Here is a 230,686-nt window from a genome sequence, read left to right on the forward strand (position 1 = left end):
TCTGCAACGATCCATTTTCTCCGTAGAAGATTACGCCTACGGTGGATCCTTCGATTGGAGTCCCGTTACAGCTTCTGCCCTCCCAGGTAATCATACTTTTATCGGCAAACTCCAGGTTAATGATTTGGGTATCGGGTGTTTGCCAATCGTCCTGATACCGATAGCGACCACCGGCCGAAGTAACCTTGGTTGGGTAATCTACTTGCAGCCCCCAACGGGCCAGGTCGACCATATGCGTACCATTGTTTAGCGCCTCGCCTGTTCCCCAATGCCAGAACCAGTGCCAATTATAGTGGATCAAATTGTCTTTGTATTCCCGGCGCGGAGCTGGTCCCTGCCACAGTTCGTAGTTCAACCAACTGGGGACGGCCGTTGCCTTGCCAACACCGATAGAAGGTCTATTGTTGGTATACCACGTCTTAGCAAGGTAAGCTTTGCCAATAACGCCGTTATGAACCTCTTGAATCGCCTTTGCAACGTTCGGCCATGACCGTCGCTGATTACCCATCTGGATTACATTGCCATATTTTTTTTGGGTAGCAAGTAGCAGTTCTCCTTCCCGGGGATTATGGCTGGCTGGCTTTTCAAGGTATACGTGTTTTCCTGCCTGAGATGCCATGATGGCTGCCGGTGCATGCCAATGATCGGGTGTTGCCACCACCAGTGCATCGAAATCTTTTTTCTCCAGCAACTTTCTGATGTCTCCCTCAAGGCCGGGTCGTTTTCCCTGGTTACCTTCTACCTGTCCCGCACATTTGTCCGCGGCCCGTGTATCCACATCGCAGATATAGACAATTTCGCAATTGGACTGAGACGAAAAATTATTCGCAAGCGCAAGACCACGCGCATTGACGCCCATCATAGCGACCCGGATCCGGTCGTTAGCACCGAGAATGTTTGCATAACTTCGAGCACCGAAGCCCGGGAGAACCCCACCAAATGATAACGCTGTCGCACCTATCGTGGTCTTTTTGATAAAATCTCTTCTTGAATTCATCTTGCTTTTCATAATTTTAGTTAACTGAACAATAACGCTTCACTTAAGATATACATCCAACGCATGTCGTGTACGTACACGAAGATATACAAAAGTATCTTTAACCACAAATTTTTTTTGCCATTTACGGCACAACACGCTCCGCTTGTATAGCAGTTGTGGAAATCGGGCTAGACTGGGGTCCGAATCGTTTGCGGATATACGTTAGAATTACCGCCAAGTCCCGGTCTTCGATAAAGGAGAACTGAGGCATCTCGTTTTTACCGGTTAAAACCAGTCGAATCAATGAATCCGGATCGCCGGTTACAACGGGCGACTTAACCAACGCGGGAAAGGTACCGGCTATCCCCTGTCCGTTTGCCTTGTGACAAGAAGCACAATAATTAACGTATAACGCCTCGCCCTTACTGACCACGTCCGTTCCCGTTTGTTTCACAATAGCGCTTTTTGCCTGCTCATCCACATACTTTCGATCCAGCGCATAGATTCTCAGAATTCGGTCATCTTCCTCGTCTGCAAAACCATTGGGATTCCAGTCGCGGTTACTGGTAGACAGATACACATCGCCATCGGGCGACACGCAAACGGATCGCAAACGCCCAAATACCTGTTGAAAATAATTTACATCGGCAACGATGCTGTCACCCGAAGCATTCAACTCAAGCGCACGCAGGCTGTTGCCCTTCAGCGTTGTCAATAACAAACGTCCTTTCAACTCGGGTAATTTATCGGATGAATAATATGCCATCCCCGCCGGTGCGATCGTCGGAGTCCATGAGCGCAGCGGGGGAACGACCGTTGAATCCAGTACAAACTGTGCTTCCTTTTCGGTATTAACAAAACCTTCCACATGCGGCCAACCGTAATTATCGCCCTTACGGATGAGATTGACCTCATCCTCTACTGCGTCCCCATGGTCCGAGTTATACAGTTTTCCATCCGCATATACCAAACCTTGGGGATTACGCAACCCCCAGGCCCACACGGCGCTCCCTGGAAAGGGATTATCGTCGGGGATGCTGCCGTCGATGTTGTATCGGAGTATCTTCCCATTGGGGGAAGCTATATTTGGTGCATTTTCAAACTGTGCACCATCGCCTGTTGCGATCATCAACTTGCCATCGGGGGCGATTTCCACGCGGGCTCCAAAATGCCCGTTCCAACCGGGATATTCCAAAATAACAAGCGAATCAACCAACGTATCCGTCTGATACGTATACCGTACGACTCTGGAAAAGCGCGACTTGTCTTCCTTGACACCGCTATAATTCAGAAAAACATAAGGCTGCTTTTTTAGGTCGGAATGTACCGCCATGCCAAGCAGGCCCGACGTCCGGTCGCGTAATACGCCATCAATCGTTAGCAGACGAGTAATTTCTCCGGTCTCCGGATTCAGCCGGCTCACCTTCCCCCCTTGCTCAGTAAACCATACATGGTTATCCGGACCCCAGACCAATTGCCAGGGAACATCCAGATGATTTGCCATGACCTGTATGCCGACGTGGGTATTGCCCAATAGAAACTGATCATCAGGAATGTCCCGATCATCGGTCTTACATGCCAAAACAAACAACAGCGACGCTACAAACAGAAAACGTAGTCTTGTCATCTTCTATCGGTTCTTTAACTCATTCACGGTATAGCATACCAATCGGCTGCGTATCGACTGTCCCCATTTGCTTTGCAAATCTCCCAAGTTCAGTTCATAAATGAACCCGGACTTCAGGGAAGCCAAGTGAAGGGTCACGGTTTTCCGATCGTCCGAAAGCTCAACGCGGGTAACCGGAACCCTCTCCAGCTCCTGTTGAGGAGAACCATATTTCGAATGATAAAGATAATAATACCGGGAAAATTGATAGTTTTCCGGGTTTAAGGCTGCGGTATCCTGCATGGGTTGTGTGAATTTCAGCTCGAACCCATCGGTTGTCAGCCGCATGGTATGCACATCCACCGGCTGCTTGCCCGTGAATACAATCCGTTGAATTCCTACATCTCCGAGCCAGCCATGTGCATTCTGCCCCACCCACAAGCTGCCATCCGGAGCAAACGCCAATCGGTTATTTCCTTTTCGCAGTCCCAAGCTATCCAAGAACGGGATACACGCGCCCTGGAATTTACCGTTCACCTTTTCCAGCATCACCCGGACAATCCGCTCGCGATTCATTTCTCCAATAAAGAGCTGTCCCTCAAAAGGTCCGAATTTTCCTCCTGTACGATCCAGCACCGGTTGAGACGGAGAGTTAGCCATGATACCATGTGGAAAATAAACCACGGGGCGTGTGCGCATGCTATCCAGCGTATCCAGCGGAAGTTTGAAAGGATTGCCTCGATTCCATCCCGGTGTCCAGACCAGTCCGCCGGGATGCCCGTAGAATTTCCCCGGCTCAACATGGAACAACGGGCTGGTTCCTACCCAGTCGCCCTGATTATCGGTCACGAATACATTGTCAGCATCATCCACCACCAATCCATTCGGCGAGCGGAATCCTGACGCCACCGGATGCAAGGTACCGTCTTTGGTCAGTTTCATGACCCATCCCCGGTACGGCACCGTCGAGAACATCTGCCGGTTTCCGGTTTCCCCATCGCGCCCTTCGAAGTTGACGGTTCCCCGTACCTCGTCTCGCATTTTCCCCCCAGACGACGACGAATTCAGTGCAATATATAAATTGCCCTCACTATCCATCTCCGGCCCATAATTAAATTCATGGTAATTGCCCGTAATACCAAACGCATCCGTGACGTTCTCGTAAAGATCGGCAACCCCATCTCCATCGGTGTCTTTTAGCCGCGTTAGTTCCGGGAGCTGCATGACCAATATTTCATCGTTACTCACCACGTGAATACCCAGTGGGTCGTGAAGCCCTTCAGCAAACAGGTGCCACATCTTCGTTGCCGTATCGTACGTCATGATTTCGCCGCGGGTAAACGCGGCAATCAATTTTCCGTTAGGCAAAAACTCCAACGCTCCTACCTGACTGGCGAGTCCTTCGGGTGTTTTGATATCCTCTACGACGTAAGCCTCACCCGGCTCAGGAGCGGAAGAACAGGCGATCAGTAAACCCAATGCAATAGCAAAAAAAACAGCCCTCATCCCTATTTTTCTATTTTGGTTAGGATTATGGTAAACGAACGTGCTTCTTCAGCAGTCAACCGCAGCGCATTGCGCTCCCACACACCCGTGGAAGCCGAGTACGTTACTCCCTCGTTGGCAGCGGTACGGAAGGTCACTGGAGCAGCTGCATTTGGAATGCGGAACATTCTTTGCAGCCCTTTGCCGTCTGGCTTTTGATGGATTAATTCGTACACATCCGTTCCGTCAACCTGGTAGTGGAACTCCGGGTAGCGATCCTTCATCCGATAGCCTTTGTAAGTAACCCGGTCGGGCTCCCGGTTTCCGATCAAGATCGGGAACCCGACCAAGCTCCGGAAAAAAACCTCACCAACCACTTTAGACTCTGCGTCTCCTTTTCCTTTCCAAAGATCCGAGTTATCCAGAAATCCACCGGTCCACGCAAACCGTAACGTCGACGTCCCTGCATCCCAGCAATAGGAGACCTGGTTCGGCAATGCAACGGCAATTGCCGCGGGGCTAGCCCCATCAATAAACACCCGGTAATGATAAGGTGGTACCGGGGTATATGGATGCAGCGGAACCGGCTTTCCGTGCGCGTGGTCCTGATGCTCGGCGGGACCATCCACGTTGTCTTTACGACGGCTTTCGGGGATATTTACATCCTGCTTAAGCTCGGGCATCTCACCGGATTTGCTCACGTACATCGCCCCGTACATAATTGTACCATGACCCGGGTAGGTACACACGTAGGGGTATGTGCCTTCTGTTGTGGGCGCCGTAAAAACCAAGGTTTTCGTTTCCTCCGGGGCAGTGACCGGTATCGCCCAAAGTACCTCTGAGCTCTCGGGAATGTAGCCGGCAGCCGGTCCAGCCTCACCCAGTTTATTGGTTAACTCAACTACTTTTTCCCTCGCGCCGGGCTTGGTAATTAACAGGTTGTGACTCATATCGTCCGTATTATTCAGAATCAGTTTAACCCGTTCACCCGGTTTAACCGTAAAGCGGGCGACACTAAACTGCAATCCCGGCAATACCTCGATGCTAATCGTTTTTACGGGTGTTGTCTGATTGTACACCGAAATGCCTAAGCTCAGGATAAGCAAGGCGGTAACCCATAGCCGCTTTATGGATGTTCGCATGAATACGTATCGAATCGTTTATAGTTTCTGTTCAAACAGCGCCGCGTATTGCGACGGTGGCACGAAAATCCCGCCACTTTTTTCATAAAAGTCGTCGCCCAGTTCAAACGCACCCCGTATGCGTCGCGTCCAGTGCGCGTTTGCATACGGATGATTGGCCGACATTTGTGCCCAATTCACATAGTTACTGTCGCCGTTCGTTTCCATTAACGCCATGTCGATACCCGGGAAAGGGATCAATCGGGCGGCTATATTCTTGTGCCAATCCACCAAAATCGGGTTTACGGTCAGATCCGCACATAAACAAGGAACGTTACGATCGTGCGCAGATTTTGCAATGCGCAAAGTGAGGCTGAGTGTTTTCGCAATCCCTTTCAGCACGATTGCACCATAACCCTGTTCAATACGGCGCACCGCTGCCCCCTCGTCATGCGCGCTTTCATCGGCAGCAATCCGGATTCCCACATCGTGTACTTCTTCATCATTTGTTTCCACGAGCGGTTCTTCATAGAACAGGATCTGATCAAATGCGCCGATACGACGGGCGTGATCCAGGTAACGCATAAGTGTCTCTTTTTTCTCATATCGCGCATTGGCATCCAGGGTATACCAAACTTTCCCGTGCGACGTTCGATCGGTCCGAACATCTTTCAACGCCCTATGGATTTGTGTAAGCCTCTCCATATCTTTCTGAAGCATCTCCTCCTGACTTCCGGGAGCTCCTGTTTTGATCTTAAACAGAAAATACCCGTTCTCCGCCGCCTGCTTCAGCTGCTGGATCGGCATGTTATAGGACACCTGATACAAAATCCCTACTTGCCTATTCCGTGACGCCAATGCCGGTCGATATGTTGCCGGTATCATCTGTTCAAAATCCTGAAATCCGTTTTCCGCTGCATAAAGAAGCCAAGCCGCGTTATCAACGCTAACCAACGCATTGTACACGAAATTGATATTTACGTCTTTGCGCCCCGTCACCAGCCGGGCATCGACACATACCTGCGGAAGGATGGCCTCAAGCAGATCAATAGGGGTCGAAAATCGAGTTTCCCTGACGCGTTGCAAAGCTTTATTCATCAGCACAAACATCAAGGCGTTACCGGTCGCTTCTGACGACTGGGCAAAAAGGTCAGCATCACCGTACAATACACTTTGTGTTGCCAGTCCGATGGCCGTATGCCCGGATTCCGACATCATCTTAGCGGCCACCTGCCAGAGTTCGGTTAAGTATCCGCCCTTAAATCCAAACGGATGCAAAAGTTTTTCCCGCTCGAAATTAGCTGCCGTTTGAACCACCTGTACCTGTTTCATCGGCGGTTAGGGCTTATTGCTCAAAAACTCGCTTACAAAGCCATCATCTATGAGCTCCGGGTAGGCCGCACAAACCCGTGTAATTTCTTCAGATTGTCCCGGAGAAAGCTTTTCGTCGGGGTCCAGGCACCAAATGCCTTTCATGAGCCCTTGTCTACGTAACACTTCATGTATACCGGGGATACAACCGTGAAAACTATGCGCAGGATCAAAGATCGCCGCATTCATGTCGGTAACCCCGACCCCCTTGTTTAACAAATCAGCTACCCCTTCATATCCATTTTCCCGACATTGCTTCACTTCGTTAAACAACTTAACAGCCGCATGTGTCCACACGGCCCAATGCCCCAATAGTCCGCCCTCGAAACGTTTACTTACCAATTTGCCGTTTACTTCAAACTTATACGTTGTTAACAGGTCGGCCACAATATTGTCGTCATTGCCCGTATACAGGGTAATCTCCTCATTCCGGCTGGAATGGCACACCGCGCGGACAAGATCCAAGGTTTGATATCGGTTGAACGGTGCCGCTTTGATGGCGTGGACGTTCGGGATTTCTGCAAATTCCTTCCAAAAATCATAGGAAAAAATACGCCCACCGACGCTGGGCTGCAGATAGAATCCGAAAACGGGAATCACTTCAGCAACTGCGCGCGTGCGATCCAATATCTCTGTCTCGGTTTTTCCTTGAAGCCCGCCCATGCTGAGCAGTCCGAGATCATAGTCATATTTCAGGGCAATTTCAGCCTCCCTCAGTGCCTGATCGGTATCTCCGCAGATACCGGCGACCGCAATGAAGGTATCTTGCTTAGTGGAATTGGCCATTTCTTCCGCAGCAAGCGCTAATACTTTTTCGTAAAGATTTACTTGCGGATCGCGGATTGCGAATTGTGTACTGTGTACGCCGACGGCCACACCACCGGCTCCGGAGGCAAGGTAGTAGCGGGTCAATAATCGCTGATGTTCTTCATCCAATTTCCGATCCGCATGAAGCGCCAAAGGATGCGCAGGGATCACCGTTCCCTGCTTTAATAACGTGGCTTTGGCCGAAGATAACTGTTGTGTTGCCATGATTAAAATTTACCTGCTCGTTCCTGAAAATGCGTGGGTTTATCCAATTGTTCGCCGCCTTCGCGCAGCCATCGGGCCGTTAGCTCGATGATTTCCCGTATCGTGACCCGCGGATAGCCAAATAGGCGATGGCACTCTGACGCGTTGTTCAGCAAAGCCGTGCCCTGCGGTTCGTAAGCAAACTGGGGTTCTTTGCCGAAGATCAAGCCGAATTGATTTGCCAGCCAACGAGTGGACAATGTTTCCGGTCCGGTAACGTTCAACATTTTTGCGGGCGACTCGCAATGCAGAAGCGAGCGGATGGCAATCTCATTGGCATCGCCCTGCCAAATTACATTGACATTTTCCGTACGCAAATCAATGGGCTTGCCATTAAGTACCGACTTCGCAATTTCCAATACCACACCATAACGAAAATCGACGGCATAATTCAGCCGATAGATTAACATAGGCGTTCCATTCTTTTGCGAAAAATACTCAAAAATACGTTCCCGGCCTAAGCACGACTGTGCATATTCGCCAATCGGTTCGGGAGCTACGTCCTCAGAAGCGCCCCCTGAGGTGACCGGTACGAAAGGCAGGACATTGCCCGAAGAAAACGCAACGATATTCGAATCCCGATACTTCTCAGCGACCCGGCCTGGCAAGTAGGTATTCATCGCCCACGTGTAAGATTCATTGCCGGTAGTGCCAAACTTATGACCTGCTAGGTAAATCACATTCGGCGCGTCCGGCAGGTTTGCCAAATCTTGGTCATCCAGTAGATTGGCGGCTATCGTTTCCACGCCAACGTTTTCCAATTCGGCTCGTGAAGCCGGGTTGGAGAATCTGGAGACGCCAATAACCCGCTGCCCCGTCCCGGCAGCATCTACCGCCTTACGGGCTACGCGTGCCATCGCAGGGCCCATTTTCCCTGCCACACCCAGTAGCAAAATATCTCCTTTAATACGGCTTACATCTGCTATTAATGCCGGCGAGGGTTCGAGCATACGTTGCTCCAGACTGATTAATTCATCCATATCTATTCTATGTTTATCTGTCATTTCAAAAATAATTCTTTAAAATTATAGACGGCCAGCACGATCAGCACAATGAGGCCTACCAAACCGGCTACACGTACAAAAAGCGAATTGGCGTATTGTCCCATTAGTTTTCGATCATTGGATATGAGGTACATGGCAACCGCGATAAAAGGCACCAAAAAAATGGTGACGCTTTGCGCGAGCACAATCATCTCCAGGGGTGGCTTTTCGTACCCGATCGCAATTACACTGCCCACGATCATGACAGCGGCGATCAGGCTTTTTACAACTTTTGAATCTAACGAACTGCCATGCCCCAGTCCATCCGACAATAGCGTACCACCGATAGAGGCGTTACCGATGACCGATGAAAATGAGGCCCCAAACAATCCGACCAAGAATAAATAAGAAGCCGCACTGCCAAATAAAGGCTCCAGGGCCTTCGCCATATCCGAAGCTTTGTTAACCGCAATGTTATTTTCGTGCAGCACCGCTGCAGCACAGGTGATAACCACGACGCACATCAAGCCTAAAATAATCATTCCGCCCGTGCCTCTACTGGCGCTGATATCCAAGGTGGGACTCGCCTTTTTTCTCGCTTGAATCAAATAGGCTTGATAGAAGGCTCCGACTATCGAAAAACAAGAAGCGAAAAAGGCAATGAGCAGCCCTAATGATCCTTCGGGTACTTCCGGCACCAACCCGGACACCATTCCAGAAACGGAAGGTTTTGCCAAAAACGTTGTTGTGATAAAGGCGAATAGCATCAAGATGACGATCGCGATCATGAGCCGCTCCAGCACCTTATAAAAGTTACGAAAAAACAAGAGCGCAATCCCAATCGCGTTGAACAAGATGATCCAAGGTGCCATGGGTGTACCGCTTGCTTCCGCAATGGAGAGCCCAACTCCGATCGAATTGCCTGCTTGGAAAGATGTGGCCACCAGAAAAATGCCGAACCCAATTAATCCAGACGCCCATTTTCCATACCGTTTCTGTATGGTCACAAGCAACGAATCATCGGTGGCCAGCCCAATTCGAGAAGCCATGTTTGCATAAATAATCATGAAAAAGATAGCGACTACGACCAGCCATAGCAAACTATAGCTGTACATGGCCCCCATTTTTGAGGTGATGGTAATCTTACTGGGGCCAAATACAATGGCGGCTGTAACGATGCCTGGCGCTAGTGCTAGGAAAAAATTTCTGATTTTGGGCATAATGTTATCATAGTTTTATATTGTCCGTTGTTGTCATCCGAAAAGAGTTATTCGATCAATTCGCCGATCTCGATATGATACCAAGCTGCAAGCGTATTCAAGTCCTAATCCCTCATTTACCTCCCTCGACCCCGTACCGGTTGTCGAGACCTCTGGCGCGTCGCCTAATAAGTTAAAGCCGGGATTTCGTATCAAACGCATCCATTTATACACAAATGTGGTCAAATAATTGGGAAATACATGATATGATTTATACACACCATTCCTTTCATTTCCATCGCTAATTACCCCTTTGTCATCCATCGCTATTGAAATTGGTACATTCTTATATTGCCTATTAGGCAAAGCCAATCATTCCCAGCCCGGGTTTTGGGTCAGGTTATCGTTGAGCACGATTTCGCTTATCGGAATCGAATTGAGGTAGTCCCTTCCCACTTTGAAACCATAACCTTCTGGCATAGCATTTTTTAGTGGATCAAGGAATCCATCTTCGTCTACCGGAAAAGGATTCTTAGCAATCTGCGACGCTTTGAATCCTTTGGGTCGCGTGCCAACAATCAATTCGTCAGCCGCTGCCCAGCGAGCAATATCGTCCCATCGGTATCCCTCGGCGGCTAGCTCCACCCTCCGCTCCCGGCGAACCTCGTTGATTAACGGCGACAGCGTCGGAAAATCCCAATTTGGATCTGTTGCGATATCATCCACTAGTAAGTTGGGCATACCGACACGGTCACGCAAAGGTTTAATAGACTTGTCAATATCAGCCTGGGTAAGTATACCCAGCTCGGCTTTAGCTTCCGCAAAGTTGAGCAGCGCCTCGGCGTACCGATAAATCATGCCCGGCGATTCTTCGTACTGTTGCACGTGGTACACCAAATTCGGATTATATCCTTTTTGGATGATGTAACCGCTGGGTGCATTCATGTCTGCCTTCGAGTTCAACTGGGCATACGCGTCGCTCCAATACGTAGTGTCACTATTTGCATCGATTTTCCAAATCTGGTCTGGGGTAGCGATGGTTTGATAAAACCGAGGATCCCGGTTCTCGGCTTCCGAAGCAAGTGTATTATACCCACTAAACAATTCATTTCCACTAATGGGGCGACCATCGGTACACAGGTACGCATCGGCTAGCTGTTTCGTTATGGATTTGTTGGATGGCGTTTCCATCCGGAAAAAACGGTCATTAGTGAAGTCTCCGTCACCTTGGGTCAGGTTGTTGTCATACTTACGCCAAAACATCACTTCGCTATTGGCCGAAAAATCCAACTGGGCAAATAGCTCCCTGTAGTCTGACGTCGGATTACCGGTACTATATATACTGTAGATTCCGGCATCGATTAGCTCTTCGGCCGCTTCGACCGCTTTGGTGAAATACTTATCAGGATTAGCGTCCGCCACGCCGAAGGGTGTGCCGTTATGATACTTTTCCCACGTGCCTTCATACAATGCTACCCGGCTTTGAATCAATAGTGCGATCCAGCGGTTAATCCTTCCGGCACCCGAAGTCTTATCAGCGGTAAGATACATCGCTGCCGAATCCAATTGATCAATGATAAAGTCGGCCACTTCGTTGCGAGGATCGCGCGGATTATACAGCTCAGGCGATTCGGTTGTCAGTGTCTTTGTCAGGATCTGAATATCTCCATAGCTTTGCATCAAATTAAAATAAATCAACCCCCGAAAGAAATACGCTTCTCCCAAGTATTGCTTGTATTCATCCAATGTATAGTTTTTCTCCACCCGACGGTAATTATCGAAGAAGAAATTGATTTTGCGTACGTTGCCAAACCCGATGGTGCCAGTCGTAGCGATCGTTCGCGTGCCCTGCAAACGTTGGTTGGGAGAACCACTAACTTGGTTATCACTTTCGAAGTCGCTCCCATGGTTCGCATATTTAGGAAACATGGCGCTATTGTAAAACGTGTTTATATATGTGCGTAATTGGTCAGGCGTTTCAAAGATCACGTCCGACGTAGTCGCATCCAATGGTCGACGATTAAGGAAATCCTTATCGCAAGCGCTATTCAACAGCGCAAAAAATAGGGTTATGATGACGAAGTACCTTTTCATGATATTCATAATAAAAAATTAGAAGGTAAGATTCAATCCAAACGAAAACGACCGGGTCTGCGGGTAGATCATACCAGCGGTCTGATAACCTCCAAAGTCTTTATCAGAGGCGAGCATCGTTTCCGGATCAAAGACTTTCGGCACACCGGTAATGAGCAACAAATTTTCGCCCGAGAAATACACCCGAACATTCGCGATCTTGAACCGGTTAAGGAAATCGGCTGGCAAGTTGTAACCAATCTGCACATTCCGAAGTCTCAGGTAAGCCGCATTTAGTAAATACCGAGTTTGTACCTGCCGATTCTTATTCGTTTCTGCCGTAAAATAAGGTTTAGCAAAATAAGCATCGGTATTTGGGCCGAGGATGTTAGTTTCATCTGCCGAGCGCCAATAGTCCAAGTTATACGAGTCTTTGAAAATTGCGGAGCCTCCCCAACCACTAGTTAGTCCCCAGAACACCGGTGAGTCGGTATCCGCATAAAAATCCTGCTTGCCGACACCTTGCCAGAACATTGAAAAATCAAATTGCTTCCAAGTTATGCCTCCGGTTATACCGATGTTGTATCTGGGTTGGTCGTTACCAATTACCACCAGATCACCATGGTTATCCAATGTCCGTTCGCCATCGTTAACGAAGCCGTCGCCATTCACATCCCGGTATTTCATGTCGCCTAGGCCCCAAGATTTCCAGTATCTTCTTTGGGATTCATTGGCGGCGTTCGCTTCATCTTCGGTCTGAATGAGTCCGTCGCTCACCAAACCCCAGATTTCACCAACTTGCTTACCCGCATACCAATTATCAACGCCTCCTTTATCGTTGTCATATTTGAGAATTTTCGAACGGTTGTCGCCCAAGCTCACACTAGCGTTATACCCAAAATCAGCTGTTGGCCGATCTTCCCAGGATAGCACCACTTCAAAACCCTTGGTAACTAGTTCGGCATTGTTCGTCCGTGGAGCCGAGGTTCCAAGCTGAAACGGTAACGTAACGGCTGGTCCGACCATGTCGGAGGTAGTCCGGTTGTACCAGTCGACTGTCAGGTTCAATCGATTATTCAAAAATGCCGCATCGACACCTGCGTTGAAAGACGTAATGGTTTCCCACGTCAAGTCGTTACTGACCAACAAAGGCGCGTCTGCATACGCTGGCCGCTCACCGTCGATAATCCAGTTAAGCTGGCTACCCGTGGGTATTGTGGCCAGGTACCGGTAATTCCGGGAGTTTTGAGATCCCGTCCGGAAAATATTCTGATTTCCCAACGCGCCATAAGAAGCCCTGAATTTCAGGTTATTCACATAATTGCTGATGGGTTCCCAGAAGTTTTCCTTGGAAATGGTATACCCGACGGAGCCCGATGGAAAAAAGCCCCACCGTTTTCCTTCAGGGAACCGCGAGGAACCGTTGTACCTTGCACTGAATTCCACCAGATATTTTTCATCAAAGTTATAATTGAGGCGACCGAATACACCTTGCGTTGCCCAGTGGTAAATTGCGTCGGTCAGCACACGTTCCCCCAGTGAGGTACTGATAGCGGGTACATTTACGTCAATCAGGTTGGCTCCCGATCCGTTCAGCCCTGTGTAAAGCCGGTACTCCTGTTCGTAGCCCACCATCGCTTTGAAATAGTGTCGGTTGAATGTATTTTCGTACGATGACGTTCCATTAATCAGTGTATAGATATTTTGTGAAAACGCCGACGCGTACCCAGAAACCGGCTTGCCAACATTGCCAAATTCGCCGGTACCTAACTCAACCGGTACGGGACCAGGATTAGAAGTGCTACGAAGCCCCTGATTATTGTAATTGTAAGAGAACGTGGTTTTCCATCCCTTGATAGGTTCCAATTCACCGCCCAATGTCAGGAAAAAATCATTCGAGTAACCCTTATCCCGGCCCGTTCCTTCCAAGTACCTTACCAACGGACTTTGTACCGTACCGTTGATGTTATAAAATGGCATCATCGGAGCAAACGTCAGCACACCATTAAAGAAGTGCTCCCGCCCCACCGTCGTATAACCAATGGGATAGTCTGTTTCTCCAGCCGTGTATTTTACGCTGGAATTGAATTTCAACCATGAAGTAATGGTCGTATTATAGTTACCTATAAAATTGTAACGCTTATAACTATCATTTCCCCATTCGTATAGGCCGTTTTCCTCCACATATCCTCCGGCCAGATAATATTGATTACGCTCGTTACCTCCGGATACATTAATATTGTGCTTTTGACTGAACGAATTATCGCGCATCAAAAGCTGTGGCCAATCGTTGTTTGCATTACCATCCCGACGACCGCCCCACAGATTATCGATTGGTTTCTCTGGATCATATTCATACGGAAACGAACCGTTTAAATAGCCTTGGATCCGCTCCAATTGCTCATCGCTATATACCACGGTAGCCCCCCCGTTCAAAGCTGCTTGGTTGTATGCAGTAGCCCAAGTGTAAGAGTCCACGAAGCTAGGTAACCGAACTGGACTGCTGAACGATAGGTTGTCCGTATACTGGATATTCACCCCTCCTGTTTTGCCTCCCTTCTTAGTGGTAATTAAAATCACCCCGAAAGGAGCCCGTGATCCATAAACTGCCGAAGCCGAAGCGTCCTTTAATACCGACACACTTTCTATCGATTCAGGGTCGACATTGTTGATATTCATCTCCACACCATCAACCAATATTAGCGGCGATGCATCTCCTTCGATAGACCCCATTCCCCGGATATTCCAATTACTGGACGAACCGGGCTCACCGCCTCGCATGTTCATCGAAATGTTGAGGTTGGGTGAAGCCCCCTTAATCAAATCAGCGACATTATTTGCTGCCCGATCTTTTAACCGCTCACCCGAAATGACGTCAATAGAACCGGTGAGATTACTTTTTTTCTGGGTACCGTATCCCACTACCACCACCTCTTCCAAATCGGAAGCTTGTGTCTCAAGCGAGACGTCCATCATGCCTGTTTCTGCCGGAATCTCCAGCGTCTTATATCCCAGAAACGAGAAATTCATAGTCGTGCCGACATTTCCCATGATCTCAAAGCGGCCTTGATTGTCTGTTTGGACTGCCGCATCACCGATGGTAACTGTCACTCCCGAGAGGAGTTCTTTTGTTGCCGCATCCCTTACCACACCTCGAATCGATGATTGGGCATAAAGCGCTATCCCGTAGCAACTGAAAGCCAAGAGAAAGCCTAGTGTTCCGATAAGTTTACTCATAATTTAAGTTTGTAAAAGTTTAATTCCATCCTAATTAAGTTTAACACGGTAACGTTACCGAAACCTCCCGAAAAACGGTTACGTACACGTTCCCAAATGATAAGTTTATAATGTTGACTAAAGTAATAACATAATTTTAATATTCATATATTTTTGAAGCGCTTTTGGTCGAAATCCCGGGCCGTCTGAAAAGCAGTTAAAACAATCGTATCTCTATTTGTGCTTCGGAGAAATCAAGAATCTTTTTTCTACTTATCTGAATGGTTGCAGAAAATATTCAAAAAAATCACCCAGAATCCTATTTGACTCCTCATTCGGATCATGCTTCTCTCTATTGGTCATCGCGACCCGGTTTTCAAAACCCAAAAATCGATTAACCTGTATAGCGTGATTGAGGGATACCCATCGCTCAACTCCGTCAGAAGAGCCTCCCGAAACTAACAAGGGCCTCGGCGCCATCAACGCATGCAGCTCATGCAGATCATAACCCCCACGAACAAGTTCAGGATACGCTCCTTTGGCGTTTTCCAAATCACCTGTTTTTCGCCATACGTTATCCCAAGGTGGCGGATAATAGCCTAAATACCAAGGTTCCCAGTAGTTTACCCCACTTCCTTTGGTATCGTCGAAGACAACACCGGGATCTGACCAAGCTGCACAGGCGAATTTTTCAAAAAGGCAGGAAGCGAACATCGCCCATTTACCGCCAAACGAATGCCCTGTAATGCCAATACGTGTCGAGTCGACCTCGGGTACCTCTGCCAGCACATGCCAGGCATTTGCGGCAGCATAAGCCAACATCGATAAAGGTTGGACTTCTGCATGTTCAATGGAAGGATAATAAAGTGAATACTCACGCCGCTTTGATGCCTCACGAGTGCCTAAGGATAAGGCAACGAATCCGCGTTTGACTAACTGTCGCGCAAAGTCGCGGTGAGGCTTTCCGCCAATACCCACGGCAGTCTCTGGCTCATAAAATACGGTAATCACTGCGGGATGCTTACGATTGCCTCCGGCATCCGGTATTAACAAATAACCATCAGTCCATTCGTTCGGTAGCCATTTAAACCGAACATGATGCTGCACATATCCTTCCTTCTGGACGGTCGAGTCGATGATAAGTTTCTGCTGTTCCAATAACACGGGCCATTTGCCCATCACCCCATGCCATCGCTCCAGAATTTCCTCCCGTCGACGTTGCCAATCGTCTTTTGTTTTCACCCGTGTACCGTCGTAGAATCGCAAAGGTGAGCGAAAGTCTCCCAGTCGCCCTTTCAGCGAATCAGGAGGTGCAAAAAACGGAGCGATCTCCTTCCAAAGGGAATCTCCGGACAACGGAAAATCGTTTGCGCCTGTAGCTTTTACGCTTAACATGCTACCGACGACTAACGCCAGAAGGAAATTATAGCCGTTAAGATGTTTCATTATGTATCCCCCCAGTGGAGCAACGTCCCACTTTCAGCAGCTCGATTTGCCAATAACACAGATTTGGCGGCCATCCTTCCCGTTTCAACATTTGAAAACGGTCTTTTTCCTAACTTCACGCACGCAACAAAATCCATTAGTGCGTAAGCCGTCGGATCCCGGTTTTGATCATCCTGATTTTGAAACTCCAATTCCATGGGTTTGCCCTGCCCCCAAGACTCTGCAGTTGCTCCGGTGACCCCGTCAACTGTCATTGGTTTACTATTAAGCACCTCGGGAAATGCGAATGCTTTGGTCCGCTGGATTTCGATGGTACCTTTCGTACCCAAAACACGAATGGAATAACCATTGAATGAATTGCTTAAAATCGAAGTCACACTTGCTTTCACACCATTCGGATATGCATAAACCGCACGAATGTTATCAAAGGTCTCCCGGCCATCCTTCCAATAATCAATACCCCCCATTGCAACCACGGAAATCGGATGATTGTCGTTGAACCAATTGAGGATATCAACCTGATGGGAACATAATTCAGTCATAAGGCCGCCCGAATATTCTTTATACATCCGCCAGTTGATCTGTCTTTCCAACGACGGATCGGGCACGGGTCTCCTCCAATCCGAATTCCGATGATACTGGCATTCATACTGTTTAACTTCGCCGATGAACCCGCCATTAATCGCCTCAAGAACCTTGTGATAGAGTTGATAATACCGATATTGGTGACCGATTTGCAGGACAGATTTGGGATGACTCGTGGCTAAGTCAACTAACTGATCGGCCTGTCCAGGCGTGTGTGTCATCGTTTTCTCCAAATACACGTGTTTTCCTGCCTGCAAGGCCTCGGATGCGGCGGAAAAATGCAAATGTTCAGGAAGTGCAATATAAACTGCTTCAATAGATGCCGAATCCAACAACTTTCGGTAATCCCGGTAGCCTGTTGCGGTTGGAAACAGCCTGCCTGCAGCTTGAAATTGTGGGTCCAAGATATCACTATAGGCCAGCACACTCACGTCCGGAATTTTCTTCATAAGGCCGGCAACTCCGCTACCGCGACTACCAAATCCGATCACTCCAATCGTCACCGGCGCTTCTCTTTGCGCATAGATACGTTGGTAAGGAAATCCACCGAATGCAACCCCCGCAGCGCCATACATCCCATTTCGTAAAAATCCTCTTCTGTTCATTGCGAGGAAATTTAAGCGTTCAATAATTCCGCAATGCTCACCGGTGCACCGCCACGCCTCTTACTTTCATCTGCAGCTTCCATAAATGCCACCAGTTCCGTCGTTTCTTCTTCGCTCACAGGCACTACACCGGTATCGAAAAAGTCGACAATCCGATAAAGAAGTGGCAGATATCCATCGTATTTACCAATGGCCTGCTGCCCATTAGCCCCATAGGCGACCCCGCCAAATCCACCTTTCCCTTGACGTATTCCCCTGAAAATGCCGACACGTCCATCAGACCATGTACCCACTACTATATCTGTACCTTCGCCGTAAATCCGCCGGACTTCCTTGCATCCTGTTCCCAGTAATGCGTACAGCATCTCGACACCGTGTATGCCGTACCAGAACAAATCGGGGTGTGAGGGTTCCAGCGTTGCAGGGGCAAATGCATCCGCTCCGGTAAGGGCACCGATAAGCTTACCGGAGGCTAGATCGGGAATATTCTCGACATACCTTAATGAGGAAGAAGAAAATGTCGGCACGTTGTATTGTCTGGACGCTGCGAAAATCGCTTTCGTATCAGCCAGGGAGGCGGCAATCGGCTTATCTATAAACATACGTTTACCCGCCTTGAATACCGCCAATGCCTGCTCTAAATGAAGCCTACCATCGTTCGTTTCCAGGAATACGACATCCACCTGGTCAAGCAAGGACGTGATCGATTCGGTGATTTTCACCCCAAGACGCTTGACTTCTTCAATGTATCCCGGAATGCGCTTTGCACTGCTTTCGATGGTTTTACTCCCATACGGATATGCTGCAACGACTTTATAACCGTTCAATTTAGGATCCGCTTCGGCAGCATTCAACGCTTTGGTAAAAGCGATACTATGCGAAGTATCCAAGCCAATAATTCCCACGCGTTTTCCCTGATTTCTTGCACGGGAAAAGCCTTCCCCTGCGATAGACATCGTGGATAGGCCAATTCCAACAGCCGTTAAGTCTTTTAAAAACACCCTGCGATTTATTTCCATGCTATTCTATTTTTGTTAAATCCCAATGACCCTGTTCCGTATATCCATGATATGCAGTACCGCTTCTCTATCCGATGCGCTTATGCATATATCGCGACTGAATAGTTAATAGGAAGCCCCTATTCCCTCTACCTTTGATTATCTATTTGCTTATAATTGTAACGGTAACGTACCCGCTAAGTACGTCATTAAATCTTTTATTTCCAAAAAATATTTTGCTTTTTGAGATCAGGAACGGGTCCGTGGCTCAATTTTTATAGAATTCGACGTTTTCTTTTGTGATGATGTCTATAGGCATGTATTGTTCTTTCTCGATCTTTTTTCCCAGCACAATTGCCTGAAACAATGCCATCAACCCCAGGTATCCCTGTTCTTCCGGTTTCTGTCCTATCAGGAAATCTATGGTGTTATCGATCAGATATCCAATATTCTCTTTCACCAAATCATAACCGATGAGAACAAAGTGGTTTGAATTGCGCTTACGGAGATAGTTTGCCACACTCCGAACACGTGAGTTGGTAACAAATATTGCCCCAATGTCGGGATGTGCGGCCAGTGTTTCTTCTAATGCGGCGGCAACGGCTTTATCGGTCGTGTTTGTAATGTCAATCTTTTCGATATGCAAGGTTCTAACCGGTTTGTTTACCTCGCCAATATAGGCCCTGAAGCCTTCTTCTTTACGCAAGAGGTGGTGATATGCATCGATCTCCTTCGAAATATTCACCAGCAGGATCTTTCCACTTTTAACGCCGAACTGCACTAACCGGCCTGCCAAATACCCACTTTTGAACAAATGAGGACCAACGTAAGCCAAGCTGGCCGCGTTCGGCACGTCCGAATTGATAAACACATAGGGGATCTTCTTTTCTTCGCACTTCTGGGTAAACGCTCGTGCTTCATCAACGAAGGATGGTGCCAGTACCACGCCGTCAAAGCCACCCTCGATCACCGCCGCGGCTTGCTTGGTAAACGTGGTTTTATCATTCAGATCAAAGAGGAATATTTCTTGCTGAATTCCGTATTGCTTAATTTCCTGATGAGCTCTTTCTACCCCTCTTCGCGGTCCATCCCAATAGTCGGTTTCATTCGCATTCGGGATAAGTACCGCAAACCGATTCGTCTTTTTCGATGCAAGCCGACTGGCCATAATATTCGGCTGGAAACCCATTTCCTTGATGATCCCATTAATCTTTTGCCGCGTGGCTTCGGACACCCCTTTGCGATTGTGAATCACACGGTCCACCGTCGCAATGGACACATTGGCACGTCTCGCGATTTCCTTCACGCCGGAAAGCGGGCGTGGACTATGTTCTTTTTTCATTCGAAAATAATTTGTTTGTTTATGGCCTCATGGAACCTGCTTTTTCATCGCCTTTTGCGCCAGGCGCTGACATGGCGGGTTTCATCCTATACTGTTGAATGGGTGATCAATACCGTTCGTACAATTGTCCAAAAATACACGTTTTGCTGTATTTCTAAAATCAACGTGGCGGGTATCATGAAATTTTGGGCAAAAGGTGAATGCTAACTACTAATCGCTATCGTTAACACGCGCCGATACCCAACGAACCATTTCCTTCTGCTGCTCGCCCGTAAACCGATTAAAACCCGGAGGCGTTTCCAGACTGAGTGCATCCTCTGCACGATAAATCTGATACACACCGCGCGCGTCGTCCACGCACTTGCGTAGCGCTTCCGGATTGACATGCCGATCTAATGCCGGTGAATTGATCCATACCGGCCTGGGTGCGATTGCCGCTACGATTTCATTGAAATCTACTGGAATACGGTCTTCCCTACCTACGAAAAAACCAAGCCTGGGAAGCAATCCATGCAGATGAGAAAATGCCAAAATACCCTCATGCCGCCCAATCAACTGTGTGTCACGGAAGGGTGTAAAGGCACTGACCGCGGCAATCCCCGTTACCCGCTCATCCAACGCTGCGGTAAACAAGCCAACTGTTCCGCCCAGGGCGTACCCTGCGATATAGATATGATGGGAATCAATAAAGTCCAGGCTTTCCGCCGCATCGATAGCGGCCCGCGTATCGGCAACCATTTTGCCGAGCTTAGACCACCTTGGGTATCGCTCATAAAATAACGTTCCCTCGTCGATCCGTTCGCCATATCCTAGCAGGTCAAGTGCCAATACGGCGACTCCCTGCGAAAGAAAACCTTCAAAAAGATCCCGGTATCGCATTCCGAATCCGGTATTTCCATAATCGTGTAAAAAAATAACAACCGGCAACTTCACCCGGTTTCCAAGATTCATATTACCGGATTCATCGATGGGATAGTATAGCGAGGCAAAAAGGTTATCGCCTACTGCGTTCGAGTAAGGTCCTAAACTTTGCTTTTTTCCATTGCGAACCACGGGCCGATCAATTAACTTACTTACGTAATCTTCCGCGGGCACCAATTCACGTAACGGGTCTCCCTTCAGTCCTGGTGCTTCCTCCCCCAGTAGCCATTGAATTTGTTTCTGGATTTCGCTTTTCTCTCGGCTCCAATCTGCCGTGTCAACTAACGTCTTCTTCCCACCTAAAAAGGGCTGTGCCGTGGGAAAGTCATCGGGATTTATTCGTTCTCCACTCAGTTTTTTCCATTTATCGAATGAATAGTCATATACCAGTCTATTTTCCCAAGGAAGTTGCCTTCGGTCGAATTGAATATCAAGCCAATCTACGTAGGCTTCGATATCCCGCGCAGAAACGCTGTGTCCGCCATCACGAAAGCGGACCCCTAAATGATCCTGAACACCTAAAAACTCGTATACGCGCTTTACTGATTTATAATTTTGCTCGATTGCCCATGGATCGCCTCCTCCTCCCTCCCTTACAGAGGAGCTCAACAATAAGGCATTGGGGGCGATTAAGGCCATCAAGGAATTTTGGTCAATGGGGAGTTGATGCTCACGCCCCGCATAAAACCGCAACCGGGGATGCAGCCATTGCGGCCGTATGGAGCATAAAAAATCTATCGATTCGTTATCATACCGCTCGTCGGTGTATCGATAGGGAATTTCTCCTCCTGTACCACCACTGCTGCTGATAACAGCCGTAATTCTCGGATCAAATGCCGCTGCAAATAAAGACTGTTTCGCGTTTCGTGAATGTCCGGCCAAAGCGATTTGTTGCTTGTTTACCTCCGCCCGCGTATACAGGTAATCGACTGCTCGTTGGGCTCCCCATGCACGGGTCATCAATATCGTCCAATCGTATTCGGGGTATAACTTCTGATAGGGTTCGGTATCGTCTTTGATGTCTGCACCCGCGTATAAACATCCGATGTATCCCCTCCGTACCGCAATTTTTGCCCAAACCCGATGATTCCATTGAGACATAAAAACGGGGAAAGGCCCTTCGCCGGGAGGTATCAATAGTTCAAGAGTAAGCCTCGCGGCTTCTTGTTCACCAAAACGCAGTTCCAACAACTGTATTTTTATACCGTTTTCCTCTCGCTCCGTTAAAATTTTTACTTGCAAACTATCGGGAGGAGGCGGAAACGTACCCGATAAGAGATGTTTTACCTGTTCACCTATCCACGTTCTCCTCTTTTCCCAATCAGCCAGATTTACAATACGCTTTTCCCGGCCTTGTTCTTCACCCATCAACGGATCAGGTAAAAAAGCATTTACAGGTAATTTTTCGAAGTCGGGTGGTAATTCCCCTGTGCGTTGCTGCCAATCATCCCACGTGCTATCTCGATAGCTAAGCCTCACAAAAGAAGAAAATACGTCTCGCGGTCTGTTTGTTGGATGCGGATACCGGATCAACCGGAGTTGCTCCAAATACGCTCTCCGTTTGGTTATCTCGGTCTGCGCATGCACTTCCCATGCGGTGGGCGCAAACACAACGAGCAGTGCCAGCTTACGTATTACCGCCTTTAATCGAGACGTGCATAGCTGATTGGCCATCGCTTTGGCATTATCTCATTAGTCAAGCTCCGACAACGCAACCTTAGCACCCCCACGAGCCTTGCTGAGATCCGCCGCCGTCATAAACCGATAAATTTCCAACGTCTCATTTGCATCTACAGGAGATTGCCCGGAGTCAAAAAACTCAATAATCTTACTCAACAAGGTATCGTATCCGTTGTAAGGACCCAACGTCAGATCCCCTTTCTCTCCATAAGCCGTCCCCCCGTACGTATGCTTGCCGGTGCGCGTACCCCGAAACGTACCAATACGGCCATCTGCCCAAGTACCCACCACAATATCGGTCCCTTCGGTATGGATGCGGCTCACCTCCTTACAACCGACTCCCATCAACGCAACCAGCGATTCGACGCCATGAATTCCGTACCAAAACAGATCAGGGTGATGCGGTTCCAGCGTCGCGGGGCTGTACGTATCGGCACCCAGGATTTTGCCGACTTTGCCGTTGATGGCATCTTGGATGGTGCTCATGTACCGCAATGATGATGTTGAAAAAACGGGGACGTTTCGCTTTTCTGCTAACTGGTAGATTTTCTCTACATCTTCCAGCGAAGCGGCCACAGGCTTATCAATAAATACAGGCTTACCGGCGTCGATGACTTCCTTAGCCTGCGCGAACCTGGGATTGCCATCATTGGTTTCCAACAATACGTAGTCCACTTCGGCTAACAGGGCGCGAATCGAGTCGACAATTTTGACCCCATAGGGTTGAATCTGCTTGATGTAGCCGGGGATACGACTGGTGCTGATTTCGATCGTGCTCCCATAGGGGTACGCAGCGGTGATCCGATATCCGGAATTGCTCAATTCACTGGCAGCGTCGTTCAATCCTTTGGTAAACGCCATGCTATGTGACGTATCCAAGCCAATGATTCCGACACGCTTTCCCGGTGCCGCCTCCTGCCTGACGGCGGCATTTCCTGTATGAATCCCCAATCCCATCCCCGCAGTGGCCAAAGATGCGTTCAATATAAATTCTCTTCTATCCATGTTCTAAATATTTAATTCCGCTTGAGGCGATTGTAACTCCCTAAAAAGCGTTTAAACTTACCTATTCTTTTTCTTGGTTATCCAAATAAATGCGCAGCATCGTGTCAAATTTTGTATAGTGGTTGTAATGGCCCGTCATCCATAAGACAACCGGTGGCTTGCCTTTCGGCATTTTTACGGCATAAGGTCGCACGTTATGGGTAGACGAATGCGCAGTAAGTGGCGTGGTTTGCCATCCAGTCCGTTCTTTCTGCCAGTGCTCCAATTCAAAGCGACCATCTACTTCACGCGATAGATATACATTGTCCACATCGCCGTGATCCATAACCATGCCCCCTGAGTAATGGGGTTCCCTAACCGCTTCACCTGGGGCCACCTGGGGCATCCACCTCCCTGCTTTGCAGATTTCCTCATCCACCCATCTGCTACCGTCCCACACCGCATAGTGATATCGGTGATCAGTATCTTCGGGAAATCTTGTATAACAGACAACCGGTTTGCCATCGTCACTTAAAGCCACATCAGCGATCCAACTTCTCACACCATTTTCCATCCCATCGTAAACTTTGTCAACCGACTCCCTTGAAATGGGCAGCTGACTCACGTTTGCTATCAAACGGCCGTCGGTCTGAAAAAACGCACCTTTTTTATAATACATATGATAAACCGAATTGGTCGGTTCCACGCCGGGATGGCCATCTGTAAAAATCAGGTCGATCCGGCTCCGTCCATCCGAACTGACTTTGAGGTAGGGGCGGTTTTTGGTTCCCTCGCTCGCAATGAGCACTTGCGGATTGCTCCATGTATCACCTTGGTCGTCACTATATGCGAATGTTTGCTGCCAATCGCTTCCCCGCCAAAAGACGTAAATGCGATTCTGTTCGTCCGCCAGCATGACCGGATGAGAATAGGTGATGCGATCGCCCCCGAATGGAATTACCCGTTCGTCGTTCCACGAACGAATATCTGCCGGCCTTTTGCTTTTACGCATAAAGAAACGCCCATTGTGTTCGGTATAAAAAACAACGATATAGCCATCTGGAAGGACAAGGATCGAAGGCACGTTGTGGTCATCCACCTGTAATTTCTCGTGAAGTACGAACGTATCTACTACTTGCGTCACTAAATTAGTGGCACCAATAACCACGTCTCCCCGACTGCTGATGAATCCAAAATAGACCTGTTCGTGCGCACCTGCATGGTAAACGGCTCTTGGATCAGAAAACCAACACCATGCCGCATCGTGAGAAACGATCGGGTAGCCTTCCCCCGCATGCTGCGCGTACCCCTTGATAGCCGCAAAAAGCGAGCATGTGATCAGCAACGAAAAAAAATTTCGAATGATCATCGACTTCAACGACTAAACAACGGGTCGGGAATCTTTATCAAATCCGATATTTCGTTTCCCCCATGAATACACCGGGCCAATGTGTACACAAACCCGTCATTTCCCACAGCAATCGCATTGACATAAGAAGGCCTTGTGCCATCCGGATAAAAAATCGGGCCGTGGTCCGTATACTTTCGGCCGGAGATGTTATAGGTAATGAGATGCAGGTTTTCAACTCCCTTGGAGGCGCCTTTTGCGATGCGGTCCTGACCTTTAATTCGCTTACCATCTTCATAAACAGGTCCTCCTGTCAGATAGTAAATCGTTTCTCCATCAGGTCCGAGCTGGAAGCCCAAATATCCGTAGCTGAATTGATCAAACATGCCACTGCGTTGGGAAGGTTCCGAAGTCAGCCGTTGAACAAGTTCGACCGTCTGCAAATTGGGATCGAAGCGGAATAAATACCCCGAATTGCCATGTATCCCATACGCGACTTTTTCAGGTGCATACCAAAAAATTTTGCGCCAGTTATAGGCCATACTTCCGGGCTGTGTCGGATCGTAACTACCAAAATAATCAAGCTTTAAATTTATATCAAGCTTCTCAAGCGATTGATCCGCCGGGTTATAACAAAAGATCTCACCTTCCGCTACCGTAAAATATACCCGTCCGTCGTCCGGATTGACGAGTAACGAACGGCAAAGGGTCCTGAAATCAACTCCCGGCTTACCAGCCTCTCCGCGTTCTGCCGTAGACGCCTTTGTGTAGAGCTTCCTACGCTTCACGTCGTAGTGAACAAATTGTCCGGTTGGCCAGGTGATCCCAAAGAGTTGACCGCGTACAACGTCCATATTCATTGTCACCAGTCCCTCCCCGCCGGGCACGGTAATCAAATCCTCAAACACTTCGGTATCGGGATCATAGGCTAAAAAATGCCCCCCCGGGTATGGGTCTATTCCTTCGGGTAGATTCTCGGGCAACCTGTCCATCCCATCGATTAGCTGATAGTAGCCAACATGCGTGCTGAAATACAGTTTCCCTTCGTATTCGTAAAAACGGGCATGCGATTTCCCCTGTACCACCGCATCTTGTCCGGCTTCTCCGCATATATCCGTAAGATCTGCTAAAAAGGTAATTTCATCCGATCTGGGATCGTAAGCATACATCTTCCCTCCTTCATCTATCCGTTCGGACGAGAGGATGTAGTAAATTTTGCCATTGCTCGCTCTTGAGATTGCGTTGTAGGTATCGTGTGCGTGCGGGAATCCGGAATTATATTTTTGGGCAATTAGTTCTCCCTGCTTCTCGGCACGGTCCATAGTTATCATCATTCTGTACAGTTATTCGTTCCTACTTATTTCCTCCGGTTGCCAGTTGTCCGGTATGTTCATGTATCCGTTTTATGGCAGTTGCTATCATTTCCATGTCTGATTTCGGACCCAGTAACAGGTTTTGGGTAAACCAAACGGCTTGTTCATTGCAGAGCGTTTCGTTATTCGGGCAACGGTTCGCAGCGATATACGCATCAAAATCCACCTGTTCCTTCGGATACACCTGTTGGTAAAGCGGCGAATCCAATGCATCTTTTAAGTAAGGTTTATCGGTCAGTACCGCGTAGCCACTGCTGCAAGGAACACCTTCCGCACGCAATGCTTTCAGGAAGCGATCCCGGGACAATCCGCCAAACTCAGCTGCAACGTAGCGGAACGGATACAGATGGTACGCTCCTTTGTTCGCCTTCTCGTATAATTTCATCGGATAAATACCCGGTACTTCGCTCAATAGACTACTTAGATACCGGGCATTTTCGTCACGTCTTACGGTCTCTTCCTCCAAGCGTTCCATCAACGCCAAGCCGATAGCCGCCTGGTACTCCGTAAGCCTGATTTTGGTGCCGGCCAAGACACTGCTCGCGGATACGACACCCACCATCGACCCATATGGCAACCCTAAATTATGATAGGAATAACAACGATCCATAAATTCGCCATTGTTGCTGACAACCGCACCCCCTTCGCCAATGGGTAAATTTTTCGAATTCTGGAAACTGAAGCATCCTGCATGACCAATAGAACCTAATCGCTTACCGTCGTACTCTGCCAAATGTGCCTGGCATGCATCCTCAATAACAATCAGGTTGTGTTGCTTAGCCAGCGCCATGATCCGGTCCATATCAACCGCGACCCCTGCAATGTGCACCGGAAGGATTGCCTTGGTCCGGGGCGTGATTTTTTTAGCTACCTGGGCAGGATCGATTTGAAAGGTTTCTAGCTCCACATCGGCAAATACGGGCATCGCCCCAACGGCTAGAACAGCCAGGGGCACCGCAATAAATGTATACGGCGTGAGAATAACCTCGTCTCCCGGTCCTACACCAAAATTGGTCATCGCTGTAATCAAAGCGTTTGTGCCATTGACTACGGTTAAACACCGTTCTGTGCCAATCGTTTTTGCCCACGCTTCCTCAAAACGCTGGGTCACCTGAGCGCGCGACCAGACGCCACTTCGCAGCACCTCTAAGACATGCTTTTCGTCGGTGGCTGGATTCCACATCGGCCACCTCGGCCATTCCTTTTGAGCAAACATTGGCTGTCCCCCTAGAACGGCCGGCTTACCAGTCATCGAACGCTGCCTACCGAAAACCATCGGAGAGGCGACCATTCCGGCTCCCAATACGGAACTACTGGCAATAAATTTTCTTCTAGACATATCCATAATACACGATCCTCCTGCTTCTCATATAGTTAATGACTCTTTAGTTATATCCTTCGTTTTGCTGCAGCACATCCGGTCCCACCAGATCAATCTGGCTCCGTGGAATCGGCATGTACCGATGATGTTCCTGCGGATTTAACTGCACGGTCTGGACAGAACCGTCAGACGGATTATAATACCGTTCAACCGACTTCAATTCGGTCATGTATCGTCCGGTCCGAACCAAATCAAACCACCGCTCATTCTCAAAGGCAAATTCCAATCGCCGTTCCAGCAACAGCTTATCCAAAAAAGCGTCTTCGGTCGCAATATCAGCCAAGGTGTAATGATGATCCTCATTTCCGAAGGCGCGTTCTCTGATCCGATTAAGTTCGATCAGTGCCAAATCAGGTTGGTTAAGGCGATACAATACTTCCGCCTTCAGCAACACTATATCTGCATACCTCAACACCGGCAAATCCAGTCCGCTGCTGTTGGGGGTGTGTTGGACGGCAAACTTGCTTACATACGGATACCATACGGCAGGTTCGGCGGGTGGACTGTTCGGTGATTTCCAATAGGGCGTAATGGTCTCCGCTTTTCGGCTGTCTTCATCCTCATACAATTTATAAAGACTCCACGTAGGGAAAATATTTTCATTTCCACGCGATGAGATGCCCGTTACCCCAAAATAGGGCAAGAAATCTGTCGAAAGCGGTTGTCCGTTTTCACCATCCAGGTATTTCATTGCAAAAATTACCTCGCTGTTATTTTCCGAACTGACCGACCAAAGCGATTTAAACTCAGGTTCCAATCGAAAATCAAATCCCTCGACCCTATCCAAGTACGTTTTCGCCTCATCCCATTGCTTTAGGTAGACATATACTTTTGCCAATAATGAAACCGCGGCTTCCTTACTCGTCCGACCTGTGGGCATTTCCGCTTTTACCGGCAACAGGTCGATCGCCTGCTTCAGGTCCGCGGTAATCTGCTGGTACACATCCGCTTCGGACGACCGCGGCACAGTATAGGTCTCCTCCACCGTAAGTTTGGACGTGACCAATGGAACACCCCCAAACACCTTCACCAAATCGAAATAGAGAAGCCCTCGCATAAAAAGCGCTTCGCCGGTGAGCTGCGCTTGCTGGTTTTCTGCATAATCCGTGGGATTATTAATATAAAAAATTACGGAATTCGCTCGAAAGATACCTTGATAAGCACTTTGCCAAAAGCTAGCGAAAAGTGGATTCTCCGAGGTAATCGATAAATTATTCAATTCATCGATACCGCCGATATTAAAATACCCCGTACGATAGGTATTGTCCGACAACATTTCGGAAATGGTCCAATCACGGGGAAACCGGGCTTGGTAATTACTGTAAATACCCAATACAGCGCCATCCATGTCGGCCGCGGTCTTGAAAAAGTTAGCCTCCGTCAATTCCGATTCAGGGGTCAACTCCAAAATACTGTTACAGGCCCCGAAGGCCAGAAAGACCGCCAACAATACGCCTTTGGTCAATTGCTTCACTATTGTTCGTGTCATGATGCGTTTGTTATGGGTTTAAAAAATTACATTCACGCCAAACGTGTATACCCGATTGATCGGCTCCGAGCCGTTATTAAATCCGGGCATACTTCTTATCCCGTTGCTTTCGTCTCCCGTAAACCCCTCCGGATTATACCCATGGAAGCCTTTTTTGGTGATCATCAGCAGGTTGCTGATGGAAGCAAAAAGCCGGAAATTGCTAATTTTATACCGCTCTGAGAACGATTGCGGCACCATATAGCCGAAATTCAAATTGCGGATGGCCAGAAAAGAAGCATCCTCCAGGTAGTAATCGCTGTTTGATACCCAGGCCAACTGGCTAAGCGCAGTAGCCGGCTCTTTGCCGTTACCAGGTTCTGATGGCGACCACCATTGGTTCTCCACCAACGAACGCCTGATGGCGCTTACGGTAGCACCCTGATAGTATAAGTTTTCGAGGTTATACATCTTTGCGCCAATAGCCGACTGCATCGCGATGCTTAAATCGAAATTCTTCCAGGAAAAGTCGTTCACCATACCAAACGTCATTTTCGGCAGGTAACTGCCTAGGATCACCCGGTCATCCGGCGTGATTTTCCCATCGGGCACACCGTCAGGCCCACTCACATCGGCATATTTCGTATTCCCTGGTTTCGACCCATCCATGATAGGCGAGTTGGCCACGTCGTTTTCGTCGACCAACACACCGGCTAATTTGTATCCATAGAAAGAAAACATCGGTTCTCCCTTCCGAAGAATCCAGGACATTCCCCTGGTGTGTGTGTTGATAACCTCGTCTACGCCACCCAGGTCGACCACTTCATTTTTGTTCCTCGAAAGGTTAAACGCCGTCGACCACTTGAAAGCGCCCGTTAAGTTTTGGGAATTCAATTCAACTTCAAAACCGGTATTGCGGACATCCCCAACGTTGACCAATGCGGTCGGAAAACCCGAAATGGACGGCACCGAAACATCATACAATAGGTTGGTCGTCTTCTTTTGGTAGTAATCTGCTGCCACCGTCAATCGGTTGTTAAACAGTCCCAGATCCAATCCGACGTTGTAGCTTTCCGTCCGCTCCCATTGCAACCCACCATTCCCAATGGCGTTTTGCGCCCAGCCTTTAGTCAGCACGTCGTCGGGCGAATAATAGACATCATTGATCGTGCCGAGGTAACGGAAGTCGCCGATGTTGAAATTACCGACCACACCATAACTAATCCGGGGTTTGAGTTCGCTGATCACCGTGTTCCCCTGCATAAAGTCCTCCTGTGAAATCCGCCAGGCGATGGATGCCGAAGGGAAATTTCCCCAGCGGTTATCCGGTCCGAACCGAGAGCTGCCATCCGTACGGAAAGAGGCTGACAACAGGTATTTTCCTTTGTACGCGTAATTTACGCGTCCGAAATACGAAATAAGCCCCCACCGTGACTTCGAAGTGTACGACCGGGATGGATCAATGATCGCATTGTTTAATGTGCGGATGGCTTCGTTATTAAAGCTTCCCGCCACCGCAGTCTGTTGTGCATCGCGGGAAGTCTCTTTTTGGAAAGAGGCTCCCAGAATGGCGTTGAAGTCGTCGTCTCCTCCAAAATCGTTGGTATATCGCAGTACGTTTTCGTTAAGCAGGTTAAGAAATCTACGTTCGCGAGCCGACCCGGAGTTCAGTCCATTGGATGTGGCAGAAGCCGACTGGAATCTTTCATCAATACTATAGGTGATATTGGCCCCGAAAGACGACCGGACGGATAACCCTTTTGCTAACTGCGCTTCTGCATACATTTCTCCTACATTATTCATAGAAGACAACGTATTGAATGTACCGTACAACGTTGCCAATGGGCTGGTTTGTCCAGACACTGAATTACCCCAATAATCCAATGGTCGCGGATAGGAACCATCAGGATAGGGTTCAGGCGAAACAAACGGTGAGGTTTTCACAATCGCTTCCATGGTTACAGGTGAAGTCCGCCGATCCGCCCAATTGGGACTCACCATGATACCTACCTTGACTCCAGGCGCAAGCTTCGCATCCACATTGGCCCGAAAAGCGTAGGTTTTATAGCCTGTGGTCAATAAGGTACCTTGTTCATCGCGATAGGTCCCGGAAATATAATAGGTTACGTCGTCCGTGCCCCCCCGGACGGACAAACTATAATTTTGCGTGGGGGCGGTACGCAATAAAATATCTTCCCACACGTAATTTCCTTCACGAATTACGGGATTGACGCGGAAATTCGGCGGACGGCGCTCATCTCCCCAGAGGGGTATCGATACATCGCCACCCTGCCAAGCATATTCCCGGTTCATGTAACGGGCTACATAATCGTGAAATTCATCGCCTGTGATCCAATCGTCGTGCCCCAAAGCCTCAGCCACCCCCGCATAAGCATTTAATTGAAGCTGTGGTTTTCCGGTTCTTCCCTTTTTGGTCGTGATGATGATGACACCACCAGAACCGCGAGAGCCGTAAATGGCCGCAGAAGATGCGTCTTTCAAGACTTCAATAGACTCCACGTCGTTCATGTTTACACTACCCATGCTTCCTCCCGGAAACCCGTCGATCACAATCAACGGATCATTGCTGGCTGAAATGGATCCCGAGCCACGCACGCGGATAATCGGTGCCGAACCGGGATTACTTCGTGTATTGGAAATGTTAACACCGGCCAATCGGCCAACCAACGCGAGCTCCGGGCGTCCTACCGGAATCTGATCCAGATTTTTGTTTTCCACCTTGGAAATCGCGGCCGTCACGGAACTCTTTCGCTGGGTTCCATAACCCACCACCACCACTTCGTCCAAGCCCGCCACATCGGCTTCCATGACCACATCGATGGTGGTCCTTCCTCCAATCTCAATTTCCAGATCCTGATATCCAACACTTCGAAATACCAAAACATCCGTAGCCCCAACACCTTCTAGATTAAACCGTCCTTCTTCATTGGTAGCCACTCCTGAACCGGTTCGTTTAACCGTAACACTCACCCCTTCCAAAACAGCCCCCGTAGCGTCCCGGACAACGCCCGACACGGTCTGCTGCGACCCGTTTTCGACCTTGACTGTCCGATTACCGGTACTGCCTGTCGGAATCGGATCATCCAAAGCGAAGGCGCTGAATGTGGTTAGATTCGCCAGTAAAAGGAAATAATGCACTTTTCTCATAACTATTGAATTTGTTCTTTAATACCCGGGATTTTGGGGAAAGTCAGCGTCGATGTTCAAATCGATCTGGCTTTGGGGAATAGGCCATAATACGTTATGTTCTTCAATGTGTGCTCCGGGACACATCGGATTGTCGTTATACTTCCGTACACGTTCGATCAGTTTCCCCGTTCGGCGCAATGCAATAAGCCGCCACTCTTCGCCATACAATTCCCGCGCCCGTTCGTCCAAGATGTAATCGATGTCCACGTCTGCCGCCGAAACCGGCGTGGCATGTGCGCGGTTCCGTATCTTATTGATATCTTCTGCCGCTAAGTCGGGCCTGCCGATACCCAGATAGGCCTCAGCCCGGAGCAGCAACGTCTCTGCGAAGCGAAGCGCATACCAATCTTTATGGGTAACCCCACCGCCGGAACGCCCGGGATCAACGAAATAATTACCCGGATCATGGAATTTCATGAAGGTAGGAAACAGAATCTTACAGGTATCCAGCATCGGGTTTGACCTTTTCGGATTCGTATACAAGCTAAAATCTATTTTATGGCCATCGTAAGCGGATTCCGGGTTATCAAAATAGAAATCCCGTTTTATGTTATGTTTCGCATTCCGGATGTCGGTGTTCCATTCCCCTTCCCACATGTAATAGTGGACGAAATTCGTACCCCTTGCATTACCTGTCGGTCTACTCAGCGTATCGTTATAACCGGTATAGTTTCCATTGTATAATTTTCCGAGAATGGCTTTCTTTCCATCGGGAGTAAGTCCGATGTCAAAATAACGGGGCCCGTAAATATAAGCCGACGAGATTTGCTTTCCCCCGGTTACATTGGGTTCGATCTGGATTACCCACATCGCTTCCGTATTGTTAGCGAGGTTGTGGTTGGAATACCCAAAGAGGTCGTAGTAAACATCGCCAGACCCCAGATAATCGTTACCTAACCGGTTTCCAAAGCGCTCGGTCATTAATTTGTAATGGTATCCATCTACCACCTGCGAAGCCGCCTCAACTGCCGCTTCCGGATTTTTTTGTTCCAAATACGTTTCAGCTAGGTAATGCCAAGCCACTCCCTGCGTAATTCTCCCCGGTGCCGCTTCTTGTCCCTGTTTGGGTAAATAGGTAGCCGCAAACTTGAAGTCTTCTTCCATAAGTTTGTGAATGGACGACACGGGATCCCGCACGAAGTCGGCTTTGGCCGATTGCACCGGGCGATCTAGCAAGGGAATATCACCAAAGGTTGAAACTAGGTTCCGGTACGCAAACGCACGGAAAAAACGCGCTTCCCCAATATAGCTATTTTTCCCTTCTTCGCCCGCAGCAAACACCGAAGGATCCAGCTTTTCCAACTGATCGATCAACACGTTGGCCCATTGGACGATTTTAAAGCCAGTGGTCCAATGGTCGACGACCGGCTTCCAAATGGGTGTCATGTCGCGATACGAATTCAGGTATGGGCTCCCTCTTTCCGGTATTTCGCCATTAAACCCCAGATCTGACCCATGCGTTGCCCAGTTCATCGTTCCAAATTCCGTATAGCTGTAATAGGCCGTACGCACCCGATCGTGAAGCGCTGTAATACCTTGCAGTGCCCCGGCTTCCGTAGTAAATGAATTGTCCGGCGAAAAGAAATCCAACGGGACCTCCTCCAATACGCTGTCGTTGCACGAAGACAATATCAGTGACAGAGCCAGCGCAGGGCACAAAAATTTCGATAAAAAGTCAGTTAAATACGTTTTCATGATTACCAATCGTAATGTATAAATAGCTATAAACTCAATCTGACACCAAACACCAGGTTTCGCATTAAAGGTGTGTCACTCACGCCGATTTCCGGGTCCCAGCCCTGCCAGTTGGTCCAGACGTAGGGATTCTTGCTGGATATATATAGCTGGCAATCGTTCAGCTTCAGCTTATCCAATACCGGTTGGCCAAAACGATAAGCCAGCGACACATCCTGTAAGCGCACAAAGCTGCGGCTTTGATAAATCCCGCTCTGGCGTTGGGGATTGTTGTAAATCCCTGTCGTGTTGGTCGTCGGAGCCTCGGGCGACCAATAGCGGTTGATTGCCGAATTGTTTCTGCGATGCGTCATGGTATAAAGTGGATTAACTATTTCCGCGTTATTAGCTAGATAATAGCCGTTTCCACCTTGTATGGAGTTGATAAACACCGACAGGGTAAAGTTCTTATAGGATAGCGAATTGTTAAGACTAAAACGGTAATTGGGGGATTCGTAGCCAACGATCGTGCGGTCGTTGTCCGGATCGATTTTTCCGTCCTGGTTTTGATCCACATACCGGAATTGGCCCGGATACCAGCCTGATAATACTTGCCCACTGAAAAATTCCTCCTCAGTCCATACCCCTCCGGCCATCTGATAGTCGTAAAGCGCTTCTATGGGTTTGCCGACAAACCAGGCATTTCCGATATCGGCATCATCGTCTGAACCATAGAGCCGACTAATTTTATCCCGGTTGATTGAAAACACGAAATTGCTCTTCCAGTTGAAGGTCGGCCCTTGGATATTAATGGTGTTTAGTTCCAACTCAAGCCCCTTATTAGCCAGTCCGCCGATGTTCGCCCAAATATTCGGATAACCTGCAGCAGGCGGCAGTTGCCGTCTCACCAGTACGTTTTTGGTCTTCGCAGTATATGCATTGAGGGAGCCGGTTATCCGGTTGTTCAATACACCAAAATCTACACCCGCGTTAAACGAGGTGGTTTCCTCCCAGCTCAAATCGGGATTGCCCAATGTTTCCGGAAAAAGGCCAATTGCCGTATTGCTGCCGTATATATAATAGGTGGTACCCATGGACGACAGGCTCGAATAGCGCCCGATTCCCTGATTGCCGTTCACACCGTACGAAGTCCTGACTTTAAGATACAGTCCCTTATCCTTTAGAAAGGCTTCCTCCGACGGTACCCATCCGAGGGAAATCGAAGGGAACGTTGCCCACTTGTTACCTTTACCAAACCCGGAATATCCATCCCTCCGTACCGTCGCCGTCAGTAGGTAGCGTGATTTGTAGGTATAATTCACACGTGCCATATACGCTAAGCTGTTCTCTTCGTAAGCCGTCGAACCAACCGTAGCAACCTCGCCGATTCCCATGTTGTTAAAGCCCAATGATTCGTTGTTGAACCCTTGCGCAGTCAAACTCGATGTACTACCGCGGATGTTTTCCCGACTGAAGAGCAGCGTGGAATTGATCTGATGATCTCCGAAATCGCGCATATACGTCACGATGTTATTCAGAATCCAGTTTCGCTCTTCCTTGGGTTCTTTGATCGCATATCCGCGATTGGTCGACCCCTGGGGAGTACGGTTGGAATGGAACGAATTGACTTCGGTGTTGAAATACGTCTGCGAGTAATTAAATTCATAGCGCAATCCCTCTACCCAAGGTACATCCACAACCGCACGGCCAATCGCGAAAAGCTCGTTACGGACATCTGTGTTGTCAATTTCGAGGTACACCAGCGGATAGGGCTGATAAAGTTCTCCCCCTAGGTAAATATCATAATTCGGTTGTCCGATTTTATTATCGACCAAGGGACTGGCCACCCGTGCATTGGTCAGGCTAGCCGGAAGTCCGGAATTATCTTGATACGCATAGGAGGTATTCAATCCAAGGGTTAACCAGTCATTAACCTTACTTTCCAAGTTGCTACGGAGCGTGTACCGTTTGAATTTATCGTTCAATTGGATACCTTCCACGTTCGAATGGGACCCTGAAATGTAATACGTAGTGCGGTCGGCTCCCCCTTGCAGGCTCAAACTGTAGTTTTGCATCGGTGCCACCTGCAACACCTCATCTACCCAGTCGATTTCATTGCCTTTTAAATAGTTCTGCTGCTCTTCATAGGTAGGCAGATAAGAAGCCACTACATCGCGATCTGTTACGTCTGGCCGCGCAGGCCGCCCTTCGGCGCTCGTCGGATTGGTACGATACCAATTATAGACATCTTGCTGCCAATACCAATCCAACGAACGCAGTGCAAACTCTTCTGCGTTCATCACCCGCATCGGGTTGTTGGTCATGTCCTGAAAACCTGCGTATGCATCGAACGAAACCGTTGGTTTCTGGTTTTTTCCCGACTTGGTGGTAATCAAGATTACCCCATTGGCCGACCGGGATCCGTAAACCGCAGCTGCCGACGCGTCTTTGAGGATATCGATATGCTCCACGTCGTTCATGTTAACGCTGGCCAACGAGCCGTTAAAGATAATGCCGTCGATCACAATCAACGGCCTCCCGTTTGCCGACAAGGATGTCTGTCCGCGTATAGAGAACGAAGGTTCACTGTTAGCTCCTCCTTTGGCGTCGACGTTAACCCCGGCAACGCCTGTAAACGCCTGCGAAATATTGGTGTTCGCTTGAAGAATCCGTTCGTCCATGGAAATCCGCGAGACTGCACCGGTAAGGTCACTCTTCTTCGCGACCCCATACCCTACCACAACGACTTCATCCAATCCGGCAATATCATCTTCCATGACAACATTCAGCGGCGTATTGCCTGAGATGGCCACTTCTTTTTCTTTGTATCCAACACTCCTGAATACCAAAACGGCCTTGTCATCTACTTCCTCAAGCGCGAATTTGCCCTCGTTGTTGGTAGCCGTACCTACGTTGGAACCTTTGATTGTTACGCTAACACCTTCCAGCGGCTCCCCCTGCTGATTGGACACCGTGCCGGTAATTGGCGATTGCTGCACTGCAAGGATGGCTGTCGAAGCGGACCGACGCGATGGAAGATTTGGCATCGATGAAAAACTAAAACTACTGACAGCAAATAGGTTACAAACAAAAAGCAGACACCCTCTTCTTTTCAGGGCTCGGATGAATGTCACACTTCGGGGCGCAGCGAGTCCGACCAAAGGCCGGCTGGCTACCAATTGCCTTGCCAACGCTGTAGGGGCGAAAATTTTAATGACGGTGTTTCTCTCCATGATTTTTATTTATGTATTTTGTGACGAGGCAACTTGAATAGTTTGGATTGCGGGTACGCACCCGTAATCCACGAAAACAAAAAGGCAGCGAATCCACCTCTATTTTCCCTCTCCTACCCTCAATCTGGCAGTTAGTTTATAATTGTTTTCGGTAACGTACCCGCTAAATAAGCGAAAACATTTTGGATTTGCAAGATTTTTATTAAAATAAGATTAACTTTACAAGAACATTCGGCTATTCACCCTATCGAATCCGCACTTTTTGCGTTTTTACCGCATCCGCAGGCCGACTATTTACGTCCGCCTATGAACCATTGTATAGGTCTGAAATCCGTTGTATCTTTGACTTTGTTAACGTCACAGCATTTGTAAAACGGCAAAAGCATCAAAACGTCGATCTCTTTGCTGATCTCCAAAACGGCTCTTGCGTACAAACAGTATTATAGAATGGCAGAAGAACTACACGTAGCCCGCGGCACAAAAGAAGAGCAATACCAAGCATTGCTACCTCAGATTGACGGGTTAATTGCCGGGGAAAATGACTTGATCGCCAATATGGCCAACCTATCGGCGGCACTTAAGGCGCAATTCGATTTTCTTTGGGTAGGTTTTTACCTAGTGAAAGGTGGCGAGTTGGTGCTCGGTCCCTTCCAGGGCCCTGTGGCTTGTACACGCATTGCAAAAGGCAAGGGCGTGTGCGGTCAAGCCTGGGAACAACAGCAGGTACTTGTCGTACCGGATGTAAATGCCTTTCCGGGCCACATTGCATGCAGTTCCTTATCAAACTCCGAAATTGTGGTGCCTCTTATCAAGAACAAAACGGTCTTGGGCGTATTGGACGTGGATAGTGAATACCTGAATTACTTTGACCACGTAGATGCACATCACCTTCAGGAGATGGTCAAGTTGCTAACGCGTGGTATCTAGCTGAAGTTTGTATAAATGATGATATAGCCCCTCCTGTTTGCCCATAAGTTCATCGTGTGTTCCTGAAGCTACGACTTGTCCACATTCGACCACTACAATCTGGTCGGCTTCACGGATCGTGGACAGGCGATGGGCGATAATGATAGCGGTACGATTTTTCATCAACTCTTCCAGTGCTTGTTGCACCTGTCGTTCGGACTCCGAGTCAAGCGAAGACGTTGCTTCGTCCAGAATTAAGATGGCGGGATCTTTAAGCAATGCCCGCGCAATGGCAATCCGCTGGCGCTGTCCGCCCGACAATTTGACACCCCGCTCGCCTACGATGGTATCATACCCTTCAGGAAATCCCATAATAAAATCATGGGCATTAGCGCGCTTAGCTGCGGTTATGATCTCCTCCGCCTCCGCCGAAAGGCGGCCATAAGCAATATTTTCACGGATAGTGCCGCCAAAAAGCAACACATCTTGCGGCACAATTGCCACCTGACTACGGATATCGGTCAGCGGATAGCTGTCAGCCTCGCGACCATCGAACAAAATATGGCCACTAACGGGTTTGTAAAATTGCAATACCAATGCCGCAATGGTCGACTTACCCGTACCACTCGGACCCACAATAGCGATTTTCTCGCCCGCACGCGCTTCAAACGATACGTTTTTTAATACGGTGATCTCGCGCCGCGAGGGATAAGCAAAGGTAACGTCTTCAAAAGCAATGTTCCCTTCCAGCGAATACGTAATGGTTTTCTCTTCATTCAGCAAACCTACGTCTTCCTGTTGTTCATCAAGGATTTCAATGACCCGTTCACTTGCGCCGATCGCTTTCTGGAAATTTGCATACAATTCAGGAAAACTGCCCATGGATCCAGCCACGAATATCGAGTACAGAATATACGTTGTCAAATCACCCACCGAAATACTCCCCGCTGCCACCAACGACGACCCATACCAAATAACGGCGACTACCGCACCGAAGAGGCAGAAAATGATAAATGACGCGAAAATACCGCGATACGTAGCGCCTTTAAGGGCAATTTTGACGACCGCGTCGAGCGTGCGCGAATAACGCGATGCTTCATACGCTTCGTTGACAAAGGCCTTAACGTTGCTGATGCCCTGCAAGGTTTCCTGAACCACCGTGTTCGATTCAGCGAGTTTGTCTTGGGCTTTTCGGGAAAGCTTACGAATAAATCTACCAAAAATCACTGCAACAACTACCAAAATAGGCAGGATACTCAGATTCAACAGGGTGAGTTTGGAGGATACAATGAACAACCAACATACACCGCCGATGAGCAAGATGACCTGTCGGATCATTTCGGCCAGTGTGGTGGTCATCGTATCCTGGATTTGCGCCAGGTCGGCAGATAGGCGGCTATTCAGCTCGCCCACCCTGCGGTTGGCAAAAAAATCAAGCGGAAACGTAATCAGCTTGTAGTACGAGTCACGGCGTATATCAGCCAGGGATTTTTCCGCTACTTCAACAAAAAGACGGATCCGGAAAAAGGACACCGCAGATTGGACAAATAAAATACCAAAGGATATGGCACCGATGGCATGGATATCGACAGCAAGCCACTCATACTTTACTTTACCCTGAGCCGCGTCAATCATCGCTCCAAGCAATGCCGGAAAAGTAAGAGCGGTAAGACTGGAGAGGAACAAAAATACCATGCCCACAATGAACTTCATCCGGTAAGGCCTAAGATAGGCTAGTAATTTAGCCGCCTTCCTGAGTGTTGTCTTTGTGAGTTTCGGTTTGGGTAGATCCTCCGATGGCGCATCCCCACTGTTTAGCCGTTGTCTTGCCATGTCCTATCATTAAAAACTATAGGGGCAAAAGTAACGACAATAATATGCTCCCTTATCACGCTTTCGTCAATTTTTGACGTTTTATTATGAAAAACACGCCGATAGCGAGGACAGTTAGACCAAAAAGAATAGCCAATCCCCCATAGAATTGATTGGTTTTTTCCAGGGTATTGATTTCAGCAACCATCTTTTCATGTTCGCGCTGTAGTTTGCTGATGGTCCTAATATAACCGTTAATGCGTCCGTCAAATTCAGAAGCTCTTTCTGCAATTTGCGACTTTTCGAAGTCCTTATAATCCAGAAGCGCTTTGGTTTCCTGAAAAATATCATTGTCGGTAAGGACGATCTGCTTCAGGATATCGATGGATGCTTGCATATCCTTTTTGGTCTTCAATCCGAAAATCCCTGTCCGCTTCTGCAGGCTTTCGTTAAATTGCCCAAACCGTTGACTCCGCTCAGCCAATAGCTTGTTTACCTTTTGGCGCTGAAGTTCATAGCCCGTCGTATCGGATCCCGCTTGGCCAAATGAAAACGAGATCATACAACCTACTAAAAGGGATAGGGCAATGAAAACGCGTCTACACTGATCAGATTGCATGTTGTTTACTTTTTGAATTCCACCCGAATGATGTCGCCTTTATTGAGCCCCAGCAATCCACTGGCATTGCCTTTATTGATTGCGATTTCCAAATAATTGGTAATTCCAAAAAGACAAAGCTTTTCTCCCTCCGGCACCTCGTTATAATGCCAACTCATCTGGTCAATCGTTTCGTTACGCCTGAAATATAATACAAAATTCCGACCGCGCTGCACTTTATTGAACAGCTCTTTGCTGATGTTACTGATCACATTGCCAAATGAATCGATAAAGACCACACTGCCGCGCAGGCTGTCCTTTTCGACAACCGGCTGCACCAACGTGCGGTCTACCACGCCTTCTACCGGGTCTCCGATATCGGTTAATTTGCCTCCTTTGGCAAGGTGACACGCGGCCTTGGCGAATATATCGGTCAATGGAAAATGCAGGTATTTTAAATCCTGGATAATGTTGATCTCAACAGCTTCCGTAGGCGGGCCGTCCAATATCAACGAAAACAAACCGTTGTCTGTTCCAACAAAATAGTGACCCCTATATTCCAAAGCGAGATAACGGTTACTTTGGTTAAATACCGAATCAATGCCGATGAGATGGACGCTTTTTTGCGGAAAATAGGGGTAGGCATTTTTTACCACAAACGCAGCATACTGAATATCAAAAGACGGGATCTCATGGGATATATCGACCAGTTGCACCGCGGGAAACTGGCTTATGATACTGCCCTTTAATGCTGCTTGATAAAAATCTTTGTGTCCTAAATCTGTTGTTAAGGTAACAATACCCATACCCGCCTTGATTGCAATGGATGCAAACTTAGATAAAGTTGCCCTTATATCCAATAATTCAAAATTTCATCTGGATTTTTGCAGAAAGTTGATCCGGCGGATTCGCCTGTGCTTCGTTGTACCTGATTTTTTATTTAGCTAAAACGAATGGTAATTTATCGCTATATTTGAAAACTGTGAAAGGTTAGACATTGCGCAGCAGATAGGCAGTCATAAAAATTAGTAGAATAAAGTTTGAACGAATTAAACATTACGCTAGAATATGTGAATCCTGCAGTGTTGTGGGGCGCGCACAATGAACATTTCGAAGTGTTCAAAAAGCAATTTCCAAAGTTAAAGCTTGTCGCTCGCGGCAACGAAATAAAAATCCTTGGGGACGAACGGGAAATTTCTTTGTTCAAGGTATACTTTGACAAAATAGTGGCGCATGTTGAGCAATACAACAATTTAACCACCAATGACATAGAAAACATCCTACACACAAAATCGTCCAACGGAACGCCAACAAAAAAAGCGGAAAAAGCGGATACGAGCCCCGCCGGGGGCGGAGAACCGATCGTTTTCGGGCCCAATGGGATCGTTGTAAAGGCGCGTACACCGAACCAGCGGAGAATGGTGGAAAGCATTCTAAAAAATGACATTTTATTTGCCATCGGTCCAGCCGGTACTGGAAAGACCTATACCGCTGTCGCACTGGCGGTCCGTGCATTGCGCAATAAGGAAGTGAGGCGCATTATCCTCACGCGACCTGCCGTCGAGGCGGGCGAGAACCTGGGATTTCTTCCAGGAGATCTTAAGGAAAAGGTAGACCCCTATCTCCGGCCCCTTTACGACGCTCTCGACGATATGATTCCCGCTGAAAAGCTTAAGGCTTTTCTGGAAAATCGCACGATAGAAGTTGCACCGCTGGCCTTCATGCGTGGTCGTACGCTTGATAACTGCTTTGTTATTCTGGACGAAGCGCAGAATGCCACGGATATGCAAATGAAGATGTTTCTCACGAGAATGGGGCCTACCGCTAAATTCATTGTAACCGGCGACGTCACCCAAATTGATCTTCCCAAGAAACAACAATCTGGCTTGCAGACTGCACTGAAGCTACTTGATGGAATCGAAGGAATCGATCTTATTTATCTCAGTGGTGGAGATGTCGTGCGGCACAAACTGGTAAAGCGGATACTAGAGGCTTACGGAGATATTTGATGGAAGACCGGTAAAGCAAAGCTGAATTAATAGCCGATTGCGGAAAGCTGATAGCCGTCAGCTGACAACTAAAGAAAATGAATACAATAAAAGAGACAAATTTCCATTTTGACGGACAGACTGCCTTTTATCGGGGTAAAGTGCGAGACGTCTATACCATCCACGACACCTACTTAGCGATGGTAGCCACCGACCGTATATCGGCATTTGACGTGGTACTCCCCAGGGCAATTCCCTACAAAGGACAGGTGCTGAATCAAATTGCCGCTAAATTTTTAAAGGCAACCGAAGATATTGTACCCAACTGGGTACTGGCTGTTCCTGATCCTTGCGTGACAATTGGCCGGCAATGCCAACCGTTTAAGGTCGAGATGGTTATCCGCGGTTATTTATCAGGGCACGCATGGCGTGAGTATCAAGCGGGTAAACGGGAGATATGCGGGGAGCCCCTTCCGGAAGGATTGAAAGAAAATGACCGTTTGCCTGAGCCGATAATTACACCGACCACAAAGGCCAGCGTGGGGCACGATGAGGATATCTCACGTCATGAAATCCTTCAACGGGGCATTGTGTCAGAAGCGGATTACCAGTTGCTGGAAACGTATACCAAAGCCTTGTTCAAAAGGGGAACTGAACTCGCAAAAGACAGGGGGCTTATTTTGGTGGACACCAAATATGAATTTGGCAAGTTCGATAATGCGATATACTTGATTGACGAAATTCACACCCCAGACTCATCGCGTTATTTTTACGCCGATGGATACGAGCAATTACAAAATGAGGGGAAACCGCAAAGGCAGCTATCCAAAGAATTCGTGCGGAAGTGGCTGATTGAAAATGGTTTTCAGGGTAAGGATGGCCAGAAGATACCGGAAATGACCGATGAAATTGTATCTTCGATTTCCGAACGCTACATTGAGCTCTTCGAGCATATTACCGGAGAGCATTTTGAATACCCCGATGAAACAGCGGTATCAGAGCGGGTTGAACGCAATACTGCAACAGCCCTTTACAGAATAGCAAATAAGCAATCATCATAAAAACTTTTCCGTTATGAAATTCACGATTGATAAGCATGAAAAATATGTCATCATCCAGCCTCATGTCGAGATACTGGATGGCGACTCAGCTCCGAAGATTAAGGCCGAATTTCTTTTGCGGAATACGGGCGGACAGCGAAACATCATCCTCGATTTATCTCAGGTAAAAGAGGCCGACTCTTCCGGTTTGCGAACCGGCTTAATGGCGCATCGTTTATGCAAAGCCGCAGGAGGTGTATTTGTTTTGGCCTGTGTGAATCAACAGATCAAAAGCCTTATTTCAGTATCTAATTTGGCCGGCGTATTGACACTGGCTCACAACACGGCAGAAGCCGAAGATTTAATATTTTCAAAAGAGCTTGAAAAAGAATTGAGGGGTGCCCTAGAAGAGGAATGAGATTTGAAGTGTTGATATTAGGGAGTAGCTCCGCCACCCCCATATACGGTCGTCATCCAACTGCACAGTTGATCAATGTCAATGAGCAACTATACTTAGTGGATTGTGGTGAAGGTACACAGGTACAGCTCATCAAATATGGAATCAGGAGCAACCGCATCAAACATATTTTCATCAGTCACCTGCACGGCGATCATTACCTGGGCTTAATCGGATTGATTTCATCGATGCATCTGGTTGGTCGCAAAGATGAATTGCATGTATATGGACCGCCGCCACTAAAAGAAATCATTGACCTGCATTTTTTGCATTCTCAAACGGTATTACGGTATCCGCTGCACATTCATCCCACACAGGACCTGACGATGGAGCCGATTTTTGAGAACGACAACCTTACAGTGAGCAGTTTCCCCCTGGATCATCGCATCGCCTGCACGGGGTTCCGGTTTGACGAAAGAAAACGAATGCCTACGATTAACCGCGATAAAACGGATGCGCTCGGCGTACCAACGGAATACCTTCCGCTGATTAAACGCGGAAACGACTATACAGCACCCGATGGCAGGATACATCGCTGGCAGGACCTAACGCTCGCCCCCCCAGCACCGCGAAGCTATGCATATTGCTCCGACACCGTAATGACTGAACGTTACCTGCCTTTCATACAACAGGTGGATCTGTTGTACCACGAAGCTACGTTTTTGCATGATATGGTGGATAGAGCTGAGGAAACCTTTCATACCACCGCTTTGCAGGCCGGGCAGATTGCCGAAAACGTACAAGCCCGAAAGTTACTCATCGGCCACTATTCAGCCCGCTATAAAGAACTGAAACCTTTGCTCGAAGAGAGTAAATCCGTGTTTTTTAATACCGACCTGGCCTTGGAGGGAAATTGGTACAGCGTCTAATTATTTATTACCAGCATGGCTAATTCATTTGATTTAACGAATTTATTACGAGATAATATCCGGAATTTGATCCCCTATTCGTCGGCCCGCGATGAATTCAAAGGGGAAGCATCCGTATTGTTGGATGCCAATGAGAACGCTTACGGCTCGCCATTGGACGGGAATTACAATCGCTATCCCGATCCGCTTCAACGGCAATTAAAAGTGAAATTAAGCCATATAAAAGGTGTGCCGCCCCGAAATATTTTCCTGGGTAACGGCAGCGACGAGGCCATCGATGTCCTCTATCGGGCATTTTGCCGACCAGGGGTGGATAACGTAATCCTTGTACCGCCCACCTATGGAATGTACGAAGTATCGGCCCATATTAACGATGTGACAACCAAAAAGGTAAGCCTTACGGCAGACTTCCAACTTGATCTGGAAGGTATTGCTGAGGCCATTGACACTAATACGCGCATGATCTTCCTCTGCTCACCCAACAACCCGACAGGAAATTCTTTGCACCGCGAAGATGTGGAAACCGTGTTGGCTAACTTCAACGGAGTGGTTGTAATCGACGAGGCGTATATCAATTATTCCCGCCACAAAACGTTTATCCAGGAACTGACCGAATACAGTAATCTTGTCGTCTTGCAAACCCTTTCGAAGGCCTGGGGACTGGCAGGGTTGCGCTTGGGAATGGCTTTTGCAAGCGAAGAAATCATTGAAGTATTCAACAAGATAAAACCGCCCTATAACATTAACCAAGCAACACAAGAGTTGGCCCTGAAAGCCCTTGATAACGTGGATAGAGTAAATGGATGGATCCGGGAAACGGTCGCTGAAAGGGATAAACTCATCGCTAAATTAGATTCGATGGCTTTTGTACAGCGTGTATACCCCTCCGACGCCAACTTCGTCCTAGCCAAAACCACCGGACCACGTGAAATATATACGTATCTGGTTAACAAAAGCATTATTGTACGCGACCGTTCTAAGGTTGAACTATGTGAAGGATGCTTGCGTATTACCGTAGGCACTCCCGAGGAAAACAGCGTATTGATGGCTGCATTAGATGAATATGCCCAAGGACGATAGTCGGAGGAACGCATTTGCATATCAGCGGTAATTTAACTATGTTTGGCGGTTTCAACACAACCATAAAAATGAGGCAATAAAGATGCCTAATACGATTAAACGATTACTTTTTATAGACCGGGACGGCACCCTGATTGTCGAACCGGAAGATGAGCAGATCGATTCATTTGCGAAACTGAAATTTTATCCGGGCGCATTGCAATACCTGCCACGTATTGCCAATGAACTCGATTACGAGCTAATACTGGTATCCAACCAGGACGGATTGGGAACCGACTCGCATCCCGAGGCCAATTTCTGGCCCGTACATACGTTTATTATAAACACGTTTGCCGGTGAAGGCGTGACCTTTGCCGCAGAACACATCGACCGGACATTTCCGCATGAAAATGCGCCAACACGTAAACCGGGGACAGCGTTGCTGACATCGTATTTTGATACCGGAAAATACGACCTGGCCCATTCTTTTGTGATCGGCGACCGTGTCAACGACGTAAAATTAGCCCAAAATTTAGGTGCAAAAGCGATCTGGCTACGGAATAACGATCTACTTGGCGCCGCTGAAGCGCACGAAATCGATGAATCGGTGGTTGCATTGGAGACTTCCGACTGGAAGGCGATCTATGAGTATCTGAAACTGGGAGATCGGGTGGGTGAACACCGCAGAAAAACCAACGAAACGGATATTTATATCCGGATAAACCTCGATGGCAAAGGAAAAGCGGACATCCGAACCGGACTTCCCTTTTTTGATCATATGCTCGACCAAATAGCCCGGCATGGAAATATGGACCTCACCATAAAGGCAGCTGGTGATTTGCATATTGATGAGCACCATACCATAGAAGACACCGGAATTGCGCTGGGGGAAGTGGTTGCCAAGGTGCTCGGTGACAAACGTGGTATCGAGCGTTACGCCTTCACGCTGCCCATGGACGACTGCCTGGCGCAGGTAGCCCTCGATTTCGGAGGCAGAAATTGGATTGTATGGGACGCCGAATTCAAGCGAGAAAAGATAGGTGACATGCCCACGGAAATGTTCTTCCATTTTTTCAAGTCCTTCTCAGATGCTTCCAAATGCAACCTGAATATAAAAGCCGAAGGAGAAAACGAACACCATAAGATAGAAGCGATATTCAAAGCATTTGCCAAATCGATCAAAAAGGCGGTGAAAAGAGACGCGGAACACATGGAACTTCCTAGTACCAAAGGAGTTCTTTAACAATTACAAGGCAGACGGTACAGAATTAAAGCTAAAATATGAAGCCGACGGCTTAAAGCCGAAAGCTGACAGCTGAATATGACAGGAATCATCAATTACGGAGCGGGAAATATTTTCTCACTGACGGCGGCACTAGACCGGTTAACTATTCCGTATGGAATGATCCAAACGGAAAGCGAGTTAGAAGCCTATGACCGCATTATCATTCCGGGGGTCGGCCATGCGGGTGCGGCAATGCGGAAATTGCAGGCAACAGGCCTGGCCGAATCGATCAGACTGCTCAAGAAACCGGTTTTGGGAATCTGCGTGGGCATGCAACTGCTCACGGCATACTCCGAAGAAGGCGACAGTCCGTTATTGGAGATCATCCCCTTGAAAACGTTACATTTTGAAAAGCGTATTGCGAAAAAAGTTCCACATATGGGCTGGAACCAAGTTTTCCATGAAAATAGGAGCGCGTTATTCGCCGATATAAAAAAAGATGCCTACTTTTACTTTGTACACTCTTATTTTATTGAATATAATGCTACTTTTACGGCCGCTTTTACCGATTATGGATTGAAGTTCTCGGCTTCCATACAGGATGGAAACTTTTATGGGGTACAGTTTCATCCGGAAAAATCGGGAGAAGCAGGTGAACGGTTGTTGTTGAATTTTTCAAACTTGTAATAAAAATCAACCTTAAAGAGATATGTATATTATTCCGGCAATAGACGTATTGGACAAGCAAGTTGTCCGCTTGCGTGAGGGCAATTATAATGACGCGACGGTTTACAAGGTTAGCCTCGAGGAGATGATCGAAAAATACCAGTCCAACGGCACCGAATTTGTGCATATTGTAGACCTAAATGGCGCAAAGGGCGATTTTTCAAACCAATCTTATTTGTTTGATATCGTTCGCCATACCGACATGAAGGTGCAATACGGAGGCGGGGTACGCAGCATTGAAAAAGTAAAAGAATTGGTCGATGCGGGTATCCATCGCGTGGTCGTTGGAACTCAAGCGATCACCAATCCTTCGTTTCTCGATGAACTCAGCAAACTGAACCGGGGCAAACATAAGTATGCCGATCAGGTTGTAATTGCCATCGACGTCTTAGACGAAGTTATCAAGTATTCGGGATGGATGGAAAGCTCGCCGGTCAAGCTCCTCGATTATATCGACCGATGTCTTTCCCTCGGTTTTTTCCGTTTTCTGTGCACGGATATCAACAAAGACGGAAAATTAGGTGGTGCCGGTGTGGAATTGTACAAAAAGTTATTGGATCATTCCCCGATCATTAAACTCATCGCCTCTGGGGGCATTAGTTCGATGGAAGACATTTTTGCCTTGGATGCCATCAAGGTCGAAGCGTGCGTTGTGGGGAAAGCCATTTATGAGAACCGCATTACCATTGAACAAATCAAGGAGTGGAATTTGAAGTCCCTCATCCGTTTTTAAATCATGCTAGCTAAGCGCATCATCCCCTGCTTGGACGTCAAAGATGGACGTACGGTGAAAGGAGTCAACTTCGTCAACCTTCGTGATGCAGGAGATCCCGTTGAACTGGCGTGGCAATACTCCCGGCAGGGAGCGGACGAACTGGTTTTTTTAGATATTACCGCTACACACGAACGACGTAAGACCACCGTGGATTTGGTAAAAGCCGTTGCTAAGCAAGTTAACATTCCCTTTACCATTGGCGGAGGCATCAATGAACTGACCGATGCCGATGTGTTGCTGCATTCAGGTGCTGACAAGATTTCAATCAATTCAGCGGCTGTGCGCAATCCAAATCTGATTAACCAATTGGCGGAGGCGTTCGGCATACAGTTCGTGGTGGTGGCAGTCGATACGCGCCATGTAAATGGGAAGAACTACGTACACCTCAACGGCGGTCGGCTGAAAACAGATATTGAAACCGAGGAATGGATTAAGGAGGCAGAAAGCCGTGGAGCAGGAGAGATTTTATTGACTTCCATGGACCATGACGGCACGAAGAACGGATTTGATTGCACATTACTGAAGAAGATCAATGACTGTTTATCGATTCCGTTGATCGCTTCGGGCGGAGCGGGGACTGAACAGCACTTTGTAGACGTGTTTAAACAAAGCAATGTAGATGCCGCGTTGGCAGCGTCCGTATTCCATTACGGGGAAATATTGATACCCGATTTAAAAGATAAGTTGCGACACCAGGGCGTTGCAATACGACAGTGATCATCGATCGAAAAATAGATTAACATGTTAGATTTCGAAAAAAGCGGTGGCCTCATTCCCGTGATTATACAGGATGCGCAGACGCTTGAAGTATTGATGCTGGGCTATATGAATGAGGAAGCCTGGCAAAAAACGCAGTCTGACAGACGTGTCACGTTTTTCTCGCGAAGCAAAAACAGGCTGTGGACCAAAGGCGAAGAAAGCGGACATTTTCTCGAGGTAATTAGCACACATATTGATTGCGACCACGATACGCTATTGATCAAGGCACAGCCCAAAGGCCCTACGTGCCACACCGGTAGCCGAAGCTGCTTCCGTACCGAATTCAATCAGAATTTTATTTTTGAGCTGGCCGATATCATCGCTAATCGCTATGAATTCCCTACCGCGGATTCGTATGTAAACCGCCTCCGGCAACGGGGATTGAACAAAATTGCCCAAAAAGTCGGCGAAGAGGCTGTGGAAACCGTGATTGCCGCTTTGGCGGAAGATGACGCAGATTTTATCAATGAAACGTCCGACCTTGTGTTTCACCTCTTGGTGCTACTAAAGGAAAAAGGCGTCTCATTGGAAACGATTGCCAAGAACCTGGAAAGCAGGCATCGGTAGTATAACCGCTACCATGGGTAAGCTGAAGATACATAAGGCCGGAACGCTATCGGGGCATCAAAACCCGATTTTTGCCATTGAAAACGGGGTTGGGGCCCCGATCATCTATACGGGTGGAAACGACAAGGGTGTAGTGGAGTGGAATTTGGAGAAAATGGCCTTCGAGCGTGTTTTGTATCCTGTGCAGTTTTCCGTTTATGCGTTACATCTGCTATCCAACACTACGTTGCTTGCGATCGGCACCCGGGATGGCATGGGCACAGTGGTACATACAGAAACGGGGAAGCTGATGGCAAAACTTGAACACCACAGACGTCCTATCTTTGCCATCAAATCTTTTAAGACAAAACCTGAACTTATCCTGGCATCGGAAGATGGTTCCGTTTCAATCTGGAACACGCAAAACTTTGAGCTGTTATACCATTTCAACGTCTCAAGCCAAACGGTGCGCACCATCGCAATCAGTACGGACGAAAACTGGGTAATCTTTGGCAGCAAAGACGGCAAGGTTAAATTATATAATGCGCGAGATTATTCGTTTATCGAAGAATTACCCGCTCATGCTATGCCAGTCACGGCATTGTGCTTTTCGCCCGATGGGCACTACCTGCTTACCGGGGGGCGGGACGCCCAGCTTAACGTCCTTGAAACGGTCCGCTTCACAGTCGTCAATACATTTACTCCGCATCTGTTTACGGTATATGCGATTAAATATCATCCTTTTTTACCCATCTTTGCCACAGCCAGCCGGGACAAAACGATTAAAATATGGTCGTCTGACGACTTCCGTTTGCGGCGGGTGATTAGTCTTGAGAGAGGTTTCGATAGCCATGTGCTTTCGGTAAACGACCTGATCTGGAATGGCTATAAAAATCAGCTGATATCCGTCAGTGATGACAAACGGGCCTTGGTATGGGATGTGTTCTTTGATCTCTGATGCAAACATTTTTTAAAATCTCTTGTTCTTAAATTATAAAACTGAAGTGGCGAAAGAAAAGCCGAAAACAAAAAAAGGACATTGAGATGAACACGAAAAACAGCATTGTTACGTATGCATTGGTAGGACTCGCAGCGGGCACGGTTGCTTGGTTACTCTTGGGCACCAAGGAAGGCCGCAAACAATTGGATCGCGCAAGTGACGGCATACGGGAATTATCAAATTCCATCAGGAAGAGTACGAAAGATGGTTTGCATAAGGCTTCAAAGTTGGCCGATCGAGCTACCGAAGAAATTAATGATCTGCGCTCTCAAGCGAGAAACAAAGGCCAATCAGCAATCCGCAAGGCAGACCAACTAGCAAAAGAAGGAATAAACAGGGCGAGCGACGCGGTGACGTCAGCTAAAAGCCGAGCGGAAGAAGAAATATAGAACCGCAGGTCGCGGGTAATAGCGCGCGAATTGTATCTTTGCGGGGGATGAGTTTAGTCAAAGAGGTTATACTCCTTATTCGCAAAGAAATTTTATTGGAGTGGCGTTTCAAATATGCCATCAACGGTATTTTACTTTATGTGGTGTCTACGGTTTTTGTCTGCTATCAAGCGTTTAAATCCGTAGACCCCACTACCTGGAATGCACTTTTCTGGATTATCCTCCTATTCGCATCCGTTAATGCCATTAATAAAAGCTTTGTGCAAGAAAGCCGGAACCGCCAATTATACTATTATACCATCGCCAGCGCAAAAGCCATCATCTTATCCAAAATCAGTTACAATATGCTGATTATGCTATTGCTATCTGCAATCGCCTATTTGGTATATTCAATAATCTTCCAAAACCCTTTGGGCGACCCGGCCCTCTATTTCGTTGTGGTAGTGCTTGGAAGCACCGGTTTTGCTGCCGTGTTTACCATGGTAGCCGGTATCAGTGCCAAAGCGGGAAATAACAGCACCTTAATGGCTATTCTCAGTTTTCCAATCGTCATCCCGTTACTTCTTGTGCTGATCAAAGCCTCCAAAAATGCGATGGACGGCCTGGACCGTAGCGTCAGCCTGGATGAGCTCTCTGTCCTACTCGCTATCAATATCATTACTGTAGCCGTTTCTTTAGTGTTATTTCCTTACCTTTGGAGGGATTGACTCGGTTTGATCAAGGATATAAGAAGCTCCTTACTCTTTTAATCATTATTCAATATCACGTATAAATGAAACAGTATTGGTGGAAAATTTTGGCAATTTTACTGCTCCTATACAGCATAATCATGGGAATATTGGGTCCAGTGCCCGCTCTGCCTATTGTTCACGAAACCATTCGCAACGTCTACTTTCACGTGCCGATGTGGTTCACCATGTTTACCCTCTACTTAATTTCGGTTATCTATAGCATTAAGTATTTGTCTTCCAGCAATCCACAGCATGATCTGGTTGCTGTGGAAAGCGTGAACGTAGGGATTGTTTTTTGCTTGTTCGGATTGGTAAGTGGGATGCTGTGGGCAAATTTTACTTGGGGTGACCCCTGGCCCAATGACCCCAAACTGAATGGTTCTGCCATTGCAACGCTGATGTACCTTGCATACCTGGTACTTCGCAATGCACTGGAAGAGGAACAAAAGCGAGCGCGTATCTCAGCGATTTATAACGTCTTTGCCTTTCCGATTATGATCGTGCTCATGTACATTCTCCCAAAGACAACCGATTCACTGCATCCCGGTAGCGGGGGAAATTCGGGATTCGGGCAATTCGATCTGGACGGCTCCATGAAGGCCGTATTATATCCGGCGTCATTGGGATGGATCCTTTTCGGTGCCTGGCTGATGACGCTTCGGTTTCGCATTCGCAAACTGGAATACCAAAACGACACTACAGTGGAGTAAATATTGGCAGATTAACAACTGTAAATCGATTAAATACTAAAAATTGACAACGTTTATTGGAAAACGATATGAAAAAGGTAATTCTTTCTTTGCTATTAGTTATCAATGGGTTAATGTGTAGTTTTGCCCAATCAAACGCCGGAGTCGAAATGGCATCGGAGTTACGCAGTTCGGGCAAGATCTATGTGGTGGTTGCCGTGTTGGTTGTGCTGTTCTTGGGATTAGCAATCTATCTAATTACCATCGACCGAAAAATTTCACGACTGGAAAAACAGCAGAAGTAATCACGCATCACTGTATCCGATACGTTCCCAAACTGTTTGTTGATTAACGATAAGTTTACCAATTTATAATAATAACGATTGATATGACTAAGTCGAAAGCAAACTCAGTGCAAGAACCCCATTTTTTTAACGATGTATCCCAGTTTTTCGATCACGCAGCCCAATTCACCAAACATCCCCAAGGCTTACTAAACCAGATCAAAGTATGCAACAGTGTTTACCGGTTCAGTTTTCCCTTTAGAAGGGGTGACCAGATTGAGGTGATCCACGCCTGGCGGGTGGAGCATTCGCAACATATGTCGCCTACCAAAGGAGGTATCCGCTATAGCGAAATGGTTAATGAAGACGAGGTAATGGCGTTGGCAGCATTGATGACCTATAAATGTGCCATCGTCAATGTGCCTTTCGGCGGAGCCAAAGGTGGCATCTGCATCAATCCAAAAAATTACTCCGTCAGCGAGCTTGAGACCATCACGCGTAGGTATACAGTGGAATTGATCAAGAAAAACTTCATCGGCCCGGCCATTGACGTTCCCGCTCCGGATTACGGAACGGGTGAACGGGAAATGAGTTGGATTGCAGATACCTATACGACCATGAACCCCGGACAATTGGATGCATTTGGTTGCGTGACGGGCAAGCCCCTATCTTTACATGGCATCAATGGTCGCAAAGCGGCAACGGGGAGAGGTGTGGCCATTGCCATTCGCGAATGTGTGGATGTAGCCGAAGATATGAAAGAAATTGGCCTTACCCCGGGCATTGCCGGGAAAAGGGTGATTGTGCAGGGATTGGGCAATGTAGGGTACAATACGGCAAAAGTATTGATGGAGTTTGGAGCCCTCATTGTCGGGATATGTGAATACGACGGTGCGCTTTACCATCCCGATGGGTTGGATCCCGATGCCATCCTTGAACACCGGAAAAATACCGGTTCAATTCTCAATTACAAAAAGGCAACCAAACAGTTCAAAACGCCAGCCGAAGGGTTGGAACAGGCGTGCGATATCCTAGTACCTGCCGCTTTGGAAAATCAGTTGACCGAAGAAAACATCGGTCGTATCAAAGCCAAAATCATTGCCGAAGGTGCAAACGGACCCACCACCCCCGGCGCAGAAGCAATTTTTGTGAAAAATGGCGGTATCATCATTCCGGATATGTATTGCAACGCCGGCGGGGTAACCGTTTCCTACTTCGAATGGCTAAAGAACCTGTCTCATGTGGCCTTTGGCCGTATGGATAAACGCTATGAGGAAATGTCCAATCTGAATCTTGTCAATACCGTCGAAACCATTACCGGCAAGTCCCTTACTCCCACGCAACGGATGGCCATCGTGAAAGGGGCTGATGAGTTGGAGCTGGTTAATTCTGGATTGGAAGACACCATGATTCGGTCTTATCACGAAATACGTGCGATTAAAAACGCAAACAGGGCCATTGACACTTTACGGACGGCGGCTTTCGTCGGATCGATTGACAAGATTGCCATCTCCTATCAGAATTTAGGTATTTGGCCGTAAGACGCCGATTTCCGTTCCTGATAAAGCCCCGGCTTAATCCGGGGCTTTTTCTTTTCAATTGATTCCATGCCAAATGTTAGGACTTTTAAAAAAATCGACCTAATTTTACGTTCCGCTTAATTTACACCGTATGGAAGACAAGGTAGACTATTTGACTGTATTTCGGACAATATCTATCCCCAGTATCGTACTACTTCCGAATGCTCCTTTATTTACTATTGTAGATGCCAACGACGCATATCTTGAACTCGTTCTTAAAAGCAGGGCAGAGCTCGTTGGAAAAGGCTTTTTTGACGTCTTTCCGAGCAATCCATACCTGAGCGAAAATGCGTGGAAAAAAAACTTTGACACGATACTCCGGGAAAAGAAAAGGCACCAGGTACCGCCACAAAAATATGCGTTCCCGTTAACCACCTCACCGACGCGCTTCGATATCAAGTATCTCAAAATCGAACAAACGCCGATACTCGACGACCGCGGTGAAATACGGCTTATTATCCGCTCGATGACCGATGTGACCGAATCCATCAATCATGACCAATTTCTCCAGGACACTCAACAGGTAGCGCGGATCGGAAGTTGGGAAGTGAATATCGCACGCCAAACGGTTATATGGTCTCAAGGGCTACGGGAAATCTACGAGGTAAGTCCCGACTACCAACCCAGCTTGGAATCCGCCTTGGCTTTTTACACTGACGAAGACGATCGGCAGCAGCTCATTGCGGCTTTCGAAAAAGCCGTTCACGAGGGAACGGTTTTTCGTGTTGCCCTTCCCATTACCACCCAAAAAGGGAATAAACGATGGATATTGTCTGCCGGCAAAGCCGATTTCATCAATGGCGTATGTGTACGCGTCTATGGAGTTTCAAAGGATATCACGGAGAAAAAATACCAGCAAGAGGCGCTGATCGCATCCGAACATAAGTTTCAAGATCTCATCGAAACCATCGACGGCATCGTTTGGGAAGCGGATGCACGAACGTATAAGACCACTTTTATCAGCGGAAAGGTAGAGCAGATACTGGGTTACACGGCCGAAGAATGGCTTGCCGACGACAGGTTTTGGCTGAACCATATTGTTGAAGCAGACCGCGAACGCGCCGTTGAACATTATTATGCCACAGACCAAACTCAAATTCCAGCAAAGCATGCCTTCGATTACCGTATGGTAAAGAAAGATGGCGGAATCGTGTCGATAAAAGATATCGTATCGGTCATCTATGAAGCCGATGCACCCCGATGGCTCCGTGGCATTATGGTCGATATCACTGAGACGAAGCGCTTGGCCGACTTGGATCAATTGGAAAAAACCATGCTCGAATTGAACGAACAGCGGCAAATACCCTTGGCTCATATACTGTCCGACTACCTGACTGGCATTGAATCCCTTTTCCCAGGCATGTATTGCTCGTTGTATCGGATTCAAAACAACCGATTGCGGACTTGGATAGCGCCCTCTTTACCCGCAGCCTACCTTCAAACCATCGACAACATTGCGATCGGCGAAAACTCGGGTTCTTGCGGTGCTGCCGCGCACTTAAAACGACCAGTAGTTATCAACGACATTACTGCCGATAGCCGATGTACCAACTACAAACATTTAGCCTTAGCCTATAACTTAAAAGCTTGTTGGTCTCATCCCATCCTCGATTCGGAAGGAAACGCCATGGCGGTGTTAAGCATGTATTATAAACGGGTGCAGTCGCCCAAAGCGGAGGAGTTGGCCATCGTAGATCGGACAGGCTCGCTTCTGAAAGTCATTATCGAGAATCGCCAGAGTGCTGATTCGGCTCATGAGGCATCCGTGATGATGAGTCAGGGCCAGCAGCTGGCCCGATTCGGCATCTGGCAACGGGATATAGAAACCCACAAAGTTTCGTGGTCGGACACCCTTTATGAAATCTACGGATTTGACGCTAAAAATCAGGCAGCCACATTCGAAAACTACCTCCAATCGGTACATCCCGACGACCGGCAGCAGGTTATGGATGTGGTACATCGTATCCAGGATACCGGAGAAGACACGGTCTTTGAAGAACGGATTATACGTCCAAATGGAGAGACGCGTCATTTACGCTCGTGGGTGAGGCTGATAGGCGGTAGCCATGCGCCACGGAAATTGATCGGTGCAAGTCTCGACGTTACGGACACCAAATTGGCCGAACAGAAAATGAATGCATTATACACCCAATTGGAACAGTATGTAACGAAAATCGAAGCTTCCGAAAAGAAATACAGTGACCTGTTTCACTTAAGTCCGCAACCCATGTGGGTATACAGCTTGGACACGTATCAATTTCTCGACGTAAACCGGGCTGCTGTCACACACTATGGATTTTCGCGGGAGGAGTTTCTCGCGATGACGATAAAGGAAATCCGGCCCGAAGAAGAGCTTCCGAAGCTTGAAGCGGCCGTTGCGTTTGTCCGGGAACATGAAACGCTGTTTACCAAAGGGGTCTACCGACACCGGAAAAAAGATGGAACGCTAATCGATGTTGAAATTCAAAGTAACATCATCCAGTTCCAGGGGCAGAAGGCGGAAGTCGTACTGGTCAATGACATCACCGAAAAGGTTAATTACGTCAAGGCTATCGAAGCCCAAAACAGCAAATTGCAAGAAATTGCCTGGATGCAATCGCACGTTGTCAGAGCGCCGGTAGCCCGCATTATGGGTCTAGTCGACGTCATCCAGCGATTTCCCAAATCAGCAGTCGATCACGACGAGCTGCTTGACGCCATCAATCGTGCTGCAACCGAACTGGACGATATCATCCACACCATCACCGAAAAAGCCGAACAGATACATATAACTAGTACCTGAAGCGATGGACGTTTGCGTGATGATCGTTGATGATGACCACATGTTTAACCTAATGGCTAAGCTTCAGCTTGCCCATGCGGGCATTTCCGCACACCCCTATACGTTTACTGACGGCAACGAAGCGCTTTCATTTATTGCGAAACACCGGTATTCTTCCACACGTATCCTGCTTTTCCTTGACATCAACATGCCGGGAATCAGTGGCTGGCAGGTGCTGGATGAATTGCAACGGTGGGACATTCTGGCGAAAATCCGTGTGGTCATGGTCACGTCATCCATTGACAGCGCCGATCAGCGCCGTGCAAAAACATACCCGCTTGTTGCCGGTTATTTGATCAAGCCCATAAAGCTCGAACACTTGCTGTCGCTAACGCGGGCCGCTCCGCTTTCCGCATGGTTTGTCAATTCATAACGATTCGTTATTTACACAACGCTTCCCATAAAATCTCAACGGGATGATGGGCTTTCCGCTGTACACCGTCTTTGATCTGGTGCCGGCAGCTGGTACCGGGCGCAGCAATCAGGACTTCTTCAGGGGTCTCCCGTACAGCCGGCAACAATACCAGTTCGCCTACCTTCATGGATACACCATAATGCTCCTTTTCATAGCCAAAAGAACCAGCCATCCCACAGCAGCCTGATGGAATAATCTCAACTTCGTGCCCTGTTGGGAAAGAAAGGATGCGGGCAGTGGTCTCCACCAGGTGAAACGCCTTCTGGTAACAATGCCCATGCAGCTTTATTTTACGCGGCGACTCCGTAAACAACGACTGGCTGATACGCCCCGCTTCCATTTCGTTCCATAAGAACTCATCAATAAGCAAAGCATTTTTTGCCAATTTATAAGCATCGGCTACCAGTTCGTTATCTACCAGATCGGGATACTCGTCGCGAAAGGTGAGAATGGCGGAAGGCTCAATGCCAATCAGCGGGGTTTCTGCGGTAATGACGTCTTTGAGGTACCTTACGTTGCGATTTGCAATCGCCTTCGCACGCCGGACGAGCCCTTTCGATAAATAAGTGCGGCCGCTTTCGGCATGTTGGGCCAACTGCACGTCATACCCCAATGCGGTGAGTAGCCGGTATGCCGTTTGGCCGATACCCACATCGTTGTAGTCCGTAAATTCATCGCAAAACAGGTAGACCCGCCGCTTTTGCAACCCCGGATTTTGCAACCCCGAAGCCTGTTGTTTCCGCTGCTTGGTCACCCATCTGCGCAACGTAGTGCTGCCCACTTCAGGCAATGAACGATCCGGCGCAAACCCCAGGATGCGCTTTACCCATCCAGACCACATTCTACTTTTGATGATTGCATTATAAACGCCCGGCAGGTAAGAGGCTAACTGCTGTGACTTGGTAAAATTGGCTATCACCCAAGCGCGGAAAGGGGTCCCGTTAGCGTCGTAATAGTGCTGCAGGAATTCGGCTTTCATCTTCGCGATGTCCACGCCCGAAGGGCATTCCGTCTTGCAGCCCTTACAACTCAGGCAGAGGTCCATCACTTCCTTGATTTCCGGATGGTCAAACCGATTCGCTTTCGGCGAGTGGGTTAAAAATTGTCTCAGCATATTGGCCCGTGCGCGGGTGGTGTCTTTCTCCTCGCGGGTGGCCATATACGAGGGGCACATGGTCCCCCCGGTGATATGCGATTTCCGGCAGTCGCCCGAACCGGAACATTTTTCCGACAACCGTAAAATACTTTCCTGCCGACTGAAATCGAAAACGGTTTCGATCGTCGTAGCGGACGTATCCTGCTCGTAACGCAGATTCGTATCCATCGGTGGGGTATCCACAATCTTATTGGCATTGAAAATACCACGCGGGTCGAAGATTTCCTTCACCTGCTTCAACAACGCATAGACTTCGTCGCCCAAAACAGCGCCGATGAATTCCCCGCGCAAACGGCCATCGCCGTGTTCGCCGCTCAGCGATCCGTTGTATTTTTTGACCAATTGGGTCGTTTCCGCCAAGACCGACCGAAACGCTTTTTTCCCCGCCTCGGTCTTCAAATTGATCAGCGGTTCCACATGGAGTTCCCCGGCCCCCGCATGGGCGTAATAAGAAGCCTTCAAACCATGATTATCCAGCAACCGCTGCAAATCGGTAATGTAAGCTGGCAGGTCTTCGGGCGATACGGCACAGTCCTCAATGAGGTTGACGGGCTGCGTATCGCCCGGCAAATTGCGTATTAAGCCCAGGCCCGCTTTGCGCACATCCCAAACCAGGTTGGTATCCGGCCCCGTGATCAGCGGGTGGGCATACCCCAACCCCTGGCATACCAGGTCGGCTTTCAGTGCCGCGGCCTTTTGCTGTACCTCCGCCAGCGTCTCTGCCCGAAATTCCACCATCAGCAAGGCCTCGGGGTCGCCCTCAATGAAGAACCGATTGTATTGATACGTCGGATGGCCTTTGGTAAAGTCCATGATGTATTTATCCACCAGTTCCGATGCCTCGGGATGATGGCGCAATGCCACAATATTGGCTTCGAGCGATTCAACAAGGGTGTGGCAATGTATGCACAGCAAGCCCACTTCCTTGGGCGGCAACGGCAACAGGTTGAGTTTGGCCTCGGTAAGAATCCCCAGTGTTCCCTCCGACCCGGCAAACAGTTTACAAAAATTGAACGGCTCTGACGCATCACTGAGCATGTCCAGGGCGTAGCCCGTGTTGCGACGGGTAAGCGCCCGTTTGGGATAACCTACCTGGATAGCCTGTTTGTTGGCTGGATTAGCCAGTAATTCGTTTACCCCGCGATAAATAGCACCTTCCCGACCCGTTTGCTTCAGCTTATTAAACAATGCCTGCTCATTCAGCGCTTCAAACACGACTTCGGAAGCGTCATCCAGCAATACGTTCGCCGAGCGCAGGTGACTACGGGTGTCGCCCCATACAATGGAATGCAATCCGCAGGAATTGTTGCCCACCATGCCGCCTATCATTGCCCTGTTGGCCGTTGAGGTTTCCGGACCGAACATCAAGCCGTAAGGACGGAGGTACGCATTCAGGTCGTCGCGGATCACCCCGGGCTGCACACGTACCCAACGTTCCGCCACATTTACTTCCAGCACCTGGTTGAAATGTTTCGATACATCCACGACAATCCCGCGGCCCACGACCTGCCCGGCGAGCGAAGTGCCTGCGGTCCGCGGAATCAACGTCACGCCGTATTCCCGCGCAAACACGATGAGCCTCCGTAGATCATCGATATCTTTGGGAATGGCCACCGCCAAAGGACGCTCCTGATATACCGATGCATCTGTGGAATAAGCCCGCAACAAGGTTTGGTGTTTCGGGCTTTCATCATGATAGAGTGAACCCCTCAAGACCTTACCTAACTCCAATAACCCTACTCTCATTTCGTTTACTTTCATAATCAAACGTTAAAGATACATGTCTCAGTTTAGTAACGTATACCTTTAATACCTCATTCCAATTCCAATATGATATCGTCGGTATTGACCAGCGTCCCTGCGCCGAGTTCAACCTGTTTCACGGTACCCTGTATGGAAGCGGTAACGGTCGTTTCCATTTTCATCGCTTCAATCACAAAAAGCGGCTGGTTTATCGCTATGGCATCGCCCGGTGCCACAAACACCGTGGTTAACATCCCCTGCAAGGGCGAGCCCACCTGTCTGGGATTAGCTGCATCTACCTTTCGGTTTTCCTTTCGGGCAATCTCAGATTTTCCATCCCGTATCTCTAAATTACGCGTCTGACCGTTTAATTTAAAGAATACCGTGCGGTTGCCGTCTAGGTCGGCCGGTCCAATGGAGACCAGCTTTACCAGAAGCGTCTTTCCCTTTGCCAGTTCCACGGTAGTTTCTTCTCCGGGTTGCATGCCGTACAAAAAATACGGTGTTGGTACCACCGAAACGTCACCGTACTTCCGGTAGGCTTTCAGATAGTCCGCAAACACCTTGGGGTAAAACTGATAACTTAAGTAATCGGTAAAGGTAAGGTCCTCTCCATATTCCTTCGTGAACCGTTTGAAATCCAGATCTAAGTTAAGCGGAGGCAAGTGCTTATTGGGCCGATCAGCGTATGCATCCTGTCCTTTCAAAACCATCCGCTGCAATTTAGCGGGGAAACCGCCCTCCGGTTGGCCAATGTCTCCGCGGAAAAAGGATACGACCGAATCAGGAAACGATAGACGATCGCCGCGTGACAGCACGTCCTCTCCCGTTAGGTTATTGGCCACCATGTATTGCGCCATATCGCCAACCACCTTAGAGCTGGGCGTTACCTTGACAATGTCCCCGAACAACCGGTTCGCTTCGGCATAGCTGCGCTTGATATCCCCTATCCGATTCCCCAGGCCAAGCGCATTCGCCTGCTGCTTCAGATTAGAATACTGCCCACCGGGGATCTCATGCCGGAAAACTTCGGCCGATCCGGCCTTCATCCCCGATTCAAAGGGGCTGTAATAAGCGCGTACCGTCTCCCAATAGTCGCTATACGCATTAAGGCTATCGATGTCGTACGGATTTTCCCTTTCATGGAAACGCATCATTTCGATGATCGCATTGAAATTAGGCTGGGATGTCAAGCCTGATAAAGCGCCCAATGCGCAATCTACCACATCGACGCCTGCTTCGATCGCTTTCAGATAAGTGGCCGTCTGCAACGAAGAGGTATCATGCGTATGCAGGTGAATGGGGATTTTAACCGTATTCTTCAATGCGGCAACGAGTTCGGAAGCGGCGTACGGTTTCAGCAAGCCCGACATATCCTTGATAGCCAGCATATGAGCGCCGGCATTTTCCAAATCCTTGGCCATCCGCAGGTAATAATTAAGGTCGTATTTCGTTCGTTGTGGATCCAGGATATCGCCCGTATAACACAATGTCCCCTCCGCAATGCCGCCCGTACGCTTCCGCACCATTTCGATGCAGGGAGCGATGTTTTCCATCCAATTCAGCGAATCAAAAATTCGGAATACATCGACACCCGTTTCCCAGCTTTTTTCAACAAACGCTTCAATGAGATTGTCGGGATAGGCAGCATATCCCACACCGTTACATCCACGGATGAGCATTTGCAGCAGAATATTCGGGATGGCTTTGCGTAATTTCGCCAACCGGCTCCAAGGGTCTTCCAGTTGGAAGCGCAGGCATACGTCAAACGTCGCACCACCCCACACTTCCATGCTAAATGTCTGGGAATGTGCTTTGGCAAATCCGGAAGCGACTTTTAACATATCATGGGTACGGACGCGGGTCGCAAGCAGCGATTGATGTGCATCACGCAACGTTGTATCGGTATAATGTATCCGCGTTTCATTGACTAACCATTCACAAAGTCCTTCTGGCCCCAGTTCAGTCAGCCGATCTTTGGTTCCTTTCGGGAAACATGCTTGCGGATCAACCGCTGGAATGATCGGCTGTTCCAATTCCGCAGGCTTTATCGCCCCCTTGGTATCCGGGTTACCATTAACCGAGATCTCCCCAAGAAAGGCCAGCAATTTGGTCCCGCGGTCTTGTTTACCGGCAGGTTTGAATAGTTCGGGATGGGCGGCAATGAACCCTACCGTTGCCTCACTCGCTAAAAAGACCGGATGCGTCACTAGGTTTTCCAGAAACCCGATATTGTTTTTGACCCCGCGGATACGGAATTCACGTAGCGCCCGGTCCATCCGCTTAGCCGCTTCGGCCAGCGTATTGCCATGGGTGCTGACCTTCACCAACATGGAATCAAAAAACGGACTCACCTTCATGCCCGGGTAGGCGCTTCCTTCGTCCAGCCGTACGCCAAAACCCGCCGCATTGCGATAGGTAATGATGGTGCCGTAGTCAGGCTTGAAACCATCCGATGGATCTTCCGTAGTGATCCGGCACTGGATGGCAAACCCGTTGAGTGGAATCGCGGTTTGTTCGCCCAGCCCGATCTGCGGGTCTGCTAATTTATATCCTGAAGCAATGTATAGTTGTGTTTTTATGAGATCGATGCCGGTTACCATTTCGGTTACCGTATGTTCTACCTGAATGCGGGGGTTCACCTCAATGAAATACACACGGCCGTCAGCGTCTACTAAAAATTCAACCGTGCCGACGTTGTCATATCTGGCCTCTCTGGCAATAGCTGTGGCATAGGAGTATAGTTTTTCTCGGGTTTCCGTGCGTAGATTTGCCGCCGGCGCGACTTCTACCACTTTTTGGAACCGGCGTTGCACAGAACAATCGCGCTCGTAAAGGTGCACCACATTACCGTATCGATCGCCCACCACCTGCACTTCGATATGCCGGGGGCTCTCGATATACTTTTCCAGAAACACCGTACCGTCCCCAAAAGCATTCAGCGCCTCATTCCTTGCGCTGGTAAATGCTGCCTCCAATTCATTGTCATTCCGCACGACACGCATCCCGCGGCCGCCGCCGCCGGCGGCGGCTTTCAGCATCAGCGGATAACCGATACGCCATGCTTCGGATAATGCCGCCGCAACACGATCCAATGTTTCACGGCTGCTGCCGATGGTCGGTACACCTGCCTTTTGCGCGGCTTCCTTGGCACGTACCTTATCACCAAGCCGATCCATAACATCAGGCGACGGGCCGACGAAAATGATCCCCTCTTCGGCACACCGACGGGCAAACCCCGCGTTTTCAGAAAGGAAACCGTATCCAGGGTGGATGGCATTTGCATCGCAAGCTTTCGCTACCGTAATAATCGCCTCGATATCTAGGTAGGGTTTAAGCGGTTCGGTATCCGACCCGATCTGGTAGGCTTCATCTGCCTTATACCGATGCAGCGAATACCGGTCTTCAAACGTATAAATGGCTACCGTACCGATACCTAACTCGTTGCATGCCCGGCTAATCCGGATCGCAATCTCACCACGGTTCGCGATGAGTACCTTTTTGATGTTCATATGCTCCTCCCGCTATGGGTTTATGCTTGTTCGCAAATCTGCTTCTGCTCGCCGAGTCCATCCACACCAAGTTCCACCACGTCGCCCGCCTTCAGGTAAAGCGGGGGCTTCATTCCCAAGCCTACGCCCGCTGGCGTACCGGTCAGGATTAGGTCTCCGGCCTCCAGGGTCATGAACTGCGATAGGTAATGGATGATGTAATATACGTCAAAAATAAGGTTTTTGGTATTTCCATCCTGCATGGTCTTTCCGTTCACCTGGAGTTTCAGCCGAAGGTTGTGAACGTCCGCCACTTCATCGGCCGTCAGCAGCCAAGGGCCCGTGGGACTGAAATTGTCGCACGACTTTCCCTTCGTCCACTGACCACCGCGCTCCAGTTGGAATGCACGTTCAGATACATCGTTGACAACACAGTATCCCAGAATATATTGCTTCGCCTCGTCTGTAGTCTGCAAATACCGCGCATTTTTTCCGATAACCACGCCAAGTTCTACCTCCCAGTCGGTCTTTTCGCTGCCACGCGGGATGAGGATGGGGTCGTATGGGCCCACCACGGTATTGGAACCTTTCTGGAAGACGATCGGTTCCTGCGGTAAGGCCATGTTCGATTCTTTGGCATGATCCGAATAGTTCAGACCGATACAGATCACCTTGCCTGGACGCGCGATCGGGGCTGCCCAACGCTCCTGGTCGCTTACTGCTCCGGGCCGCGGATTGATTGACAGGTATTCGCGCAGTTTTTCGAGGCCACCTTTGTTGAAAAAATCCCGGTCCCAGTCGTTAAATCGATCAGAAAGGTCCCGCCTAACGTTGTGTTCGTCCAAAATACCCGGGCGTTCCGACCCCGGTTTGCCAAAACGGATTAATCTCATAAGGGTATAAATTTATATCGCTATCTTCCAAAAATAGACAAGCACAACTACACTGCGCGTACGATGGCAATATAACATGCGATTTTGATAAGATTGGATAATCGGAGCAGAACGCTCTTTGAAGACGGAGCTTTATCGTTTGGTCAAACTTGCTTCGTATATGTCTCCAATTCATTGGCCAACAGGTTATCCTGCGGAAATGCATGCCCCAGATGCTGGCGGAACCCCTCGCCGAACGGAACGCCCACCAGCTGACCTTGCTTAGCCGAAAAGGATCGCATCGCGATTACGTATTCATCCATGCCGTGATGTTCCCGCAGCCATTCCCGTTGTGAGGCATGGCAAACAAGCATCTCCTCCTTTAGATCGATCTTGTCCGTGATGTCTATTACCATGGATGGTTTTACCTCCTGCCCCAAACGGTCCTTCCCTTCCATCGCATCCAGGTAATACAGGTGCGGGGTATAAAAGAAAGGGGCCGAGGAGGTCTCGATATTTTTGACTCCGGCGCTGAAACAGGCCGTTTGCACCAACTTGCTGGTCATCTCATGATCGACCATATAGCATAGCGGGCTCATGGTAAATACCAGGCGTGGCCGGACTCTCCGCACGAGCTCAATTACCTTCAACAAGGTCGGCTTGTCGTACAATACGAAGATATCTTCGCATTCCAGGCAATGATAGTTTCCATTCAGGAGCTTTGCAGCTTTGGCAGCCTCCGCTTTGCGGATGATACTGATTTCTTCACGGCTGAGGGTGGTCGTACCCCCATCTCCGGGTGTCATCGTCGCCATCTCGATCCGCCACCCCTTGTCTCTCAATAGGGCAAGCGTCCCTGCACATAGCAACTCTGCATCGTCCGGATGGGCAACAATGGCCAGCGCCGTATTATTCACGTTCTCTCTCATGATTCACGACATTGAACAATCAGTGCATTTCCGTGGCTACATCCTTCAGCGCATACCGGTAGTAATGGAATTCTACATTGGGATGGCTGGCCAATAAAGACATAGGCACCGCGGTATCTTCAATTCCCTTTGCAATCATGAATGCGGTAAGGCGCATCCCGAAAGGGTTATCGTGATTGCCAGCCTGCCAAATCGACACTTTCTCGGCTTTCCAGGTTTCGCTAGGCCCGACGGTAAGTGCCTGTGTAGGCACGCCAACCACATAACCGCCGCCAGACGTCCGCGCATTCTGCATCAATGTGATCGGATGGAGGTCGACCACGCGCGCGGATAAGGCACGGTATTCTTCCGGTGTTGGCGGGGCATCCCGATACTTACCTTCACGTTTAAAAGGATCATTGAATGCCCAGTGTTTGGCGTCGCCCTGCCCGCCTTGCATGACCAAGCAACGGATTTCATCGAAGCTTTGGCTATACGCATCCAGCTGATCAGCCAATGGATAATGAATATGTTCTGCGGGCATACGTAGGTGAGGCTTTATCCGACTGAACAACAACTCACTATTGGCTCGAGCGAAGGAAAGGGGATGTGATACGTCGACGTCTTTACCGCCCTCATACCACTCGTCCATTCCCCAGAAATGTGCATGCTTTAACGAAACCTCCAGGTCGTTCACCAATTGTGCCACCAGTGGCAACTGTTCCGTTGGCCCGATTGGCCCGCAAATACCCGTCGGATTAGAAGGGCGGGCTTGCTTCCACGCATGGATATACTCCAATGCTTCCGCAAGATAAAATGATTCCAGCGTATCGTGCAAAATCACCCGGAAACCGGGGCGCGAAAGCTGCTCGATATCTTTCACACTTAACCTGGCTGCATCGCGGTGAATTTGTTCATCCAGTGTAGTATAGTCCCACCATCCTTCCGCCAGTCTGCTGATTGTCCTGCTCATTATCCTATCTGTTCTAGTTTAATTTCTGTAACCTTCGTGTGCTAGAGCTTCACCACATTTCCCGTTTTCACCGACTCGTCACACGCAAAAGCGATACGCAGACTGTTTACCGCATCTGCCAAATGGTTAGTCAGATCTATGTCTTCACGAATCGCCTGCAGGAAATATGCCTGCTCGCGGTTACAGAGTTCCTGATGGTCCGGCTCGTCGGTCAGATCAATCCACTCATCGGCTTTCGCAAAGCGTTCCTTGCTGTCCAGTTCGGAATGATGTACCAACAAGGATTCGGTTTTGGTATGGGCTTCGATGGAGTCTGATTTTCCCGAAGCTCCGGCTTCCTTAGCAACAATGGACACGGAGCCTTTCGGACCGAAAACGTCTTTTACGAAAAAAGCCGTTTCGCTCACCATCGGCCCCCAGCCTGCCTCATACCAGCCCACCGATCCATCCTCGAACCGTATCTGCAGCTGACCGTAGTTGTAATTGTCTGTCGGGATTTCGTCAGTTAGCTTTGCGCCGATCGCGTAAACCTGCTTGGGCTTTGAGCGCGCCATCTGGCACATTACATCGATGTAATGTACCCCGCAATCCACAATCGGACTCAGGCTGGCCATTAGGTTACGATGAAGCGTCCACATATCGCCGTCGCTCTGCTGATTCAGATTCATCCGCATCACCAAGGGTTTACCTAACTGTTGGGCCTCGGAAATAAACCGTTGCCACGAAGGGTGATGACGGAGGATGTATCCAACCACCACTTTCTTGCCGGTTTGCTTGGCTACTTCGGCAACGCGCTCTGCGCCATCAACCGTGCTGGCAATGGGTTTCTCCACAAATACATGGCAACCCTGTTCCATCGCAAGGACCGCGTACGGTTCGTGGGTATCCGGATAGGTTGAGATGCAGACGGCATCCGGCCGGGTCTCTGTCAATGCCACTTCGAAATCGTCGAACAGCGGGTAACTGCCACCCAATTTCTCATTCAATTTCTTCTTACTGCCGCCACGGGAAACCAGGCCACATATTTCAAAGCCCGGAGAATCGTGGTAGGCCTGCGCATGCGATGCTCCCATATTTCCGCATCCCACCACAAGCACTTTTATTTTCTGTGGTCCTTCCATCTTGAATCCGTTTTACGGTTGCTGATTCTAGAGCTCCTTAATCGATAAATCCTTCCACCGCACTTTGATGCCGCCCCCATCGTGGATCTGCAAGGCAATGAAACCCGCTGCCGCACCGATTTTTTCGTCTGATAGGTGCACCATTTTCTTTCCATTCAACCAACTGGTCACTTCATTTCCAACCGCGCGGATTTTCATGGTGTTCCATTCCCCAACCTTTAAGTATTTATCCTTTTCCGGTTCGGGTTGTATCAGCCATCCACGGCCGTAGGACTCGTAAATACCGCCCGTATTGTGGCCCGGTGGCGCCACTTCGACCTGCCAGCCACTGATCTTGACTCCTTCGATGTCAGACCGTATAAACACACCACTATTGCCATCGGCTTCTTGTTTGAAGCGAACCGTCAGCTCAAAGTCCTTGTAGGTGTCATTGGTTGATAAATAACCATACTGTTTATCGGGGCCGCTTTCACAGACCAACTCCCCATTTTCCACGTACCACTTTTCCGTGCCATGGATGGTCCATCCCGTTAAGTCTTTACCGTTAAACAAACTTTTACGTTGGCCGAAAGCTCCGAGATGAGCCAACATACACAGTACAGCGATCAGAATTTTTGAATTTGGTATCATTTGCTTTTAATTTGATTCAATTTATTTTTCATATCAATATTCAGGAATGGGTTCAATGGTGTAGTACGCCTGGATCTCTTCCGCTGAAGGTGGTATCGCCGGACGGACGATCCGCAATCCGACAAAAGGCGTAAAAGGGAACCACCAATTGCTCTTTGGCGTCTGGGGATCAAGTTCCTTCCAGCTTGGATCTGAATGGGCTCTTGCCGCGGACCGGAGGTTTCCCGCTTCGTCTTGAAAAGACCCACCCCTTACCGCATGTGGATATAATTCTGTAGGCGGATTAACGGGGTTCTCAAGAGGTTTGTCCTTTTTCAATTTTTTGTACGTATCAGCAGCATACTGATCAAACGTCCACTCACAGACGTTTCCCAGCATATCATACAGGCCCCATTCATTGGGCTTTTTGGTGCCTATCGGATGTGTTTTCCCTCCACTGTTACCCGAGTACCAGGCGTAATCGTCCAACCCATCCGCATTGTCGCCAAAAAAATAAGCGGTTTGACTACCGGCACGGCACGCGTATTCCCATTCGGCTTCCGTAGGAAGGCGGTAAAAAACGCCGGTTCGCGTATATAACCACCTGCAGAACTGAATGGCATTGTAATGGGTCATCGCGATCGCCGGCTTTCCTTCTTTACCCATTCCCATCGTCATGTCCAGGTAGGGCGGCGTAGGCCTCGTAATCCCGTCCACATCCGCTGACGCACGCGCCTGTTCGGTGGTGGGGTCGCCGGATTCATAAATAAAGTATTCGTATACGTCCCAGGGTATCTCATATTTACCGATCCAGAAAGGGGCAATGCGCACATCCATTTGGGGGCCTTCATCGGCACGACGTCCTTTTTCGCTTTCCGGACTTCCCATGCTAAACACGCCCCCTTGAATTGCCACCATGTCGATCAGCAGCTCCGACCCCGGCAAAGGCTGTTGGTAATCGGAAAAATCAGCCGGCTGTGCCATCAGTTGTCCCGAAACCAGTACCGGCAGTGCACAGCGGATTAATATACGGAGCACCGTTAATCTCATATCCATCGATTTGTTATTGTTCCTTTTGTATCAATTCACTTCTTTTGCCGTTTGATCCACGGTTGTCACTCCGGGAGGCAGCTCCATAATTCTCAAATTTTTGAAATGGATTTCGGCTCCTTCCGACTCCAGACAAAGATAGCCCTTCTTTTGGGTACTCTTACTGATTCCGTTGACAAACTTTCCGTTGACAGAGAGCTTGATTGTTCCGTCCACGCAAATAACCTGATAGGTGTTCCACTCACCTTTTCCCTTGCTCCGGTTTTCGACCGCCTTGCTTCGGGATCCTCTCGGATTATCAGGAACCGTGTTGACCCCACCGACACCGAACAATTCTCCGTGGACATAGGCAATCGGGGGTCGGACGCCGTCACGTTCATTCAGTTCGACCCATTCCAGATCCAGCATTTGCACTTCGACACCACCGGGCAACCGGTTTTCCCCGGGGACTGCATCACTCCAAACGAAAACACCGGAATTACCTCCCGCTTCCATATGCTTCCACTCAACGTAGAGTATAAAGTTCTCGTATTGCTTCTTCGAACGGATCACTCCGATCGGTTCACCCTTGCAAACCAGGGTTTCGCCCCGCAGTTCCCACGTGTCGGCGCCCGTATTCACATCGTACCACTCCACTCCTTTCCAACGAAATTGCTCCGTCGGTCCGGATTGCGCCATATCGCCCGTCTCTTGTCCGAACTTAAAAAGTGGCTGCGCGACCGCTCGACCGCCGATACCGATCACGAAGAGGAGCGCAATGATGTGGGTGGTCAACCGCATTGGATTACAACACTTTCGTAACTCCCGGAATTGCTACAGGAGGTGACTGCCATTGCAAATCCCAATTGTATTCTTCCAATTTAGGCCCCAATACTTGGTTGGAATTGATCGCGTCCTCCCAGGTGATCTCCTGCCCACTATAAGCAGCCATCCTGCCCAAAATGGCCATCATCGTACTGTTGGCCATCCATTCTCCGTCATTTATGGGATTTCCTGACCGTATCGAAGCAAAGAATGCGTCATGTTCGGCCTGAAACATGTTGTTTGGTTTTCCGTCAAATTTCCAGGGACGTTTTCCACTGATTTCGTGGCTTTGACCCATTACCAAACGCGCATCCCCCTCGCTACCCGTCACATCGATGGTATTGCGGGAAAACGCACCCCGTTGCTGACGGGTAAAGAGAAATCCCTTCGCACCGCCTTTATACTCATATTCGACGGAAAAATGGTCGTAAATATTACCAAACCGTTCTTCAACGCGTTGCTGGCGACCTCCTGAGCCGATCGCCTTTATCGGCATTTCATTTCCCAATGCCCAACTCATCATATCCGCGCTGTGGCACGCCACTTCAACGATAAAGTCGCCGGATAACCAATTGTGATAATACCAATTCCGCAATTGATATTCGATTCCGGTCCCGTCCATTCTCGAATAATTACTGGGCAGTTCTCCGCCGTAACGGAAGCCGGTAATGGTCCGTACGTTGCCTACTTGGCCATCCAAAATCTTCTGAAACGCGGCTTGATTTGCCGCATCGTGCCGAAAACAGAAGCCTGCAAAAACACCGAGGTTCTTCTCTTTGGCTTTCCGCGCAGATTCCAGCACCGACCGGACACCGGGTGCATCCACTGCCATGGGCTTTTCACAGAAGGCATGCTTCCCAGCCGCTACCGCAGCAGCAAAATGACCGGGCCGGAATGCCGGGGGGGCCGTCAAAAGCACGACGTCAACGCCGGAATCGATTACCTTCTGATACGCGTCAAAACCTAGAAACTTATCCCTTTTCTTCACCTTAATCTTGTCCGGAATCGCCTTCGATAAGGCGTCAAACGACTGCTCCAACCGATCTTCGAAAACGTCGCCCATTGCCGTGAGTATCACGTTGGGATCAGACTTAACCGCTTGAATCGCGGCTCCGGTACCTCGACCACCACAGCCGATGAGACCGATTTTCAATACCTCCCTTTTTTCCGAAATACTGCCTTTCGCATATGGCAGGCCAAAGTGATAGGCCACACTACCGCCAATTACGGCGACACCTGCTGTTTTTAAAAAAGACCGGCGACTTTCCGATGGTAACGATAAATTGTTTTTTTTCATTCGAATAATCTGTTTATTCATTATCTGTATGTTTTTAAAGGCATTCATGCAGCCTTCGGCAGTTTTAGTGGCAATGAAGCTTGTATAAATCCGTTCAAGAGATCAATTCGCTTTATCCGCACTGCAAGCGATACCTCGTACGAGTTTCGTTTGTCATTTAATTAAACCGCCTGATTTCGCAGGAATGAAATTGGAGTTCCAAATATACTGATTCCTGTCATATTGCCAATAACACGTCTGCTGTACAAAACTAAAAAACTATCTGGTATGCACAAGAAACGGCTTCATCAACCCGCTTACCGCTTGGTTTCCCGGACCAGCGGAATAAGATCGAGCCGCCTGACAAACATTTCTGCCCCTTCTGATTGCACTTGTATTCGCCCCTCCGAAGGGCGCACATGGATTGCTTGATTGACCAGTATGCCATTGACATAAATATCGATTGCGTCCCCCCTCACTACACACTCAAGCGTGTTCCATTGCCCCACCGGGTAGTCGACATCCCGAGCGCCGCGGAATCCAAGGGTATCTATCCAGTTCGGATCGCGGCCATACCAATTGACCCGGCCCCTGTTGACCTCAACCAACTCTCCGCCAGCTTGATAGACAGGTGTGGAACCGTGCCGTTCAGAAGCTACCGGACAAGTGATTGAAAAGCGTTCGCTCCCGTCACCTACCACAATAAAATCACCCACTCCGCCTTCAATGATGTTACATTCGATGGAATGCATCCACGTTCCGGCATAACCGCCATCTTCACCTACGGAGTGAAACAGAATGCCGTTATCGCGCGCCCGATGCTTTCTCGTGCCGTAGGTCTTCTCCCCCCACTTAAATTCCATTACCAATCGGTAGTCTGCGTACGCTTCGTTGGTGGTGATACACCCCCATTCTTCCCCGGAGATGCGCAAGACGCCTTTGTTGACCGTAAAAACACCTTTGGGGTCTTGGTTTTTCCCACGGTCTTTGATAAATGTGTACCAACCATCCAAGTCCTTTCCATTGAATAAATGGATGGTTCCCTTGGGAGCTTTCTCCGTGTGGGATTGCGCGTTCGCTCCAATTAGCGATGTTGCGGTCAACCAAAGCACGTATCCGGCATATCGCACTGTTTTTATATACGTTTTCATTTTCATGGGTTTGGCCCCCCTTCTTTCAAATAGGCTATTAAATTCGCTAAATCCTCTTTCGTCATCGTTTGCTCCAGTCCATCCGGCATCAGTGAAAGCCCGGAATTGGTTAACGACTCGATGTTACTGCGTAAGATCGCCTGATCCGTACCAAAGGCCGTCCGTAACGTTAACCCATTGTCTGTTTCGGACACGACCCATCCAGAAAAGGTTCCCCCATCTTTCGTCCGGACAACGATGGATTGATACGTTGGATATACCTCATAATTTGGAACCAAAATATGCAGTAACAAGGCATCTGATGGCTGGTTTTTAACTCCCGTAAGGTCAGGCCCCACCTGTCCCCCCTTACCTGCGTAGGAATGACAGACTCCACAGTGCGTTTGGAATGCCGCTGCCCCTGCTTTCGCATCGGCCTTATTCTCCAGAATACCGCGATATTCCTGGTAGACGGTCATCCGGTCGCCCCCTTCCAGTTCACCGAAGAGTTCGTCCGCCTTTTGTTGGATTGCCGCATTTTCCGATTTCATTAATCGGACCCGGTCCGTCGACGGTATCTCCGCGGCACGAACGGTTCCGTTTTCAATGGCCGAAAAAAGTGCAGGGACGAACGATGAATTCGAAACCAGGGCCGAAACAACGGCCGGTTTTACATTCGGCGAATACGCAGGCCATTTGTCTTTTTCGGTAAGCAACGTGGCGCCGCGAGGATCCTGCAATCTGGAAATGGCTGCGACGGATTCCAACTGCACATCCGGCGGAAACTGGGCGCCCAACAGATTTTGCAGTACCTCATAAGACTGCTGATAACTGGTGAAACCCAGCAACGCAATGGCGCGCAATCGTAATCGATGTGATGTTTCCGGCCCGACGGCCACGCCTTTGATGTTGCGGATGAAGCGATCCAAGTCAGACCTTCCGGCAGGGCCGCCGATCGAATACAGCGTCCCGCCTAATCCCTCTGCAAGGCCCAACATGGCGGAGACCTGCCATTCCTCGCTCCGGCTATTGGACACCAAGCGCTGAAAGAAAACACGAGATTCCGCTACCGTTCCCCCATGCCCCAGCAGACGGCCCAAATCCTGCATAACCGCCGCGAACGCGGCTGTGTCCACGCGTTGACGAGCGCTAAAGGTTTCCAAAAAGGCCGGCGTACGGGTTGCTATTCCACTGAGTACGGCTGCCCTTGTCCATTTGTCTGCGCCATCCTTCGCCGCAATGCGGGCGAGGGCAGCCACAGCCTCCGGAGAGGTAACCTCCCCCAATGCGAGCGCCGCCAGATACCTCACCCGCGGCGATTCATCATCAGCCGCTTCCAATAATACCGGTATCAATTCGGGATGTTGCCGGCAGTCTGATGCAGACACTTGAACAACCTGTTCGCGCACGGCAGAAACGCTGTCAGTAAACAAACGCTTCCACGTCTCCATATCCAACCCGCCGAATAAACGGAGCAGCCAAAAGGCACGTGATCGGCTTTCAGGTAAGTCTCCGCGAAGCGCAATAGCTTTCAACAGGTCTATGGCGCCTTCGGGCCGCTTTTCAAGCAATAACCGGAAAGCGGTCGCTTGTTTCCATTCATCCGCCGACGACAACGCCCGGGCGAGTTGTGAAACACTCGCACGGGAGCCAACGTTACCCACGGTATCCCGATCCGAAGATTCGTAATCTTCATGGATCACCCGGTAAATACGCCCGTCCGTCTTACCACTTTCAAAATCGAGTTTATTGCGCATTTCTTCCGGCACATACGAAGGATGATCAATCACTTTTCGATACATATCGGCAATGTATAGCCCACCTTCGGGTCCATGCTGTGCAAATACCGGACGGAACCACTCATCCGTAGAGGCCAAAAACTCTCGGTTTGGTTCCGCGATTTCCGAGCGGAAGCTCGAACCGTGTTCCCGCACCACCTGCCGCTGCACCAAGTTTTGTGCAGATTCACAAATGAAGATGTTTCCCCGGTGCGCCGGGGTTAAACCCGTTCCATAGAATACCACCAATCCGCTGGCAGCCGTGAATGTCCCCGCGTGCGAACGCCCGATCAGTTTAGGAATGTAGTCGGCCGTAGTTACCGCTTTACTGATTGGATACACTACAGCTTCCGCCTCCACAGGGGAAACGTTTTCAACCGTTTCGTTAAAAAGCAGATCGGGGTTACGCTGAAGATACCAGGGTTCCATGATGATCTGCATCACGGGATGACGGTTGGATGTACCAAACCGACGTCCATACGGATCAATGCTAAGTCCGAACTGGCTTTTCCCGCCCGTTACCTGAAATTCAAGTGTTTCTGGATGAAAACGCCCATCAGCTGCCGTGTACGTAACCGGAGATCGATCCGGGTGCGCCGGAGAGGTCACTTGTCCGCCATTGAGCCCACCTGTGACATATATCCAGCCGTCGGGACCCAATGTCGGGTGGCTCATCCGGATTTGCGAGGTTTTGGTATCATTGAATCCCGTGAGCACCACCTTTTTAACGTCGGCAACCCCATCGCCATCCGTATCTTGGAAATAATAAATATGAGGCGCACAGGTAACGAATACACCTCCTTTCCACGGCAGAATACCATTGGGATACGTCAATCCATCCGCAAAATCACGGCGCTGATCGTACTGCCCATCGCCATCGGAATCCTCAAGTAGCGCAATGCGGCCCAGGGTAGTGGGATTGCCCCCCTCCGCAGGGTCGGGATACCCGCGGTCCTCCACGACATATAACCGCCTGTCTTCATCGAAAGCAAATGCCACCGGATCAATCACCAACGGCTCTGAAACAACCAACTCGATCCGCATACCTTCTTCCAACTGAAAACTTTCCAGGGCTTGACGGATACGCTCACTTGTTGAATCAGTTTGACAACCGGCAACTCCTATCGTAGCGAACAGGATGCTATAAAATTTTCGGCTCATTGCGATGGAATTCAGTTAGACTTATTTTTGTGATTCGCCAATAATCTGAATAACGTGTGTAAAATCTTAGTAGACGCATCTTCCTCTAAATAGCTAGACCTCGCGCGCCACGTTTCGTAGCCTCCCAGTTTATGTTGGGCGGGCGTGGGTAGATAACCGTTATATCCATTGGCCAGCTCAATGGTAAACGTCGGCTTGAACGGACTTTTTGCCTTCAGTTCCAATCCTATCTCGACAAACACCTCCGCTGGGATGGCCGCAATTGCCAAATCTCCAATTCGAAATACCTGCAGCAGGATATTTACCTCGGCAGGATAGTCCTTTATAAACAGCGTTTCACGCGCATAGATCTCTTCCAATGATTTCATATGAGGCCCTTCCGCTTTGGCGACGATTTCCTCGGCTCGCTTGATTTCGGTAACGTCCGGTTTCCTCACCCCCAGCGTGATTTCCTCTTGCTCCGCCGCAAGTGGCACCCAGGGTTGGTAAGATACGTTTTTAATCGCTTCAAAAGAGGCCTTAGCCAAGTTATCAGCAACCGATTGCATCTTCGTATATGGCGAAAACGTTTCCCGTTCCTTGGCGGCCCATTCAATGTTATTGATATCGCCGCTTGTTCCGTTGGTCATTATTCCCACAAAAGGGGGACGCTGTGCGGACCTTTCCGCTCCCAGCAATTGGCCAATCCGATCCGCAAACATTCCGTAATAGTCTGCCGAAACTTCTCCCCGTCCCGTTCCGCCCACATAGTGTAAGGAGTAATTGGCCAATAATGCAATGGGGTCCCCGGTTAGTGTCTGCAACGCGACGACCGGCACGTCCGGGTCAACCGGACCGGCCGGCTTCAACAGGTCCGGATTGCCTACCCCCGGATTCATTTTCACTTGATCTTGACCACCAAACGGATTTGGGAGCGGTGTACCCGGCTTCATATGCCAGCGGCGGTTAAATACTTCATTCCGTTCTTCTCCCACACCCCAGGCGATTTGTGCCGGTACGCGATTGCGGTATGCCCGGATGAGCGCATCGGCGGCGCGATCCGCCAAAAAAGCCAGGTAAGCGGGATCTGGATCACTCTGAAATACGCCACAGGCAGTTCCCGCAGAATGGGTATGGGTAGCTGACATCATCATATGGCTGGTAGGAATCCCCGTCAACTCATGCGCACGCTGCTTTGCCTGATCAAGTACTTCGCGGGATACCATACAAAGATCAAGTACGACAAACGCTAACTGGGTCCGACCGTCATCCAAAACCAGCGCACGCGCATGCGTCTCGTCATGAATATTCTCGATTTTTATATCCTGCATACTCCCATTGATCGAAGAGCCGATCTTGGGCGTAATGTTACTGGTAGCAGCGCCCGCCTTCAGCACTAGGGAATCCGCCGCTGCATAACTCCGATCCGGTTTTGCAAGCAACATCAACAACACGAAAAGGCAACCAAAGCATCTATTCATAAGGTGTCAATTTATTCAAAATGTTTAAATAGCCCAAGCAATGTATTTACGATTTCCCGTGACGCATCTTTCTGGACTTTACTCGTGCTTAGCCACGTCTCATACCCACCTAATTCGTGTTGTTCGGGCGTCGGAAGATAGCCATAGGACCCATTAGCCAGTGAGATGGTGAACGTCTTTTCCATTGGAGATTTCGCCTTGATTTCTAGCCCTGTTTCCGCAAACGTTTCAAACGGAATGGCTGCAATACCCAAATCGCCAATGCGGAATGCTTGCAAAATGACCTCGATTTGGTCCGGCCATTCTTCCGCCAGTTGAACGATTCTTTCCGCATAAGTCCGCTCCAATGGGTGGTGCAGCGGTTTGCTCCCTTCAGGCTGCGACAATATGTGTTTTGCCAACTTAAGGATTTTGGTATCGGGCTTTCTCACCTGAAGCGGCAGTGTGGTTTGCGCCGCCTGAAGTTTTACCCATGGCACGTGATCTACGGATGAATACGCCCCGAAAACCTTTTCGGCAAGATCGTTTGCCACTGCGCGCATTTGGGCATACGGTGGCTGATCAAGCTTCGGACCTTTTACATTTATGTTATTGATATCTCCCGAAGTACCGTTGCTCATGATCCCGACGAAAGGCACTTCTTGCCTATCCGCACCGAGCAATTCCTGAATCCGATCTGCAAAAATGGCAAAGTAATCTGCGGATATGTGGTGCTTTGGCACCCCGCCTACGTAATGCAAGGAGTAATTTGCCAGTAACGCAATGGGGCGACCGTTCGTTGCCTGTAAAGAAATAAAGCATACCTCTGGATCCGTTGGTCCTGCCGGTTCGACCACATCCGGGTTTCCAATCCCGGGGTTCATTCTGACGGCGTCCATTTCTCCAAAAGGGTTGACCACAGACTGCTTCATTTTCCAACGCCGATTGAAAACATGCTGCGGAACGTTTACCCCTCCCCACCCGATCTGTGCGGGTTCCAGGTTATTCAACGCTACGACCACGCCGTCAGCGATCCGGCGGGCAACAAACTGCTGATACGCATCCAATGGTCGGCCAGCATTCCATCCCCTTCTTCGATCCCCCTCTCCTTCTGCGCTCGTTGCAGAATGTGTATGGGTAGACGAAGTTAAAACCTGATCAGCGGGTATCCCGGTTTGTTGGCTGATCAGTCGCTTTGCCTCATCGTATACCTCTCGCTTTATGGATATATTGTCCGAGACAATCAAAGCCAATTTTGTCGTGCCATCATCCAGTACGAGCGCACGCGCATGCAATTGATCATGGATGTGCTTCGCCTCCGGGGGGATTCCGAAGTTACCGACAATGCCTCCCCCAAGATAAGGAGTGATATTACTGATGGACGCTCCAGCTTTGAAAATCCGTTCATTACCACCCACGTCAGCTTGTCCGTTTGTCTGCAAACCGGATAAACAGAGAAAAGCACCTAAAATGAAACGCTTGCCTATTGCCGTGAATCGGGCTACTGTTCCCATTTCTTCCAACTTTAATCGCTTCTTGCTTCATAACTTCCGTCCGGCGCCAGACTACTTTGTAAACGCCATTGTCAACCTATGGCGGAGGCGGACGGTGGTTTATACACGCGCTGTGCGCGAGTCTACAACAAAGATAACAACACAACTTGTATATACAAGAAAAAAATGCGTTTTCCGTTGCTATCATGCTAATCAAAATTGGCGGGCTCGGCGGATCCGCCCTCAAGCATGCCAACCTTTGCGATACGTCCGACGCAGGTATTTTTCAGCATCCGGATAATTGGGAAATTTCATCTGGACGGCATCCCATTCCAACACCTGTTCCGGTACGCGGATCGCCACCGTACCTAGCAGGATTGCCTCCGTCATCGGACCGGTTTGCGCAAAGTGCGATTCCGTTTTCGGTCCGCCCAAACAAGCATCTACAAAATGATGGTAATGGTTACGTTCCGCCAACTCCGGCCGTTGATGATCCGTGAATTTACTTTCCGGAAGCAACACCGGCATTCCCCCATGCGGGATAAGCAGTGCTCCTTCGGTACCAATCAGCATGGCGGCTTCCTCCGGATATTTTTCTCCCGGATATAAAGCACGGACCTCCGCCGGTGGATAGAATTCGCCATCGAACCATTCTACGGGCAACACGTCGGACTCCGTCTGGTCATTGCCGGGGAACATCCAAGTGATGTGATTGCTTTGCGGCCAGGTATCACCACGTCGTTCAGGCGAATCTTTCCAGGACTTCTGCACCTCTGCCACTACGGATATCGGCGCCTTCATGTCCAGTCCTTTCCAAACGGCATCAAAGATATGGCAACCGATGTCTCCCGACCATCCGGTCCCGAAATCCTGCCAGGCACGCCATATGGCCGGGTGATAAATGGATGGTGCGAAAGGCCGCATTGGAGCGGTCCCGATCCAGTTGTCCCAATGTAAACCCGGAGGAACCTCCTGGCCCATCGCAGGTCGCGGTCCGGCGAGCCGGTAACCCGCAATACCCGAGCGGTTTGAACAGAGGTAAGCATGTTTAACCTTTCCGATGATGCCTTCCTTAATCCATCGGACAGCCGTTCGGTCGCCAATTGAAGAGGCTATCTGCGTTCCCAACTGTGTAATCACCCCAGCTTTTATGGATGCCTGCGTGAGAACGCGCACCTCAGCGACATCGTGACACATGGGCTTTTGACAATACACGTGTTTTCTTGCCTGAATAGCCGCCATGGCAATCACAAAGTGATTGTGATCGGGTACTGTTACGTTTACCGCATCGATTTTATTCTTTTCCTTTTTAAAAAGCTCACGCCAATCCGTATAGAGACGCGCACCGGGAACAATCTCAGCAGCTTTTTTTAAGATGTTTTCGTCTACATCGCACAGCGCTACAATTTCGACATCTGGATGGGACTTGAAGTTTTGAAGGTCGTGAGCGCCCATGCCACCAACACCGATGCACGCATGTCGGAGTTTCCCGTTTGGTGATGCGGCGAATGCCTTGGCCGAAGATTCCAAAACAAACGGCGCACCGATGGCGGCGGTAGCGGCCGTAATCAAAAATTCCCTCCGTGATGTTGAATACTTGTTATTCATACCTTTGTAGACCTGTATTAGCGGTTTAAAAAATTTGGTTATTCTGCTATGCTAAACAAAGGTATATATTAAACTTGTATATACAAGAAAAAATTAAAAAATCCGCTTAGGCCTCAGTCGGTTCCATCCAATGAAAGAATATAGGCAACCATCTTCTCAGCATCTATTTCCGAAATTGCCGGATGCGGCGGCATGACAACATTGCCCCATGAGCCCTTGGTTCCTACCACGATCCGTTTGGCAAGTATGCGGATATAGGTGCTGTTCATCGGATAACGAGCCGCGATGTCCTTGAAAGCAGGACCTCGTTTGCGATCGGCTTCTTTATGGCAGGCAAAACAATCGGAGTAGGAAATGAGCACTCTTCCTCGATCGAGTTCGTCTGTTGAAGGTACTACGTCGACATCTCCTGCCAGCTTTTCTATGCGCTCTTTTTGAGGTCCGAGGGCCGATCTATTGTCTCGGCGTCCTGCACCGGACTGGCAACCGGTCACGAACAGGATGCATGCTAAAAAAGCGGTCAAACTAATTTTCAACGCCCGCATGGCTACCCGGTTTTGGCGAACTATGCAAACATTTTCCTGAACTTCTGTGGAGTCATTCCCTTCAACCGTTTAAAAAGTCTGATGAAATGGGCCATGGATTGAAACCCACTATCCTTGCAAACGTTCTGAATCGGCAGGTTAGTCTCTTTCATCAGCTCGCATGCATACTCTATTCGCATCTCCTGTACAAAATCCGTCAGTGTTTTTCCAGTCCACTGTTTGAAATACCGGCAAAAGGTCGGCACACTCATGTTCACCAAACTAGCCACCTCTTCAAGGCAGATCCGGTTATGCATCCGTTCGGCCACGTATGCTTGGATACGCTCCAATGGTTTCCGCCCTTGCAAGCCTATGTCCGTGGATATGGTATAATGCAGCGGGATAAAATCTGGATTTTCACCCAAAAGTGCTAAAAGCCGGAGCACCAGAAGTAGCCGTCCCTGTGCAATGGCATGAGGCATTGAAAGCAGGAATTCGGCCAATGAATCCCGGGTCACACCCTTGAATGACAATGCTAACCCCTCCGTCGTGAACAATCGCTTTAATTTCCCATGCTCAGGAAGGTCGAAATAGGTTTCTCCCAGAAACGATCTGCAAAACTGAAGGACAATGAATTCATCTTCCTCGGCATTCCGTTCAAGGGATCGTTCACATTTGAACCAATGCGGTACGCCTGGCGCCAGCAAGCACACATCTCCTGCGTGAAACTGCCTGATGGTATTGCCCACATAAAAGCTTCCCGAACCCGATCGGATGAGTATCAGCTCGTGTGCATCGTGTACATGATAAGGAATATTACAATCCGAACCGCGCAGGTGTTTTACAGCAAATGACTGTGTAGGGGCAATCGGTATGGGGCGGGATACGGGAATCATCTTTCACAAAGGTAATCAATCCGGAAGTATCTTTACGCGAAGGTTACGAAAAAGCACCTTGCTTCCCGGATCGTGGCCCTGCAAGGCAAACGTTCCGCTTGAAATCGTATGCCCGGTACGGGGCGCTGTATGGGTCTCGGGTTCGTTATATTCGAGGATGAGCTTGCCATCAATCAGTATTCGAACTATTTTGTCCTGTACAATGATATGCTGTGTATACCATTGTTTGTCCGCCGCGGGCACGGTATCGACATGGACAACGCCGTAGATACTCCCTGATCGGCGCCAATCGGCGTGCGAGATATTCACTTGCACTTCGTGACCGATATCCGGGAAACCCTCGTCCTGAAATTGGGTGTGGAAATAAATTCCCGAATTTGAGTTTGGAAACGTCATTACCTCCACTTTCAATTCAAAGTTTTTGAAATCATGGTTACGTACCTCACCCACGTAAAAAAGATGCGACCGTTCCCCATTTACGACGATGGCACCGTCTTCTACCTTGAACGTTTCCGGATGCTCATTTGCTTGCCAGCCATTCAGCGTTTTTCCGTCAAAAAGCGGTATCCATTCGTCGGCCACCGCCGGTACGTTCTTCTGGTGACGGCGAATGCCATCGGAACCTTCGCCTTTGGCAATGGATAACCACATCAATATTAAAAATGCCGCTGAGAAAAATCTGATTACATACATAATTGACCTAATTAACTAATACTTCGATTTACGCTGGCTAGATTTACGTTCGGTAGGGTGGCGGACTTACAGCAGTCCACCCTCCATCAACAATTAGGGTCTGCCCCGTGATGTGGCGGGCACAGTCACTGACCAAAAATAATGCAGTTGCAGCGATATCTTCCGGTGTTGCAGCCCGACCCATCGGGGTAATGGACGACCAAATAGCTGCATACTCGGCGTCTTCCGCTGTCCGCTCGGTAAGCGTAGCTCCCGGGGCAACCGTATTCACGTTGATGCCATATGGGGATAGTTCCAACACCAGGTGTTTAGCCAACATTTCCAAGGCGGCTTTCGACATTCCATACGCGGCCAGGTCTTTATGAGCCTGATGACCGGTTACGGAAGAGGTAAACAGCAATGACCCTCCGCGGCCCTGCCGGATTAACTCCTTGGCCCCCGCCTGGGCAAGAAAAAATGTACCCGCAAGATTCACGGTCATTACCCGGTGGAATGATGCTGGCGTATATTCCAGAAAATCACCGAAAAGCGTAATTCCTGCGTTGGCAATGACGATATCCAATGTGCCGGTTTCGTTCACGGCACGTTTCACAATCCGGTCGATAAAGGCAAGGTCACCCGAGTCCCCCGGGCAGGCCAAGCAGTTACCATGCTCCGCAATCCGAGTCACTGCGCGTTCCGTCAGCGCCTCGTCGACGTCATTCAGCAGTACCGTGGCCCCTTCTGACGCCAGCTGGCGTGCAATTTCAAAGCCGATACCCTGACCTGCACCCGTAATGATTGCCGTTTTACCTGTAAATCTATCTGTAGTCATCCTATCTATTTAACTTCAACAAAAAATTTGCCTGGCCGTGATTTGAACCTAATTTTTTACGGTAGCCGTATAGGCAACCGACAATCGTAAGTTGGCAACCCAGGCACGTCCATTTTCGCCAAGAATGTATGACCGCTGTCGGGATAATCCGCCAATTGCTGGTTGTCCATCTCCTTCCTGGCTGTGGTAATAAGTAGGTGATCCAGCTTGGAACCCACAAACGCACAGGACGACACCTGAGGCACCGGCAAAGAAATCCAGTGTTCCATGACTCCTGTGAGGGAATTGAAACCGCCTACGCCGCACCCGCCCCAAATGGCTACCCAAATGGTACCAGCCGCGTCCATTGCCATACCGTCCGGGTATCCCACGGATGCCGGAATTTTCGCCGCCACCCGGTCAAATGTAAGCACTCCGGCTGCTGAACAGTGAAATGCCCTGATTTCCCGCGTAGGAGTATCGATGTAAAACATGGTTTTGTGATCTGCAGACCAGCAGATACCATTGGAGATCGTCACCCGTTCAATTTTTTTAGCAGCGCACCAATCTTCCGAAACACGGTATAAATCCCCTGCTTCCGGTTCGTGGTCTACATGCGTCGTTCCAATCCACAGATTTCCCAAACAGTCAACGGCGCCATCGTTGCAGCGATGGTGTTCCCAGCTCCTATTCAAATCGGAAATTATTGACAATGACTGGGACGACAGATCGTAAACACCGATACCGCCCTGCGCACCTGCTACGAGCACGCCGTTTTGGTCGCAGACTGGGCAAACCAATGAAATCATCCGGCTCCCTGCATACCTACTTACCCGTCCGTCATCCAAGTTATACTCAAAGATTGCATTCCCCAGTATATCCACCCAGAACGCGCTGCCACGCCCAGCGTGCCACATCGGACTCTCTCCAAGCATACAAGCGGGCGCATCAAGTATCAGGGGTTCCATTCCAAACGGTTAAGAAACTCGACAGCCGCTTTCACATCACCGAAATTGTGATCCCAATCGTGCTCACATTCCACGAAGATGTACCCGTCGAATTTTTGACGATTCAATTCGGAAAACACCGCTTTATAATCAATGATTCCGCTTCCCACTTTTACGTCGGCTGCTTTCAAGTTTCCAAAAGAATCCAGATCTTTCGCATGGATACTGACCAGGTGTCCTTCCAGCTGTTTCAAACATTCTGCGGGGTCAAGCCCGCTGCGCGTCCAATGTCCCAAGTCACCGCAGACTTTGAAATTCGGATGCCCCTTCAACGCAGCCAAAACGGAATCAGGGTGCCAAAATCGGCTGTGCCCCTTGGCGTGCTGATGGATGGCCAACTTGATTCCGTAATCCGCGGCCAAGCTATCCAATGCATCCCAAAAATCCGGTTCGGGCTCACCTACCAGAAATTCCAAACCAAGCTGCTTCCCTATCTCAAACATCGCTTGCCATTCGGCAAGGGTCTTACCGTCGGCATACATGGAAACCATCCGCAGGTCATTCGCCTGCAACAGGGATCGGACTTCGGCAAGTTCCGGTTCATTCAGTGCAGCAAGGGGCTTCTCGCCAAAGCGCCCGCTCAATTGATGAAAAGAAAATCCCTCTACGTATGCGACGCCACTTTCTTTCGCTTTCTGTAAGCTTTCTTCCAGCGAAAACCGGTTAAAAGAATACAGCGCAATTCCAACATTGGAAACTTCCTTTTTGCCCTTCGGACTACAGGCTGCACACCAGCAGACTACAGCCAACATGCCAATGGTTCTAATTTTCATCTTATTAAATTTGCTTTTTAGCGGTGATGAAAGGCCGCTGCGCTACGTTCTATACCAAAGCAGCCACAGCGGTGAAGTTACGGATTAAAATGAACGATATCCATATAATTTAGAAAGTGCCAAGCAATCCCGATACGCACATATCCCATCGGAGCACGTTACGTGCGACAGGCTGGCCGCTGCCGCACAGACGCCCAAATCAAGGCATGCTTCCATGGGCCAGCCTTCGTGTATACCCATCAGAACACCGGCGGCCAGTGCATCTCCCGCACCATTTGCGCCTACTACGTGTTCTTGAGGAAGCCGCAGGCTGGGTTGGAATAGTTGCTTTCCGTCGCGGCGCGCTGCCCATACGCCATCCGGATGGTGGATGATCATCCATTCATTGACGCCCATCTGGAAAATAATCTTAAATACGTCCGCACACCGACTGCTCATTTCGACCGGGTCCACCGTTTCCGTTAAATCGATACCCGACAGCCGACTGGCCTCATATTCATTGAGAAACAGGTAATCGACATGGGGCAATGCACACGGGATAATCGTGGAGAAACGATCCGAATCCTCACTCACCAAATCAATGGAGGTCAAAAATCCTTCCCGCTTAGCCTGTTCCAAGACCAGTGAAGCCTTTGTTTTTCCGTCGGGCAGAATTTCATCCAAGCGATCCAACAAGAGCAGGTAACCCAGGTGGAAAATCTTGGCGTTGGATATTCGAAAATCGAAGTGCTCGATATCCAACAACGAGTTAGCGCCACGATGATGAAAAAATGTGCGCTTTCCGGTGTGCTTTACCGAGGTCACGATGGTATAAGACGTGGGTATGTCGGGTGCCATTTGCAGCTGCCGCACATCGATGCCCGCTTCTCGGCAATGATCGACAATCCGTACACCATTGAAATCATTACCTACCAAACCAATTGCTTCCAACGGGAAGGGGGCCTCCATTTTTGTCAGGTCTATCAGAATATTATACGCAGATCCGCCGTTACTCGTGTACTCATGCAAAATATTGACAAGGGACTGTTCCGCTGGAAACTTGTCAATCAGTTTCACCTGATCCAATATCCAGTTGCCCGCTACCAGCAGTCCCGACCGGTTCATTTGATTTGTCGACATAGCCTAATGGATTATTCACTCAGCAATTTTACCAGCGGAGGTTCATCTTCAACGATTTCGGGAAATCGCCCGATCTCTTTATCCCAAAAGAAATTATCATTTTCATCGTCGTTGGCGGTAGATACCTCGCCAATAATACATTCTGCGGAAACGGGATGAAACGCATGCCAAAGCAGGGGCGTGATGGTGATACGTTCTCCGGCTTTCAACACCGTAGGCTCCCCGTTGCGGACCGCCCGATATTCACCGTTGATTTTTACATTTATAAATTCCTGCCCGATCGTTTCGGGGTCTTCTCCCCACAACGTCACAGCGAGTTCGCCCACCCTGCAGATGATATCTTCTTTTTTCTGCTTGTGGTAATGTGCCGGTGTGGTTTGATCCCGCCAAGCATACATCAGCTTTTCACAATACTCAGGCTCTGCAGCAAGGTTTACCAATACCAGCCCCTCTTTGCGAAAAATACCTAACCCAAAATCCGTCACATCCCATGCCGGATTGGGCGGTAGCACCCAGCCGTGGCGTTCGAAGAAATTGATGGCCGATCGCACGGCGTAGTTTATTTCTGATCGGTTCATATGACAAGCGTTGGGGCGGACGAGACATCGACGAATGTACCGGTTTCCTGTGAGCGTAGGGCCGCCTTAAATACGCGGTGGCTATCCACCGCTTCCTCGGGTGTTGCACAACCAAACTTTCCATTCAGGAAGCCTTCCCGTTCGGCAACGTAAGCCGCAAACATCTGCATAAAGCAGTCGGGGAAACCTGCCTCGAAAATGCCACCGGTGATGGTTTCAAAGGGTACCTGAAATCCGAGATCGGTGCGTTTCCACCATTGCTCCGGCCCGTTGGTGAACTGCCAGAATGCCTTGGTATCTTTCGTGCTATAGCGCACACCGCCTTCCGTGCCATAAATCTCGATATACCACGTATTTGTTTCACCCGGTGCCAGACGCTTCATCTCCAATTGCATGGGCACGGGCTCTCCATCGATATCTACCTGGGTGCTCAGCGTCGCATTATTCCATGTGTCACATATCGCCATGCCGCCTTTTCCATCAGGCCGCTCGGTAATGATTTTTTGCAATTGGGCAAATACCTTAGCGGGTTTCCAGCCCAATCGCAGCGGCACGTGCAATGCATGCATGCCGAGATCGCCCATCACACCGATTTCACCGCAGTATTGCGACTGGCGTTTCCAATTGATCGGCTTTTGCGCGTTCATATCGCTGGCATGCAGGAAGCCCGACCGGATTTCAAATATCCGGCCCAACCTCCCCGATTGCACTTCGGCGATGACCCGCTGGGGCCCCGGCAAAAATGGCATCTCCGAACTGCAACGCACAAACCGCCCCAATTTAGCGGCCTCGGCCGCGATCTCTTCAGCTGCTTCCTGATCAATCCCAAAAGGCTTCTCACCCAGCAGATCTTTGCCGGCCCTCAGGATATCGATGTATAGTTCGCGGTGCAGGTTGTGCGGCACGGCGATGTATACGACATCCACGCGATCACTGGCAATCAGTTCCCGATAATCCGTTGTGAGCAACGAAACGCTATCGATCTGTTTGTACCAGGACAATATGTCTTCGTTCAAATCACATACAGCGGTTAGTTGCACCCGCACCGGAAAATCCTTCAGTGCAAACCAACGCCCAAAGGCGCTCGCCGCCTCGCGTCCCATCAGTCCGCCGCCAATGATGCCAATATTTATTGTCTTCATTTACTTCTATTTTAACAATCCAATCACTTCCTCCGGTTTAGCACCTTCGTGTACAATGGCCATCAACGCACGGGTCATACCACTTGGATTTGCGTGCTGAATAACGTTCCTGCCGTATACGATGCCCCTTACCCCCTGCTGCATCAATCCATACGTGCGCTGCAGGATTTCCTCGTCGCTTGCTTTTCCACCACCGCGCACCAATACCGGAATATCACCAGCAGTTTCCACGACGCGATGATAATCGTCTACGTTGTCGGTAGGATCCGCCTTGATGATGTCGGCCCCCAACTCCACGCCCTGCCTGACCAGGGGAATAATTTTCGTCGGATCACCATTCACCATGTATCCCCCCGCTTCATTATTTGGACGGAACACCAAGGGCTCCACCATCAGCGGGATACCGTAACGTTCGGTCTCCGGCTTTATTTTCAAGATATTCTGGATACATTGATCGGTCACTTCCGGTTCGTCCGGAATGCTGAACAGATTTACCACGACACATACTGCGTCCAAACGAATGGCCTGCTCCACCGGATTTTCGATCATCCGACTGAACAGGGTACGTGGCAATTGCTTGCCGTATACGTTGGCGACGTCGGTGCGTAAAACCAAGGATGGTTTTTCTCGTCCTGCAACAGACTGCAGGTAATGCGCTTGACCAACCGTGAGTTGGATGGCATCCGGAGCTGCCTCTACCAAGACATCCACCGCGTTCTTGATACTTTCAATGCCTTGCAAAAAGGAATACTCATTAAAGAACCCGTGATCAATCGCCACATCAAAACAATTACCTGAGTTTCTGTTAAAGAGTCTGTTTAATCTATACGTTTTCATTCGTAAATTATTATTGATTTATTATTTGTTTCAACGGCATCAATGACATCGCTTCGCTAGTTTATTCGTTAATTTTTATTCGTTAATTGCCCCATAGAACCTACCTGTTCATCCACACTTTTTTTGTAGCGACGACGAAGCTTGCGTTGCCTACGGCTTGGCAAGTTTCATGACACAAATATAGCCATTAAATAAACTTGTATATACAAGTTGTGCAATTTATTTCAAAATAATTTCATCGACAAATAACCAAGCTTCCATACCGGCACCCGGATATCCCTCGGGAATCTTTCGATACGGTTGCGCAATTAATTTCAGGTAGTGCAAATCCACCTGATTAATTGGACAATGGATGAGCCGATGTCCGTCCAGTTGTTCGGGTTTTCCCGGAACCGGCGATACCGTGGCCAGCAATTTTGCGTCGGTTGTGTCGGTTCCGCCCCATATCTCGATGCGTTCCGGTACGTAAACAGGCATATAGGTAATGCCGGTATAGTTTTGCATCACACTCAACGTAAGCGTATCGATTGCTGTCGGCTTATCCAAATACAGGGTTGCCGATAACGGCGAGCGTAAATACCCCTGCCATTTTCCGTCTGCGTGGTTGCTGCCTCCGCTCTCCAGGTCAAAAAAAGAGATTTCCCTACGTGCGGGATATAAATAATGAGGCCGCCCCTGTACGGTGACACGATCCGGCTTTATTGCCGATTTCACATAGTTGCGCGACACGGTAGGGCTTGCTAACCATCCCTCTTTAAACGCTTTCACAGACAGTTGCTGGTTGCCCTGGATCGTAATCGGCTTATCAAACACGGCACTGTTCAGGCTATCCGGGGCTTTTCCATCCAGCGTATACCGAATCTGCACTCCCGGGATGGGGTGATTTACCGCTACCTGCATGTCATCGCGGAAGAACGTCCGCGTCGGGGTGATTTGCGGCGCAGTTAACGATAATGGGGTTTTCCCATCGTCCATAAAGCCCATTTCGATAATTTTCGTGGGAAACGACGCAATTAATTGAGAGGCCTCCTCAACACTGACCGCAGTATTCCAGATAAATACCTGCCGCAAACCAGCGTTCATCAGTAATTGTTTAACGCCTGCGACGGTTACAGCCGTTCCACTTAGGCGGACACTTTTCAGGTGAGCTAATACGTTGAGCCCAGCAAGCCCGGCGTCATCGACAGGCGTATCGTTCAGGTTGATATCACGAAGGTTTTTAAATTTCGCAATCATATCCAATCCTGCTTTACCGATGGGCATGCCATCGACATTTAAGGATACTACCTGCTCTGCGATAGGCCCCAGTTCGACCAGTGATTGATCGGTATACAAGCTGGCTCCGTAGAAACTCACCGAAAGTGCGGGCGATCCATCAGCCAGTACACGAACCACCCGATAAGGGGTTGAAAGCCTTTCGACCTGCTCCGCATCCGCAGGTGGAAAATCGAAATGTGCGTCGTCGGCTACCCCATAGATTGCACTGATTGCCCGCATCAGGCTATCGTCGGCAGCAAGGGTAGCTACGGAAAGGTCGAAATGGGCACCCTTGGCTATCCATGCCTGAAGCAGCGCAATTTCCTGGGTAGTTAGCTGCGGTTTGCCTTTCGGAGGCATGTGATGTTCGTGTTCTATATCCAACACCAACCGCTGGATCAGCAGGCTTTCGTTTGGATTGCCGGAAACGAACACCGGTCCGCTGTCACCGCCCGCCGCGATAACGGTAGAGTCAGCCAACATCAAACCGCCCTTCGCCTTTCCCGCGTTGTGACAGGACAAGCATTTCGCTTTCAGTATCGGCAGTACTGCGTCATCAAATACCCGGGCCGTATTCACGTCAAAATTCTTGGCGTCGCTTTGCTTCAAGGGTGCCAACACGAAGCCTTCTCCATGCGTCAAAGCAGCCCCGTAATGCCCGGCCACCCATACAAAGCCCAAACACAAGTTCGTAAAGGTGGTAAACAACGGCCGATAGCGGGTATATTGAAGTCCCTCACCGCATGCCAGTCCACCGGATAAAAACGAAATGGCTATCCCCGTCCATTTATGCCATTGCAATTCACTTCCTTCATACCCCGCTTCCTGAGCAAGCAAAAGCCCCATAATGACCGTTATCGCGGCACTCAGTGCCGCTATAAACAATACTTCCCGGATAAGCGATCTCAGGGGCAATGTCTTTTGCAACCGCCTACGGAAATTGACCAATACACCGGCAATCAAGAGCAAAACTATGGGGAAATGCAGCAGCATGGGATGTACCCGGCCGATGACCTGTATCCATGACGGTATACGAACAAGATGTTCGAAAAGCAGAAAAAAAAGGATAAAGCAATTGAGGCCTATCAGCACATTCAGCCGCCAGTTCGGTATGGAACGCTCCCCCTTCATCATCGCATCCAGAAACTAAGCAATTATATTTTTCACGACATTTCCCGCTACATCCGTAAGCCGGTATCTTCTGCCGAGATGCTGATACGTCAGCCGTTCGTGATCCAGCCCCAACAGGTGCAGTACCGTTGCGTGGAAGTCGTGGACATGGACCGGATCTTTGACGATGTTATAGCCGAATTCATCCGTCTCACCGTATACCAAGCCCGGTTTCACACCACCCCCCGCCATCCAGATGCTGAAACTGCGCGGATGGTGGTCGCGCCCGTAGTTATCAAAGGCCAAGTGTCCTTGGCAATAGTTTGTGCGGCCGAATTCGCCGCCCCATATCACCAAGGTTTCATCGAGCAACCCCCGCTGCTTCAGATCCATCACCAAGGCGGCAGACGCCTGGTCTACATCTTTCGCCTGCAAGGCCATCATGCCCGGCAGCCCCCCATGTTGGTCCCATCCCTGGTGATAAAGCTGGACAAAACGGACACCACTCTCGGATAACTTCCTTGCCAGCAAACAATTTGCCGCATAAGTGCCAGGTACGAGGCATTCGGGTCCGTACATTTTAACGATATGGTCCGGCTCTTTCGACACGTCCGTCACTTCCGGCACTGACGTCTGCATCCGGTAGGCCATTTCATATTGCTGCACCTTGGCCGTTATCTCCGCATCGCCAAACACTTCAAACTGCATAGCATTCAATTTCGCTAGCTTATCGAGCAGGTTGCGCCGGCTCACCTTATCGGTGCCCTCGGGATTGTTCAGATACAGTACCGGGTTAGGACCGCCCACAAATTGCACCCCTTGATGAACCGAGTCGAGAAATCCATTCGTCCATAATTTCGAATAAATCCCTTGGTTGTCGCCTTTTCCCTTTGATATCAATACACAAAATGCCGGTAAGTTTTCATTCTCACTGCCCAATCCGTAGCTCAGCCATGCACCCATACTGGGCCGGTTACCCTGCTGCGCGCCCGTTTGAAAAAACGTAATGGCGGGATCATGGTTAATCGCATCGGTATGCATCGACTTCACAATACATAGATCGTCCACAATCTTAGCGGTATGAGGGAACAGGCTGCTAATCCAGGCCCTACTCTCGCCGTATTGTGCAAAATCAAAATAGGACCCCACCAAGGGAAACGACGCCTGGCCGGACGTCATTCCGGTAAGTCGCTGTCCGCCACGAACGGATTCAGGTAAATCCTGCCCAAGCATCTCCCTGAGCTTCGGCTTGTAATCGAAGGACTCCAATTGCGAAACACCACCGGATTGAAACAGATAGATTACACGTTTAGCCTTAGGTGCGAAATGAGGTATCGCTTTTGCCAGCGCATCCTGCCCGCGTTTGCCTCCTGAAAATAATCCGGGTATCAGCAGTGAACCCAAGGCCGCACTGCCGATACCCACACTCAAACTTGACAGGAACTGGCGCCGGTTTTGAAACAGCTTGGCATGCTGAATTTCCGTTTCGAGCGATGGTGCTTTTTTCCTTTCCATTGATCAGCGTTTTTAACGTCCTATATTCGTGTTGTAGCTTCCTCCAGGTTATACACCGCGTGAATCACGGCCATCAGGGCTGCGTGTTCAATTTCCGGAATCCCTTCTCTACGCGGCGCCTCTCCTGCCTGCAGAAATTTCCGGGCTTCACCGGGTATCTTCCGGAAGCGTTGTTGTTCTTCTTCGTAATACTGCTGCAATACTTCCACTTCCTCCACGGTCGCATCCCGGCACAAAATCCGTTTGAAGGCAGCCTGTATCAAGTCAGTCGGTGATGCCTTGGCGGATGTCGCCAGCAATTCTCCCGCAAATACACGGGCACCCTCCAACACCGTAGGATCATTCAGCATGACCAACGCTTGCAAGGGTGTATTGGTACGCTGGCGGGTTACCTCACACATATCCCGATTGCTGGAATCGAAGATAAGCATACTGGGCGGAGGCAGGGTGACTTTAAAGAACACGTAGATGCCCCGCCGGTACAACGACTCGCCATGGTCCTGCACGTAATGGGCCAGCGCTCCCCTGCCCGGGCTGGTTATTTCCCATATTCCTTCCGGTTGATAAGGCTTGACGCTCGGGCCACCGATGGTCCGGTTGAGCAAGCCGCTGCTCGCCAATACCTGGTCACGGATCATCTCTGCCGGCAAACGCATACGCGACGCCCGCGCGTAGTAGCGGTTGTCCGGATCCTGCTCCCGGTGTTGATCCGTAATCCGGGATGACTGCCGGTAGGTAGCGCTCATGACAAATTGTTTAACCAATCGCTTGATGTCCCAACCCTGTTCCCGAAAGTCCACTGCGAGCCAATCGAGCAGTTCGGGATGTGTGGGAAGCGTACCCTGATTGCCGAAATCGGCAATCGTCGGCACGAGTCCGTTACCGAAAAACAGCGCCCATAACTGATTGACGAATACGCGTGCCGCCAACGGATTACCGTCGCTGAACGTCCATTGTGCCAAACCGAGCCGGTTGGGTGCAAATCGCGTACTGTCAAAAGCAAGCACGGATTCCGGTGTGCCGGGAAAAACACGCTCCTTGGGTGCGTCATAAACGCCCCGGTCAAGTAAATAGGTGGGACGTATCGTATCAAGTTCACCCATGACGGAAACCGAGACCTCTTCGTGCGCATCCCATCTATTGATAAAGTTAAGTACCCCATTAAGATCATGCTGGGTGATCGTCAGCCGCGGCGTCTTGGAAGGCCCGGAATTCACCAGTCCCTCCAGCCCTTTTTCCCGTGTATTATTGAAGAAGGCCAACAGGCTATAGTAATTCTTCTGCGAAAAAGGATCGTACTTATGATCGTGGCACTGCGCGCACTCCATGGTAATACCCAAAATCCCTTTGGCATAGGTATTGGTCTTATCGATCGCATAGGCTACGCGATATTCTTCCTCGATCACGCCGCCTTCTTCGGTAATCTTGTGATTCCTGTTGAACGCAGTGGCCAATACCTGTTCTTTGGTTGCATTGGGCAGCAAGTCGCCCGCCAGTTGCCAGGTAATGAACCGATCGTAAGGCATATTCCCGTTAAATGCGTGAATCACCCAATCACGCCAGGGCCACTGGGTGCGGATGTCGTCGTCCTGATAACCGTAGGAGTCTGCATAACGAGCTACATCCAGCCAGTGCAGAGCCATTCGCTCACCATACGCATCGGATGCCAGCAGCTCATCGACCAACTTTTCATAGGCATCAGGCGAATCGTCGGCCAAAAAACGCTCGATCTGCGCCGATGAAGGTGGCAACCCCGTCAGGTCCAGGCTTACCCGGCGCAGCAAATGATGTTTTTCGGCAACCGGATTCGGGGTAAAACCTGCGCCCTTCATCCGTTGAAGAATAAAGTGATCGATTTCATTTATCGCCCATCCGTCGCCATCGTTCTGCGGAACGTTCGGCTTGACGGGAGGTGTAAATGCCCAATGTGGTTTATACACCGCCCCCTGTTCAATCCAGCGAGTGATCAATTTAATTTCCCGATCGGTAAGCGACAGGTTTGACGAAACCGGGGGCATACGGTATGTTGCATCGTCAGTAACCAATCGATGGTACACTTCGCTCGCCTCAGGTTTTCCCGGCACGATCGCGAACATCTCCGGATTATCGGCTAATGCGCCATACGCGCCCGCCTCCGTATCGAGCCGGAGCCCCGCCTCCCGGGTGTTGTTATCCGGACCGTGGCAGGCAAAGCACTTGTCTGACAGGATTGGCCGGATATGAAAATTATAATCCACGACCTCGGGCATACGAGATGCAGACACGCCCCCTTCGTTGGTCGCATCACAGGTTGCCAGCAAAAAGACCGCCCCACAGATACCTGCTATCGCTGTCCATTTCCGGAACGGCGCTAAGGTTATGCTGGCTAATTTGGCTTGAATCATAATCACGACAACAATAGTGTTTATTAAAGGTGGTAATTGGCTCCTTAAGGATTATATTCATTGCAAATATACTCATTCAACTTGTATATACAAGGAATATCGATTAAAGCTTAACGCACATCGGCATTACCTATATGCTTCAACCATTCATCCCAATGGAGATCAACGATTCCCATCACGCGTTTCGGCGACCAATCGTCATTATACAAGCTGAAACTTCCGTTCGTGGCATTATCGATGGATACAAACTCCCAGCCGAAACGTGTCCCTTGTGTTAACGTATTTTGCAAAATCCGCCGTAGCTCGTCATCACTGAAATGGTTGAAATCGCTTCCATTGAATGTCATGTGTTCAGTAATGGCCCAATCGCGGTTATACGCTTGATTAGCGTGATGTACCCGATCGTAGGCCTTTTGATTCGGTTGGTTTGTTGGAAAAAACCAGCTCCAGTTCACCTGGATGATATTCGGAGCGTGCAAATGCGCCAAAAACTCCTCGGGGATTCCCATTCTCCTTGCCATCGTGCTTTCCTCGGCGTCCAGGTAATCAACCGCGATATAGGCGTCCTCACCCGCTATCTCCCGAAATGCCGCAGCATCCCCGTTCACCCAGTCGGCCAGAAATTGCGCCCTGAATTTGTTCCAATGGCTATTGTCCAGGAACGACTGTGGGATGGGAAACGTTGCAGGCATGCTCGCTCCGGAATCGGTAACTCCGTTTTCGGCTAACCATGCCGTGTATGCGCGTTTGGCATGCGTACTGAAACACAGGTTTATGGTCCCCATGTATTGCGGTTCCACGGTCGTTTCGAAATAAAGCACTTTCTCGTGATCCACGCCGGCCGTCAGCGTTTTGATAAACGTTCTCGCTGCGTCCCGGTATCCATCGTGAAAAATCGACACCACCCTCGACCCAAACCCATATTCGGTATCGGTCACCGTCTTCCCCTGATCGTTGATGGCATCCGCGTCCGGAAACCGATCCCAAAACCCGGCAGGCATTTGCCCGCCGCCTACCGCATAGGTTTCTACCGATAAGCAGGGCATCATCCCTTTGCTATAGATCGTATTGATCAACCGGTTTAAAGGTTCCAAAGATACATCGGGGTTCCCGTCGCCGTCGTGATCGAAATGATGCCAATAACAATTGATTTCGATGGTGTTATATTGCTTGGACTTCAGTTTATCCAGGTCATTGATGAGCTGCTGCACCGCATTCGCATCCGCAAAATTCCGGAGCGGTTTCGCGATTTTCAGAAACACCCATTCACCGTCCCGGTAAAACTTTCCGTTCTCGATTTTCCAGACTACCGGCTTTTCGTCGGACGGTTTGTCATCGGGTTTGCCGGCCTGATCGGGATCGGTTTTGGCAGTGCAAGCCAGTAAAACCGCCGTCACCCCGATTCCCAGCCAATTTATGTATTTCATTTTCTCGTGATTATTCGGAAGCCAAGATTTTAAGATCATCCAGTCCAATGGTAATCGGGTACGTTGCGCCGCCTTTGGCGAACAGGTACACCCGGAAGAAATTTACTGCCGACAGATTGGGATCGCCGCCTGTGATCGCGGCATCCTTGAATTTAAACACCAGTTCGTTCCAACCCGCGGTTAATCCCATATTGTTCAGGACAATGGGCCAGGTAAATTCATTCTTATCCGGCCCGCCGGAACTCGTCAGCTCAAACTGGCCGATTTCGGCCATCTGATCAAACTGTGAGGGGTCTGAAATATAGAACCACAGGTGCAGCTCACCCAATTCCTTACTCACCCGTGTATTCAAAGGGGTTGGTAAATTGTGTTGCAGGAGCAACAGATTCCCGCCACCTTCTTCACGCGTTTTTATGGATGCCGCCCCTTCCTTTTTATCTTCCTTATCAATAAACCCATTCCCGGCCCATCCCCAGCCATCCGCTTGATCGGCAGGACTAACGATGCTTGGGGGTGGCAGGATTGACAAGTAGGCCAACGCGATCCGGTTACCGCAGGAAGGGTTCCCAATCATGGTCTTTCGGATCGCATACGCTCCGGGAGCACTTGCTGCCAAATCGATTTCACCGGTCAACGTATCGCGCAATACCAGTCCCGGCGGTGCACTGAACACCCCTGGAATGTCGGCCCCGGAATGATAACTCGGCAACAGCACGTCCGCCTCACCCTGCCGGAACGGCGAGCCCTCATAGAAAAAATCAGATTCACAAGGAGCCATCTTTTCGGTCTCCTTACAAGCCGCACACACCAACACGGCTACGGACAACCCGATGCAGCGGCTTTTCAACCATTTATTTATAATCGTTTTCATGTTTACTTCGTTTAGTTTGGTTACCACCCCGCATTCTGTTCCAGGTTTGGATTCTTGTTCAATTCCGATTGCGGGATTGGAAAAAAGTGCCTCCGGTCATCGAATATGCGCGCCCTGACCTGCACACGCTCGTAATTCAGGGCGTCACCTACCCGTGTGATACGCATTCCATGGATTGGCTTCCCGAACGTTTCAACGCCGATTTTCCAACGGCGGACGTCCCAAAACCGGTTGTCCTCAAACGCCATCTCTATACGGCGTTCCTGGCGGATGCGCGCCCGCATTTCGTCTTGGCTAAGGCCTTCCGGCAATTCGGGCATATCGGCCCGTGCCCGGATGGCGTTGACTGCCGCATACACTTCGGCATCCGGGCCACTGGCTTCATTTCGGCTTTCGGCAAAATCCAGCATCACCGTCCCCAAGCGGAACAAGATCCAGGTGGCAGCCCGCCGTTGGGAACTATTCACGACAAGCGATTCGTCCAAGAACTTTTTCAGGAAATAACCCGTTTGGCTGCGTGTGTGCGTACCAATGGAAATGCCATCTGCACCGCCGACAAACGATTCGATCGCGCGGCCTTGCCAAGGTGCACCGTTATACAAGATACTTGCGTAGAACCGCGGGTCTCTATTCTCATACGGTTTCGCCGGATCGTAGCCCGAAGCCGGATTTACAGACCCGTCAGCCAGTAAGGGAGCGATACCATTCGCCATTTCATAAGCATCGACGAGTTCTTGCGTCGGCGAAGTCCCACTCCATCCGCCGTAGCCCGACGGTCCGTTGGCTGCTTCCATGGCATTGGTGCTCGCACTCGCCATATAGGCAAATATCACCTCAGCGTTGTTGTTGACCAGAAAAAGGTTCCGGTAATCATCGTAAAGCTCGTATTCAAAATCGCTATCGGTCAGGATATCTTCAGCTGCGGCGGCCGCATCTGCCCAACGTTGTATTTCATTGGTCGGATTATACAGCGGACTTGCAAAGAACAGCAACGCTTCGGCTTTCAACGCACGGGCGGCGCCTTTCGTAGCCCTACCCAACTGACTGGATTCATGTTCGACCGGAAGCAGTGCAGCCGCTTGATCCGCGAGGCCTGTAATGTAGGCGGCGCATTCGCTTATGGAATTACGTGGCAGCGCCAAGTCGTCGTTTACCGTCAGCACCTGATCCACAATGATGAACGGCCCAAAAAACTTGAACAACTGTTGGTAGAAAAACGCTTTGAGAAACAGCGCTTCTCCTTTCATCCGCTGTTTCATAGCGGCGTCGCCGGGTACGCCATCAATGTTCTTCAGGAATATGTTTGCTTTCCGGATGGCGGCATAATAAATGCTCCAATAATCCCCCAAGGGATTGCCCGTCGGGCTCAGCGACCCGATGTTGAATGTGTACCCGCCGGTCGTTAAATTTGCGGCGTCGGCATCGTCTGTCGTTCCAGCCAGCAGGTAATTGGGCGTCCGGTTATACAGACCGCCATACAGTTCGGCGTATACGTTATTCAAAAACTTTTCGGCAACCAGCAGATCTTCAAAGGCAGCTTCCTCGGTCATCTGGTCATTGGGCTGCCTATCCAGTATGCTTTTATCACAGCCTGTTGCCAACACGATCAGCAACAGAAAATTCAAAAATCGCTTCATTATAGTCATCATTTTGCAAGTCTGTTAAAAGTCAAGTGTAACCCCGCCGTTTAGGACACGCTGTTGGGGATAGTTGTGGTTTCCCGACCATGCCGGAGCCTCCGGGTCAACGATCTTCGCCTTATCCCAGGTGAAAAGGTTATGCGCGTTAACGTAAAACCTCACCTTTTGGATTTTTAGGGCCTTCAACGCGGACGCACCAAATGAATAACCCAGTTCAATGTTCTTCAGGCGGACGTAATTACGCGGACGCATCCAAAACGTTGATAGCCTGTGGTTATTCGGGTTGTCTGTACTGGACAGACGTGGATAGGTAGCAGTGGCGGCCGTTTCAGGTGTCCAACGCCCGAGGTGCCATTCGTTGACCTTGCCGGCTCCGCCGCCCCGGAACTCCCATATCGGGAAATTATCCATAAAGACGGATGAGTTGGATGCACCCTGAAACAGCACACTGAAATCAAAGCCGCCGTACGATATCCGGGACGAGAACCCGAACATCAGTTCCGGTATCCCGGTGTTGTATCCGATGGGTACCTCGTCGTTTGCATCAATAACGCCATCGCTATTGATATCTTTGTATTTGATATCGCCTGGTCGCAAAGACTCCTGGGTTACGAAGGTATGGGGCGGGCTGTCGGCAATGTCTTCGTACGATTCGAAAAAGCCAATGGCCACCAAACCGAAAGGCTGTCCAACCCGTTGACCCGTCCGATATTGGTAATCAAACTCGCGGCGCTCTTCATCCATGAACAGCACCTTATTACGCGCAAATGTCAGGTTTCCACTGACGCTATAATTCAGTTTCTTACTTGCCGGGTTTCGGTACGTCAGCTCCATATCCAACCCCCGGTTCTGTACCACGCCGATATTGACGGGCGGCAAGTCGCCTCCCGATCTGCCCACAATGGCAGAGACCGTTCCGCGCGTGGTCAAAATGTTATCACGGCGTTCGTGGAAGGCGTCAGCCGTCAGGAATAACTGGTCGTCCCACAATCCCAGTTCCAACCCCGCGTTGAGCTTTCTGGCACGTTCCCAGGTGATGTCTTCATTGGCCAGCGGCCCTTCGGCTATACCGCCGTAACCCACCTGGCCGTTACCAAACCGGTACCCTTCGGCTCCTTGGAAGGTCTGTTGGTACAGAAATCGCCGTGCCCCCAGCCGGTCATTCCCCACTTCGCCATATGATCCCCGTAACTTCAGAAAATTCACCAGGCCTGCGTCCTTGTTGAAGAAATTTTCTTCCGAAATCACCCAGCCCGCAGACACTGAGGGGAAAAACCCAAATCGGCTTCCCTTCGGAAACTGCTCGGACCCATTGTACCCCATATTGATTTCTCCAAACAGCCGGTCTTGGTAGGAATAGGTAAACCGTCCAACATAACCGATATACGAGAAAGGAATATTGTAACCATCCGCATGCTCCACGCGCCGGTTCTGATTATATAGAAACAGCCCCGAAACAAGGTGATCACCAAACCGGCGGTTATAATCGAGCGCAGCTTCAAAATTGACGGTCCGGTTATACGCATATCCCTTTCCGATGCCCAATTCGGTATCGTTGCCAAACTGATTATACCCACCGTCTTCCCGAAGCTGATAGACTGCATAGCCCCGACTCGCGTTGATGTTGTAATCGAACGCCCCGTCAAAAGCGAACGCAGCCCGTGCAGAGAGCCCCTCGGTAATGAAGTTCAGCTTGTGGCTCATCCGGTAGGTCCCCTGAAGAAAATTCCCGTAATAATCGCGATATCCGCCGTAGGCGATCAACCCCATCGGATTCTCCGGATTGAGGCCGTCGCCGGCGAGCGAACCGTCGGCATTGGTAATCGGGTACGTGGGCGGTATGCGGTTCAGAATGGTAAATATCAACCACGTGTCCCTGCCGGGATAATTACGGTTTTCCACACGTCCGGCCAAATCCAGTCCCACCGTAAAATTCTCGGTTAGATCGATGTCAATATTGGAACGGAAGTTATACCGATTGAATTTCGCGTTGGAATCATACTCATTTAACTTCGTAAAGTTATAGATGCCGTCCTGGGTCAGCGCACTGGCAGAAACAAAATAGCGTACCTTATCCCCGCCCCCGCTGATATTGAGGTTTGCCCTACTCATCGGGGTGAAAGGCTTTAAAAACTCATCAAACCAATCGGTGTTGGGATAGAGATAAGGGTCGGCACCAATACGGTAATACTCCAGATCCTGCGCACTGAATTTTTCGGGTAGGTTATCATTTTTAAGCGCCTCGTTGTATAAGCGCGCATAATTATACGAATCCAGGAATTCAGGCAACCGGATAGGACTTTGGTATCCCAATTCGGATGAAAAGGATATCTGGGGCCTCCCGGACTTGCCCCGCCGTGTGGTTACCAATATGACGCCATTGGCACCTCTTACCCCGTACACCGCCGTTGATGAGGCATCTTTCAAAATGCTGATGCTTTCTACTTCATTCGGATCCAGCTGGGCAAAATCGCGGCCTAAAACGCCGTCCACCACAACCAACGGTGCCGCGTTATTGAAAGTGGACACGCCACGGATAAACAATTGGGACAGGTCGTTGCCCGGCTCACCGCTGGGTTGAAAAGCCACCAAGCCCGGCAGCCGACCAGCCAGGGCATTGCTGAGGTTGGCAACAGGGCTTTGTCGCAACTCGCGCGTTGCCACGGAAGAAATCGCCCCGGTAAGGCTGATCTTTTTCTGCTCACCGTAGGCAACAACCACCACTTCATCCATGAAGGTATCTGTGCCTTCCAGTACCACATTAATTTGCTCCCTTCCCGCAACTGCAACCTTCAACGGCCGGTAACCCACAAAGGTAAATAGCAGCGTATCATTTCCGGTTGTCCGGATCCGGTATTGTCCGTCGGCTCCGGTAGCTGCCCTGTTGTTCGGGTTTAACAACGGAGTTACCGAAACGCCCGACAGCGGATTGCCGTCACTGGCAGAAACCGTACCGGCGACGCCCACCAGTCCCGGCTGCTCCTGTGCGTCGGCCGTAGGCTCCTGAAAAAGAAGAAACAAGAAAAAAACACATAAAAATCGATTCATAATGCTATATAATTTGGTATGATAGTTTTGCCTGTCTTAATCGCCCACGCCTGACAGACAATAAATATCGTCGTGGGCGGGTCGGTTCTGGATGTTCGTATAATGTTCCCAGACCCCCAGTCCATTGTCATAGCCGACAATGCCGTATTTGGGTGCAAAGACGCCAACGGAAGGTCCAAGATCATAGATAAAGTATTCTGGTCCATTTCGGTAATGCAAGTTGATGACCCAGCGCGAACCCATATTTTCCTGCGAACCCAGGTTACTTAAATCGAGGACATAACCCGCCGAGTTCGACCCATATTCATTGGGGGTTGCTACGCTTGTTTTCGCGCAACTTGACAGGTTAAGCAGGTATCGGTTGCGTGTAATGGACGGTGATACCGAAGCCACCGGCTCCAGATACCTAACACAGCGGGGAATCGTCCATGCAGACGCCGGATTGTCTGCTGGGCTATATTTGGGTTGCGTACCATACGATACCAGCACCTCCCATTCGCCGATCCACATTAAGCTATACGGATTCCATACCGGATGTTCATTATTCGGATAGCGGCTATCCGTGCCAAACAATTCGAATTGCCACAAATACGTGCCGTTTCGCTTTTCGTCGGTATATTTGATCCAATCGGTTAGCGGTCCCGCCCCTTGAAATTTGCTCTTCGTGGGAAAATTATCCGCGAAAGCGGTAACCGCCTGCCACATATCCACTACCTGTTTCACCTCAAACGTTTCCCACGTATTTATTGCATCGGCAAAGGCGCGGATCGGCATGTTAGGTATGTTTTCTACGTTCAAATATTTGTTGTTCGCTTTGCATTTGAAAGCGAATCCGCCCCCTATCCCATCTTCCACCAGGAATTTTTCCCAGTCGCTGTCACAGGCACTTCCGCCATTGGCATAAACATAATGGTTACCGGTGGCAGCAGCTTGAAGGAACTGACCATTTTTCCGGGATAGGAGCCCCACATAGCCTCCTCCTGCATCGACGACATCATATACCTCATGCGTCCCGACGCCATTTTTCAGCGCCTCGGCGCCGTTATAGCTATTTAGAATACCGACATATTTTCCGGTGACCTGAAATCGGATTTTTACCGGCCCGTTTGGAAGCATGGCAAGCGTCGCTTCCGACCGACCGGGCAAATCGAGGCGGTCTGTGTTCACCTCCAGTTCCGACTCTTGGCGCGAGCAACCGATCACGGTCACGCACCACATAGCAAACAGTAACTTTTTCATTTCAACGGGTTTTTATGGTTCACGTTTGGACATTGAGAACGGGAAGTCCGCCTCCTCTATACCCCGGTTTGTATTGGGCTTGTCGGTCATGTTCAGCTCCAACGTAGCCCCTTTCATCACATCGGAATGACTTAGCCAATTTTTTGAATAAGGCTTGCCATTGAGCATGGCGCTATGAATAAACCGGTTGGCAGGCTTATTTTCGGCTGCACGGATAATCAGTTGATTCCCGTTTTCGAGCTTCACTACGGCCTTCTCGAACAGTGGCGAGCCTATCACGTATTGATCCATCGCCGGGCATACCGGATAAAAACCCAATGCCGAAAACACGTACCAAGCCGAAGTCTGCCCGTTGTCCTCGTCGCCGCAATAGCCATCGGGCCCCGAATGATAAAGCTTATCCATGACCTCCCTCACCCAATATTGGGTCTTCCAAGGCTGTCCGGCATAGTTGTACAGGTACGTCATGTGCTGGATGGGTTGGTTACCATGGGCATATTGCCCCATGTTCATGATTTGCATTTCGCGGATTTCGTGGATAACGATGCCGTAATAGCTTTCATCATATATCGGTGGCAGCGTAAAAATCGAATCCAGCTTCGCCGTGAATTTTGCCTTTCCGCCCATCAGGTCGATAAGCCCTTGAACGTCATGAAAGACCGACCAACTGTAATGCAAGCTGTTGCCTTCGGTAAAGGCGTCGCCCCATTTGAATGGATTGAATGGCGACTGAAAAGACCCATCCTCGTTTTTGCCCCGCATCCATCCGGTCGCCGGATCGAACACATTTTTATAGTTAAGTGCCCGTTTGGCGAACCGTTTGGTTTCCGCTGCGGGGCGTCCCAGTTCCTTCGCAAGCCGATAAATCGCGAAATCGTCGTATGCGTATTCCAGTGTCCGCGCCGCGTTCTCGTTGATACCTACATCATACGGCACGTAACCCAACTGGTTGTAGTACTTGACCCCGCGGCGGCCCACCGACGTCAACGGTCCTTCCTGTTCACTGTTTTTAAGTAAGGCTTCATACAACGTATGGATATCGTAACCCCGGGCTCCCTTCAAGTACGCTTCGGCAATGATGGAAGCCGAATTGGATCCGATCATACTTTCCCGGTGGCCGGGGCTGGCCCATTCGGGAAGCCATCCGCTTTCCTTATAGGTGTTCACCAGGCCTTCCATGATCTGGCCCGTCAAGGTTGGGTACATGACGTTGAAGAATGGGAACACCGCCCGGAACGTATCCCAAAATCCATTGTCCGTGAATAGGTATCCGGGCAATACCTGGCCATTGTACGGGCTGTAGTGCACAATCGCGCCAGCGGCATCGTATTCATAAAACTTGCGCGGATAAAGCAGCACGCGGTACAAGCACGAATAAAACGTACGCAGTTGATCGTCCGTTCCGCCCGTGACGGCGATGCGGCCCAATTCAGCATTCCAGATCGCTTCGCCCTTAGCTTTCACCGTGTCAAATTCCGCATCGCCCAGCTCGGCGAGGTTCCGTTCGGCCTGTTCGTGGCTGATGAAGGAAGAGGCCACGCTGGCCTGAACCTGCTCTCCGCGCTTGGTTTGGAACGCGATCACACCAATGGCATGATTGCCCGTGTATTCCAGTCCGGATTGTTTCTGCGTATGATCGTAGGTTGCCGCGTACGTAAATGGCTTATCGAACGTCATGACGAAATAATTCTTAAAATTCGCCGGAACGCCACCACTATTCTTCGTCGTGTAACCGATTACCTTCCGTTCCGCGGGAATGACCTTGATAAACGATCCCTTGTCAAATGCATCGATTACCAAATACGCACTATCCGTTTCCGGATAGGTAAAACGGAATTTCGCCGCCCGCTCGGTAGGCGCTACTTCGGCTGTTACGTCGTGGTCGGCCAGGTAAACGCTGTAATAGTGTGGCTTGACGACCTCCGCTTTGTGCGAAAACCAGCTGGCACGCGCTTCCTCGTCTACCCGCAACGAACCGGTTACCGGCATCAGGGAAAACTGGCCGTAATCCCCTATCCACACGCTGGCCTGGTGCGTTTGCTTGATGCCCCGGATTTTATCCGCCGAATATTGATACAGCCATCCATCGCCCATTTTGCCCGTCTGGGGCGACCAGAAATTCATTCCCCAGGGCAGCGCTATAACCGGATACTGGTTACCGTTTGACAATTCAAATTTCGAATCGGTTCCCATTAGCGGATTGACCCAGTCCACCGGATTCCGGTCGGTCAGGGCAAGCGATTCATAAGTGGTAAGGTGAAATGATACAAAAAGCGCCATGAAGCACTTGATACAAATGCCAACGTATATTCTCATGATTTATAATTAGTCTGTTGTTTTAGATTATTGTTTTTTGTGACTTACTTACGTTCGGTGGATTTAAAAAGGTGAAAAAAATTATATGGATCTACCACTTCGATGTCGAGCTCCGGTCTTCGTCCCCGCAGTTCATTCAACGCCGCGATTACCTGACTGGGGCTTGTCCACACAATACGGAAAAAATGGAAGGTCGGCTTGCCGTCCCCACCAGGCGCCGGTATTTCCGAGGATAACGCCTCAGCCGTCTGTTGGGGCGTGGAAAAATTACATGCCGAATTGATGAGCTCCATCACAGGCATCCCGTTCCATACGTGCGGCTCAGGAAGCTTACCTCCGGCATTGTGAAAGTCGATGACAATCGTCGAAAACCCGTCGGGTGAAAATTGCGTAAACGCATCTTTAACCGCCGCGGTCGGCTCGTCCCAATCCAGCACCATCGGCGATAGCGACATGTCCAAGCGGTTATAAAACTGCGTATTGTGATCGATAAACAGCGGAAGGTAGGCGGTATCGATCCGGTTCGGGTTCATATAGCCCGCGGCGCTGGCATCGGCCGTAAAAAAATCATTGGGACTTTTCGTTTCGTAAAAATGCTGGATGACGTCCGGATACGTTTCAATCAGATTGGGGTTGATGCCCCACGCCAATGGAATTTCACCGCGGGCACTGTCATTCCAGTGCCTAGGGAGAAAATCGTAAAGCGGTGTTGCCGAATCGTAGTCGGCCATGAGGATACAGAGGTACGTTTTCCCAGCTTCCGGCGTTTTCAGTTCCGGCCGCCCCTGTGTCAGCTTGCCGACCGGTGCCTGGGCATGAAGCGACTGATTGAAGCACAGGTGGGCAACCGTATTCTGGTAACAGTTGTAAGGCGATATAAGGTGTACGGTTTCCCATTCCGTTGGAACCGGGTCATGCTTGCTTTCATACCCGGGGATGTTGCTGTATTTCGGAAACGAGAAGAAGCCGGCCACTTCGGTCATCTGCTCTCCTTTCGTCAGTTGCTGCACCGCTTCCAACATCAAATGATACGTTTCGAGGTCTGTCCCCAGCCGCTGATCAGGATCGTCCAGCGGCGCTTCATCGCCCCACGGCGAAAGGTCGTAGACAAATGATTGGTTACGCACCGGCCAATCCCGGGTTACGACGTAGCTGACATCCCCCTTCTCCCGGGTCATAAAGGCATCTTCATACAAGCATAGCCAATGCGGATCGCAACGGCCGGTTTCCAAGAACTCCCGGATCGCCCAGCGGTAGGCATCGTTCTTCTTGCTGCCTGTTTCTTTTCCGGTAAACATGCCCCTGAAATCTTTGATGATGGGGAGTTTCCAGCTGTCCACATATCGGTCTGCTTGTTCAGGGCTCATCACAATTCCGTCTTCCAATCCAGCCAATGTGGTGGCTACATTCAGGGATGCCGGCACCTCCGGATCCCAGATCACGGCTCCTTTTAGCCGCTCACCGGCCAGTGAAACCAGTTCGGTTAAGCTAGCCACTGCGGTACGTTCCTTACCTTCCAGCCAGTTGCCCGGTGCAGCCAACGTATCCAGCCAATACGCGGGACGCTCGTGAGCAGCCGAGAGCACATAGAGCTGTGTGGCATGCCTATTCAATATACCCTGTATACAGGCCACGATCACCGCTTCATCGTACGCAGCGGCTGTCGTGTCCCCGCTAAGGGTATAGGTATAGAGTTTACGATGGCTGTCTTCCGGCTTACAACCAACCAACCCTGCGCAGAGCAGCAACAACAGCAGGCATTTCGATGGGTAATTTGTCAGGTTTTTCATGCTAGCGTCCTTTCATTCGTTTTGCGTCCATACCCCTTGGGCCGCGTTTGGTGTACGCTCCAGGTACTTGCGGTACAGGGCAAAAAAGGTAGGCCCATCCAGGAGTTCGATATTCGGATTACGTTTGCGGATTTCATCCACCACCTGCACGTACCAGGTCGGTGATTTCAAGATGTTGCGGAACCAATGAAAGCGCAACGGGCGCTTGTCCACCCGGTTGACGATGACCTGTGCGGCGACTGCGGGATCCTCCTGATTGACGTCTTCATCCGAACGGAGTACCGGCATTTTTCCATGCAACAATGTCAACGGCACTTTCTGTGGAACGATGCCGTCGGGGCTGAACCGTTCGTACGCATCCAACCCCGCCCGATTTAATCCGGGCGCTTCCCCATCGATGACAAATCCCGTGATCGAAAGGCCCCATTGCCTATAGTAAGGCACATTGTGCGCGGCCCACTGCTCGGTTGCGTCGGGCAGCCCCGACACATCGCGCGGCGCCTGCAACATGCCCGGCATCAGGTATCCCGCCCCATTATCGGCCGCCGCAAAGTAATCGTTCGGCGTGGCCGACAGCCACCGGTATTCCATGGCCATGGGGGCGCGCTGCGCGAGCACCGGACTGATGCACCACATTAAGGGCACCTTACCCCGGTTGGGATCATCCCACAATGTGGGGGTGGTCTGCGACAGCCAAGAAGCCGCATCATAGTCGCCCACGTAAAACACCAGGTATTCCTTTCCATTTTCTACCAGTTCACCCGCCTGCGTGAGGTACCCGCGTTCCACCAATTCCTGATCGGTGACCTGATGCTGGGGATACCGGTCGCTCAACGGATAGTGCTGCCAGAACGACGCATTCGCCAGGGCACCGTAACCGATGGCATCCGCATCCTTAAACGCGTTGTACGCACTGATGATACGCGAGTATTCCCACTCCGTCGGCACATCATCATGCTTCCCGCCCGCATGCTTCGTATACTTGAACGCCCACGGCGGAAATCCGCCGATGTGGGTGAACGTGTTTCCGTTTTCGTTCTGCCGATACGCCAACAACAAAAATTCCTTCAGCGTTTCCTGGTCAGTGCCCGGCCGCTGCGATGGATCGTCGGTGGCGGGCTCGTCAGCCCAAGGACTCAAGTCGAAGAAAAAGGCCTTCTTGCTGACAAAATAATCGTGGTTAGACAACGTGTGGTGGTTGCGGTTTATCCGCGTAGGGTCGTTCATCCAATGCTGGTCGATGTAATAAGCGCCGAATGCCGTATTGCATTTGCCCTTTTTGAGGTAATGCTCGATAAACCATCGGTAGGCATCGTTCTTTGCCGAACCGCTTGAAGCGCGTGCCGTACCGGGTATCTTTCCAGAACCGGTGAACAGCGGCTTTCCATTTTTCTTCACCAGCCAGACTTTTACCGGCAAGCGCAGCCCCGTTTCTACCAGCTGGTGATAGAGACTGCCCTCGTCGGGATCATAACGCACCGCGATCAGCCGATCCGCACCGGCGACAGCGGATGCCACATTGCTGGTAGCCGGCACCGCCGGGTCGTACACCACGACACCGTCAATCTCACTTTTGAATGCCTTAACCACGGAAAGAATATCCGGATAGACCAGCGTATCCTTTCCAGCAAGCCATTTCCCTTCCGTGCGGTATTTGTTCCACCAATACCGGTCGATGTCGTGCTTCCCGTTTTTTACGAAATAGGTAAACAGCCGGGGAGCGTCTCTGTTGACCAATCCCTGCAACGTAGCCAGCGTATGGGCATGATCCCACGAGCGTTTTACCTCTTGGGGATTGCCCCAATCACCTTCCAGCGTATATGCCAAGTCGAATACCGCAATCGTATTGGGGGGCACATGGGGCTGCCCGTACGACCAACCACCGCATAAAACAGCCCCGATAATGTATCCAAATATGCTTACAAAACGCATAACGGGTCGATTAGTCAACGGTTAGTTGAACCGCAGGAGCATAGTTAAACTTTGCTTCGGGCACATTGATTACCGCCCCGATCCGAAAGAAATAAGGAGTTCCCGATTTCAACATCGCCCGGTTTTCCGCAGCATCGATCACCAACGTAAATGTTTCGCCTTCTTCCACCGTTCTACCCAATTGCGCTTCGGCCGCAACGCTACGGATAGGCTCTCCCACAATCGGCTCGGCATGCGCATACAGGCCAATCCGGCTCACCACTTCGGCTACCGTTTGCTGTAATTTAAACGTCGCCACGATCCTGGTGCCGTCTTTCACGATCGATGCGTCTTTCACGCGGATATACGGCTGTACGCGAAAATCCAGTTTCGTATCGCTTCCTATTTGTATGTCCTGTGCCGCTACCTGAACGAAATTCCGCAACTCCGGCTGTACGGTATAGGTATTGGCAAACAGCAGGTTGTTGGCGTATGTGCCGTCGTTCTTCACACGCAGGTATTGCGGCTGCACCGGGTCATAGCCATGTTCAATGATCTTGATGGTGGTTCCCCGGATGATGTCCTGCTCCACCAACTCGTTGGTTTCGGCATCGATGATCGTTCCGGAAAGCTGCGCGTTGGGCGCATCGTAGTTATCCAATTCGCAGGCGCTGGCCAGCACCACCAACGCCAGGATGGCCGATAGCCGTTTCACTCGCAAATAAGTTGTCTGTAATACCTCGGTGAAGCCTGCGTTTTCAGCGTCTTTTGCGATAGGTGCTGAGATGGCGGGTTTTAGCTGTATCGTCTTCATTTTAATTATCGTTAGTACTGTGGATTTTGAACCAAACCGTTGGCGCCAACCCCAGGTATGTGCGCATAGTAAAAATTGGTCGGGAAGGTCAGTGGATTTTCGCGTGAGAGATTTTTCCGGATAAAGATGTATTTAGCGGGGCTTACGCGGAGATCCAGTACTGGCACCAACGCTTTACGGATGGTATTGTTGAACTTCTCGTGATAGTCACGCCTACGGACTAAATCCCAGTAGCGTTTATTTTCAAACGCCAATTCTACCCTGCGTTCGCGCAATACATTCTCCAAATTCAAGCCGATATCGACGGTATGGCCCGCCCGGCGCCGGATTGCATTGATGGCATCCCTGGCCGTTGCCTGTGCGTTGTTGGCGGTATAATTGCTCTCTACCACGGCTTCAGCATAGTTCAACAGAATTTCCGCGTACCGGAATTCAATCCAGTCCGTGGTCGAGTAGGTGAGGTTCGGTGGTACCGGATTGGGCGACAGGAACTTTTTAAAGCTGAATCCCGTTCGCGTCATATTACCTAAATAGACTTCAAATCCTGAATAGTTGGTCCAATCGGCCGCGCCGTACGTATGGTAGGTAATACCATTGACCTTAATTGTGTCCTTCATTTCAATTTTCGGCGTTCCATCCGGTTGAATAAAGCCTCCCTGTATGATAATAGTTTTCCCTTTCCACTCCGTACCGGGCAACACGACGGTTGCCCAAAGGCGCGCATCTTTATCCTTGAAGATATCGTACGGCGTGTCAAAACGTAGGTACGTTTTATTGGGGTTAAATCCATTGTAATCATTGACGTTCCCATCGGTGGTTGTAACAATCGGTGCACTTTGCCCCGGATCGGTATAACTTTCATACAGGTCGACGAAATCCAGTGTGGGATTCATCCGGCCGGGGTGCGGTGCACCATCCGAGGTTTGGTTCGGGTTGAACCAAAAATCGTAGCTATGCCCCGAAGACCCGGGGTTGGTATAACCTTTCACGAAAATAACCTCACCGGCGGCACCATTGGGGTTTTGGAAAAGTTCCATGTAATTGGCCATTGCTTCTTCGGGCGAAGCCGGCGTAGGTTTGTGCAAGGAAAAACCGCCCTCATCCATGATTTTACGTGACGCCTCAATGCATATCTCATAGTAGTGATTCGCCAGTGACGATTCCAATCCGACAAGCCCTTGGGATACGGCCGGACCCGAAAGCGGCGCTTTGGACCAATACTTCGCGAGCGATGCCGCGTGAAGCGCTGCGCGTGATTTCAGTGCGTAGGCAACCCATTTCGTTGCTCGCCGATTGTCTTCAGTCCGTGAAACCGGGAGATACTCAATGGCGGCATCACATTCCGCCAACACGAAATCCCACGTTTCCTTTTCGGTACTTCTCGGTACTTTTAAACTCTCCACGTCGGGTGTATACTGCTGAACGCTGGTAATCAATGGAACCCCACCGTAGCGCTTCACCAGCGCAAAGTAGGTAAACGCGCGAAGGAAGTGCCCTTCACTTAGTAGCGTAGCTTTATCGGCGTCGTTTAGCGAAGATACCGTGGGAATGGTCTCCAGCAACAGATTGATATCGCGGATCAGCTTATAGCCCGGATCCCACCACTGGAAATTACCGCCACCGTCCAATAGGTGGCTAAATTCCGAGTTTGCCGCGTCATCGGTCTGCGTAGCCGGTGCGATGCCCCCGGTATTTACATTCGCCGTATTGAATCCCAGGCGCCCGAACGAAAAATCTTCAATCGGCAGCTGGCCATACAGGTTGGCCAGGTAAACCCTTACCCCATCGGGCGTTGCAAACAACGTTTTATCATCCAGCTTATCCAGTGGGCGTAAATCGAGCACATCCCGGCAGCCCGAAAAAAGGATGGCCAAAAGCAATAGTATGTTAAGAATACGCGTTTTCATCTTATTTCGGATTAAAAAGTCAAGTTAGCCCCTACGTTAAAACTCCTGCTCAATGGGTAGACCCAACCGGTATTCAGGGCTCCTTCGATCCGTTCGGGGTCGAAGGCCTTCACAAACGGATCGGTTACGGTCCACAAGTTGTAACCGTTGACATAGATCCGCAGCCCTTGTAAACCCACGCGCTGCAGCACGTGTTGACTAATGGAATACCCGAGCTCCAGACTCTTCAGGCGTAGGTACGAGGCATCGCGACGCCAAACCGAGCTCTCGTTATACATGGCTCCGATATCAGATATACGGCGCGTGGCCGGCCACTTACCAGGTATCCATTCGCTATTGAGATTGTAAGGGTCTGAAAGATGCCAGCGGTCATAGAAATACGCCGGCAGATTACCATCGCCCCAAAACGTCTCAGCATAAGCGTGTGTAAATCGAACCGAATAATTGCCCGACCCCTGCCACAACATATTGAAGTCAAACCCTTTCCAGTTAGCCCCCAAGGTCAAGCCGTAGAACATTTTGGGATTCCCGCCCCATGCGAGTGGCAATACATCCTCGCCGTCAATGATTCCGTCGCCATTCGCATCACGATACCGGAAATCGCCGACCATTTCCCGGCTGTTACCCAGTTCCCCATTTTGGATAGGTGCATGTAACAGTTCGTCTTCCGACTGGAACTGACCGATCTTGTCATACATCCACACCACATCGCTCCACCGGCCCGCCTGACCATTGCGCCACCGGTCCATGCTGTTGACAAATGGCCCACGTTCGACATATACATTCATGGTACGTGCGAAGTTGAAATTTCCACTGACGTTAAACCGGAGATCACCGATGGCCTGTGCATAACCGAACGCAAATTCGAGTCCGCGTGTGCGGTCACTATTCAAGTTCTCTTGGGGGAGGGATCCCCCGAAGGTATTGGGCAATGAGATATTTCGTGCCGCTAATAGTCCGGTTCGGTCACGCTGATAAACGTCGAACTCAAAAATGAACCGATTGCCAAACAAGCCGACGTCAATACCGATGTCCTTGATACTCGACTCGTACCATGTTAACTGCTCATTGACAATCCCCGGCGCAGCGACGCCGGAGACGTAGCTACCGTTAGCGAACTCATATCCACCACCGCCGATCGTGGAGAACCCCGGTACATATTGAAATGGGGCCGCATTTGCATCTTCGCCCACTACCCCATACGAGCCGCGCAGCTTCAGGTTGGAAACAAAAGGCACATGATCCTTCAAAAACGTTTCCTCCGAAATCCGCCAGCCTGCAGAAACGACCGGAAATAGCCCCCAGCGCCTGTCGGGATGATACCGATACGAACCATCGTATCGCGCTGCTGCCTCAAACAAGTATTTGCCCACATAATCATAGGTAACCCGGCCAATAAACGACCGATTGCCCCACTGGCTTTCCATGCCGCTGGTTCGCTGGTTATTTTGGTCGCCCATATCAATCTGGTCGTTCGTAAAGAACTGGAACTCCCGTGAAAGTCCGGATGATCGGGTCCAGCCATTCCTTTCTTCGTATACGACAGTAGCCCCGATATTGTGGTTGTCGGCCAATACCGTATTATAAATAACATGGGCCTGTAAGCTAACCCGGTTCATATCCGAATATCCGTTACCTAACACCGTAGGATGTCGCAAGGTCGTCGGATTGTATGCATCTGCCGCCGCGTCGTATGAATACAGCTTATAGCTTTTGGTCAATGCTTTATTCAAATAGTTGTTTCCATCATAGGAGGCAAGCCCCTTCAATTGCAGCCCTTCCACAAACGGCACTTTGTAGGTAAGCGTTATCGAAGATTGAAATTGCTTGTCCACATCCTGTGTGTACCCCGATATGTTGGGATCTGAGATTGCCACCGGATTGGAACTTTGCCCATCCGTAATATGGGTGGGATAATCGGTATTTCCGTTCAGGTAGGGCGTATTGGTAGGCAATGCCGAGATCGTACCGCGAATAATGTCAAAAATGCTATAACCGGCACCCTGCTTACGGTCGTACCTGCCAGCCAATTCCACCGTCGCCATTAGGTTACTGGTCAAATCAGCCGTGAGGTTGGTACGAAATGTATATCGATCGTAGTTTATCGCATCTGATTTCAGCAATCCATTGTCCTTAAGAAACCCGAAGCTGGAAAAATAACTTACTTTTTCGGATCCACCTCGCGCAGATAAAGAATGTTGTTGCTGGCCAGCCCACGGCTTCATCGTTTCGTCATACCAATTAGTACTTTCGTAACCGGGCAGTCCCTGTCGGTATTTTTCGAGTTCCTCCTTCGAGATATAAGGGGGAAGTCCCGCATTTATCGCTGCATCGTTTCGCATTTCCATCCATTGTGCCGCATTGGCGATTTCCGGCATGTCTGTGGGTGACTGCATACCGACAACTACGTTGTACCGAAACTGGGTCTTACCATTGTATCCCTTTTTCGTGGTCACGATAATCACCCCATTGGCCGCATTTACCCCGTAAACGGCAGCCGACGCATCTTTCAGCACCGAGATGCTCTCTATATCCTCCGGATTCACCCGCTGGAACTCGCTTCCACCATCGCGTACAATCCCGTCGATGACATAGAGTGGCGAGCCGAAGCCGCGGATGTTAATCATCGCGTTAAAATCGCCTGGACCACCCGTATTTTGACGAATCTGCAAACCGGGCACTTTTCCTTGCAGTTTCTGCGCGAGGCTGGAGTGCGTAGTCGTCTGAATCTCTTCGGCCTGGATCGTACTGATCGCCCCAGTCAGATTCGCCCGTTTCTGTGTGCCATAGCCCACCACGACAATTTCGTCCAGTTGTTGGTCGAGCGCTAACAGTGCCACGTCGACCCGGCTCCTGCCATTCACCGCAATGCGCTGCTGCGCATAGCCCACGAACGAAAAAACCAAGGTATCGCTGGCAGACACCGAAATCCGATAGTTTCCCTCGTCATCCGTAGATACTCCCAAGCTGGGATTGGCGACGGAGGAAACCGATACACCCGACAAAGGTTCGCTTCCCGATCGTACCGTACCGACTACATTTACCTGCTCCTGTCCATAGGTTACCCCATGTTCTGCAGCCGTAACTTGGCTGGCCAAGAAAACGACCCCCAATAGCACCAGCATAAATTCCCGGGCCTGTTGAGCAATTGATTTCACTACATTGTTCATTTTTGTTAGTATAAGTGTCAGATCATTTACCTATTGATTTACAATCCTTTGAGTAGCAACAACAGCCACCGGTGGACAATCAGCCCGTATTTCCGCGATCATTTTTTTGATTCATTTTGTCTATAATTTGGTCTTTCCTTTCGGTAGCACGAACCGCGCGTGTCCGAACGATTTTATTGCATCAAAAAGTGCCTGAAACCAAGCAGTTGTCTTTATCAAACGACGCCGAGACCGCGATGGTAACGTCATCTGAATTGACTTTCGATATCGGAACATCGGCGACATAATTAGCCATCCGTGCGCCTACAACAGAAATGGTAAGCTTTTTTGCATCGCGCACCATTAAGTAGCCGAATGATTTGCCCACCGTTGTGAGCGCCGGATTGTGACCCGAAAAAGCCTCGACGTTGCTGAGTGATAAATGGCCACTCCCTTCCACCAGGATGGGATGAATCGCGCCTACGTCCTCGCCTGTGTTAGCAATAATGGAACCCTGCGCCACCATCCAGTTTCGGTTAAACGTATTTGCCCCTCGCTTATGAATACCGATGGTTACGCAATCGAAGTTAAAATTGGTCAACTGTCCGTATGACTCAGCTCCCAGCAGGATGCCTCCATAGGTCCCGAAGCAAAACACATCGATCAATTGCGCATTATCCGTATGGTCGATGTTGTAAGCATAGGTTTGGTTGCGGATTACCGCATCCACCATCGCCTTGCCGTAGGTGCGGTCAAACCGGCGCATAATTGCCGGATTCACGTGGCAATCCAATATCCGAGGGATGTCATAGCAATAGTCAATCGTGATGAATTTTCCGCTCAGCGGATATCCGTAACAATCGCGGATTAACAGCAGCTCGCAATGGCGCTCGGACGTCGCCCGGAAATCCATCGTCTCGTATTCGCCATAAAATGTCAACGATGAGAGCGTCACCCCTTCCACACGGCCCGATTTATCCAGGGTAATGGTGGGCGGGTACGGCTTAACAGCGTCCGGATCAGCCTGGGATTGCTCGGGATACCAAAACTGGATATTCGCAATCGCTGTCGCAGATTGAACGGCAATAAACGGATGTTTATCGTCCGTGACCCTGATCAGGCTGCCAACCGGCGCTGCCCGGTCCGGATGTTTGCTTCCGCGCGGGGATACCGGGCTTCCGCCCGTTAATGACACATTTTCCTTTAAGACCAATCCCGAAGCGATCTCGTAGCCCTCAGCAGCGGGTTCCAAGAAAAGTACCCCGCCCACCTCTGAAGCCGCATCAATGGCTCGCTGCAGGTTATCGCGATTTATTGTGCCGGTATTGGAAGGCAATACCCCGAACGATCGGAGGTTGATCCATCCTTTATCGTCGTCGTCGCTGCCGGCCACCGGCTTTTCGAGGCCAGAAAGCCGGTGCATCGGATCGGCGACAACAGCAATCGTCACAAATAGAACAATCGCAAGTAAACCAGCTGCTTTCATACGTTGTAACATCGTCTCGTTAATGTCTTACACGTTTACCGTAATTTGTCATTGGGTTTATCCGTCATCTCCAATTCCAGCACCCCTCCAGCCATCAATTGTTCGTGCGTAAAAAACAGCGCTTTCAATTCTTCGCCGTTGAGTGTAGCCCGTTGCACATATACATTTTGTGGCGAGTTAGCTTTCGCCACCACCTTAAATTCCTTCCCATTCGGCAACTGGATGGCCACCTCTTCAAACGAAGGGCTGCCGATTGCATAAGTCGGCACGCCGGGCGTTACCTGCAAAAAACCCATCATTGAAAATACCACCCATGCTGACATCGCCCCGCCGTCTTCATCTCCGGGCATCCCAAACAGGTTATCGGTAAACCAGGTATTGATCAATGTCCGGATCCGTTTCTGGGTTTTCCATGGACTGCCCAAATAATTATAGAGATAAGGAATGTGCAGGCTGGGTTCATTTCCCATCACGAACTGTCCAACCAACCCGGAAGCATCCGGTTGGATAGCCCAAAATTTCCACTTAGGAAGGCCCAAATCACCTCTGAATAATCCATCGAGCTTTGCCTCTGCGGCTGATTTACCGCCCATTAAACCGAACAACCCGTCCAAATCATGCTTGACATGCCAGTTGTAAGTATACGCGTTCACCTCCGTGAAGTACTCCCTACCCGACAGGCTCGGATCATACGGCTCGATCCAGTTACCCGCGGCATTTTTAGGCCACACCATCCCCTTGTCTTCCCGGAAAACATTGCGGTAATATTGCGACCGCTTTACGAATACGTCTTTCTCCTCGCTTCGGCCCGCGGGATCTGCCAGCTGGGCGATACACCAATCGCTGAAGGCATTTTCGAGGGTTACGGAAACTGCCTGCCGCTTTTCCCAATTGGGATCAACGCGATCGACCGTTTCAGGCTCTCCCGGAGCCAATGCCGGCATATAGCCGTGCTCGTTGAAAAAGTCATCTAGTTCGCTGGGAGGGCCATTCCGCCACGGAATCAGGGTAGCCTCCAGCGAGTTCTTGCGTAGGCCCTCATAAGCCGTCTTCACGTCGAAATCACGCAAGCCTTTCGCCCACGCGTCGGCCATCCACGCTGAGGCGTGATTACCCACCATTGCAGGCCAATCACCGAATACAACAGCAAACGAAGGCATCCATCCGGATTGTTTATACATTTCGATATACGATCTGATCATTGCTTGATCCTTTTCAGGATCTAAGATCATGTTCAATGGATGATGAGCGATATAGGAATCCCATACCCAATTATCCATAAAAAATGGCTCGTCGGAAGTATGTACGCGTTGATCAAAACCACTGAAATATTGACCGTGTTCATTGATGTCAACCATGCGCTCATACGTACGGTATAATGCCGTATAAAAAACACGCTTTTGCACGTCGCTGCCCACCACATTGATCTTTGATAGGGCATCACGCCAAACTTCTACGGCTTCTGCCCGGACAGCTTCAAAGTCCTTATCAGCAATTTCCATTTCGAGATTCGCCTTTGCTTTGGCTACACTGATAAAAGAGATGCCATACTGCATTTCCAAAACCCCGTCTGCGGACTCAACGGTTGCCAAAAGATTCTTTCGTTGTTCAGCGCTTTGTTCATCGGTACCCTGGATTTTTCCATTGACCGTCGCATAGAAGAACACTTTCATTCCGTTATAGTCTTCCTCCCCCGAAAACGCGTTATCGCCTTCAACGTTTATGAAGCCTGTGGCATTTATGACCGAAAATCTGAGTCGATGCGTGGTTGACTGGTCCGCATTCGTTATCCGAAACACACCACTTTTCGCGGCCGGGGTCACCGCAACCCGATTGTAGGTCGTGGCGTCAACGGCTTCATAACTGTAAGGATGTGCCTCCTGATCATGTAAAATAAGCGCCGCCTGCCACGGGTCACCTTCGGTAAATACCGGCAAAAACGAGAAGGCTGAACCGATTCGGTGGGAAACCACCGTTAGGGGAAATCCCGCTATCCGGTCGTCCAATTCGTCCTTCTTCAACGGGTGAACCCGCAACATGCTATTGGGTAAGTGCACAAGCGGCCGGGTCGGCTCCAGAATCAATCCAACGCCACCAATTGTCGGATCGACGTAATCCAGCACATCGTTCTTATTGCTTGTTACCGTACTACAGGCAGAAAAAAAAATTCCGGCAACTAACCAAATCGTAGTAATTCGCATACTTGTATTTACAGGCTTAAAAAACTGGTTATCTTTAAATCCAATAGCAAATATACCAATCACACTTGTATATACAAGAAAAAAATAAACAAATATTTGGATTACTCAGACTCAACCGCATTAAAAACCATCATAACTAACTTAAAAATAGAATATTAATAATATTTATTTTAGGAGTTAGTTATATAAAATATTCAATTATTTGTATATACAAGTAATCAAATATACAATTTGAATACAGAGACAAATCGAAAAACCGACCAGAAACAATTACTTGTATACACAACAGTAATAAATTACCTACTTTTGTTGCGCAGATATGAATCGTATGGCAAAAGAACTCAATACTCCGATCTACAAAATCCTAATCGGCGACTTGAAAAAGCAAATCGATGATGGGCATTATAAAAAAGGAGATTTGTTGCCCTCGGAGAATGAGTTATGTAAAAGCTACGGAACCACCCGGCCAACGGTCCGGCAGGCATTGAGTGAACTGATGCGGATGGGGTACATCGTGCGCCATCACGGGAAAGGCAGCATCGTATCCGAACCCAAAAACGGCCTTGGCATCCTTTCCATCAAAGGGTCTACCGCGGGCGTCGGGAAAAAAAACCTGCGCACGCAGATTTTAATTAAAACCCACAAAACGACCTGGCCGGATGATTTCCCTTATGAGTTATCCGCCGCACAGCGGGAGGCGGGTTGTTTATATTTATCACGTCTGCGCTACGTGAATGGACTGCCTACTTTATACGAAGAAACGTATATTACGGATATCGACCTGCCTCGCTTCACCATGCACAACCTTGAAAAAAACTCATTATTTGAAACCTTAAACAAGTATCACAAGGTAGAGATTAAAGAAGGCGAGCAAAAGATATGGGCAGTAGCGGCTGATAAGGCTGTATCGGATCTGCTATCCGTCAAACCGGGCAAACCCGTATTGCACATGAAACGCAGTATGCATACCAATAAACCGAACCTGATCATCTATTCGTTCCTGTACTGCAATACGGAAGAATACTTTATACAGGATTACTTTTAGCTCCGGTTAATGATTTATTAAACCCGTTCAAATTTATACGGATACACGTTACCGGAAGCCCATTGCGCCACGTAAATGTTTTCATCCCGATCCACGCACACGTCATGGGGGTGTACAAATAGAGACGTCTGCTGTGCCATCGGCTGAAGTTTTCCTTCTTTGTATACCGGCTCAGAACCGCCGATATTGGAAATCACCCGATTTTGTTTATCCAAAATCGTGACAAACCCGGATTTCGCATGATTCATATCAGGCGATCGCAACACCGCCGCATATAAGAAATCTCCGTGGATTACCGGACGGCACACGCAAGCCCCGGGCACCTCAATGATTTCCAATAACTCGCCAGCCATCGTAAATCGTTTGAAGCAGCAACGGGTCCGATCGGTTACCAACAGCGTAGCCTCCCCGTCACGTTGGTCAACACAGATACCGTGGGCATTATCAAGGAACTTATCTCCCTCGCCCCGGCCGCCAAACCATCCCTTTAATTTCCCATCGGCACCGTAATGCAGAATGTATTGCTGCCCATACCCATCAGCTACATAAATGTCGCCATTTGGCGCTACGGTCGTTTCTGTAGGTATATAGGCTTCCTTTTTTTCATACAATCCGGTGGCCCCGGGGAAATCCAGGGTCATCACTAACTTGCCATCTAACGTGGTTTTATACACTTCGTGCCTGTCGGTATCGGTAATAAGCAGAAATTCATCCTTGCCTTTTCCCGCGATGGTCAGGCCATGCGCACCGGGGTATTCCTTGCCCCAGCTATTTACCAATTTTCCCCGGGTATTGTATATCAAGACGTTATTTCGGGTTTCGTTGGTGAGCAGAAAAATGCGCCCCTTACTATCTTGTACCATTTCGTGGCAATCCTTGACCGGAAATCGGGAAGCATCCAATTCGCCCCACCCCTTCACCTGGCGATATACCCTCCCGTTATGTCCATATAGGGTCGTTTCCATTCTATCGGAAAATAGGGGGCCTACTGCCACTGCCGAAACACCGATGGCCGTCCGGCCAATAAACGTTCTTCTGTTCATTTGCTATGTACTTACTCATTAGGCTACAATTGCTTTCTATTCGAAAGAACCGCTCACACTGCGCATTGTTAGCGCAAACTTAGATAAACCTACTTGAATATACAAGTTTTGGCGGCAAATACCTGCATTGGCGCTTCGCTGGTCAGCCCGTCAATAAACGGTCCATGATCTCAGGGCTGCGGCAACTCCCTCAATACGGCGGCAGCTGTTTGAATGGCCTTATCGACATCTTTTTCCGTATGTGCCGCACTGATATACCACAATCCCCTGCCGATTACCCGGACACCCCGGTCGTGTAATCCAGCGATAAATTGCGAGAGTTTAGCCTTATCATTCCCCAGGGTATCCCGATAATCATTACACTGCCTTTTTTTGCCGAAATAGGTCACGAACATTGGCCCCAATCCCTGTATGACTAGATCTTGTTTTGTATCGATTGCCGCTTCCCGTAATCCGTCCATCAATTTTCTGCCTAAGCGGTACATGCGTTCATAGGGATTTTCCTGCTCCAAGACCTCTATAGTCGCCAGCGCTGCGGCTACCGTCGGATTACCCGAATTCATTGTTCCGGCATGGATGACCTTGCCTTCGGCGATCAGCTCCATCCATTCCCGTTTGCCCACAATGGCGCTGATGGGATAGCCGCTGCCCATTGCCTTGGCAAAAATGGATAGATCCGGTGTCACGCCAAAGTACTGTTGCGCACCCCCTAAACCCACTCGGAATCCTGTGATTACTTCGTCTAAGATCAACGCGATTCCAAACCGGTCGCAAAGTGTCCGTAATCCCTCCAAAAACCCTTCCTTCGGCAGAATGCATCCGTTGTTACACATGATGGGCTCGGTGATGATCGCGGCGATTTCTTCGTGATAGCGCTCAACCGTCCGTTCTACCAAGGCTAAGTCGTTCCAGGGGAGGATGATAAAATCTTCCCGGGAAGACACGGGTAAACCCGCCGTCCACGGAAACACATTCGGTTGCTCCCTGCTCCCTAATGCTTCCATTCCCGGTGTCGAGATCCCGTAGGCCACATTATCCAACCAACCGTGGTAATGCCCTTCGAAACGCAAAAATTTCTGCCTGCCCGTCTTTGCCCGGGCTACCCGAAAGGCCGTCTGCACTGCCTCGGAGCCATCCAGGCAGAAACGCATTAATTCGGCCGAGGGAATCAGTTTGTTCAGTTTCTCGGCCAACTCGATTTCCCGGATGTGCTGCCCGGCATAGAGCTGCCCTTCCCGTGAATATTCCTCCACCTTACGCAGGACCTCCGGATGCGAATGCCCCAGTATCAAGGGACCTTGGCTGAGCGTAAAATCCAGGTATTCGTTACCATCTACATCGTAGATACGGCTTCCGCTCCCGTGGGTATAGAACAATGCGTGCGGATGATTGTATTTCCTGAATTCGGAAGATACACCCGACGCCAAAACTTTTTCTGCCCGGTTGAGCAGCTCCTTCGATTTCTCGTACATCATTGGAAAATATTAGTTAAATCACAACCTACTGTTCAATCAGCTCTTTTTTAGGACGGATTAGGAAAAGGGAAATCGCCGCCAAAACGATAAACAATGCGGCAAATTGATAGATCGTACTCAATCCGATGTGCGTATCCCGCAAAAATCCGCCGTAATAAAGTGCAACACCACCTACCAACGTACCGCAGCAATTAAGAATACCGTAGCCGGTAGCCCGGTACCGACGATCGATAATCATGCTGAGTATCGGCATCGTATTCGCGTCGCTGAACGATTTGGTCACGGTATAGGTTATGAAGCAGAAAACGGCTATCGGTAACATCGTTGTATAGCTTGCCAAAAAAATAGCAGGCGCTGCAATGCAAAGCCCGATTGCGGGCACCCATATCCGGCCTCTTGGATCACGCCGTCCCCATCGATCGGCCAAGAAGCCGCCCAGCAACACACCGGCAATGGCAGACGTAAAGACGTAAGCCGTTGAATACACGCCCGCCATGGTCTGCGAAAGCCCGAACTGCTCTTTGAAATAGGTCGGCAACCACCCCACGACCAACCAGGTCAGAATACTGACCAATGCAAAAAACACAACCAAAAGAATAAACGATCGTTGTCTGAACAGGTACACCAACCCCTTTCCAAATCCAATCTTATTCCCTTCATTGGTATCAGGGGCTTTTTCCCGGGGAGCTTCTTTTAATAAAAAGATAAGCAAAAGGGAATAGACAACACCGAAAATACCAAACAGCAGAAACGCCGTATTCCATGTATGCTTTTCAGCGATCCAACCGCCCAGAAACCCTAAGCTTTGCCCCGACATAATACCGGCCATGTGGATTCCGGTGGCGAGCGACCGCGTAGGCCCCCGATGGTAATCCATGATCAACGCCAACGCAGCCGGTATGTAACAGGCCTCACTGATCCCCATCAGTGCCCGCGTCAGCAGTAGCTGCTCGAACGTCGTGGCATAGGCCGTGAGCCAGGTCACTGCCGACCAGACGAATAGGCTACCCAGCACCACCCGGCTCTTTCCCAATCGGTCAGCCATGAAGCCGGCCAGCGGACTCAGGAAACCGTATATCCACAGGAAAACCGCCGTTAGCAATCCAAATTGCGCATCCGTCATGGGTATCGCGTCGACGATTGATCCCCGCATGGTCGTAATCATCGTCCGGTCGATGTAGTTCAATAACGCAATGACAAACAGCAATCCAACGGTCAGCCACGCCTTCGGTGCCGGCTTATCGGTATGGTATCTCTTCTGCATGATCTAATTTTTAAACGCTTACCAACTTGTCCATCCTCCATCCACCAGCAAATTATGTCCGGTTACGTAAGCGGAGGCATCCGATGCAAGAAAAACGATCGGCCCCTTAATGTCGTCCTCGTTCGCGAACCTTCCCAGCGGTGTCAGACGCTTGTAGTTGGCCACAAATTCGTTGTCTCCGTATTGTTCTTCCACGCCCGGCCCGTATCCACCGGGACTTATGCAATTGGCACGGATCCCATACCGCCCGTAATAATTGGCGAGCCATTTGGTAAAGCCAACCATCGCCGATTTATCGTACGTATAGTTTACCGGGCTGGTCATGCCCGTATCGCCGTAGACCGGAAAATTAGGTCCGACCACGCCTTGTATGGATCCGATATTGATGATTACCCCCATTCGGTTGGCAACCATGTGCTGCACGGCATATTTCGTAATCAACATCAACCCGGTTGAGTTGATCCGTTGCGAGGCCTCCCATTCCGACTTCTCCATTTGGTCGAGCGTTTTGAACCCCTCGCGGGAGACCGCATTGTTCACCAGCACGTCCAGTCGGCCGAACCGTTCGATTACCTCCTTTATAAACCGCGCAATAGACGTTTCTTCTCCCAGATCCAGTTGCATGCCTACCGCCCGGTATCCTTTGGCAACCAGTTCCGTTGCAGCCGCCTGGCATTGCTCCGCATTGCGCGAAGCGATTACCACGCATGCCCCCGTCTCGGCCAGCGCCAATGCGATGGGTTTACCGTATAATCCCGCGCCGCCGGTTACCACGCATACGCGGTCCGTTAATTCAAAACTGTTTCGAACATTCATCATCAAACGAGTTAAAATTTACCACATCCCAGGGGTAATCACCTTCAGGGGAAGTTGTTGAAATGCATCTGCAATCTCTTCACGTATGTCCAACGGGAGCGCGGGAGCCAGTTGCAATGCCGCATTTTGTTTCACCTGATCCGGATTTTCCGCGCCGAACACCACGCTGGTTACACCTGTCAAATCCCTTACATACGAAAACGCCAGCTGCGCAACATCCATCTGTGCTTTTTGAGCGAGCCGCCGCAACCGCTGTAAAAAGGGTAGGGCATCCCGGAGGTGCGACGGAATTTTACCCTCGTTTAAAAAGAACAGTCCCTGCAAAAAGACACTGCGGGCAAACACCAAACTTCCCCGCTCCCTCATCCGTGCCAATCCGCCATTGCGGACCACCCGCTGGTCAAAAATATTGATCGGCACCTGCACCGCCTGCAACAAACGTTCCTCCACGACGGCCATTGCCTCGTCCGGATAATACAGCGATATCCCGCCTTTGCGGATCAACCCCTCTTCCTGCAGCTCGTTTACAACCATCGGCAGAAACCGCAGCAGCTGATCAATAGGCTCATCCTTACCCTTGTGGTAAAGCAAGATAGGCAGCACCGGGATGCCCAATGCTTTCAGACTCTGCCGTACGCTATCCTTCGCCTCCTGCCGGGCTTTCTGCAAATCGGTCATCGCCTCAGCGCTCCATTTAAATTTACTGACGACCAGCAAATCTGCCGCCTCCCGGCTATTGGCGGCCAGGAAGCCCCCGATCACCTCTTCCGAATTGCCATAGTACCGGGAAGTATCCCAGGTCGTGATTCCCGATTGCAACGCCTCTTTCAGTATCGCCTCGCCCACCGCCTGATCCGGTTTGCCACCGTCATTGGCAATACCGTAGTTTAACCCTAACTGAACCGTTCCCAGTGTAAGTGGTGATACTTTCATGGCTTTCGTTGTCCTTTCTCCGCTGTCACGCCCGTTATCCGGTTCGTGCGGATACCCGGTTTAATTTCACCGCTGATGTAATAGGTCCGGCCGTTCCAGTCGACCGTCGGAAGCGTCACCCTGCCGGGCTCCCGCTCCGCCCCTTCCTCGTACCCCCAACGATCCGTTGCCGGATCATACCAGAGCAATTCCCCGCCTATACCTGGATGTGTCTGCGGAAGGGCATGCAGGGCCGTCAGCCGGTCCACCCCTCCCCAGAAAAGAAATGCCCGTCCGGCCACCAGTGGCGCCGGGTTTGCGCCCGCCGACATGCCCACCGGCAGATCACTCAGCCGATGCCACTCGCCGCTCCAGCGGTTACCGGTCTTTGCAGGCGCAAAGCAAAATGCATCCTGGAAAATATGCCGTTGATCCAGTCCCGCGGCATTCCGTTTCTTGTTCTCGCCGCTAAAGAGGTAAAATTTACCCCCGAAGCTTCCCGTAACCGGAAAAATCCGTCCTTCGCCCGGCCATTCCGGCAACGCAAACCAGCCGTTATCCAGCGCCTCCAGATCCAGACCATAACAACAAAGGAGCGGCACCCCATCCGGCTTTTCCATTCCGCCCACGACAATCAGCAGCGACCCCACCCGTGTTCCAGCCATATTCGCCAGTGGATGGGGAAGCCGCGGTCCTGCTTCCATTTTCAGCGCCCCATTTTCCCAGCGAAATAGCCACGTTCCGTCACGATGCTCGGTAGCGGTGCTTCCACCCACCAGCACCATACAATCTCGGTACGATGCCGACACGCCATAGGCTAGCCCGCCGGGCAATACGTTATCTAACTGCCGCCATTGGTTGGCCCCGGCTTCCAGCATGAAGATATCGTTGTGCCACTTCTTCCGCCCCCCTTCCCAGGGGTACCCATCCGGAAAATTGGCCCCTCCCATGCAGAAGAGACGCCCGTGGCTTACCCCGGCAAACATGCCCGCACGTCCTGCTGTATCGGGCAACGGTGGCAATTCTGACCACACAATGGATTCCTGGGCCTTTGTCTCATACGTTACCATCGTCGTTACGATCAATCCGATCATCGATATCAATTTATTCGTCGTTTTCATTTGTTGTCAGCGTTAATTTCACAACCCTTCCCGGACCCGGTTCAGCATCACCACCGGTAACGATGAGGCTGTCCGGCTCCAGTAAGCAAACGTTGCTGGTCAACGGAATCCCTGTTGGAATGGATGCAAGTAACCTCCCTTGCTTGTCCACCACCTGAAGGGCACCCATCCCGTAGTGAGCTACCCAAACGTTGCCCGCGCTGTCAATGGCCAAGCCATCCGGCAGATTTGCCTGCGGATGTCCGGAAGCATGGTATGGTAATTCACAGAACACGTCCCACTCTGCCGCACCACCCGGCCCGTCCAACCGGATCCGGACCAACCGGTTGGCATAACTCTCTGCCACGAAAAGATGCCGTTCATCGGCAGAAAGTACAAGGCCATTCGGATAGTCCAATCCTTCTGCTACGACACGTTCCTCACCCGTGTTCGACTGGTAAAACACATAGCCCCGATGGCGCACCGAATCCGTAAAATAAAAACCGCCCCCGCTGTCCGTAATGACGTCGTTCGGTGTGGTCACCCGTTTGCCGGCGCAATGCCCGTCGACTACATTCCCCGTAAAATTCCCCTTGGCATCGTAGCGCCTCAATTGCCGGGTTTTGCTGTCGCATACCAGCCAGTTGCCCATGGAGTCCCGTGCTTGCCCGTTGGGCCATCCCCCTTCCACACAGCGCGATGCGCCCCTTCCCCGATGCCAATACCAAATGCCCCCACCCGTCAGGTCCGTAAAATAAATGCCGCCCTGGTCGTCACAGACCGGTCCTTCGGTGTAAAATGCACCTTCAAACAGGACCTCCCGGCGAACGGTTATCTGCTGCGTAAAATCGATTGCCATGCTAGATCGGTTCAAAGGGGAAAAGCGGTTTCCGCCTGAATTGATAAGTCAGTTTGCTCATGTCCGCCCGGCTTGGACCGGGCGTATCCACTTGCAGGACGGTCTGGCAAACCGGCCCGTACGCCGCAAGTGGCGCGTTGACCCCTTTGGCCACCAACACGTCGAACGCTTTCGGATCGATGCCGAAAGCCGTCAGCTGCCGGAGGCTGAAGGGCGGTATGCGCAGCGTACTCACCATGAGGGTACCTCCGCCCCTCGTATTTACGATCAAGGTCTCGCCCATGTCAAACCGGACCTGTCCGCCATGCCTCGGGGTCGGTTCCGTAAACTTTCCCGCCACCCGGTTTTTCAGCACCACTCGCTGCTTCCATGACCCCTGCCCTTCTTCGTCAAAGCCAGAAAGGCAAAGATCGAAAGCAGCTCCAACCGGCACGCCAGCTGCCTGCCGTACCGCCTCAGCATCGGGTTGATAGCTAAAATACCGAAGTCCACGCGTTTCCAATGCCTTCACGAGGGCCAGTCCATTACCCGGCGTACCGCCACCAATGTTGTCGCCCATATCCAGTAATAAAACCGGTTTCTGCAAGTCGGGCAATTTGGCCATCGTTTCGACGACACCGATCTTATCGCCCACAAAATCAGCCCTTCTTTCGAGGATATACGCTTCCATCTGTTGCGCAATACGGTCCGCCAGCGCGGCATCGCCCTCGGTTATCACGATGATTGAACTGCCCATCTCCGGCACATCGGCATAGGGAAATCCCAGCGCCACGCTTACGGAGCACATTCCGTCCTCCTTCTCGAGCTGCCGGGCATACTCGTATATCCCTTTGCACGGCTGCACATCCGTGCCTTGCTGTTCGATACTGATCGCCAGCGGCAGTTGCACCAGTTTCTGACAAAGCCTCGTTTTATCCCGCAGGCAACGGATCATCAGTTCCCCTGCCTCTTTCCCCCGTTCGCGCTGGTCGAGATGCGGGTTCCTTTTATAAATAACCAGTCCATCGGTCGCGTTGACCATCCGCTCGCTCACATTGGCGTGAAGGTCCAACGTGCCTACCACCGGCACCCCGGGTCCGACGATCCTCCGCACCGCTTCCAGCCAATGCCCATCCATGTCGCGTTCCGGTTCGCTAACCCCCGCTCCATGCGGTACCACCAAGCAACCGTCTATCGGCATCGCACGTTGCAACCCTTCCTGTATTCCATCCAGTAGTACCCGATACGTCTCCCCGCGTACCACACCCCCCGGCGTTGCCTCGGCAAATACAACGGGAATCACCTCGATCCCTTCCCGATCCATGACCTCCAGCATCCCCCCGATTTCATGATGGGCATGCTGGTATTCCTTCCGGATGTCGGCTCCCCACAGCCAATGGCTATTGCGGAAATCAGCCGCATCGGTCAGGTCGCCGATAAACGTATTCGACTCGTGATAAATCCCCACTAAGGCTACCCGGAACCCCATACCTACCGTTTTACCATCGCCACGGCATCCACCTCAAATTTCAGCAAGTCGCCCAAGCACCCGATTAACGTGGTCCGGGCGGGAAACGGAGCGGTGAAATATTCCTTGTAAATCTGGTTGAAAGCGGCCAGGTCTTCCTGGCTACCCACGTAGTTCCGCACCTGCACCACATTTTCAAAACTGAGTCCAGCCGCTTTCAGTATCTTCCCCAAATTATCAAAAGACCGCCTGCATTCCTCTTCAAACGTGCCCTTTACGATGGTACCGCTGTCGTCTACGGATGCCTGTCCCGAAATGAATACGTATTGCCCTGCCTGAACAGCCGGGGAGAAAGGCAAAAAGCTTTGCGGTACCCCGTCGCCGGTGATGTATGTTACATTTTCCATCCTATCTTCTCTTTTTATTACGTTCTTTTTATTACGCCACAAAGGTTTCCATCCGGTCCAATATCGATCGTACCTCCGCATCTTCCCATTCCTGCTGCATAGTCCCGAGGGGAGCCTTTGTCCGGCCGATATCGATGCCATATTTTAGCTGCATTGCCTTCCGCAGGAACGTCCAGATATTGGGCAATACAAACAAGATGATCCGCTGGAATTCCAGCATAAACTCCTTCGCCTGTTGATAATCCCCCTGCTGAAATGCCTCCAATACCCGCTTGCACGCTTCACCCCAAAGGTTGTAAAAGGAACCGATTGCGCCAACCGTGCCACAAAGCGATGCTTGGCAAAACAATTCGTCTGCACCGCTGAACAGCCGAAGGCGTTCCCCCGCATGGAGATGAATGGTGCTGATTTCCATCAATTGCCCGGTCGTCAGCTTCATTCCCGCCACGTTGGGAATGTCCAGCAACCGGGTGACGAAGTTTCCGATATCGCCCATGGTATTGCTACCCAATTGATACGGAAAAAAGGGAAGATCGGTTGCCGTAGCGATCTGCCGGTAATGAGCCAAGGCCGCCGCGGTGTTGCCTGTGAAATAAATAGGCCCTACGGAGGAAACCGCATCCGCACCCGTCGCCGCCGCATGCTTTGCCAGCCGCACCGATTCGTCGGTCGTCATCGAGCCGACCTGCACCATGACGGGTACCCGTCCGGCCGTTACCTGCATAACCTGTTCCGTCACCAATTTCCGCTGCGCCTCGGTAAACAGGACACCCTGTCCCGTTGAGCCCAGTATATACAAGCCGTCGAGTCCCTGTCCGATTAATAATTCCACCAACTTTGCCAGCTCATTCAACGCTGGATTTCCTTCGTCATCGACGGGGGTGAACATGGCAGGCCACAACCCACTAAATTTATCGCTCATTCTATTTATTGATTAATTGTATGATGTAATTCTTAAGTTCCTCGTCACCGGCCAAATAGGCATTTTCGCTGGTTGACGCCATGACTGACGCGCGTTGCACATCCTTAAAGCCGTGTCCCGTCACCAGACAAACGATGGGCCGGTCGGGATCTAACGCTCCCGCAGCCAACGCCCGGCGTACGCCCGCCAACGCCACGGCACCAGCGAGTTCACAGAAGATCCCCTCTTTTTTCGCCAGCCAATCCTGGCATTCCCACACCTGTTCGTCCTGCACGTCGAATCCCGTTCCTCCGCTTCTCCGACATGCGGCGATCACTTCAAAGCCATCCAACACATTCGGTACCTGCAAACCACTGATCGCTGTCGTACTCTGTGGCACAGCCGTCGGATGCGTCTCTCCGCCGGCCAACGCCGACACGATCGTGTCATTACCCACGGGCTGCACACAATGCACCACATGATGGCCAGCCGAACCGTACCGTTGCTGCCAGCGCTCAAAGCCCCGTGCGACCGCCAAGGTAAGCCCGCCCCCGCCGGCCGGCACAAATACCTGTGTTCCTCCGTCAAACGCAGCCGCGATCTCATAGGCAATGGTCTGCACACCTTCCATCGCCTCCGGGCAAAAGCTGTACGCACTGATCTGCACGGCGGTCTGCTGTTCTTCGGCCAAACGCCCAAGCATCGTCATCACCTGTCCGGTCACTTCCGGGCGCTTACCAAAATCCTTCACCATCAGCGTTGCAGCCCCGTACAGCCGCATTTGCTGAAGTTTACCTTCGGGGGCGCCATCCACGATGGCCATGATGCAGGGCAGTTGCGCCGCGGCACAGTATGCTGCGAGTGCGGCACCTGTATTTCCGCTGGATGTCGCCAAACACACCTTTATCCCCTGCTGCACGAAGCGTGATAAGGCCATGGCCGCGAATCGGTCTTTGTATGATCCCGTCGGGTTCAGGTTTTCCAACTTGAAGTAGAGGTTATCCAACCCGAGCGACGGACCGATAAACCGGGATTTTACCAAAGGCGTATGTCCTTCTCCGAGCGACATCCGCGCACGGTTCTCCACCTCAGGGAGCAACTCGTGATATGTCCAGATTCCTTTCAAAATACCAGCTTATTCTCTTTTCCCCAGATAACCCGAGCGTTCCATAAGGTACCGTTGGCACCTCTTGGATGGGGTTCGTTACCAATCATGAATTCGGCATCGGTAACCCACGATTCATCCTTTGTAATCGAAGCGGCCCCAAAATTTCCCAGCATGACCCCGCGCTCCGGCATCAGTACCTGTTCGGTTTCCCGGATGACGTACAGTTCTTCCGGGTGTACCTGCGCCAAAAATAAGGGCGCCCGGTTGCGCGCGATGTGATCGTTATTTGCTCCCTTTCTCGTATAAGACAAGAACAATCCGTCGCTGTGAACCAACCAATGTGCTTGCGTATTATAGCTACCCAGCGCGGTCCCGTCATCAAATTTCCACGGCCTTATCTCCTCCCAGTTTAGCCCATCCGGGCTTCTCGAGACATATGCGGCGTTATCGTTTCTCAAGGTCAGGTAATAGGTATCCTTGTAAAAAGCAAGCGACGGTTCGACGAGACCCCGCCCTCCTTCCACGGTCATTTCCGTACCGTGTTTCAGATAGGATAACCGCACACCGTCAAACGAACACTCCAACACCGTAACGGAGTAGTCCCCTCCGCCCGGCCCCTGGAAGTAGATGGGCAACAGAATATTTCCGTTCGGTTTAACCAGCCATTGCGTACAACCGGGGTTAACCGAAAAGAATTTCCCATTTTCCTCGGGGATACCCGCTATCGCCTGCCAAGGGGTCCACGTATTTTTCGCCGGATCAAATAAGGTATAATTGGCATCACGTGCACGTGGCTTCTCCGTCAGTTGCTTCCCTTTTCGATCATATCTTACTTTGATCCCAATGCCGAGAAGCTTCCCTGTCTTTTCATGCCAACCAGGTGTCACATCTGCAACACTGACGGTCGTACCATCCGGTTCATAGGTCCACGCTAGTTCGGGCACCTCTATAGGATCCGTCCAGGTTTTGCCAAGATCGTCGGTTCTCATATAGTATAGTCCGGAATAAAAATCACTGACTTTCAGGTGTTTTTGCAGCGTCATAATCACTGCGGGTTTTCCATTTTTACCATGCCCCGGAATGGCAGCTGCGCGGGGATGAAACCACGCGAATGTCGGATTCAACGCTTGGTGGGCGACTTCGGTTTGCACGTGGAAGGGCAGGCGTTCGATCCTTTCCCCGAGCGAGAAATTTAAAAACAAGACGAGTGCAAGAATCGGTAGGGGGCTCCAAATGCGACGGCGATTTATCATTTTCTTCATCTCAAAACGCTTGGGGAAATTGGAGTTTCTTACTGGCATAACTGTTGAAATTGTGGCTGAACCCGCCGTCGGCAAGGATCGTTGTTCCCGTAATGAAAGACGCCTGATCGGACGCCAGCCAAGCGACGAGGTCGGCGATCTCACGGGGTGAGGCGGCTCTTCCCAAGGGCGTCATCTCATTCATTTCTGCCTCCAGCTGCTTGGAAATGTTATTTCCTTTCACGTCCTGATAGTCCCCGCTCATGGCGGTTTGTACATTCCCCGGACTTACCCCTACCACGCGAATGCCGTCCCTCCCGTAACACGTGGCCAGTTCGTAGGTCAAGCTTTCCATGCCGCCCTTGCAGGCTATGTAAGCCGGACTATACCCGCCCGCCCGTTGCGACATCACACTGGAGATATTGATGATCACGCCCGTGTCTTGCTGTCTTTCCATTACTGCCGCCGCGTATTTAGCCAGGAAAGCCGGGGCGGTCAGGCATATCCGCACGGTTCGTTCCCAATCGTCCAGCGGCATGGTCTTCAGGGTATCGATGGTCCGCCACGCCGCATTGTTCACTAGCACATCGACACGCCCCCAGCGGGCAACCGTTGTTTCCACAGCCGTTTTCCAATAGGCCGAATCTGCCAAATCGCCCGCTACGATAAGCACCTCAACACCCCATTTACTTTCCGCAACATCTCGTAATTTCGCCAGCTCATGTTCATCCCTTGCCATCACCGCAATCCGGTAACCCTGCTCCGCAAATTTCAAGGCTGTTTCGTATCCGATACCCCGCGATGCACCGCTAATTAATGCTACCTTCTCCATCGTTTATTATCAGTTTTTCATTTCGTTTTATCGGCATAATTCCACCCAACGCATCGCCCTTTACCACCTGTACGGAGCATCGCAGCAGAAATACCAATCCGGTTTCTTCCGCGAGTACGGTCGTCGATTGTCCGCTGGCGGGATCCACGATGCGACCGAAGTGTTGGCCGGCGGTAACCCAATCGCCAATCGATACTGCTGAAATGAATACCCCCGATCCCGGAGCCGGCATTTTTACCTGCAGGTACCCGCTATCGCGGCGGTGGTCTTCCAGCCAATATTGCCAGTCCGGCGCGGCGACTTCGCCTGATTCCAGCATACCCAACTCCATCAGTATCCGCCTAACGGCATCTTTATAGCGATCGGCCACCTGTTCACGGAAGCCGCTTCCACCCCCGTATTCCAGGTAAATTGCCGGCACACCGGCGTCTCGGGCAACGGAAAGTGTCCGTCCGTCGGGGCGGTGATCCGTACCCCATATCAACGGCATTCCCGTGGCGACGGCCAACTGCTGCTGCTGCGCCAGCACCTGGCGATCCGGATGCAGCATATAGCCCACAAGCGGATAGATCTCCAACGCCAAGCCACCGGTATGCAGGTCGATCACCGCATCGGCTTGACGGATACGCTGGCTCACGGCATGCGCCGCCCGTTCGGACGACGATCCGGTCTCCGATCCCGGACACACCCGCGCCAAATCCAATCCATCATCGCCCAATCTACTGCGCTTCGCGTAAGCCCCCGCATTGACCAATGGGTCGATGGTGACGCGGCCCCGACGGATGGTCCGAGCCAGCTCGTCAGCCAGTTCGACCAACGCAATCATCGGTTCATATTCATCGCCATGCACCCCCGCCAGCAAGAGCACATGCGGGCCGGTTTCATCGCCGTTGATCTGCCAGGTTTGTTTCATATCAATGCTCGCCTTCGTAATAGGGTGCGCCGCATGTAGCCGCACTCTCGTCAAAAATTTGCAACCGTTTGAAAAGCAACCGTGCCATTTCCAAATGCCCCATCCCATTGGGATGCAATGGGTCATTCAGCCATTCAGCAAACACCTGTGAATCGCCTTTTTGCCGGATCGCATCCTGCCAATACGCCCAATGGTCTACGCCGATCACCCCATTGCGTTCAGCCACCTGGGCCACGGTCTGCGCATAGGCAGGGAGGTTGCTTCTTTCTGTCGCTTTTGCCGCGATAATGGGCGTAGGCACATGGAGCACCGGAATCGCACCCATGTCGCGCACCCGATTGACGATTGCCGATAGATTTCGTTCGAAATCGGCACGGTTTACCTTCTTGGATGTCGCGCAGTCGTTGGTTCCCATCATCACAGATACGATCTGCGGCTTGAAATGATCCACCCGCCATTTCCAATCCGCCAACAAATCGGCCGTGGTGTTCCCGCTCACGGCGGTGTTAATGACCACATCCCGTACGCGACCCAGTTCCCACCGGACCCGCTCGGCAAATACCTCCGGATAGGATCGCCATCCGTGTGTATGCTTTGCCCCTTGGGTGATGCTGTCGCCCGTAAATAGCCAGACCGAGGGGTCTCCGCCTTCCAAACGCGACTTTACGGCACGGAGGTCGTCGTCGATGCCCTGTTTATCGTCCCGGAATCGCTGATCGCCGGCAAGGGCCTGGTACGCAGCCGCCGACGGAATCGCTCCCGCGATCAGCAATCCAGCCTTCAAAAAGTTTCTACGCGAGTGCATACTCTTTTCTATATTATAGCGCCTTAAATTCAATGGCGGTGACCAAAAACTTGCCGTTGACGGGCAAGGGTCCTAACCGGAAATAATTCAACCCATTTATTGGAGATCTGCTGAACCGTTTGGTCATCTTATACGCTCCATTGACACGAATGACCACTTCTTCAGTTGCGTTATCCCAGGTCATTTCCACAACCTGTTCCCCTCCCGTTTTCACTATTTCCAGCTCCTGCGAACCGATGCCGACTACCGCATTTGCCATCGCCATGGTATCCTGAGAAATGCTGAAATGGTCCGTAAGCCCTAACTCCAGTCCGACGACCGGAGCGGAACCGCGAATGTGAACACGAATTTTTCCTTTTTCCGCTGCCGGAAAGTTCCAAACTGCCTCACCGGTGGATCGGTCAAAATCGTTCCCTGCGCCGAAGCACGTCCATTGCTCCAAGCCGTCCGATAAATCATCGCTTGCTCTTTTCTCTTCGAGCCAGTTGGGATCAAATAGGGCAATTGCCCGTGCTTCCGCTTGCCCCGACACAAACACCACTTTGCCATCGCTGTTCTCCACAGCGGAAGGATATGCCGCCCCCCGGTCGCCCTTTTGCCCGGATTCTGGTAAACTTATCAATATTTCCCGGTATCCGTGCCACGTCCTGCCCTCATCGCTTGAGATGGCTGCATGCAATACCTCTCGCCCGCCATTGGCGTAACTGCGCGGATTATCGTGCCGTTGGTTGCCGCACCACATTACGATGAGCCGGTTGTCACGCAACCTCGTCAACGTAGCCGGCGAATCCGATGAGATCCAATTGGTTGGCTGCGGTTGCGACCACGTGGTTCCCCGGTCTTTTGAAAAGGATTCGTATAGACGCCCCGTATTGGTCCGTATCAGCATCCATACATCGCCATTTTTTTGTTCGATAAGGGTTGGCTCAATCGCACCGTACCGTGTCACGTTGTGAGGGTCTACCTCAATCGTTAACAGATCATCAGCCATTACCCAATTTTCCCCGCTGTCATCCGAGTACAACGTTGCAATCTCATTCCAACCGTAATCAACTTCACCGGATGCAGGCTTTTGTTCCCGGGAGGGCACCGCACGGGCGAACGGCAAAAGCAAACGGCCATTCGTCAACTGAATGAAACCCCGCATCGAGCCTACATAGCCTGTGTAGATTTTTTTGGGCTTTTCCCAAGCCTCACCGGCCCGCTTCCGCGTATACCATAAGTTTAGGTGCCTTCCTCTGTATCCATTACCGCCCGCCGAAAACACGTGGAAAACAGCATGTAACACGCCCTCACGGTCTTCCAACACCTGATTTGCATAATACGCCTGCCCCGGAAGGTCAAACGCCTTAATGGGTTCACTCCATGAAATCCCGCCATCGACCGACCGGATGAACATCAGTTGATTCGCATCGCCCGGCCGGTTGATGAAAAACACACAAAGCTCACCAGACATGCGTTTAACAAGGGTAGCTTCATTGCTGGGTGCCGAAGCAGCCACCACCGGCTCATAAACCAGGCGGGTAGCTGACGGAGCCGGTCGCAACCGCATGCCGAATTCAACGGGCGGTTTCAGCGAATCGACGGGAACGGCCGATGCCGGTAGCAACCCGCAGCACGCGAGGAACACACAGAACAGCCGGGTCAATTCGTTTTTCATCTATCGCACGAAATCAGCTTCCTTCAATTTCAATCGCAAGCCTCCGCGCCAAGTCGTAATCCACAATTCTCCCGGTTTTGCCTCCAATGCGTAAGGATACGACAAGTCTTTGGCGCCACCGGGCAAGTTCATGTATTTCATCTTTGGGGTGCACTTGGCAATGACAACCGGCTTGCTCCAGTTCTTTCCGTCGTCTTCGGAAAAAGCGATTGACAACTCTTCACGATGTACACTCGCGGGTGTCTCCGACCATTGGAGATCTCCCCCCACTAAGGGATAGGAATGCTGCCCTTCGGGATTTCTTCGGTTCCATATCAGTACAAGCCTACCGCTGGCCAACCGCTTGAGAAGTCCCGGCGAAGCACTGGCATCGATGGTCGTTGTCTTCACATCGTCCCATTTCAGTCCGTCGTCATTCGAATAAACTTCCCAGAACGTACCCCAATTTGTCCGCATTAACATCCACAGCCGGCCGTCCTTTAATTGGACAAGCGTCGACTCCGTTACACCGCTGTGATGGCCTACCCCTCCGAGGTCGATCACGTTGCTACGTAGCCAACTTTTTCCCTGATCTTTACTGGTATACGTCAGCACCGTATGGTGACCGGGGTTGTGGCGCATCATCATCGTGGTAAACACGATGTTTCCGTCGGTGGTTTCGATGATGTCGCGGATGGCACCCGTCCACTCGTCGTGTAACTTTTGAGGTTCTTCCCACGTTTTTCCGCCATCCAGGCTACGCACGGTGTAGGTAGGCAAAATAGCTCCCGGCGAATCCGAAATCTCGGGGTTCCAATTCCAGTTTGCACGCTCTTTATCGTTGGCAAACGCCAGGATAATCACCCCGCTTGACGTGCGTATTAACGCCCGTTCGGGCCGGATGTCGTATTTCATGCTGTCGGCAAAAATCGGATACGCCTGCCAGTGGAGCCCCTCATCACTGCTGATGAAGCATTGGTACCCGTCGATGGTTAGTATCCCCCCGTTGGGAAGATTGACGAACGGCCCCATTTTCAACCCATCCATTGCCTCGGCGCCTTGCGGTATCCAGGCCCCGTTTTCCGTAAAGCTTCCCGGTCCTACGCCGGCATCGCTCCCATTTTTGTTCTGCGCAGATACGGCACTGCACAAGCAAAGCAATCCCAGCAGTGTCGTTAAACTATTGTTTACACGGTTTCTTTTCATGGTTGGTCAATTGGTTTCTATTACGTCCAGTAAAACCTTCGCAATCAGTTCATGCGCCCGGTCGTTCGGATGCATTCCGTCCAGCAAGAGGTCATCGATTTTCAAATTATTTTCATGGGCATAGTCGGTACACAGCTGCCACACATCAACCAATTTCACATCGTTGGCCGCTGCCACCCGTATCGTCGCATTGCGGTATCGGGCCAATCGTTTGGAACGCCAGGCTTCATACCGGGATCCCAACGGATTCGGCGTCATTAAGATTACCTTGCCTCCCTGTTTCCGGATCTCGTCAATGAAGTAATTCAGGTTCCGTTTGTAAACTTCCAACGGGATACGGGATTGCCGCTGTTTTTCATCGTCTACCCAAGCGTCGTTTATTCCAAACCAGATCACCACCCAATCCGCCTGCTGGGCCAACACCTCTCCGAACCGCTCCCTGCCATGCCTGACTTTGTGAAAATCGTTGTCAGCAAGGGAACCGGTATGGCTGCCTCCCGTACCTGCATTGAACACGGCACTTCGCACCCCTGCTTTTTCCAACAAATGTTGCAGCCGCTCGGGATAAACCTGCCTGACCTCCGGTCGCGTTGCCGTAGTGGAGTTGCCAAAAGCCACAATCCGCAGTGTATCGGTTTGCATAGCCCATGCGTGACCACAACCACCGGAGAACAATACCAGCAGGACCAAGGCGAAATACGTAGCGATGTGGGTTCGTCCGCTCATGTTCAGGCATTGGCTTGTTTATAGAACGGAGCGGAGACATTGGGATTGGTAATGATCCCCTCGCGGAACAATCGGCTTTTGATGCGAAAAACCCAATCCCTCCCCGCGTGGTTACCCAACAAGGCCGTAAGTTCCTCCGTCAATTTACGTTGCCATTTCATGGCTGCCTCCGGCTGGTTGGAGAATGCTGCTTGCAACAATTGCAGCAGCAGGTGGATAAATACCACACCTCCGCCGGATACGACACCGTCTGCTCCGAGTAATAAGCTGACATCAAAGACTGCTTCATCGCCCTGCATGATGGCACCCGGTCTGTTATTTTTGGGATACCTGCGCAGTAACTCCATAAACGCACGGAAATTGGTGCTGGAGTCCTTCACCCCGGCAATGTTATCGAGGTTTAGGATACGATCCAGGGTATCCACGTCCACGGGATTCCCCGTACTGAGCGGAGCGTTGTAAAAAACCACCGGGATGTCGGTGCTTTCGGCCACGGCCTTCACGTGGGATAGTATGCTAGTTGCGTCCGGAAACCGATTGTAAAAAGGCGTGGTACAAACTACATAATCAACCGGGCAATCCGCAATTGACCGTATAAAGGCAATGCATCGTTTTGTGGAGGTCTCGGATACCGTTGCCAACAACGGCACGCGGCCCGCATTGTGAACCGATGCGGCTTCGATCAATTTCCGCTTCTGACCTTCGAGCAATGCCACGCCTTCGCCCATGGTACCACCGATCATGATCGCGTTTGCTCCCTCACTCACCGTATGGTCTATCAACCGATGCAACGATGCTAGGTCGATTTCTTCGTCGTCGAGCAAAGGTGTAGGCATCGCAATCACCACACCGGAAAGTTGTCTTTCTGTCATCTCTCTTTCTTTGAATCGGTGCGTTACAAATACAGCCAATCTACATCCAGCCGCCGGATATCGGTAACTGAAAGATGCGTTTTTTGGGAGGAACTACCCGCGCAATAGCTCAGCAATACCCGGTCTTCCGCTACAAAGTCTACGGCAATGTAGCAATACCAGCCATCCGGATCGGTTTCGATATCTTTCAGGTGTGTCCACGTCTTTCCCTCGTCGCTGGATATCGCCACAGTCAGCGGTGTCCGCTTATCTTTGATGTCGGAATTACTTCCATCGTTATTGTTCCAGACGAGCAATAAATCTCCGGTTTTCGGAATCCGTTTGATCGTCGCGGGTGAAAGCGGAGAGGCAATATTGCTCTTTTCGATCGGACTCCACGTAGCTCCGCGATCCGATGAATAAGACAATTGCTGCGCGCCGCCACTGGCGCGGATGTACATCATGATCCGGCCATCCGTTAACTCCACCAATCCCGGTTCCTGGGTGATGACCCCTTGTTCATTGGGTACAACTTCACTTGACACCCAGTTCCGGCCGTTGTCGTCTGAGTAATATGCGTACAACGACGCCTCATTCTTCCATTCGCCATTGGGGGTTTGATGAAGCGCCACCGCCATCATCAAACGTCCATCCTCCAGTTGAATAACCCGATCGTTATTTAAGACAAAATACCCTTTTTTATCGGTAATGCAGGCAATAGGTTCGCTCCATGTTGCCGCTTCGTCGGTTGATATACGCATCATCGGTATGCAATCTGTCACCGCATTCTTCCGCAGATAAAACAAGGCGATATTTCCGTTCTGTAACCGCAGGAGCGATACCGACATCACATTCATATCGCCCTCTCTTTCAACGATCAGCTGATCTTCCGTAGACCAGGTTTTTCCACCGTCGGATGAGGTACGTCCCGCCAGGTAAGCGGGTGCATGATCACTCGTAGATTCTCCCGTGTAACGGCTATATATAAACAATATGCGTCCATCCTTCAACGTGATGAAATCTCCTTCGCTATTGCGGGGATTGTCGGGGCCGGGCGGTAAATGGAGTACCCGCTCATTAAGAGGTTTATCAGCCGATTTGGAATTAGAATGCTGACAGCCTCCCATCAAGAGTACGACACACAGCATCGTAAGTTGCCAACCGCTATTTTTAAAATTCCCGTTATTTTTAAAATTCATTTGCATAATCGTTTTTTGGTTTGTCATTAGTTATATCCGTCGTTTTGCTCTACATTAGGCTCCAGGCTCAGTGTGGTTTCTGAAATCGGAAACAACAGCAAATACCGCTCATCCGCCCGGTCCCGTAGGGAAGGTACGCGTTCAAATGCTTGGTCAAATCGCACCAAGTCCCACCAGCGTTTACCTTCCAAGGCTAGCTCCAGGAGACGCTCCTTTAAAATGGCATCGTCGTTTGCTTCGGGCGTAGTACTCGTAAAAACATGATCGGCCGCGTGCTCGCCGTAAGCACGGCTACGGACCAGGTTCATCTCTTCCGACGGGTCCTGACCAAGCGCGTTCTTCGCTTCGGCAATCATCAGTAACAAGTCGGCATACCGGTATACGATAAAGTCATCAAGGAACTGCCGGGCGCCTCCGATGACCGTCCCTTTGAACTTCATCATTATCGAGCCGTAAAAATCCTGTCCTTGATTCGTATAAATATCCAGGTAGGTAGCCCGTTTGCGTTGATCGTCGTCGGTAAATTGCTCCCGCACTTCGTCGGAAACCCGCCAATATGGGTTGCCCCCAAGGGTACCTATCGCCGCTGCGGTGGCATCATCCAGATCCGGGGGTAGAAAGGCACTTGACATGTACATGTCCTGGTAGGCGACTTGACTGGCCACTTCCAGTTCCTGAAACCGTACTGCCATCAGGATTTCCTTATTCCCTTTATTGTTGTACGTAAAAATCTGGGAATAATTGCTAAGTAGTTCAAGATCTGCATTTTTTGCATCCTCCAAGGCAGTCAGGGCGGTCTCGAAGTCTGGGTTTCCGCCATTCAGCCGCTTACCCGTCCACAGATAAACATCCGCTTTCAGCGTCAGCGCTGCAGGCTTGGACCAGAAAAAGCGGCCCGGTGTGAATGCATTGTCGGGGAACAGCGAAACCGCCTGATCCAGATCCTGCTTTATGAGTGCGAATATGTCTGCAACCGGGGCTTTCCGCCGCTGGGTCATATCCGGGCTATAGCCTTCTGTCGGTTCGGTAACGAGTGGCACTCCACCCCACGTCCGCACCATAATAAAATAGACGTAAGCACGCATAGTATAGGCCTGCGCCAACACCGCATTCTTATCGGCTTCGGATCCGAACGGTATATTTGGCACGTTCTTGATCAGCAGATTCGCATCATGTACGACCGTGTATAGCCCTGTCCAATCCGGTCCGGCAAAGTTGCGGTCCAACGAATTCTGGTAGTATCTTTCGTAGTTATTGGTACCTCCCAGACTACGGTCCATCATTTCACTGCGCGCTTCACCCCATAAAAATAAATTTGTCCGCACTTGGTCCCGCAGTCGGGCATACATCCCATACATACCCCCCAGTGCATCATCCTCCGTTTTCCAGAAAGAGGCATTTGATATTTGGCTTATCGGTTCCAATGTCAATTGATCGTTGCAGGCGGTCATCAGTCCTGTCACTCCCAAGGAGACAAGCATAAAAGTGGTGAAAATAAATCGTTTTGTCGTTTTCATTACGCTATATTTTTATCAATGCAACGGGTTGATTTAAAATGTGACATTTACTCCGAAAATAAAGTTCCGTGGCACGGGATACCGTCCGCGGTCGTCCCCGCCCTCTTCCGGATTCAGGCCCTCATATTTCGTAAAATAATACAGGTTGCTGCCGGTCAAATTCAGTCGCAGGCTGCTAATCTTCGCCCGCTGCAGCCAGTTTGCGGGAATATTGTAACTGAGTGTCAATTCCCGCAACGCGAGGAAATCGCCCGACTCGTAGTACTTTGAATTACCCCGGAAGAGATTATTCTGCGCTTGTTGGTCTGCCCAATACACTTTCGGTACGTCCGTGATATCGCCGGGCTTCTGCCAAGAACGCAATACGTCAGAAACCAGGCCGTTTTCGCCGACGAATTGGCCGATGCCCTGTGCACGCGTATAATTGTAAATGGTGTGACCGGTGGTATAATCCATCCGGACGTTCAGGGACACGCCTTTGTAACTCACCGCGGATGCTAGCCCCCCCGTCCAGACCGGATAGATATTGCCCACATACACCCGATCCGTTGCTTCGATTAGGCCGTTGTTGTCTGCGTCAAGCCAATTCACACTACCTCCGTATTTTGTTTTGTTGGTGCCCGGGATGATCATGTCAACAGGGCCTGCGGCAGCCTCCTCATCGGTTGCATAGATTCCCAGTTGCTTATAAGCAAACAAATCGCCTATCCGCCCCCCTTCCTGCAATCCACCCAACCACGCGTAGTCGCCTCTCGCCGGGTCCCAAACGTATACGCCACCGACCCGATTGTTTTCTATTCCATTATAAGGCAACTCAAGAATCTTATTTTTAACTTTCGACGCATTGAATGAAAAGAGCCATTGCACGGGCGATTCAGCGGGCAGTATATTTGCTGAAAGTTCGAAATCAAAACCCCGGTTCTCTAAGCTGCCCAGGTTTGTCAATATATTGGCAAAACCGGTTGATTGAGGTAAGCTCATTCTGGTCAACAGGTTGTCTGTCACACGGCGATAAATGTCGATCAGTAAGTTGACGCGATTTCGGAACAAACCGATATCGGCCCCCACATTCAGTGTTTTAGACTGCTCCCATTTGAGATCGTTGTTGGGCAATACCGTATTCCGGATAGCGGCGTAGCCGCCGTACCGCACGCCAACCGAATACTCTCCTTGCGCCTGATAAGGCCCCAAGTCACTGATATTGCCATTTACCCCATAGCTGGCTCGCAATTTCAGTTGTAATAAGTTGGCCAGTCGTTCGCCCCAAAAATCCTCCTCATGCAAGTTCCATCCGAGCGCTACACCCGGGAAAAAGCCCCATTTGTGATTGTCACCCAAGTTTGAAGCACCGTCATAACGGGCGTTCAGCGAAACCAGGTATTTCCGCTTAAAATCATAGTTCACACGTCCCAGAAAACCCGTAATCAGCTGTTCGGTTTCGGCACCGCCCACCGCAACCGGTGTACCGGACGCGTTGAGTGTCGGGATCAGATCCGATGCCGCACCCTGACCACTTGCTTCGAGTTCCGAATTGAATCTGCCAAAGTAGGAAAAGCCCGCCGTTGCATCGATATTGTGTGCGGAATTCACCGATTTTACATAGGTAAACAATGCATCCGCTTGCTGCTGCACCTGTTTGGAAGCGGCACCTGCGGCATTGCGGGCATCGATAAACTGCAAAGGCCCATTATAATACGATCGTTGAAAAAAGAGGCTATCGGCATTGATGGTATATAACGACACTTGTGGTTCAAATGCAAAACCGGGTAAAATTTCCCAACGTCCTCCCAACGCAACGGTTAGATTTGACTCTGCGTTTTTTGCTTCTTGTGTGTTGAGGTGATATTCCGGGTTTCCGATTGACGCATTCAATCCGGGTGCCAGGGTTCCATCTTCGTAACGGTATTTGGTTGTCGCCGGTATGGCGATGGATCTTGAAAAAATATTGGTTAGATTACTCACTTGTCGATCTCCCAGATTAGCGTACATCATCCGGCCGAAAACCTTCAGGTTGTCACGCAGATTGAGTTCGCCATTCAGGTTTACCGAGAGCCGTTTGTAGTCGGTCTTTATCGCGATTCCTTGGTTATTCAAGTATCCTACACTGGCATTAAACGTAGCTTTTTCGTTACCTCCTGAAGCACTGATCGAGTGGTTATGGGACATCCCGGTGCGGAAAAGGATATTCTGAAAGTCGGTTTCCTTATAAATAATGGTCTTGGATGGGTCAATGGGATCAGGCATTTGTTGCCAACCTTCATTAAGTTTATATTCGTTATCTGCGGTCAGGTACTGGGTGGTAAACGCTGTATTTTTAGTCAAATCGTTTCCGGTTCCTGCGCTGGATGCTTGTGAAAGTTTGGCAAGCTGGGTTGGGTCAGTGATTCCTCTGGCCGCGATGCCTAAACGCTGAAAATAGATATAGTCCCTTGCCGAAACCAAGTCATATTGCTTGCCCAGTTGCGACGCTGTCAGGTCATAGCCATATGAAATACGTGAAGTCCCTGCTTTCCCGGACTTTGTCGTGATCAAAATTACGCCATTGGAACCGCGGGCACCGTAGATAGAGGTAGCCGCTGCATCTTTCAGCGCCTGTATCGATTCTATGTCATCGGCATTTACATTATCCATGTTATCACGAATGACCCCGTCAATAAGGTAAAGCGGTGCTGATCCATTCGGGTTGTTAATAGACGTACTACCCCGGAGAATTACCCGCGGTGCCTTTCCGGGCTGGCCGGAAGTGCTTTGCACCCGCAATCCGGACACGGTTCCCTGCAAAGCCGAAGCGGGGTTGGAAAACGGAATATTTTCCAGCACCTTGTCATCCACCTTTGAAATGGATGTGGTCAGGGTCGCGCGTGATTGCTGCCCGTAACCAATAACTACCACTTCACTCAAGCTGTGACTGTCGTCTTCCAAGATGACGGTTATTGATTCCCTGCCCTCCAACGGGACGACCAAGCTCTTCATTCCGATATACGAGAACCGTAAAGACTGCTGCAAATTCTCAACCGATACGGTAAATCGTCCTTCGTCATTTGTACTTGCCTGCGTCTGCCCTCCCACCACTTCAATGCTTACACCCGATAAGGGACTGTTATCCGGTCCTTTTACCACCCCCGAAACCTGGGTTTGCGCGTACGCAAAAGACGCCAACAGAAGCATAGGCATTAGCCCTGGGAAAAACTTAAGGAGTTGATTTTTTCTTTTCATATTCTTGTTTACTGGTTTGGAAAACATATGTACGACATATGTACAGCAAATATAACCAGTAAAAACACAAAACCAAATAAAAATTTAAAAATGTACGACATATTTATTTTAGAAAAAATGCCGTACTTTTGCAGGGTATTAAATGTAATCCGCTTTCATGTCCTTAGAGAAACTACGTCCTGTCGAAAATTTAAGCCAGGTAGATAAAATAGAAATGAGCTTGCAGGAATACCTGCGCACGGAAAATTTTCAGCCCGGAGATTCTTTGCCTAAAGAAATCGAACTCGCCCAAGCCATGGGCGTAAGCCGGACGGCGATCCGCGAAGCCCTCTCACGTTTCCGCACCCTGGGCATCATCGAAACACGCAAAAACCGGGGCATGGTGATTGCCAAACCCGATGTTTTCAACAACATGGAGCGCGTACTCAATCCCCAGTTGCTAGACGACGAGACGATGAATGAGATTTTTGAGATGCGCCTGGTTATTGAGGTCGGATTGGGCGATGTGCTTTTCCTAAGGAAAAACGAGGCCGATCTTGATAAGTTGGAAAAAATCGTTGAGAAGGAAGAAAAGACAACCAAAAAAATCGACATCGTTAAATACGACATCGAATTCCATTCTATGCTTTATAAGCTTTCGGGTAATAAGACGATCATGCGATTCCAAAAGATGCTCTTGCCCATATTTGATCACGTGTACGCCAACCTCTCCGAAGACACCGGTACGTACACAGGCAATTTGCCGGAAGACGTGAGCCCCATCTCCCACCGCGACCTTCTCAATACGCTAAAACACGGCAATCCGGAACAATTCAGGAGCCAGATGCGCACGCACCTGATGGTTTACTTTAAAAAATTAAGCACAGAGTAATGCTTCAACGGCTCCGACAGGGACGTGAATAAACATTGGATACGTCCGTTGTCAAAACGTTCCGCATCATCGAGGGGTCCGCTGGCGCTTTCGGTGCGGTCACGTTGCGATACCGGTGCAAAAAACCGCCAGCGGACAGCCAGTTCATCGCACGTATATCACTAAGCCACCCGCAGCAGTCTGGCAGCAGTCTGGCAGCAGTCAGACGACAGGGATACAATCGTTATCCCGGCAAGTCATAAAAACGTGCACAATTGCCTCCCCAGATCTTTTCCTTTTCCGCTTTGCTGAGTTGGGCCATATTTTCAGACAATATGTGGCAGGTTTGGGTATAGTCGGCACCAACCAAGCACACCGGCCAGTCGCTGCCGAACACCAATCGGTCGGAACCGAATATTTCCAGTACCGCATCCAGGTAACGGGCGAAATCACTGGATTGCCAGGCATGCCAGTGGGCTTCCGTGGTTAGCCCAGCTATTTTGCACGAAACATGAGCTTCCCTGCCAAAAGGTTCCAGCGCCCGGCGCCACGTCTCAAATTGCCCGTCCCGGATAGCGGGTTTGGCGATGTGGTCGATCATAAACCGCTGGTTCGGGAATCGCCTCACAAACTCCAGGGCATAAGGCAGGTGCTTCGGATAGATCAGCACATCGTAGGTCAGTCCGCGCCTGCCAAGCTCTGCAACCCCCCGACAAAAGTCGCCCCGGAGCAGAAAGTCGTCCTGCCGTTCCGATTGCACGATGTGACGATAGCCTTTAACCACCGGGTATTGCGAAAAATGATCCAGGCGATCGGCGACATCGGGCGAACGTAAATCTACCCAACCCACTACACCTTGGATAAAATCATAGGCTTGGGACAATCCAATCAAATACGCTGTCTCGGCCTCGCTTTGGTCGGCCTGCACGGCCACCCCAGCTCCGATTCCCTCTGCCATACATAGCGGCAGCAGTTGATCGGGACTGAAATCCTGTTTCAGCACGCCCATCTCATCGGTGATCCACGCATCTTTCACCGGCTCATAGTTCCAAAAGTGCAGGTGACTGTCTATTTTCTTCATCCATCAACAGCTTACGCCAAGCACGAAGGCCCCAGCGGCTCAAAACTTTTGTACTGCAACGAAAACTCCCGATGGCCCAACTTTTCCGGACAGCTGGGTGTACCTCCCGCAACGGCTAGGACCTGTTCGACGATCTCATTGCCGACCTCTTCAGCCGTTACCCCTTCGGTAAGTATTCGCCCCGCATTTATGTCCATGTCTTCGCGCATCCGCGCATACGTTTCGGGGTTCGCACAGATCTTGATGACCGGTGAAATGGCCGATCCGGCCACGGATCCACGACCCGTAGTAAATAACACAATATGTGCACCGGAAGCAATGAGTTCATTCATTTCCGCAATGTCGGTGGGATTTGGAAAACCGAAACGCGGTTCCCCGTCCGGGACGATGTCCATCAGATACAGACCCGGTGCGGGCGGGATATCCGCCGGCTTGATCAGTCCGCGGATCGGTGCGGTCCCACTCTTTACGTACGCGCCCATCGACTTTTCTTCCAACGTGGTCAACCCGCCTTCGGCATTACCCGGCGCAAAGCTGCCGTGCCCCATCGTCGCGTAATAACGCGCTGCCTTGACAATGGTCTTTTCCAATTCATCAGCCAATTCCGGTGTGGTGGCCCGTGCGGCTACCAGCCGCTCCAAACCGATCATCTCGCCCGTATTCTCAAATATCGTCGTACATCCCATCCGATGAAGCCGATCGAATGCCCAACCGGCCGCCGGATTAGCGGTAATGCCACTGGTGGCATCGCTTCCCCCCGAGACGATTCCGACCGTGAGTTCCTGAGGCTGCAGGGAGACACGCGGTACCGCATCGAGCTTCAGAAGGGTTTCGGAAATAAATGTACGGCCACGTGCGACGGCCGCACTCGTTCCCCCTGCCTGCTGGATGACCACCAACTCCACAGGGCGCCCGCTGGCCTCAATGGTTTCCAGCAGCCGGCGGCGGTTGAAGCTTTCGCAACCCAGCGACACCAACAGCACGCCCCCGACATTCGGATGTGTGCACAATGCCCGCATCATCCGGTCAGCATAGGCATTGGGATAGCAGCCACTGAACCCGATCACCTGAACCGGATCATCGGGGTAACCGGATGCAATCACACTGCACACATGATGCGCGCACTCCACCAGGTAGGCAACCAATATCACGTTGCGGATACCTTTCCGCCCATCGGTACGCAGGTAGCCCAGTATCGGGGCAGCTTCACTATTTGGCAATGTATTCATCAGTCAACGTATAGGTGGGAAGATAATCACTTTTCAGGTTATGCAGGTGCACATGTGTACCCATGGGGATATCTTCGGTCGCCGAACCAATCGGGACGCCAAACTTAATTACCTGCTCGCCCTTCCGGATAAAACGCGCGGCCACTTTGTGCCCAAGACCCAGCGGGACCGCCGAAAGTACGGTTTGTCCGTCTATTACCACAGCTTCGCCCGCAGCCAGCGGCTCGCGCAAGACCCGCACGTTGTCTGCGGGATGAATGTGCAACAACTTATCCATGGCTTCCCTCGCTTTCTGCCAGCACGGCATGCGGCGCATTCCGCGGCGGGATACGGCTTCCCCATAGGGCATAGTAAAACATAAACAGGTAAGATGGCAGACAAACCAGGTAGGCCCATTGATAGCCCACCCGTTCTGCCGCGAATCCGTAAACCAGCGGAAGGATCGCGCCACCAATGATCCCCATTACCAGCATGGCGGAGCCGGTTTTGGTGAATCGACCCAGTCCGGTTAAAGCGAGGGGGAAAATGGTCGGCCACAATAACGAGTTGGCCAGTCCCAATCCCCCGACCAGGTAGATGGAAATCGCTGGCGGAACCAACGTAATGGATACCACCGTAGCGACACCCAATAGGCAGCATAGGGCCAGCGCTGTTCGCTGACTCACCAACTTCGGGATAAAGACGATACCGGCCAGGTAGCCGCCCACCATGCCAAAGGTAGTCAGCCACACGTAATGTTCGGGCGAAGGCAACCCCAATACCTTTGCATAGTCGTTGATTGAACCCAACGCCACGATCTCCACCCCCACGTCGAAGAAGATCGCCACTGCCCCCAAAATCGCATGCGGGTACGCCCATATTCCCCTTGTATCGTGACCGTTTGAAGTTTCATCTGCTTCACCCTCGGCATGAATATTCGGCAGTGGCGAACGCAATACCGCCAATCCCAGGAGAAAAAGGGTTACGGCAATGGCATAGAACGGGATAACGGCGTCCGTCAACCGGATCGCAGACAGGTCGAGGAACAAGCCCAGCACCAAGGAAGCTCCAGCCAACGCCAGCTTATCGGCGATGCCCATCGCACTGATGCGGCTCGCGGCGCTTTCGGCAGGCCCAATGATGGTCACGTAGCTGTTGATCGCACCTGTGAGCAGGGTCTGTCCCATTCCGATAATAAATAGCGCTGCCAGGAAGAGCGAAAATTGTCTGACGGTGGCCGAATAACCGATCAGCGCAAACCCTACCGCAATCATGGCGAATGCAACGGTGATTCCCCGGCGGTAGCCCACCCGTTTCAATATCCGTCCCGAAGGCAGCCCAAAAAGGATATAGGCCGAGAAGGTAGCCGTCATGATCAGGTAAGAGGCGGCTGTAGAAACCGTAAAAGCCTCCTGCACGAACGGAATAAAATAGGCATTGATCCCCACGCTGAAGCCCAAGATCACGTACATACTTCCGATAATCAGCAAGGGCAACAAGGGAGTCTTCGCATTAGGTATCATGGCGTACCGGTATTAATAAGTTGCGCAAATGCTCCATCACCAGTGTCTTTACCTGTGCCCCGTAGGCTGGCGTGGCCGCTGTCGCCGTTCGTGTATACCAGACTCCCGGCTCCCATTGCTCCATGGATACCCCTTCCGGACAGAATGCCATCATCATGGCCGTCTCCAGCTTACCGGCATGATCTATGGGATGTTTCTTTTGTATCTCTTCGCTCAGGAACGGATGGATCTGTATCCAGCTGAACGGGTCGTCACCCGCTTCGTGCTGTTCGTAGTAGTCTGCTCCATCCGCATTGCCCCACCAACCCGCACCACGTTCCCGTTCCAGGTAGCTGAAAATCGCCTGCCGCGCGCCCAGCTTGAACGATAGGTCCGTGGGCATCCCGACTGTAAAGTTTTCACTTTGGTGGTGTACCAGCACATGGATGTTGCGGAATCCGATGCGCAGCAGGTTATCGAATAAGTTCTGCGCAAACGGATACAGCAGCTCCGGACCGCTGTGGACACTGCCCTGGCTTACCGGCGCCACCGCAAAGCTGCTGGCACCGTAATAAAACGGCGGAAAAATGACCAGTGGCATCTCCTTTTCCAGTTCGTCCAGCGCCCGGGTAATCACGAGTGTATCGACGCCGGTGCAAAGGTGCTCGCCGTGGTATTCCAACACCCCCAACGCCAGCACAACGGGCGTGTTGTTCGCAATCGCCTCCCGTATTTGGGAAGGAAACATGAATTCGTATCGCATCTACCTTGGTTTATCTACTTCGTTACTAAATCTTCTCCACCCAATTTTCGAGCAGGTACCGGCAATTGAGCACCTTCTCCATCAGGTCGTCAGGCACATAAAAATAATGGTTCGTGGCTTCGAAACCGATGCGCGAATCCGCAGATTGCAGTTCATAAAGGCGACGGGCCAGCTTGATTTCACTCAACAGCAACTCCTTCAGCCGCGATTTCGCCCCCGAGCGATCGGCTACGGTGCCGAGCTGATCGCGGTGCCGGATAAAATCCGCCTGATTGGCCACGCTTCTATACAGGATCGCTACCGCTTCGGCAATACTCAACTCCCGCTCAAATTCCAACCGTTGTTCCTTCGTTAACGTCAGGGATTTCGTTCGTTCATTCAAGGTTACTAACGAACTGTCAAATCCTTCCGCAACCCGATACAACTGGCTGATAAACACCTCTTCGGGATAAATCGATCGCCAGCCTTTTAAATCGTCGTAACCGATGCCTACCATCGTTGAGGAATAGCCTGTAGCCTCTTTCCACAATAGATTGGCCGGGCCTGAATGCACGGGTGCTTGGTAGACCACACCGATGTGGTAGGGAAATTCCCGAAAAGCTTTACTAAATCCATACCAAGCCTCCACCATATCTTCGGCCGCTGCGCCGTAGCGCCTTTTCGCTACCTGTGTCAGGGCGTCACGCACGGAGATATCGGCATCGCTCCCGATCACCGAAACCACCTCCAGATTCGGCGAACCCGGATAGCCGCCGAGCGTCCACCCGGTCAGCAATCCACTCACCTTTTCATCCCGGAGATTGACGATATGCTGTGCCACATTTTCCAGTGCCGGGATATAAGGTACGCCGCCGCACTCCCAGGTCGTGCCGGCCTGTATCTTTGCCAAAATCCGGAGGCCGTGTTCGCGCGCGATGGCCCAGTGCCTTTTCGCCCGTGGACCCGGACCGATTGCGGAAATGGAATATTCACCCACCTTCCCTTCTACGCCCCCTCTATGGGTGGGTAGACTCCATTCGCTGACACACATATACGAAATATTGGAAGGCAACTTCGGAATAATATTTTCAGCCCACCCATCCGGCCAAGCCCAGTCCCACAAGATCAGCTGCGGGCCGGAACCGGTATACGCGCTGTTGGCTTTCCGGTACCTTTCCATTCCCTTCCGGATTCCGCTTTCATAGACGCGGTGGAGTTCCACAATGACGGCTTCTGGCCCCTTCGAAGCGCAACGGGGGCACGTATCCCCTTTAAAATGCGACCAGCAATGCGTGGGGTTTTCGGATGCCGAGATTGTAAAGAAACCAGCCAAATCGGGCACTGCCGACACAATCTGCGCGATTGCATTTTCCAGGTAGTTCTGTACATCGGGATGACTGGTGCATAACGCCGCGTGCTGCCCACTTGTCACGCCTTTAAGCTCCGGATGCTTCTCAAAAAATGGCAATGGTTGACGCCTCGGCTCATTGAGATACAGATAGATACCAATGCCCTGACGCTTACACTTTTCGACCAACTTCTGGAGATTGGCCAATCGTGTTTCCCAGCCCTTACTAACGGAGGGATCCCAGGGAAAAGGCGTCAGATTACTCAGCACAATGTGCATCCAGGTCCCGTCCAATCCCGCAGCTGCCATCCGCTGCAGGTATCCGTCTGGATACGGATCGAGGTCCGTGTCTAGTAGCGGATCTCCAAATAACGTAAAATATCCGTATCCAAACCGGGGTGAAAAGTTTGACATTAGGACTTCTGTGCGGTGTTTAGGCGCGGCCGAAAGGCCCTTAACAAACTGGAATAGTGGTTCTTCCCGGGCTATATGCAACTCCGAAAATTCCTGTTTGACCACTTCCCGAACCCAATTTTCAGCGCTTTTATCGGTCGAAGAAGACCAGGTGAGCACTTCGCAATCGGGCTTCAGATTACCCAATTTCACATTCAGGAAATCGTCTTCCTGAAGCGTAAACTCCATTTGTTCCGCAGTCCAGCCCAACAGCTCTTCGAGTTGCGTTTTCGGAAGCAGGTGCCAATTCCTTCGGATAATCGTCACGTAACTCCGCCTCCATTGCTCATCGGATACCGGCTTCGGCCGACCTAGCCCCATCGCCTGTCCCAGCTTGAGGAGTTGGTTTTCGCTGGCTCCCAGTATCGACGCCATTCGCGCCAGGGGAACCAAGTTCCAATTTCGCCAGACAAATGCGTGCAACCGGCTGGGAAAATGCGGGAATGGAACCGGCGGATGTTGGATAAAACGGAAAGGAAGACGGCCCATTGAAAAGGCGTTGCCACCAAGCAGTACCGGGGAAAGCAGTGCCGCCGCACGGAGGAACCCCCTTCTGGAAACGGATAAATCTATCGGCATGTTTATTAAGTTTACCTGGCTAAATTAGGCACTCCAACAAGAGCAAAAAATGCATTATCCCATTATAAAAATACACTTTTCGATTTATTCCACCTCGCCAACGATGTATTTATACCACCTCAAATAGATTTAACGGAGGTTTTACGTATATTTCATGCATTATTCGATTAGAACAGGCCGACATGAAAGACTTGCAAAGAAAACGAAAAATCCGGGACGGGTTCGAGGGAGAAAAAGTGATCTACATTCCTGAAAAGATCTTGAAAGATGCCAAACAGCGAACACCCGCACTATTTCATTTGTATATCACCCAGATCGGTTATTTTCCAAAAGCAGCGCACCATTACCGGGAAAGAAAAACGGGATGTTCTGAAAATATCCTGATCTACTGTACCTGGGGCAAAGGGTATTGTATACTTGATAATAAGCAATACGAAGTCAACGCAAACCAATTCATATTGATACCGGCCACCGATAGGTACATCTGTTATTGGGCAGATGAATCAACGCCGTGGTCCATCTACTGGTTTCATTACACCAGCGACCAGATCGACGCAATTAATCAATCACTCCATATCACGACTTCTTCTCGCCCAGTTTCAATTCCCGCAAATGAAAACTCCATTCGGATTTGGCATACCATATACAAGACCTTGGAGATGGGGTATAGCCATGAAAACCTGATCAGTGCATCGTTCTCGCTTTTTTATCTGATCGCTACTTTTCTATTCCCCGAGCGGCACGTTGCGGACAAAGATAGCGGAGACATTATTACGAAAACCATTGAAGAAATGCGCGATAACCTACAAAAGAAGCTTACCGTCGAACAGATTGCGTTAAAACATCGGATGTCGGCCTCTCATTTTTCCTCTCTTTTCCGAAAAGCAACCAATATGGCACCCATCGACTATTTCATCCACTTAAAAATGCAAAAAGCCTGTCAACTTCTTTATTTCGGAACCAATCACGTCAAGGAGATTGCCCTGGAGCTTGGCTATGACAATCCTTATTATTTTTCGCGGTTATTCAAAAAACACATCGGAACCTCACCGAAGGAATACCGACAACTGAACCAAGCCGTGGGAGGTCGTGGGACATCCCTTGTCAAAACGTAATCGTCAATCCCCCGTCCACCGTCAGCACCGATCCCGTCATATACGTCGCGTCAGGGCCAGCCAGAAAGAGCGCTACTCCGGCCACTTCCTCGGGACGGCCTGCACGTTTCAGTGGCAAATGATCATATTTTACATAATTATCGTAAAACCATTCTGTTTCCAATTCATTCCGTCCGTTAGGGTCAATCGACATCGGGGTGTTGATGAAACCCGGCGCGATGGTATTGGCAAGTATGCCGTGCGGTGCCAGTTCCAGCGCCAATGAACGCGTGAATTGGGTAATGGCCGCTTTCGCCATTCCATATGCAGAACTCCCCTTTTCGACCCGGCTGTGATGGATGGAAGTGATGTGAATGATGCGTCCACCTGATTTCAGCAACGGAACCAATACCCGGCAGCTCTTAACCGTCCCGTAGAGCATCACCTGTATGGCGTTGTCCCATTCCTCAAACCCCGAATCCACTGCATGCAAATGTTCGGAAATCCCAACACTATTGATCAGCACATCAAAATCCCCATACGTATTCTGCATATGCAGCGCAAACGCCTTCACCTGCGCCTCGCTCCGGATATCCAATTGGAACGTTTCATGATCCGGACCCACCAAACACGCCCTCGCCGCCTCCAATTTTGCGGGATCAGACGATGCGATAATCACCTGATAGCCCTCCCGCGCAAAACGTTCGGCAATCGCTTTTCCGATCCCTGAAGACCCGCCTAATACAACTACTTTTTTTCTTGCCATCCTGTTAGTATGTGGCCCTGCCACCTGATATGTCGTAGATAAAACCTGTTGAAAAACTATTTTCCGGCGAGGCAATAAAGCTGGTCGCGGCGGCTACTTCTTCCACGGTCCCCAACCGGCCCATCGGTATCTTACTTGTCATATAGGCGAGTTGTTCTGGATGGGTATCCGCGTTCATTGCCGTTCGGATCACAGCCGGCGCCAGTCCATTGACGGTGATCCCGGTGGTGGCAAATTCCTTTCCCAGACCTTTGACCAGCCCGATCACCCCCGCCTTTGTGGCCGAATAACCCGACATAAAGGGATTTCCTTCCTTACCGGCTATCGACGCAATGAGGACGATACGCCCGTACCCCTTTTCGGCCATAGGCTTCAGTGCGCACTTAGCCATCAGGAAGGCTCCCCTGAGATTAACCGCGTAGATTCTGTCAAAATCCGCTACGGAATAATCCAAGATCGATGTACGGGTCGGGCCCACGATGCCCGCCGAATTGACCATGACATCGACCCGCCCAAAGCGCTCCATAATGCGTTCAAAACAACCCTTTACCGCTTCTTCGTTTGAAACATCGACGGCCTCCCCCACGACTTCGTGCCCCTCCATCGCCAACGTTTCGACAGCTTCCGCCAGTTTTTCCCGATTAACATCCACGATGGCCAATCGGGCACCTTCCGCGGCCAACCGCTGTGCAATGGCTTTACCCAAACCCTCCCCGCCACCGGAAATCACCGCTACCTGACCTTTGAATCGTTCGCTTATCATCTTACAATGCGGGGGTTTGGTAAACCAAGGTGCCTTTTATTTTAATTTCGGTATCCACGACGTACTTCCGCAACGTGTCCAAGTTAACCGACATTCCCAATCCGGGCGCTTCGGGCACTTCCACGCGCCCCTCGGCATTCAGCGTCATCTTATTTGCCGTGATATCCAGTGCCAGTTGCTTGGGCTCGACGGGATATTCACAAATCACATCTTTTTCGACGCCCGCATACGGTTGCAGTGACGCACTCAAGGCCAGGTGCGAGGTAAACGTGTGGTTGACATAACTAATCCCCTTCCGTACCGCATCGTCGGCGACCCGCTTAGCGGGTGTAATCCCGCCAATTCTCCCGGTATCGATTTGGATAAATTGCAATCCGGCGTAATCCAACATCGCGGCGGCCTGCACATAGCTGTTGCACCCTTCTCCCGCGGCTAAGGGGACGCGGGGTTCGCCATCTGCCAGTTGACAATACGCACCCAGTGCCATATTGGCAAACGGTTCTTCCAGCCAATAGGCATTGACTGCCGAGAGTGTGGCCAGCCGTTCTTTTGCCGATGCTACGTCTTCGCCCCATACGGTGCCGATGTCGACCATGAGGTAGGCATCGGCACCCAAACCTTCCCGTGCGGCGTGGAAATGCGCGGCGTCTTCCGCCACAGACCCCCGGCCGATCGGCCCCCACCCAAACTTAACGGCCCGGTACCCCGAGCCTCCGGACTGCCGGGCCTTTTCGTAGGTTTCTTCCGGTGTATCCCCAAACAATTGGGATGCATAGGGTATTTTGGAAAACGCTTTTTTATAGCCCAACAACCGGTATACCGGTTCATCCAGCTTTTTGCCCAATAGGTCCCAAAGCGCAATGTCGATACCGGACAGGGTGTGATCTGCCTGTAGCAGGTCAAAACTGTTGGCATGTACGTTCCGGGCAATTCTATGGATGTCGGCCGGGTCGTTCAGCTCCATGCCTTCTACCGAATGTTTGACCGGCTTGCACGCGCTGTGGGACATGGGGCACACATAGGCGGCAATCGTGGGCAACGGCGCTGCCTCGCATTCCCCCCAACCTTCCAGGCCACCGGCCCTTACCCGTACCAATACGGCATCCTGACTGCCATCGCCAATATCCAATACTTCGGGCATGCTCAGGTAAAAAAAATCGACTGATTCTATCTTCATGTTTATCGTATTTCCGTTTGTTTTTAACTTATTTCCGTTTGTTGATTTCGTGAGTTGTCCCCGCATGAATCGTAACCACCGTATGAAGGGCTTCCCCGGGTTCCAGCACCGAACACTGCCCCAGCGCTGCGGCTTCGTTCACGCTGACCGGCATCGCCGAAGCCGGTTCCAATATGGCTGTATAATGATTGCGGAACTGTCCGTAGGAGGCAAAATACCACTGGTACGGGAAAACAGCACCGTCATACCGATACGTAAACCGGTGGTTCCCCTCCTTGCTTACCAGGCTCATATTGCTTTCCGGCGAATCATAGAGGTAGAAAAAATCCATCGTGCCATTTTTATCCGGCACCAACGCCGCGTCCACTCCGTCTATCACCGGCCAATTGAATTCATCCTCGTTTCCGAAACGCGAAGATTGCGGATAAACCACACGTGCTTTTGTCGCAGGACTTTCAAGCCGGTCGCCCGGTGCGATACGCAACGCCGCATGCAGTTTCCACAAAAAGTGCCGCCGGCTGTCGGCACGGTTCGCAATCTCGTAAGCCAATTGAATACCGCTGCCTTCCAGAAGGGAAACCGTCTTTGTGTAAAATAGACCACTCTTGGGCAACTGCCCGAACACAGATATGCCATCGTTCGTAAGCGTATACGCCAACCGGGTTGTCCAGAGTTCTCCATGGTCCGGATACTCGATCCCGTCTACAGCCTCGGGTATGTCATTGGGCAGCAATTCGTCAATGCCACCCCAAAAATTGCTATCGTAGTCATCTCCCGCCTTATTTTCTGCTAACTCCAACTCCGCATTGTGCCAAAGAAATTCCTTTTGCAATTTCTTGTTAAACACACTGGTCAATTTACCGCCTAACGCGGGAACCATTTCAAACCGGATGTCGTCGTTTTCACCGGCGAGCACTTCCAGTCCATTCACCTGATGTTTCGAAAATTTCACCATATTATTTTCCTTCATGTGTCCATGCTGCCAGTTCATGTTTCAGCAAGTCGTCCTGCGGATAGCTGAACCCGAGGTGCTGGCGGTAACCTTCGGCATATTCGCAGCCGATCCGGGCACCATTCTTTGCAGAAAACTCCTTCATCATGATGACATACTCATCCACACCGGAAATCTTTTGCAACCAGGCCCGCTGGCTTTTGTGGCAGCACAGCATCGCTTCTTTCGTTGGCATGACCGAGCTGATGTCTATCGCTATATTTGCTATAACTGACTGGCCGAATCGGTCTTTTCCCTGTATCGGATCGGCGTAATACAAATGCGGTACCTGCTGGGTCGGCACCGTTCCCTCGATCCGGATATTCGGAATGGTCGCAGCCATGCAGGCCGTTTGCGCGAGGTGGCTCGTGATTTCGTGGTCGAGCATATAATCCGAGGGGCTGGCCGTAATCACCAGATCCGGGCGTACCTGCCGGAAGAGTTTTGTTACGTTCAGTAAGGTCGGCTTATCATACAAAATGAATACATCTTCGCACTCCACACAGCAGTAACTCCCCTGGATAAGCGCGGCTGCCGCTGCCGCCTCCAGTCTGCGCACGGCACTGATTTCATCCGGCCCCAACGTTGTAGAGCCTGCCTGCCCGGGTGTCATGGTCGCAATCACCACGTTCCAGCCTTGCTGCGCCAGCAAGGCCAACGTACCACCACTTAGGATCTCTGCGTCGTCGGGGTGGGCCATCAAGCATAGTACGGTTTGTTTACTTGTCATATATCAATCTATCGTTTTAACGCTTGGCAACATTTACCACAGCATCACATAAAATCCAATATACACCACGACGATTATGCTCCACCACAGCCATACCGATCGCCACCACGGTGGCCGGATTTCCTGCGGTGGCAGTCGCAATAGTTCAGGCGTCCATAAATACGATCTGATTTCGTTTATATCCCGGGGTTTGCTGTTTAAACTGACCACGATCATCAGGACGGCGCAGAATACCTGCGTAATGCCCCCGGTTACATAAAAATTGGTCAGGCTATATGCAGCTATCGTCTCTTGGGAAAACAGCCAGGGGATCAAAACCAGCTGGATCAACGCCCCCAATGGAATGCCCGCAATCATCACGGTTAACGCAGCCGCGGGTGTTGCCCGTTTCCAAAACATACCCGCTAGAAAGCAGGTAGCTACCGGCACGGCCAGGTAGGTAGATAAGGATTGGAAATAGATGAATATCCCTCCCATATTACCGATTACCGGCGCATAGAGAACGCTGAATACCATCAACCCGAAGGTGCACCACATCCCGACCCGAACCAGCTGCTTATCACTGGCCTGCCGGTTAATCCATTTTCTGTACACATCATACGTAAACAGGGTGGAGATCGAATTCAGGAAAGCCGAAATGGTAGACATGATCGCGGCCAATATACCCACCAATACAAAGCCCTGCATTCCCTTCGGTATGAGGTTGGCAATTAATATCGGGTATACGTCATCCACTTGCTCGGGTGTCACCGCAAACTCGGGATACCCTGTATTCGCGAGCGCTCTAGCAACCATTCCTGGGAATATTTCCAGGAACGGTCGTAATAACACAAATGCCAGCGCAAATACGATGGCCATGCGTACATCCCATTCCGTTTTTGCCCCGAAACCCCGCTGCACCAGCGTTTGATTGATACAGGAGTAGAACAATTGGAGGTTGAACAACGAAAATAGTACGGCATGCCAAGGCACAATGGGGGTATCCATGGGCTGCATCAGGTGAAGACCACCCGGTGCATGGGCCGCGATGTCCTGCCATCCATTTTCCAATTTCGCATATCCCAAGTAAAACAGGACGCCGCCCGCCAGGAACATCAATACGAATTGAAATACGGAAGCGTTGATCATCGACGACATCCCGCCGAATATGGTAAAGACCCCCGACACCAAGCCCAGCACCAAGATACCCTGCCAAAGCGGTATCTCATAGATCACGTCAAAGAGTTTCGCGCCACCATACAAGACAACCGCCAAGCTTAGGAACACATAGCTGAGCAGCAACAGTATCCCAAACACGTTCTGGCTGCGCTTATCAAACCGCTCACCGAGGTATTGCGGCATGGTAACGATGTTATTGCGCAGGTAAAGCGGAAAAAACACGAAGATCAAAGCCGTATAGACCAAAACCGCTATCAAATATGCGTTCACCAGCGGCAAGCCCACGAGGTAGCCCATACCGTTCATACCGATCAGCTGCTCCGAGTTGAGCCCAGTGGCCACGTAGGCCGCACCTATCGCCCACCACGGCAGCAACCCCTTCGAGGTGAAATACTGTGCCGCATCGTCTTTCCTGCCGCGGTTAGACCAAACGCCGATGACGATAATGAAGACAAAGTAACCGACAATGGTGAGGATGTCTAAGGTGCCTGCAGACATACATTAAAACGTTAGCCGGACCGTTACTTTACCGCTGAAATTGGCAACCACAACGCTTTCTGTCTTTTCGTCGTATGTTCCCCCATCAACGTGGACGGGTCGCCTATGGTCGGCATGCGGCAGTCTGATCCGTACCGTATCGGGCTTCCGGTCGCCGGTGCTTTCGACGGTCGCTTCGATGTATCCCTTGGCCACATTCGATTTCGCCTCCACATGCAATGGGCCGAAATAACTCTGCACACCATCCAACACGATCTCCCCGCCATCGGCCATCCAAGCCCGGGGTACCGTCTTAAATATATCCAGCGCGTTCCCGTCTTCCATATAGAGCATCCACCGGGTTTCCATCAAAAACCAACCTTCTTCATGGGTCTTGTGCGGGCTCACCTTATACAGGTGCTCCCAGAACGTATACGTCTCCCGATCTGCCAGCGCAGCAAACGTACTGTAGTATGTTTCGAGAAACGGTTTGGTCATCCCCAGCTTGGCTTGCATCCAGTTGTGTCGACTGTAATAGGGTTGGCTAAAAGCGGCATTTCCCTGATAAAACAGCTCACTGTGATAATCCAGCAGCATCTTCGCCGCCGGTTCATCTGCGTCCAGCACCTCACAGAAAACCAGGTAGAGGGGCCCAAGCATGGCATCCGATACTGTAACGGTACCATGGGACCAAAACGCCTCCGGCTTCATATAGAGTGCCCGCAATCCTACTGTCTCTGTCCAGGGCGGAGCCGTGGGGCACCAGGTGCCATCGCCCAACGGCACGACAGGCGATAACGCCATTACGTTAAAAAACGATTCGCGGATATCCGCTTTCCAGGCTGCTGCTTCCTTGCCTACCCGATCGGCCTCCTGATGGCCGATAGCGGCGAGTACTTCGGCGACCCGGCTCAAACCTATATAGGCGTACCCGTTCAGCATAAACTGGTGGAAATGGTCTTCCGGATCTGCAACTTTCCCGGAAATCATTCCGTATCCCCGGCCCTCCAGCTCGTCTTTCTTATTCTGATTGCGCCATTCGATGAGGTAATCCGCCGATTTAAGCAGCTTCGATGCGGACTGCCGCGCCCATTCCGTATCATTGGTATACCGGAAATATTCGCCCATTGTCCAAAGGGCTGCGCCGGTTTCGACCATATAACCGCCAAAGTTCTGGATGAAGCCATCGTCATGCTGTTTATCCAAAAAATAGGTAAGCGATCGCTTGGCCACGTCCTGCCAGCCCATGGAGTTGTAAAACTGGATAATCGGTGCGCTTTCGGTACCGATGGGAGAATACACACCGATATTCGGCGCCAGTGTGCCCGCGGGGTCTTTGCCAAATGTGATCAAATCCAAGTGCAGCAGACCGGCCTGCAACATTTCTTCTATACGCTTTTCCGGTAGCCGAATCCGCGCAGCTTGGTCGAGCTTCTCCTGCCAGAAAGCTTTGGCTTCCTCATAACGTTGTTGAAAAGACTGGGTTTTCAGTGCGATTGCCCGCTCCTGGGAAACCGGGCTGTGCGGAACCAAAAACTCGAATACCACTTTTTCGTTGGGCTGCAACAGAACCGCTATTTCCTCGTTCGGCAAGGGCTTTCCGTTTAACCGGGAGATGCAAAACACCCTTCCGGAAGCATAGGTTGAAAAGCCGGTGGCGCCGTCAAACGAATAGGCACTTTTATGATGCCATCCCGTTCCGGGGCGCGGTGTTTTGAACCACGCATAACGCGGCACCGCTCCGGTATTTGTGGCTTCCGACCGGAAGTACAGGACGGTCTCTTCCGAGGGATCGAGCTCCTTCTCCCGCCTCTGGGCCAACACTTCCTGCTGCTTTTCGGTAAACATGTGCCCACCGCTGTAACTATCTGCCACTAGAAAGTCGGTTCCGATAGGCGTTTGGGATGAAAACGGTGATTTTTCAAGCGAGACAAAGGAGGTGGATTGATACCGGATGTCATCGTCCTTCAATGTGCTGTGCAATATGGGCATGACTCCCTGTTCAAGCCGGCGGGAAATGTTATCCTCCACGCCTATACCGCGACCTACAGTATACAGGTAATTCACCGGAGCGTTTTCCGTTTCAGGCAATAGTAACGGAGACGAAGAGCGCTTCGGTGAAATGATGTTCGCCTCGCCCCGTGCCGCATCGGGCAGGCAGTCTGCGACCTCAAAAATCCGGAAGTCCCGACTGATACCTAACCAGGTAGGTACCGACATATCGCGCACACGATCTTCGACCGATTCAAAGGAAGTTTCTGCCGATGCCGCTGTCAGACGTTGAATCTTCGTCATGCGTTTCCGGGAAAGAACCTCCTTTTCAATGGCCTCGTAGCTACGTGGGTCGTCCGCCTTGAGTACAACCACCCCATAATCGGGCAAGTAAATCGGATATTCCTCGGTCACATCCCGAAGGAAAAAGGAAAACGAGCCTTTGGAGGCATTCAACGTGACCACCGTGGCATGGCTTCCTGCCGGTTGCTCCACAGCATCCACCGTCAGCTGTATGCGTCCTGCTTTGTTTGAAGAAAAACTGAACTCACTTCCTTTGGCTTTTCCCTGACCTCGGACAACCTTAACCGCCGAAAGACTGCCGTTGGTGGCCTGAAAACTCCCTGAAGCAGGCGTTTCCCTCCATTCCACGGCAACCTCGTGTTTTTTCTGCGCAAAACCTTGGAGGCTCAGCAGGAAACAACCTGTCAAAAAAATAAACTTCATATCAATCATAATTTGGGTTCTGTACTAATTTGGGGTTGGCATCCATTGCCGACTGCGGAATTGGGTAAACATAGTTCTTTTCCGGGAAAAACACCCTTGTCCCCCCGCCCGCTGGCACCGATTTGTACGTCCATTTCCCGTTTTCCAGTTCGATCGACACCGCGTGTAAACGACCATTTAATACGTGTTCCGCTTTCTTCCACCGGATGATGTCATACCACCGTTTGTCTTCCGACGCAAGTTCCACCCGGCGCTCGCGATCTATTACCTTCCGCATCTGCTCCCTATTCAGCCCCTCGTCAACGGGCGGCAAGTCCACCCGTTTCCTCACCAGGTTCACCGCTTCATACACTGAAAGGTCGGGGCCTACGGCTTCATTTTGTGCTTCCGCGTAACCAAGGAGCACTTCTGCGTACCTAAAAATAATAAAATGGGCGCCATTTCCGATATTTCCCAGGTTTGCATATTGCGGATCTACCGCTTTTCTCCAGTAATAGCCCGTGTTGGTCGCTTCGTTATTATCGCTCAAATCGGTCTGATTCTTACTTCCCACACCCCGCTTCATAATGATGGGATACCCCAGCCATTCCGCGCCATCGTAGATAATGTCCGTATAGAACCGCTGTTCACGATCCACATAGGGGTTTTGCGGGTCGTAGCCCGAAGCGGGATCATCGATCGGCAATCCATTGGCCATCAGATAGGTATCGACCAGTTCCTGCGTCGGATTGGAGCCCGCCCATGCCCTGGCAACCCCATTCACAAAGGTAGGCCCGTAGTTTTGAGCACGCGTGTTGGCGAGTGCGGTTCCTCCCAAATGCACCCGATCAAAAATGACCTCGCTGTTGTGGTTGTTTGCTTCCAGAAAGAGGGTACCGTAGTCGGGAAACAGTTCATACACGCCCAGGTTCATGACCTGCTTGTAGCTATCCGCAGCCAACTGCCATTTCGCCTTATCATCGGTAACATTGTAAAGGGGGCTGGCGCTGAAAAGCTCACACCAGGCTTTCAGGGTCAGTGCAGCTCCTTTGGTAATCCTTCCCGAGGGCGCCGTCAACGGCAAATCCCCGGCAATCTGGCTGCATTCGGCCGTGATAAACTGTATCGTTTCTTCAAACGTATTCCGCGCCCTGAAAATTTCTTCGCCTTGCGTATACCGATCCAAGACATCGGTGATGACCGGAACCCCGCCATGATGCAGGGCAAGTAGTGAATAAAAATATGCCCGCAGAAACCGCGCCTCCGCCAAACGGAGAACCTTCCAATCTTCCGGCAAGGTAGATTCACTGACTTTTTGAATGAATACATTACACTTCCGTATGTTGGTGTAATGCCCCCACTGGCTTGGCCCATTGCTTGGCGTGTAGCTCGAGTTGCCATACACGGTCGAGCTGTAGCGCCCCGCTACCCCGTTGACCGAATTGTCGGTAAAATTCTCCAGGGGATCACCGCTTCCAACCGGACTCGGAATCGCGGTATAAATCGCATTCAAAAATAGGTCGGCGTTATCGGTCGTTTCCCAAAGCGTTTCGTCTGCAATCTGGTCTTTCGGAGCCACATCCAGCGTTTCATCGCATGCAGTGAAACAGATGATCACGGTTATCAGCGTACTCCAGGCGACAACCGGTTTAGTTAGATTTACGTGTTTCATGACATTAACTAAAATTAATACACAACGGTTAACCCAAACGACATCACCTTTTGCTGAGGATACGTCCAAGCACTTGTCGGCGCGTACGAATTGTTCGTCCCGATTTCCGGATCATACAGCAGGTCGGTCCAGGTCAATAAATTCTGTCCCGCCACATAGAGGCGCGCGCTCTGCAAACGCATACGCGAAGCCCATGCAGCAGGCAAGGCATACGAGAGCGTAACGGTTTTCAACCGTAAATACGCTGCGTTACCCATCCAGAACGATGAAGTTACCGAATTATTCGTGGTTGGCGAAGGCGTTAGCCTCGGATTAAGAGCATCGGTATTTTCAGGTGTCCAATAGTCAAGGTTATGTTTATAAGGCTTCATCCCGTTCCAGAACGGCATGATAGACGACGGGTGGTAATACCAATTGGTATTTGCCGCCCCTTGAAATAAGGCTTCCAGTGAAAAATTCCTAAACGTCACCGAAGGTGAAAACCCATACAATATTCCCGGTGCCCCCGTAGGATAACCGATCGGAACAAAGTCATTCTCATCTATTTTGCCATTCCCGTCAACATCGTCGTAGCGGATGTCTCCCGGCTGTACAGCCTCCCAAGGTTGCGTTGCAATACCGGGCTTTAACTTTCCGCTTTCGTCAAAATCAGCTTCCTGGAAATACCCCACCGCCCGGTATCCGAATTGCGTCCCCAGCGATCGGCCCGTCAATCGCCGATTCGGATTGTTATAGGTAACGTCCGTTTCGAATACCTGCAACAGTTTGTTTTTTGCGTAGGTGAAATTGCCACCCAGCGATACACTCAGCTCGCTGGACAGCGCACGCGAAGCCCGGAACGAGAATTCGATTCCCCGGTTGCTCATGATGCCCGCATTTTCCTGGCTTAATCCGATTCCGTACTCCACGGGAATGACGACATTGGGATTCAGCAGCATATTTGACCGTCTCTCATAAAAGTAATCGACCTCCAGAGAAAGTTGATCGTTCCAAAGACCGGCTTCCAGTCCGACATCCATCTTTTTTGCCCGTTCCCATGTGATGTTGGGATTGGGTTCCGCCCGCTCATAAACACCCTGTACTGCCGTTCCGTTGAATGCGTAGGCCGTACCAACTACGCCATAGGTGCTCAAGTATTGAAAGGGACTGCCCGCCAATGCCCCAACTTCGCCGTACGACCCCCTTACTTTCAGGTTCGTCAGCCAGTTTACGCGGTCTTTGATAAACTTCTCTTCCGAAATCCGCCAGCCTACTGAAAAGGCCGGAAAGAAACCAAACCGGTTGCCGGGCGCAAAATAATAGCTACCGTCATACCGTCCACTCGCTTCCAACAAATATTTATCGGCATACCCGTACGTAAGCCGGTACACCAATCCGAGTTGTTTCGCCATGCTGGAAGTACCGGCGACTTCCCGATCCACCGGATTTGGGCTTCCCATATCCACCTCGTCGATGATCAGGTTATAGTTTCTTCTGATCACATCGGTACCCCGTGTGGAATTGGTCTTGGATTCAAACGCTACCAACGCGCTGATATCGTTTCGTGAAAACGAGCGGGCGTAGTTAAAACTGGCTTGGTAGGTATATTGCTGATATTTTCTGAAACTTTCGACCAACAACGGTTTCGGATCACCAAATAGGGCATCGGTAATGACATAGGGACGTTGTGTGGTATCTATCGTAGCAACGTGCATGGGAGTCTTCCATAATTTCGAATCCACAAACTCCGGGTCGTAGGCAAACGTGCCCTTAAACGAAAGCCCTTCGATAAACGGGATTTTTTGATCTACGGTAAGTTGGTTAAACTGCGGATTGTTCTTTACTTTTTCATAGCCGGTACCAAAAATTGCCGAGGATACATAGTTGCCGAACATGCCGTTGCTGAAAAATAACGGTCCATAGCCAACCTGGGCGAAGCCCGCCAACTCAAATATCCTTCCGGTCCGTCCCGCTCCGCCCAAATTCTGATCCGACGGAGGATAACGCCTGCTATTGGAGCGCCCGATTATACTCGCCGTAACCTTTGTGGATCGGGTTGCGTCCACTTCGAGGTTGACCGCCCAGTTAAACCGGTCGGTGGTCGTGGTTTTCCACATCCCATCTTGCTTTTGGTACCCGAAGCTTCCATAATAGCGCACCGACTCGGATCCCCCCGACAGTTCAATGCCGTGATTGGTCAACAAGGCATCGCGGGAAACAATGTGATTCCACACGTCGTGGTTTGGATAGGCATCCGGATCCGATCCATCCTTAAATTTCTGCAAGGCATAATCGGAAAACGGTGCCTGCAGTCCCACATTTTCCGCCGCCCGATTTTTCAAAGACGCTTCTTCGTAAGAGCTCAAATAAGCGGGCAATACCGTCGGATTCTGGAATCCGACATAGCCATTGTACGTCAAGGTCGCTTTACCCTGCTTTCCACGCTTGGTCGTGACCAACACCACACCGTTTGCTCCCGCCACACCGTAAGGCGCCACCGCTGCCGCGTCTTTCAGAATCGTAAATGTTTCTATGTTATTGGGGTCCAATTGGGTGAAATCACGGGGTATCCCATCTACCACCAGCAGCGGTTGGCTGTTACCCGTTGACGAAATTCCCCGGATAAAAATATTCGAACCGTCCCTTCCGGGTTCGCCAGACCCTTGTTTCACAATGACACCCGCCACACGGCCGCCCAACGTGTTGCTCAAATTCGCAACGGGCACCGACTGTATGTCGTCGCCTTTGAGGGTGGATACGGCAGCCGTTAACGACGTCTTTTTTTGGGTGCCGTATCCAATTACCACAACCTCTTCAAGGTCTTCCGACGACGGAGCCAATCGGATCACCAGGGGTTGGCGTTCGGTTACTTCAAGGCGGGTTTGATGATAACCCACATACGTAAAAACAAGGGTTGCCGGCAGCGATGTCCGGATGGAAAATGCTCCCGATCGATCGGTCTGTACCGATGACCCGTCCGCTGACTCAACGGTTACGCCCGCGAGTGGTTCACTGGTCACCGAGTCCCTGACGGTTCCCGTTATCGTGTTCGCTTGCTGTGCGGCAGCACTGGCACTGAAGGCCACCCACCAAAACAACGCCATGCACAACTTGATACCCGGAATTTGTTTACCTTTCTTTTTCATAATTTCCACATCATTTTGTTTGGTCATATTTTAATCTGTAAAAGATGAATAATCTCACATTGACCACACCACGCTTCAATCGATTATAATTGGATGAAGCAAAAGTATCCGTCGTCACCCGCGTTTGACACCACCTCATTTGCCATTACCGATACAATATTTACTTATACAGAAAAACGGAAGCGAAATTTGTTAATGTGGAAATTAGTCGGTATTTATGTGTTGGAAAGCAATCGTTTATGAAAGTCATTTTCGAACATCAATCGCATCCTTCTGGTCTCGGATTTCTGGCAAAAGAATATATCCAAACGTATTTTACCTCGCCCTTCCACTTCCATGATTTGTACGAATTGATTTGGATAAAAAAGAGTTATGGGAAGCTCTATGCCGGAAAAAAAATCGTGAACTTTAACGGCGGGGAAGTCTATCTTTTCGGGCCGGGTTTTGGCCATTGTTTCTACAACGAGAAGTCTTTCATCGAATCCGGCGAAACGGCTCATGCCATTGCTATTTTTTTCAAGGATGATTTTCTCGGAAGTGGCTTTTTTGATAATACGGAATATGTCCAAGTAAAGGAATTGCTTAACAAAGCAGCTTATGGTGTCCAAATAAAGCAAGTGGACGACGAAGTATATGCGTTGTTTTCAAAAATACCCCGCGAGAAGGGCATGAACGAATTGATTCTCTTTTTGCAATTGCTGAATCACCTGTCGCAGCTCGCTTCACCACCGTTGGAAGTGATGAATGAAACCCAATCGGTCATGAAACTCACCAACAAAGATTCCGCCCGGTTGGAACCGGTTTTGAAATACGTGATTGAAAATTTCAAGGGCGACCTGGACAGCAAGAAAGCCGCGGAACTGATTTACCTGAACGAGGCTGCTTTTTGCCGGTATTTCAAGAGGCGCATGGAACAGACCTTTTCGCAGTTCGTCAACCACGTGCGCATCACCCATGCCACCAGCCTGCTTCTGACCGAGGAATGGGACGTATTGCGTATATGCTATGAATGCGGCTTTAAAAATCTGTCCTATTTCAATCGGCAGTTCCGGGAAATCACCGGACAGAGCCCAAAAGAGTACCGAAGGGCATTTCAAGGCTCCAATGAAAGCCTGATCATGGACAACCAGGCGGATTAAATCCCGTTATCGCCTGGGTTATTGCCGGGGCGCTTCGAAAATTCAATTGTAAATATTGTATTGGAAATTGCAGTTGTGTGTTTTTATGAGCTGTGCTTTACAAAAAAGCACAGCTCATAATTTCGTAAAAATTGCCGGGAAAAACGGTTGTTAAAATTAAACTTTAATAAGTCAACTCATTTAAGCAAGGTACTACCTTAAACCGAAAGAAGGCCATGTATTAAAAGACATTACGCTTTTATTCCCAAGTAATCTTAATAACTTGCCCGGCTTCTCCCGAACAGTGCAGTACATCACCGTCCGATTTCTGCGGTACAGGAAATTCCCGGTTATCGACGGACATCGTTGTCACGCCGTTTGCCTTTAATTTCAAGACCAAATCTGACGCGGCACCCAAGCGGATATTTAGGGCATTTCCCTCGAGGGTAATGTCATCAATCCATCCGGTAGATGATACGATGGATACTCCCTTACCGTCATTACCCAAAATAAATGCTTCGCGCGTGTCATCGGGCATAGCGAACTGGAATGGCAGGGTGAGCATGCCATCGGCGTATGAATAGGCATGATTGAGAACGCCCAAAAATTGCGCGTCATTTACTTCGAATTGGTGGCTGTAAGACAACGCCGAGCCGCTAAACCCAACAACTTGACCATAGGCCGTTGCCTCGTTTACACACGAATACACTTCCGGAGATCCGCCTACGCGTCCGTGGACCCGGGTAGGTAATTGAGCGATATGCGGACGCACCCGTTTGCTCTTTGAAACCGTTGCATTGACCGATGCCCTTTGTTGCTCGTTGGTTTGTTTTAGATTGCCCCAGAATCCGTTACCGCCTACAATGGACGTGTTGACATGGTATCGTTGTGCATAAAACGGTGCGGCGTTATGCGGATATACAGCAAATGTGAATACTTGGCTGGGCAAAACCCCGGCAAACCGATTTGTAATACTTCGCATCGACTTGCTGCGATAGGTACTATAGTCACCATAGCCCGAAGCTCCGTTATTCATCCAGAAAAACTTCCCCTCTTGTAAAGGCATCAAACCGACCATGCAACGCTGGGGCTCGGTCACATCAATTTCTACCACCACATCGGGATGATATTCCCGTAACGTTCGCATAGCCCGCGTTACATAAAAAGGGAGGAGGTAATCATACCGATCCTTACGTTCTTGCGCACTGTATGTGCTATCGCCATGGGCTAACCCCGGGAGGGAACTGGGGAACGAGTTGATGGCGTCCCACTTAAAATAACGGACACCCTGATCAATCAACCATTTACAATCGTTGACAAAAACATCATAAAAGCCGCCCACCAAATCAAATACAGGATGATTCCATTGCCCTTTGACGGGGTTCCCGTTTTTGTCCAATATTACCCACTCGGGATATTCTTTGAACCGGTCTGCCGTAGCGTCGATTCCCATGGGCGACAGCCAGATTCCAGGAATCATACCTCGGCTTTCGATTTCAGCAATCAACGGCGCAATGCCACCGGATAGCCGTTGGTTCGGTTTCCATACCCCTTGCGTCACTTCCCAGCCATCGTCCAATACGAATAACTCGGCTCCTAACTCCGCGGCATAACCGATCTCTTCTTTAATACGCGCTTCTGTAAAAACGCCTCTTACATCGGCAGATGATCGTTGCATCCCCCATGTATTGTAATAAAAATGAGGATGGCGCGCCGGTTTATGATCGGTTATCTGTTCCATAACATACCGATGGATTATAGCCTCCGTATCCGCGGAATCTTCGTAAAACGCTACCGCTGTCCAAACGGTTTCATAGGGGTGTGCCCAATCCACGACTTCGTTCTCAAGATATCCTCCTCTTCTTATCGACGTACCGATTTTTAACTGGTCATTCTTTTTGGACGTCTCCAAGCCAATAAACCACAGGCTTTCATCGGTATTATCCAGATCGCTTTCACCGATTACACCTTGTGACCCATCGTTGGCAAATCGATCTCCGGCACTTGGCTGATACATCGTCTCGAACCCCCGGCGCGTGTCCTGCGAGGCATGTTCATATGCACTAAATAACGTGTAGCCCTCCATCTGAGTCGTTTGAAAGGGTCCTTTGACACTTACCTTATCGCCTCCTTGCAATGAAAAGAATGAAGAGTCAGGAGCAAACATATGACAATAGGCGAGGTTGTTCACCCGATTCCGTTGATCCGACGTGAAGGAACGCTGGAAATCCGGCAATGCTTCTTGGGCATACGATGCTATCCGGGTTTCCTTCAAGTGAGTCTGTGGACGATTATCCGAAAAAGCATATTGCGGAAAAATAAAATGGAGCGCGCCGTTGAGTTTATTCAAATTAAACCGATGCCTTTCTTTTACTTTCAGGAATAGCATTTCCCTTGTCAGCGTCGAAAACGGAAAGTATTGCTTGTGCACTTCTACGATCATTCCTTTCAATTGCTTTTGCCCCGCTATCCGCAAGACTAATTCTGTTCCTCCGTTGCCGAGCTTACGCACTTCATGGCTTTGATATTTCCATATAGACTGCAACGCGTGCACCAGTTGATTATTAATTACAAATTCAAACCAGGGAACGCTATCGGTTGATGCCAGTAATTCTTTTCCGAACTGCTTACTCCGCATAGACAACGGCATAACCCTACCCTTATCAAACGCGATTACCTGTGTCATCGCCTCGTTTTCGATGGTAAGTCGTTTTCCATCCCACGTAATTTGGGCAAGCGACAGAGCTGGAGCCAACCACAACACAACAGCAATCAAAAATCGTCTCATTGGAAACTGAATAGCTAAAAACATAAATACAAATCGAATTACAGATCGGGCCCCCACAACTGAAGTCCCCCCGCTCTTACTGCTTGTTGACCGCTGGTAAAGTTAACCAAAATGCCGATCGATACTTCCGTAGATTCCGCCAACGAAAAATCCACCTTGACATTGAAACGGTCTACGCCCGTCACAAAAGAAACACTGCCCAACGCACCGCTTAAATCAGCAAGATCTGGGAGCGTGCTGCCCTCGGCCACTACGAGATAGCGCTCCGCAGTGCCACGGTTTACCGCCGATGAGTTGCCTTCTGTTGTCCATATCACTTCGTAATCTCCTGCAGGCAAGGTAATAGTCTGATAAATTTTCCCATTTACAATCGCAGGATCACCATCTCCCCATTTTTGCAGACCAAAAGATCCTGAGTTGTTGATATTATCATATCCGCCGTAAATTTTATTACCGGCAGGACCTTGATTACGCATCACGTCATTTGTAACCCAATCTTTTAACGTCCCCCATCTTGCGCCATCGTACGTCTCACTTTGGAATGGCGCCGTGAAATTTTTAAGATAACGGCTGCTGAGGTCTATCATTGCAGGCGGCACATATTCTTCCACATGCTGCTCGGAATAAGCCGTCCGGAACGTGTCAAGCGCATTAGAATCCGGCAGAAACAGCGTCCTGTAAAAATAGGATGTCCCGGTTAAATAATCCTGAAAAAACGTCGAATCAACCATTGAGTTAACAATTCTATGTACGGTATCTCCAGCAAGGTTCACATATTTGATGTCAGTAGCGAATGCTCCCGCCGCGGTGTCGGCTACGCCCCAGACAATAAACATTTCGCCGTTCTTTTTCTGCTGGGAAGCTAAAACCGGTCTGTCCAGTAGTCGGGCCTGATACTTTTGCCCATAGGTATTTCCAAATACTTCCAGCGGTACGGATTGATTTTCCTCCTTATCATACGTGACAATCACAAATGAATAATTGCCTTCGGGAAGATTATCGATCATACAGGAGACCGTATCCATAGAAGGTTCAATCGGAATTTCTGTGGAATCAGCAAAAACGTTCCAAAAAATCCGTGCTTTGACGACGCTTGGATCCGGCCCTTTCGGCCAACTGATTTTTACCCGGTTCAAGCCGCCGCTTAGCCGAACATTTGTTGGTCGCTCTGTGTAGATCCTGCCACCTTTTTCTATATATTGTTCGTACGCATGATCCATTTTTTTACAGGCGTTCGATAACAGGCATAAACCCAACACCCCGTATATTAATAGCTTGTTATTCATAATTCTCCGATTATAGATTAGTTATTTCACCTGCCCCCAAAACGAAATCTCAGACGTCTGCACACCACCTCCCGGTGCCCATGTCTCCAAGGTTTTAAACCGAATATATCGGACGGGAGTCGTCATCGTCCCATCGAAGTCAAAATCTTCTCCGTTGATCACCGCATATTCGACATCTTCTGTGGTAGTGGATCCAAATGGTAGACCGGAAGGTTTAATCGAAGTAAAAGAACCCAGCAATTCCCAGTTGTTCCACCCACCATCGGGATCGGGGTTATTACTTCCGTAGATCTCGAACGCCTTAATCATTGGGGCAATGTAGGGATAATTGGCCCGCTGATAGACCTTCATCCGGCTGAAGGTAGCAGCAACTCCCAAATCAACGGTAAACCATTGCGGTACAGCATAAGTTGCAGATACGATCCAAACATTTTCCGAGTTATTGGTAATGCCATCCCAAATTTTTTCAATGTTGTAATTAAACGTGTTTTGCCAAGTATCGCTGGGAAGTTTGACTAATTTAAATTTGTCCTTTGGTATGACCTCTTCATACAGTGGAGTAAGTAGTTTTGTAAGCGTGTCCGACCGGTTGCCCCACCGGTCCTTTATAAACAACCCGATCTTTTTTTCCTTATCTTCCATTCCCCTGGCTGCGTAAGTAGCGTTTTCGCTGCTGGTAAAAAATGTCGTTACCGGAGCCCAGGTATCCCGGCCGCTTGAATCGACCATCACCACAATCGCCAAATTAGCTTTGCTACTATTTTCAAAAGACACTTTGACTCCCCCAAACGTTGCAGCTAGGTCTATGGTTTCAAAGACGGACAATACGGGAGGTGTCATCGGATTGACCGTTATTTCCACCGGTTCTGAAGCCTTCTCATTTTTGCCCACGCTAAAGATTTTAATGGGATAGCTTGCCGTACTACCGAATCCTTCAACACGTAACGTATCGTAATACCGGGATGCTTTGGTCTGGCGGACCACTCCGGGCTGGATTTCATATACCGCCTTCACATACGACAGATTCGGATCATCTGGAAGTTTGTACGTAATGACGGCACCTCCGGGTGTTGGAGTGACTTTCACATCCGTGACCGGTTCCGGAGCGGGTTTAGCTACATCCAAGTGGTCGAGGCGTTCGGCTTCCGAACAACCAAAAAAACCGATCGCCATTCCTGTAAGAGCAATGAGGGCTATATTTTTAATTTTCATAAAACTCATGTTATAACTGGTGAATAGTGTTTACCACCCTACGTTTTGTACCAAGTTTCGATTCACAATAATGTATTCGTCTTTTATGGGCCAGAAATAATCCTTTGTTCCAAACGTTTGGTCGTAGATAACTTTAGGCCGGTAGTACGCCCGGGCGGTTTGTTGTTTCAAATCCCAGCCAACGATGGGTTGATTGAGCATTCTGGTCGCATCTTTCCAACGCCTAATGTCCCAAAACCGATGTCCCTCAAAAGCCAGCTCAATAAGGCGCTCTTGTTGAATTATTTGCCGCAATCCTTCTTTTTCTTTTGGCTTATCAGGCCGATTGGAATAGCCGGCCCAAGCCGCCTCCACACCGGCCAATCCGGCACGTGTCCGAACCAAATCCAGGTATTTGTACACTTCGGCAGAAGGACCCGCAGATTCGTTAAGCGCCTCAGCATATAACAGGTATACGTCTGCCAGTCGAATGATAGGCCAAGGATAAGAGGTAACCGAGTAATTTGTGCCCGTGCCAATAACGTTTTGATAGTGGATATACTTCTTGATAAAATATCCCGTTATGGTGCCGCGGTCAGAAAGGTTACTGCCATTGCGCTGACCGCCCATTGCTTCCAAATAGAATAGTTCAGCTGGCTTTTTATCATCGTATTTGCCTTGCCCATACCACACCCCCCCGTCAAATCCCAGATCGGCATAGAACCTGGGTTCGCGATCAAAATGTAAACCTGCCGTGACAAAATTCTTCCGGATGTAAAGCTCATCCTGTTCCGTGGCTTCACGGAGGCTGAATCTGGAGCTGTAAGCCCATGTTTTATCCTCTTCAATAGGCACTCCATGTTGAGAGTAAAACATTTCAGCTATTTTCATAGGAGGAGAAAGCTCACCCCGCAATGGCCAATTGTCTAAATATTGTGGATCTATAAATGTGGTAGCCAACACCTGGAGACTACTTGAATTGGTCTGAGTATTGGCCCAAATGATCTCACGGTTCCACTTTTCACAGAGACTATTGCGTATGCTCATCTGAGTCGTCATGGTGTCCGTAAGATTATGTTGCCCGAATTCAGGCTGAAAATAATACAAGCTAAAACCGGCATTGTGGCACGCGTCTATCGCCTCCTTACAGGCTTGAGCAGCCCTTTCCCATTTGGCCGGATCAAATGTGGGATTGAACAGTAGTTGCCCATCCGGATTTTTCAAGGCAGCCTGGTCCGTATTTCCGTTGAAAAGGGGACTCGCCGCCGTTACCAGCACTTTCGCTTTCATGGCTAGCGCTGTTACAGCGGTCACCCTACCCAATTCGTCCATCGGATTAACTATTTCCGTGGGCAGGTATTCCAACGACTCATCGATCAAATTCACGATATAGTTGAAGCATGAATCCACTGGATCCCGCATCACCTTAACCTCTTCAGGATCCGCCGAGATCGGTAGATTTTTCTCAACAAGAGGGACAGGGCCGTACATCCTTACCAAGCAAAAGTGATAATACGCCTTCAAAAACTTCACTTCACTGGCCCATCGCGCACGTTCAGGGGCCTCCATATCCGTTACCTTCTCGATATTTTCCAAGAATATGTTGCAATCCCGCAACGCGCGATACATCAGTTGCCAATTGTCGCCATACGGACTCACTACATTCATCAATCCACGTGCGATATTAAACATCGCTCCTCCCCGTTCATTGATGCGCCAGATTTCGTCTCCGCCCAGCATAGCCGGATCCGAACCCAAGTCGCCGTTCCGTGGCATATATGAGTAACAAGTATGCAAAAATTTCTCGGCCTGAGTCCTTACGGTAAAGGCGTTGTCAAGTGTGGCAACGTTGTCCGGCACAATGTCCAAATAGTTGTCACATCCAGTAACTATGTTCAAGCATATAACCAATGCCAAACAGCTATATCTAAGTCGCTTACTATTCATAATAATAATTGGTTACCTAACTGTATCAAAAATTGATGTTTAACCCGATGTTATATATCCGTTGTACCGGATAGCCCAACCCATTACCTGCCATTTCTACATCCCATAACTTAAATTTGCTGAATGTCAGCAAGTTACTTCCATTCACAAAGATCCGGAAATTACTGGTCCGCAACCTTTTTTGCGCGTTGGCTGGCAATGTGTAGCCCACCTCAACTTGCTTCAACCGCAAAAAAGCACCGTCTCGCATAAACCACGTACTGGTTTGTACGTTGTTGTTGATTACGGTTGTACTCAACCTCGGCCAAAGCGCGTATACATCTTGGTTGTCTTCTGCCCAGTGACTGTCGGCATAAGCCTTTAGCAATTGCGTGTCATCGACAAAAGGGTACGTCTTATTGACATCAATCCAAAAAGACTCATTTGCAAGCCCTTGAAAGAATGCGGAGAAATCCAGGCCCTTATATCCAGCCGAGAAGCCAAAGCCGTATACGATTTCCGGCACGACGGGATTACCGATAGGAACAATATCGTCTTCGGTGATCTTTCCATCGTTATTGACATCCAAATATTTGATATCACCTCCTCTGTACTCTCCAAAAGGCTGCGTAGGAGAATTGTAGGCTTCGTAATCATCAACAAACAGTTTTTCAGCAATATAGCCATACCATTGGTTAATTGAATTCCCGACATGATAACGATACTGTTCACGATATTGCGGTTCTTCAAATTTTCTATATTGATTCGTTGCGTACGTAAAATTTCCCCGTATCGATAACCACCAACCTGTATACCACGACTGTTGATAATCCAGCGACATATCTACGCCTTTGGAAGACGCTTCTCCCACATTGGCTCGTATTGGTGCAGACAACCCCATGGTAACCGGCACATAACTGCGGGTCATCAAAATATTTTTACGGTACTCGTAGAAATACTCGGCTTGCAGATTCATTTTATTAAACAGGCCCAATTCAACTGCATAATTCTGCTTCACGGCTGTTTCCCAGGTGATATCCTCATTAGCATACCTTCCTACAGAAATGCCATTCCGGAGGTATGTTTGATCCCGGCCAAAAGTCGCCCTGCGATCCACATCATTCATGTTTACATTGGACAAATAGAAAAACCGATCTTCAGGAGATCCGATGGCGTCATTTCCGACAAACCCGTAAGTTGCTCGCAACCTGAAATTGGTAATGATATCCCGTGCGGACGCAAAGAATTTCTCATTGGATATGCTCCAGGCTAAGCCAGCCGACGGGAAAAAGCCAAACCGCCTCGATTGGTGAAACCGCTCCGATCCGTTGTAGCCAAAGTTAAATTCGGCAAAATACCGATTGTCAAATGAATAAGTTGCCCTGCCCGAAAGACCCAAATTCCTAAAAGGTAAGGATAGCTGGAGGTCCTTAGCGTTCGCATCAAGGTACTCCCGCATCATGAATACCAATAAACCGCTTATCCCATGCTTCTGATTAAAATTCCTATTGTAATTCAAGATGGATTGCAAGTAGAATGAAGAATTGACCGTTTTTTCTCCCGGCTCGTAACTCAGGTACTCGGTTGCGCTTGCTTCGTTCACATTACTGATTTCATAGGTATCAGTAAACCTGTCATATCCATTAAGCGTATAATAAAAAGGAGTATAGGCCCGTACCATATCAAAATAGGCATACCGATTGGTATTAAACATGGCTTCGATAGACAGACCTTCGGTTAAATAGGAGAAGTCGTGTTTGAGTTCGAGTTGGGCTGCCATTGTCGACGATGCATAATCCTTATATCCACGTGTCATATCCGCATATGGATTCCGGTAGTTACCCGTATCGTAATTCCCATACATGATGTGATTGACCGTTTGATGCTGTTGATCTTTGGGGAAGTAAGCGGGGAAAAGAACCGGATTAGATCGCACTACACGCTCGTACATCTCCGTACCACCGTAAATAGGCCCAGTATAGTCATCAAAATTACCGTTTAACCGTACCACCAACTCGGTGGTTTTTGTAAGGTTGATATTGACATTCGAACGAAGAGAATAACTTTTCAAATCGATATTGTTATTAAAGTTATTGCGACTGTCCACTTTCAAGACACCATTGTCCCGGTTGAATGTGCCTGAAACGAAATATTGTGCAACGCCCCCGCCTCCGCTGACGTTAAGATTCATTCGCTGGTTCATCGCATAATCCTTAAACATCATCTTTCGCCAATCATTCGCCGGATACACATAGGGATTCAAGCCGAGTTCTGTATTCATGATTTTTTCATCCGAATACAATAACGTATTCGGATTGATTTGTCCCAAGGGCGTACGCGTGTATACCGCCTCGTTATATTGTTTCATAAACGTGACCGGATCGGCCAATTCCACATTCTTTGTCGGTGTAGAAAATGAATTTTCAATCCGGAACGATAAGGCTGCCTTGCCGATCTGACCCTGTTTCGTGGTTACCAGAATCACGCCATTGGCCCCCCGGGCTCCGTATACGGCAGTTGCGGTCGCATCTTTCATAATGCTGAAACTCGCTATATCATCCGGCTGAAGGCGGGCCAGTTGTGTAGTGGTCACTTCCATGTTATCGATCAAAATCAAGGGATCAACCTTATATCCGAACGTAGTAACTCCCCGGATAAAAAAATCAGCGTTATCTTGTCCGGGTTCTCCGCTTCGTTGATACGCAATCATACCAGCGACCCTTCCGGCTAATGCCGTTGTCAGATTACTCGATGGATTTTTCTTCAATTCACTTGCGCTTACCGACGTCACAGAGCCCACCATGTCGCTCCGTTTCTGCTGCCCGAACCCGACTACGACCACCTCATCCAATGCGCTTGGATCGGCTTCCATTACCACATCAATCTTTGTCAACTGATTTACGCTAATTTCCTGGCTGACATAGCCAACCATCGAATACACCAAAATGGATGATGTGGTTGGCACATCAATGACATAGTTTCCGTTTTCGTCTGTTTGGGTCCCATTACTGGTTCCCTTGATTTGCACCGTTACACCAGGCAGTATACCTGTAGTGTCTTTTACGCTGCCGGTTATACGGATTGCCTGTGCATTTACTATCCCTGTGCATGCCATCGTCATCCAGAGGATCAGCGCGTAACGGATTCTTTTAGTACTTCTCTTTCCCATAATGACCTATATAATTGATTATTTTTAACAGAATGCTCATCTATTTGCGGGCATAATTTCTAGGATTTCCTGTCCGTAATGGCCCAGTGCCAATGCCATCTTCCCATGTATCAACTCCTCGCCTGAAAACACTCCCTTATCCCGATTCGTAAAACATGTGCGCACACGGTATGTACCTTCAGGCCGCACCCAAGGTATGTTGATGTTTCTCGCACTTTCCCCGCCATCGCCTCTCATTACCACAACTGCGCCAAAGCCTTGTTCATTGAGCTTGCCCCACCAATGCCAATCTGTATCAGTTGGTGCGGGGACGCCACTGAACTGAAAACAAGAGTAAACGTTGTACTGTCTATTCAGTCGATTTAACAAAGCAAACCCTTCTCGGTAGATCGATTTGTTTACCTCGCTCAATGACTCCAAATCCCCCGCAAATACACTCGGTACTCCCATAAACCAACTGCAAAGTTGCCGTTGTTGTATCTTCGGTGTCAAACTACCCTGGAAATTCACCGTAGCTGCACCGTAATATTCAATAGATCGAAGCGGCAGTCCTCTGTGGGCAAAGAACTGTCGGCGTGCATTCCAGCATCCTGCGATCAAACGAGCCCGAAGGCTGTCGACATCCGGGAAGGATTGAGCTGAGGCCCTTTGTCGTGGATTTCCGGCCCCAGCATAGTCATTTGGTGGCACATGAAAGTAATGCGCATGTTTCAGTGCCGCCACGTCGCACGGGGTGCCCGGAGTTCCCCAATAGATTTCGTGGGTTAATTCCAAGTGCACATCGGGAGCCATTTTGGCAATCGCGTCTTGCGCTTCAAAGAGCCCCCTAAGTCCCCTGAGCATCGATTCCTTATGTGTACGGCTATCATGTCCCCTGGCAATGTCACCGAACTTGATATTTGTCAAATCCTGTTTAAAGTAAGTGGCATGATAGCGGTCATATAAGCCGATTAAGTCGTTGGCGTAATAAAATCGCCAATTGCTGGCATAACTCATCGCCAAGGCCCCATCTCGTTCCACTTTGGGATAACTATATGCTGTGGGTAAAGCCTTTAAATCAGCCGATCGCTCGGGATGCCGGAAACAAGTCACCCACAAGCCCGCATTTAATCCTTTATCACGGAGATACGCCATCGTCTGACTAAAATTGGGAAAGTTTGCGGTGTCAGGAACAACGCTGAATCGTGCTATCGCGTTAGGCGTGTTAGCTTCGGACCACCCTGCATCTAATAGCAGTGTCTTTATCCCAATATCCGCAGCAATGTCAGCCGCGGTTCGCATATTATGGTCGTTGATCAGAGGTCCATAGTTAGACCAGCTGCACCACAAAGGGACGGATAATGCGGGATCAAATGTCTTGATCCCGACCACCTGCTGTAAATACCGCTGGAAATGCGTCTCCACAGTCCTGTCTAGCGCAGTGGAAACTGCCGATATTGTTTTAATCGATGGCCCGGTATATGCATAGGTAAAAACAGGTTCAGACTTAAATTGTTCTGCAGGCCCTAATACCCACTCAAAATGATCCAAATGATATCCCATAGCTCCTTCGTCAGATATGACACGCAGTGCTGAAGGAATTTCACTGACCTGCAGCAAACCATGAGTTTGGCCGTTATCGGAAAAAGCGCGGATGCTGGATACCGCTCCCCTGTCAGAAGGTGTTAAGTCGATCACATTCCGATAATCCCCAGACAGACAAAGATCATCGATCGTCAGACTATCGACCTTTAACCACAACTCACTGTTATTAATAATCTCTATCCATTTTCTAATGGCCGGGTAGTCCTCGTGAATTTCGTAAACAACATTAACCGCTAGGCCAGCAAGGTCATCCGTGTTGCATCGATAGCGCACTCGCAGTTGATGAACATCTAATTCAGGTTGAAATGATATAATTTTATGCGCATCGAACTCGGTGCCCCACGTAGATGCGCTACAGGTAGCTACTTGTTTCCAAGCTATTTGCTGTACGTTGCCGACATGATCACTGTTTACCAGTAGTTCGTCTGTTTCCGCCAAATCATCTTTTAATGAAATTGCTCCGTCGGTCCCGATAGCTTCACTTAATCCTTCAGGTGCTTTATTAGGCACAGCACGGTAAATCCGGAACGATAATTCAGGTGTTTCTCCTACGATCATATTTCGGCCAGATACACTAAGGACTTCGGTCCGTAATCCCATTTTATCCGCGCGTAGCTTCCGTTTCAGCGGTCCCGCATTTAATTCAACGGCCCCGTCATCTTCCATGACAATGGGAGTTACCTGCGCCTGAATCTTAGCTACGCCTATCGAAAAAAACAAAACCCAATAAATCCGCATACACCATTTAATCAATAACATAGCAATCCCTTATTTTCAATAAAACATCTGCTGCTTACGACATCCGCGGTTTACGGAATCCTTTACCTAGGCCTATAGATATTGGTTTTCATAATGGCTAAATTCCACAAAAATAAAGCATCTAAAAAGCACAAGATTTGCTTGTTATGATACATTATTTACAGCGATTAAAACGTTATCGTCAACCCACCATCCACTGTCAGCACCGATCCGGTGATATACGAGGCGTCCGGACCCGCTAAGAAATAGACTACTCCGGCTACCTCCTCCGGTTTACCCGCTCGTTTCAAGGGTAGGTGGCCATATTTCACATAATTATCCGCGAACCATTCGCTTTCCAGCTCATTTCGGCCGTCACCTTTAATCGACATGGGTGTGTTTATAAATCCCGGAGCAATGGTATTTGCCAAAATCCCGCGCGGCGCCAGCTCAAGCGCCAGGGAACGCGTAAATTGGGTAACGGCCGCTTTGGCGATGCCATAGGCAGAACTCCCCGGCGCTACACGCTCATAATGAATGGACGTAATATGGATGATGCGCCCTGCGTCTTTCAAATAAGGCAGCAGTGCCCTGCAGCTTTTTACCGTTCCATACAACATCACCTGCAAGGAATTATCCCATTTCGCAAAATCTCCCTCGAGCGCTGGCGAGGCTTCCGAAATTCCGACACTATTGACAAGAACATCGAAACTACCTTCCATTGCACAGATTTCTTCGGCGAAACGGGACAGATCGCTTTCCTTCCTTACATCTACCAGGTAGCCCCGATGACCATCTCCAGGGAGGCTCGCCACGACCTCTTCCGTTTTCGCCCGATTGCAGGATGCCACAAGGACCCGCCATCCTTCATGGGCAAACCGCCAGGCAGTGGCCGCACCGATCCCCGACGACCCTCCTAAAATAACTGCTGTTTTCTTCACCATCGGTTAATAAGTAGCTCTCCCGCCCGAAATATCAAACACAAATCCGGTCGAAAAACTTGCTTCCGGCGAAACAATCCAGCCTACCATTGCCGCAACCTCCTCAATCGTCCCTAACCGCTTCATCGGTATTTTACTGACCATATACTCAAGTTGTTCCGGTGCTGTATCCGCGTTCATGGCCGTCTTGATTACCGCCGGAGCCAATCCATTTATGGTAATCCCCTTTTCAGCATATTCCTTTCCGATTGATTTTACCAGTCCGATAACCCCGGCCTTCATTGCAGAGTACCCCACCATGTAGGGATTCCCTTCCTTTCCGGCAATGGAGGCAATCAACAGTATGCGACCGTAGTGCCGCTTTTCCATGAGTGGGATACCGTACTTGGCGACCAAGAAAGCCCCCCGCAGATTCACACCATAAATTTTGTCGAATTGGTTAACGTCATACTGCGTGATGGGTGTGTGGGTAGGCCCTACGATGCCCGCAGAATTCACCAGCACATCCAGCCTTCCATACTGCCTCTCCAAGCGATCAAAACACACACGCACAGCCTCTTCATCCGACACGTCGAGGATCATCCCGGCACAGCGAAGACCGAATTGTTCAAATTCGGCAACCGTATCCGTAAGCTTTTTTTCATCGTTATCCAATAAGATGACTGTAGCCCCCTCTTCGGCCAATCGTTTTCCGATCCCTTTTCCCAAACCGTCGGCTCCACCCGTAACGGCGGCCACCTGGTTTTCAAATCGTTTATTCATACCCATCGTTCAAAATTTTGCTGTTTTCTTTTACCAGTCAGTAATAAAACCACGAATAGATATCCCGATCACCCGTCTCGCACGGATTATTTCTCGTATGATTTAGCAGGTTTATCATCATCGTTAGCGAGGTCTAAATTAGGTTGATCTCCCGTCGATGGAAAGCACCCCATTTGCATAGTGTGATACATTATTTACACATCAATCAAAAATATTTGTAAAACGATCCATTATTTGCTAACTATGTATCACCATTTATTCACCAACGTATGCAAAACCATCACATGAAGAGCATTTTCCAGCACCAAAGCGCCACGGCGGATATGAGTTTCGTGGTCCGGGAATACCTTCAACCCCATTTCACCTCCCCATTCCATTTCCATGATGCCTACGAACTCATCATCATTTCGCGAAGCCATGGAAAGCTCTATGTGGGCAATAAAATTTTAAATTTCTCGGATGGTGAAATCTACTTGTTTGGCCCAGGGTTATCCCATTGCTTTTTAAATGACCGATCCTTTAAGGAAACCGGGGAAACCGCTCATGCGATTGTGATCTTTTTCAAGGAAGATTTCCTGGGAAAGGACTTTTTTACGAGGGCGGAATTAGCCCCCATAAAAGACCTGCTGCAATTGTCGGCTGTCGGCTTGAAGCTGGAGCTGCCAGATCCGTGGCTTCACGATAAACTTCACGCAATGGTTCAATCCAAAGGAATGGAAGCCCTACTGTCACTGTTGCAGATCCTCCATAGGCTATCACATATGCAAGCTCATTTACATTCCATCAATAGCACGATTCCGAAGATATGGCCAAAGCAGGGCGATTCGAATCGATTGGAAAAAGTGATCCGCTACATCATCGATCACTTCAAAGAAGAACCCAACAGCAAAGAAGCGGCCTCTGTGGCATGCATGAATGAAGCCGCATTTTGCCGGTATTTCAAACGACGTACCGAAAAGACATTCTCTCAGTTTGTCAATTACGTACGGGTTACCCATGCCACCAACTTACTTATGCAAAAGAAATGGAGCATTGCAGGCATTTGTTACGAATGCGGTTATAAAAACATTTCGTATTTCAACCGGCAGTTTAAGAATGTGATGGGCGTTACCCCGATGGAATACCGGATGAACCATTCCAACGCAAACGCTGCGATTATCGAGGAAGCCATTTGATACTACCAGAACACTCCATACAGCGCTACCAATATTCCGCAGACCAATAGTGCACCTACGGCAAAGCCCCGGTCTACGGAGAACATCCTTCCGTCCACTTCCAATCCCTTTGTTTGCACTCCCCGGCTCCGATCCCATTGGCTGATCCCCCACATGCCGAGGGCGCACAAAACAAAAACGATACTCATCCGGTCGAGAAATGGGATTTCGTAAACGCCCGCATCATTCTGCTTGGCAAAACCGATCGGTTCCAGGAACGACCAATCGAACCAATACGGAGAGAACTTTAACACGATGGACAGGAAAAATCCGCCGATGGTCGCAAACAATGCGGCATTGGATGTCGTACCCTTCCAGAAAAAACCCAAGATGAACATGGCGAAAATGCCCGGCGAAACAAACCCTGTATATTCCTGGATATACTGGAACCCGCCCTTTTTGTCGATTCCCAAAAAGGGGGCGATCACTACGGCAAGCACCATCGCGCAGATAATGGTTAATTTTCCGATCCACACCAACTTCCCATCCGAAACCGTCTCACCTGCAATCCGTTTATAGATATCCAGCGTAAATATGGTGGCGATGCTATTGGCTTTGCCTGCTAATGATGCCACTACGGCAGCCGTAAGGGCGGCAAATGAAAGTCCTTTGAGCCCCGTTGGCAAAAGATTCAGCAACACCGGATATGCACGGTCTGGATTCACGACTCCGTCTGTACTCATGGACTGCTGGAAACTCCCCTGTTCGTACAACACATACGCGGCAATTCCCGGCAACACCACGATCAACGGCATGAGTAATTTCAGAAAGGCCGCGAAGAGAATGCCTCGTCTTGCCGTCTTCAGATCCGCCCCCAGTGCGCGCTGCGTAATGTACTGGTTGCAGCCCCAGTAGTTAAGATTTGCAATCCACAGTCCACCCAGGATTACACTCAGACCGGGCAGATCAAAATAATTCGGGTTATCCGGGTGCAAAATCATTTCAAAATGGCCGCTGGCATGTTCCGTCATTCGCTTAAACCCCGCTATGACGCCCGAGTCGCCGAAACGGTCTGCCACGAGATTTAGTGCCAGATATGTGGTCGCCAACCCTCCGAAAATTAAGAACGCAACCTGAATCACGTCCGTGTAGCCGATCACCTTCATACCACCCAACGTAATAACGATGGCAAAGACCGCCAGAAAGTACATACACACCGTCAGATCCAACCCGGATATGCTGTTAATCGCCAATGCGCCCAGAAAAAGGATCGAAGTGAGGTTCACTACAACATAGAGCAACAGCCAGAAAACGGCCATGATCAATCCGACCGTATCGTTATACCGCTGGCTCAGAAACTGCGGCATCGTAAAGATCTTGTTTTTCAGGTATACCGGAATGAAAAATACCGCAACAATTAATAAGGTCAGCGCAGACATCCATTCATACGAAGCAATGGCCAGTCCCATCTTGAAGCCCGAGCCGCTCATCCCTATGAATTGCTCCGCCGAAATATTGGAAGCGATCAGTGACGCCCCGATGGCCCACCAGGTCAACTTTCCTTCTGCCAGAAAATATTCCTTCGTGGATTCGTTGGCGGACCGCTTCCGGAAATAAATCCAAAAACCATAACCTGCCACAATCATAAAGTAACAGATGAAAACGAGGTAATCTCCGGTGGCTAATTTATTCATTGGTCAATTTGCTGGCTTTATAACGGTACCGGCAAAATTAACCCACATTGAAAAAAAAAGCCCGCACAAAGTTTGCGCGGGGTGATACACTATTTGCCAAAACCCAACATGCCGAAATTACGGCCGCCTTACCGGCTTGACTTGTTCGGCGTCTAATGCCCTCCTGCCACGGGCTCGGATTGCGTAACCTTTCCCAGTTTACGGCTGCAATACAGTCCGTATCCTGCTACATATGCATAGCAGATCGCTGGGATGATAAAAGAAGGTTTAAGTCCAATGACGTCCGCCATCCACCCCTGCAAAAGCGGAATCAGCGCACCGCCGAGAATACCCATTACGAGCAAGGAGGCGCCCTGACTGGTATGTGGGCCCAGCCCCGTGATTGCCAGCGTAAAGATATTCGACCACATGATCGAATTGAATAACCCTACGGCCAATAAGGTCCACATGGCCCAACTTCCGGTGCCTAATACGGTTGCGAGTATCAACCCGATATTCACCAAGGCAAATACCAGCAATGCGCGGGCGGCTACCGATCGTCCGATGGCAAAAGCTCCGAAATTCAGTACGATAAAGATCAGGAAGGTAGCGATCTGTTCGAAGGAGAGATTCACGATGCTGTAGATGACCAGGAATACCGCTATTGCCGCCACCAACATATAGCTCATTTTCTTCGTCGCGTTCAATTTGTCATTCAATGATATTGAGCCGAGGAACCGACCGATCATGGCTCCGCCCCAGTACAATGCCAAGTAGTTTTTGCCTACCTGTTCATCCAGTCCCATCACATCTGGCTGACTGATAAAGCTAATGATCAGGCTTCCAATTGCGACTTCCGCTCCGACGTAAAAGAAAATGCCCAGCACACCCCCGCGTAACTGCGGGAAAGCCAACGCTCCCAATTTCCCACCTCCTACTTCCTCAGCCTGAAATCGCGGCAGCTTAATCATCCTTACAAACACGGCTAACAATACGAATAGCAATCCGAATATCAGATACGGAATCTTGGTTGCATCCGGCGTAATTTCCCCGCCTTCGGCAAAAAATTCAAAGATCAAATACCCGCCCAATACCGGCGCAATGGTTGTTCCCAACGAGTTAAACGCCTGTGCCAAATTAAGCCTGCTGGATGCTCCTTCCGGTGGACCTAAGATGGCTACATAGGGGTTGGCAGAAATCTGCAGCAGGGTAAACCCGAGTCCAAGCGTAAATAGCGCCAACAAAAACATCGGATATACCGCCATCTGCTCGGCCGGATAAAACAATAGGCAACCCAGGGCAGAAATCAACAAACCGATGATAATACCACCTTTATATCCGATTTTATTGATGGGATCGCCGGAAAAATAAGATACCGCAAAATAAATCACCGAACCGATGAAATAGGCTCCAAAAAAAGCAAACTGCACAAGCATGGCCTGGAAATAGTTCAGCTGAAATAATGCCTTTAAATGCGGAATAAGGATATCATTCATGCAGGTAATAAAACCCCACATGAAAAAGAGGGTGGTTAAAGTGGCTAAAGAAACGTTGTAATTCGATTTAGCATCCTGAGATTGCATCATAATTTTTCTATTTATAACCGCCAAACATAGATAAATTTGCTTGCATATCCAATCAAAATCTCATACAACAATAGCTTGCCTCGGTGCGCAGGATTGCTGCACAGCTATCGAGCGAACCCGATGCCCCTGAAAGGCGGTCTTGTAGCGTTTACATGCTATGTTCCACTGAAATTTCAGTCACCGAAAACGGCTGTTGAATCGCCGCATGGGCCGCCTCCCGGGCAACCTGCGCTTCTTCCTCGGAAACCTGCTCGGGGCGGTATCCATCTACGGGAGCCTGCTGCCCGAACAAGGATTCATACCACGTACAAGCCGCGATAAACCGGCCGATATGCAAATCCAGGTGATATCCGTCGCGGGTCAGGTCGTCGCCGAGTACGGTCCGTGCATTTTGAATGGCCGTACCACTGGGAATCAGCTTATCGAAGGGCATCAACGTTTCCGCTTTTGCCGAGGCATCCATGATGGCGCGATACATCGTCTGCTGATCCTGGTTGTAATTGGCAAACCCTTTATGGGTAGACGTTGGGGCATACGCCCAGGTTTGATGCCAAATCAGGCGAACCCGTCCGGCAGTAACACTGTCTACATACCGATATACGCCTTTGAGCGGCTTCACATAGGAGTCAAATTGCCCCGACAGCGGGCTGGCCTGCTGAAGCGATACGTAATCCCACCGCTCGTCCTGCAACGCCGTACGTATGCTGATGTTTTCCGTTGTCGTTTTTTCCCCTTTCACGTCGATCTTCCGATAGCTGTACGCCGCGCTATCCGTCTGCACATTTTTCCAATGTAACGATAAGGGTGCCCCACCGATGTAGAGATTGCCGATGACGATCGGCTTACCCGATACCTCGGCCAGCTCATGCAAATATTGTTCAACGGCATCCTGCGAAAAGCTGTTGCCGATCGCCAACACCCGAAGTGTATCTGTGGTCTGTCCACGGAGGTTGAATGCGAGGGATACAAAAAGCAACAACCCAATTGATCGATTAATTAATAGCATCTTCAATTATAGGAAAAACGAGCAGACGATGCAAACACAAACGGAAAAAAAGCGCCAACCGATTACAATCGGCTGGCGCAGCAACTTCGCCCGACACTCCTAGGATACCGGTGCAGCAACTTCTTCGGTGCCGTCACTCGCCCAGTTTATCCGTCCGGAAAAATACATCAACAAGGCTACCGTGATAAATAAACCGATACTGCCAAATAGTAACGCCATATCTTGCAATTGAATGATGACAAAAATAAACACGTAGAATATCGCGAGGATTGCGGAAAAGATCAACGCCACCCGGCGACGGCGCAGGAGCTTGGCGATGAAACCTCCGATCAGCGCAATGGTTGCTACCGAAGCGATGGCATATGCCGCATTAAAGCCCACATGCTCCGAAAAGGAAAGTAACAACGTATAGTACACGATCATGGCCGCACCGATGAGCACATACTGGATGATGTGGATGCGCCGTTTGGTGATCACCTCCGCAAAAAAGAGGGCGACAAACGTCAATACGATAATCAGGATGGCATATTTAGCTGTGCGCTCCGCCTTTTGGTAGTGATCCACCGGTTGCAGAAACTGGATGCCGAATCCCGTAGCCTGGTGTGTCTTATCAGAAGCTATTGCAGCAGGAGTTTCGGCGGTTGCGGGATCGGCCGCGTAAACATCATCGCTTCCAGCGAAGTCAATGTGTTCACCAATGGTGGTTTCGGCGGCTGTCCATTGCTGGGGCAACTGCCGTGAAAAATGCGGCACTTCCCATTGCGCGGCAAAACCCGAATCCCGAATTTCACGCTCGTCAGGCAGAAATGCTCCGAAAAATTTCGGTGCACCCCAATTGCCCGTCACGTCGACGTGGGTATGCTTGGCCAGTTGCAGGAAACGCAGGCTTTCGCTACCGCGCAAATCCAGTGTAAACGAAAAAGGAAGCTGTTCCCACGGCTCTCCGGAAAGCTCGGGCGCAACCACCACATTACTGCTGAATACCCCGATGTCGGCATACTCCGTTTCCGGTTCATACGCCCGTTCACCCAAGGTAATGGCCGGACTGTTCTTAAGGCCGCGGAGATCGCCGACGCCGATAGCCAACCTTGCCTTGTTCCATAACACCTGGTCAGGCGCGACGTCCGCTTTGGCCAAGTCCAATGCACCGAACCTTCCGTCCATAGCCACCTTGGCCTCGTATACCGCGGCGTCGAATATGCCGCGATGCAGCAGCTTGGCGTCCGTCTCCGCACCGATACGGAGTTCTTCGGGCAACAAGTAAAGATGCTGAATGCGCTCTTCGAGTTTCTCCACCTCGCCCATCACGGTCCTGACCATTGTCTTATACGGAACGACCAATACCGGACCGCCCAATACCTGCGGGCCCGACCAACTGCGGCCGATTTCAGCTACCACGCTCCGTTGCCGCTGCTGACGCTCCTGGATGAGCGACATGATCTGAAATGACGGGATCAGCAATACAACCGCCAGCAGGCCAATTACAAAAAGTTTGAGCGTTACCGAATTGTTGAGCCAATAGCCCAACCCCGATGTCAATTGAGATTTTGTTTCCATGTTGTTTGATTTAAAAGCACTTTGAAATACAAAGTAATTGAATAAAAAAATTTATTTTTTTTGTTGTTTAATCAGATTTTCGAGAGTTTCCAGGTGTTTTGCAAATGCTCGTTTCCCTTTTTCCGAGGCTTCATAACTGGTATTGGTTTTTCGGCCTACAAATGCCTTGTTTACCCGGATGTATGCAACCTTTTCCAGTGCCTTCAGGTGCGAAGCGAGGTTTCCGTCGGTCACCTCCAGCAACTCCTTGAGTGCATTGAAATCGTAACGCTCATTGGCAGCGAGCACCGCCATGATCTGTAGGCGCACCCGGTTTTCAAACGCCTTGTCGAAGTGTTCGAGCATCACGCTATCCTCCGGTCATATTTGAAGTACATGATAAATCCGTACAGGATGTGCAGCACACCGAATCCGAGCGACCAGAAAATCAGGCCGTAGCCGGGCAAACACGCTGCCAGCAGCCCCAGCACAATCTGCAGGATGCCCAATCCCTTCACATCGCTGTAGGTATACTGCCCGCCTGCCACCAGCGCCAATCCATAAAAAATCAAGCAGGACGGAGCCACCAATCCGTATGTGCCACGGGCGATCATAATCACCACAAACAAGCCACCGGTCACCAAAGGCACACCCATGGCTTTAAGCAGCCCACGGCTTGCCGGATTCCAGATACCCTGCCCCTGCTTCCGACCTTTCCGAACGGATAGCCAAACGGCCGTGCCCACCGACAGCAATAGCACGACTGAAGCAATAATTACCAACCTGACCAAAACCGCGTCTTCCGTGACGTAGTGGTCGCGATAACCGATCTTACTCGAGAAACCATATACCTCACGGTAACCCAAAGCTGCACCGATCAGGGCATAGCATCCGGCCAAGATCCCCGATAGGCCGCTTAATGAAATGAATTTGGCCGACCGCTCCATCAAATGGCGGATAGAAAGTAGTTCGGATTGCAGCTGCTCGTGATTCATACTAAAAGCACTTTGAAATACAAAGTAAAGAAAGGTCTTTTATAATTGCAAGGATTTTTTTCAAGGTTCAATTTTATTTTACGTTCGGCCAACCAAGCGTTCCTCGTATTTGTCTGATATTTGCATCTTTACAAAAAACGAAATGCGAATACTTATTTTTCTATTGATATTTTTTACCTGGCTGGCATATTATTCATTTATCGCCGTACATACCGGGCTCCGTTACTTGGATGAGCCTGCCAGACTGTTCTGGCTAGCGGCCTATTCATTGGTGGGGGTTTGCGCATTGATCAGTCCGTTCCTTTACCGCCGTTTATCGGAAAACGGTTGGCCCAATCCGTTCGTTAAGTACGCTGTGCACACCCTTATTGCACTATTTTTGAGTCAGTTCCTCATGGCTGCGGTGATGTTTGTCGGCGATGTGCTGACGGGAGTCAAGGCGCTGTTTACCATTGACGGCCCGGCCATCTCCCGCAGCCCTTTTGTTGGCCAGCTGGCCATGTTATCCGGCGGTCTGCTGTTCCTTGGATTACTGTATGGCGTGTCGCGGCGCTACCGGTATCAGGTGCGGACGGTACGGGTGCCTATTTCCGGTCTGCCAAAGGGTTTTCAGGGCTTGCGCATTGTCCAGCTCTCGGATATACATTCCGGCAGCTTTGACAATCACGAAGCCGTACGCCGGGGCGTGGACCAAGCTCTGGCGCTACGGCCGGATCTTATCCTGTTTTCAGGGGATCTCGTCAACAACCGGGCGGACGAGTTTGCTCCGTATCTCGATATCTTCGCCCAACTGCATGCGCCGTTGGGCGTCTACTCTGTGTTGGGCAACCACGACTATGGCGACTATGTCCGCTGGCCGTCGCGCCTGGCAAAAGAAGAAAACCTGAAGCGGCTGATGCACTATCAACGCCAGGCGGGTTGGCGTTTGTTACTGAACGAATCGGTGACCTTACATAAAGACGGGGATACCCTTACCCTGCTCGGCGTGGAAAATTGGAGCGGCCGGGCTTCCTTCTCCCGTTACGGCAATCTGAATCAGGCACTTCAAGGTACCCCGCGGGACCAACCTGCCATTCTACTCAGTCACGACCCTTCGCACTGGACCGCCGAGGTCGTAGGTGTGCATCCCCAAATCGTACTCACACTAAGCGGACATACGCATGGTATGCAGTTTGGTATCGAATCGCGATGGGTCAGATGGAGCCCTGTTCAGTATTTTTACCGGCAATGGGCAGGCCTTTATCAACAGGGACAGCAATACCTCTACGTGAACCGGGGCTTCGGTTTCCTGGGCTACCTGGGCCGGCTGGGCATGCCACCGGAAATTACCCTCATCGAATTAGTGGGTTCGCCATAGCTTCTGTACGCAAGCGAACACCCGACTGTCCGCTATCGGACAACGCATTTTCCCGAAGAAAAATTATCTCGCTATCTATCAATACATTATGGTTTTGGTATAGAAATGTAATGCATTGGCACAGACGGCAATGCCAACCTGGGGACGCCCAGAAAAGGTGAAGCCCTTGGAATTAAAAAACAAAACGATCACGTACAAAAAAACATCATGAAAACTTTAGCAATTATTGCACTCTTTATCACTGCCAATCTGGGCACCGCGCTTTTCGCCAACCCGCTTGAAAAGCCCACATCGTCCAATGCCGACGCGCTCAAATCACAAGTCGCTTTTCACCAACGCAATGTCAGCGCCTTATGGCAGCAATACGACTTGAGGGTCCAGCAAATCCGCAACAGTGTAGGCAACCATGCCGAACTGGAACGTGACGAAGCGTTCTTCGTAAGCGTATACCAAAAGGACATTGACAACAACATCCGCGTAGAAGAAAGCAAAAAAGCCATTACCGAAATCAAGGAGCGGTATGCCAAGGCTCATGCAAAACGATCCGCCGAAGAAGCCCGCCGCATCGCCGCTCTACAAACGCAATTGAAAAAAGCCTTGACACGCGAAGCAAAGGCACTTGGCAAAACCAAACGCAACTATTCCGAGTTGGCAAAAACGCTGCCCATGTTTTTGGAAGTAGAAGGCTATGTCAATGAATCGATCGAACGGGTAGATCTGCTATTGGCGGATTCTGACCGGACTACGATAGCCGCCCGTTAGTAGCCGATAGGTAGCCTGCCACAAGTACCGGAAAACGACAAACAAAATACATAAGCCCCGCCGCGCGACGGGGCTTATGTATTTTGTTCGGTAGCCGCAGAGTCGGGCCGTTCATTATACAGCGCCTGCATCTGCGCGATGCGTTTCGCCACCCGCTGTTGCAGGTCGCGCGGCGACAGCACCTTTATGGCCTCCCCGAAGCCCAGCAGCTCACGCTCGAGTTCGAAGTTGAGCACCACGCAGATACAGATAATCGTACCCGTCTCATCCTGTTTCAACAGCTCCTGCGACGCATGCAGGGGTTTGGTGAGCACGTATGGCGCATGGCGTGGATGCAACCACAGCACCACCTTACGCCCGCGATCACGCCCCGATTTCGTCACCCCAATCGTATCGGCATAATAGCGTTCAAAGTCCACACCATCGTATTCGACAAACCCATTGGCAGCCATTTCCTGTACATCTACCATACGGTCGAGTGCAAGGGTAGCCAGGGTTTTTCCTTTTTTGGGTTTAGCAATCAGAAACCAGCGGTTCCGGTATTCCTTTAACAGGTAGGGATAATAGACCCCCGGCGTAGGCGCTGCCGCTTTGAACGATTGGTATTCAATGAGCAGCGGTATTTTGTGCAGGATTGCTTGATGCAGGGGCGTAATGAAGTGCAATCCTTTCAGCTGGCCGTTCCCCTCAAACTGAATATGGCTTCGGCCACCTGCTGAGCGCTGCTGCAGGGTGTTTTCCAATCGTGCCACCAAATCACTCATGTCTTCGAAATACTGGAACCCATTCAATTGCCGGAGTACCGACACGACCTCACGCATCTTTTCCATATCCGCGTCGTTGATGGGCGAGTTGGAGATGCTATAGTCCGCATCGGCATACGTATAGTATTTCCTGTCCTTCACCACGATGGGCGCATTGTACCCGAGCTTGTCGCTCCGCATCAGCTGAATATCCGCTTGGATCGTACGCTTGCTCACTCCGTCCTTGATTCCTTCGTATTCGTACAATGCATCCGAGACCTTTTCAATCAGGCTGTCCAACGTCCATTTGCGGTAACGGTTGCGCAAGCAGTTATCAATGGTCTTATAGCGGATGAGGGCAAGTTTATTGGTCGCCATAGCGAATGGTATTGATTTTCGTGCTTCAAATATAAATGTTCCACTGGCAACTACGCAATGCAATTGCGCAGTTACGATCCGTATTCAAATTGCTCGACAGAAAATTTAATTTATAACGTTAACAGCCAATCACTTACAATAAAATCAACCCCTTATATCAAGCTACGCAAAAGCACTGCGCAGTACCCGCCGCATCTTTGTACCGTCAGGAATGACAATTGTTCTTTGATAGCGATCCGAGTTGACACGAGGCCCTGGGGCACACGTTTCACCAGGCGTGGCAGTGTGGCCGCCGATGGCGCGTCATATACTGGCCGAGCAAGACCCGGATGGTTCCATTACGTTGGCGTCGTGGGTTCGAGTCCCACTGCCGGTTAAGGCCGGTATAGCTCAGAGGTAGAGCACAACCCCTATGCAGGTTCGAATCCTGCTTCCAAATTTGGGTTTGGAATAGCAAAATGGTAATGCAAGTAATCAATAAGTTGGGCAGGCACGGCATCCGTGGTGCAATGGGCACCACAACCTCCGTTGGGCCTGCAGCCGGACAACGCAAAGGAGAGGCCCCGAGCCTTTGAATGACCGACGTCTGCTGTGCTAACCGTTACGCCTCCGGGCATTGCGGTGGTCATAACGGGAACACGTCTTTCAGCAAGGGGATACACCAGCGCCGCATCCGGCTCCGCCGCAACGACGGGGACACCCGGCATGCCCAACTTTGTAATCGAATGAATTAATTTTAAACAATAACACCATGAAACGAGTAAACATCACCACCAACACGGTTGGTTTGGTTTTCAAAAATGGCGAACTGAAGCGCGTGCTGCAAAAAGGTGCACACTGGCTCTACTGGGGCGAGCGGGTGCAATGTTTTGACATGACCAAGGCATTTGCGCCGGAGCAGGAGTTGCGCACGCTGCTCGCCCACGATGCCCTGGCCGCCCTGCTGGAGGTAGTGGATGTCGCCGACAATGAGCTGGTGCTGGTCTATCAGGATCAACGCTTTGCCACGGTGCTCACTGCCGGCAAATATGCGTTCTGGAAAGGTGTAGGCGGGTATCGTTTCATCCGTACTGCCACCGACCAATTGGAAATTGCGGAAGCGGTCGATCGCAACCTGCTGAGCAGGCAGCCGCTTTACCAATACGTGCGGGCATACACCGTCGATCCGTTCGAAAAGGGTCTTCTGTTTGTAGACGGCAAGTTTGATCGTGTGCTGGAACCCGGCAATTACGTGTACTGGAAAAACACGATCACTACCACGGTGACCAAGGCTGATATGCGCCAGCTAAGCATGGAAATTCTCGGTCAGGAAATCCTCACCAAGGACAAAGCGCAGCTACGCATCAACTTCACGCTCACGTACCAAGTGGTAGACCTGGTGAAGGCCGTGGTGCTCAACAAGGAGTTTGAAAAACAACTGTATGTGCTCGTACAACTGGCCCTGCGGGAGTTCATCTCCACCAAAGGCTTCGACGAGCTGATGGAAGGCAAGGAAGCCATGGCTTCGGTTGTGAAAAACACCTGCGCCGCCAAGGCCGAAGCGCTGGGCGTGCAACTCATTGACTGCGGCGTGAAAGACATCATCCTGCCGGGCGACGTGAAAGACATCATGAACCAAGTGCTAGTGGCCGAAAAACGCGCACAGGCCAATGGGATCACCCGTCGGGAAGAAACTGCCGCGATGCGCAGCTTGCTGAATACGGCCAAGCTGATGGAGGACAACGCCATGCTCTGGAAGATCAAAGAAATGGAGCACGTAGAGAAAATCGCCGAAAAAATCGGCGAGATCACCCTCTCCGGGGGCGGCAATATCGTCGGCCAGTTGAAGGAACTGTTTTCCAAATAACGAAAATCACGTATCTTGCCGGGAGGTTCCGCTCTCGGCAAGGTTTAAACACAACTAACACGTTGAGCAATGGATACACGAACACTTATATTGAAGCAATTGGATTCCGTCGCAGCATCGAAAAACATCGAGATCTTGTATGTCTGCGAATCCGGGAGCCGGGCATGGGGATTCCCATCGCCCGACAGTGATTTCGATGTACGTTTCATTTATCGACAACCCTTGCGTCGTTACCTTTCCGCAGCGGAACAACCGGATCAGATCGGTATGCCTATAAACGATGACCTAGATATCTACGGTTGGGACGTCCGGAAAGTTCTTCGGCTGGTCGGCACATCCAACTGCACCCCCTTCGAATGGCTGCAGTCGCCCATCGTTTATTATGAAACGCCCGGCTTCAGGACAGGCCTTTGGCAAGCAATGCAACATTATTTCTGCGCGCGCAGGCACATCCATCACTATCTTGGCGTAGCACGAAGCGCCTTGGAAAGCATGGACGACGAGGGTACCATCAAAATCAAAAAGCTTTTTTATGTACTGCGTCCTTTATTGGCGGCCCAGTGGTGTTTGGATAGGCAGCAAATCGCGCCGATGAACATTCAGCCTCTCATGGACGCACTAACGGCTGATATCCGACGCAGCATCAAAGCGCTTATCGAGCAAAAAGAACACGCACCCGAAGGTTGGCAAATTTTACCACCACCGTCATTGATGAGTTTCATTGACGATGCGTACCGTAGGTTATCATCAGCAGTAGGGCAACTCGAAAAGAAACAGTTTGACCTGCCACCGCTGGACAATTACTTTTATTCATTAATTAACGGTTATGACGATACAGGCGTTACGCGATAGCAAACTCATCCTGTTTGAGGCCGTTAGCGGCAGCAAGGCATATGGACTGGATACCGCCACATCCGACACCGACGTAAAAGGCGTATTTTACCTTCCTAAGGAACAGTTCTATGGATTGGAATATATCGGACAGGTAAGTAACGAAAGCAATGACGAGGTGTTCTTCGAGCTAGGTCGATTTGTCGAACTGGCCTGCAAAAGCAATCCCAATATACTGGAACTGTTAGCGAGCCCGTCGGATTGCATACGGTATCGCCATCCCGTTATGGACCTTTTCCCGCTGGAGTTGTTCCTTTCCAGGCGGGCGAAAGATACCTTTGCCGCGTATGCGATTACCCAAGTGCGTAAAGCCAAAGGACTCAATAAAAAAATCCATCGACCATTTCCGAAAGAACGGCGGGGCATCCTTGATTTTTGCCACATCTTAAACGGGTATGGTACACAGCCCCTCACAGCGTGGTTGGCCGGACGCGGTTGGAAGCAACAGGATTGTGGACTAACGAAGATTACGCATACCAAGGGGCTTTATGCACTCTTCCACGATGCGAACGGGGCGCTGGGCTACAAAGGAATCGCCAAGGACGCGGTTTCCAATGAGGTATCGCTTTCGTCGATTCCCAAAGGCGAGCAGGAACAAGGCTACCTATTTTTCAACAAGGAAGCTTATTCGACATACTGTAAAGCCCATAAAGAATACTGGGAATGGGTAGACCGCAGAAACGAGGTGCGTTATACATCGACCCTCGCGCACGGCAAAGGATACGACACAAAAAACCTTATGCACACCATCCGGTTACTCCAAATGGCTGAGGAGTTGATGCGTACGGGTACGCTCACCGTTAAACGAGGTAACCGGGAGGAATTGCTTGCGATCAAGGCCGGCGCCCACACCTACGAAGCCTTGATGGATAAAGCGGATCGATTGATCGAACGGCTTAACACGAATACGGATAATACTTTGCCCCTAGCACCACAGCAACAAATCGCAGTGGAACGGTTGGTGGCGGCAAGAACAACACTTTATGGATCATGAGTCACCTCATCAATAGCGAAGAACTGATGGCTTTGGGATACACGCCCGGCCGCGCCTTCGGTGTAGCCCTGCGCACGGCCAACAAGCACAAGCACCTCGGCAAGGAACTGCTGCTTGCGGAACTTGCCAACGTCTTGGCCGAGCCCGACGCATTTGCAACCCATGCCGTATACGGCAAGCTGGCGAAGGCCCTCATCGAGGAAGCCAGCATTCCCGAAGACGCCTACATCCCCCTGAGGGATTCCGGTGCCGACTATGCAATCTACGGCGAATCACACATCGAAGCCGGCGCGCGCACCCAGATGGACGTGGCCATGCAACTGCCCGTCACGGTAGCCGGCGCGCTGATGCCCGATGCACACCAAGGATACGGTCTGCCCATCGGCGGCGTACTGGCGGTCAACAATGCCGTTATCCCCTATGGCGTGGGCGTGGATATCGGCTGCCGCATGGCCTTGTCGATCTACGACATTCCCGGGGCATTCTTCGAGGCGAACCAAGCGCAATTCAAGCGGGAGCTCATTGCGCAAACGCGCTTCGGCGCTGGACACGGCTTCAAGCCCCACGAACGGGCAGACCATGCCGTGCTCACCGACGCCGCCTTCGGGATGAACCCCTTTGTAGCCGATCTGAAAGATAAAGCCTGGGCGCAATTGGGCACGTCCGGTGGCGGCAACCACTTTGTGGAATTCGGCATCATCGAATTCGCCAAGGCTGACGAGGTGATGGGCGTGCCCGCCGGTAAGTACCTCGCCCTCCTGTCTCACTCCGGCTCACGGGGCTTGGGTGCCACGATTGCCGGTCATTATACCAAGCTTGCCAAGGAGCTATGCCGCCTGCCCCATGAAGCCCAAAATTTGGCATACCTCGGCCTGGATACCGAAGCCGGACAGGAATACTGGCGAGCCATGACGTTGGCCGGCGATTATGCCTCGGCAAACCACGAGATCATTCACCGCAAGCTAGCGGCAGCACTGGGTGCAGAAGTAGTGGCCAGCGTGGAAAACCACCATAACTTTGCCTGGAAAGAAGCGTGGAACGGGCAGGAGGTCATCGTGCACCGCAAGGGCGCTACCCCTGCGGGCAAGGGCGTGCTGGGCATTATCCCTGGCTCCATGACCGCGCCGGGCTTCCTCGTACGGGGAAAAGGCGAGGCGGCATCAATCAACTCCGCCTCCCATGGGGCGGGGCGGCAGATGAGCCGCACCCAAGCCATCAAGACGATCAGCCGTGAGGCCATGCGGGCGCAGTTGAAGCAGTACGGCGTTACGCTGGTGGGGGCCGGGCTGGATGAAGCGCCCATGGCCTACAAAGATATCCACACCGTGATGGCCGCACAGTCCGATCTGGTGGACGTATTGGCCACCTTCACACCCCGTCTGGTGCGCATGGCCGACGACGGCAGCCGGGAAGATTAAAAATAATTGTCCCCAAAAGCAGGTGGCTGTTGTCTCAGCAATAAACAAAAATTAAAAACAAAAAAATCAGTAGCAATGAAAGAGTTTTTGATGTTGATCCGTGAGGATGCCAACTACGGCGAGTTATCGGCAGAAGAGATGCAGGCCTGTATCGAGAAACACTACCGTTGGGTAGAAACACTGAGGGAAAAAGGCCAATTCAAAGAGGCCCAGCCTTTGGAAGCCGGCGGTGCCCATATCCGTGGCAAGCAGCGGATCGTATCCGACGGTCCATTCCTCGAAGGCAAGGAATGCGTGAGCGGGTATTACATCTTGCTGGCCGAATCGCTGGAAGCGGCCATTGAGATAGCCAAGGGAAACCCCGATCTGGATTGGGACCGTGCGGTGGAAGTCCGCGAAATCATGCCGATGGAAGATTGATCCATGGACACCAGCGGACAACTTGCGGCGCACTTTTTCCGTGAACACTCGGGCAGGATGGTGGCATCCCTCGCCCGGGTGTATGGTATGGTTCATCTCGAGACCATCCTTGATGCCGTGCAGGACACGTTCGAGACGGCGTTGACGCACTGGCGTTACCACGGGCCGCCCGACCATCCGCGCGCCTGGCTTTCGCAGGTTGCCCGCAACAAACTTATCAACGCTCTGAAACACCATGCACGGCACGGCCATGCGCCCGAAGGGGACATCCCCTTGCATGCTCCATCCACTACGGACTTTGATCCGGAGCTGACCGATGAGGTGAGTACCGACGGGCAGATCCAATTGCTGGTGGCCTGCTGCCATCCGTCGCTAAGCGAACGCGACCGCGTCCTCATCACCCTGCACATCCTGTGCGGCTTCGGGGTACCCGAGCTTGCCAACGCCCTGCAACTGAACCGTGAAGCGGTAAAGAAGGCGTTGCAGCGCAGCAAGGCCCTGCTCCGGCAGAAGTCGCTCAAACTGGGCAGCCAATCCCTTGCCGAAATCGCCTCCCAGTTGCCCACCGTCTGCACCATCCTCTACCTGATGTTCAACGAAGGTTATAAAGCCACCCGCAACAGCAAGGGCATCGACTTTGACCTTTGTTATGAAGCGCTGCGCCTGACGAAGCTGGTGCACCCCGTGGCGACGCCCGAAGCGGAAGTGGATGCGTTGCTGGCGTTGATGTTTTTCGGTGTTGCGCGCTTTCCTGCCCGCTTGGCGGCATACGGCGACTGGATACCGCTGGAAGAGCAGGACCGGGCGCTGTGGAGTACGCCACTGATCACCGAAGGATTTCATTACCTCGACCGGGCACAAGGCGGCGGCCATGCGGGCAGGTATTACCTGGAAGCGCTGATCGCTTCCCATCACTGTGCCGCGCCCCATTTCGACGCTACCGATTGGAAGACCATCCATGCGCTGTATGCGTTGTTGGAAAACGTCGAACCCTCCTCGCCCCTCATCCGACTAAACCGGCTGATTGCCAAAAGCTATGCCGTGGGACCGCTTCCGGTTATCAGCGAGCTGGAGACCCTCGCCGTGGACGAGCATCCGGGAATCGCATTTCTTCATACGGCCACGAAAGCATATGTTTACCAGCGCGCTGGATACACCGCACAGGCACGCGCTGCATACGGAGAGGCATTATCCCTTGCCCAAAACCCATTGGATGCGCAACTTATCCGGAAACGGATGGAAGCTATTTAATGGCGCCGAATGCTGCAAAGCACAGATGCTTGTGAAGCAGCTCCACGCTGCGGAACCCCACCTTTTCCAGCAGCTTCATTTGAAAGTTAACCGAGCGTGGGCTATCTTCCTTCGCGATATAGGCGAACACGCTGTCGCGGTACGCTTCATCTTTCAGTCCGGCTAAATAGTTTCCATAACGTTCATGAAATATGAGTCGCTGGATAGCCGGCGTTTCCTGAACGACCAGGTCCGTAATCCATAAGCTGCCGCCGGGCTTTAGCAAACGATACAGCTTCGCAAACACAGCTTCCCAATCGCTTTCATCACGTAAGTGATGCAACACTGCCGCGGCCATGATGGTGCAGTAATGGTTCTCTGGCAGCTCCGCCGTACGTATGTCTCCCTGCACCGCGGCGATGGCTCCTCCGTTTACCGCGGCCACCCGTTCCCTGGCCCGATCGAGCATCGGCTGGCTAAGATCCAGCAATGTGCAATCCAGAGGAGCCTTTTTGGACAACAGTTTCAAGGTATAATTGCCCGCGCCGCAGCCAACATCCAATACCGTTTTTAAATTGGGTGAATGCGCCATGATGCTATCAACGATCAATTCCACGCTAAAGGATGCATCGATCGTGGTCTGCTGCCCCGTTTCCAAATTCGAAAATCGCGCTACGTCTTGGTCAAACCTTGCCTGAATTTCCGCTACCGTTGATTTGTCTGAAAGATTTTCCATTGCTATCGTTGTTTGTGCACAAATCTACCCTCCTAAACAATACGCTAAAAATACTATTATTTGCAATTATTAATACCTTTGAGGTATAATGGAAATCCGACACCTCATTTATTTCAAAACCGTAGCCGAGCTATTGCACTTCAGTAAAGCGGCTGAGCAATTACATATCTCACAGCCACCCCTAACCCGGCAAATCAAGGAACTGGAACGCGAGCTGGGTGCTGTATTGTTTCACCGGAACAACAAACGGGTTGCACTGACTGACGCAGGTCGCTTTTTTCTAGCCGAATGCGAATCACTCATCCAGCAATTGGAGCGCAGCAAGCAATTGGTCAGGCAGATCCACGAGTCGGTGAGCGGCGAGTTCCAAATAGGTTACATCAGTGCCACGCCGCTGGCATCGCTGGCCAAAATCCTGCAACAGCTGAATCAGCAGTATCCGCTATTGAAAACCCGTTTATACGAGCTTTCCACTGCCAAGCAAGTAAAGGCCCTTGAAGCGGGCAAGCTGGATGTCGGCATTCTCCGGGCACCGGTTTCCTCCACGCAATTGGAAGTCACTTCGCTACGGCAAGATCCCTTTTCCTTGGTTTGCGCAGCCGAGCAATCCCATTCAGTACACATCGCCGATTTAGCCCGCGCCCCCTTTATTTCATATAACAGCGGTTATGCACCCTATTATCACCAGCAATTTATCGCCTGCTGCCATCGCATGGGTTTCATGCCGCAGGTCATGCATGAGTGCAACAACATGCACTCCATCCTTAGCTTGGTTGAAAGCGGACTCGGGATTGCGTTGGTCCCCTCCTCGGTCCGCCATCAATATCCCTATTTAAAGCTGCGGTTTACCGAACTGACAGACATCCCGGTTCATACCGAAATGGTCATGGCCCACCATCGCCATACAGAACATCCTGCGCTCGCCAGTTTCAAAGCCCTTGGTCACCTATTTTAATAAACACGATGCTGCCTTACACGTATCATTCACTTTGCACCTGAAGGTTGGATCGTAAGCTCATCGATGCAATCGAAAATTCGGAGGTGGTGGTGATGAATCAGGTTGGGACCGGATCCGTGCTACTTCGCCGGGACGCATTCCAAACTCTTTGAAAAAAGCACGGGAGAATGCTGCTGCATTTGCATAGCCGAATACAAACGCTGCTTGCGAAACGTTATACACGCCATCGGCCAATGTCTGATGAGCCCTGCTCAACACCTGTTGACGGAAATACCGGATGATCGACGTATTGAAAACGCTCTGAAAACCCATAGTCAACTTAAACCGATTGATACCAAACTGTTTGCACAGCTCGTCAACAGACACTTTCGTCAAATCTTCGTTTGTCAAGGCGCGTTTCACTTCCTGAAGAATCGCGATATCCCGTGCGGAAAACGTGATCCTGTTATGCCGGCCATCCATGATAGACGCAAAATAATGCGCCAGCAACTCAAATAACTTGCATTCCAGATATACCCGTCTAAAATTCCCGGTAAGCCGGCAACGGAGAATCTGCCTGACAACTTGTTTCACCTCATGATTAAAGGTGAAGACCTTTCCATGGCTTTCCTTTGTGAATACGGCGGCGAGGCATGCTTGTTTTGAAGCATAATCATCCGGACCGAAAAAACGATCGAGAACCGATTCAAATACCGATGGGTCGAAAATCAGCGACGCCACTTCAAAGCTTACCGCCGCGCCATGAGACATATAAGAGCAGTCGTTATCCACCGAATAGATAAACGACTGATTCCGTTTTACGGGTACAGACACTTTGTTGGTATCCAAGACATGGGTTACCTTGCCGGACATCATTAGGTTGACGAGCACCTTACCCACATAATACTGACTATAGCGGAGCTGATAAGTCTGCTCAGGCGTACCGCTAAACGCAATCAGCGAGGCTCCGTGCATCATCGGAATGATAGCTGTTGCCCCTTTCCCAAGCACAGGTGCCTGGAATTTCAGCATTTCATCTTCGCAATTTAAGCGGGTTATTTCGTAGAAGGGCACATCCTTCATTTCCTCGATTACAACGGGCTGTTCCATTGTCGGTAAAACAAGATTGGAAATGCCCAAATATACCTGATTTGCGCTACATCACGAAAAGTTCCAAAGGATAATGCTTCGGGCTACGCGTTGATCTACATAGTCTATATATACCACGTTCGGCTTGGCCAGTTTACGTTGTTGGATCCCGTTAGCCAGTACCTGAGGCAGCGCTAAGTTGGCCCCATAGGCTAGGGAATCTATCGGATCAGAAAATGGCGGATTATTAGATGTCAGCGTCCAGGAAAGCAAAAAAAGATAACCCTTACCTACCCCGCCGTACTTGGTCCATTTGTCCAGCTGGTCGTCGTGCATTTTTGCGTAGCTATCGGTATCTGAATAGATGTCGTACACCGTAAGGTTAGCCGCATTTGACGGAGCACTGCCATCCTGGTAACGCCAACGGCCCACAGCTGGATCAATCCAATCCGGATAGTCAAAAACCAGGACCATCTTTCCCCGCAATTTCTCCAAGGGCATTTGCGCCAGATTAGATGCATCGTTTGCTGTTTTCGTCACGAGCGATTTCTCATACCACCCCAACAGCTCGTTGATACGTCTTTTGGTATCCACCGGGTCGTGACCCTTGAAATCGCGTATGTGCGACACCTTTAAGACCGCGGTTTCCGACGGGTTTCGTTTCAAAAAATTCACCGTTTCATCCAACACTGCCTTCAGATTCTGACCATTGCAGCCATTGCCTCCGCTCCGGTGGTAAGTGACCAGCTCATTGTGATCGTAATCCACGCGGATATCAAAGTATCGTGCGCCTGCCTCCAGCTGCCTGCCTACTGATAGGGCCTGCGTCTGCGTCCATGGGCTGGACAATAGTGCCGGAAAACAATGCGAACATTCAGACATTCCCGCGTCGTGACTGCCGGGCATCATTACGCGATCCAAGGTCGTATCGTCGCGAAGGTACTGCATCCACGTCGCGGTATCAATAAGCGATACTGGGCTTGCGTAAAAACGATAGGAAGACAATGCAGCATTGGCGAATCCCACAACCACTTCACTCCCGCCCGGCAGGGATCCCCTAGCTTCGGCATAAGGACCGGTTGATGGCACATGGGAAAACGTTTTGCCACCCAGCCACCAGTTATTATCCCACCCCGAACGACCTTGGGCTAACGCCACCCCTGGAAACGTACATGAAAGCTCATGGTTGCCCATGCTTTCCACGGTAATGACGAGCTGCAATGTGCCTAAAAAGGCAAAATTCAGCTTATCCGGCGCACTGTCAAACGTTGTTTGAGACGGCATAATCCGTTCTCTGAACCATTTGGCATTGTCACTGGATCCTTTTCGTCCGATGCGGAAAAACATGCTTCCGTCGCTGCCAAAATTTGTGGTCAGTCCCTGATAGATGTTGTGGTCCGGATCCTGACCTTCCGTAATTGAAAATTCGTTGATCGTAAACGAGCCCCGTACTAATGTCGCCCCCTGCAATTGAATGCAGACTTCATTATCCCAGTATTTCATAGCTTCCATGTTGAGTGATAGATAGGGAAGCGAAAATAAGCGCTATTGAAATACGGGTTTTATCCAAGACACATTATTTCATATCCAAAACGCATTCATTCATGAAGGCTGGGGAATTCATCCGTCCACAGCGTATGCCGCCAGTCGTCAGCCTCCTCCTGGGAGAGCAGGCATCGCTCGAGCTCGGATAGGTATTTCTCCCTATTCAGGTTTTGACCGATGAAAACCAGCTCCGTTTTTCGGTCGGCCCACTGCGGGTGCCATCGCGCTTCGATAGCCTCGCGGTGTTCCAGGTAGTCTGCATAGCGGTAGCGTTCGGATTCCGGAATGCTGCACCACCATACCCCCGCGCTTTCTATGCGTAGACTGCCGCCCGCCTGACTGAAGCTAACAGCCACATTGGGCCGTGAAGCCATCCAAAACAACCCTTTGGCCCGTATGATCTCGTTTGGGTACTGTTCGTTGAGAAATCGGTACCACCGCTGCGGGTGAAATGGGCGTTGTGCACGGAATACAAATGAGCCGATGCCGTATTCCTCAGTCTCGGGTGTGTGTTCATTTTCCAGCTCCCTGATCCAGCCCGCCGAAGCTGCTGCCGCTGCAAAATCAAAGCGTCGGGTACCTATGATCTCGCAGGGAGGCACCTTACCGAAATGTGATCGGATTACTTTAGCATCGGGATTCAGCTTCCGGATAGCCGCTTCCAGCACACCCACGGTCTCCTCGGCTACCAGGTCCGTTTTATTCAGCACAATCACGTTTGCAAATTCGATCTGATCCGTAAGCAGGTTCACGATGGTTCGGTTGTCCTGCCCATCATTCGTCAGCGCCCGGTCTTGCAGGGTTTCCGAAGTTCCAAAATCCCGGAAGAAATTGCAGCAATCCACCACGGTCACCATCGTATCGATGTAACTGAATGCCGAAAGATCGATGCCATTGTTTTCATCCACATAACTGAAGGTCTGCGCCACGGGAATCGGCTCGGAGATGCCCGTGCTCTCGATGAGCAAGTAGTCAAACCGTTCCTCCCTCGCCAGCCGCTCCACCTCAACCATCAGGTCTTCCCGTAGTGTACAGCAGATGCAGCCGTTGCTCATTTCCACCAACTTCTCGTCGGTACGCGAAAGCGTATTTTCCCGTTCCACCAGCTGCGCGTCGATATTCACTTCACTCATATCGTTGACAATAACCGCGACTTTCAGGTTTTCCCTGTTGTTTAGCACGTGATTCAGCAACGTGGTTTTGCCTGCTCCAAGGAAACCGCTCAATACGGTAACCGGTAATTTTTTTGCTGCCATGGTGATGTTCATTGTTTTCAATGCATCAAAGGTAGCTATTGAGAACCATAAAAGCAACATAGTTGCTTTTGTAATAAACCAAAGCGATCGCGTGCAGCCGCCTATTCTTGGGTGGCCTGCTTATCCGAATCGCGATAAGCCTCCGCATCCCAGGCAGCCTGTACGGCCATCCCTGCCTCCGTTGCCAGATCCGATTCCAGCATGGCCACGCCACCTGCCAGCAAGGCACGGTATCCAGCATGCAGCTCGCCTCGTGAAATCTGTCCATGGGTATACGCCCGGTCCAACTCAAACGACGTACCGCGGGCGGGTGTCACGCCCACTTCCCTAAGACCCGCAATCACCGTCGGATCCTTGGGTGGCTTGTGACCCACGAAAGCCACGATGTTTTCCATTGGCACACCCGCCGCCTGGAATTCAGCCAACGCCTCCATGGAAGGCACCATCACCTCCATCACGATATCCGGATCGTAACGGTATACCGCAGCCGCATCTTCCACGCTGTACACGATCAGCATGGCGTGTGCCTTCGCATGATGCTCCACGAGCAGTTTCGCCCGTTCGAGTGCCGGTATCCCCTTCTGGTCAAGTATTAATACCGTCTTTCCTTTGGCCCATTCGAGCGCTTCCGCCAACGTATTGACACCAAAAGGCGTCGTCCGACCATGCACATCTTTCAAATAGAGCTGGCGCAATTCGGCCAGCGTATGGTCAATGACCTTTCCGTTGCCAGTGGTCATGCGCGACAGCGTATCGTCGTGCAGCAATACTACTTGCCCGTCTTTCGTGTAGCGCGGATCGACCTCCATAAACGCCGGGGTATACGAAAGGGTCCGGGCAAACGTAGGGATGCTGTTTTCCGGGTAACCGGCTGCGGCGCCGCCACGGTGGGCGCTGATCAGCACCGCCCGATCAGGCTGATATCGCAGGTACGCCTTTAGTTCATCGGGGTTGTTGAATGCCAGGGTATGCATCGGCTCCTGCGCAAAGGCATCCGATAAAACGGATGCAGAAGCCAGCAGTGACACCGTGACCAGCACGGTCAGTTTCCGGAGGCCTGCCAAAAGAAAATAAGTGAACGTCTTCATCGTTTTTAAGGTTTTGTCGATGTATCGGGATTCCAAGCTGGCCATGCTGCCCGCTTACGTGTGGCTAGGTATTGAGCGGCCCGTTGAACCAATTCCGGATGCCGGGCCGCGACATCGTGTGCTTCTGCGCGATCCGCCTGAAGGTCATACAATTCGATGGGGCTTTGTCCCTTATGTGCCCGCGTATCCTTGCGGATCGCCTTCCAGCGGCCAAACCGCACGGCCTGTTCGCCGCGGCGCTCCATAAACTCCCAGTATAGGAATGTACGCGCCTGTTGCTGCGCCGGATGACCACGCAGCACCGGCCAGAACGAGATGCCATTGATACCGTCGGGAGCCGGGGATCCGCCCGCTTCCAGGAAGGTGGGCAACAGATCCCAAACCGCCAACGGGTGGTCCGACCGACTTCCGGCTGGGATTTTTCCCGGCCATGCGGCGATAAACGGCACGCGGATACCGCCTTCATGAAGCGACCCCTTGCGGCCGCGCAGTCCGCCGCTGGCATCGAAGAAATCGGGATCGGCCCCACCACCGGTAGCCGCCCCGTTATCTGACGTAAACACAATCAACGTATTGTCGAGCAACCCATTTTCTTCCAGCGCCTGCACCAGTTGCCCCACATACGTATCGAGCAGCGTAATCATCGCCGCGTAAGTCGCGCGTGGCGTCGCATTCGGCAGGTATCCCGGCCCGGTGTACGGCTTGTCGTCAAATTTTCCCCGATAGGGCTCAAGTGCACGTTCCGCCACCTGCAGTGCCATGTGCGGCAAGGTATACGCCATCTCCAGGAAAAACGGCCGGTCGCGGTGGTTGCGGATAAACCGCAACGCCTCTGCCGTCATGGTGTCGCAGGAATAGACCGTACCCCGGTAGTCCGCATAGCTCGCCGGGTCGTTCGGGTCGGCGCCCTCCGGTAACCGCTGGTGGGCGCTGGCCACAGCACCGGGCAGCGTCTCCCGCACGCCGTTTCGCCACAGGTGTTCGGGGTAGTAATTGTGCGCCTGTTTCTGATCAAGGTAACCATAGAAAAAGTCGAACCCTTGGCGATGGGGTTCGCCCGTTGAACTCGGTCCACCCAGCCCCCATTTGCCGATCAGCGCCGTGGTATAGCCCGCCGCTTGGAGCGCCGTACCCATCGTCACCGTGTTGGCCTGTAACGGAAGCTGGCCGAATTCCTCCCAATCCTCAAAACTACCCAATTCCAGGTTTCCCCGTATCAACCCATCGCCGGTATGCATCCCGGTCATCAGACTGCCGCGCGTTGGCGCACACACCGGATTGGCATAAAAATCCGTCAGCACCATGCCGTCGCGTGCCAGTTTATCCAGGTTAGGCGTCTGGATGCGTTGTTGCCCAAATGCACCGATACTGCCGTATCCGAGATCGTCCGCCAGGATCAGTACGATATTGGGTTTGTCCGCCTGTTGGGCCGCGGCGTGTTGCGCTTCCACCCGCGGTGCAGCGCCCAAGGCAAGCAGGAGTATTGCAATTTTTTGTCGCATCGCCTTAATAATTATTCTGTTCCAGTTTCGGGTTCTGATCGATGGCATCCTGCGGGATCGGCATCAGGTAATTCTTCGCCGGGTCGAACGTGATCGTACGCACATTGACCTTTTCATAGTTGAGGTTATCGCCACTGCCCGTGATTTTCATGCCCCGCACTGGCTGGCTAAACACCTCCTCGGCCGTCCGCCAGCGCAACAGGTCGTAGAAATACTTGCCCTCGAAGGCAAGCTCCACCCGTCGTTCACGGCGGATGCGGTTGCGCATCTCCGCCTGCGAAAGCCCTTCCGGCAGGTGCGGTAAGTTGCCCCGATCACGGAGTGCGTTGATCGCCTCGTACACACTTGGGTCTGGCCCGGTCGCCTCGTTCTGCGCTTCGGCATAGTTCAGCAGCACCTCGGCATACCGATAGATCACGACATTCGAGCCATTCAGGTTATTGTTCAGCGGCATCAAGCTCGGGTCGAGCAATTTGCGGAGCCCGTAGCCCGTCTGGTTGCCGTTGCCCGAGACGGTAGGCGTAAACTCGTTGTAATTGTTGGGGATACCCAGCCGCGTATAGTACGTGCGGCCCTGCCACGGCACACCGTCGTAGAGGATGGTAGCATAAAACCGCTCATCGCGGTTATCGTACGGTTTTCCCGGATTGAACATCGCCGAACCTTCCGCTTCCGTCTTGCCATCTTTAAACTCAAACTGGTCTACCAGGTTCTGCGACGGCGACATGGCCGACCATCCCGATCCTTTTTCCGCCCATAATACCCCCCAGAACTGGTGGGTACGGATATTCCGGATCACCGGTGCGTACTGCACATCGAAAATGATCTCCTCGTTATTTTCATTTTCCGGCAGGAATATCCCGCCGAAATCCGGGAACAGCCGGTACACCTTCGATTCGATGATTGCCCGGTTGGTTTCGGCAGCTTCCTGCCACTGGCCTGCGTACAATTGGGCCGCCCCCTTCAGCGTCATGGCTGCCCCCCAGGTGGCACGCCCCACGTCCGCACCGCTCCACGACTCAGGCAAGTCCGCCGCCGCCAGATTGGCCTGTTCCACCAGGAAGGCGATGCACTCCTCATAGGTGTTCCGCGGCCGAAAGATCGCGTCGCCCTGCGTCGTATTATCCAGTACCTCGACGATCAGCGGTACGCCCCCGTAGAGGTCGATCAATGTCTTATAGAAATGCGCCCGAAGGAAAATAGCCTGCGCCAATAGAACCTGCTTCTGGCTTTCATCGAAAGACGCCTGCCCAACCTTTTCGATAAACAGGTTGCACTTGCGGATGTTGGCATACATCTTACTCCACGTCTGGTTAAAAATCGGGTTGGACGGATTGTAGCTGTTGTTATCGAACAGTTGCCGCGAGGGGATGCCCGCCACCGGCCCAGACACTGCATTATCCGTAAAATTGTCGAGCGGATCGTTACTGATCTGGCTGGGCAGGTGTAGCCAAGTACCCACGATAGGCCCCGCATTGAGCACATCGTAAATATCGTTCAATACAAACCCCGCCGTCGTCGGCGACTCCCAAACGATGGCGTCACTTAGCCGGTCAGTCGGTGTGATCTCCAAAGCATTTTCACTGCAAGCACCGGTGCACAGCAGTGCAGCGGCAAGTAAATAGTGTGTTGGTTTCATCTTCGTTTATGGTGAAATTCCCGTTCCAATTAAAAATTAAGCGACAAGCCCAGCGTATATACCTTTTGCTGGAAGTAATAGCGCGCCCGGTTCTGGCTCATTTCCGGATCGATGTGTTTGAACGACGAAAACGTCAGCAAATTCTGGCCCGATAGCGACAGGCGCGCCTGTCGTACCGCCACCCGCGCCAGTACCGATGGCGGGATGGAATACCCCAGCTCCAGGGTTTTCAGTCGCAAGTACGAACCGCTCCGTATCCAGAAGGAGGATATCTGCTCGTTGTTAGTCACGGGCGCCGGCGTAAGGCGTGGAAAATCCGCATCTGTATTTTCGGGTGCCCAGTAATCGAGCTGGTAGTGTGCCATCGTCGCCCCGTTGAAAAACGGATACGCCAGATCACCTGCCAGGTAGAGGCTGGCATTGCCCGCGCCCTGGAACAGCGCATGCAAATCGAACCCTTTCCAAGCCAGCATCGTGTTAATTCCGTAGATGATTTCCGGAAACTGCGGCTTACCAATAGCCGTCTCATCGTTGATGTCGATGCGACCATCGCCATTCAGGTCGCGATATTTGATATCACCCGGGTACACCCGTCCGTAAGTCGGCACGGGCATTTCCTCCCGCAAGTTACCCTCGCCATCGAAGTCCGCCTCCTGGTACAGTCCGTCGTCCTGCAATCCGAAGCGGGTATTCCACGGCCTGCCCGTGCGGCGTCGGTTCGGATTGTTGTAGGTTGCCTGGTTTTCAAACGTCTGGATGACTTTATTGCTCGCGTACGAGAAATTACCCCCCACCTGAAATGCCAAGCCACCGCTCGTGTTGTGTTTATAATCTACACTGAACTCCAATCCGCGGCCTTCCATTTCACCCGCGTTGACCTGGGCGATACCAATGCCGTACTCAGCCGGCACGGTCGTAGCCGGTGGCATCAGCATACCCGACCGACGCTCAAAGAACACGTCAAAGGTGGCCGAAAGCTTGTTGCGGAAAAACTGCGCGTCCAGCCCCACATCCGTCTTAAGCGCCGTTTCCCACGTGATGTTGGGATTGGCCTGAGCCCGTTCGAAAATGCCCTGCACCTGCGTAGGATTGGTACCGCCAAACACATATCCGCTCTTGATGCCATAGGCCGTCAGGTACTGGAATGCGGAGCCCGCCAGGTTGCCCGATTTACCGTGCGATGCCCGCAGTTTCAGCTCGCTGAGCCAGTCTACACGATCTTTCAGAAAGCTTTCCTCGGAGATGCGCCATCCCGCCGAGAAAGCCGGAAAAAACGCATACCGCTTACTGGGAGCAAAATAGTAGTGGCCGTCATACCGCCCTGAAACCCCCAGCAAGTAGCGATCGTTGAACGCATAGTTGAGCCGGTACACCCAGCCCTCCTGCACCCACTGCGAAGACGAGCCGTCGTTATCGAAATCCGCACGGTTGCTGCTACCCTGCCCGATCTCGTCGAGCGGCACTGTATAGTTGATGCGTGATGCACTGAGCTCCCCATCGGTTCCTTTTCGGTTTTCGTAGACCACGAGTCCATCGATGTTGTGGCGTCCTATCGTCTTCTTATACGTCGCATATAGCTGGATGGTCTGGGCATAGCGCTCGTCTACCCCCTGCTCCAGCGTCGGCAAGTTAGGGCCCGTCTGCAGCGGCACGAAGTCGTTGTTACCATCCATCCCGTAAAAGGTAAGCGGCAGGCTCCAGGTCTTGCTCGTGTCAAACACCTTGCGATACGCATAAACACCACGCAGCGTCAAGCCATCGGCAAACGGTATCCGCTGTTCGATTTCGGCACGCAGATTGGTCACGTTGTTGCGCTTGCGGTCGTATCCGCTATCGTAGATCGACGGCAGCACCGCATGGGCCGGCAGGCCGTTGCTATACTGAATCGGGAAGATAGACGGTGTTTCCTTCGCCGTCGAAAAAAGCGATGCCGGTTCAACACCGGCCGGCGCATTGCTCGCGCCAGCCACCAGATTTACGTCGATCAGAAATTTAGTGGTTTTGGTTACGTCGGCGTCCACGTTGGCCGTCACGTTATAGCGGTTGTAATCGATGGTTTCAACCACCCCTTCCTGCGCCAGGTAGCCACCGCTCCCAAAAAACCGGATACGCTCGCTGCCCCCGGTGAATGTCAGCGAATGCTTCGTCATCGGCGTATGCTTGCGGACCAGCTGCCCTACCCAATCGGTATTCGGAAAGCGATCCGGATCCGAGCCGTTGCGGTAAAATTCCAACGCCTCGGCGTCAAACGGCTCGGGATTGCCCATATTGGCATTTGCCTGGTTGAGCGTAGACGCGTAATCAAAGGCATTGAGGTATGTGGGAATCGCCGTGGGCGTTTGATAGCCATAGTACCCATTGTAGGCGAAGGAAAAGGTGCCGGCCTTTCCCCGTTTAGTGGTCACCAACACCACGCCGTTTGCCCCCGCCAGCCCGTAAGGCGCCACGGCCGCGGCATCTTTGAGCACGGTGACGGTTTCGATATCATCCACGTTGAGCAGGTTATAGTCCATCGGCACACCATCTACCAGCACCAGTGGCACTGCACTTCCCGTGGTATTGATGCCCCGTATCCGGATGGTCGCCTCATCGCCGCCCGGCGCACCGGAATTGCTTCGCGCCAGCACACCAGATACGCGCCCGGCGAGCGAACTGCTCACGTTGGCTACCGGCGCGCGTGCCAGCTCTGCACCCCCTACCGAGGCGATGGCACCCGTCACATCCGCCTTGCGCTGGGTACCGTAGCCCACCACAACCACATCTTCCATGCTGATCACCTGTTGCTGGAGCGTCACATCAACGGTTTCCCTACCGGAGACGGCTATTTCCTGCGCCAGGTATCCGGTGTAAGAAACCACCAACACCGCATCGGGCGGCAGTCCCGAGAGCTGGAACCGCCCCGTGGCATCTGTAATCACGGTGTGTTCGCCACCCTTGTGGCGTACGGTGGCACCCCTTAGTGGCGTTCCTTCCGCATCGCGCACGGCTCCGCTCACCGTTTGCTGCACCGCCTTCACCGCAATGCGCCTGGCCAAAGGTGCCGCTTTGATTACCACCGCATTATCATCAATCGAAAAGGTAAGGGGTTGTCCTTCAAAAATCGTTGTCAGCACCTCAGGCAACGGCGCATCTTGTACGTGGATGGACACCGGCGGTACCGCCTTGATCAGTTTGGCATCGTAGAAGAAATCATACCCCGTCTGCTGCCGTATCTTCTCGATCAGCTGGCGCAACGGAATATTGTGCTCATTCAGCGTTAATGGCTGCGCATGCGTGCGGGCGGAGACCTGCACGATCGCAATCAGGACAAAAATTAACGTAGCTTTCATGATTAGCAAGCATTTTCGGTACAGTGATAGGTTATCGCGTCGCGTACCGAATGAATATAAATTCATATCTTTGGGTGTTTGAAGTGGAATAAATTGTTCGCAATCGATTTCAGGAAACTTCCAAGCATTTGCCCGGAGGCGCGCCAACGCTTCCGGGTTTTTGGTGTCCCCCTGTGTGTGGTTATTTTTTCATCACGGTGATCCTCCTTCCTTTTCCTGTTGATTGTTCGATTTGGAACCGCAGTTGGTCGGTCCGTTCCATGATGTTCAGAATCGTGGATATACGCTCGGCCTTAGACACCATCCCGCCGAAGGTAAGGTCACCGAAGTCGCCCACATAGTCGACATCGGTGTCGTACCACCGGGCCAACTCGTCCATGATATCGTGTATCGGTGTATCTTCGAAATAGAAATACCCCTTCTGCCATGCCATTACCTTTTCGAGGTTAGCTGGCACGACGGCAAATGAACCATCTATGCTGGCAACGGCCTGCTCACCGGGTTTCAGCACGCGGCTTGCCGCACCGCGGTTGAACGCCACGGAGCCCTCCAAGAGCGCCGTTTCCAATGGCAGGTCACCGTACGCCCGGATGTTGAACCGCGTGCCCAGCACATTTACCGCCGCATCCCGAACCTTCACCACAAAAGGTCGGTCCGCATCATGTGTCACCTCAAAATAGCCCTCTCCTACCAGCTCCACCTCACGTTTCGCACCGTGGAAACTGGCCGGGTATGTCAACCGGGAATCGGCGTTGAGCCATACGCGTGTACCGTCCGGCAACGTGATGGCATAGCGCCCTCCGCGGGGCACCACCAAGTGATTGAGGGCGCTTGCACCTGCCGGTTGCTGCCCCGAGTATACGATCGAACCATCCTTTTCCTTACGGATCTGCACGCCATCTTGGGTCGCCAGCAGCCCCTGTCGCTGTTCATCCAGCGAGATGGCCCGGCCATCAGCCAAGATCAGTTGCGCGCGGTCACTTCCCGGCTCCAAATCGGTTACGGCGGTAGTCATCGGGGCCGCTGCTGGCCGATCGCTGTCTGCCAACCACCACGCTCCGGCCAAGCAGCAGACCAATGCGATGGACGCTGCCGCATAACACCAGTGTTGAAGCCGCCATGCAGGGCGGGCAGCGGATGACATCCCGGCATCGATGCGTGCTTTCATCCGACGCTTCAACGCCATTCTGTCCGCATCGGGCAGTGTCGGCAGCACGCCTTCGCTTTCGCCGTGCATACGTCGAAACGCCTCTTCATCCAAGCGATAGCCGGTCAGAAACTGCTTCAGAATGCGTATGAATCGCTGGTCGGGGCGCATAGCTCTTGTTTTCCTATAAAGACAGTGCGATGCGAAAAAGTCCCATGACTTTTTTACTTTTTTTCACCCTGCAAAAAATTTGCATCCTAATGAATTAACGTTTATCATTGCACACACCCAATTGTAATCCGCCGCGATACGCGGATCCGATTTAGCGTTATACGAAGAGAAAACCGAGTTTGGTTTCTTAACATCTTGTTAACAGCAAGTATAAGCGCAATGGACAGTTTTGCAAAGATGGCTTTCAATAGATCAACGGACGACGAAGATAAGCGGCTTTGGCAGCTGATTCAGACCGCAGGCTGCCATGCTTCGTTTGATCGCCTATACGAAAAATACTGGGCATATGTTTTTGAGCTCGCCTACGCCCGCACGAAAGACCTCAATCTGGCCGAAGACATTACCCAGGGTCTATTCCTTCGCCTGTGGGAAAAGCGGCAATCGCTGCATATCGCTAATATCCCGAATTACCTCTTTATTGCCGTAAAGAATGGTGTGCTCAATTGGATAAAGGCTGAGCAGCGGAAATCGCCGCTAACGGCTACCTTGGCTGAACTTAGAGAAACCGACACAGCCGCCGACCATCCGCTGCTTTACCAGGAGCTGTTATCGATTCACGACGAGCTCGTCGACCAATTTACGCCCGCGCAACAGGAAATCTATCACATGCGCTTTCGCGATGATCTAACCACCAAGGAAATCGCCGAAAAGCTGGGCATTTCGCGCAAGACCGTGCAAAACCAAGTGCATCTGTGCGTTACCAAACTCAAGAAAGCCATTTCCTTGTTATATACTATATTTTAAGTTGTCACTAAGGGCAGCATCCTCCTGTATGACGACGGCCGTTCCGTAGCTGGATCGCAACTTGCCGGAGCCGCGGTCGATATTTTATTTAAACTTATAAAGCAAAGCTATTTAAGTGGAAAGAAAAACGATGAAAAATGTTAATAAAATAGGTTGACAACTGTCAACAGCTACGGATTGGTACTAAAAATTGACCCATTGGCGATCAGGGCGCGGCGATTCATCTTCAGGATATCCAACACCCACTGCGCAAAATCCTCGGGCTGCAGCACTTTGTCCGGGTTGCCGTCAGTTAATTTGAGCTGGATACTCATATCGGTAGCAATCGTGCTCGGGGTCAGGGTGATGACCCGGATATTATCTTTACGCCATTCGGCCATCATCGACTGTGAAAGCGAGATCACCGCCGCTTTGGATGCAGCGTAGGCAGACAGGCCAGCCCCACCTTTAAGTCCGGCGGTAGACGCCACATTCACGATATCACCGTGTCCGGATGTTTTCAGGTGCGGATACAGAGCTTTGGCAACATAATACACACCATAGAGGTTGGTATCAAAAACCTTCTTAAAATCTGCCGAGGACATTTCCATCACGGCTCCGAATTGGCCTACTCCGGCGTTGTTGATCAAGATATCCACGCCACCCAATGCGTCGGCGAGCTCGCTGACACCGCTTTGGACCTCCTCTTCATTTGCCACGTTAAAAGCCGCATAACTCGCCTCGACGCCCTGCACCCTAAGCTCCGACACCGCCGTTTTTAGGTTTTCCTCATTTTGCCCGGTAATACCAACGTGTACGCCTTCAGCGGCAAGCGCCAGCGCCACTGCTTTGCCCAAACCGCGGCTTCCGCCGGTTACGATTGCTTTTTTTCCTGTTAAACTATTCATCGTTAACTTGTATTAGTTGTTCTTTCAAAGGTAGGAATATTCCGAAAAAGCATGCCACCGGTTTCGATGAATGTCCGCCAGACCAAAACTAGGCAGCTATTCTTTTAGGTCTTCCATGATGTTTGACCGGGTAGACAACAACACCTGTAATGCAATGACCCCAATAGTAATTATACTCACGGAAAGGCACAATAGTGCATAATCCGCAACGTCAGCGGAAATCCGGTAAGCAAAATTGTTCAGCCAGGAATTGGCCACCAGCCAGGAGACAGGGAGTGCAACTGCTATTGAAACAGCCCCAATTAGTGCAAATTCGTTTATCATTAACCTAACGATATGAAGTGCTGAGGCACCAATTACTTTTCTAATACCGATTTCTTTCCGCTTAAGTTGCAATGAAAATGCCATTAACCCAAATAAGCCCAGCATCGATATCACTACTGCCAAAATAGCGAAATACCTTCCGAGCACCATCACTTGCTTTTCAGACGTATACAATGCGTCATATTGTGCATCTAAAAACTGAAACTCAAAGGGCAGCTCAGCATTATAGGAATGATAGACCTCCTGGATATCATTCACGACCGAACCCATGTCAGCGCTTGATAGTTTGACGGCAATATTGTCTACCTCAGAAGTGATAATGAGCAAGCAAGGCTTGACATTTTCATAGAAAGATTCGTAATGGAAGTCTTCGGTTACTCCCACAATTACCTTATCTTCTCCCCAAACCCTGATATGCGCGCCGACCGGATCTGTCAACGCCATCGCTTTGGCAGCTGCGTTATTGACGAGTATAGCTTGTTCTGGCTGGAAATTCACCGGAAATGGCAGCTGCTTTAACAGCTTTATTCCCAGAGTTTGGGTAAAGTTTTTGTCTACAAACAAATATTTAAAGGTGACTTCGCTGTCGTCGGTTTTTGCTGGCCATTCTACACCACCGGTTGACGTGACATTAACCGTCAGGCTTCCATTGAAGCCCGAAGCGCGCTCGACATTGGGTATCCCCTTAATTTCATTCATAAAGGCAGCGGTCTGGTCTTTCAATGCCCCTTCGGCCCTGATCAGCAATACCTGTTCCCTGTCTATCCCCAAATTATCGGATTGAATAAAGCGCATCTGTTTATAGACGACCACTACGGCCACCACCATGAGCATGCTCATGCACAGCTGAAAGCTGACCAGAACTTTACGAAACATGATACGGGAAAAGGACGTTGGCAGTATTCCTTTCATCGCTATCTTCGGCAAAAGACGGGAAAAATAAAGAGCAGGATAACTGCCAGCAATGAGTGCAACTAACAAATTCATTCCAAACAGGAAAAAGACGCTCGGTAGATCGGGATAAAAAATGAGTTTTCCTCCGGTAAGATCGCTAAGCATGGGTAGGGCGAATGCAAGAATAACCGCTGAACAGCAAGTCGCCAAACAAGTGACCATGCCGGCCTCAGACAGGACCATGCCGATCAGGTTCCACCTACTAGCTCCCATAAGTTTGCGGACACCTACCTGCTTTATCGTTGCGGACGATCTTGCGGTGGCCAGGTTCATAAAATTAACGCACGCGATGATGAGTATGAGCATTCCGATAAGGGAGAATAACCTGACATAGGCTATTCTTCCGCCTACGGATTTGCCATTCTCATAAGTACCATACAGATACTTGTCTGCATAGCGCCGTATATCAAGAGACTGACTTGCATCGCCGTTTTTACTGGCCAGAAAGCCGGCAATCTTATTGCGGAAATCGCCTTCCTTTGTATTCTGGCGGAGCAGTGCGTAGGTGCTCGGCTCGTTGTTTTTCCAGTCATTTAGCTCCGGATACTCCCGTGTATAAGCGGAGAAAGGAATAAGTACATCGAATTCTTCGGAGATTTTGCCTCCGGGGTGCCGGTATATGCCGCTTATGACACAGGATGTTTCGCTTCCGTTCTTATACCAGCTCACCTGCCTTCCCACCAGGTTGTTTTGCTGCCCAAAGAGGCGAAAGGCGAGCTTGTCTGAGATCACAATCCGGTTAATTCCTTTGAGCGCATCGTCTGGATTTCCTTCGACAAACGGATAGGGAAATACGGTAAAGAAACCATCGCTGACATACCATTCAGCTGCCCGCAAAGCGTTGGAAGCGGTAACCAGGACGCCTTTGGATACGGATCCGGATTTCAGGACAGTTACCGCCCGATCGACTTCCGGCAGTTCCTGCATTAATGCGTCCGCAAGCAGCGCAGGTGTCCATTCAAGGGTTCGTATGCTTCCGTCGTGCTGCTTCACATGGTTAATAACCTGATAAATTTGGTCGTCCAGTTCGAAGATCCGATCCCGCTGCAGCTCACTGCGCACCCAGAAATATATACACAAGGCACTCGTCAGGGCAGTTGAAAGACCGATCAAATTAAGGCTTGTGGCGAGACGATCCTTCCAGATGAATCTCCATATAAACGTGAAATAATTGGGTAGCAATCTCAGCTTCATAAGTAATCAATTTGTCAAAAGACTACCGGCTATTTAAAAAGTTGCATGTGCATTAAGATTTTCCTATCAACGGGGATCGGGTCATCCGCTCAGCAGACTGTCCGTCGATGGAAAGGCCACTGCGTTGGCCGGTGCGGAACCAAGGCACAACTATTTTTCCGTAAAAAGGGTGGTCAACACCTGATGTCGGAAATCAAAGATGTGGTTTAATTTTTTCTGAACTACGCCTTGGATAAGGTTGCCGAGCATCCAGAAGGGCAATTGATAGTCAACGGTGTCATGCATCAGTACGCCGCCGTTGTTCGGGATAAACTCGTGGTGATGGTGCCATAACCGATAGGGACCTTTCTTCTGGATGTCGGTAAAGCTACGCTCATGATCGACGTGGGTGATTTCGGTTTGCCATTTCAGGCGTATCCCGAACAATGGTGACACATAATAATCAATGCGCATGCCTTCGTAAATCGGCTGATTACCTACGGGTGTACGCACCGTGAACTTCATATCGGGCGGCGTAATCCTGGCCAAGTTGCCGGGAGCGGAGAAAAATGCCCAAGCGACGTGGATATCGCAAGGCAATTGTTGGGATCGTGTGAGTCGATATGTTTTCATATACGAAGGTGCCTAAAAAACCCGTGGTAGTTACGACAACCGATTATTTTAAGTAAGAAAACGATTCATACCTTTGCGAATGCATATAACAAAAGTCCCAGTAAAGGTAACAATACGTATCGAGGCCGCGACGTCAAAAGTGTGGCAATACCTGACCGTGCCTGAATTCATGGAACAATGGATGGGCGAGCCGGAAATGCACGTCAACGTGCATACCGATTGGAAGGTATCTCATCCGATCCGCATCGCCGGCTTTCACCATGTGGCCTTTGTGAACACCGGCACGGTACTGCAATTCGGCCGGGAAAAAGCCATCCGATACACCCACCTGAGTTCACTATCGCGCTTGGCAAACCGACCGGAAAACCATTCGGTCATCGGTTTCAAATTGTTGCCCAATGAGGGACAGACAGACCTTGCGGTAACGGTGACCAACTTTCCCACCGAGGCGATCTATCGGCACCTGGCGTTTTATTGGCGGTCGACGGTTCCCCTGCTAAAACGGATCATTGAACAGGGCGGCTAACTAACTGATATTTGTTGTTCGCTCAAAAATAGGTATATTTCGGGAAAGCATGCCACCGGTTCGAGATGAATGTAAGCAACAAGGACGTCAACAGTTAATGCGTATAACGATTTCACGGTACGGCTCGGCCTGCCCCCTACCCCGTGATTTTTAACGACTGTATTTGTTCACCGGCGATCTCAAAATGGTAGCTCAGTACAGTAGGGCTACCATCAAAAGTGCCTGAAATCTCTGCTTTCAAAATACAAGTTGTTCCGTTTTCTTCAAAACTGACCGGTTTCATTACCGTTTTGTATTTTTCGTTGGCATCCGCAATCCAACGTTCAATTTCCGTTCGCCCGTTGTGCGTCTTGCCCTCATCCAATACAACGGCCCCTTCTGCAAAACAATTTGCATAAGCGGTACTGTCGTAGCTGTTTTGTGCGTTTACTAAACTTGCTATTGTTTTTTGTAGTTTCATCGTTCTTGATTTTTAATAATGCGTCAATGTTGTTTATTTAGATCGTGGGAATTGTTCCACCGTCAATGACATATTCTGTTCCTGTTAAATAGTTGGCCCTTGGCGAAACCAAAAAACCAACCAGTTCGGCAACTTCTTCAGGCTGTGCCGGTCTGCCGATAGGTATGCCACCCAAACTTTTCATGACCTGCTGTACCGCTTCTTCAACTGTAACTCCTGTTCTTTCCGCAATTTCATTCATCATTCCTGTTGCACCGTCTGTTTGAATCCATCCGGGTGAAACCGTTAATACCCGGACGCCTTTCGGTGAAACTTCGTTTGATAAATTTTTACTGTAATTGATTAATCCCGCTTTAGCTGCGGCATAAGGCAATGTGGAATCGTACAGGGGCAAGCGGCCCTGGATCGATGCAATGTGAATGATAACGCCTTGACCGCGTTCAACCATTTGCGGTAAAAACCCCCGGTCTAACCGAACCGGTGCAAGTAAGTTGGTGTGGATGGTTGTTTCCCAGTCTTCGTCCGTTAGGGTTGTAAAGCCACCGCCTTGCGTTTGAGACGAACCCAGGTTATTTACCAAAATGTCCAACCTGCCGAATGCTTGCAAAACGTGCGAAACTACTCTCTGTGTACCGGCGGATTGTCTTAAATCTGCCGGAATAAAATGTAGTTTTTCGTTGGGTGGTTCGGGCGGATTTCTTGCGGTGATGATAACGGTTGCACCTGCGTTTACTAATCGTTCGGCAATGGCTCTCCCTGTTCCTTTTGTTCCGCCTGTTACCAACACAATTTTGCCTGATAATTCATCATTAAAATTAAATACTTGTCCCATTTGCTGAATTTTAATGCAAAATTGACAAGTATGTTTCACAGCGACAAGTACGGAAAAACGAATTGCATAGGGAGAAATTTTTCCCTGTTGCGCATTTTGGAACATTGGGCTACATTTGTTAAATGTACGAAAGAAAGATACCGTTAAGCCTCAATTGCGGTTTGGATTTGATTGGCGAAGTGCTTTATGGCAAGTGGAAAATCCGTTTGCTGTGGTTTATCAATGAAGGGCACAGACGCCCAAGTGAACTGCAGCGAAAAATTCCCGGTGCTTCACGCAGGGTGTTGCATATTCAGTTGAAAGAATTGGAAGAACATGAGCTGATCACTAAAGTTATTTATCCGGTTGTGCCGCCAAAAGTGGAATACAGCCTTACCGAATTTGGTAAGACGTTGCTTCCTATCATTGCTAAACTCGGTAAATGGGGCGATGAAAACGAGGAGCGATTGCGGAATGTGATTGTGAAGCGCGGAGCGTCAACTTCAGCTATGAAATAGCGTTTACAACAGCCAGTTACCCACCACCACGTCTGGCTGGCAGACATGCAAACGGGAGCCTTCACACCGTTTGAGCCGTTAAGAAATCGCGAAAACGTCAAGTCGGCCAACTACGATGCGGTGACCGGCGCACTGGTCTATACCATTGCCGAGGAAAGCTGGTGGACGCACCACGTGTATGGCATAAACCCCGGTTTTCGCATCCAGATACCCGATATGAAAGCGTATAAAGTCCGTGTAGCCCGATAACCGCATGCCGGCCTCCGCGTTTTGGCAGCTATGACCGGATAAGCCGATGAAATTACGTCATCGGCTTATCTTTTTATTTCAAAACAGTGAACCAAATCCCCTAATAATTGGCCGGATCTGCCAAACTCTATACGATATTTTGACTCATCGTTGTATGGTCAATAGGGACAATTGAACATTAAAAGTTGAAACACCATGAAAAGAACAGCAAAAGCACACTGGACAGGTAATCAAAAAGAGGGCAAAGGCGACTTGACTACGCAAAGCGGGTTCCTGAGCCGGGCGAACTACAGCTTCAAAACGCGCTTTGAGGGCGGGGAAAAGGGTACGAATCCGGAAGAGTTGTTGGCCGCGGCCCATGTCGGATGTTTTACCATGGCGGTAAGCTTTGCGCTCACCGGCTTCTGATGCATTAGCGAGGCCGGGCAAAATTAACTTATAAATAACACAGGATATTTTAATTGCGCCAGGTACTAAAACTACCTTTGCGGCTTGGAAACTTGTGATGGATAATAGCATGCATTATGATTCTGACCAAGGCCTGATCGAAGCCCTTCGGGTGGGTGAAAGGAATGCTTATGAGCAGCTGGTAAGTGAGCATTCCAAACGATTACTACAAGCGGCGTTCAACAGGCTGGATAGCAAGTTTGATGCGGAAGATATGGTGCAGGACCTACTGATGGAGCTTTGGGAAAAAAGGGAAACCCTGACGATCGAAGGGGGTGCGTTGTCGGCCTACCTCAACGTTGCGCTCCGCAACCGCATATTTACGCACTTCCGCCGCGCTGCGCTGCATAAGCGGGCAGTCCGCCATCTGTTGGAACAAATGGAAACTATGCAATCCTCCATCCTAGAAACACTCGTACGACAGGACATGGAGACGCTATTGTCCGAAGCTGTATCTGAGCTACCCGAAAATATGCAGAAAATTTTCATCCTGCGTGGGGAAGACTATTCGCTAAAAGAAATTGCAAAAGCACTCGGCCTCGCCGAACAGACGGTCAAAGGCTACAGCTCGGAAATGATCCGCAGGCTACACCGCACACTGGCCGCAAGGCAGCCCGGCCTGGATAGGTCGTTCCTGATTGTACTAACTTATCTATTAACAAAAAATTAATAAGTTCTTCAAAATTCCGAAACATACTTTTCGCGTTGCCGTCCGTCCTTCAGGCAAAATTACAGTACGTGAAAATCACTTTCATCACTCAGTTAATAGCCCGGTATAAGGAGAAGACGGCTACTCCGGCCGAGCGCTATGTCCTGGAACGCTGGTACGATTCCTTCGATATTAACGGTAAAGATGCCCCTTGGCTGGATGACCCGGACTACTTGAAGAGTTTTCAGGAAAAAGCATTGTCACGGATCGAAACCCGACCGCTGCGGAGGAAATGGCAGCGCACGCCATGGATACGCGTTGCGGCAGCAATTTTGCTGATAGGTTCGATAGCAACCGCCCTATATCTCCGCTCAAACCGGGAGCCGCAAGAGCGCCATGCGGAGCACCATTCCTATGAGTTTGCGACCAGTGCCGGACAAACGAAGCGTGTGGTGCTTTCCGATAGTACAGAGATTTTCCTCAACGCAAATTCCACCCTCCGGCTTGCTGGAAATTTTGGCCGCGAAAACCGCAATGTATACCTCATAGGTGAAGCATTATTCAATGTCAAGCATGATCATACCCGCCCCTTCATCGTGCATACCGAATCACTGGTGGTGAGGGTGCTCGGCACGTCCTTTAATGTCAACGCATACGGCAGCCTCAACCAGGTACGCATTGGCGTGGAAAAAGGGCGGGTAGCAGTGAGCCACGAGGAGGCGGCCATTGGCAAGCTCATCGCCGGAGATCAGCTTAGTTTTGACCGACGTAACGGTCAATATGAGCTCCGGTCCGGCGTGCCGGTAGACCGTGCTTGGGTAAACGGAAAAGTTCAGTTGGCAAATGCAGATTTCGCCGAGCTTTGCCAGGTATTCCACAATACCTACGGTGTACACTTAAAAAGTGATGACCCGGCTGTGCAGAATGGCCGGTTTAATCTGACCGTCAACCGGGCACGCCCCTTAGCGGAGGCCGTGGAAAAACTTTGCACATTGATCGGAAAACAACATAGAAAGGAGGGAACGGACCGAATCATTATCCAATAATGAAAAAAGCAGGGATGCATAGTGCAAACCCTGCCAATAGGTCTTGGTGGATGGAAGCTTCGAACCCTATCCATGCACCGAGCTGGCGATATTTAATAATCATATCAAATCACCGACCCCAAATATAGCGATTAGTTTCACGATATCGTTTGGGGGTATAACATAAAAATGGACAAAATTCTTTTACCAAAAATTATGAGAACACTCTCCGTAATCCAGGTTTTGCTGATTGCGGGTTTGATGAGTCTCCGCGCCGAAATGAGCAACGCCCAGGTGCTGGAAAAACGAGTAAGCGTTTCCTATGATAACCAGACACTTGATCAGGTGGTGCTTGATCTACAACGCAGGACGAATGCAGAATTTGCATTTATGGGCAGCCTTGGTTTATCTAAGATCCAGGTCAGCAAAGTAAATTTTACGGAAAGAACCCTCGGAGAAATATTAAGGATATTACTCGGCGAACACGGCCTCTCGTTTTTCGAACGGCAGGGCACAATTTTCATTACGGCAGGACAGCCACGTAGCGTCACCGGCAAAGTCATGGACTCGCAAGGGCATCCGCTGGCGGGGGCCACGATCGCCGTGAAAGGGAGCCCAATGATCAGCGCCGTTTCCGAAGCTGACGGCGGCTTCAAACTTGCCGTGCCGTCCGGAACTGAACTGCTGGTGGTTTCCTTTATCGGATATCTGTCACAGGAAGTCCCGCTCACTGGGACTGCAAATCTTACGATCCGTCTGCTCGCCGACGCGCAGGTGCTGGAAGACGTCGTTGTGGTCGGCTATGGCACACAGCAGAAAAGTGACCTTACCGCTTCCATCTCTCAGGTGAGCGGGCGGGATATCGCAAACACAACGGTGTCTAACGTAGCGATGGCCCTGCAGGGCCGGGCCGCTGGTGTGGAAATATTAAACAACGGTACTCCCGGAAAGACCCCAAATATCCGAATCCGCGGCATGGGGTCTATCAATGCCACCGACCCCCTCGTCGTGCTTGACGGCGTGCCGGTAGACATGACGGTATTTGCGCAACTATCAACCCTGGAAATCCAATCGATTGAGATTTTAAAAGACGCCGCCTCCGGCGCCATTTATGGCACACGGGCAGCAAACGGCGTGATTCTTGTGACCACCAAGAGCGGAAATTTCAATCAACCAACCACGATCCGACTGAATGCCTCGGCCGGGGTCAACGACGTCATCAAACGATACCCCGTGCTCAATGGCGAGCAGCTCTATGCCCTTAAACGGGAAAGTTTTGAAATCAACGGGCTCACGGTGCCGGCGGTCAGCCCCTGGTCAGACAACTATTACAATGCCACACGGACCGACTGGCAGGATGAGTTTTTCCAGCTTGCCCCCTACCAAGATTATAATCTTGCCGTTTCCGGCGGCAACGACCGCACGACCGTCAATGCCAATTTTAACTACCGCGATGAAGACGGAACGCAGATCAACAGCTCGTTTGAGCGGATTGGATTCAGTCTAAAGGCTACACAAAAAATTTCTGACCGGTTTCAGCTCACAAGCAGCCTTCGGTTAAACAAAAACCAAGACCAGTTAAACTACGACGCGCAAGCCTCTTCTGGAACCTTATTTGCCGCCTACTTTTTTCACCCATCCATCCCCGTGAAGTATGGGAATGGGAATTTGGGAAGCAGCCTGGACAGCGAACCTTTTGCCGAAGGCGATTGGGGGTCAGGACGTGCACACAATGACTTAGGGGATATGTGGAACCCCGTTTATAAAGCTACTGAAGAATGGTATACCAACGAGTCTATGAATGCGCTGGTCAACCTGAAAGCAACCCTACAGATCACCGACCACCTCGAGTTAACAGGCAGTACAGCTTACACTTACCGAAATGCACAACGTGAGGTGTTTAACAAGCCTACGCCCCTGCAATCGCGTACTATCGCCAATCCAGTACTGACTAAAGGCACCGCTTCGAGAACGTCATGGCTGGGCGAACTTTATGCCACCTACAGCCGGCGTTTCGGTCAGCACGACCTTGTTATAACGGGTGGGACTACCGCGCAAACGTTTGACGGCGAAGACCAAGAGATGCGGGGTGAAGGTTTCGCCTCGTTAGCGAAAAATCACCTTGTACTGAATAATGCCGATGTGCTGACCGGATCAGGGTCACCTATAGATCCCACGGCTCTGGCCTCCTTTTTCGGGCGGGCCAACTATCAGTTTGCCGCCAAATACTTTTTGTCAGCCACTGTTCGCGCAGACGGTTCCTCCAGGTTCGCCAAGGGCAACAGGTGGGGCTATTTCCCGGCATTTTCCGCCGGATGGCGTATATCGGATGAACAGTTCATGGCTGGCCTTCCAGCGCTGTCCAACCTGAAGCTGAACGTCGGTTGGGGTGAGCTGGGCAATCAGAATGTGACACCATTCCAATACCTCGGCATCTACGCCAAAGACCAGCGCTATATCATCGGGGGGCGCAACGTCACAGGGACACGACTTCAGTCGTTTGCAAACCGGGACATCACCTGGGAAAAAAGCGCCACGACCAATGTGCTTCTAGAGATTGGTCTATTTGAGCAGGCGCTTAAAATCGATGCGGCCTATTTTGACAAGCGGACCCAAGATATGCTCATTCCATCCATCAGGCAGCTCACCATGGGTAACATTACCATTCCAAACTCAAATATCGGCGATATTCGCAATCATGGCTTCGAATTTGAGGTCAGCGCCATGCACCAATTTGACGATAATACCTATCTCAACGTTGGTGCAAACGCCTCACTTATAAAAAATAAGCTAATTAAGCTAAACGGCGAAAACTCGTTTCTATCCGGGAACGGGCCTACACGCAGCTATGAAGGCGGGGAGCTTTCTGCATTTTACGGCTGGAAAACAGCAGGCATCTACCAAACACAGGAGGAGATCCAAAGCGACCCGAATATCGCCAACGACAGCCGGAAAGCCAACATCGCGCCCGGAGACGTCCGTTTCCTGGATTTGAATGGCGACGGCAGGATCGGCGACGAAGACCGGACTAATATCGGCGACCCAAATCCCTTCATGAGCTACGGCTTCTTTATCCAGGTAGACCATGGTCCGTTTAGCCTTTCCGCAAATTTCAGTGGCCGCCTGGGGTATGAAGTTTATGACGCCATTATGATGCGCAACATACAGGCCAACCAGAAATTCAACATGCACGCCAATGCCTTGGAGCGTTGGACCGGCCCCGGAAGCACCGAAAAATGGCCCCGGCTGACCCGTGTATCCGCGAACGAAAATTACCGGGAATCCGACCTCGCCGTAACTGACGCCAGCTACCTGCGACTGAAAGATTTAGTGGTCGGATATCAGCTGGCCAACAAAAGGCTTGCTGCGATAGGTGTTAAACAGGCGAGGCTGTTTTTGGCTGGCCGGAACCTGCTAACGCTGACCGGCGCAAACATCGTAGACCCCGAAGAAAATTCCGGGTTTAGCAATGTGAGCCGAGGCATCATCTACACCGAATATCCCCAATCGAAAACTTACACATTTGGCTTAGATCTCACGTTTTAATACCATTCATCATGACAAGAAAATTAATTGCGCTTTTTTTCATCGCCCAAACGTCCGTATCATGCAACAGCTTTCTCGATTTGGAGCCGGTAGGAAACCGTACCGAAGCCGACTTTTTTAGTTCGGAAGCAGACCTTACCGATGCCATTGTGGGCGTATATGCCGCCTATCAAACCAGCGCGTTTGCCCGTGACGAGCTGTTCTGGGACAATCAGTCTGACGACCATTGGCGGGCAGGCGATCACAGTGATGACGAAGACATCGAAACTTTTAATACCAATACGTACAATGCCAAGGTAGCCAATACCTACCAGGGCAAATACGATATTATCGCCAAAGCGACGGGCGTACTGCTTGGGGCACCCAAAGTTGCAGCGCAATCATCGATCAGTGAGGACACCTACAACACCATTGTGGGCGAAGCTTACTTCCTCAGGGCATTCGCCTATTACCGGTTAATGATTCTCCATGGTGAGGTACAGCTCATTAACGAAGACGAGGTCACCGCGGGCAATTACAATGTGCCCAAGTCAAGCTATACCGAGGTTAGCGACTTCATTATTCAAGATTTAGAACAGGCAGCAAATTTATTACCGCTCCGAAACGAACCGTCTCGCGTAAACAAGGGCGCTGCATGGGCTTTATTAAACATGGTCTATATGGATCGGGCGCGTGAATACGCCGACGAGGAAATGCTGGGCAAGGCCATTAGCAGTGGGCGACAGGTAATTGATAATTATGCCCTGGCAGAAGACTACCATGCGTTATTTCTGCCCGGAAACGAGGGTGTCGAAGAAGTGCTTTTTGTACTGATGAACGATGTCCCTTGGATGGGAGACTTAAACCGTATGCCTGCTCACCGCGGCCCCCGGCCCTGGGGAGCGTACGGTTTTCAGGAACCGCTTGATGACCTTGTTGACGAGTTTGAAGCCGGCGACGAACGCAAAAGCGCTACTGTCATTTCCGATGGCGAGTCTATCTGGCGTAATGATTTAGGTTGGGTTGAGCACACCCCCGGATTATCCAGCACCGGAAACAGCTATACCAAATACATGCATTTTAATCAGAACGGGTCGTATAACCGCACCCTGAACGTACCTTTGCTCCGTGCCGCCTACACCTACCTCATGGTTGCCGAAGCACAGATCCGGCTGGATGGGCCGGGCGCGGGAGACGCGCTGATCAATGAGGTTCGAAAACGGGCGGACCTCGTCCCTATTGCCGGTGCAGGCATCAACGACCTCATGCATGAAACACGTGTAGAGATGGCCGGCGAAAATATGCGCCATCAACACTTGTTGCGCTGGGACAAAGCCGGCATCATCGATCTGGAAGAATACTACGCACGTCCTGAGAAGATGCACCCCTCAGACGTGGGGCGGCGGGTATTTCGGCGTCCGAAGAACTATTACCAACCGTTGCCTTTGCTTGCAATAGATAACAGCAACGGCGTGCTCGTCCAGAACCCGCTTTGGATCGGCGAATAAATATTCACATACTTAGCGTAATTAAAAAAAACGATAACAATGAAAATTACCAGTTTATTTACCATGTTGCTTTTGCTGTTTACGGTCGTTGCAGCGCAAACCCCTGCCGAAATTAACGTAGCCGCTTACAACGTAGAGTTTAGCGACAAGGGAACCGCCCGGGAAATCGGCGCCGCACTAATGCCGTATGACTTTGACATTATCTGCTTTTCAGAAGCTCCCGGAGGTACCTGGGCAGCTGATGTCGCCAACTCACTTGGAATGGAA

The 230,686-nt window shown here is 50.5% G+C and carries 177 protein-coding genes (2 of these 177 only partly in view); 43 read left to right on the top strand and 134 right to left on the bottom strand.

Features of this window, described 5'->3' with window-relative positions:
• The 23 genes from ACFQRK_RS08200 to ACFQRK_RS08310 form a co-directional block, all read right to left on the bottom strand.
• Positions 1–997: the 5' portion of a Gfo/Idh/MocA family oxidoreductase gene (locus ACFQRK_RS08200; RefSeq protein ID WP_379005446.1), read on the bottom strand. The gene continues 344 nt to the left of window position 1, outside the view; the window shows 997 of its 1,341 coding nt (coding positions 1–997); it begins with the start codon at positions 995–997; the stop codon falls past the left edge of the window.
• 124 nt (positions 998–1,121) lie between these two features.
• A complete protein-coding gene (locus tag ACFQRK_RS08205) occupies positions 1,122–2,606 on the bottom strand; it encodes a PQQ-dependent sugar dehydrogenase (RefSeq protein WP_379005448.1) in 1,485 nt (494 codons plus the stop codon).
• Positions 2,607–2,609: 3 nt separating this feature from the next.
• Positions 2,610–4,091 (bottom strand): PQQ-dependent sugar dehydrogenase, encoded by a 1,482-nt coding sequence (locus ACFQRK_RS08210; RefSeq protein ID WP_379005450.1) that lies wholly within the window; start codon positions 4,089–4,091, stop codon positions 2,610–2,612.
• A gap of 2 nt (positions 4,092–4,093) precedes the next feature.
• Positions 4,094–5,212, bottom strand: coding sequence for a plastocyanin/azurin family copper-binding protein (locus ACFQRK_RS08215; RefSeq protein WP_379005452.1), 1,119 nt, complete (start codon positions 5,210–5,212; stop codon positions 4,094–4,096).
• A gap of 18 nt (positions 5,213–5,230) precedes the next feature.
• A complete protein-coding gene (locus ACFQRK_RS08220) occupies positions 5,231–6,523 on the bottom strand; it encodes an enolase C-terminal domain-like protein (RefSeq protein WP_379005454.1) in 1,293 nt (430 codons plus the stop codon).
• Between the two features lie 6 nt (positions 6,524–6,529).
• On the bottom strand, positions 6,530–7,594 hold the full coding sequence (locus ACFQRK_RS08225; RefSeq protein WP_379005456.1) for a dihydrodipicolinate synthase family protein: 1,065 nt from the start codon (positions 7,592–7,594) through the stop codon (positions 6,530–6,532).
• Between the two features lie 2 nt (positions 7,595–7,596).
• Positions 7,597–8,613 carry an NAD-dependent epimerase/dehydratase family protein gene (locus tag ACFQRK_RS08230; protein ID WP_379005458.1) on the bottom strand — a complete coding sequence of 339 codons (1,017 nt, stop codon included), beginning with the start codon at positions 8,611–8,613 and terminating at the stop codon, positions 7,597–7,599.
• 20 nt (positions 8,614–8,633) lie between these two features.
• Positions 8,634–9,836, bottom strand: coding sequence for an Nramp family divalent metal transporter (locus ACFQRK_RS08235; RefSeq protein WP_379005460.1), 1,203 nt, complete (start codon positions 9,834–9,836; stop codon positions 8,634–8,636).
• A 351-nt stretch (positions 9,837–10,187) separates the two neighbouring features.
• Positions 10,188–11,909, bottom strand: coding sequence for a RagB/SusD family nutrient uptake outer membrane protein (locus ACFQRK_RS08240; RefSeq protein WP_379005462.1), 1,722 nt, complete (start codon positions 11,907–11,909; stop codon positions 10,188–10,190).
• Positions 11,910–11,927: 18 nt separating this feature from the next.
• Positions 11,928–15,125, bottom strand: a complete 3,198-nt coding sequence (locus ACFQRK_RS08245; protein ID WP_379005464.1) for a SusC/RagA family TonB-linked outer membrane protein — start codon at positions 15,123–15,125, stop codon at positions 11,928–11,930.
• A 252-nt stretch (positions 15,126–15,377) separates the two neighbouring features.
• Positions 15,378–16,550 carry a dienelactone hydrolase family protein gene (locus ACFQRK_RS08250; RefSeq protein WP_379005466.1) on the bottom strand — a complete coding sequence of 391 codons (1,173 nt, stop codon included), beginning with the start codon at positions 16,548–16,550 and terminating at the stop codon, positions 15,378–15,380.
• The gene (locus tag ACFQRK_RS08255; RefSeq protein WP_379005468.1) at positions 16,550–17,740 is read right to left on the bottom strand and encodes a Gfo/Idh/MocA family protein; all 1,191 of its coding nucleotides are present in this window, start codon (positions 17,738–17,740) and stop codon (positions 16,550–16,552) included. Before ACFQRK_RS08255 ends, ACFQRK_RS08250 begins: the two co-directional genes overlap by 1 nt.
• 11 nt (positions 17,741–17,751) lie before the next feature.
• Positions 17,752–18,759, bottom strand: a complete 1,008-nt coding sequence (locus ACFQRK_RS08260) for a Gfo/Idh/MocA family protein (protein ID WP_379005470.1) — start codon at positions 18,757–18,759, stop codon at positions 17,752–17,754.
• A 247-nt stretch (positions 18,760–19,006) separates the two neighbouring features.
• On the bottom strand, positions 19,007–20,080 hold the full coding sequence (locus ACFQRK_RS08265) for a substrate-binding domain-containing protein (protein WP_379005472.1): 1,074 nt from the start codon (positions 20,078–20,080) through the stop codon (positions 19,007–19,009).
• Between the two features lie 210 nt (positions 20,081–20,290).
• Positions 20,291–22,675 (bottom strand): alpha/beta fold hydrolase, encoded by a 2,385-nt coding sequence (locus ACFQRK_RS08270; RefSeq protein WP_379005474.1) that lies wholly within the window; start codon positions 22,673–22,675, stop codon positions 20,291–20,293.
• Positions 22,676–22,693: 18 nt separating this feature from the next.
• Positions 22,694–23,686: a Gfo/Idh/MocA family protein gene (locus ACFQRK_RS08275; RefSeq protein ID WP_379005476.1), complete on the bottom strand. Its 993-nt coding sequence runs from the start codon at positions 23,684–23,686 to the stop codon at positions 22,694–22,696.
• 61 nt (positions 23,687–23,747) lie between these two features.
• The gene (locus ACFQRK_RS08280) at positions 23,748–25,034 is read right to left on the bottom strand and encodes a BNR-4 repeat-containing protein (protein WP_379005477.1); all 1,287 of its coding nucleotides are present in this window, start codon (positions 25,032–25,034) and stop codon (positions 23,748–23,750) included.
• Positions 25,035–25,039: 5 nt separating this feature from the next.
• The gene (locus tag ACFQRK_RS08285) at positions 25,040–26,347 is read right to left on the bottom strand and encodes a hypothetical protein (RefSeq protein ID WP_379005479.1); all 1,308 of its coding nucleotides are present in this window, start codon (positions 26,345–26,347) and stop codon (positions 25,040–25,042) included.
• A 19-nt stretch (positions 26,348–26,366) separates the two neighbouring features.
• Positions 26,367–27,725: a DegT/DnrJ/EryC1/StrS family aminotransferase gene (locus tag ACFQRK_RS08290; RefSeq protein ID WP_379005481.1), complete on the bottom strand. Its 1,359-nt coding sequence runs from the start codon at positions 27,723–27,725 to the stop codon at positions 26,367–26,369.
• A gap of 46 nt (positions 27,726–27,771) precedes the next feature.
• Positions 27,772–29,256: a RagB/SusD family nutrient uptake outer membrane protein gene (locus ACFQRK_RS08295; RefSeq protein WP_379005483.1), complete on the bottom strand. Its 1,485-nt coding sequence runs from the start codon at positions 29,254–29,256 to the stop codon at positions 27,772–27,774.
• A gap of 18 nt (positions 29,257–29,274) precedes the next feature.
• Positions 29,275–32,403: a SusC/RagA family TonB-linked outer membrane protein gene (locus ACFQRK_RS08300; RefSeq protein ID WP_379005485.1), complete on the bottom strand. Its 3,129-nt coding sequence runs from the start codon at positions 32,401–32,403 to the stop codon at positions 29,275–29,277.
• A gap of 18 nt (positions 32,404–32,421) precedes the next feature.
• Entirely contained in the window at positions 32,422–34,140 is a 1,719-nt protein-coding gene (locus tag ACFQRK_RS08305; protein WP_379005487.1) for a RagB/SusD family nutrient uptake outer membrane protein, read from the bottom strand.
• 26 nt (positions 34,141–34,166) lie between these two features.
• Entirely contained in the window at positions 34,167–37,352 is a 3,186-nt protein-coding gene (locus ACFQRK_RS08310) for a SusC/RagA family TonB-linked outer membrane protein (RefSeq protein WP_379005489.1), read from the bottom strand.
• A 447-nt stretch (positions 37,353–37,799) separates the two neighbouring features.
• Here ACFQRK_RS08310 and ACFQRK_RS08315 point away from each other — a divergent pair, with 447 nt between their 5' ends.
• Complete coding sequence (locus ACFQRK_RS08315; RefSeq protein WP_379005491.1) at positions 37,800–38,279, top strand: GAF domain-containing protein; 480 nt, start codon at positions 37,800–37,802, stop codon at positions 38,277–38,279.
• Here the strand turns inward: ACFQRK_RS08315 and ACFQRK_RS08320 are convergent.
• Genes ACFQRK_RS08320 through ACFQRK_RS08330 form a run of 3 tightly spaced genes read right to left on the bottom strand, consistent with a single transcriptional unit; the run spans position 38,262 to position 41,474 of the window.
• A complete protein-coding gene (locus ACFQRK_RS08320) occupies positions 38,262–40,091 on the bottom strand; it encodes an ABC transporter ATP-binding protein (RefSeq protein WP_379005493.1) in 1,830 nt (609 codons plus the stop codon). The two genes, ACFQRK_RS08315 and ACFQRK_RS08320, sit on opposite strands and share 18 nt — an antisense overlap.
• Before the next feature lie 55 nt (positions 40,092–40,146).
• Entirely contained in the window at positions 40,147–40,689 is a 543-nt protein-coding gene (locus ACFQRK_RS08325; protein ID WP_379005495.1) for a hypothetical protein, read from the bottom strand.
• 5 nt (positions 40,690–40,694) lie between these two features.
• Positions 40,695–41,474, bottom strand: coding sequence for an S-adenosyl-l-methionine hydroxide adenosyltransferase family protein (locus tag ACFQRK_RS08330; RefSeq protein WP_379005497.1), 780 nt, complete (start codon positions 41,472–41,474; stop codon positions 40,695–40,697).
• Between the two features lie 234 nt (positions 41,475–41,708).
• Here ACFQRK_RS08330 and ACFQRK_RS08335 point away from each other — a divergent pair, with 234 nt between their 5' ends.
• From ACFQRK_RS08335 to ACFQRK_RS08420, 18 genes are all read left to right on the top strand, one after another.
• Positions 41,709–42,677 carry a PhoH family protein gene (locus tag ACFQRK_RS08335; protein WP_379005498.1) on the top strand — a complete coding sequence of 323 codons (969 nt, stop codon included), beginning with the start codon at positions 41,709–41,711 and terminating at the stop codon, positions 42,675–42,677.
• A 77-nt stretch (positions 42,678–42,754) separates the two neighbouring features.
• Positions 42,755–43,717, top strand: coding sequence for a phosphoribosylaminoimidazolesuccinocarboxamide synthase (locus tag ACFQRK_RS08340; RefSeq protein WP_379005499.1), 963 nt, complete (start codon positions 42,755–42,757; stop codon positions 43,715–43,717).
• 13 nt (positions 43,718–43,730) lie between these two features.
• The gene (locus ACFQRK_RS08345) at positions 43,731–44,114 is read left to right on the top strand and encodes an STAS domain-containing protein (RefSeq protein ID WP_379005501.1); all 384 of its coding nucleotides are present in this window, start codon (positions 43,731–43,733) and stop codon (positions 44,112–44,114) included.
• A complete protein-coding gene (locus ACFQRK_RS08350; RefSeq protein ID WP_379005503.1) occupies positions 44,111–45,022 on the top strand; it encodes a ribonuclease Z in 912 nt (303 codons plus the stop codon). The genes ACFQRK_RS08345 and ACFQRK_RS08350 overlap by 4 nt, the downstream gene beginning before the upstream one ends.
• Before the next feature lie 15 nt (positions 45,023–45,037).
• Positions 45,038–46,102, top strand: a complete 1,065-nt coding sequence (gene hisC / locus ACFQRK_RS08355) for a histidinol-phosphate transaminase (protein WP_379005505.1) — start codon at positions 45,038–45,040, stop codon at positions 46,100–46,102.
• Positions 46,103–46,184: 82 nt separating this feature from the next.
• The gene (gene hisB, locus ACFQRK_RS08360; protein WP_379005507.1) at positions 46,185–47,324 is read left to right on the top strand and encodes a bifunctional histidinol-phosphatase/imidazoleglycerol-phosphate dehydratase HisB; all 1,140 of its coding nucleotides are present in this window, start codon (positions 46,185–46,187) and stop codon (positions 47,322–47,324) included.
• Positions 47,325–47,402: 78 nt separating this feature from the next.
• Entirely contained in the window at positions 47,403–47,993 is a 591-nt protein-coding gene (hisH, locus tag ACFQRK_RS08365; protein ID WP_379005509.1) for an imidazole glycerol phosphate synthase subunit HisH, read from the top strand.
• A 22-nt stretch (positions 47,994–48,015) separates the two neighbouring features.
• Positions 48,016–48,765 (top strand): HisA/HisF-related TIM barrel protein, encoded by a 750-nt coding sequence (locus tag ACFQRK_RS08370; protein WP_379005511.1) that lies wholly within the window; start codon positions 48,016–48,018, stop codon positions 48,763–48,765.
• 3 nt (positions 48,766–48,768) lie between these two features.
• Positions 48,769–49,524: an imidazole glycerol phosphate synthase subunit HisF gene (gene hisF / locus ACFQRK_RS08375; RefSeq protein ID WP_379005512.1), complete on the top strand. Its 756-nt coding sequence runs from the start codon at positions 48,769–48,771 to the stop codon at positions 49,522–49,524.
• Between the two features lie 24 nt (positions 49,525–49,548).
• Entirely contained in the window at positions 49,549–50,133 is a 585-nt protein-coding gene (hisIE, locus tag ACFQRK_RS08380) for a bifunctional phosphoribosyl-AMP cyclohydrolase/phosphoribosyl-ATP diphosphatase HisIE (protein ID WP_379005514.1), read from the top strand.
• Between the two features lie 13 nt (positions 50,134–50,146).
• The gene (locus tag ACFQRK_RS08385) at positions 50,147–51,070 is read left to right on the top strand and encodes a WD40 repeat domain-containing protein (protein ID WP_379005516.1); all 924 of its coding nucleotides are present in this window, start codon (positions 50,147–50,149) and stop codon (positions 51,068–51,070) included.
• Positions 51,071–51,156: 86 nt separating this feature from the next.
• A complete protein-coding gene (locus ACFQRK_RS08390; protein ID WP_379005518.1) occupies positions 51,157–51,501 on the top strand; it encodes a hypothetical protein in 345 nt (114 codons plus the stop codon).
• A gap of 47 nt (positions 51,502–51,548) precedes the next feature.
• Positions 51,549–52,208: a heme exporter protein CcmB gene (locus ACFQRK_RS08395; RefSeq protein ID WP_379005520.1), complete on the top strand. Its 660-nt coding sequence runs from the start codon at positions 51,549–51,551 to the stop codon at positions 52,206–52,208.
• A 65-nt stretch (positions 52,209–52,273) separates the two neighbouring features.
• On the top strand, positions 52,274–52,942 hold the full coding sequence (ccsA, locus tag ACFQRK_RS08400; protein ID WP_379005522.1) for a cytochrome c biogenesis protein CcsA: 669 nt from the start codon (positions 52,274–52,276) through the stop codon (positions 52,940–52,942).
• Positions 52,943–53,010: 68 nt separating this feature from the next.
• A complete protein-coding gene (locus ACFQRK_RS08405) occupies positions 53,011–53,226 on the top strand; it encodes a CcmD family protein (RefSeq protein ID WP_379005524.1) in 216 nt (71 codons plus the stop codon).
• 83 nt (positions 53,227–53,309) lie between these two features.
• A complete protein-coding gene (locus ACFQRK_RS08410) occupies positions 53,310–54,746 on the top strand; it encodes a Glu/Leu/Phe/Val dehydrogenase (protein ID WP_379005526.1) in 1,437 nt (478 codons plus the stop codon).
• A gap of 130 nt (positions 54,747–54,876) precedes the next feature.
• A complete protein-coding gene (locus ACFQRK_RS08415; RefSeq protein ID WP_379005528.1) occupies positions 54,877–57,567 on the top strand; it encodes a PAS domain-containing protein in 2,691 nt (896 codons plus the stop codon).
• Between the two features lie 19 nt (positions 57,568–57,586).
• Positions 57,587–57,979 (top strand): response regulator, encoded by a 393-nt coding sequence (locus ACFQRK_RS08420; RefSeq protein ID WP_379005887.1) that lies wholly within the window; start codon positions 57,587–57,589, stop codon positions 57,977–57,979.
• A gap of 7 nt (positions 57,980–57,986) precedes the next feature.
• Here the strand turns inward: ACFQRK_RS08420 and ACFQRK_RS08425 are convergent, their stop codons facing one another.
• The 41 genes from ACFQRK_RS08425 to ACFQRK_RS08625 form a co-directional block, all read right to left on the bottom strand.
• Positions 57,987–60,938, bottom strand: coding sequence for an FAD-binding and (Fe-S)-binding domain-containing protein (locus ACFQRK_RS08425; RefSeq protein ID WP_379005530.1), 2,952 nt, complete (start codon positions 60,936–60,938; stop codon positions 57,987–57,989).
• 53 nt (positions 60,939–60,991) lie between these two features.
• Positions 60,992–64,432 carry a pyruvate carboxylase gene (locus tag ACFQRK_RS08430; RefSeq protein ID WP_379005532.1) on the bottom strand — a complete coding sequence of 1,147 codons (3,441 nt, stop codon included), beginning with the start codon at positions 64,430–64,432 and terminating at the stop codon, positions 60,992–60,994.
• Positions 64,433–64,452: 20 nt separating this feature from the next.
• Entirely contained in the window at positions 64,453–65,304 is an 852-nt protein-coding gene (locus tag ACFQRK_RS08435; protein ID WP_379005534.1) for a fumarylacetoacetate hydrolase family protein, read from the bottom strand.
• Between the two features lie 143 nt (positions 65,305–65,447).
• Positions 65,448–66,212: a PIG-L deacetylase family protein gene (locus ACFQRK_RS08440; protein ID WP_379005536.1), complete on the bottom strand. Its 765-nt coding sequence runs from the start codon at positions 66,210–66,212 to the stop codon at positions 65,448–65,450.
• A 19-nt stretch (positions 66,213–66,231) separates the two neighbouring features.
• Entirely contained in the window at positions 66,232–67,164 is a 933-nt protein-coding gene (locus ACFQRK_RS08445; RefSeq protein ID WP_379005538.1) for a hypothetical protein, read from the bottom strand.
• 41 nt (positions 67,165–67,205) lie between these two features.
• The gene (locus ACFQRK_RS08450; protein WP_379005540.1) at positions 67,206–68,285 is read right to left on the bottom strand and encodes a Gfo/Idh/MocA family protein; all 1,080 of its coding nucleotides are present in this window, start codon (positions 68,283–68,285) and stop codon (positions 67,206–67,208) included.
• A 27-nt stretch (positions 68,286–68,312) separates the two neighbouring features.
• A complete protein-coding gene (locus ACFQRK_RS08455) occupies positions 68,313–68,915 on the bottom strand; it encodes a DUF1080 domain-containing protein (protein ID WP_379005542.1) in 603 nt (200 codons plus the stop codon).
• Between the two features lie 33 nt (positions 68,916–68,948).
• Positions 68,949–69,950, bottom strand: coding sequence for a formylglycine-generating enzyme family protein (locus ACFQRK_RS08460; RefSeq protein ID WP_379005543.1), 1,002 nt, complete (start codon positions 69,948–69,950; stop codon positions 68,949–68,951).
• 24 nt (positions 69,951–69,974) lie between these two features.
• Positions 69,975–70,724, bottom strand: coding sequence for a DUF1080 domain-containing protein (locus tag ACFQRK_RS08465; RefSeq protein ID WP_379005545.1), 750 nt, complete (start codon positions 70,722–70,724; stop codon positions 69,975–69,977).
• Positions 70,725–70,728: 4 nt separating this feature from the next.
• Positions 70,729–72,045, bottom strand: coding sequence for a Gfo/Idh/MocA family protein (locus ACFQRK_RS08470; RefSeq protein ID WP_379005547.1), 1,317 nt, complete (start codon positions 72,043–72,045; stop codon positions 70,729–70,731).
• Between the two features lie 296 nt (positions 72,046–72,341).
• Positions 72,342–73,175, bottom strand: coding sequence for a DUF1080 domain-containing protein (locus ACFQRK_RS08475; RefSeq protein ID WP_379005549.1), 834 nt, complete (start codon positions 73,173–73,175; stop codon positions 72,342–72,344).
• Positions 73,176–73,177: 2 nt separating this feature from the next.
• Positions 73,178–76,093 (bottom strand): PVC-type heme-binding CxxCH protein, encoded by a 2,916-nt coding sequence (locus ACFQRK_RS08480; RefSeq protein WP_379005551.1) that lies wholly within the window; start codon positions 76,091–76,093, stop codon positions 73,178–73,180.
• Between the two features lie 11 nt (positions 76,094–76,104).
• Positions 76,105–77,553, bottom strand: coding sequence for a hypothetical protein (locus tag ACFQRK_RS08485; RefSeq protein ID WP_379005553.1), 1,449 nt, complete (start codon positions 77,551–77,553; stop codon positions 76,105–76,107).
• An 11-nt stretch (positions 77,554–77,564) separates the two neighbouring features.
• The gene (locus tag ACFQRK_RS08490; RefSeq protein ID WP_379005555.1) at positions 77,565–79,046 is read right to left on the bottom strand and encodes a neutral/alkaline non-lysosomal ceramidase N-terminal domain-containing protein; all 1,482 of its coding nucleotides are present in this window, start codon (positions 79,044–79,046) and stop codon (positions 77,565–77,567) included.
• Positions 79,047–79,268: 222 nt separating this feature from the next.
• Positions 79,269–80,633: a Gfo/Idh/MocA family protein gene (locus ACFQRK_RS08495; protein ID WP_379005557.1), complete on the bottom strand. Its 1,365-nt coding sequence runs from the start codon at positions 80,631–80,633 to the stop codon at positions 79,269–79,271.
• A gap of 113 nt (positions 80,634–80,746) precedes the next feature.
• A complete protein-coding gene (locus tag ACFQRK_RS08500) occupies positions 80,747–81,178 on the bottom strand; it encodes a c-type cytochrome (protein WP_379005558.1) in 432 nt (143 codons plus the stop codon).
• Between the two features lie 20 nt (positions 81,179–81,198).
• The gene (locus tag ACFQRK_RS08505) at positions 81,199–82,053 is read right to left on the bottom strand and encodes an AraC family transcriptional regulator (RefSeq protein WP_379005560.1); all 855 of its coding nucleotides are present in this window, start codon (positions 82,051–82,053) and stop codon (positions 81,199–81,201) included.
• A 15-nt stretch (positions 82,054–82,068) separates the two neighbouring features.
• On the bottom strand, positions 82,069–82,746 hold the full coding sequence (locus tag ACFQRK_RS08510) for a DUF1080 domain-containing protein (protein ID WP_379005561.1): 678 nt from the start codon (positions 82,744–82,746) through the stop codon (positions 82,069–82,071).
• A gap of 43 nt (positions 82,747–82,789) precedes the next feature.
• Positions 82,790–83,560: an SDR family NAD(P)-dependent oxidoreductase gene (locus ACFQRK_RS08515; RefSeq protein ID WP_379005563.1), complete on the bottom strand. Its 771-nt coding sequence runs from the start codon at positions 83,558–83,560 to the stop codon at positions 82,790–82,792.
• Positions 83,561–83,616: 56 nt separating this feature from the next.
• On the bottom strand, positions 83,617–84,507 hold the full coding sequence (locus tag ACFQRK_RS08520) for an SMP-30/gluconolactonase/LRE family protein (RefSeq protein WP_379005565.1): 891 nt from the start codon (positions 84,505–84,507) through the stop codon (positions 83,617–83,619).
• Positions 84,495–85,319, bottom strand: coding sequence for a sugar phosphate isomerase/epimerase family protein (locus ACFQRK_RS08525; protein WP_379005566.1), 825 nt, complete (start codon positions 85,317–85,319; stop codon positions 84,495–84,497). Before ACFQRK_RS08525 ends, ACFQRK_RS08520 begins: the two co-directional genes overlap by 13 nt.
• 84 nt (positions 85,320–85,403) lie before the next feature.
• Entirely contained in the window at positions 85,404–86,438 is a 1,035-nt protein-coding gene (locus tag ACFQRK_RS08530) for a carbohydrate kinase family protein (RefSeq protein ID WP_379005568.1), read from the bottom strand.
• 11 nt (positions 86,439–86,449) lie between these two features.
• Positions 86,450–87,016 (bottom strand): D-lyxose/D-mannose family sugar isomerase, encoded by a 567-nt coding sequence (locus ACFQRK_RS08535; RefSeq protein ID WP_379005570.1) that lies wholly within the window; start codon positions 87,014–87,016, stop codon positions 86,450–86,452.
• Positions 87,013–88,158, bottom strand: coding sequence for a Gfo/Idh/MocA family protein (locus tag ACFQRK_RS08540; protein WP_379005572.1), 1,146 nt, complete (start codon positions 88,156–88,158; stop codon positions 87,013–87,015). The genes ACFQRK_RS08535 and ACFQRK_RS08540 overlap by 4 nt, the downstream gene beginning before the upstream one ends.
• A 6-nt stretch (positions 88,159–88,164) precedes the next feature.
• Positions 88,165–88,995, bottom strand: a complete 831-nt coding sequence (locus tag ACFQRK_RS08545) for a class I fructose-bisphosphate aldolase (protein WP_379005574.1) — start codon at positions 88,993–88,995, stop codon at positions 88,165–88,167.
• A 219-nt stretch (positions 88,996–89,214) separates the two neighbouring features.
• The gene (locus tag ACFQRK_RS08550) at positions 89,215–91,386 is read right to left on the bottom strand and encodes a c-type cytochrome domain-containing protein (protein ID WP_379005576.1); all 2,172 of its coding nucleotides are present in this window, start codon (positions 91,384–91,386) and stop codon (positions 89,215–89,217) included.
• Positions 91,387–91,398: 12 nt separating this feature from the next.
• Positions 91,399–92,877: a DUF1501 domain-containing protein gene (locus tag ACFQRK_RS08555; RefSeq protein ID WP_379005578.1), complete on the bottom strand. Its 1,479-nt coding sequence runs from the start codon at positions 92,875–92,877 to the stop codon at positions 91,399–91,401.
• Between the two features lie 20 nt (positions 92,878–92,897).
• On the bottom strand, positions 92,898–95,261 hold the full coding sequence (locus ACFQRK_RS08560) for a PSD1 and planctomycete cytochrome C domain-containing protein (protein ID WP_379005889.1): 2,364 nt from the start codon (positions 95,259–95,261) through the stop codon (positions 92,898–92,900).
• A gap of 110 nt (positions 95,262–95,371) precedes the next feature.
• A complete protein-coding gene (locus tag ACFQRK_RS08565) occupies positions 95,372–96,688 on the bottom strand; it encodes a hypothetical protein (protein WP_379005580.1) in 1,317 nt (438 codons plus the stop codon).
• 10 nt (positions 96,689–96,698) lie between these two features.
• Positions 96,699–97,559, bottom strand: a complete 861-nt coding sequence (locus ACFQRK_RS08570; RefSeq protein ID WP_379005582.1) for a hypothetical protein — start codon at positions 97,557–97,559, stop codon at positions 96,699–96,701.
• 20 nt (positions 97,560–97,579) lie between these two features.
• Positions 97,580–99,196 (bottom strand): RagB/SusD family nutrient uptake outer membrane protein, encoded by a 1,617-nt coding sequence (locus tag ACFQRK_RS08575; protein WP_379005584.1) that lies wholly within the window; start codon positions 99,194–99,196, stop codon positions 97,580–97,582.
• Positions 99,197–99,220: 24 nt separating this feature from the next.
• The gene (locus tag ACFQRK_RS08580) at positions 99,221–102,247 is read right to left on the bottom strand and encodes a SusC/RagA family TonB-linked outer membrane protein (RefSeq protein ID WP_379005585.1); all 3,027 of its coding nucleotides are present in this window, start codon (positions 102,245–102,247) and stop codon (positions 99,221–99,223) included.
• Positions 102,248–102,283: 36 nt separating this feature from the next.
• Complete coding sequence (locus ACFQRK_RS08585; protein WP_379005587.1) at positions 102,284–103,486, bottom strand: hypothetical protein; 1,203 nt, start codon at positions 103,484–103,486, stop codon at positions 102,284–102,286.
• Between the two features lie 12 nt (positions 103,487–103,498).
• The gene (locus ACFQRK_RS08590) at positions 103,499–105,766 is read right to left on the bottom strand and encodes a GH92 family glycosyl hydrolase (protein WP_379005891.1); all 2,268 of its coding nucleotides are present in this window, start codon (positions 105,764–105,766) and stop codon (positions 103,499–103,501) included.
• Between the two features lie 80 nt (positions 105,767–105,846).
• Complete coding sequence (locus tag ACFQRK_RS08595) at positions 105,847–107,592, bottom strand: hypothetical protein (RefSeq protein ID WP_379005589.1); 1,746 nt, start codon at positions 107,590–107,592, stop codon at positions 105,847–105,849.
• 12 nt (positions 107,593–107,604) lie between these two features.
• Positions 107,605–109,524, bottom strand: coding sequence for a hypothetical protein (locus ACFQRK_RS08600; protein ID WP_379005591.1), 1,920 nt, complete (start codon positions 109,522–109,524; stop codon positions 107,605–107,607).
• A gap of 10 nt (positions 109,525–109,534) precedes the next feature.
• Positions 109,535–110,317, bottom strand: a complete 783-nt coding sequence (locus ACFQRK_RS08605) for a DUF3823 domain-containing protein (RefSeq protein ID WP_379005593.1) — start codon at positions 110,315–110,317, stop codon at positions 109,535–109,537.
• An 11-nt stretch (positions 110,318–110,328) separates the two neighbouring features.
• Entirely contained in the window at positions 110,329–112,224 is a 1,896-nt protein-coding gene (locus ACFQRK_RS08610; protein ID WP_379005595.1) for a RagB/SusD family nutrient uptake outer membrane protein, read from the bottom strand.
• An 11-nt stretch (positions 112,225–112,235) separates the two neighbouring features.
• Positions 112,236–115,394, bottom strand: coding sequence for a SusC/RagA family TonB-linked outer membrane protein (locus ACFQRK_RS08615; RefSeq protein WP_379005597.1), 3,159 nt, complete (start codon positions 115,392–115,394; stop codon positions 112,236–112,238).
• Between the two features lie 181 nt (positions 115,395–115,575).
• On the bottom strand, positions 115,576–116,859 hold the full coding sequence (locus tag ACFQRK_RS08620) for a hypothetical protein (RefSeq protein ID WP_379005598.1): 1,284 nt from the start codon (positions 116,857–116,859) through the stop codon (positions 115,576–115,578).
• 35 nt (positions 116,860–116,894) lie between these two features.
• The gene (locus tag ACFQRK_RS08625; RefSeq protein WP_379005600.1) at positions 116,895–119,060 is read right to left on the bottom strand and encodes a GH92 family glycosyl hydrolase; all 2,166 of its coding nucleotides are present in this window, start codon (positions 119,058–119,060) and stop codon (positions 116,895–116,897) included.
• A gap of 328 nt (positions 119,061–119,388) precedes the next feature.
• Here ACFQRK_RS08625 and ACFQRK_RS08630 point away from each other — a divergent pair, with 328 nt between their 5' ends.
• Positions 119,389–120,105 carry a GntR family transcriptional regulator gene (locus ACFQRK_RS08630; RefSeq protein WP_379005602.1) on the top strand — a complete coding sequence of 239 codons (717 nt, stop codon included), beginning with the start codon at positions 119,389–119,391 and terminating at the stop codon, positions 120,103–120,105.
• 17 nt (positions 120,106–120,122) lie between these two features.
• On the opposite strand, the gene ACFQRK_RS08635 is transcribed toward ACFQRK_RS08630, so the two are convergent.
• The 22 genes from ACFQRK_RS08635 to ACFQRK_RS08740 form a co-directional block, all read right to left on the bottom strand.
• Entirely contained in the window at positions 120,123–121,148 is a 1,026-nt protein-coding gene (locus ACFQRK_RS08635; RefSeq protein WP_379005604.1) for a twin-arginine translocation signal domain-containing protein, read from the bottom strand.
• Between the two features lie 170 nt (positions 121,149–121,318).
• Complete coding sequence (locus ACFQRK_RS08640) at positions 121,319–122,623, bottom strand: aspartate aminotransferase family protein (RefSeq protein ID WP_379005606.1); 1,305 nt, start codon at positions 122,621–122,623, stop codon at positions 121,319–121,321.
• Positions 122,624–122,648: 25 nt separating this feature from the next.
• On the bottom strand, positions 122,649–123,887 hold the full coding sequence (locus tag ACFQRK_RS08645; protein ID WP_379005608.1) for a spinster family MFS transporter: 1,239 nt from the start codon (positions 123,885–123,887) through the stop codon (positions 122,649–122,651).
• Between the two features lie 18 nt (positions 123,888–123,905).
• The gene (locus ACFQRK_RS08650; RefSeq protein WP_379005610.1) at positions 123,906–124,706 is read right to left on the bottom strand and encodes an SDR family NAD(P)-dependent oxidoreductase; all 801 of its coding nucleotides are present in this window, start codon (positions 124,704–124,706) and stop codon (positions 123,906–123,908) included.
• Between the two features lie 15 nt (positions 124,707–124,721).
• A complete protein-coding gene (locus tag ACFQRK_RS08655; RefSeq protein ID WP_379005612.1) occupies positions 124,722–125,636 on the bottom strand; it encodes an aldo/keto reductase in 915 nt (304 codons plus the stop codon).
• A complete protein-coding gene (locus ACFQRK_RS08660) occupies positions 125,633–126,736 on the bottom strand; it encodes a hypothetical protein (protein WP_379005614.1) in 1,104 nt (367 codons plus the stop codon). The genes ACFQRK_RS08655 and ACFQRK_RS08660 overlap by 4 nt, the downstream gene beginning before the upstream one ends.
• Positions 126,720–127,574, bottom strand: coding sequence for an SMP-30/gluconolactonase/LRE family protein (locus ACFQRK_RS08665; RefSeq protein WP_379005616.1), 855 nt, complete (start codon positions 127,572–127,574; stop codon positions 126,720–126,722). Before ACFQRK_RS08665 ends, ACFQRK_RS08660 begins: the two co-directional genes overlap by 17 nt.
• 1 nt (position 127,575) lies before the next feature.
• The gene (locus ACFQRK_RS08670) at positions 127,576–129,042 is read right to left on the bottom strand and encodes a M81 family metallopeptidase (RefSeq protein WP_379005618.1); all 1,467 of its coding nucleotides are present in this window, start codon (positions 129,040–129,042) and stop codon (positions 127,576–127,578) included.
• A gap of 2 nt (positions 129,043–129,044) precedes the next feature.
• Positions 129,045–129,428, bottom strand: a complete 384-nt coding sequence (locus ACFQRK_RS08675) for a RidA family protein (protein ID WP_379005620.1) — start codon at positions 129,426–129,428, stop codon at positions 129,045–129,047.
• Between the two features lie 31 nt (positions 129,429–129,459).
• Complete coding sequence (locus ACFQRK_RS08680) at positions 129,460–130,350, bottom strand: dihydrodipicolinate synthase family protein (RefSeq protein ID WP_379005622.1); 891 nt, start codon at positions 130,348–130,350, stop codon at positions 129,460–129,462.
• Position 130,351: 1 nt separating this feature from the next.
• A complete protein-coding gene (locus ACFQRK_RS08685; protein ID WP_379005624.1) occupies positions 130,352–131,455 on the bottom strand; it encodes a pyridoxal-phosphate dependent enzyme in 1,104 nt (367 codons plus the stop codon).
• A complete protein-coding gene (locus tag ACFQRK_RS08690; RefSeq protein WP_379005626.1) occupies positions 131,452–132,699 on the bottom strand; it encodes a sialidase family protein in 1,248 nt (415 codons plus the stop codon). Before ACFQRK_RS08690 ends, ACFQRK_RS08685 begins: the two co-directional genes overlap by 4 nt.
• Position 132,700: 1 nt before the next feature.
• Positions 132,701–133,510, bottom strand: a complete 810-nt coding sequence (locus tag ACFQRK_RS08695) for an SDR family NAD(P)-dependent oxidoreductase (RefSeq protein ID WP_379005628.1) — start codon at positions 133,508–133,510, stop codon at positions 132,701–132,703.
• Positions 133,488–134,423, bottom strand: a complete 936-nt coding sequence (locus ACFQRK_RS08700; RefSeq protein ID WP_379005629.1) for a succinylglutamate desuccinylase/aspartoacylase family protein — start codon at positions 134,421–134,423, stop codon at positions 133,488–133,490. Before ACFQRK_RS08700 ends, ACFQRK_RS08695 begins: the two co-directional genes overlap by 23 nt.
• A gap of 1 nt (position 134,424) precedes the next feature.
• On the bottom strand, positions 134,425–135,228 hold the full coding sequence (locus ACFQRK_RS08705; protein WP_379005631.1) for an SGNH/GDSL hydrolase family protein: 804 nt from the start codon (positions 135,226–135,228) through the stop codon (positions 134,425–134,427).
• Positions 135,229–135,241: 13 nt separating this feature from the next.
• Complete coding sequence (locus ACFQRK_RS08710; RefSeq protein WP_379005633.1) at positions 135,242–136,888, bottom strand: sialidase family protein; 1,647 nt, start codon at positions 136,886–136,888, stop codon at positions 135,242–135,244.
• A complete protein-coding gene (locus ACFQRK_RS08715) occupies positions 136,889–138,073 on the bottom strand; it encodes a sialidase family protein (protein ID WP_379005635.1) in 1,185 nt (394 codons plus the stop codon). It lies immediately after the preceding gene.
• 6 nt (positions 138,074–138,079) lie between these two features.
• Positions 138,080–138,799, bottom strand: a complete 720-nt coding sequence (locus ACFQRK_RS08720; RefSeq protein ID WP_379005637.1) for an SGNH/GDSL hydrolase family protein — start codon at positions 138,797–138,799, stop codon at positions 138,080–138,082.
• Between the two features lie 2 nt (positions 138,800–138,801).
• The gene (locus ACFQRK_RS08725) at positions 138,802–139,671 is read right to left on the bottom strand and encodes a dihydrodipicolinate synthase family protein (RefSeq protein WP_379005639.1); all 870 of its coding nucleotides are present in this window, start codon (positions 139,669–139,671) and stop codon (positions 138,802–138,804) included.
• Positions 139,672–139,694: 23 nt separating this feature from the next.
• Positions 139,695–140,849 (bottom strand): sialidase family protein, encoded by a 1,155-nt coding sequence (locus ACFQRK_RS08730; RefSeq protein ID WP_379005641.1) that lies wholly within the window; start codon positions 140,847–140,849, stop codon positions 139,695–139,697.
• Positions 140,850–140,875: 26 nt separating this feature from the next.
• Entirely contained in the window at positions 140,876–142,366 is a 1,491-nt protein-coding gene (locus tag ACFQRK_RS08735) for a RagB/SusD family nutrient uptake outer membrane protein (protein ID WP_379005643.1), read from the bottom strand.
• A 33-nt stretch (positions 142,367–142,399) separates the two neighbouring features.
• Positions 142,400–145,582: a SusC/RagA family TonB-linked outer membrane protein gene (locus tag ACFQRK_RS08740; RefSeq protein ID WP_379005645.1), complete on the bottom strand. Its 3,183-nt coding sequence runs from the start codon at positions 145,580–145,582 to the stop codon at positions 142,400–142,402.
• 157 nt (positions 145,583–145,739) lie between these two features.
• On the opposite strand from ACFQRK_RS08740, the gene ACFQRK_RS08745 reads away from it, so the two are divergent.
• Positions 145,740–146,453, top strand: coding sequence for a FadR/GntR family transcriptional regulator (locus ACFQRK_RS08745; protein WP_379005647.1), 714 nt, complete (start codon positions 145,740–145,742; stop codon positions 146,451–146,453).
• A gap of 223 nt (positions 146,454–146,676) precedes the next feature.
• Here ACFQRK_RS08745 and ACFQRK_RS08750 read toward each other — a convergent pair whose 3' ends face one another.
• Genes ACFQRK_RS08750 through ACFQRK_RS08775 form a run of 6 tightly spaced genes read right to left on the bottom strand, consistent with a single transcriptional unit; the run spans position 146,677 to position 153,345 of the window.
• Positions 146,677–147,513 (bottom strand): amidohydrolase family protein, encoded by an 837-nt coding sequence (locus ACFQRK_RS08750; protein WP_379005648.1) that lies wholly within the window; start codon positions 147,511–147,513, stop codon positions 146,677–146,679.
• An 11-nt stretch (positions 147,514–147,524) separates the two neighbouring features.
• Positions 147,525–148,742: a UxaA family hydrolase gene (locus tag ACFQRK_RS08755; protein ID WP_379005650.1), complete on the bottom strand. Its 1,218-nt coding sequence runs from the start codon at positions 148,740–148,742 to the stop codon at positions 147,525–147,527.
• Positions 148,723–149,019: a UxaA family hydrolase gene (locus tag ACFQRK_RS08760; RefSeq protein WP_379005652.1), complete on the bottom strand. Its 297-nt coding sequence runs from the start codon at positions 149,017–149,019 to the stop codon at positions 148,723–148,725. The genes ACFQRK_RS08755 and ACFQRK_RS08760 overlap by 20 nt, the downstream gene beginning before the upstream one ends.
• The gene (locus ACFQRK_RS08765; RefSeq protein WP_379005654.1) at positions 149,012–150,244 is read right to left on the bottom strand and encodes an MFS transporter; all 1,233 of its coding nucleotides are present in this window, start codon (positions 150,242–150,244) and stop codon (positions 149,012–149,014) included. Before ACFQRK_RS08765 ends, ACFQRK_RS08760 begins: the two co-directional genes overlap by 8 nt.
• Positions 150,234–150,986 carry a creatininase family protein gene (locus ACFQRK_RS08770; protein ID WP_379005656.1) on the bottom strand — a complete coding sequence of 251 codons (753 nt, stop codon included), beginning with the start codon at positions 150,984–150,986 and terminating at the stop codon, positions 150,234–150,236. Before ACFQRK_RS08770 ends, ACFQRK_RS08765 begins: the two co-directional genes overlap by 11 nt.
• A 25-nt stretch (positions 150,987–151,011) precedes the next feature.
• On the bottom strand, positions 151,012–153,345 hold the full coding sequence (locus ACFQRK_RS08775) for a hypothetical protein (protein ID WP_379005658.1): 2,334 nt from the start codon (positions 153,343–153,345) through the stop codon (positions 151,012–151,014).
• Between the two features lie 182 nt (positions 153,346–153,527).
• On the opposite strand from ACFQRK_RS08775, the gene ACFQRK_RS08780 reads away from it, so the two are divergent.
• Positions 153,528–154,460, top strand: coding sequence for an AraC family transcriptional regulator (locus ACFQRK_RS08780; RefSeq protein WP_379005660.1), 933 nt, complete (start codon positions 153,528–153,530; stop codon positions 154,458–154,460).
• Here the strand turns inward: ACFQRK_RS08780 and ACFQRK_RS08785 are convergent.
• The 9 genes from ACFQRK_RS08785 to ACFQRK_RS08825 are packed head-to-tail and all read right to left on the bottom strand — an operon-like array spanning position 154,450 to position 168,022.
• A complete protein-coding gene (locus ACFQRK_RS08785) occupies positions 154,450–155,205 on the bottom strand; it encodes an SDR family NAD(P)-dependent oxidoreductase (protein WP_379005662.1) in 756 nt (251 codons plus the stop codon). The two genes, ACFQRK_RS08780 and ACFQRK_RS08785, sit on opposite strands and share 11 nt — an antisense overlap.
• Before the next feature lie 4 nt (positions 155,206–155,209).
• Positions 155,210–155,968: an SDR family NAD(P)-dependent oxidoreductase gene (locus tag ACFQRK_RS08790; protein ID WP_379005664.1), complete on the bottom strand. Its 759-nt coding sequence runs from the start codon at positions 155,966–155,968 to the stop codon at positions 155,210–155,212.
• Position 155,969: 1 nt separating this feature from the next.
• On the bottom strand, positions 155,970–157,145 hold the full coding sequence (locus tag ACFQRK_RS08795) for a mandelate racemase/muconate lactonizing enzyme family protein (RefSeq protein WP_379005666.1): 1,176 nt from the start codon (positions 157,143–157,145) through the stop codon (positions 155,970–155,972).
• Between the two features lie 28 nt (positions 157,146–157,173).
• Positions 157,174–158,115, bottom strand: coding sequence for a hypothetical protein (locus tag ACFQRK_RS08800; protein WP_379005668.1), 942 nt, complete (start codon positions 158,113–158,115; stop codon positions 157,174–157,176).
• On the bottom strand, positions 158,102–158,866 hold the full coding sequence (locus ACFQRK_RS08805) for a PIG-L deacetylase family protein (RefSeq protein WP_379005670.1): 765 nt from the start codon (positions 158,864–158,866) through the stop codon (positions 158,102–158,104). The genes ACFQRK_RS08800 and ACFQRK_RS08805 overlap by 14 nt, the downstream gene beginning before the upstream one ends.
• A gap of 33 nt (positions 158,867–158,899) precedes the next feature.
• Positions 158,900–160,522 carry an SLC5 family protein gene (locus tag ACFQRK_RS08810; protein WP_379005672.1) on the bottom strand — a complete coding sequence of 541 codons (1,623 nt, stop codon included), beginning with the start codon at positions 160,520–160,522 and terminating at the stop codon, positions 158,900–158,902.
• A 3-nt stretch (positions 160,523–160,525) separates the two neighbouring features.
• Positions 160,526–163,219 carry a hypothetical protein gene (locus tag ACFQRK_RS08815; RefSeq protein WP_379005673.1) on the bottom strand — a complete coding sequence of 898 codons (2,694 nt, stop codon included), beginning with the start codon at positions 163,217–163,219 and terminating at the stop codon, positions 160,526–160,528.
• Between the two features lies 1 nt (position 163,220).
• Positions 163,221–164,870: a RagB/SusD family nutrient uptake outer membrane protein gene (locus ACFQRK_RS08820; RefSeq protein WP_379005675.1), complete on the bottom strand. Its 1,650-nt coding sequence runs from the start codon at positions 164,868–164,870 to the stop codon at positions 163,221–163,223.
• Positions 164,871–164,884: 14 nt separating this feature from the next.
• Positions 164,885–168,022 (bottom strand): SusC/RagA family TonB-linked outer membrane protein, encoded by a 3,138-nt coding sequence (locus tag ACFQRK_RS08825; RefSeq protein WP_379005677.1) that lies wholly within the window; start codon positions 168,020–168,022, stop codon positions 164,885–164,887.
• 212 nt (positions 168,023–168,234) lie between these two features.
• On the opposite strand from ACFQRK_RS08825, the gene ACFQRK_RS08830 reads away from it, so the two are divergent.
• Positions 168,235–169,134: a helix-turn-helix domain-containing protein gene (locus tag ACFQRK_RS08830; protein ID WP_379005679.1), complete on the top strand. Its 900-nt coding sequence runs from the start codon at positions 168,235–168,237 to the stop codon at positions 169,132–169,134.
• Between the two features lie 238 nt (positions 169,135–169,372).
• On the opposite strand, the gene ACFQRK_RS08835 is transcribed toward ACFQRK_RS08830, so the two are convergent.
• The 8 genes from ACFQRK_RS08835 to ACFQRK_RS08870 all read right to left on the bottom strand — a co-directional run bounded on the left by ACFQRK_RS08835 (position 169,373) and on the right by ACFQRK_RS08870 (position 183,498).
• Positions 169,373–171,901: an alpha-galactosidase gene (locus ACFQRK_RS08835; RefSeq protein ID WP_379005681.1), complete on the bottom strand. Its 2,529-nt coding sequence runs from the start codon at positions 171,899–171,901 to the stop codon at positions 169,373–169,375.
• A 38-nt stretch (positions 171,902–171,939) separates the two neighbouring features.
• The gene (locus tag ACFQRK_RS08840; protein ID WP_379005683.1) at positions 171,940–173,187 is read right to left on the bottom strand and encodes a DUF4998 domain-containing protein; all 1,248 of its coding nucleotides are present in this window, start codon (positions 173,185–173,187) and stop codon (positions 171,940–171,942) included.
• Positions 173,188–173,208: 21 nt separating this feature from the next.
• The gene (locus tag ACFQRK_RS08845) at positions 173,209–174,399 is read right to left on the bottom strand and encodes a DUF5000 domain-containing lipoprotein (RefSeq protein WP_379005685.1); all 1,191 of its coding nucleotides are present in this window, start codon (positions 174,397–174,399) and stop codon (positions 173,209–173,211) included.
• A 30-nt stretch (positions 174,400–174,429) separates the two neighbouring features.
• The gene (locus ACFQRK_RS08850; RefSeq protein ID WP_379005687.1) at positions 174,430–176,277 is read right to left on the bottom strand and encodes a RagB/SusD family nutrient uptake outer membrane protein; all 1,848 of its coding nucleotides are present in this window, start codon (positions 176,275–176,277) and stop codon (positions 174,430–174,432) included.
• 73 nt (positions 176,278–176,350) lie between these two features.
• Positions 176,351–179,473, bottom strand: coding sequence for a SusC/RagA family TonB-linked outer membrane protein (locus ACFQRK_RS08855; RefSeq protein WP_379005689.1), 3,123 nt, complete (start codon positions 179,471–179,473; stop codon positions 176,351–176,353).
• 36 nt (positions 179,474–179,509) lie between these two features.
• Positions 179,510–181,816, bottom strand: a complete 2,307-nt coding sequence (locus ACFQRK_RS08860; RefSeq protein WP_379005691.1) for a hypothetical protein — start codon at positions 181,814–181,816, stop codon at positions 179,510–179,512.
• A gap of 167 nt (positions 181,817–181,983) precedes the next feature.
• Complete coding sequence (locus tag ACFQRK_RS08865) at positions 181,984–182,739, bottom strand: SDR family NAD(P)-dependent oxidoreductase (protein ID WP_379005693.1); 756 nt, start codon at positions 182,737–182,739, stop codon at positions 181,984–181,986.
• A 3-nt stretch (positions 182,740–182,742) separates the two neighbouring features.
• Positions 182,743–183,498: an SDR family NAD(P)-dependent oxidoreductase gene (locus ACFQRK_RS08870; protein ID WP_379005694.1), complete on the bottom strand. Its 756-nt coding sequence runs from the start codon at positions 183,496–183,498 to the stop codon at positions 182,743–182,745.
• Between the two features lie 284 nt (positions 183,499–183,782).
• Here ACFQRK_RS08870 and ACFQRK_RS08875 point away from each other — a divergent pair, with 284 nt between their 5' ends.
• Positions 183,783–184,673: an AraC family transcriptional regulator gene (locus ACFQRK_RS08875; RefSeq protein ID WP_379005696.1), complete on the top strand. Its 891-nt coding sequence runs from the start codon at positions 183,783–183,785 to the stop codon at positions 184,671–184,673.
• A 2-nt stretch (positions 184,674–184,675) separates the two neighbouring features.
• Here ACFQRK_RS08875 and ACFQRK_RS08880 read toward each other — a convergent pair whose 3' ends face one another.
• The 6 genes from ACFQRK_RS08880 to ACFQRK_RS08905 form a co-directional block, all read right to left on the bottom strand.
• Positions 184,676–186,346, bottom strand: a complete 1,671-nt coding sequence (locus ACFQRK_RS08880) for a sodium/sugar symporter (RefSeq protein ID WP_379005698.1) — start codon at positions 186,344–186,346, stop codon at positions 184,676–184,678.
• Positions 186,347–186,498: 152 nt separating this feature from the next.
• Positions 186,499–187,911: a sugar MFS transporter gene (locus ACFQRK_RS08885; RefSeq protein WP_379005700.1), complete on the bottom strand. Its 1,413-nt coding sequence runs from the start codon at positions 187,909–187,911 to the stop codon at positions 186,499–186,501.
• A gap of 148 nt (positions 187,912–188,059) precedes the next feature.
• Positions 188,060–188,917 (bottom strand): DUF4886 domain-containing protein, encoded by an 858-nt coding sequence (locus ACFQRK_RS08890; protein WP_379005702.1) that lies wholly within the window; start codon positions 188,915–188,917, stop codon positions 188,060–188,062.
• A 99-nt stretch (positions 188,918–189,016) separates the two neighbouring features.
• Complete coding sequence (gene creD / locus ACFQRK_RS08895; protein WP_379005704.1) at positions 189,017–190,474, bottom strand: cell envelope integrity protein CreD; 1,458 nt, start codon at positions 190,472–190,474, stop codon at positions 189,017–189,019.
• 51 nt (positions 190,475–190,525) lie between these two features.
• Positions 190,526–190,819, bottom strand: a complete 294-nt coding sequence (locus ACFQRK_RS08900; RefSeq protein WP_379005706.1) for a winged helix-turn-helix domain-containing protein — start codon at positions 190,817–190,819, stop codon at positions 190,526–190,528.
• Positions 190,819–191,448, bottom strand: coding sequence for a hypothetical protein (locus tag ACFQRK_RS08905; protein ID WP_379005708.1), 630 nt, complete (start codon positions 191,446–191,448; stop codon positions 190,819–190,821). Before ACFQRK_RS08905 ends, ACFQRK_RS08900 begins: the two co-directional genes overlap by 1 nt.
• A gap of 142 nt (positions 191,449–191,590) precedes the next feature.
• On the opposite strand from ACFQRK_RS08905, the gene ACFQRK_RS08910 reads away from it, so the two are divergent.
• Complete coding sequence (locus ACFQRK_RS08910) at positions 191,591–192,805, top strand: metallophosphoesterase (RefSeq protein ID WP_379005710.1); 1,215 nt, start codon at positions 191,591–191,593, stop codon at positions 192,803–192,805.
• 207 nt (positions 192,806–193,012) lie between these two features.
• A complete protein-coding gene (locus ACFQRK_RS08915; protein WP_379005712.1) occupies positions 193,013–193,567 on the top strand; it encodes a hypothetical protein in 555 nt (184 codons plus the stop codon).
• Between the two features lie 74 nt (positions 193,568–193,641).
• On the opposite strand, the gene ACFQRK_RS08920 is transcribed toward ACFQRK_RS08915, so the two are convergent.
• A complete protein-coding gene (locus tag ACFQRK_RS08920; RefSeq protein WP_379005714.1) occupies positions 193,642–194,688 on the bottom strand; it encodes a helix-turn-helix transcriptional regulator in 1,047 nt (348 codons plus the stop codon).
• Between the two features lie 410 nt (positions 194,689–195,098).
• On the bottom strand, positions 195,099–195,395 hold the full coding sequence (locus ACFQRK_RS08925; RefSeq protein WP_379005716.1) for a hypothetical protein: 297 nt from the start codon (positions 195,393–195,395) through the stop codon (positions 195,099–195,101).
• A gap of 44 nt (positions 195,396–195,439) precedes the next feature.
• On the opposite strand from ACFQRK_RS08925, the gene ACFQRK_RS08930 reads away from it, so the two are divergent.
• The 6 genes from ACFQRK_RS08930 to ACFQRK_RS08955 all read left to right on the top strand — a co-directional run bounded on the left by ACFQRK_RS08930 (position 195,440) and on the right by ACFQRK_RS08955 (position 201,508).
• Complete coding sequence (locus tag ACFQRK_RS08930; protein WP_379005718.1) at positions 195,440–196,534, top strand: slipin family protein; 1,095 nt, start codon at positions 195,440–195,442, stop codon at positions 196,532–196,534.
• Between the two features lie 69 nt (positions 196,535–196,603).
• Positions 196,604–197,386: a DNA polymerase beta superfamily protein gene (locus ACFQRK_RS08935; RefSeq protein WP_379005719.1), complete on the top strand. Its 783-nt coding sequence runs from the start codon at positions 196,604–196,606 to the stop codon at positions 197,384–197,386.
• Entirely contained in the window at positions 197,361–198,419 is a 1,059-nt protein-coding gene (locus ACFQRK_RS08940; protein ID WP_379005721.1) for a DNA polymerase beta superfamily protein, read from the top strand. Before ACFQRK_RS08935 ends, ACFQRK_RS08940 begins: the two co-directional genes overlap by 26 nt.
• Complete coding sequence (locus ACFQRK_RS08945) at positions 198,416–199,837, top strand: RtcB family protein (RefSeq protein WP_379005723.1); 1,422 nt, start codon at positions 198,416–198,418, stop codon at positions 199,835–199,837. Before ACFQRK_RS08940 ends, ACFQRK_RS08945 begins: the two co-directional genes overlap by 4 nt.
• 75 nt (positions 199,838–199,912) lie before the next feature.
• Entirely contained in the window at positions 199,913–200,257 is a 345-nt protein-coding gene (locus ACFQRK_RS08950; RefSeq protein ID WP_379005725.1) for a YciI family protein, read from the top strand.
• Between the two features lie 3 nt (positions 200,258–200,260).
• Complete coding sequence (locus ACFQRK_RS08955) at positions 200,261–201,508, top strand: RNA polymerase sigma factor (RefSeq protein WP_379005727.1); 1,248 nt, start codon at positions 200,261–200,263, stop codon at positions 201,506–201,508.
• Here ACFQRK_RS08955 and ACFQRK_RS08960 read toward each other — a convergent pair.
• On the bottom strand, positions 201,501–202,223 hold the full coding sequence (locus tag ACFQRK_RS08960) for a class I SAM-dependent methyltransferase (protein ID WP_379005729.1): 723 nt from the start codon (positions 202,221–202,223) through the stop codon (positions 201,501–201,503). The genes ACFQRK_RS08955 and ACFQRK_RS08960 overlap by 8 nt on opposite strands.
• An 88-nt stretch (positions 202,224–202,311) precedes the next feature.
• Here ACFQRK_RS08960 and ACFQRK_RS08965 point away from each other — a divergent pair, with 88 nt between their 5' ends.
• The gene (locus ACFQRK_RS08965) at positions 202,312–203,178 is read left to right on the top strand and encodes a LysR family transcriptional regulator (protein WP_379005731.1); all 867 of its coding nucleotides are present in this window, start codon (positions 202,312–202,314) and stop codon (positions 203,176–203,178) included.
• A 60-nt stretch (positions 203,179–203,238) separates the two neighbouring features.
• On the opposite strand, the gene ACFQRK_RS08970 is transcribed toward ACFQRK_RS08965, so the two are convergent.
• The 8 genes from ACFQRK_RS08970 to ACFQRK_RS09005 form a co-directional block, all read right to left on the bottom strand.
• Positions 203,239–204,270, bottom strand: coding sequence for a helix-turn-helix domain-containing protein (locus ACFQRK_RS08970; RefSeq protein ID WP_379005733.1), 1,032 nt, complete (start codon positions 204,268–204,270; stop codon positions 203,239–203,241).
• A 51-nt stretch (positions 204,271–204,321) separates the two neighbouring features.
• Entirely contained in the window at positions 204,322–205,752 is a 1,431-nt protein-coding gene (locus ACFQRK_RS08975) for a phosphatidylinositol-specific phospholipase C domain-containing protein (protein WP_379005735.1), read from the bottom strand.
• 95 nt (positions 205,753–205,847) lie between these two features.
• A complete protein-coding gene (locus tag ACFQRK_RS08980; RefSeq protein ID WP_379005737.1) occupies positions 205,848–207,050 on the bottom strand; it encodes a GTP-binding protein in 1,203 nt (400 codons plus the stop codon).
• A 101-nt stretch (positions 207,051–207,151) separates the two neighbouring features.
• Entirely contained in the window at positions 207,152–208,138 is a 987-nt protein-coding gene (locus ACFQRK_RS08985) for a glycerophosphodiester phosphodiesterase family protein (RefSeq protein ID WP_379005738.1), read from the bottom strand.
• Between the two features lie 5 nt (positions 208,139–208,143).
• Entirely contained in the window at positions 208,144–209,640 is a 1,497-nt protein-coding gene (locus ACFQRK_RS08990) for an arylsulfatase (RefSeq protein ID WP_379005740.1), read from the bottom strand.
• Positions 209,641–209,644: 4 nt separating this feature from the next.
• Entirely contained in the window at positions 209,645–211,279 is a 1,635-nt protein-coding gene (locus ACFQRK_RS08995) for a RagB/SusD family nutrient uptake outer membrane protein (protein WP_379005742.1), read from the bottom strand.
• 29 nt (positions 211,280–211,308) lie between these two features.
• Complete coding sequence (locus ACFQRK_RS09000) at positions 211,309–214,608, bottom strand: TonB-dependent receptor (RefSeq protein WP_379005744.1); 3,300 nt, start codon at positions 214,606–214,608, stop codon at positions 211,309–211,311.
• 181 nt (positions 214,609–214,789) lie between these two features.
• Positions 214,790–215,926: a FecR family protein gene (locus ACFQRK_RS09005; protein WP_379005746.1), complete on the bottom strand. Its 1,137-nt coding sequence runs from the start codon at positions 215,924–215,926 to the stop codon at positions 214,790–214,792.
• A gap of 219 nt (positions 215,927–216,145) precedes the next feature.
• Between ACFQRK_RS09005 and ACFQRK_RS09010 the strand changes: the two genes are divergently transcribed.
• Entirely contained in the window at positions 216,146–216,730 is a 585-nt protein-coding gene (locus tag ACFQRK_RS09010; protein ID WP_379005748.1) for a sigma-70 family RNA polymerase sigma factor, read from the top strand.
• A 170-nt stretch (positions 216,731–216,900) separates the two neighbouring features.
• On the opposite strand, the gene ACFQRK_RS09015 is transcribed toward ACFQRK_RS09010, so the two are convergent.
• The 3 genes from ACFQRK_RS09015 to ACFQRK_RS09025 form a co-directional block, all read right to left on the bottom strand.
• On the bottom strand, positions 216,901–217,617 hold the full coding sequence (locus tag ACFQRK_RS09015; protein ID WP_379005750.1) for a 3-ketoacyl-ACP reductase: 717 nt from the start codon (positions 217,615–217,617) through the stop codon (positions 216,901–216,903).
• Positions 217,618–217,713: 96 nt separating this feature from the next.
• Positions 217,714–220,089: an ABC transporter permease gene (locus tag ACFQRK_RS09020; RefSeq protein ID WP_379005752.1), complete on the bottom strand. Its 2,376-nt coding sequence runs from the start codon at positions 220,087–220,089 to the stop codon at positions 217,714–217,716.
• A 150-nt stretch (positions 220,090–220,239) separates the two neighbouring features.
• The gene (locus tag ACFQRK_RS09025) at positions 220,240–220,701 is read right to left on the bottom strand and encodes a hypothetical protein (RefSeq protein WP_379005754.1); all 462 of its coding nucleotides are present in this window, start codon (positions 220,699–220,701) and stop codon (positions 220,240–220,242) included.
• A 79-nt stretch (positions 220,702–220,780) separates the two neighbouring features.
• Here ACFQRK_RS09025 and ACFQRK_RS09030 point away from each other — a divergent pair, with 79 nt between their 5' ends.
• Positions 220,781–221,227 carry an SRPBCC domain-containing protein gene (locus tag ACFQRK_RS09030; protein ID WP_379005756.1) on the top strand — a complete coding sequence of 149 codons (447 nt, stop codon included), beginning with the start codon at positions 220,781–220,783 and terminating at the stop codon, positions 221,225–221,227.
• Between the two features lie 136 nt (positions 221,228–221,363).
• Here the strand turns inward: ACFQRK_RS09030 and ACFQRK_RS09035 are convergent, their stop codons facing one another.
• Both ACFQRK_RS09035 and ACFQRK_RS09040 read right to left on the bottom strand, forming a co-directional pair.
• Positions 221,364–221,687, bottom strand: a complete 324-nt coding sequence (locus tag ACFQRK_RS09035) for a nuclear transport factor 2 family protein (RefSeq protein ID WP_379005758.1) — start codon at positions 221,685–221,687, stop codon at positions 221,364–221,366.
• A gap of 37 nt (positions 221,688–221,724) precedes the next feature.
• On the bottom strand, positions 221,725–222,624 hold the full coding sequence (locus tag ACFQRK_RS09040) for an SDR family oxidoreductase (RefSeq protein WP_379005760.1): 900 nt from the start codon (positions 222,622–222,624) through the stop codon (positions 221,725–221,727).
• A 17-nt stretch (positions 222,625–222,641) separates the two neighbouring features.
• On the opposite strand from ACFQRK_RS09040, the gene ACFQRK_RS09045 reads away from it, so the two are divergent.
• The 8 genes from ACFQRK_RS09045 to ACFQRK_RS09080 form a co-directional block, all read left to right on the top strand.
• Positions 222,642–223,016, top strand: coding sequence for a winged helix-turn-helix transcriptional regulator (locus ACFQRK_RS09045; protein WP_379005762.1), 375 nt, complete (start codon positions 222,642–222,644; stop codon positions 223,014–223,016).
• A 45-nt stretch (positions 223,017–223,061) separates the two neighbouring features.
• Positions 223,062–223,265: a hypothetical protein gene (locus ACFQRK_RS09050; RefSeq protein ID WP_379005763.1), complete on the top strand. Its 204-nt coding sequence runs from the start codon at positions 223,062–223,064 to the stop codon at positions 223,263–223,265.
• Between the two features lie 195 nt (positions 223,266–223,460).
• The gene (locus ACFQRK_RS09055; RefSeq protein WP_379005765.1) at positions 223,461–223,673 is read left to right on the top strand and encodes an OsmC family peroxiredoxin; all 213 of its coding nucleotides are present in this window, start codon (positions 223,461–223,463) and stop codon (positions 223,671–223,673) included.
• Positions 223,674–223,770: 97 nt separating this feature from the next.
• Positions 223,771–224,382, top strand: coding sequence for an RNA polymerase sigma factor (locus tag ACFQRK_RS09060; RefSeq protein WP_379005767.1), 612 nt, complete (start codon positions 223,771–223,773; stop codon positions 224,380–224,382).
• Between the two features lie 68 nt (positions 224,383–224,450).
• Complete coding sequence (locus ACFQRK_RS09065) at positions 224,451–225,407, top strand: FecR family protein (protein ID WP_379005769.1); 957 nt, start codon at positions 224,451–224,453, stop codon at positions 225,405–225,407.
• A gap of 195 nt (positions 225,408–225,602) precedes the next feature.
• Positions 225,603–228,932: a SusC/RagA family TonB-linked outer membrane protein gene (locus ACFQRK_RS09070; protein ID WP_379005771.1), complete on the top strand. Its 3,330-nt coding sequence runs from the start codon at positions 225,603–225,605 to the stop codon at positions 228,930–228,932.
• 11 nt (positions 228,933–228,943) lie between these two features.
• On the top strand, positions 228,944–230,419 hold the full coding sequence (locus ACFQRK_RS09075) for a RagB/SusD family nutrient uptake outer membrane protein (RefSeq protein ID WP_379005773.1): 1,476 nt from the start codon (positions 228,944–228,946) through the stop codon (positions 230,417–230,419).
• Positions 230,420–230,458: 39 nt separating this feature from the next.
• Positions 230,459–230,686 carry the start of an endonuclease/exonuclease/phosphatase family protein gene (locus ACFQRK_RS09080; RefSeq protein WP_379005775.1) on the top strand. It continues 573 nt past the right edge of the window, so only the first 228 of its 801 coding nucleotides appear in the window; its start codon is at positions 230,459–230,461; the stop codon falls past the right edge of the window.

This window comes from Parapedobacter sp. GCM10030251, assembly GCF_042666505.1.
In the GTDB taxonomy this organism is placed as follows: Bacteria; Bacteroidota; Bacteroidia; order Sphingobacteriales; family Sphingobacteriaceae; genus Parapedobacter.

Bases quoted from the DNA above. Each gene is read 5' to 3' on its own strand.
- hisF (WP_379005512.1), top strand. From the start codon at position 48,769: ATGCTAGCTAAGCGCATCATCCCCTGCTTGGACGTCAAAGATGGACGT.
- ACFQRK_RS08775 (WP_379005658.1), bottom strand. From the start codon at position 153,345: ATGCCGATAGATTTATCCGTTTCCAGAAGGGGGTTCCTCCGTGCGGCG.
- ACFQRK_RS08950 (WP_379005725.1), top strand. From the start codon at position 199,913: ATGAAAGAGTTTTTGATGTTGATCCGTGAGGATGCCAACTACGGCGAG.
- ACFQRK_RS08985 (WP_379005738.1), bottom strand. From the start codon at position 208,138: ATGAAGACGTTCACTTATTTTCTTTTGGCAGGCCTCCGGAAACTGACC.
- ACFQRK_RS08780 (WP_379005660.1), top strand. From the start codon at position 153,528: ATGAAAGACTTGCAAAGAAAACGAAAAATCCGGGACGGGTTCGAGGGA.
- ACFQRK_RS09015 (WP_379005750.1), bottom strand. From the start codon at position 217,617: ATGAATAGTTTAACAGGAAAAAAAGCAATCGTAACCGGCGGAAGCCGC.
- ACFQRK_RS09050 (WP_379005763.1), top strand. From the start codon at position 223,062: ATGCAAACGGGAGCCTTCACACCGTTTGAGCCGTTAAGAAATCGCGAA.
- ACFQRK_RS08770 (WP_379005656.1), bottom strand. From the start codon at position 150,986: ATGCGATACGAATTCATGTTTCCTTCCCAAATACGGGAGGCGATTGCG.
- ACFQRK_RS08290 (WP_379005481.1), bottom strand. From the start codon at position 27,725: ATGTCTAGAAGAAAATTTATTGCCAGTAGTTCCGTATTGGGAGCCGGA.
- ACFQRK_RS08530 (WP_379005568.1), bottom strand. From the start codon at position 86,438: ATGTCGACAAATCAAATGAACCGGTCGGGACTGCTGGTAGCGGGCAAC.
- ACFQRK_RS08820 (WP_379005675.1), bottom strand. From the start codon at position 164,870: ATGAAACACGTAAATCTAACTAAACCGGTTGTCGCCTGGAGTACGCTG.
- ACFQRK_RS08845 (WP_379005685.1), bottom strand. From the start codon at position 174,399: ATGAAAATTAAAAATATAGCCCTCATTGCTCTTACAGGAATGGCGATC.
- ACFQRK_RS08915 (WP_379005712.1), top strand. From the start codon at position 193,013: ATGAAAACTTTAGCAATTATTGCACTCTTTATCACTGCCAATCTGGGC.
- ACFQRK_RS08270 (WP_379005474.1), bottom strand. From the start codon at position 22,675: ATGGCCAATCAGCTATGCACGTCTCGATTAAAGGCGGTAATACGTAAG.
- ACFQRK_RS08430 (WP_379005532.1), bottom strand. From the start codon at position 64,432: ATGAACATCAAAAAGGTACTCATCGCGAACCGTGGTGAGATTGCGATC.
- ACFQRK_RS08535 (WP_379005570.1), bottom strand. From the start codon at position 87,016: ATGAACCGATCAGAAATAAACTACGCCGTGCGATCGGCCATCAATTTC.
- ACFQRK_RS08855 (WP_379005689.1), bottom strand. From the start codon at position 179,473: ATGGGAAAGAGAAGTACTAAAAGAATCCGTTACGCGCTGATCCTCTGG.
- ACFQRK_RS08395 (WP_379005520.1), top strand. From the start codon at position 51,549: ATGAGTTTAGTCAAAGAGGTTATACTCCTTATTCGCAAAGAAATTTTA.
- ACFQRK_RS08455 (WP_379005542.1), bottom strand. From the start codon at position 68,915: ATGATACCAAATTCAAAAATTCTGATCGCTGTACTGTGTATGTTGGCT.
- ACFQRK_RS08340 (WP_379005499.1), top strand. From the start codon at position 42,755: ATGAATACAATAAAAGAGACAAATTTCCATTTTGACGGACAGACTGCC.
- ACFQRK_RS08665 (WP_379005616.1), bottom strand. From the start codon at position 127,574: ATGGCAATCGATTTTACGCAGCAGATAACCGTTCGCCGGGAGGTCCTG.
- ACFQRK_RS08925 (WP_379005716.1), bottom strand. From the start codon at position 195,395: ATGCCGGGTGTCCCCGTCGTTGCGGCGGAGCCGGATGCGGCGCTGGTG.
- ACFQRK_RS08480 (WP_379005551.1), bottom strand. From the start codon at position 76,093: ATGAGCCGAAAATTTTATAGCATCCTGTTCGCTACGATAGGAGTTGCC.
- ACFQRK_RS08945 (WP_379005723.1), top strand. From the start codon at position 198,416: ATGAGTCACCTCATCAATAGCGAAGAACTGATGGCTTTGGGATACACG.
- ACFQRK_RS08505 (WP_379005560.1), bottom strand. From the start codon at position 82,053: ATGATTCCCGTATCCCGCCCCATACCGATTGCCCCTACACAGTCATTT.
- ACFQRK_RS08740 (WP_379005645.1), bottom strand. From the start codon at position 145,582: ATGAAAAGAAAAAATCAACTCCTTAAGTTTTTCCCAGGGCTAATGCCT.
- ACFQRK_RS08955 (WP_379005727.1), top strand. From the start codon at position 200,261: ATGGACACCAGCGGACAACTTGCGGCGCACTTTTTCCGTGAACACTCG.
- ACFQRK_RS08605 (WP_379005593.1), bottom strand. From the start codon at position 110,317: ATGAAGACGATACAGCTAAAACCCGCCATCTCAGCACCTATCGCAAAA.
- ACFQRK_RS08995 (WP_379005742.1), bottom strand. From the start codon at position 211,279: ATGAAACCAACACACTATTTACTTGCCGCTGCACTGCTGTGCACCGGT.
- ACFQRK_RS08230 (WP_379005458.1), bottom strand. From the start codon at position 8,613: ATGGATGAATTAATCAGTCTGGAGCAACGTATGCTCGAACCCTCGCCG.
- ACFQRK_RS08860 (WP_379005691.1), bottom strand. From the start codon at position 181,816: ATGTTATTGATTAAATGGTGTATGCGGATTTATTGGGTTTTGTTTTTT.
- ACFQRK_RS08900 (WP_379005706.1), bottom strand. From the start codon at position 190,819: ATGCTCGAACACTTCGACAAGGCGTTTGAAAACCGGGTGCGCCTACAG.
- ACFQRK_RS08260 (WP_379005470.1), bottom strand. From the start codon at position 18,759: ATGGAAATAAATCGCAGGGTGTTTTTAAAAGACTTAACGGCTGTTGGA.
- ACFQRK_RS08520 (WP_379005565.1), bottom strand. From the start codon at position 84,507: ATGGAACCCCTGATACTTGATGCGCCCGCTTGTATGCTTGGAGAGAGT.
- ACFQRK_RS09025 (WP_379005754.1), bottom strand. From the start codon at position 220,701: ATGAAAACATATCGACTCACACGATCCCAACAATTGCCTTGCGATATC.
- ACFQRK_RS08575 (WP_379005584.1), bottom strand. From the start codon at position 99,196: ATGAAGCGATTTTTGAATTTTCTGTTGCTGATCGTGTTGGCAACAGGC.
- ACFQRK_RS08610 (WP_379005595.1), bottom strand. From the start codon at position 112,224: ATGAAAACGCGTATTCTTAACATACTATTGCTTTTGGCCATCCTTTTT.
- ACFQRK_RS08875 (WP_379005696.1), top strand. From the start codon at position 183,783: ATGAAGAGCATTTTCCAGCACCAAAGCGCCACGGCGGATATGAGTTTC.
- ACFQRK_RS08210 (WP_379005450.1), bottom strand. From the start codon at position 4,091: ATGAGGGCTGTTTTTTTTGCTATTGCATTGGGTTTACTGATCGCCTGT.
- ACFQRK_RS08600 (WP_379005591.1), bottom strand. From the start codon at position 109,524: ATGCGTTTTGTAAGCATATTTGGATACATTATCGGGGCTGTTTTATGC.
- ACFQRK_RS08300 (WP_379005485.1), bottom strand. From the start codon at position 32,403: ATGAGAAAAGTGCATTATTTCCTTTTACTGGCGAATCTAACCACATTC.
- ACFQRK_RS08385 (WP_379005516.1), top strand. From the start codon at position 50,147: ATGGGTAAGCTGAAGATACATAAGGCCGGAACGCTATCGGGGCATCAA.
- ACFQRK_RS08550 (WP_379005576.1), bottom strand. From the start codon at position 91,386: ATGATGAAGGGGGAGCGTTCCATACCGAACTGGCGGCTGAATGTGCTG.
- ACFQRK_RS08645 (WP_379005608.1), bottom strand. From the start codon at position 123,887: ATGCAGAAGAGATACCATACCGATAAGCCGGCACCGAAGGCGTGGCTG.
- ACFQRK_RS08700 (WP_379005629.1), bottom strand. From the start codon at position 134,423: ATGAAACAAACCTGGCAGATCAACGGCGATGAAACCGGCCCGCATGTG.
- ACFQRK_RS08450 (WP_379005540.1), bottom strand. From the start codon at position 68,285: ATGGAAGGACCACAGAAAATAAAAGTGCTTGTGGTGGGATGCGGAAAT.
- ACFQRK_RS08295 (WP_379005483.1), bottom strand. From the start codon at position 29,256: ATGACACGAACAATAGTGAAGCAATTGACCAAAGGCGTATTGTTGGCG.
- ACFQRK_RS08265 (WP_379005472.1), bottom strand. From the start codon at position 20,080: ATGAAAAAAGAACATAGTCCACGCCCGCTTTCCGGCGTGAAGGAAATC.
- ACFQRK_RS08585 (WP_379005587.1), bottom strand. From the start codon at position 103,486: ATGAAAAAGTTACTGTTTGCTATGTGGTGCGTGACCGTGATCGGTTGC.
- ACFQRK_RS08790 (WP_379005664.1), bottom strand. From the start codon at position 155,968: ATGATAAGCGAACGATTCAAAGGTCAGGTAGCGGTGATTTCCGGTGGC.
- ACFQRK_RS08705 (WP_379005631.1), bottom strand. From the start codon at position 135,228: ATGCACTCGCGTAGAAACTTTTTGAAGGCTGGATTGCTGATCGCGGGA.
- ACFQRK_RS09005 (WP_379005746.1), bottom strand. From the start codon at position 215,926: ATGCGCCCCGACCAGCGATTCATACGCATTCTGAAGCAGTTTCTGACC.
- ACFQRK_RS08345 (WP_379005501.1), top strand. From the start codon at position 43,731: ATGAAATTCACGATTGATAAGCATGAAAAATATGTCATCATCCAGCCT.
- ACFQRK_RS08835 (WP_379005681.1), bottom strand. From the start codon at position 171,901: ATGAGACGATTTTTGATTGCTGTTGTGTTGTGGTTGGCTCCAGCTCTG.
- ACFQRK_RS08460 (WP_379005543.1), bottom strand. From the start codon at position 69,950: ATGGATATGAGATTAACGGTGCTCCGTATATTAATCCGCTGTGCACTG.
- ACFQRK_RS08720 (WP_379005637.1), bottom strand. From the start codon at position 138,799: ATGAGCGGACGAACCCACATCGCTACGTATTTCGCCTTGGTCCTGCTG.
- hisH (WP_379005509.1), top strand. From the start codon at position 47,403: ATGACAGGAATCATCAATTACGGAGCGGGAAATATTTTCTCACTGACG.
- ACFQRK_RS08475 (WP_379005549.1), bottom strand. From the start codon at position 73,175: ATGAAAACGTATATAAAAACAGTGCGATATGCCGGATACGTGCTTTGG.
- ACFQRK_RS08920 (WP_379005714.1), bottom strand. From the start codon at position 194,688: ATGGCGACCAATAAACTTGCCCTCATCCGCTATAAGACCATTGATAAC.
- ACFQRK_RS08285 (WP_379005479.1), bottom strand. From the start codon at position 26,347: ATGATGATAACTATGGACCGTGCCGAGAAGCAGGGAGAACTAATTGCC.
- ACFQRK_RS08330 (WP_379005497.1), bottom strand. From the start codon at position 41,474: ATGGGTATTGTTACCTTAACAACAGATTTAGGACACAAAGATTTTTAT.
- ACFQRK_RS08590 (WP_379005891.1), bottom strand. From the start codon at position 105,766: ATGGCGCTTTTTGTATCATTTCACCTTACCACTTATGAATCGCTTGCC.
- ACFQRK_RS08805 (WP_379005670.1), bottom strand. From the start codon at position 158,866: ATGACAAGTAAACAAACCGTACTATGCTTGATGGCCCACCCCGACGAC.
- ACFQRK_RS08350 (WP_379005503.1), top strand. From the start codon at position 44,111: ATGAGATTTGAAGTGTTGATATTAGGGAGTAGCTCCGCCACCCCCATA.
- ACFQRK_RS08960 (WP_379005729.1), bottom strand. From the start codon at position 202,223: ATGGAAAATCTTTCAGACAAATCAACGGTAGCGGAAATTCAGGCAAGG.
- ACFQRK_RS08940 (WP_379005721.1), top strand. From the start codon at position 197,361: ATGACGATACAGGCGTTACGCGATAGCAAACTCATCCTGTTTGAGGCC.
- ACFQRK_RS08930 (WP_379005718.1), top strand. From the start codon at position 195,440: ATGAAACGAGTAAACATCACCACCAACACGGTTGGTTTGGTTTTCAAA.
- ACFQRK_RS08220 (WP_379005454.1), bottom strand. From the start codon at position 6,523: ATGAAACAGGTACAGGTGGTTCAAACGGCAGCTAATTTCGAGCGGGAA.
- ACFQRK_RS08500 (WP_379005558.1), bottom strand. From the start codon at position 81,178: ATGCGGGCGTTGAAAATTAGTTTGACCGCTTTTTTAGCATGCATCCTG.
- ACFQRK_RS08565 (WP_379005580.1), bottom strand. From the start codon at position 96,688: ATGAAATACATAAATTGGCTGGGAATCGGGGTGACGGCGGTTTTACTG.
- ACFQRK_RS08580 (WP_379005585.1), bottom strand. From the start codon at position 102,247: ATGAATCGATTTTTATGTGTTTTTTTCTTGTTTCTTCTTTTTCAGGAG.
- ACFQRK_RS08625 (WP_379005600.1), bottom strand. From the start codon at position 119,060: ATGCGAATTACTACGATTTGGTTAGTTGCCGGAATTTTTTTTTCTGCC.
- ACFQRK_RS08490 (WP_379005555.1), bottom strand. From the start codon at position 79,046: ATGGGAACAGTAGCCCGATTCACGGCAATAGGCAAGCGTTTCATTTTA.
- ACFQRK_RS08315 (WP_379005491.1), top strand. From the start codon at position 37,800: ATGGCAGAAGAACTACACGTAGCCCGCGGCACAAAAGAAGAGCAATAC.
- ACFQRK_RS08975 (WP_379005735.1), bottom strand. From the start codon at position 205,752: ATGAAATACTGGGATAATGAAGTCTGCATTCAATTGCAGGGGGCGACA.
- ACFQRK_RS08240 (WP_379005462.1), bottom strand. From the start codon at position 11,909: ATGAAAAGGTACTTCGTCATCATAACCCTATTTTTTGCGCTGTTGAAT.
- ACFQRK_RS08390 (WP_379005518.1), top strand. From the start codon at position 51,157: ATGAACACGAAAAACAGCATTGTTACGTATGCATTGGTAGGACTCGCA.
- ACFQRK_RS08485 (WP_379005553.1), bottom strand. From the start codon at position 77,553: ATGAATAGATGCTTTGGTTGCCTTTTCGTGTTGTTGATGTTGCTTGCA.
- ACFQRK_RS08660 (WP_379005614.1), bottom strand. From the start codon at position 126,736: ATGAAAACGACGAATAAATTGATATCGATGATCGGATTGATCGTAACG.
- ACFQRK_RS08650 (WP_379005610.1), bottom strand. From the start codon at position 124,706: ATGATGAATGTTCGAAACAGTTTTGAATTAACGGACCGCGTATGCGTG.
- ACFQRK_RS08680 (WP_379005622.1), bottom strand. From the start codon at position 130,350: ATGAGCGATAAATTTAGTGGGTTGTGGCCTGCCATGTTCACCCCCGTC.
- ACFQRK_RS09030 (WP_379005756.1), top strand. From the start codon at position 220,781: ATGCATATAACAAAAGTCCCAGTAAAGGTAACAATACGTATCGAGGCC.
- ACFQRK_RS08830 (WP_379005679.1), top strand. From the start codon at position 168,235: ATGAAAGTCATTTTCGAACATCAATCGCATCCTTCTGGTCTCGGATTT.
- ACFQRK_RS08570 (WP_379005582.1), bottom strand. From the start codon at position 97,559: ATGAAAACGATTATAAATAAATGGTTGAAAAGCCGCTGCATCGGGTTG.
- ACFQRK_RS08310 (WP_379005489.1), bottom strand. From the start codon at position 37,352: ATGGAGAGAAACACCGTCATTAAAATTTTCGCCCCTACAGCGTTGGCA.
- ACFQRK_RS08425 (WP_379005530.1), bottom strand. From the start codon at position 60,938: ATGAAAGTAAACGAAATGAGAGTAGGGTTATTGGAGTTAGGTAAGGTC.
- ACFQRK_RS08980 (WP_379005737.1), bottom strand. From the start codon at position 207,050: ATGGCAGCAAAAAAATTACCGGTTACCGTATTGAGCGGTTTCCTTGGA.
- ACFQRK_RS08745 (WP_379005647.1), top strand. From the start codon at position 145,740: ATGTCCTTAGAGAAACTACGTCCTGTCGAAAATTTAAGCCAGGTAGAT.
- ACFQRK_RS08655 (WP_379005612.1), bottom strand. From the start codon at position 125,636: ATGAAAGTATCACCACTTACACTGGGAACGGTTCAGTTAGGGTTAAAC.
- ACFQRK_RS08245 (WP_379005464.1), bottom strand. From the start codon at position 15,125: ATGAGTAAACTTATCGGAACACTAGGCTTTCTCTTGGCTTTCAGTTGC.
- ACFQRK_RS08735 (WP_379005643.1), bottom strand. From the start codon at position 142,366: ATGAAAACGACAAAACGATTTATTTTCACCACTTTTATGCTTGTCTCC.
- ACFQRK_RS08595 (WP_379005589.1), bottom strand. From the start codon at position 107,592: ATGAAAAACCTGACAAATTACCCATCGAAATGCCTGCTGTTGTTGCTG.
- ACFQRK_RS08730 (WP_379005641.1), bottom strand. From the start codon at position 140,849: ATGAATTTTAAAAATAACGGGAATTTTAAAAATAGCGGTTGGCAACTT.
- ACFQRK_RS08965 (WP_379005731.1), top strand. From the start codon at position 202,312: ATGGAAATCCGACACCTCATTTATTTCAAAACCGTAGCCGAGCTATTG.
- ACFQRK_RS08865 (WP_379005693.1), bottom strand. From the start codon at position 182,739: ATGGTGAAGAAAACAGCAGTTATTTTAGGAGGGTCGTCGGGGATCGGT.
- ACFQRK_RS08630 (WP_379005602.1), top strand. From the start codon at position 119,389: ATGGCAAAAGAACTCAATACTCCGATCTACAAAATCCTAATCGGCGAC.
- ACFQRK_RS08325 (WP_379005495.1), bottom strand. From the start codon at position 40,689: ATGCAATCTGATCAGTGTAGACGCGTTTTCATTGCCCTATCCCTTTTA.
- ACFQRK_RS08305 (WP_379005487.1), bottom strand. From the start codon at position 34,140: ATGAAAACGTATTTAACTGACTTTTTATCGAAATTTTTGTGCCCTGCG.
- ACFQRK_RS08890 (WP_379005702.1), bottom strand. From the start codon at position 188,917: ATGCTATTAATTAATCGATCAATTGGGTTGTTGCTTTTTGTATCCCTC.
- ACFQRK_RS08370 (WP_379005511.1), top strand. From the start codon at position 48,016: ATGTATATTATTCCGGCAATAGACGTATTGGACAAGCAAGTTGTCCGC.
- ACFQRK_RS08750 (WP_379005648.1), bottom strand. From the start codon at position 147,513: ATGAAGAAAATAGACAGTCACCTGCACTTTTGGAACTATGAGCCGGTG.
- ACFQRK_RS08525 (WP_379005566.1), bottom strand. From the start codon at position 85,319: ATGAAAATTAGAACCATTGGCATGTTGGCTGTAGTCTGCTGGTGTGCA.
- ACFQRK_RS08815 (WP_379005673.1), bottom strand. From the start codon at position 163,219: ATGAAGTTTATTTTTTTGACAGGTTGTTTCCTGCTGAGCCTCCAAGGT.
- ACFQRK_RS08825 (WP_379005677.1), bottom strand. From the start codon at position 168,022: ATGACCAAACAAAATGATGTGGAAATTATGAAAAAGAAAGGTAAACAA.
- hisB (WP_379005507.1), top strand. From the start codon at position 46,185: ATGCCTAATACGATTAAACGATTACTTTTTATAGACCGGGACGGCACC.
- ACFQRK_RS08710 (WP_379005633.1), bottom strand. From the start codon at position 136,888: ATGAAAAACGAATTGACCCGGCTGTTCTGTGTGTTCCTCGCGTGCTGC.
- ACFQRK_RS08405 (WP_379005524.1), top strand. From the start codon at position 53,011: ATGAAAAAGGTAATTCTTTCTTTGCTATTAGTTATCAATGGGTTAATG.
- ACFQRK_RS08640 (WP_379005606.1), bottom strand. From the start codon at position 122,623: ATGATGTACGAGAAATCGAAGGAGCTGCTCAACCGGGCAGAAAAAGTT.
- ACFQRK_RS09070 (WP_379005771.1), top strand. From the start codon at position 225,603: ATGAGAACACTCTCCGTAATCCAGGTTTTGCTGATTGCGGGTTTGATG.
- ACFQRK_RS08785 (WP_379005662.1), bottom strand. From the start codon at position 155,205: ATGGCAAGAAAAAAAGTAGTTGTATTAGGCGGGTCTTCAGGGATCGGA.
- ACFQRK_RS08275 (WP_379005476.1), bottom strand. From the start codon at position 23,686: ATGGATAGAAGAGAATTTATATTGAACGCATCTTTGGCCACTGCGGGG.
- ACFQRK_RS08910 (WP_379005710.1), top strand. From the start codon at position 191,591: ATGCGAATACTTATTTTTCTATTGATATTTTTTACCTGGCTGGCATAT.
- ACFQRK_RS08760 (WP_379005652.1), bottom strand. From the start codon at position 149,019: ATGGATAAGTTGTTGCACATTCATCCCGCAGACAACGTGCGGGTCTTG.
- ACFQRK_RS08225 (WP_379005456.1), bottom strand. From the start codon at position 7,594: ATGGCAACACAACAGTTATCTTCGGCCAAAGCCACGTTATTAAAGCAG.
- ACFQRK_RS08545 (WP_379005574.1), bottom strand. From the start codon at position 88,995: ATGAAAACGTATAGATTAAACAGACTCTTTAACAGAAACTCAGGTAAT.
- ACFQRK_RS08320 (WP_379005493.1), bottom strand. From the start codon at position 40,091: ATGGCAAGACAACGGCTAAACAGTGGGGATGCGCCATCGGAGGATCTA.
- ACFQRK_RS08675 (WP_379005620.1), bottom strand. From the start codon at position 129,428: ATGGAAAATGTAACATACATCACCGGCGACGGGGTACCGCAAAGCTTT.
- ACFQRK_RS08690 (WP_379005626.1), bottom strand. From the start codon at position 132,699: ATGAAGAAAATGATAAATCGCCGTCGCATTTGGAGCCCCCTACCGATT.
- ACFQRK_RS08515 (WP_379005563.1), bottom strand. From the start codon at position 83,560: ATGACTACAGATAGATTTACAGGTAAAACGGCAATCATTACGGGTGCA.
- ACFQRK_RS08615 (WP_379005597.1), bottom strand. From the start codon at position 115,394: ATGAACAATGTAGTGAAATCAATTGCTCAACAGGCCCGGGAATTTATG.
- ACFQRK_RS09040 (WP_379005760.1), bottom strand. From the start codon at position 222,624: ATGTTCCAAAATGCGCAACAGGGAAAAATTTCTCCCTATGCAATTCGT.
- ACFQRK_RS09010 (WP_379005748.1), top strand. From the start codon at position 216,146: ATGGACAGTTTTGCAAAGATGGCTTTCAATAGATCAACGGACGACGAA.
- ACFQRK_RS08800 (WP_379005668.1), bottom strand. From the start codon at position 158,115: ATGAAGGAAAATAATATGGTGAAATTTTCGAAACATCAGGTGAATGGA.
- ACFQRK_RS08435 (WP_379005534.1), bottom strand. From the start codon at position 65,304: ATGAGATTAATCCGTTTTGGCAAACCGGGGTCGGAACGCCCGGGTATT.
- ACFQRK_RS08810 (WP_379005672.1), bottom strand. From the start codon at position 160,522: ATGTCTGCAGGCACCTTAGACATCCTCACCATTGTCGGTTACTTTGTC.
- ACFQRK_RS08880 (WP_379005698.1), bottom strand. From the start codon at position 186,346: ATGAATAAATTAGCCACCGGAGATTACCTCGTTTTCATCTGTTACTTT.
- ACFQRK_RS08670 (WP_379005618.1), bottom strand. From the start codon at position 129,042: ATGGGGTTCCGGGTAGCCTTAGTGGGGATTTATCACGAGTCGAATACG.
- ACFQRK_RS08415 (WP_379005528.1), top strand. From the start codon at position 54,877: ATGGAAGACAAGGTAGACTATTTGACTGTATTTCGGACAATATCTATC.
- ACFQRK_RS08885 (WP_379005700.1), bottom strand. From the start codon at position 187,911: ATGATGCAATCTCAGGATGCTAAATCGAATTACAACGTTTCTTTAGCC.
- ACFQRK_RS09055 (WP_379005765.1), top strand. From the start codon at position 223,461: ATGAAAAGAACAGCAAAAGCACACTGGACAGGTAATCAAAAAGAGGGC.
- ACFQRK_RS08510 (WP_379005561.1), bottom strand. From the start codon at position 82,746: ATGTATGTAATCAGATTTTTCTCAGCGGCATTTTTAATATTGATGTGG.
- ACFQRK_RS08935 (WP_379005719.1), top strand. From the start codon at position 196,604: ATGGATACACGAACACTTATATTGAAGCAATTGGATTCCGTCGCAGCA.
- ACFQRK_RS08250 (WP_379005466.1), bottom strand. From the start codon at position 16,550: ATGAAACATCTTAACGGCTATAATTTCCTTCTGGCGTTAGTCGTCGGT.
- hisIE (WP_379005514.1), top strand. From the start codon at position 49,549: ATGTTAGATTTCGAAAAAAGCGGTGGCCTCATTCCCGTGATTATACAG.
- ACFQRK_RS09000 (WP_379005744.1), bottom strand. From the start codon at position 214,608: ATGAAAGCTACGTTAATTTTTGTCCTGATTGCGATCGTGCAGGTCTCC.
- ACFQRK_RS08840 (WP_379005683.1), bottom strand. From the start codon at position 173,187: ATGAATAACAAGCTATTAATATACGGGGTGTTGGGTTTATGCCTGTTA.
- ACFQRK_RS08470 (WP_379005547.1), bottom strand. From the start codon at position 72,045: ATGAAAAAAAACAATTTATCGTTACCATCGGAAAGTCGCCGGTCTTTT.
- ACFQRK_RS08620 (WP_379005598.1), bottom strand. From the start codon at position 116,859: ATGAAAGCAGCTGGTTTACTTGCGATTGTTCTATTTGTGACGATTGCT.
- ACFQRK_RS08635 (WP_379005604.1), bottom strand. From the start codon at position 121,148: ATGAACAGAAGAACGTTTATTGGCCGGACGGCCATCGGTGTTTCGGCA.
- ACFQRK_RS08990 (WP_379005740.1), bottom strand. From the start codon at position 209,640: ATGCGACAAAAAATTGCAATACTCCTGCTTGCCTTGGGCGCTGCACCG.
- ACFQRK_RS08280 (WP_379005477.1), bottom strand. From the start codon at position 25,034: ATGATCATTCGAAATTTTTTTTCGTTGCTGATCACATGCTCGCTTTTT.
- ACFQRK_RS08695 (WP_379005628.1), bottom strand. From the start codon at position 133,510: ATGGAGAAGGTAGCATTAATTAGCGGTGCATCGCGGGGTATCGGATAC.
- ACFQRK_RS09075 (WP_379005773.1), top strand. From the start codon at position 228,944: ATGACAAGAAAATTAATTGCGCTTTTTTTCATCGCCCAAACGTCCGTA.
- ACFQRK_RS08560 (WP_379005889.1), bottom strand. From the start codon at position 95,261: ATGATTCAAGCCAAATTAGCCAGCATAACCTTAGCGCCGTTCCGGAAA.
- ACFQRK_RS08495 (WP_379005557.1), bottom strand. From the start codon at position 80,633: ATGAATAACAAGTATTCAACATCACGGAGGGAATTTTTGATTACGGCC.
- ACFQRK_RS08870 (WP_379005694.1), bottom strand. From the start codon at position 183,498: ATGAATAAACGATTTGAAAACCAGGTGGCCGCCGTTACGGGTGGAGCC.
- ACFQRK_RS08755 (WP_379005650.1), bottom strand. From the start codon at position 148,742: ATGAATACATTGCCAAATAGTGAAGCTGCCCCGATACTGGGCTACCTG.
- ACFQRK_RS08445 (WP_379005538.1), bottom strand. From the start codon at position 67,164: ATGAGCAGGACAATCAGCAGACTGGCGGAAGGATGGTGGGACTATACT.
- ACFQRK_RS09045 (WP_379005762.1), top strand. From the start codon at position 222,642: ATGTACGAAAGAAAGATACCGTTAAGCCTCAATTGCGGTTTGGATTTG.
- ACFQRK_RS08555 (WP_379005578.1), bottom strand. From the start codon at position 92,877: ATGGAAAGGAAAAAAGCACCATCGCTCGAAACGGAAATTCAGCATGCC.
- ACFQRK_RS08440 (WP_379005536.1), bottom strand. From the start codon at position 66,212: ATGAGAGAGAACGTGAATAATACGGCGCTGGCCATTGTTGCCCATCCG.
- ACFQRK_RS08765 (WP_379005654.1), bottom strand. From the start codon at position 150,244: ATGATACCTAATGCGAAGACTCCCTTGTTGCCCTTGCTGATTATCGGA.
- ACFQRK_RS08795 (WP_379005666.1), bottom strand. From the start codon at position 157,145: ATGAAGATAGAATCAGTCGATTTTTTTTACCTGAGCATGCCCGAAGTA.
- ACFQRK_RS08215 (WP_379005452.1), bottom strand. From the start codon at position 5,212: ATGCGAACATCCATAAAGCGGCTATGGGTTACCGCCTTGCTTATCCTG.
- ACFQRK_RS08205 (WP_379005448.1), bottom strand. From the start codon at position 2,606: ATGACAAGACTACGTTTTCTGTTTGTAGCGTCGCTGTTGTTTGTTTTG.
- ACFQRK_RS09035 (WP_379005758.1), bottom strand. From the start codon at position 221,687: ATGAAACTACAAAAAACAATAGCAAGTTTAGTAAACGCACAAAACAGC.
- ACFQRK_RS08905 (WP_379005708.1), bottom strand. From the start codon at position 191,448: ATGAATCACGAGCAGCTGCAATCCGAACTACTTTCTATCCGCCATTTG.
- creD (WP_379005704.1), bottom strand. From the start codon at position 190,474: ATGGAAACAAAATCTCAATTGACATCGGGGTTGGGCTATTGGCTCAAC.
- ACFQRK_RS08715 (WP_379005635.1), bottom strand. From the start codon at position 138,073: ATGAAAAGAAACCGTGTAAACAATAGTTTAACGACACTGCTGGGATTG.
- ACFQRK_RS09020 (WP_379005752.1), bottom strand. From the start codon at position 220,089: ATGAAGCTGAGATTGCTACCCAATTATTTCACGTTTATATGGAGATTC.
- ccsA (WP_379005522.1), top strand. From the start codon at position 52,274: ATGAAACAGTATTGGTGGAAAATTTTGGCAATTTTACTGCTCCTATAC.
- ACFQRK_RS08970 (WP_379005733.1), bottom strand. From the start codon at position 204,270: ATGGAACAGCCCGTTGTAATCGAGGAAATGAAGGATGTGCCCTTCTAC.
- hisC (WP_379005505.1), top strand. From the start codon at position 45,038: ATGGCTAATTCATTTGATTTAACGAATTTATTACGAGATAATATCCGG.
- ACFQRK_RS08540 (WP_379005572.1), bottom strand. From the start codon at position 88,158: ATGAAGACAATAAATATTGGCATCATTGGCGGCGGACTGATGGGACGC.
- ACFQRK_RS08725 (WP_379005639.1), bottom strand. From the start codon at position 139,671: ATGACAGAAAGACAACTTTCCGGTGTGGTGATTGCGATGCCTACACCT.
- ACFQRK_RS08420 (WP_379005887.1), top strand. From the start codon at position 57,587: ATGATCGTTGATGATGACCACATGTTTAACCTAATGGCTAAGCTTCAG.
- ACFQRK_RS08235 (WP_379005460.1), bottom strand. From the start codon at position 9,836: ATGCCCAAAATCAGAAATTTTTTCCTAGCACTAGCGCCAGGCATCGTT.
- ACFQRK_RS08410 (WP_379005526.1), top strand. From the start codon at position 53,310: ATGACTAAGTCGAAAGCAAACTCAGTGCAAGAACCCCATTTTTTTAAC.
- ACFQRK_RS08255 (WP_379005468.1), bottom strand. From the start codon at position 17,740: ATGAACAGAAGAGGATTTTTACGAAATGGGATGTATGGCGCTGCGGGG.
- ACFQRK_RS09060 (WP_379005767.1), top strand. From the start codon at position 223,771: ATGGATAATAGCATGCATTATGATTCTGACCAAGGCCTGATCGAAGCC.
- ACFQRK_RS08465 (WP_379005545.1), bottom strand. From the start codon at position 70,724: ATGCGGTTGACCACCCACATCATTGCGCTCCTCTTCGTGATCGGTATC.